Origin of the sequence: Marinobacter persicus (assembly GCF_002934325.1) — a bacterium.
Classification (GTDB): Bacteria; Pseudomonadota; Gammaproteobacteria; order Pseudomonadales; family Oleiphilaceae; genus Marinobacter; species Marinobacter persicus_A.
Map to the genome: position 1 here is coordinate 57,672 of NZ_PTIV01000002.1, position 170,477 is coordinate 228,148.

The 170,477-nt window shown below is 60.0% G+C and carries 163 protein-coding genes, 1 tRNA gene and 1 riboswitch (1 of these 165 only partly in view); of the genes, 61 read left to right on the forward strand and 103 right to left on the reverse strand.

Annotated features, from left to right (window positions below; all coding sequences use genetic code 11):
• The 6 genes from BY454_RS01435 to BY454_RS01455 all read right to left on the reverse strand — a co-directional run.
• On the reverse strand, positions 1-725 hold the 5' portion of the coding sequence (locus BY454_RS01435) for an MBL fold metallo-hydrolase (RefSeq protein ID WP_104414855.1). It extends 142 nt beyond the left edge of the window; the window shows 725 of its 867 coding nt (coding positions 1-725); its start codon is at positions 723-725; its stop codon lies off the left edge, out of view.
• Positions 726-882: 157 nt separating this feature from the next.
• Positions 883-1,503, reverse strand: a complete 621-nt coding sequence (locus BY454_RS01440) for a tetratricopeptide repeat protein (protein ID WP_104414996.1) — start codon at positions 1,501-1,503, stop codon at positions 883-885.
• 2 nt (positions 1,504-1,505) lie between these two features.
• A complete protein-coding gene (locus BY454_RS01445) occupies positions 1,506-2,282 on the reverse strand; it encodes an SDR family oxidoreductase (RefSeq protein WP_104414856.1) in 777 nt (258 codons plus the stop codon).
• Positions 2,269-2,952 carry a TenA family transcriptional regulator gene (locus BY454_RS17000; RefSeq protein WP_181049623.1) on the reverse strand — a complete coding sequence of 228 codons (684 nt, stop codon included), beginning with the start codon at positions 2,950-2,952 and terminating at the stop codon, positions 2,269-2,271. Before BY454_RS17000 ends, BY454_RS01445 begins: the two co-directional genes overlap by 14 nt.
• A gap of 2 nt (positions 2,953-2,954) precedes the next feature.
• Positions 2,955-4,505: an AMP-binding protein gene (locus BY454_RS01450; protein ID WP_181049624.1), complete on the reverse strand. Its 1,551-nt coding sequence runs from the start codon at positions 4,503-4,505 to the stop codon at positions 2,955-2,957.
• Positions 4,489-5,196 carry a thermostable hemolysin gene (locus BY454_RS01455; RefSeq protein ID WP_181049625.1) on the reverse strand — a complete coding sequence of 236 codons (708 nt, stop codon included), beginning with the start codon at positions 5,194-5,196 and terminating at the stop codon, positions 4,489-4,491. The genes BY454_RS01450 and BY454_RS01455 overlap by 17 nt, the downstream gene beginning before the upstream one ends.
• 208 nt (positions 5,197-5,404) lie before the next feature.
• Between BY454_RS01455 and BY454_RS01460 the strand changes: the two genes are divergently transcribed.
• Genes BY454_RS01460 through BY454_RS01480 form a run of 5 tightly spaced genes read left to right on the forward strand, consistent with a single transcriptional unit; the run spans position 5,405 to position 10,439 of the window.
• On the forward strand, positions 5,405-5,818 hold the full coding sequence (locus BY454_RS01460; RefSeq protein ID WP_104414857.1) for a GtrA family protein: 414 nt from the start codon (positions 5,405-5,407) through the stop codon (positions 5,816-5,818).
• The gene (locus tag BY454_RS01465; protein ID WP_104414858.1) at positions 5,805-6,797 is read left to right on the forward strand and encodes a glycosyltransferase family 2 protein; all 993 of its coding nucleotides are present in this window, start codon (positions 5,805-5,807) and stop codon (positions 6,795-6,797) included. Before BY454_RS01460 ends, BY454_RS01465 begins: the two co-directional genes overlap by 14 nt.
• Positions 6,781-8,286, forward strand: a complete 1,506-nt coding sequence (locus BY454_RS01470; protein ID WP_104414859.1) for an ArnT family glycosyltransferase — start codon at positions 6,781-6,783, stop codon at positions 8,284-8,286. The genes BY454_RS01465 and BY454_RS01470 overlap by 17 nt, the downstream gene beginning before the upstream one ends.
• 60 nt (positions 8,287-8,346) lie before the next feature.
• A complete protein-coding gene (locus BY454_RS01475) occupies positions 8,347-9,033 on the forward strand; it encodes a response regulator transcription factor (RefSeq protein ID WP_104414860.1) in 687 nt (228 codons plus the stop codon).
• The gene (locus BY454_RS01480) at positions 9,024-10,439 is read left to right on the forward strand and encodes an ATP-binding protein (RefSeq protein WP_104414861.1); all 1,416 of its coding nucleotides are present in this window, start codon (positions 9,024-9,026) and stop codon (positions 10,437-10,439) included. Before BY454_RS01475 ends, BY454_RS01480 begins: the two co-directional genes overlap by 10 nt.
• A 24-nt stretch (positions 10,440-10,463) precedes the next feature.
• Here BY454_RS01480 and BY454_RS01485 read toward each other — a convergent pair whose 3' ends face one another.
• Complete coding sequence (locus BY454_RS01485) at positions 10,464-11,885, reverse strand: ATP-binding protein (RefSeq protein WP_104414862.1); 1,422 nt, start codon at positions 11,883-11,885, stop codon at positions 10,464-10,466.
• Positions 11,882-12,607 (reverse strand): response regulator, encoded by a 726-nt coding sequence (locus BY454_RS01490; RefSeq protein WP_104414998.1) that lies wholly within the window; start codon positions 12,605-12,607, stop codon positions 11,882-11,884. The genes BY454_RS01485 and BY454_RS01490 overlap by 4 nt, the downstream gene beginning before the upstream one ends.
• Before the next feature lie 224 nt (positions 12,608-12,831).
• Here BY454_RS01490 and BY454_RS01495 point away from each other — a divergent pair, with 224 nt between their 5' ends.
• The 3 genes from BY454_RS01495 to cobS all read left to right on the forward strand — a co-directional run bounded on the left by BY454_RS01495 (position 12,832) and on the right by cobS (position 14,619).
• Positions 12,832-13,182 carry a hypothetical protein gene (locus BY454_RS01495; protein WP_104414863.1) on the forward strand — a complete coding sequence of 117 codons (351 nt, stop codon included), beginning with the start codon at positions 12,832-12,834 and terminating at the stop codon, positions 13,180-13,182.
• Positions 13,183-13,238: 56 nt separating this feature from the next.
• Positions 13,239-13,766 (forward strand): cytochrome b, encoded by a 528-nt coding sequence (locus BY454_RS01500; RefSeq protein ID WP_258075514.1) that lies wholly within the window; start codon positions 13,239-13,241, stop codon positions 13,764-13,766.
• Between the two features lie 91 nt (positions 13,767-13,857).
• On the forward strand, positions 13,858-14,619 hold the full coding sequence (gene cobS, locus BY454_RS01505; RefSeq protein ID WP_104414865.1) for an adenosylcobinamide-GDP ribazoletransferase: 762 nt from the start codon (positions 13,858-13,860) through the stop codon (positions 14,617-14,619).
• Between the two features lie 235 nt (positions 14,620-14,854).
• Here the strand turns inward: cobS and BY454_RS01510 are convergent, their stop codons facing one another.
• The 12 genes from BY454_RS01510 to cbiB form a co-directional block, all read right to left on the reverse strand.
• A complete protein-coding gene (locus tag BY454_RS01510; protein ID WP_104414866.1) occupies positions 14,855-15,523 on the reverse strand; it encodes a DNA-3-methyladenine glycosylase I in 669 nt (222 codons plus the stop codon).
• 68 nt (positions 15,524-15,591) lie between these two features.
• The gene (gene bluB, locus BY454_RS01515; RefSeq protein WP_104414867.1) at positions 15,592-16,308 is read right to left on the reverse strand and encodes a 5,6-dimethylbenzimidazole synthase; all 717 of its coding nucleotides are present in this window, start codon (positions 16,306-16,308) and stop codon (positions 15,592-15,594) included.
• Positions 16,305-17,774, reverse strand: coding sequence for a cobyric acid synthase (locus BY454_RS01520; RefSeq protein ID WP_104414868.1), 1,470 nt, complete (start codon positions 17,772-17,774; stop codon positions 16,305-16,307). The genes bluB and BY454_RS01520 overlap by 4 nt, the downstream gene beginning before the upstream one ends.
• Positions 17,775-18,386 carry a cob(I)yrinic acid a,c-diamide adenosyltransferase gene (cobO, locus tag BY454_RS01525; protein ID WP_104414869.1) on the reverse strand — a complete coding sequence of 204 codons (612 nt, stop codon included), beginning with the start codon at positions 18,384-18,386 and terminating at the stop codon, positions 17,775-17,777.
• 11 nt (positions 18,387-18,397) lie between these two features.
• A complete protein-coding gene (locus BY454_RS01530) occupies positions 18,398-19,720 on the reverse strand; it encodes a cobyrinate a,c-diamide synthase (RefSeq protein ID WP_104414870.1) in 1,323 nt (440 codons plus the stop codon).
• Positions 19,721-19,878: 158 nt separating this feature from the next.
• Positions 19,879-20,649 carry an ABC transporter ATP-binding protein gene (locus BY454_RS01535; RefSeq protein WP_104414999.1) on the reverse strand — a complete coding sequence of 257 codons (771 nt, stop codon included), beginning with the start codon at positions 20,647-20,649 and terminating at the stop codon, positions 19,879-19,881.
• Positions 20,650-20,672: 23 nt separating this feature from the next.
• The gene (locus BY454_RS01540) at positions 20,673-21,644 is read right to left on the reverse strand and encodes a FecCD family ABC transporter permease (RefSeq protein WP_258075515.1); all 972 of its coding nucleotides are present in this window, start codon (positions 21,642-21,644) and stop codon (positions 20,673-20,675) included.
• Between the two features lie 12 nt (positions 21,645-21,656).
• Complete coding sequence (locus BY454_RS01545; protein ID WP_104414871.1) at positions 21,657-22,562, reverse strand: cobalamin-binding protein; 906 nt, start codon at positions 22,560-22,562, stop codon at positions 21,657-21,659.
• Positions 22,556-26,773, reverse strand: a complete 4,218-nt coding sequence (locus tag BY454_RS01550) for a cobaltochelatase subunit CobN (protein WP_104414872.1) — start codon at positions 26,771-26,773, stop codon at positions 22,556-22,558. Before BY454_RS01550 ends, BY454_RS01545 begins: the two co-directional genes overlap by 7 nt.
• Positions 26,774-26,801: 28 nt before the next feature.
• Positions 26,802-28,658, reverse strand: coding sequence for a TonB-dependent receptor domain-containing protein (locus BY454_RS01555; protein WP_104414873.1), 1,857 nt, complete (start codon positions 28,656-28,658; stop codon positions 26,802-26,804).
• Positions 28,659-28,800: 142 nt separating this feature from the next.
• A riboswitch (cobalamin riboswitch) is annotated at positions 28,801-29,028 on the reverse strand.
• Between the two features lie 22 nt (positions 29,029-29,050).
• Positions 29,051-30,073, reverse strand: coding sequence for a threonine-phosphate decarboxylase CobD (gene cobD / locus BY454_RS01560; RefSeq protein ID WP_104415001.1), 1,023 nt, complete (start codon positions 30,071-30,073; stop codon positions 29,051-29,053).
• Positions 30,074-30,086: 13 nt separating this feature from the next.
• Positions 30,087-31,031, reverse strand: coding sequence for an adenosylcobinamide-phosphate synthase CbiB (gene cbiB, locus BY454_RS01565; RefSeq protein ID WP_219820591.1), 945 nt, complete (start codon positions 31,029-31,031; stop codon positions 30,087-30,089).
• A gap of 113 nt (positions 31,032-31,144) precedes the next feature.
• Here cbiB and cobT point away from each other — a divergent pair, with 113 nt between their 5' ends.
• Together cobT and BY454_RS01575 are read left to right on the forward strand one after the other, a co-directional pair.
• On the forward strand, positions 31,145-32,203 hold the full coding sequence (gene cobT / locus BY454_RS01570; RefSeq protein WP_104414874.1) for a nicotinate-nucleotide--dimethylbenzimidazole phosphoribosyltransferase: 1,059 nt from the start codon (positions 31,145-31,147) through the stop codon (positions 32,201-32,203).
• The gene (locus BY454_RS01575; protein WP_104414875.1) at positions 32,204-32,815 is read left to right on the forward strand and encodes a histidine phosphatase family protein; all 612 of its coding nucleotides are present in this window, start codon (positions 32,204-32,206) and stop codon (positions 32,813-32,815) included.
• Here BY454_RS01575 and cobU read toward each other — a convergent pair.
• On the reverse strand, positions 32,793-33,329 hold the full coding sequence (gene cobU / locus BY454_RS01580; RefSeq protein WP_104414876.1) for a bifunctional adenosylcobinamide kinase/adenosylcobinamide-phosphate guanylyltransferase: 537 nt from the start codon (positions 33,327-33,329) through the stop codon (positions 32,793-32,795). The genes BY454_RS01575 and cobU overlap by 23 nt on opposite strands.
• Before the next feature lie 137 nt (positions 33,330-33,466).
• On the opposite strand from cobU, the gene BY454_RS01585 reads away from it, so the two are divergent.
• From BY454_RS01585 to BY454_RS01600, 4 genes are all read left to right on the forward strand, one after another.
• Positions 33,467-35,335 carry a putative nucleotidyltransferase substrate binding domain-containing protein gene (locus BY454_RS01585; RefSeq protein WP_104425536.1) on the forward strand — a complete coding sequence of 623 codons (1,869 nt, stop codon included), beginning with the start codon at positions 33,467-33,469 and terminating at the stop codon, positions 35,333-35,335.
• The gene (locus BY454_RS01590; protein WP_104414877.1) at positions 35,335-36,042 is read left to right on the forward strand and encodes a 3'-5' exonuclease; all 708 of its coding nucleotides are present in this window, start codon (positions 35,335-35,337) and stop codon (positions 36,040-36,042) included. The genes BY454_RS01585 and BY454_RS01590 overlap by 1 nt, the downstream gene beginning before the upstream one ends.
• Positions 36,043-36,444: 402 nt before the next feature.
• Positions 36,445-37,023, forward strand: coding sequence for a QsdR family transcriptional regulator (locus BY454_RS01595; protein ID WP_258075516.1), 579 nt, complete (start codon positions 36,445-36,447; stop codon positions 37,021-37,023).
• Positions 37,024-37,161: 138 nt separating this feature from the next.
• Positions 37,162-38,733 carry a methyl-accepting chemotaxis protein gene (locus BY454_RS01600; RefSeq protein WP_104414879.1) on the forward strand — a complete coding sequence of 524 codons (1,572 nt, stop codon included), beginning with the start codon at positions 37,162-37,164 and terminating at the stop codon, positions 38,731-38,733.
• Positions 38,734-38,811: 78 nt separating this feature from the next.
• Here BY454_RS01600 and BY454_RS01605 read toward each other — a convergent pair whose 3' ends face one another.
• The 3 genes from BY454_RS01605 to BY454_RS01615 form a co-directional block, all read right to left on the reverse strand.
• Positions 38,812-40,206: a sodium-dependent transporter gene (locus tag BY454_RS01605; protein WP_104414880.1), complete on the reverse strand. Its 1,395-nt coding sequence runs from the start codon at positions 40,204-40,206 to the stop codon at positions 38,812-38,814.
• 169 nt (positions 40,207-40,375) lie between these two features.
• The gene (locus tag BY454_RS01610; RefSeq protein WP_104414881.1) at positions 40,376-41,950 is read right to left on the reverse strand and encodes a methyl-accepting chemotaxis protein; all 1,575 of its coding nucleotides are present in this window, start codon (positions 41,948-41,950) and stop codon (positions 40,376-40,378) included.
• Between the two features lie 140 nt (positions 41,951-42,090).
• The gene (locus BY454_RS01615; RefSeq protein WP_104415004.1) at positions 42,091-42,966 is read right to left on the reverse strand and encodes an EamA family transporter; all 876 of its coding nucleotides are present in this window, start codon (positions 42,964-42,966) and stop codon (positions 42,091-42,093) included.
• A 275-nt stretch (positions 42,967-43,241) separates the two neighbouring features.
• Here BY454_RS01615 and BY454_RS01620 point away from each other — a divergent pair, with 275 nt between their 5' ends.
• Complete coding sequence (locus tag BY454_RS01620; RefSeq protein WP_104414882.1) at positions 43,242-44,642, forward strand: MATE family efflux transporter; 1,401 nt, start codon at positions 43,242-43,244, stop codon at positions 44,640-44,642.
• 26 nt (positions 44,643-44,668) lie between these two features.
• On the opposite strand, the gene BY454_RS01625 is transcribed toward BY454_RS01620, so the two are convergent.
• Positions 44,669-45,676 carry a GGDEF domain-containing protein gene (locus BY454_RS01625; protein WP_104414883.1) on the reverse strand — a complete coding sequence of 336 codons (1,008 nt, stop codon included), beginning with the start codon at positions 45,674-45,676 and terminating at the stop codon, positions 44,669-44,671.
• 213 nt (positions 45,677-45,889) lie between these two features.
• Between BY454_RS01625 and BY454_RS01630 the strand changes: the two genes are divergently transcribed.
• From BY454_RS01630 to BY454_RS01640, 3 genes are all read left to right on the forward strand, one after another.
• Positions 45,890-47,014, forward strand: coding sequence for an HD-GYP domain-containing protein (locus BY454_RS01630; protein WP_104414884.1), 1,125 nt, complete (start codon positions 45,890-45,892; stop codon positions 47,012-47,014).
• A gap of 132 nt (positions 47,015-47,146) precedes the next feature.
• Positions 47,147-48,505, forward strand: a complete 1,359-nt coding sequence (locus BY454_RS01635) for an alanine/glycine:cation symporter family protein (protein WP_104414885.1) — start codon at positions 47,147-47,149, stop codon at positions 48,503-48,505.
• Between the two features lie 99 nt (positions 48,506-48,604).
• Positions 48,605-49,258, forward strand: a complete 654-nt coding sequence (locus BY454_RS01640; protein WP_104414886.1) for a peroxiredoxin — start codon at positions 48,605-48,607, stop codon at positions 49,256-49,258.
• Positions 49,259-49,358: 100 nt separating this feature from the next.
• On the opposite strand, the gene BY454_RS01645 is transcribed toward BY454_RS01640, so the two are convergent.
• From BY454_RS01645 to BY454_RS01655, 3 genes are all read right to left on the reverse strand, one after another.
• Positions 49,359-50,144 (reverse strand): MetQ/NlpA family ABC transporter substrate-binding protein, encoded by a 786-nt coding sequence (locus tag BY454_RS01645; RefSeq protein ID WP_104414887.1) that lies wholly within the window; start codon positions 50,142-50,144, stop codon positions 49,359-49,361.
• 167 nt (positions 50,145-50,311) lie between these two features.
• On the reverse strand, positions 50,312-50,977 hold the full coding sequence (locus tag BY454_RS01650) for a methionine ABC transporter permease (protein ID WP_104414888.1): 666 nt from the start codon (positions 50,975-50,977) through the stop codon (positions 50,312-50,314).
• The gene (locus BY454_RS01655; protein WP_104414889.1) at positions 50,977-51,984 is read right to left on the reverse strand and encodes a methionine ABC transporter ATP-binding protein; all 1,008 of its coding nucleotides are present in this window, start codon (positions 51,982-51,984) and stop codon (positions 50,977-50,979) included. The genes BY454_RS01650 and BY454_RS01655 overlap by 1 nt, the downstream gene beginning before the upstream one ends.
• Before the next feature lie 226 nt (positions 51,985-52,210).
• Here BY454_RS01655 and BY454_RS01660 point away from each other — a divergent pair, with 226 nt between their 5' ends.
• Positions 52,211-53,599 carry an HDOD domain-containing protein gene (locus tag BY454_RS01660; RefSeq protein ID WP_104414890.1) on the forward strand — a complete coding sequence of 463 codons (1,389 nt, stop codon included), beginning with the start codon at positions 52,211-52,213 and terminating at the stop codon, positions 53,597-53,599.
• A gap of 21 nt (positions 53,600-53,620) precedes the next feature.
• On the opposite strand, the gene BY454_RS01665 is transcribed toward BY454_RS01660, so the two are convergent.
• The gene (locus BY454_RS01665; RefSeq protein WP_104414891.1) at positions 53,621-54,235 is read right to left on the reverse strand and encodes a hypothetical protein; all 615 of its coding nucleotides are present in this window, start codon (positions 54,233-54,235) and stop codon (positions 53,621-53,623) included.
• A gap of 196 nt (positions 54,236-54,431) precedes the next feature.
• On the opposite strand from BY454_RS01665, the gene BY454_RS01670 reads away from it, so the two are divergent.
• The 6 genes from BY454_RS01670 to BY454_RS01695 all read left to right on the forward strand — a co-directional run bounded on the left by BY454_RS01670 (position 54,432) and on the right by BY454_RS01695 (position 58,370).
• Positions 54,432-55,199 (forward strand): sulfite exporter TauE/SafE family protein, encoded by a 768-nt coding sequence (locus tag BY454_RS01670; protein ID WP_104414892.1) that lies wholly within the window; start codon positions 54,432-54,434, stop codon positions 55,197-55,199.
• 90 nt (positions 55,200-55,289) lie between these two features.
• Positions 55,290-56,081, forward strand: a complete 792-nt coding sequence (locus BY454_RS01675) for a MotA/TolQ/ExbB proton channel family protein (protein ID WP_104414893.1) — start codon at positions 55,290-55,292, stop codon at positions 56,079-56,081.
• Positions 56,068-56,460, forward strand: coding sequence for an ExbD/TolR family protein (locus tag BY454_RS01680; RefSeq protein WP_104414894.1), 393 nt, complete (start codon positions 56,068-56,070; stop codon positions 56,458-56,460). The genes BY454_RS01675 and BY454_RS01680 overlap by 14 nt, the downstream gene beginning before the upstream one ends.
• Positions 56,457-56,867 (forward strand): ExbD/TolR family protein, encoded by a 411-nt coding sequence (locus BY454_RS01685; RefSeq protein ID WP_104414895.1) that lies wholly within the window; start codon positions 56,457-56,459, stop codon positions 56,865-56,867. The genes BY454_RS01680 and BY454_RS01685 overlap by 4 nt, the downstream gene beginning before the upstream one ends.
• The gene (locus BY454_RS01690) at positions 56,864-57,631 is read left to right on the forward strand and encodes an energy transducer TonB (RefSeq protein ID WP_104414896.1); all 768 of its coding nucleotides are present in this window, start codon (positions 56,864-56,866) and stop codon (positions 57,629-57,631) included. The genes BY454_RS01685 and BY454_RS01690 overlap by 4 nt, the downstream gene beginning before the upstream one ends.
• A gap of 49 nt (positions 57,632-57,680) precedes the next feature.
• Positions 57,681-58,370, forward strand: coding sequence for a hypothetical protein (locus BY454_RS01695; RefSeq protein WP_258075517.1), 690 nt, complete (start codon positions 57,681-57,683; stop codon positions 58,368-58,370).
• Here BY454_RS01695 and BY454_RS01700 read toward each other — a convergent pair.
• The 4 genes from BY454_RS01700 to BY454_RS01715 all read right to left on the reverse strand — a co-directional run bounded on the left by BY454_RS01700 (position 58,353) and on the right by BY454_RS01715 (position 63,096).
• Positions 58,353-58,760, reverse strand: a complete 408-nt coding sequence (locus tag BY454_RS01700) for an NINE protein (RefSeq protein WP_104414897.1) — start codon at positions 58,758-58,760, stop codon at positions 58,353-58,355. The two genes, BY454_RS01695 and BY454_RS01700, sit on opposite strands and share 18 nt — an antisense overlap.
• 90 nt (positions 58,761-58,850) lie before the next feature.
• Entirely contained in the window at positions 58,851-59,624 is a 774-nt protein-coding gene (locus BY454_RS01705) for a class II glutamine amidotransferase (protein WP_104414898.1), read from the reverse strand.
• A 29-nt stretch (positions 59,625-59,653) separates the two neighbouring features.
• Complete coding sequence (gene yfbR / locus BY454_RS01710; RefSeq protein ID WP_104414899.1) at positions 59,654-60,259, reverse strand: 5'-deoxynucleotidase; 606 nt, start codon at positions 60,257-60,259, stop codon at positions 59,654-59,656.
• A 20-nt stretch (positions 60,260-60,279) separates the two neighbouring features.
• Positions 60,280-63,096, reverse strand: coding sequence for a DUF748 domain-containing protein (locus BY454_RS01715; RefSeq protein ID WP_258075518.1), 2,817 nt, complete (start codon positions 63,094-63,096; stop codon positions 60,280-60,282).
• Positions 63,097-63,251: 155 nt separating this feature from the next.
• Between BY454_RS01715 and pdxH the strand changes: the two genes are divergently transcribed.
• From pdxH to BY454_RS01740, 5 genes are all read left to right on the forward strand, one after another.
• On the forward strand, positions 63,252-63,887 hold the full coding sequence (gene pdxH, locus BY454_RS01720) for a pyridoxamine 5'-phosphate oxidase (RefSeq protein WP_104414900.1): 636 nt from the start codon (positions 63,252-63,254) through the stop codon (positions 63,885-63,887).
• A complete protein-coding gene (locus tag BY454_RS01725; protein ID WP_104414901.1) occupies positions 63,856-64,620 on the forward strand; it encodes a 4'-phosphopantetheinyl transferase family protein in 765 nt (254 codons plus the stop codon). Before pdxH ends, BY454_RS01725 begins: the two co-directional genes overlap by 32 nt.
• Before the next feature lie 16 nt (positions 64,621-64,636).
• Positions 64,637-65,224 (forward strand): DNA-3-methyladenine glycosylase I, encoded by a 588-nt coding sequence (locus tag BY454_RS01730; protein WP_104414902.1) that lies wholly within the window; start codon positions 64,637-64,639, stop codon positions 65,222-65,224.
• A gap of 88 nt (positions 65,225-65,312) precedes the next feature.
• The gene (locus tag BY454_RS01735) at positions 65,313-65,618 is read left to right on the forward strand and encodes a DUF6482 family protein (protein ID WP_104414903.1); all 306 of its coding nucleotides are present in this window, start codon (positions 65,313-65,315) and stop codon (positions 65,616-65,618) included.
• On the forward strand, positions 65,615-66,070 hold the full coding sequence (locus BY454_RS01740) for a DUF3429 domain-containing protein (protein ID WP_104414904.1): 456 nt from the start codon (positions 65,615-65,617) through the stop codon (positions 66,068-66,070). Before BY454_RS01735 ends, BY454_RS01740 begins: the two co-directional genes overlap by 4 nt.
• A 69-nt stretch (positions 66,071-66,139) precedes the next feature.
• Here BY454_RS01740 and BY454_RS01745 read toward each other — a convergent pair whose 3' ends face one another.
• The 7 genes from BY454_RS01745 to BY454_RS01775 form a co-directional block, all read right to left on the reverse strand.
• A complete protein-coding gene (locus BY454_RS01745; RefSeq protein WP_104414905.1) occupies positions 66,140-67,594 on the reverse strand; it encodes an aspartate kinase in 1,455 nt (484 codons plus the stop codon).
• Positions 67,595-67,648: 54 nt separating this feature from the next.
• A complete protein-coding gene (gene ectB / locus BY454_RS01750; protein WP_104414906.1) occupies positions 67,649-68,917 on the reverse strand; it encodes a diaminobutyrate--2-oxoglutarate transaminase in 1,269 nt (422 codons plus the stop codon).
• A 180-nt stretch (positions 68,918-69,097) separates the two neighbouring features.
• Positions 69,098-69,613, reverse strand: a complete 516-nt coding sequence (ectA, locus tag BY454_RS01755) for a diaminobutyrate acetyltransferase (RefSeq protein ID WP_104414907.1) — start codon at positions 69,611-69,613, stop codon at positions 69,098-69,100.
• Positions 69,614-69,765: 152 nt separating this feature from the next.
• On the reverse strand, positions 69,766-70,731 hold the full coding sequence (locus BY454_RS01760) for a hypothetical protein (protein WP_258075519.1): 966 nt from the start codon (positions 70,729-70,731) through the stop codon (positions 69,766-69,768).
• A 2-nt stretch (positions 70,732-70,733) separates the two neighbouring features.
• The gene (locus BY454_RS01765) at positions 70,734-72,137 is read right to left on the reverse strand and encodes a sodium:solute symporter family transporter (protein WP_104414909.1); all 1,404 of its coding nucleotides are present in this window, start codon (positions 72,135-72,137) and stop codon (positions 70,734-70,736) included.
• A 143-nt stretch (positions 72,138-72,280) separates the two neighbouring features.
• On the reverse strand, positions 72,281-73,252 hold the full coding sequence (locus tag BY454_RS01770) for a radical SAM protein (protein ID WP_104414910.1): 972 nt from the start codon (positions 73,250-73,252) through the stop codon (positions 72,281-72,283).
• A gap of 95 nt (positions 73,253-73,347) precedes the next feature.
• Positions 73,348-75,525, reverse strand: coding sequence for an FAD-dependent oxidoreductase (locus tag BY454_RS01775; RefSeq protein WP_104414911.1), 2,178 nt, complete (start codon positions 75,523-75,525; stop codon positions 73,348-73,350).
• Between the two features lie 167 nt (positions 75,526-75,692).
• Here BY454_RS01775 and BY454_RS01780 point away from each other — a divergent pair, with 167 nt between their 5' ends.
• The 3 genes from BY454_RS01780 to BY454_RS01790 all read left to right on the forward strand — a co-directional run bounded on the left by BY454_RS01780 (position 75,693) and on the right by BY454_RS01790 (position 77,404).
• The gene (locus BY454_RS01780) at positions 75,693-76,445 is read left to right on the forward strand and encodes a YiiX/YebB-like N1pC/P60 family cysteine hydrolase (protein ID WP_104414912.1); all 753 of its coding nucleotides are present in this window, start codon (positions 75,693-75,695) and stop codon (positions 76,443-76,445) included.
• 84 nt (positions 76,446-76,529) lie between these two features.
• Positions 76,530-77,150 carry an RNA polymerase sigma factor gene (locus tag BY454_RS01785; protein WP_104414913.1) on the forward strand — a complete coding sequence of 207 codons (621 nt, stop codon included), beginning with the start codon at positions 76,530-76,532 and terminating at the stop codon, positions 77,148-77,150.
• Positions 77,144-77,404, forward strand: coding sequence for a zf-HC2 domain-containing protein (locus BY454_RS01790; protein WP_104414914.1), 261 nt, complete (start codon positions 77,144-77,146; stop codon positions 77,402-77,404). The genes BY454_RS01785 and BY454_RS01790 overlap by 7 nt, the downstream gene beginning before the upstream one ends.
• Before the next feature lie 47 nt (positions 77,405-77,451).
• On the opposite strand, the gene nrtS is transcribed toward BY454_RS01790, so the two are convergent.
• The 5 genes from nrtS to BY454_RS01815 form a co-directional block, all read right to left on the reverse strand.
• Positions 77,452-77,730: a nitrate/nitrite transporter NrtS gene (gene nrtS / locus BY454_RS01795; protein WP_104414915.1), complete on the reverse strand. Its 279-nt coding sequence runs from the start codon at positions 77,728-77,730 to the stop codon at positions 77,452-77,454.
• Between the two features lie 40 nt (positions 77,731-77,770).
• Positions 77,771-79,912, reverse strand: coding sequence for a putative bifunctional diguanylate cyclase/phosphodiesterase (locus BY454_RS01800; RefSeq protein WP_104414916.1), 2,142 nt, complete (start codon positions 79,910-79,912; stop codon positions 77,771-77,773).
• Between the two features lie 141 nt (positions 79,913-80,053).
• Positions 80,054-80,740, reverse strand: coding sequence for a cytochrome c peroxidase (locus BY454_RS01805; RefSeq protein ID WP_104414917.1), 687 nt, complete (start codon positions 80,738-80,740; stop codon positions 80,054-80,056).
• 53 nt (positions 80,741-80,793) lie between these two features.
• Complete coding sequence (locus BY454_RS01810; RefSeq protein WP_104414918.1) at positions 80,794-81,402, reverse strand: DinB family protein; 609 nt, start codon at positions 81,400-81,402, stop codon at positions 80,794-80,796.
• Positions 81,377-83,704, reverse strand: coding sequence for a tubulin--tyrosine ligase family protein (locus BY454_RS01815; RefSeq protein ID WP_258075521.1), 2,328 nt, complete (start codon positions 83,702-83,704; stop codon positions 81,377-81,379). Before BY454_RS01815 ends, BY454_RS01810 begins: the two co-directional genes overlap by 26 nt.
• A gap of 232 nt (positions 83,705-83,936) precedes the next feature.
• On the opposite strand from BY454_RS01815, the gene BY454_RS01820 reads away from it, so the two are divergent.
• Together BY454_RS01820 and BY454_RS01825 are read left to right on the forward strand one after the other, a co-directional pair.
• Positions 83,937-84,608, forward strand: a complete 672-nt coding sequence (locus tag BY454_RS01820) for a TVP38/TMEM64 family protein (protein ID WP_104414919.1) — start codon at positions 83,937-83,939, stop codon at positions 84,606-84,608.
• A gap of 97 nt (positions 84,609-84,705) precedes the next feature.
• Positions 84,706-85,395, forward strand: a complete 690-nt coding sequence (locus tag BY454_RS01825) for a haloacid dehalogenase type II (RefSeq protein ID WP_258075522.1) — start codon at positions 84,706-84,708, stop codon at positions 85,393-85,395.
• A 12-nt stretch (positions 85,396-85,407) separates the two neighbouring features.
• On the opposite strand, the gene BY454_RS01830 is transcribed toward BY454_RS01825, so the two are convergent.
• Genes BY454_RS01830 through BY454_RS01845 form a run of 4 tightly spaced genes read right to left on the reverse strand, consistent with a single transcriptional unit; the run spans position 85,408 to position 88,244 of the window.
• A complete protein-coding gene (locus tag BY454_RS01830; protein WP_104414920.1) occupies positions 85,408-85,623 on the reverse strand; it encodes a TOBE domain-containing protein in 216 nt (71 codons plus the stop codon).
• A 45-nt stretch (positions 85,624-85,668) separates the two neighbouring features.
• Entirely contained in the window at positions 85,669-86,484 is an 816-nt protein-coding gene (locus tag BY454_RS01835) for an ATP-binding cassette domain-containing protein (RefSeq protein ID WP_104414921.1), read from the reverse strand.
• A 5-nt stretch (positions 86,485-86,489) separates the two neighbouring features.
• Positions 86,490-87,281, reverse strand: a complete 792-nt coding sequence (gene ssuC, locus BY454_RS01840) for an aliphatic sulfonate ABC transporter permease SsuC (RefSeq protein WP_104414922.1) — start codon at positions 87,279-87,281, stop codon at positions 86,490-86,492.
• A gap of 21 nt (positions 87,282-87,302) precedes the next feature.
• Complete coding sequence (locus tag BY454_RS01845; RefSeq protein ID WP_258075530.1) at positions 87,303-88,244, reverse strand: sulfonate ABC transporter substrate-binding protein; 942 nt, start codon at positions 88,242-88,244, stop codon at positions 87,303-87,305.
• 321 nt (positions 88,245-88,565) lie between these two features.
• Here BY454_RS01845 and BY454_RS01850 point away from each other — a divergent pair, with 321 nt between their 5' ends.
• Positions 88,566-89,180: an RBBP9/YdeN family alpha/beta hydrolase gene (locus BY454_RS01850; protein WP_104414924.1), complete on the forward strand. Its 615-nt coding sequence runs from the start codon at positions 88,566-88,568 to the stop codon at positions 89,178-89,180.
• A gap of 101 nt (positions 89,181-89,281) precedes the next feature.
• Here the strand turns inward: BY454_RS01850 and BY454_RS01855 are convergent, their stop codons facing one another.
• Positions 89,282-90,214 (reverse strand): CysB family HTH-type transcriptional regulator, encoded by a 933-nt coding sequence (locus BY454_RS01855; RefSeq protein WP_104414925.1) that lies wholly within the window; start codon positions 90,212-90,214, stop codon positions 89,282-89,284.
• A gap of 252 nt (positions 90,215-90,466) precedes the next feature.
• Complete coding sequence (gene ssuD / locus BY454_RS01860) at positions 90,467-91,597, reverse strand: FMNH2-dependent alkanesulfonate monooxygenase (protein ID WP_104414926.1); 1,131 nt, start codon at positions 91,595-91,597, stop codon at positions 90,467-90,469.
• A 240-nt stretch (positions 91,598-91,837) separates the two neighbouring features.
• Here ssuD and BY454_RS01865 point away from each other — a divergent pair, with 240 nt between their 5' ends.
• The 4 genes from BY454_RS01865 to BY454_RS01880 all read left to right on the forward strand — a co-directional run bounded on the left by BY454_RS01865 (position 91,838) and on the right by BY454_RS01880 (position 93,831).
• A complete protein-coding gene (locus tag BY454_RS01865) occupies positions 91,838-92,065 on the forward strand; it encodes a hypothetical protein (RefSeq protein ID WP_104414927.1) in 228 nt (75 codons plus the stop codon).
• Positions 92,062-92,415, forward strand: coding sequence for a DUF971 domain-containing protein (locus tag BY454_RS01870; RefSeq protein WP_104414928.1), 354 nt, complete (start codon positions 92,062-92,064; stop codon positions 92,413-92,415). Before BY454_RS01865 ends, BY454_RS01870 begins: the two co-directional genes overlap by 4 nt.
• Complete coding sequence (locus BY454_RS16745) at positions 92,412-92,627, forward strand: hypothetical protein (protein WP_146082676.1); 216 nt, start codon at positions 92,412-92,414, stop codon at positions 92,625-92,627. The genes BY454_RS01870 and BY454_RS16745 overlap by 4 nt, the downstream gene beginning before the upstream one ends.
• 433 nt (positions 92,628-93,060) lie before the next feature.
• Positions 93,061-93,831 (forward strand): MetQ/NlpA family ABC transporter substrate-binding protein, encoded by a 771-nt coding sequence (locus BY454_RS01880; RefSeq protein WP_104415009.1) that lies wholly within the window; start codon positions 93,061-93,063, stop codon positions 93,829-93,831.
• A 35-nt stretch (positions 93,832-93,866) separates the two neighbouring features.
• Here the strand turns inward: BY454_RS01880 and BY454_RS01885 are convergent, their stop codons facing one another.
• Genes BY454_RS01885 through BY454_RS01900 form a run of 4 tightly spaced genes read right to left on the reverse strand, consistent with a single transcriptional unit; the run spans position 93,867 to position 97,450 of the window.
• Positions 93,867-94,682, reverse strand: a complete 816-nt coding sequence (locus tag BY454_RS01885; protein ID WP_104414930.1) for a phosphate ABC transporter ATP-binding protein — start codon at positions 94,680-94,682, stop codon at positions 93,867-93,869.
• 3 nt (positions 94,683-94,685) lie between these two features.
• Positions 94,686-95,543, reverse strand: coding sequence for a PstA family ABC transporter permease (locus tag BY454_RS01890; protein WP_104414931.1), 858 nt, complete (start codon positions 95,541-95,543; stop codon positions 94,686-94,688).
• Positions 95,540-96,457 carry a phosphate ABC transporter permease subunit PstC gene (gene pstC / locus BY454_RS01895; RefSeq protein ID WP_104414932.1) on the reverse strand — a complete coding sequence of 306 codons (918 nt, stop codon included), beginning with the start codon at positions 96,455-96,457 and terminating at the stop codon, positions 95,540-95,542. Before pstC ends, BY454_RS01890 begins: the two co-directional genes overlap by 4 nt.
• A 9-nt stretch (positions 96,458-96,466) precedes the next feature.
• Positions 96,467-97,450: a PstS family phosphate ABC transporter substrate-binding protein gene (locus BY454_RS01900; RefSeq protein WP_219820593.1), complete on the reverse strand. Its 984-nt coding sequence runs from the start codon at positions 97,448-97,450 to the stop codon at positions 96,467-96,469.
• 295 nt (positions 97,451-97,745) lie between these two features.
• Here BY454_RS01900 and BY454_RS01905 point away from each other — a divergent pair, with 295 nt between their 5' ends.
• The gene (locus BY454_RS01905) at positions 97,746-98,393 is read left to right on the forward strand and encodes a peroxiredoxin (protein ID WP_104414933.1); all 648 of its coding nucleotides are present in this window, start codon (positions 97,746-97,748) and stop codon (positions 98,391-98,393) included.
• Between the two features lie 71 nt (positions 98,394-98,464).
• On the opposite strand, the gene ssuE is transcribed toward BY454_RS01905, so the two are convergent.
• The 9 genes from ssuE to BY454_RS01950 form a co-directional block, all read right to left on the reverse strand.
• On the reverse strand, positions 98,465-99,055 hold the full coding sequence (gene ssuE / locus BY454_RS01910; RefSeq protein ID WP_104414934.1) for an NADPH-dependent FMN reductase: 591 nt from the start codon (positions 99,053-99,055) through the stop codon (positions 98,465-98,467).
• Between the two features lie 17 nt (positions 99,056-99,072).
• Positions 99,073-100,179 carry a sulfate/molybdate ABC transporter ATP-binding protein gene (locus BY454_RS01915; protein ID WP_104414935.1) on the reverse strand — a complete coding sequence of 369 codons (1,107 nt, stop codon included), beginning with the start codon at positions 100,177-100,179 and terminating at the stop codon, positions 99,073-99,075.
• Entirely contained in the window at positions 100,176-101,039 is an 864-nt protein-coding gene (gene cysW / locus BY454_RS01920; protein WP_104414936.1) for a sulfate ABC transporter permease subunit CysW, read from the reverse strand. Before cysW ends, BY454_RS01915 begins: the two co-directional genes overlap by 4 nt.
• Positions 101,040-101,048: 9 nt before the next feature.
• Positions 101,049-101,879, reverse strand: coding sequence for a sulfate ABC transporter permease subunit CysT (cysT, locus tag BY454_RS01925; RefSeq protein ID WP_374953534.1), 831 nt, complete (start codon positions 101,877-101,879; stop codon positions 101,049-101,051).
• A 4-nt stretch (positions 101,880-101,883) separates the two neighbouring features.
• On the reverse strand, positions 101,884-102,960 hold the full coding sequence (locus BY454_RS01930) for a sulfate ABC transporter substrate-binding protein (RefSeq protein WP_104414938.1): 1,077 nt from the start codon (positions 102,958-102,960) through the stop codon (positions 101,884-101,886).
• Between the two features lie 67 nt (positions 102,961-103,027).
• Positions 103,028-103,195: a YezD family protein gene (locus BY454_RS01935; RefSeq protein WP_104414939.1), complete on the reverse strand. Its 168-nt coding sequence runs from the start codon at positions 103,193-103,195 to the stop codon at positions 103,028-103,030.
• 250 nt (positions 103,196-103,445) lie between these two features.
• A complete protein-coding gene (locus BY454_RS01940) occupies positions 103,446-103,640 on the reverse strand; it encodes a hypothetical protein (protein WP_104414940.1) in 195 nt (64 codons plus the stop codon).
• A 17-nt stretch (positions 103,641-103,657) separates the two neighbouring features.
• The gene (locus BY454_RS01945) at positions 103,658-104,869 is read right to left on the reverse strand and encodes a YeeE/YedE family protein (RefSeq protein WP_104414941.1); all 1,212 of its coding nucleotides are present in this window, start codon (positions 104,867-104,869) and stop codon (positions 103,658-103,660) included.
• Positions 104,870-104,880: 11 nt separating this feature from the next.
• Complete coding sequence (locus BY454_RS01950; RefSeq protein WP_104415011.1) at positions 104,881-105,837, reverse strand: sulfurtransferase; 957 nt, start codon at positions 105,835-105,837, stop codon at positions 104,881-104,883.
• Between the two features lie 211 nt (positions 105,838-106,048).
• Between BY454_RS01950 and BY454_RS16840 the strand changes: the two genes are divergently transcribed.
• A complete protein-coding gene (locus BY454_RS16840; protein WP_181049627.1) occupies positions 106,049-106,204 on the forward strand; it encodes a hypothetical protein in 156 nt (51 codons plus the stop codon).
• Positions 106,205-106,287: 83 nt separating this feature from the next.
• Here BY454_RS16840 and BY454_RS01960 read toward each other — a convergent pair whose 3' ends face one another.
• From BY454_RS01960 to BY454_RS01970, 3 genes are all read right to left on the reverse strand, one after another.
• Positions 106,288-106,737: a DUF302 domain-containing protein gene (locus BY454_RS01960; protein ID WP_104414943.1), complete on the reverse strand. Its 450-nt coding sequence runs from the start codon at positions 106,735-106,737 to the stop codon at positions 106,288-106,290.
• A 61-nt stretch (positions 106,738-106,798) separates the two neighbouring features.
• Positions 106,799-107,422, reverse strand: a complete 624-nt coding sequence (locus tag BY454_RS01965; protein ID WP_091704825.1) for a YbhB/YbcL family Raf kinase inhibitor-like protein — start codon at positions 107,420-107,422, stop codon at positions 106,799-106,801.
• Positions 107,423-107,539: 117 nt separating this feature from the next.
• Positions 107,540-108,094: a carboxymuconolactone decarboxylase family protein gene (locus BY454_RS01970; RefSeq protein ID WP_104414944.1), complete on the reverse strand. Its 555-nt coding sequence runs from the start codon at positions 108,092-108,094 to the stop codon at positions 107,540-107,542.
• Between the two features lie 113 nt (positions 108,095-108,207).
• Here BY454_RS01970 and BY454_RS01975 point away from each other — a divergent pair, with 113 nt between their 5' ends.
• Both BY454_RS01975 and BY454_RS01980 read left to right on the forward strand, forming a co-directional pair.
• Complete coding sequence (locus BY454_RS01975) at positions 108,208-108,810, forward strand: TetR/AcrR family transcriptional regulator (protein WP_104414945.1); 603 nt, start codon at positions 108,208-108,210, stop codon at positions 108,808-108,810.
• A 40-nt stretch (positions 108,811-108,850) separates the two neighbouring features.
• The gene (locus BY454_RS01980) at positions 108,851-110,161 is read left to right on the forward strand and encodes an NAD(P)/FAD-dependent oxidoreductase (protein ID WP_104414946.1); all 1,311 of its coding nucleotides are present in this window, start codon (positions 108,851-108,853) and stop codon (positions 110,159-110,161) included.
• On the opposite strand, the gene BY454_RS01985 is transcribed toward BY454_RS01980, so the two are convergent.
• Complete coding sequence (locus BY454_RS01985) at positions 110,162-111,310, reverse strand: FAD-dependent oxidoreductase (protein ID WP_258075523.1); 1,149 nt, start codon at positions 111,308-111,310, stop codon at positions 110,162-110,164.
• A gap of 62 nt (positions 111,311-111,372) precedes the next feature.
• Between BY454_RS01985 and BY454_RS01990 the strand changes: the two genes are divergently transcribed.
• The 3 genes from BY454_RS01990 to BY454_RS02000 are packed head-to-tail and all read left to right on the forward strand — an operon-like array spanning position 111,373 to position 113,491.
• Positions 111,373-112,062, forward strand: coding sequence for a TIGR04283 family arsenosugar biosynthesis glycosyltransferase (locus BY454_RS01990; protein ID WP_104415013.1), 690 nt, complete (start codon positions 111,373-111,375; stop codon positions 112,060-112,062).
• Positions 112,059-112,706, forward strand: a complete 648-nt coding sequence (locus BY454_RS01995; RefSeq protein WP_104414947.1) for a TIGR04282 family arsenosugar biosynthesis glycosyltransferase — start codon at positions 112,059-112,061, stop codon at positions 112,704-112,706. Before BY454_RS01990 ends, BY454_RS01995 begins: the two co-directional genes overlap by 4 nt.
• Entirely contained in the window at positions 112,703-113,491 is a 789-nt protein-coding gene (locus BY454_RS02000) for a DUF3047 domain-containing protein (protein WP_104414948.1), read from the forward strand. The genes BY454_RS01995 and BY454_RS02000 overlap by 4 nt, the downstream gene beginning before the upstream one ends.
• Positions 113,492-113,497: 6 nt before the next feature.
• Here BY454_RS02000 and nuoN read toward each other — a convergent pair whose 3' ends face one another.
• The 14 genes from nuoN to BY454_RS02070 all read right to left on the reverse strand — a co-directional run bounded on the left by nuoN (position 113,498) and on the right by BY454_RS02070 (position 128,595).
• Complete coding sequence (gene nuoN, locus BY454_RS02005; RefSeq protein ID WP_374953533.1) at positions 113,498-114,934, reverse strand: NADH-quinone oxidoreductase subunit NuoN; 1,437 nt, start codon at positions 114,932-114,934, stop codon at positions 113,498-113,500.
• Positions 114,931-116,460, reverse strand: coding sequence for an NADH-quinone oxidoreductase subunit M (gene nuoM / locus BY454_RS02010; protein ID WP_104414950.1), 1,530 nt, complete (start codon positions 116,458-116,460; stop codon positions 114,931-114,933). Before nuoM ends, nuoN begins: the two co-directional genes overlap by 4 nt.
• The gene (gene nuoL, locus BY454_RS02015) at positions 116,457-118,328 is read right to left on the reverse strand and encodes an NADH-quinone oxidoreductase subunit L (protein WP_258075524.1); all 1,872 of its coding nucleotides are present in this window, start codon (positions 118,326-118,328) and stop codon (positions 116,457-116,459) included. Before nuoL ends, nuoM begins: the two co-directional genes overlap by 4 nt.
• Positions 118,325-118,633: an NADH-quinone oxidoreductase subunit NuoK gene (gene nuoK, locus BY454_RS02020; RefSeq protein WP_104414951.1), complete on the reverse strand. Its 309-nt coding sequence runs from the start codon at positions 118,631-118,633 to the stop codon at positions 118,325-118,327. Before nuoK ends, nuoL begins: the two co-directional genes overlap by 4 nt.
• Positions 118,633-119,151, reverse strand: coding sequence for an NADH-quinone oxidoreductase subunit J (gene nuoJ / locus BY454_RS02025; RefSeq protein ID WP_104414952.1), 519 nt, complete (start codon positions 119,149-119,151; stop codon positions 118,633-118,635). Before nuoJ ends, nuoK begins: the two co-directional genes overlap by 1 nt.
• 27 nt (positions 119,152-119,178) lie before the next feature.
• Positions 119,179-119,772: an NADH-quinone oxidoreductase subunit NuoI gene (nuoI, locus tag BY454_RS02030; protein WP_104414953.1), complete on the reverse strand. Its 594-nt coding sequence runs from the start codon at positions 119,770-119,772 to the stop codon at positions 119,179-119,181.
• 12 nt (positions 119,773-119,784) lie between these two features.
• Positions 119,785-120,768 carry an NADH-quinone oxidoreductase subunit NuoH gene (gene nuoH, locus BY454_RS02035; protein ID WP_104414954.1) on the reverse strand — a complete coding sequence of 328 codons (984 nt, stop codon included), beginning with the start codon at positions 120,766-120,768 and terminating at the stop codon, positions 119,785-119,787.
• Positions 120,765-123,512 (reverse strand): NADH-quinone oxidoreductase subunit NuoG, encoded by a 2,748-nt coding sequence (nuoG, locus tag BY454_RS02040; protein ID WP_104414955.1) that lies wholly within the window; start codon positions 123,510-123,512, stop codon positions 120,765-120,767. Before nuoG ends, nuoH begins: the two co-directional genes overlap by 4 nt.
• A 47-nt stretch (positions 123,513-123,559) precedes the next feature.
• The gene (nuoF, locus tag BY454_RS02045) at positions 123,560-124,930 is read right to left on the reverse strand and encodes an NADH-quinone oxidoreductase subunit NuoF (RefSeq protein WP_104414956.1); all 1,371 of its coding nucleotides are present in this window, start codon (positions 124,928-124,930) and stop codon (positions 123,560-123,562) included.
• Complete coding sequence (gene nuoE / locus BY454_RS02050; protein ID WP_104414957.1) at positions 124,927-125,442, reverse strand: NADH-quinone oxidoreductase subunit NuoE; 516 nt, start codon at positions 125,440-125,442, stop codon at positions 124,927-124,929. Before nuoE ends, nuoF begins: the two co-directional genes overlap by 4 nt.
• 2 nt (positions 125,443-125,444) lie before the next feature.
• Positions 125,445-127,199 (reverse strand): NADH-quinone oxidoreductase subunit C/D, encoded by a 1,755-nt coding sequence (nuoC, locus tag BY454_RS02055; RefSeq protein ID WP_104414958.1) that lies wholly within the window; start codon positions 127,197-127,199, stop codon positions 125,445-125,447.
• Positions 127,200-127,278: 79 nt separating this feature from the next.
• Positions 127,279-127,956, reverse strand: a complete 678-nt coding sequence (locus BY454_RS02060) for a NuoB/complex I 20 kDa subunit family protein (RefSeq protein WP_104414959.1) — start codon at positions 127,954-127,956, stop codon at positions 127,279-127,281.
• A 13-nt stretch (positions 127,957-127,969) separates the two neighbouring features.
• Entirely contained in the window at positions 127,970-128,356 is a 387-nt protein-coding gene (ndhC, locus tag BY454_RS02065; protein WP_104414960.1) for an NADH-quinone oxidoreductase subunit A, read from the reverse strand.
• A 165-nt stretch (positions 128,357-128,521) separates the two neighbouring features.
• Positions 128,522-128,595, reverse strand: a tRNA-Gly gene (locus BY454_RS02070).
• Between the two features lie 71 nt (positions 128,596-128,666).
• On the opposite strand from BY454_RS02070, the gene BY454_RS02075 reads away from it, so the two are divergent.
• The 3 genes from BY454_RS02075 to BY454_RS02085 all read left to right on the forward strand — a co-directional run bounded on the left by BY454_RS02075 (position 128,667) and on the right by BY454_RS02085 (position 131,494).
• Positions 128,667-130,379, forward strand: a complete 1,713-nt coding sequence (locus tag BY454_RS02075) for a potassium/proton antiporter (protein ID WP_104414961.1) — start codon at positions 128,667-128,669, stop codon at positions 130,377-130,379.
• Between the two features lie 96 nt (positions 130,380-130,475).
• Positions 130,476-131,024: a L,D-transpeptidase family protein gene (locus BY454_RS02080; RefSeq protein ID WP_104414962.1), complete on the forward strand. Its 549-nt coding sequence runs from the start codon at positions 130,476-130,478 to the stop codon at positions 131,022-131,024.
• A 194-nt stretch (positions 131,025-131,218) separates the two neighbouring features.
• Complete coding sequence (locus tag BY454_RS02085; protein WP_104414963.1) at positions 131,219-131,494, forward strand: Lpp/OprI family alanine-zipper lipoprotein; 276 nt, start codon at positions 131,219-131,221, stop codon at positions 131,492-131,494.
• Positions 131,495-131,565: 71 nt separating this feature from the next.
• Here BY454_RS02085 and BY454_RS02090 read toward each other — a convergent pair whose 3' ends face one another.
• The 6 genes from BY454_RS02090 to BY454_RS02115 all read right to left on the reverse strand — a co-directional run bounded on the left by BY454_RS02090 (position 131,566) and on the right by BY454_RS02115 (position 137,636).
• A complete protein-coding gene (locus BY454_RS02090; protein WP_104414964.1) occupies positions 131,566-132,360 on the reverse strand; it encodes a slipin family protein in 795 nt (264 codons plus the stop codon).
• 25 nt (positions 132,361-132,385) lie between these two features.
• Entirely contained in the window at positions 132,386-133,804 is a 1,419-nt protein-coding gene (locus tag BY454_RS02095; protein ID WP_219820594.1) for an NfeD family protein, read from the reverse strand.
• A 44-nt stretch (positions 133,805-133,848) separates the two neighbouring features.
• Positions 133,849-134,871: a L,D-transpeptidase family protein gene (locus tag BY454_RS02100; RefSeq protein WP_258075525.1), complete on the reverse strand. Its 1,023-nt coding sequence runs from the start codon at positions 134,869-134,871 to the stop codon at positions 133,849-133,851.
• 82 nt (positions 134,872-134,953) lie between these two features.
• Positions 134,954-135,523: a TMEM165/GDT1 family protein gene (locus BY454_RS02105; protein ID WP_104414965.1), complete on the reverse strand. Its 570-nt coding sequence runs from the start codon at positions 135,521-135,523 to the stop codon at positions 134,954-134,956.
• A 256-nt stretch (positions 135,524-135,779) separates the two neighbouring features.
• On the reverse strand, positions 135,780-136,205 hold the full coding sequence (locus BY454_RS02110; protein WP_104414966.1) for a MarR family transcriptional regulator: 426 nt from the start codon (positions 136,203-136,205) through the stop codon (positions 135,780-135,782).
• A 147-nt stretch (positions 136,206-136,352) separates the two neighbouring features.
• Positions 136,353-137,636 (reverse strand): MFS transporter, encoded by a 1,284-nt coding sequence (locus BY454_RS02115; protein ID WP_104414967.1) that lies wholly within the window; start codon positions 137,634-137,636, stop codon positions 136,353-136,355.
• A gap of 255 nt (positions 137,637-137,891) precedes the next feature.
• Between BY454_RS02115 and BY454_RS02120 the strand changes: the two genes are divergently transcribed.
• Both BY454_RS02120 and BY454_RS02125 read left to right on the forward strand, forming a co-directional pair.
• Positions 137,892-138,791: a WYL domain-containing protein gene (locus BY454_RS02120; RefSeq protein WP_104414968.1), complete on the forward strand. Its 900-nt coding sequence runs from the start codon at positions 137,892-137,894 to the stop codon at positions 138,789-138,791.
• Between the two features lie 66 nt (positions 138,792-138,857).
• On the forward strand, positions 138,858-140,552 hold the full coding sequence (locus tag BY454_RS02125; protein WP_146082677.1) for an ExeM/NucH family extracellular endonuclease: 1,695 nt from the start codon (positions 138,858-138,860) through the stop codon (positions 140,550-140,552).
• Positions 140,553-140,556: 4 nt separating this feature from the next.
• Here the strand turns inward: BY454_RS02125 and queE are convergent, their stop codons facing one another.
• Positions 140,557-141,213 (reverse strand): 7-carboxy-7-deazaguanine synthase, encoded by a 657-nt coding sequence (queE, locus tag BY454_RS02130; protein ID WP_104414970.1) that lies wholly within the window; start codon positions 141,211-141,213, stop codon positions 140,557-140,559.
• Entirely contained in the window at positions 141,213-141,878 is a 666-nt protein-coding gene (gene queC / locus BY454_RS02135; RefSeq protein WP_104414971.1) for a 7-cyano-7-deazaguanine synthase QueC, read from the reverse strand. The genes queE and queC overlap by 1 nt, the downstream gene beginning before the upstream one ends.
• Positions 141,879-142,017: 139 nt before the next feature.
• Here queC and BY454_RS02140 point away from each other — a divergent pair, with 139 nt between their 5' ends.
• Together BY454_RS02140 and BY454_RS02145 are read left to right on the forward strand one after the other, a co-directional pair.
• A complete protein-coding gene (locus tag BY454_RS02140; protein ID WP_104414972.1) occupies positions 142,018-142,530 on the forward strand; it encodes a 3'-5' exonuclease in 513 nt (170 codons plus the stop codon).
• Between the two features lie 429 nt (positions 142,531-142,959).
• Positions 142,960-143,232: a hypothetical protein gene (locus BY454_RS02145; RefSeq protein WP_104414973.1), complete on the forward strand. Its 273-nt coding sequence runs from the start codon at positions 142,960-142,962 to the stop codon at positions 143,230-143,232.
• Between the two features lie 18 nt (positions 143,233-143,250).
• Here the strand turns inward: BY454_RS02145 and BY454_RS02150 are convergent, their stop codons facing one another.
• From BY454_RS02150 to BY454_RS02190, 9 genes are all read right to left on the reverse strand, one after another.
• Entirely contained in the window at positions 143,251-144,378 is a 1,128-nt protein-coding gene (locus BY454_RS02150) for a sensor domain-containing diguanylate cyclase (RefSeq protein ID WP_258075527.1), read from the reverse strand.
• Positions 144,379-144,658: 280 nt separating this feature from the next.
• Complete coding sequence (locus BY454_RS02155) at positions 144,659-146,899, reverse strand: NADP-dependent isocitrate dehydrogenase (protein ID WP_104414975.1); 2,241 nt, start codon at positions 146,897-146,899, stop codon at positions 144,659-144,661.
• 314 nt (positions 146,900-147,213) lie between these two features.
• Entirely contained in the window at positions 147,214-149,202 is a 1,989-nt protein-coding gene (locus BY454_RS02160) for an acetoacetate--CoA ligase (RefSeq protein ID WP_104414976.1), read from the reverse strand.
• Positions 149,203-149,218: 16 nt separating this feature from the next.
• A complete protein-coding gene (locus tag BY454_RS02165) occupies positions 149,219-149,998 on the reverse strand; it encodes a 3-hydroxybutyrate dehydrogenase (RefSeq protein WP_104414977.1) in 780 nt (259 codons plus the stop codon).
• Between the two features lie 13 nt (positions 149,999-150,011).
• Positions 150,012-151,376: a TRAP transporter large permease gene (locus BY454_RS02170; RefSeq protein WP_104414978.1), complete on the reverse strand. Its 1,365-nt coding sequence runs from the start codon at positions 151,374-151,376 to the stop codon at positions 150,012-150,014.
• Positions 151,376-152,014: a TRAP transporter small permease subunit gene (locus BY454_RS02175; RefSeq protein ID WP_104414979.1), complete on the reverse strand. Its 639-nt coding sequence runs from the start codon at positions 152,012-152,014 to the stop codon at positions 151,376-151,378. Before BY454_RS02175 ends, BY454_RS02170 begins: the two co-directional genes overlap by 1 nt.
• A gap of 114 nt (positions 152,015-152,128) precedes the next feature.
• Entirely contained in the window at positions 152,129-153,181 is a 1,053-nt protein-coding gene (locus BY454_RS02180; RefSeq protein ID WP_104414980.1) for a TRAP transporter substrate-binding protein, read from the reverse strand.
• Between the two features lie 327 nt (positions 153,182-153,508).
• Positions 153,509-154,930 (reverse strand): sigma-54 interaction domain-containing protein, encoded by a 1,422-nt coding sequence (locus BY454_RS02185; RefSeq protein ID WP_104414981.1) that lies wholly within the window; start codon positions 154,928-154,930, stop codon positions 153,509-153,511.
• Between the two features lie 33 nt (positions 154,931-154,963).
• On the reverse strand, positions 154,964-155,323 hold the full coding sequence (locus tag BY454_RS02190; RefSeq protein ID WP_104414982.1) for a DUF6164 family protein: 360 nt from the start codon (positions 155,321-155,323) through the stop codon (positions 154,964-154,966).
• A gap of 87 nt (positions 155,324-155,410) precedes the next feature.
• Here BY454_RS02190 and BY454_RS02195 point away from each other — a divergent pair, with 87 nt between their 5' ends.
• The 4 genes from BY454_RS02195 to BY454_RS02210 are packed head-to-tail and all read left to right on the forward strand — an operon-like array spanning position 155,411 to position 159,890.
• Complete coding sequence (locus BY454_RS02195; protein ID WP_104414983.1) at positions 155,411-156,808, forward strand: DUF2868 domain-containing protein; 1,398 nt, start codon at positions 155,411-155,413, stop codon at positions 156,806-156,808.
• A complete protein-coding gene (locus tag BY454_RS02200; RefSeq protein WP_104414984.1) occupies positions 156,805-158,238 on the forward strand; it encodes a GTPase/DUF3482 domain-containing protein in 1,434 nt (477 codons plus the stop codon). Before BY454_RS02195 ends, BY454_RS02200 begins: the two co-directional genes overlap by 4 nt.
• 44 nt (positions 158,239-158,282) lie before the next feature.
• Entirely contained in the window at positions 158,283-158,678 is a 396-nt protein-coding gene (locus BY454_RS02205; protein WP_104414985.1) for an ectoine synthase, read from the forward strand.
• A 9-nt stretch (positions 158,679-158,687) separates the two neighbouring features.
• Positions 158,688-159,890, forward strand: a complete 1,203-nt coding sequence (locus BY454_RS02210; protein WP_104414986.1) for an MFS transporter — start codon at positions 158,688-158,690, stop codon at positions 159,888-159,890.
• Positions 159,891-160,037: 147 nt separating this feature from the next.
• Here the strand turns inward: BY454_RS02210 and BY454_RS02215 are convergent, their stop codons facing one another.
• The 3 genes from BY454_RS02215 to BY454_RS02225 all read right to left on the reverse strand — a co-directional run bounded on the left by BY454_RS02215 (position 160,038) and on the right by BY454_RS02225 (position 163,142).
• Complete coding sequence (locus tag BY454_RS02215; protein ID WP_104414987.1) at positions 160,038-161,213, reverse strand: type III PLP-dependent enzyme; 1,176 nt, start codon at positions 161,211-161,213, stop codon at positions 160,038-160,040.
• Between the two features lie 162 nt (positions 161,214-161,375).
• Positions 161,376-162,272: a cation diffusion facilitator family transporter gene (locus BY454_RS02220; protein ID WP_104414988.1), complete on the reverse strand. Its 897-nt coding sequence runs from the start codon at positions 162,270-162,272 to the stop codon at positions 161,376-161,378.
• Between the two features lie 63 nt (positions 162,273-162,335).
• Positions 162,336-163,142, reverse strand: a complete 807-nt coding sequence (locus BY454_RS02225; protein WP_104414989.1) for an ATP-grasp domain-containing protein — start codon at positions 163,140-163,142, stop codon at positions 162,336-162,338.
• A 162-nt stretch (positions 163,143-163,304) separates the two neighbouring features.
• Here BY454_RS02225 and BY454_RS02230 point away from each other — a divergent pair, with 162 nt between their 5' ends.
• Positions 163,305-164,168, forward strand: a complete 864-nt coding sequence (locus tag BY454_RS02230) for a translation initiation factor eIF-2B (protein WP_104414990.1) — start codon at positions 163,305-163,307, stop codon at positions 164,166-164,168.
• Here BY454_RS02230 and hrpB read toward each other — a convergent pair.
• Positions 164,122-166,185 (reverse strand): ATP-dependent helicase HrpB, encoded by a 2,064-nt coding sequence (gene hrpB / locus BY454_RS02235; protein WP_258075528.1) that lies wholly within the window; start codon positions 166,183-166,185, stop codon positions 164,122-164,124. The genes BY454_RS02230 and hrpB overlap by 47 nt on opposite strands.
• Positions 166,186-166,760: 575 nt before the next feature.
• On the opposite strand from hrpB, the gene BY454_RS02240 reads away from it, so the two are divergent.
• Together BY454_RS02240 and BY454_RS02245 are read left to right on the forward strand one after the other, a co-directional pair.
• The gene (locus BY454_RS02240; RefSeq protein ID WP_146082678.1) at positions 166,761-168,629 is read left to right on the forward strand and encodes a hypothetical protein; all 1,869 of its coding nucleotides are present in this window, start codon (positions 166,761-166,763) and stop codon (positions 168,627-168,629) included.
• The gene (locus tag BY454_RS02245; protein ID WP_104414992.1) at positions 168,613-170,472 is read left to right on the forward strand and encodes an integrase; all 1,860 of its coding nucleotides are present in this window, start codon (positions 168,613-168,615) and stop codon (positions 170,470-170,472) included. The genes BY454_RS02240 and BY454_RS02245 overlap by 17 nt, the downstream gene beginning before the upstream one ends.
• The last annotated feature ends 5 nt before the right edge of the window (positions 170,473-170,477 follow it).

Genomic DNA, 170,477 nt, shown 5'->3' on the forward strand with positions numbered 1-170,477 from the left:
TTCACGAATTCCTCTTCGCTGACCCCCTCATGCACATGGATGTTGGCCTCGCGCTCCTCGGCCACGGTGGTCATATGCAGGAATTCATCACGTTCCGGCGTGCCATAGTCATGACACATGAACAGCCGGGTCTCCGGCGGCAGCGACAGGACTTTCTGGATGGACTGATACAGAGTACGGGCATCGCCGCCCGGGAAGTCACAACGGGCGGTGCCAAAATCCGGCATGAACAGGGTATCGCCGACAAAACCGGCATCCCCGATCACGTAGGTCAGGCAGGCGGGGGTGTGGCCGGGCGTATGTAGTACCCGGCCTTCGAGATTGCCGATGGCAAAGGTATCGCCTTCCTCGAACAACCGATCAAACTGGCTGCCGTCCCGGGCAAACTCGGTACCCGCGTTGAAGGCCTTGCCGAACACTTCCTGGACCAACGCAATATTGGCACCAATGCCGGTTTTGCCACCCAGCCTTTCATGCAGGTAGGGCGCAGCGGACAGATGGTCGGCATGGACATGGGTCTCCAGGATCCACTCCACGGACAGGTTGTGCTCTTCCACGTACCGGATGATGTCATCCGCTGAGCGCACGTCGGTGCGACCGGCGGCGTAATCAAAATCCAGCACCGAATCGATAATGGCGCAGGCCTGGCTGTCCGGGTCCCGCACCACATAGCTGAAGGTGTTGGTCGGTTCGTCAAAGAAATGCTGGACGATGGGCTGGCTCATGGTGTTTCACCTCGGATGTCGTCAAATGCTCAGGAATCCTATATTTTGATCTAAGCATATATGCAAACGGCATAAAGATGAAATGCTGTTTTCTTATAGAAGCGATAAGCCAACACCATCATAGAGTATGACCGGCCAGGTAGCCGGTCATACTGACTCAAATCCGGTCCAGGCGTTCCTGGGCTTCCTGTTTTCGGCCAGCGTCGGCAATGGGTCGCCCCGGGCGTGCCGGCGCAGCCAGCGCTTTCTGTAGATACACCCGGGCCCTTTGTGGCTCATCCTGCTCAAGCAGGAAATCCCCGAAGAAATAATTCGGGTCCAGGCCGTCCGGGTTCAGCGCCAGCGCCTTCTGCAGGTAGGCTTTTGCCTTGTCGTCATCGCCAAAACCCAGTGGCCAGCCCGGGACCTGATAATACAGGCTGCCCAGAGAGGTATAGGCTGAGCCGTTGAGGGCGTCGGGATCGATCTCGATCGCTTTTTCCAGGGCGACCTTGGCATCCTTAACCACACCCAGGGCACCCAGCCCGCCCTTGGCCCCAGCATAGGTGCTCAACACAATGCCTTGCCAGATCAGCGGCTCGGCCTTATCCGGGTAACGGTTTACCAGCTGTTCGGTTTCCTTGGCCAGCTTCTCAAACGCCGCCTCTTTTTTGTCCTCCGGCATCTGGTACTGAATTTGATCCCAGCGTGACTGGATGCCGGCCAGCTCGGATGCCATGTCGGCAGCCCAAACCGGTGTCGTCAGCACCACCAGCAAAGACAGAATCAGGGTCCTCATCATTACACTCCTCCTTTCAGAAACCGGTGGATCACCGGCAACTGCTTCAACATGGCCTTGTCCACTATCTTCGGGAAGAGACCATTAATCACGACAAACGCCTTTTCAGGCCAACCCAGGAAACGACGGCGCTCATCCTTCTGCATCGCCGCCAGAATGTGGTTGGCCACCTGCTCCGGCGCATCCATTTTGTTACCCAGGGCCCGGTTCAGCTCCTCCACTTCGGTGGGGTTCATGGCGGTTTGGGTGGCGCGCGGTGCGACATACACCACCTGCAGCGGCGTATCCGCCAGCTCCCGACGCAAGGCCTCACTGAACCCCCGCAAGCCGAACTTGCTGGCGCAGTAACCGGTGTAGCCGGGGAAGCCGATGCTGCCGAACGTGGAGCCCACGAAAACCAGCGCGCCAGTGCCTCCCTTCCGGAACCGGGGTACAAAATGCCGGGCCAACAGCATGGCGGAGCGCAAATTGACGTCCAGTTGGGCATCTATCTGCGACACCGTCATATCCTCAAGAGCGGCAAAACGATTCTGGCCGGCACAATGAATTACGCCATCGATATCGGGGTAAGACTCACTCAGCCGGATCAGTTGCTGGTCGAGATCCTCGGCCGCCAGGTCCAGGTGGGCAGTGGCCACCCCCGCCTGATGTGAAAGGTTTTCCGGCTGCCGCGACGCGGTAATCACCCGCGCGCCGGCCGCCTGCAGGGGCTTGACCAGCGCCTGGCCAATCCCCCCCGATGCACCCAGCAACAGAAACGTGCGGTCACGCAGCTTCATGCCCAGGCTCCTTGGTACCGGTTTCCAGGGGAATGTTGTGCAACATGTCGCCATACAACCGGTAAACCATGCGGGCACCCTGAATAATGGCCTGCTGATCGTCCGGGTCGGTGATGTCGTTCATCAGGTTACGGAAGAATTCGAAGTGTTCCTGATCCAGCTCACCATGGGAATACAGGTAGCTGAAGGCTTTGTCCGGCAAGCCCAGCTGCGTCTGGATGGCCTTGCCCAGCGGGGTGGCCAGCTCGATGGAAGTGCCTTCCAGCACCTGCACCATGCCAAAGAAAGTGGCCGGATTGCCCCGCTGGATGGCGTCGTACAGATAGGCCACCATCAGCTCAATACTGGCGTCCGGGCGGCTATTACGCATGGCTTCCCGATCTTCGCCGCAGGCCACCAGGTCGTTCAGGATCCATTCGTCATGGCCATACTCTTCATCGATGTATTCCACCAGGGCCTTGCGGACAAACTCCAGGCGCGCCGGCAACTGCGCACCACAAGCCATCATCAGCGGCACGGTATGTTTGACGTGGTGATACGCCTGGGTAAGAAACCAGGTGTAACCCTCGAGGTTGAAACGACCCTCGCGGATAGCAGTGATCACGGGCGCACTGGTGACGTGGGCACGGGCATCTGCGGTTTCAGATTGCAATTGGTCAAAGAAAGTCATGATCAGGACTCCTGATAGTGGGTATTGCGGGTAGGGGAGGAAGCCGTACGAGACGACGGCACGGCTCCGGAAGCATTCAGGGAAAGGAATAGGGCGTCTGCCATTAACACCGGCAAGTCCGCCTGCAGTCGGTGACGTATCGGCCGGCCATTGGCCGTGACATAGCCCTGCCCGGCCGTCAGCGGTTGATGACGTATGTAGACAGAACTCAATCGGGCGTAATCCGGCAGGCGTTCATTCAGGCGGGCCAGGGCATTATGAACCGCCTCAACGGGGCGGCCACCGGCCATCACCAACAGGGCAAACGGCTGTACTTCGCCATCGCCCAGCACCACGGCCTGCCTTGCACCAACCGCCTGGATCAGTTCACTCTCAAGCCACTCCGGGCTGATATTGCGGCCAAAGCTGGTAATCAGCAGATTCTTGGCCCGGCCATTGACTGAGAGGAACCCGTCGGGGTCGAGTGCCCCGAGGTCCCCGGTGTCCAGCCAGCAGTCATCCTGTTCGGCGACCGGCTCATCCCCCAGGTAGCCCAGATGGGTATTACCCCGAACCAGAATGCGTCGATCCTCATCCACCCGGACCTCAACATGGTTCAGAGGGCGGCCCACGGTACCGACACGAGCCGCGCCGGGCACATTCAGCGCCACCACCGACGCACATTCGGACAGGCCATAGCCCTCGTACAGCGGCAGTTCCACCGCTCCGGCGCGCGCCAGCAGTGCCGGTGACACACGACCACCACCCACGGCCAGGAATCGGAAATCATGGTGTTTCAGTTCGCCCTGTTCGGCCGCGTGAACCAGGGCCATGGCCAATTCCGGCACCAAAATCATGGAATGCGGCTGATGCTGCTGGATGCCAGCCACCAGCTGTTCCAGCGACAAACCACTGCTACCGTTCATTCCCAGACTCTGCAACGGGGCAACGGTGACCGTGGCGCCCATCAGCAGGGGCAGGTATACACCCGCGATGTTCTCAAGCAGGGTGGCCAACGGGAGGATGCAAAGATGTCGCTCAAGTTTGACGTGGTTCAAACGCTCTTTCAGCGCCAGAGTGGTGGCGGTCATCTGACTTACCGACAGACAGACCCCCTTGGGTGTGCCGGTGCTGCCGGAGGTAAACGTAATCTTGGCCGTTTCTTCCGGCATCCGGGCCGGGGCCGGAAAGACTGGCAGGGATTGCAGCCAGACGCCGTGGCCCAGCGCCTGAGCATTCCTGGATAACGAGGCGTCACTGACCAACATGGCTTCCAGCGCCGCCCGTCGGGTCAGATGGTCGATCTGGTTCTGGGCGAAAAACACCGGTACCGGAACGCACACCACATCGGCCAACAGGCACGCCAAGTCCGCCAGCACCCAGGCAACGGAGTTGTCACCGCACAGCCCCACCCGGCGGACACCACGATCTTTCAATTGCTGCGCCAGTTCACCAGCGGCCTGCCACATCTGGCCGTAACTCAGTTCACCATCCGCGCCTTTCAATGCCACCCGGTCCGGATGCTCCCGGACCTGCGCGTGAAGTTGTTGAAAATATTCAGGCAAGGTGGCCATAAACCGCACCTCCGTTGTCCTGGTTGACTGTTGCCGGCGCCACGGGCTGCACCAGTCGAAGCAAGCCGCCATTTTCCAATGCGGCAATGCCATCGGCCACGCGAATGGCCATCACCACCGGCTGGTGCTCGTAGTAACGTCCCCAGCCCGCGCCACCGTCGGCAAGGCGGGCAGGGTCGGCGTTGGCGATCACCTGGGTGGGAATGCCCAGTCGGTGGAAGCTGTTACGAAGTTGATCGGTGCCGGTACAGACCACCCAGCGGAAGCCCGAGTTGTGCAGCCACAGCGACAGGGAGGCAAACAGGTATCGGCTCACGCCCGCTTCAACCCCCGCCAGATGCGCGATCTCAGCAATGTCATTGCGATCCTGACCGGGGGCCGGCATCACGGTTTCCACCGGCGTGGACAGATAATCCTCCAGAAACAGACGCTCCTGACCGGCACTGCGAACACCCACCGCAGCCAGTAACGAGCCCTGGGCCGTGGTCAACGCCAGCAGGCCAGGCACACGCAGAACAGGCTCGGCACCATAGGCCTGCAGGAAGCGTCGGCGAATAAAGGCAGTGGTTTTCGCGGCGGTTTCGGTACCAGCCTGGATTTCACTGAGCCAGCGGCCGGCGCACCGGAACACGGGCGCCACATCCGGGGAGTCTGGTGGGCAATTCACTGAGATCGTCATCGGGTTGGTCATGGCTGCTCTCCAGCAATCGTCGGGGCAAGGCCCTTTGCACATGACTGCCAGATTAGAGAGCCAGGCTTAACCCAGTCTTAAGTCCTGACTAAAAAATTATTAACCCACCCTTAAGGTTTTTGTCACCCGGGATTTAAGGCTTGGTTAAGAAAGCCGTCCTAAAGTGCCTTGCCATTCCCGGACATCGGCCATCAGGACGCAATCTGCCATGAACCTCCCTCCCATTTATCGATCCCGATTGACACGATTGTGTCGATTTCTCACCGGGGGCGGCTTTGCCACCCTGATTCACTGGCTGGTGATGTTCCTGCTCATCGATGCCGGCGTTGACGCCAGGATCGCGACGGCCGCCGGGGCGACGATTGGCCTGGGCACGAATTATCTGGCCCAGCATCGCTACACCTTCCGCTCGGAGTTGCCCCACCGTCTGGCATTTCCACGTTACCTGGCCACATCCAGCGCGGGATGGGCCCTGAACCTGGCGGCGTTTTCAGCGGTGTACGCGACCACAAACGCGCCCCTCGCTTCCCAGGTCACGGCAACGGCGGTAGCGACCATTGCCAATTATTTTCTTGCCGAGAAGTTTGTCTTCCAGAAGGAACAAGCCAATGACATTCACTGATCCGACGCTCAGTATCGTTGTACCGGTGCACAATGAGGCGGACGTTATTCCGACGCTGTTAAAACGCCTCACCCTCGTTTGCCGGAAAGAGAAAATGGCCACTGAACTGCTCTTTGTAGACGATGGCAGTCAGGACAACTCGGTTGCGCTGCTGTTGCAAGCACGTCGATGGTGCCCCGAAATCCGGGTGCTTCAGTTATCGAGGAATTTCGGCAAGGAAGCTGCAGTCACGGCCGGTTTAAGCCACGCCAAAGGCGATGCCGTGATCCTGATCGACGCCGACCTTCAGGATCCGCCCGAACTGATTCCCCAGATGCTGGCCGAGTGGCGCAAAGGCGCCGATGTCGTGCTCATGAAACGACGCTCCCGCGCGGGCGAAAGCTGGTTCAAGAAACTGACCGCCTCCCTGTTCTACCGGCTGATCAACCGCATCAGTGATGCGCCGATACCGGTCGATATCGGTGATTTCCGCCTGATGAGCCGGCGCACCGTCGACGCCCTGAACCAGTTGCCGGAACGGAACCGCTACCTCAAGGGCATGTTCGCCTGGGTTGGCATGCCCACGGTCACTCTGGAGTTTGATCGTGATCCCCGGATGGCGGGGCAAACCAAGTGGAATTACCTGAAGTTGCTGCACCTGGCCATGGAAGGCATCACCTCGTTCTCAACCCGGCCACTGCGCATTGCCCTGGTGCTTGGCTTACTGGCTGCAGGCGCTGGCGGCTTTTTCGGGCTCTGGGAAGTGCTCAAAACACTGGTCGTTGGTGTTTCCACCCCCGGTTATGCCTCCATGATCGCCATCGTCACCTTCCTTTCCGGCGTGCAACTGTTGTGCGTTGGCTTGCTCGGGGAATACGTGGGCCGCATCTACATGGAAACCAAGCAACGCCCGGTGTTTATCCTCGCCGAAGACAGCGACGAGAGAATCCCGGACTTTCAACCAACCCTGCGCGTGGCCGGCAATGACCAGAACCATTAATACCTTACTGGGCCTACTGGCTTTCGTTCTGGTCGTTCGCCTGGGACTAACAGCCTTACTGCCCTTCGCAGATACCACCGAGCCGCGCTATGCGGAAATTGCCCGCATCATGGCGGAGACGGGGGATTGGATTACACCCTGGTTTGACTATGGCGTGCCCTTCTGGGGCAAGCCGCCCCTGTCCTTCTGGACCCAGGCCCTGTCCTTCAAGCTGTTCGGTGTGAATGAGTTCGCCGGCCGCTTGCCCTCGTGGCTGGCCAATGTGGGGATCGTGTACTTGGTTTACGCCACCACCCGCTGGCTGCATGCCTCGCCCGGGTCCGACAGCGCCCGGATCACTGGCCTGTGGGCCGCCATTATTTACAGCACCATGGCCCTGGGTTTCGTCAGTGCCGGCACCGTAATGACCGACTCGTTCCTGGCCCTGGCAACCACACTGGTTATTGCCAGCCTGGTGATCCGGTTACAGGGCGGGACACCGCTCTGGGGTTGGCTCTTCTTTATTGGTCTGGCCCTGGGACTGCTGGCCAAAGGCCCGCTGGTGCTGGTGTTGACGGGGTTGCCGGTTTTCGTCTGGGTTGCCCTGAACCGCCAGTGGCACACCCTTTGGCAGACTCTGCCCTGGGTCCGTGGTACGGCGTTGATGCTCCTGATTGCCTTGCCCTGGTACATACTCGCCGAGCTGAAAACACCCGGTTTTTTCGACTATTTCATCATTGGCGAGCACTTCAAGCGTTTCCTGGTCAGTGGCTGGGAAGGGGATCTCTACGGCAGCGCGCATGATCGTGCCCGGGGTACCATCTGGCTCTATCTTGTGCAAGCCAGCTTCCCATGGGGTTTGATTGCAGCAGCCACTTGGGCATGGTCCCTGCTGGGCAAGCAGTCCAGCGACGATATCTGGCACACACAGTACCCCGGGCTGACAACGATGTTGATAGCCGCCGCTCTAACTCCAGCCGTCTTCTTCACCTTTTCGGGCAATGTTCTGTGGACTTACATCCTGCCCGGTTTGCCATTTCTAGCTATACTGACCGCCGGCTTGCTCCAACGCAACGGAAAACCATCGCTAACAAAATTTGCCTTGGCATCATCGCTGGCCATTCCGATTTTAGGCACCGCAGCCGGCGCCTGGTTCGCCGTGAACCCCGGCCAGCTGAAAACCGAAAGGGAACTGGTACAACGAATCGACGCCATGCCTGAATATTCCCCAGCGGATCTGTTCTATCTCGATGAGGCGCCATTTTCGGCAAGGTTCTATACTCAGGGCCAAGTTAATACTGTCGATAGCAAGATTCTCAAGAGCCAGATAGCATCCGACTATTGGGCCAAAGGCAAATTATTTGCAGAAATGAAAGGCGGACAGTCGGTGATTAAACAACTGGCCCCCTCCGCCAAGCTAATCGACAGCAGCAGACGTTACAGGGTATACCAGGTAGCACCAGTCGCTAATCAATTCCCAGATGTGAAAACCGCTCCAAAGGGGCAATAAGAAGCCCGAAATTATCTAAAATTCGAGACCAACCATTTGCCCTGAGACGGAAACCTCTTCATGCGAATATTATTGGTAGAAGACGATCACCCCCTCGCCCAAACCATGCTCGACATGCTGCGGGAGGATCAGAACACCGTCGACTGGCTGGATGACGGCCAACAGGCGGTCAACGCCATCATCGAAGAGCCGTTTGACCTGGTTATCCTGGATCTGACATTACCCCGACTGGATGGCCTGGAGGTGGTCCGACAGGCCCGGAACCAGGGATCCCAGACGCCCATCATCATTCTCACCGCCCGCTCGGAGCTGGGAGAAAAACTGCAGGGCCTGGACGCGGGTGCGGACGACTACCTCACCAAGCCCTTTGCCATGGCCGAACTGAAGGCTCGGATTCGGGCCATCACCCGCCGGGGCACCAGCGGTCGCTCCCTGGCCGGGCTACAAGTGGGCCGCCTGACGCTGAACACCGACACAGGACAGCTAATTCTGGATGATCAGGCCACTACCCTGCCACGCAGTGAGTTCCAGATACTCCAATACCTCATGCGCCACCCGGACCAGGTGGCCACTCGCCGCCGGCTGGAAGAGCAACTGTATGGCTGGGAAGCCGGCGCCGAGAGCAATGCCCTGGAAGTGCACATCCATCACCTTCGCCGACGGGTTGGGAAAAGCACCATCCGAACGGTTCGTGGGGTCGGCTACCTCCTCGATAGTCAGGCCGCCGAGGCTGCGCTATGTCACTGACCCGCACGCTGATACTACTGGTTACCTCGGCGGTGCTGCTGATCGCCACGGCGGCTGCCGGCTGGAGTTACGTGGAAAGCAACCACGAACTGGAAGAGCTGTTTGACGCTCAACTAGCCCAGAGCACCCGCATTGTTCAGGGCGTGGTGCGACAGTTGGTGGATACCCAGTCCATGGGCCAGCTGTCGTCGACACTGCGGGGCACCCTGCAGCTTTACGATACCGGCCTGCCCGACCCCGTCGCTGATGGCGAGGAAGAGGAAGTCACCTCCAGCCCGCTTGGCCACAAATATGAAAAGAAGCTGGCATTTGAGGTCTGGACCTCCGAGGGCAAGCCGCTACTGGATACCCTGAAAGCGGACGACAGCGAAGGCCTTGAGCCAGGCTATACCTGGGCGGAATCCACGGGCTACCGCTGGCGTACCTTTACTCTTCGCGATCCGGAAACCGGATTCTGGATACGCACCGCCCAGCGGGAAGACATTCGCCAGGAACTGAGCGAAGAGCTTGCCCTCGGCAACATCCTACCCTTGCTCCTGGCACTGCCATTACTGGCCCTGGCGGTCATTGCCGCGACCCAGTTGAGTTTCAGGCCCTTGCGACGGCTCGAAGCCCCGGTGCGTGACATGGCCCCGGAGCATATTCACCCACTGGATGCCCGCCAAGCCCCCAAAGAAGTGGCGGGGCTGGTTCAGGCAGTGAATGGTCTGCTCAAGCGCCTGAACCTGGCGCTGGAACGTGAACGACGCTTTTCCGCCGATGCCGCCCATGAGTTGCGCACGCCTCTGGCCGTGTTGCGGCTAAACCTGGAGAAGGCCTTCGCGGATAATCCCGAGCAATTCCACAACCTGACCCAGGCGGTAGACCGCATGGTGCACCTGGTTGAGCAGATGCTGTTGCTGAGCCGGGTGGACGCGGGAACGGATTTCACCCCGGATCAACACAATCTGTCGGCACTGATCGAACAGAGCATCGCGGATGTCGTACCGCTGGCGCTGAAGAAAAACATCGAACCCATTCTGGAAGACAACACCAAAGGACAGGCGATGGTGCCTTGCCACAGCGCCCTGACCAATACCCTGATGCGTTCGCTGCTGGCCAACGCCATCCAGTACAGCCCTGAAAATACGATCGTCACCACCACTCTGTCAGCAGAGGATGAGGGGTATTCGATTACCGTTTGCGACCAAGGGCCCGGCATTCCCGAAACGGAGCGGGAACGGGCACTGAGCCGTTTTGTCCGGCTCGACCAGCGTGTTGGCGGAGGCGCCGGCCTGGGCCTGGCCATTGCCCGCCGGATTGCCGAACTGCACGGCGGCCAGTTATCGCTGGCCGGCCGGGCCGACGGACAATCGGGACTGTGTGTGCGTATCTGGCTACCCGCAGCCCGAACCAGTTCTCACTGATTCCTGACGTTACTGAGCTGCCACTTACGCTTTTTCTGTCGTCTCCCGGGGCAGACTAACGGTCACTCGAAGCCCTTTACCGTGGGGACCGGCTGCCAGCTCGATATCACCGCCCATGCCCCGGATGAGCGTGCGGGCGATCGCCAGGCCGAGGCCGGCACCGCCGGTATCCCGGCTGCGGGACTGTTCCAGGCGGTAGAACGGCTGGAACACCCGCTCGTATTCAGAGGCCGGGATACCCGGTCCCTCGTCGGTGATGGTGACGATGGCTTCCTGGTCCGTGGCCTGCAACACCACCTGGGCATGCTGGCCATAGTTCACCGCGTTCTCAATCAGGTTGCGAAGCGCACGCCTGATCGCTTCCGGCTGCCCTTGCAGGACACACCTGGGACTCTCTTCCAGGTCAACGGCCAGGCCGATTTCCTGAAGATCCCCGCACAGGCTGTCCAGCAGTGATGCCAGATCGTACTTGCGGTACTGCTCGGTGGCGCTACCGCGAATGAAATCCAGCGTGGCCTCGGCCAGTTGCTGCATCTCCTGGAGCGATGCCAGCAAGCGGTCTTTGTCTTCGCCCTCCGGCAACAGTTCCACCCGCAGCCGCATGGAGGTGATCGGCGTTCTCAGGTCATGGGCCAGTGCTGCCAGCAAGCGGGCCCGATCATCATGGGCCTTGCTGACCTGGTGCTGCATCTGATTAAAAGCGCGGATCACCTCACGAATGTCCTCCGGCCCCCGCTCCAATATCTCCACTTTCTCGCCACGCCCAAAGGCCTGGGCAGCACGACTCAGCTCGTTCACTGGCTGGAGAATTCGACGGATTGCCAGCAACAGGCTCAGCACCAATAGCACGGCGGTAATGCCAACACTGGTGAGAGTGGCTTTCAGCCAAAGCCAGGAAGGCGCCGGCGGCTGGGCGCGGGCGTTGAACCACTCCCCGGAGGACAATGGCAGTGATACGGTAAGAATGGGCGGACACTCATGGCGTTCATCGTGATGCTCACGCGCCTCATCATGATCCTCATCGTGGTCACGATCATCATCACGGCGCTCATCGCTATCAGAACGGTAACGATCAGGAAGACACTCTTCCTCCTCCGCGGCCATGGCCGCCCGCACCCCGTTGTCGGGCAAATCAAATTCCTGGGCCAGACGCCGGGCCATGACCGAGTCGCCATCCGCCGACAGGAAGGGCGTGGCATCGATGGACAGTTGCAAGGTAGGGCTGGACAGCGCCCGCAGCACACGCTCCTGTCGCTCCGGATCCGTGGTATCCATAAGGGTATAGGCATCGGCGACCCGCTGCAGCACATGCTCCAGGCTGGCACTGCGCAAGGCGCCCTGGCGTTCACCCGCGAGTATCGCAATGGTGATCACCTGCGCCACCAGCAGCACAAGGATCAGCAACAGGGCCAGCTGTCCGGCTGCTCGCCGGGGCCAGAATCTCATAAAGGCGCCTCTTCAACGTCGGCAATCCATTGATAGCCGCCGCCCCAGATGGTTTTGATCAGTCGGGGATGGCGAGGGTCCGGGTCCATTTTCCGGCGCAGACGGCTAACGTGATTATCAATGCTGCGGTCAAACGCATCGGCTTCCCGGCCCAGGGTCAGATCCATCAACTGATCCCGGGACAGCACCCGCCCGGCATGTTCCAGAAACGCCAACAGCAGTTTGTATTCCGCCGTGCTGAGTGACACCTCCACACCGTCCGGATCGGTCAACTGGTGACGATCAACATTCAATTGCCAACCCTCAAAGTGCAGGCACTGGCCAGCCATCGAACTTCGCTGGGGCGGTAGGGCACTGGCACGACGCAACACGGCCCGAATTCGCGCCAGCAATTCCCGGGGGTTGAACGGCTTGGTCAGGTAATCATCGGCGCCCATTTCCAGGCCCACAATCCGGTCCGTCTCCTCGCTCATGGCCGTTAACAGAATCACCGGCAGTTCGGTGTGTTCGCGCAGGTAACGGCACAGGGTGAGGCCGTCGTCGCCCGGCATCATGATGTCCAGTACGACCAGGTCGACCGTGTGATCCCTTAACTGACGCTTCATGGCATCACCGCCATCGGCCAGCAACACGCGCAAGCCATGTTCCTGCAGATAACGACCCACCAGGTCGCGAATATCGCGGTGATCATCGACCACCAGAATTGTGGAAGAAGCGTTCACGGATAACTCCATCTCTGTACCGGTGCCCCGATTATAGGGAACTGGACTCGCGACTTGGGAATAAGGTTGTCAAAAAATATCGCATCGCCGCACCCCTGAGACAATTTGCGACAAAGTCGCCGAGGACCGGAGACATTTCTGCGACGTTTCGCTGTTTCAATACTCCTCAACCGGCGATGTCACCCCATCCCGGTCCAATGGGTTCAAAGCACAAGGAGTTTTACATGAAAAAAACCACGACGATTGCGGCCCTGTCCGCGGCGGCGCTACTGAGTACCGCACCATTGCTGGTATCCGCGGACAACGATAACGACAAGGATGATGGTCAGCGCTCGGAGTACCGCCACAAAGGCAGTGCCATGAACGCGGATTTGAAGCAGTACAGCTCCGAGGAAATGCGCATCATGGCCTACGGTCAGGCCCTGCGTCGATTTGGCCCGGGTGTCACTGTGTCGGTGGACGAAACCGAAGAAGGCACCTATCTAGTGCAGCTTCGCGACGCTGAAGACAACCTGATGCGTGAACAGGAGTTCAATCGCTACGGCGCTCCGGTTCGTGGCGGTCGCCGGGATTGACACTTAGACTCACAGGCGGGGTTGGGGGAATACCCCGCCTGTGATCAAGGAGATTGATGATGACAATGATGGATACGGAAAACCGGTACGGGGCTGTGGCCCGGGCACTGCACTGGAGCATGGCTGTTTTGCTGCTGATCATGCTGGCCAGTGAAGTGTGGTTCGAGGCACTGGAACACAGCGTATCGGAACGGTCACTGATGGGCCTGCACCAGAGCCTGGGGCTGACCCTGTTTGCCCTGGTACTGTTCCGGGGCCTGTGGCGCTGGCTGAACCGCTCACGGGTACAACCACCAGCACAGTGGGCCATGATGGCACGACTGGGGCACCTGGCACTGTACGCCCTGATGATCCTGATGCCGCTCACCGGCCTGGCCACCTCCCTGGGCGAAGGGGAAAGCGTCACCTTCTTTGGCTGGACCCTGTTCGGTTACGGCCCGGAAATCGAATGGCTGGAAGACAGCGGCGAAGACCTGCACGAAGCACTGGCCAATGCCCTCTGGGTGATGATCGGCCTGCACGTGGCTGCCGCCCTGGCACACCAGTACATGCTGGGCGATCGCATCATGAAGCGCATGGCCTGACCCTGGAAGCTGCAACAGCCTGAACTGACGGCATTCATCACCGCCTCTCAATCGGTACAATGGGCGTTTTCAACGATTTCCGGAGACGCCCATGCCCACCGAGCCCAGCTTTAAACGCGAATGGCAGGCCTTCTGGCTGGCCGTGGGCTTTCTCACCCGCATCCCCATGCTCGCCCGCATCGACTACTCCCAGCGCCTGATGAACCAGAGCAGCCTGTATTTTCCCCTGGTGGGCCTGCTGCTGGGCGTCATCTACCTGTGCGTGTACAGCCTGCTGTGCCTGGCCTTCAGCCCGCTGGTGTCGATCATCCTGGTGGTGATCGTGCACCTGTTCCTCACCGGCGCCTTCCACGAAGACGGCCTGGCCGACAGCGTGGATGCCCTGGGCGGGGGCTACACGGTGGAAAAGCGCCTGGCGATCATGAAAGACAGCCGCATCGGCACTTACGGCACCGTGACCCTGGTGATGGCGCTGCTGCTGAAAGTGGCCCTGCTGGTGGAAGCCGACCACCCCTGGCTGGCACTGCTCGCCGCCCCGGCGGTCGCACGGCTCACGCCCTTGCTGCTGATGGCCACGCTCAACTACGTAACCGACCCGGACAAAAGCAAATCCAAACCGGTGGCGGACGGCTTCTCCACCGCCCGGCTGCTGGCCGCCGTTGGTTTTGTCATGGTACTCACCGGCACCCTGTCATTTTGGCAGCCGTTCCTGATTACCGGCACGTTGGCGGCGGTGCTGCTGGTGGCGCTTTGCTGGGGCGCGTATCTCAAGCGCCAGTTGGGTGGCTATACCGGCGATGCGTTGGGGGCCAGTGTGGTATTAAGCGAGCTAGTACTTTTGTTGTTTCTTTGAATGCAAACTCGATAACCTGCTCGGCAGTTTTGGGGAAGTCTTTCCAAAACCGTGCGGAGCCATGGGTGAAGAGCGAAAAGCTCTTCACGGGCTGGCCATGGATGGCCTGCCCAGGACCTTCAGCGCGACGCAGGAGCAATAAGCGCTGAAGGGCGGAGCTCGAGCGCTACAGGGATGTATTCACAGCGTGTTTTGGAAAGACCTACCCCAAGCCGTCGAACTCCATAACAAAGGCTCAGTTATCCACCGTAAAAGAAACAATCCGTGAAAGGTGACTGAACGGCAGGCCGGTTTCCTCGTGCCACTGGTTGAACGCCGCCTGCACCTGCTTCAACCCCTTCTGGCTGGTGGGGGAAGCATCCAGAATCTCCGCCCGGGTCAGGGCCGTGACCACATCCCGGGACAGGATAAAACCATCCCAGCCCACGCGGCGCAGGAAATACTGGGCGGAATTGCCACCCAATCGGCAGCCATTGCGCTTCAAATACAACAGCAACCCGGCCTGATCGGTGCTGGGCCAGTCCGCCAGGAAACGGCCGAAGCTGCCGTGATCACTCACCACATCCATGATCATCCGGGCATTCTCCGGCACCGTGCGAATTTTCTGCAGGTTGCGCACGATGCGCTCGTCCTTCGCCAGCTCCTCCAGTACCTCCGGCGGTACCTGCTGCCAGTAGGCGGGCACGAAGCCCTCAAAGGCCGCCTCGAAGTCCGCCCACTTGTTCTCGATCACCCGCCAGACAAAACCCGCCTTGAAGATACAGCGGGTCATCTCGGAGAGGTAACGGTCGTCGCTGACGTCCGCCAGTCGGCTTTTATCCAGCACCGGTGGTAGCAGAGCCTGCAAGGCGGCTTCACCGCCTTTGCGCATCAGTGCCTGGTCGTAAAACGCTGAAAAACTCATAACGCGTCCTGAAAGGTCCCAATTTGGGGCTTATCGTACCCGGATTGGGGCCGGTAACGCCAAAGCCATCAGCCGGAGTGCTTTCCGCGATCTTTCAGTTGCTGCGCCAGGTCCGGGTTTTCCAGGGGCCGGGCCCACCGGTTGCCATGCACCAGCTCCTCCAGGGGTAGCCGCGACCGCCAGCCCTTAGCCTGCAACTCCGGCTGGTCCAGGAATTCACTGACATACCCCAGGCACAGATAAGCCAGCGGGTAAACGTGTTCGGGTAACTGCAGGATTTCCGACAGCCGCTCCTGACTGAGGATACTCACCCAGCCCACGCCGATGTTTTCCGCCCGGGCTGCCAGCCACAGGTTCTGGACCGCCAGGCAGGTACTGAACAGATCCATCTCCACAATGGAGTTGCGACCCAGAACATTCGGCCCGCCCCGGCTGCGGTCGCAGGTGATGCACAGGTTGATGGGGCTGTCGAGGATGCCCTGCAGTTTCAGGCTCTGGTAACGCTCCTTGCGCTCGCCCTGGTAGTTCGTTGCAGCCCGGCCGTTTTCCTCATTGAAACTGTCCAGTACCCGTTGGCGCACATCCACGCTGTCGATCACAATGAAATCCCAGGGCTGCATGAAACCCACCGAGGGCGCGTGGTGGGCGGCTTCCAGTAGCCGGGCCAGCACCTCGTCGGGAATGGCGTCGGGCAGGAATTGCGAGCGCACGTCCCGGCGTTCGAAGATGGCCCGGTACAGGCCTTCGCGCTGAGCCTCGGTAAAGGACTGGTCGTGATCGGTCATAAGCCCAATAACCTTTTCAGTGCGTTGGTATCCAGACACTGCTCGACCTGATCGGCCAGGCGGTCAAGCTGTTGCAGCCGGTGGGCCTGGTAATCCACCGAGCGGGCCCTGTCGGTTTTCAGCCCCGCCCAGCGAAGAAAGGTCTCGCAGGCCTTGGGCTCATCAAACAGGCCATGCACATAGGTACCCAGGATCTGGCCATCCTCGCTGATGGCACCGTCCGGGCGACCATCCAGCTGCGCCAACGGCCGGGCCAGGGCCGGGCCTTCGGTGACGCCGTTGTGCATCTCATACCCACCCATGATCGGCCCGTTTTCGGAGCCGGAAGAACCCAGATGCAACGGCCCGGAGACGTACCGCAACTGCTTGCCCGGCACCATGCGCGTGGTCATGACCAGCCAGCCCAGGCCCCCGGTGCTTCCCGCTTCGCCTTCCAGGCCCTCCGGGTCGTCCACCCGTTCGCCCAGCATCTGGAAGCCGCCACAGATCCCCAGCACTTTGCCGCCATAGCGCAGGTGGCGGCGAATGGCTTCGGGCCAGCCCTGCTGTGTCAGCCAGGCCAGGTCGTGACGGGTGCTTTTGCTGCCGGGCAGAATGATCAGGTCCGCCGGGGGAATGGGCTGGTCCGGCCCGACAAAGGTGAGATCCACACCCGGGTGCAGGCGCAGCGGGTCGAAGTCGTTGTGGTTGCTGATGCGCGGCAGTACCGGCACCACCACCTTGAGCGCGCCGGCCTCACTTGTGCCGGCGGCGGCAACGCTGTCTTCGGAATCAATGACCAGGCCGTGCAGGTAGGGCAGCACGCCGAACACCGGTTTGCCGGTGTGTTCGTGCAGCCAGTCCAGCCCCGGTTCCAGCAGGGCGATGTCGCCCCGGAACCGGTTGATGATGAAGCCTGCCGTGCGGGCGCGTTCGCTTTCCGAAATCAGCGACAGGGTGCCCACCAGCTGGGCAAACACCCCGCCCTTGTCGATGTCACCCACCAGCAACACCGGGCAGTCCACCGCTTCGGCAAAGCCCATGTTGGCGATGTCGTTGGCCCGCAGGTTGACCTCCGCCGGGCTGCCGGCGCCTTCGGCAATCACCACGTCGTACCGGGCGCTCAGGGCCTGCCAGCTGGCCATGACCGACGCCATCGCTTCGGCCTTGTAGGCGTGGTAATCCAGCGCGTCCATGTTGCCGTGTACCCGCCCCCGCAGGATCACCTGGGCGCCCCGGTCGCTCTGGGGCTTGAGCAGCACCGGATTCATGTCGCTGTGGGGTTCCAGCCCGCAGGCCAGGGCCTGCAGGGCGGTGGACCGGCCAATCTCACCACCATCGACGGTGACGGCGCTGTTCAGGGCCATGTTCTGGGGCTTGAACGGCGCCACCGACACGCCCTGGCGGGCCAGCCAGCGGCACAGGGCGGCCACCACCGTGGTCTTGCCGGCATCCGAGGTGGTGCCCTGCACCATCAGCGTGGCCATTTACAGCTCCACGCCCTTCTGGGCCTTGATGCCCTGGTCCTTGAACGCGTGCTTGACCACACCCATCTCGGTGACGGTGTCGGCCAGGTCGATCAGTTCCTGCGGGGCGCTGCGGCCGGTGACCACGACGTGCTGCATCTCGGGCCGACCCTGCAGGTCGTCCAGCACCCGGTCCAGGTCGATGTAGTCGTATTTCAGGGCGATGTTGAGTTCGTCCAGCAGGATCAGGTCGTAGCTGTCGTCTTTGAGCATGGCGGCGGCGATGTCCCAGGCGGCATTGGCGGAAGCCACGTCCTGCTCCCGGTTCTGGGTGTCCCAGGTATAACCCTGGCCCATCACGTGGTAGTCGACGTTGGGCAGGTCGCGGAAGAAGGCTTCCTCGCCCGTGCTGAACGCGCCCTTGATGAACTGCACGATGCCCACTTTCATGCCATGGCCCAGGGCCCGGGCCACCATGCCGAAGCCGGAGCTGCTCTTGCCCTTGCCGGGGCCGGTCATCACCAGCAGCACACCCTGCTCGTTCTGGGCACGGGCAATGCGCTCCTGCATGATTTTCTGCTTGGCGGCCATGCGCTTGGCGTGGCGTTCGGGGTCTTTTGCGCGCTCTCGCATGAGGGCACTCCTTATTCAGACAATGAATGATGGAAGGTGAATGGTTCTCCCCGGAAAATCGCCGCCACCAGGGCGGGTGCGGACGGGAAGTAGCCGTGAAAATAACTGGCGGTGAGCGTGCCCAGACGGTACACCGCCTCGCCTTCGGAGCCGGCCTGTTTGCGGGTGCGGGCGGCCGGTTCGCAGGGCGTCTCCAGCTCCGAATGATGATAGGTATGGCCACGCAGATCGCCAAGGCTGGTGTTCAGGCTTTGCAGGCCCAGGGCCTTGAGGCGGTTGGCCATGCTGGCCCGGCCGGGTAGCAGGCCGAGCAGGGCATGCCCCAAACCCTCCTTGTCCCACAATTCGTCAGCGCAGGCCATCAATCCGCCACATTCGGCCAGAATCGGCTTACCCGCCTGATGGAAATCACGAATGGCCTCCAGCATCGGGATGTTGGCTGCCAACTCACCGGCATGCAGCTCCGGATAACCACCTGGCAGCCACAGCGCGTCTGCCCCCGGCAATTCGGTATCTGCCAGCGGTGAGAAGTAGTGCAGCTCCGCACCCATGGCTTCCAGCAGATCCAGGTTGGCCCGGTAGAGAAAACTGAAAGCGGCATCGCGGGCGATGGCAATGCGCTGACCTTCCAGCAGGCGCTCAGGCACAGTCGGGGCCTCGGCGGATAGCTCAACCGGTTGAGGCAAAGTGTCCAGTCCCGCTGCCTTCAGCACCTCCGCGGCCGCGTCCAAGCGCTGGCTGAGGTCGTCCAGTTCATTGGCCTGCACCAGCCCCAGGTGGCGGTCCGGAATGTCCATGGCGTCGTTGCGGGGAATCGCACCGAGCAGGTCAATGCCTTCTGGCAGGCTCTCTCTCAGGAGTTGGCCGTGGTAGGCACTGCCGATCTTGTTGGCGATCACCTGGTGCACGGGCAACTCCGGATCAAAATGAGCCAGGCCGAACGCCACCGCGCCAAAGGTCTGGGCCATGCCCTTGGCATCAATCACCGGCAGGGCGGGAATCCCGGCCAGTTTGGCCAAATCGCCACTGCTGGGGTCGCCGTCGAACAGGCCCATGGAGCCTTCTACCAGAGTCAGGTCGGCGGTCTGTGCCGCTTCTGCCAGGCGCCAGCGGCATTCGTCTTCGCCGGTCATCCATGGGTGCAATTGGTACACCGGGTTGCCGGAGGCGACTTCCAACACCATGGGGTCCAGGTAATCCGGCCCATGTTTGAAGACACGGACATTCCGGCCGGCGTTCCGGTGCAGGCGGGCCAGGGCGGCAGTGACCATGGACTTGCCCTGACCGGAGCCGGGGGCGGTGATCATGGCAGCTGGGACTCTTGCTTCGAGCATTTACCTCATTCCCAAGTCGTCTGAATTGTGGGGGAAACGGGAGTGGGGGAACGCTTCCCGAGACACGCTGTGAATACGTCCCTGTACGCTTGACTGCAGCATCCATGCTGCAGACAGTCCCGGGAAGCGTTCCCCCACTCCCTTGCCAAACACCGTTGCTAGCCTCGCTTCGGCACGAAAAATGGGGCGCCGTCCACTTCCACTGTTTGCAGGTCCTGGTCGTACAAGCGCTCCAGTGCGTTCGGCACCAGCATTCGCTCCGCCGGGCCCCAGCAGGCTTCGCCATCCGGATACATCAACAGAATGTTGTCGCACCAGCGGGCGGCCAGGTTCAGATCGTGCAGGCACATGAAGATGGCGTTGCCCGCTTTCGCCCGCTCGGTCAGCAGTTTCATGACCGCCACCTGGTGATGCAGATCCAGATGGTTGGAGGGCTCATCCAGCAGCCAGGTGTGGGGTGCCTGGGTCATCAGGGTGGCGATGGCGACGCGCTGGCGCTCACCGCCGGAAAGCGTACTGACCAAACGGTCTTTCAGGTGCAGCACATCGAGGGCTTCCAGGGCCCGCTCGGCCATGGCCACATCGTCGGCGCTTTCCATCTGCCAGGGGGACAGCCAGGGGTGGCGGCCGATGAGGGCGGTTTCCAGTACCGTTGCCGGGAAACCGTCCTGGTGGTCCTGGAACACCAGCCCCACCTGTTGGGAGAACGCCCGGCGTTTGAGCGAGCCCGTGGGTTGGTCGTCCAACAACAGGGAACCGGCGCGCGGGGCCCGCAGCCCGGCCAGGGTGTGCAGCAACGTGGTTTTGCCCGCCCCGTTCGGGCCCAACACGCCCCAGACCTGGCCCGCTTCAATGGTCAGATTGAGTGGGTAGCCATCCGGGCGGCCGGGGATGTCGATCACCAGCTTGCGGGTGCTCAGGGTCTGCATGATGGGGCGTTTGGTGATAACCATCAGCGGCTCCGGTACAGCAGGTACAGGAAGGTGGGCACGCCCAGCAGGGCGGTAATCACACCCACGGGCAACTGCTCGGGAGCAATCACGATGCGCGCCAGGGTGTCGGCCAGTACCAGCAGGGTACCGCCGGCCAGGGCGCAGGCGGGCAGGATCAGGCGCTGGTCGTTGCCCAGCACCAGGCGCAGCATGTGTGGCACCACCAGCCCGACAAAACCGATGCTGCCGGCCATGGTGACCGCCGTGGCGGTGAGCAGGCTGGCCAATACGTAAATCAGCCACTCCATGGGGCGCACGGAAATGCCCAAGGCTGCCGCCTGCAAAGGGCCGCGAGCCAACACGTTCAGGCTGCGGCCCAGGGGCACTATCAACAGGCACACCGCCAGCAGGAACAATAGTCCCGGCCAGGGCGTGCGGGCGTAGGATACATCGCCCATCAGCCAGTAGAGCATGCCCGGCAGTTCCCGGGCCGGGCTGATGGCCAGCATGAGGGTGATCACCGCGCCCCAGCCGGCCGCCACCACCACGCCGGTCAGCAGCAGGCGCGAAGGCGTCCAGCTGCCGGTGCCATGGGCCAGACCAAAGACCAGGAAGGTGGAAAGCAGGGCACCGGCAAAGGCCGAGCCGGAAACCAGGAAACCACCCAAACCGGCCAGCATGGCCAGCAGCGCACCCACGGCCGCCCCGCCGGACAGGCCCAGGACGTAGGGGTCCGCCAGCGGATTGCGCAGCAGGACCTGCATCAGGGCGCCGGCCACCGCCAGCAGGCCGCCGGTGGCAAAGGCCGAGAGGGTGCGAGGCAGGCGCAATTCCAGCACCAGGGTTTGCTGCAAGGGCTCGGCGTTGCCGAAGAATACCGACAGCACCTCCAGCGGCGACAGGGCGACGCTGCCCACGGCCACGGAGACCGCCATGGCCAGAAGGCTGGCGAGGGCCAGGAACAGCAGGGGTGGCAGGAGGGAACGGGTCACCGGATGCCTCCGTCAGTCACGCCGGGCACGGGCCACCTCCAGTTTTTCACAGAACAGGCGGGTGCCTTCGAGCATGCGCGGGGTGGGGCGCTGTACCAGGGAAGGCGGGATGAAGAACAGGTTGTCCCGGGCGGTGGCGGTCAGTTGCGGGAACGCCTGCCAGCGGGTCAGCCAGTGACGGTTTTCCTCGCCCATGCCGCCGGCGAGGATGGCTTCGGGATTGCCGGTCACCACCGCTTCGGTGCTGATGCGGGGCACCAGCCGCTCCAGCTCGCCAAAGATGTTGTCTCCGCCACACAGCTGGATCATCTCGCCAATCAGGTGTTCATCGTTCACCGTCATCAGCGGCTCGTCCCAGACCTGGTAGAACACCGGCACGGGCTCGGCGCTGGCATACTGCTCACGCAATTCCGCAATGCCACGGCGAAAACGGTCCGCCTCGACGAAGCCGTCGGTTTCGGTGCCGGCCAGGGTGGCCAAGCGCTCGATGGTATCGGACACCGCCTCAAAACTGCGCGGTTCAATGGAAAACACCGGCAGCTCCAGATCCTTGAGCATTTGCACCTGCTCGGCGGGATTGCCCGTCACCCAGGCGATCACCAGATCCGGCTGCAACTGCAGCAGCCGCTCCATGTCCAGGCGGGTGTGGCTGCCCACCTTCGGCACCTTTCGGGCAGCGGGTGGGTAGTCGGAATAGTCCACCACCGCCACCACCTGCTCACCGGCACCCGCCGCCCACACCAGTTCCGTGGCACCCGGGGAGAGGGCGGCAATGCGGGTGGCGGGTTGGTCCAGGCAGAGCCGGGCGCCGGTGTCGTCGCGGGCACAGACCTCGCCCGCCAGCGCCAGACCGGCCGACCCACCGAAGGTCAGGAAGGCAAAGCTCACCAGCAATAACAGTCGGCGACATATCAGCATAGGTTGAATCGACTCTTCGAATTCTGGCAACCGTCGTTGACCGCCGCACTGGGCGGGTACACCGGCGCACCACCCTTGCGGGCCGCTTCAAAGGCTTCCCGTTCGCCCGGCTCCAACTGATCCGATACCCAGTCCATCAGTGGATGGTCGGGGCGCGTATGGCCACTGCCCGGCAGGCCATGATTGGCAATATTGCGGGCAAAATCACGAACCAGGCGTTTTCGGGTAAACACATCCGTTTCCCAGAAACCGCGCTTGGCAGCCAGCAACAGGATGGCTTGCATGTGGGTTTTGACGTGGACATTGTGCCCCTCCGACAGGAAGGCATCCAGACCGAGTTCATGGCGGTCCCGCATGTAGACATCGTTGACTGCGTCCCACATGCCCGAGCTCACCACCTGGGGACTGGTGACCTGCCAGCCCCAGAGGTTATCAAGAAAATCGCTGCCCATGGTGCGGGCTCCGGCATACCCGTGTTCCATCAGGGGTTTGAGCCACTGGGGGTTCAGGTTCCGGGCTCGCAGCTCCACATCCAGGGCCCGTTCCAGCGAATCGACCCTGGGGTTGGTGGGGTCGGCGTACTGCAGCACCCGGTTCCGGGGTGGCTCGCCGCGCAGGTGTTCCACCGCGTTGGAAAGCCCACCCTGAAAGTCAAAGCCATCGTCGTTATCCAGCAGACCATAGAGATGGCTGGCCCGCCCGAGGTAGGTCTGGCTGACATGCTGCAGTTGCTGGTCAAACGCCTGATGCGCCGGTTCGCCCTGAATCCCCTTACCATAGACATGGCCCATGCGGCGCCGGTAGGCATTGCCCAGCTGGTCACGCTCCTGCCAGGCCCCGGAGCGTGACGCCAGCCGGTTCACACCCGTGCCGTAGGCGCCGGGTGTGGTGCCGAATACCCGATGCGCCGCCCGGTCGCCGGCGTCCCTTGCCGATGCTCCCGCAGCCAGCAACTCCCGGGTATCAGCCACCCAGCGGGCGGCGACTTCATTTACGGCCAAGGGTTCATCTCCGAGCTCCCGCATGGTCACCGGCAGTACCGAAAGGGCCTGTTCCAGGGCCACCGACAGTTCAGGATATTCCTGGCGTATGGTGTCGGCCGACCCGGCCAGGGCATAGCGGGAGGCCAAGTCCAGCCAGACCAGCTGGCTTTCGTACAGATCCCGGAACAGCCCGGAGGTGGTGAAGACCACGTTGTGGCGCGCCGGCGTGTCAGTTTCGTCGCCGACCGGGAGGCGTTCCAGACCCTTGACGATGCCCCGGCTGTTCCAGACCGGACGAATGCCCATCAGTTTCATGCCAAAGGCAATCATCACACCTTCATCGCGCACCGTGTCGGAGGCCCAGAGTACCAGGGCATCACTGTCGCCGTGTTTGCGGTCTTTGTCGCCCCGGGCTTTCACGGCCAGCTCCTCGGCCAGCGACCACGCCACGCGGGTGGGGATCAGGTCATCGGAAAGAGCATGGAAGTTACGCCCGGTAGGCAGTACTTCCGGTGTGCGCAGCGGGTCGTTGCCTTGCCCCGGCGGTACAAAGCGACCATCCAGGGCCGACAGAAAGCTCTCACGCTCCAGCGCCGGGGAAACTTCCAGATTCTGCCGCCAAGATGGCTTCGGCGAACCGGTTTTGCCCGCCATGGAATCCAGCAACGTGTCGATCATCTCATCCGTCCAGTCCCGGCCAAACACGTGCAGGCCCAACGGCATGAAGTGTTCCTGCATATCGGTCACGTAGTGCCCAGCCTCGTGCACCAACAAATCCGGAGCGAGTTCGTCCACGGAAACCTCTTCCACGGCCAGCCCCATTTCACCGGCGATTTCCCGTTCCAGGACCTCTCCAATGTCCAGTGCCCGGATCTTTTCCCGCAGCAGCGTCAGGGCCCGTTCCCGGGTGGGGCTGTCCGGTTCGTTGGCGGACTCCCAGGTTTCCACCAGCTGTCGCAGTTCCAGCAGATCGTCGTACAGTTCCGTGGCTGCCAGGGGTGGCGTCAAGTGGCTGATCATCACCCCCAGGGCCCGGCGTTTGGCCTGGATGCCCTCACCCACGCCGTCCACGATGTAGGGATAGATGAGCGGCAGGTCGCCACCCAGCAGGTCCGGGTAGTCATCGCCGGTAAGCCCGGCCCGTCGGCGCGGAAGAAATTCCCTTGTGGAGTGTCGCCCAACATAAACCAGCGCATCGGCCTGATAGTGATCCCGCAGCCAGTGGTAAAAACCCACGTATTGATGAGTAGGCGGGAAGGTGGTGTTGGCGTGCAGCAGTTCTTCGTTCACTTCCCACCCACGGGGTGGTTGCGGTCCGATGAAGATATTGCCAAATCGCAGGCCCGGGAACACCATGCGGCCATCCACCACCATGGACTGCCCTGGTGCCTCGCCCCAGCCTTTGAGCCCGGGGATGCCGGTCTCGGCAAGAGCCTTGCGACTGGCGAGCAGGGCAGATCGGTGGCCACCTTCATTCAGGCGTTTTTTCCAGAGCGCTTCGTAATCATCCAGGCGCGCCAGTGCCCGCTTGCGGGCCGGGTGCTGGACATGCTCAATGAGATGCCGGAGGTCACGAACGCCACGGTTGAGCAGCCCATTGGCCAGCTCTCTTTCACCCATGGACAGAGCCTGTTCCAGGCGCTCATGCAGATAGCCCAGGGGGCCATGCGTGATTTCTTCCTGTACCACGGCTGGCAGGGAGGCGAGGTAACGTCGGTAGGTGGCGCTGTCCATGCCTGCCACTTCGCCTGCCATTTCCTTCAAGGCCCGGGGGTCGTCCGGCAGGCTGACGCCTTTTTGCTGAATCAGGTCGAGAAGGGCTGCCGGGCTGGCCGGCAAAGGCCCGGTGTTGTAGCCCTCCTGCTTCAGCCAGGTCAGCATTTCGTACAGGGAAGCGGGAACGTCCAGATTATCGGCCCCGATGTTCTGACGGCCCGGCGGATGATTGTAGTAAATAATAGCCACACGCTTATCCGCATTGGCTTTACTTTGCAGGGTGTGCCAACGCTTCAGCCGGTCGGCCACCGCCGCCACCCGCTCGGGCACCGGTTGGGTCACGGTCAGAGCCACACCGGTTTGTTCATCAATTACCTCTGGCCTGGCGGTCGCCAGGACCATCGGCTGGCTGACGCCCTGCAACTCCGGCATAGCCAGTTTGTAGTGGACCTTGTCCGCCGGCACCCCATCCACCGACAACCGCCACTGGTTGGCGGTCCGGGAGGCCAGGCGCAGCCCCTTGATCACCGGCACGTTCAGGCGGGTGAATGCCTCGGTGACCTGACGGCGGCCCTCGCCCCCGCCCACCGTGAAGTCCTGCAGGCTGACGATGCCGGAAAGCGTTGCCGGCCCGATGGTCTTATCCAGTGTCCGTACCGCTTCCAGGCTGGCGCCGCCCCAGCGGGACAGAATGGCAAAACACTGGATGTCGCGGGCTTCCAGGGCGGCGCAGGTCGCATCCAGCAAAGCACGGTCGCCGGGCCGGTCACCACTGTCCAGATCCAGCAGGGTCACCACCGGACCGGGTTGCAGATCGAGATCCGCTGCCTGCTCCACCGCTTTGCCGTTACGGTAATAACGAATCAGTGAACGGGGCGGCAAATCCGGGACAGACAGATCATGCCCGGCCTGGACCAGCAGCCATCGAAGCAGGGCATCCAGATGCTCCGGCGTACGCCCCTGATAAAGCCCACGGCCTTCCAGCCAGGGCACCTGGCGGGGAAACTGCTCGCGCAGTCCCTCACGGTGGGCACCGACCTCAGCGCCAGGCTCCGGCGCTTTCATCAGATCGTTCAGGCTGGCGTCATCCAGCCCTTCCAGAATGATCTGACCCTCGAGCCGCGACAGGCGTGTAAGCGCCCGGTCGCCATTAATGGCCAGAACCGGGAACGGCCGCTGTGCCTCCTGCGCCCGGACGAGCCGGGCCAGCCGCCCCACCTGATCACCAAATACGGCAGCCAGAAGCAGCGCATCGGCCGGGCGAATCAGTGCTTCCAGCGCCTGGCTATCCAGTCGGGCAATCTGCTCCGGCGTTCGCAGAACCACCGTGTGATTAGGATGAGCCGCCAGAAAGCGCTCCGCGCCGGCAGCCATTTCCGCCGCAGAACGCTCGGAGACCACACCAACCACCGTGGCACCTGACACGCCAGGCACTGCCCCCAACTGGAAGCAGAGCACCAGCGCCAGAGCGGGGAGACACCGGCGACAAACCGATTTAATGAAATGAGTCATACCGCTGCCTCAGCCGCAAGTGGCCGGTTTACAGGAAGTCGTAACGAACCGTCAGCATGGCGGTGCGGCCGGCGGTGATGTAATAGCCGCCGCCGGAGTATTCGGCGGTTGCGCGTTCCTTGTCGAAAACATTCTCAACAGTCAGTTTACTGGACCAGCCTGGAGCAAAGGCCCAGCCTGCGTGGAGGTCCAACGTGCCGTACCCGGGTAGCCGTGTCTTTGTTCCCGCATAGTCGTCATAGTCATAACGGTGATTAGCGGCTACGAAAGTTCCCCCCAAAAGCCAGTCCCCTAATTGCTTACTCAAATCAAGCTTTATCGTTTGAGTACTCCGATACTCAAGATCTCGCTCTTCCGTCCGGTTCTCCGGTTCAAGCAATGTTACAGCCGCGCCAGCTCGCCATCCCTGTGCTTCATAACCCATCCCCAATTCAATCCCTTGAATTCTTGCCTCATCAACATTTTGGGGCTTATAAAACCAGGGGCTCACTTCTTGCCACTGAATCATATTTTCGATATCAAGCTGAAAAATCGCTGTATCCCAGAACCAGCTTTGATAATTACCACTCAGACCCAGCTCATATGTCTCTGACTCTTCAGGTTTGATAGTGGGGTCACCGACTGCAAAGGCACTTCTTGGCGTATATAGGTCGTTAAAGGTAGGCGCACGAAAAGCTGTGCCATAACTGAGACGGATACGGTGAGCACGATCAATAGAGTGCCCTAAAGCGATAGCGCCTGTTTCGTTAGTGCCATACGCTTCATTATCATCACCGCGGAGACTCATTTGAACATCTGTTGGACCAAAGCTCAGACGGAATTGACCGAATAAAGCGGCATTGGACCGACTATTCTCATCGAAATCCTCACTACCACCCACCTTGTCACCCATTAGCTCAGCACCGAGAGCCAGCTCATGAACGTCCCAAGTTAGAGTATTAACCCAGCGCGCAGTTCGGGTACGAGTCTCATAAGCAGACGGCCCGGATGTCCGTTCATTTTCAGTTTCATCTCTAGACTCGGAAAACAAAATGGATTGATGCCAGTATTCACTAACAGGAGCTTCCAGCTTTAACGCAGTAGTCCGAAGCATGAAATCCGTTTCCCCACCCTCGAATTCAGTATTTCCATCACTCTCGAACATCATGAAGCTGACTTCACCGCCATTATCAAATTCGTGAGCTACGCGACCGACCCCAGCAGTATTGCGAAACCCCTTATCATCACCACCAGTGACAATGGCCGTACCGTCCGTCTCCCGGTGAACACCGCTCAGGCTCACGCGGGTATCACCAAAAGTTCCCCCGACACCAGCAGCGGTTTTCTGAGTATTAAAGTTACCGACTCCGGCTTCGACCCAGCCTGTGCGACCCCTATCGGGATCAAGAGTGAACGCCTGAATAACCCCCCCGAGAGCGTCTGCTCCGTAGAGCGAACTTTTAGGTCCGCGTACGATTTCTACCCGCTCAACCAGCTCCGGCGGGAAATACTGCCAGGAAGCCCCACCTAACGTTGCAGACCGCAATCGAACTCCATCGACCAAAAACAAAGTGGAATCATTGCTCGTGCCACGTGTATAAACACTTGTGGCCTTACCAAACGAGCCATTGGTTTTAACAGAAATCCCGGGCTGCCCCTGAAGCAGATCCTGAAACGCATTGGGCGCCTTTTCGCGGATCTCTTCCTCATCAATCACCGTCACCGACGACAGACTCTCGCCCACGGTGCGCGGGCCAAGGGTGGCGGTCACCACGATCGGATCAAGCGTGTCAGACACATTGGAGGATTCGGACTCGTTGGCCTGGGCCACGGCGGACGCCAGTGGCAATAGGAGCAGTGAAGTACCGGAAAACAGAAGAGCCGGGGTGGCCTTGGTAATACCCATATTTGTTTCTCACCATCAGGTCGCGCTACACCCGCACGACGGTTAACGATCGGGCCACGGAGGTGAGAGTTCGGGGATGAAGAAAGGAAATATGGGCACACCGGATGCACAGGCCTTCACCCACCGTCGCCGCCCTCCGCAGCATTTGGTGTGTTAACAGGCCGGTCTCCGGGCTTATGAGTGGATGCCGGCGGCATCCCGGGCCATCGCCTTCCCATGTCTCAGACACAGTGGCGCGTTCGATGGCGGTTGACTCAATTACCGTTGCGGGGGCAGCGCTGGACTTACTCAAAGGGGCCTCTGAGCGCACCAGTTTCCCGTTTCACCCCGGGCAGCTTTGCATCGGGGCACCTGAAAACGCGCGCAAAGGCTAACAATCGGTTAATGTCTGGTCAATGACATTTGCAAAGCGCGGCGGCAAGTCTCTGCCATTCGGTCTCGCTTCCCGGCAAGCCAAAACGCAGGGCAGGCGGCTGTTCAAACAGTCGCACGAGGATGCCCTGTCGGGCCAGGGATTCATAAATGGCCAGTGCATCCGGGTGAGGTAGGTAGCGAAAAAGCCCGGTCCCCGTGCTTTCGCCGAGGCCGGCTTCGGCCAACAGGCGGGACAGGCGACGACTGCCTTCAAGCAGGGAATCGCGAGTGCGGGCCTGCCAGGCCACATCCTTCAGGGCGTGCTTCATCAGGTACCGGGCCGGACCACTCATTGCCCAGGGACCCAGTCGTTGCGCCAAAGCCGTAATCACTGAGCCATCACCAATCACCACGCCGGCCCGAACCCCCGCCAGCCCGAAAAACTTGCCCAGCGAGCGCAATACCACCAGCCCGCTCACACCCGCACTCATAGCGAGACTGTCAGCCCCTGGGGTGACAAATGCTTCGTCCACCACCAGCGTACCGCCACGGGCCTGCAAATTCCGATGCCATTCCCGCAGCTGGCCGGCCGGCAGGGCCAGGCCGGTGGGGTTGTTGGGATGAATCCACACCAGGACGTCCAGCGCGGCCAGCCACTCGTCACTTTCCGGAACCGATTCCAGCGATACGGGGACCACGGTATGCCCGGCCCGTTGCCACCAATAGCCGTGTTCCCGATACCCGGGTACCGGGATACCGACATGGCAGGGAGCATAGAGCTGTGGCAAGGCCTGAATGGCTGCCTGGCTCCCCGGCACCGGCAGGCACGCGGCTCCTGCCGGGGCTTCGACCCATTGACGGATCAGCTCGGGCAGGCCGTCATCGTCTTCCGGCAATCTCTGCCAGACCGGGGCCGGAATCTCCGGGATGGGCCAGGAATTCGGGTTGATGCCGGTGGACAGATCCAGCCACTGGCTCTCGGGGATGCCCCATTGCCTGGCGGCCTGCCGGAGTCGACCGCCATGCTCCGGTACCGGCTCAACTAACGCTTTCTCGTTCATCGGCATCGTCTCATCAGAAAAGCAGCCACCCCAACAATCCTGCCAGGATCAAAGTAATAAACCACAGGGCGACACCCCGCTGGACCAAACGGATAGCCTGCTCCACCGTGCCCGGACCCGGCTGCCCGCCGTCACCCAGAACGGGGCGCTGTTTTACCCCCGACGCATAGGGGGCTGGCCCACCCAGGATTACTTCCAGGGCACCGGCCCCTGCCGCCATCACCGGCCCGGCGTTGGGGCTGTCCCAAGCGGGCGCCTGACGCCGCCAGCAACGCAATGCCAGCCGTGTGTTTCCCAGCAGTGCGTAGGTCAGGGCAGTCAGCCTGGCCGGAATCCAGTTCATCAGGTCATCCAGGCGGGCGGCACAACGACCGAAGTACTGGAACCGGGCGTTGCGATAGCCCCACATGGCATCCAGGGTGTTCACCAGCCGATGCAACACCACGCCCGGAAGGCCGGCGACCAGAAACCAGAACAGGCTGGCAAAGACGGCATCCGCACCATTCTCCAGCATGGATTCAGACGCCGCCGCAGCCACGCCCTGCTCATCCAACGCCGCCGCATCGCGACTGACGATGTAGCCCACCCGCCGGCGGGCTTCGTCCATATCGCCGCGCGCCAGGGGCTCGCCAACCGCCCGACCGTGTTCAGCCAGGCCCCGGAGAGACACCGCCAGTGCCACCCCGGACGTTTGGACAACGAGCAGCGGCCAACCTTCCAGCCACAGCTCCGCCGCCAGCGCCAGGCCGACAAGCGGGACGCAAAGGATCAACACGCCGAGCCAACCAGCCCAGAATGAACGGGCAGGCTGGTCCGGCCGGCGGTTCAGTAAGCGTTCCATCCGCACCACCAGGTTGCCGAAGCCCACCAAGGGGTGCCAGCGGCGCGGTTCACCGACTAAATGATCGAGAAGGACAGCCGCGATACTGACGATCACCGGCACGGCCCAGTTTTCCACTATCCACGCTCCTTGAATGAAGTGGGCGAAGTCTACCCGACACCCGGCGCAACTTGACACCCAAACCGCTCCGGAGCAGCATCTTTGGCTTTGTCAGCCACCAGGAAATGACCATGCCACTGCCCAGCAGCTGCACACAGCCGCCCCCAAAACCGAGTGCGCTCCACGGCGGGCGTGCCAGGGACCGCCAGCAAGTACTCACCAAGCCCCCTGGATCACTGGGCGACCTGGAACGGGTAGCGATTGAACTTGCCGCACTGCAGGGTTGTGACACGCCAACCCTGGAGCGGGTGCATATTTCCGTCTTCGCCGGTGACCACGGTGTCTGCGAGGAGGGCATTTCCGCCTTTCCGCAAGCCGTCACCGCCCAGATGATCGCCAATTTCGCCGGCGGGGGCGCGGCCATCAGCGTGATGGCTCGGGAGCTGGGCGCCGAGCTGGAAGTCATCAACCTGGGGACCGTGGGCGAGGTGCCGGAATTGCCCGGTGTGCTGCATCAGGTTATCGCCCCATCTACCGAAAATCTCGCCCAAAAAGACGCTTTAACCGCCAATCAGCTGCAAAACGCACTGAATGCCGGCGATTATGCCTCGCAGCGCGCCGCTGACAACCGCGCCCAGCTGTTCATCGGCGGCGACATGGGCATCGGCAACACCACCAGCGCGGCGGCATTGGCCTGTGCACTGCTGGACCACCGGCCGCAGGACCTGGTAGGGCCCGGAACCGGCCTGGACGCCCGGGGCGTCAGCCACAAGGCACGGGTGGTACAAACCGCCCTGGATCGCCATGGCGACAACCGCGACCCACTGGCGGTACTGGCGTCCCTCGGCGGGTTTGAAATTGCCGCCCTGGCCGGCGCGACCCTGGGCTGTGCCGCACGCGGGGTGCCTGTACTGGTGGATGGTTTCATTGTCTCGGTGGCGGCCCTGGTGGCCACCCACATCCAGCCCGGCGTTCGTGACTGGCTGCTGTTCAGCCACCAGTCGGCGGAACCAGGTCACCAATCGGTACTGAAGGCACTGGACGCTCAACCACTGCTGAACCTCGGCATGCGCCTGGGCGAGGGCAGCGGTGCCGCCGTCGCCGTCCCCCTGTTGCGCACAGCCTGCGCCCTGCATAATCAGATGGCGACCTTTGCCGATGCCGGCGTCAGCGACAAACCCGGAGCCTGAGTGAACACCACCATCATTGACCTGATCCGCCACGGCGAACCCGAAGGCGGCCCCATGTTCCGGGGCAGCAAGGACGACCCGCTAAGCACCAAAGGCTGGCAGCAGATGCAGGCGGCGGTGACCGATGAGGACCATTGGGAGGTCATTGTCAGTTCCCCCATGGCCCGGTGCAGGCGTTTTGCGGAAAAGCTCGCCGAAGAACGGAACATTCCGCTGCATATTGCAGACAACCTTCGGGAAATCGGTTTTGGCGAATGGGAAGGACTGACCGCCGAGCAGGTCCAAAAGCGCTATGGCGACCAGCTGGACAAATTCTGGCGGGACGCCATCCACCACATTCCACCGGGAGGCGAGCCGGTAACCGACTTTCACCAGCGGGTAACAGACACCTTTAACCACTGGCAGGAGCACCTGGCCGGACAAAAAGTACTGGTGGTCTGCCACGGCGGGGTTATCCGCATGGTGCTGGCCGACATCCTGGGCATTCCCCTGGCAAGATCCTTCACCGGCCTGGCCGTGCCCTATGGCTGTCGCACCCGTATCCGCGTGGATCAGTCCGAGTTTGGCACCTTCCGCAGCATGCTCAGCCTCACTCCTGGGCCGAACCCTTGAGCGTCAGTGGTAGCCCCGCCACGGACATCACCACCTCATCGCAGCGCTCGGCCAGCGCCTGGTTCATCCAGCCCAGTTCATCGGCAAACCGACGGGTGAGGGCGTCCATCCCGATCGTCCCCAACCCTACTTCGTTGGTCACCACCACCAGGGAACCCGGGTAAGCCCTCACTTCCTCGAGAAAGCATTCGCGCTCCTCGGCGAAGCGTTCACCCCCGGCCAACAGCAGGTTGCTCATCCACAGACTCATACAGTCGATCAGCAGCAGCGGTGGCTCACAAGGCTGCTTGCGAAAATCCGCCAGCACCTCACCCAGGCACATGGGCTCTTCCACCAGCCCCCAGTCGTCCGGTCGCTGGCGGCGGTGGCGCTCAATTCGACGGGCCATTTCGTCATCACCGGCGGTTGCGGTGGCCACGTACACCACGGCACCACCCGCCTGTTGGGCCCGCTGCTCGGCCAGGGCTGTCTTGCCGGAGCGAATCCCTCCGATCACCAGTAACTTATTGACCATTATTCCAAACTCCCACCTATGCCAAAGCTGCCCCAAGGCTGCAAAGGTACACCATGAAAACCGACAGCTGCTATAGTTTGGCCAAAGACAACAACGACCCCAAAATCAGGGACTACGGCGACCACCACGGAGAGCCCATGCAGGCAGAACTGCTCGACATTCGCAATCACATTGCCCAATACCCGCCCTTCGATGAAATGCCTGAAGAGATGCTTGAACGTATTGTCGGCAGTATTGAAGTAGCCTACTACCGGGCCGGCACCAACATCCTCGAACTCAAACAGCAAAACCACTGGCTGCATTATGTGCGCAGCGGCGCGGTGGAGATTTACCGGCGCTCGGGCGAATTGTACAACCGGGTCAGCGAAGGCGAGATTTTTGGCCAGTTCGGCCTGCTGCGCAACCAACAGGTGCGCTTCCCCGCCAAGGCACTGGAAGACACCCTCGTCTATAAGATCCCATTTGAAACCTTCCAATACCTGTGGGAAAACGACGAAAACTTCGCCGATTTCGTGGAAGTCGAGGACCGCAGCCGACTGCGCACCGCTGTCTCCCGACAGGCTAAATCCAACGAACTGATGACCGCCAAGGTAACTCGGCTGATCTCCCGTCAGCCGGTCTGCGCGCCGGCCACCGTCCGCCTGCAGGAAGCGGCCCGGATCATGACAGATCACGGAGTTTCTGCCTTGTTGCTGGTGGATGACGCCGAGAACCAGCATCGACTAAAAGGCATCATCACCGACCGGAACCTGCGAACCCGTGCCGTGACCAACGCCCTGGCCTCGGAAACGCCGATCAGCGACATCATGTCCGAAGACCTGATCACCATCAGCGCCCGCAGCTATATCTTTGAAGCCATGCTCACCATGCTGCACAACAACGTGCACCATCTTCCGGTGATGGAAGGCGAGGAAATCCGGGGCGTCGTGGCGTTATCCGACATCGTGAAATACGAAAGCCAGAGCAGCCTGTACCTGGTCAGTAACATCTACCATCAGCAGGATGTCAAAGGACTGAAAAAGCTCAGCCTGGATATTCGCGACAGTTTCGTGCGGCTGGTGAATGAAGACGCCAACTCCCACATGATTGGCAGCGCCATGGCGGGTATTGGCCGCAGCTTCAGCCAGCGGCTGCTGGAACTGGGGGAGGAGAAGCTGGGCCCACCACCGGTGCCCTACTGTTTCATGGCGCTGGGCTCCATGGCCCGGGATGAGCAACTGGTGGTCACCGACCAGGACAATGCCCTGGTGCTGGATGACAGCTTTGTGCCCGAAGAGCACGATGAATACTTCCAGGCGCTGGCCAAATTCGTCAGCGACGGTCTGGCGGAATGCGGTTACAGTTACTGCACCGGCGACATCATGGCCACCAACGTGAAATGGCGACAGCCGTTACGGGTCTGGAAGCAGTATTTCACGGACTGGATCGAAAACCCGAAAGCCGAGGCCCTGCTCAACAGCAACATTTTCTTCGACCTCGACGGTATCCACGGAGAAACCCGCTTTGCCGAAGAACTCAAAACACTGATTGTGCGCAAAGCCAGCGGCAGTCAGCGTTTCCTCACCTTCCTGGCCCGCAATGCCCTGAATCGAACGCCACCCCTGGGTTTCTTCCGCACCTTTGTTCTGGAAGAGGATGGCAAACATCAGAAGAGCTTCAATCTCAAACGCCGGGGCACAGCCCCGGTCTCAGACCTGATCCGCGTACATGCCCTGGCCTGCGGCTCCCGCTCCCAGAACTCCTTTGAACGACTGCGGGACATCGCCCAGACCAGCCTGATGCTGGAAGACGATGCCGGTAACCTGCGCGATGCCCTGGAATTCATCTCCATCGTTCGCATTCGCCACCAGGCACTGGCCATCGAGGAAGGGCGGGAGCCAGACAACAACGTGCGGCCGGAAGATCTGTCCCCGTTTGAGCGAAGCCACCTCAAAGACGCCTTCCAGATCGTCAGCAACGCCCAGAAGTTCCTGCGATTCCGCTACAACGCGGGGAGTACGCGGTGATGTCAGAAACCACCAGGGCCAACTGGCCTGAGCGCTACCGGGAGCTGGCGAAGCAAGCCCGCGATCCCCGCGTCCGCTCGTTTTACGAGGCCGGCTGCCCAAGCCCGGACACCCCCATCCGGGAAGTGCCGTTGTTGGCCCTGGATTTCGAAACCACGGGGCTGGACGCCGATCAGAACTCCATCGTCAGCATAGGCCTGGTGCCCTTCACCCTCGAAGGCATACAGCTTGGCAAGGCCTGGCACCAGGTGGTGCGCCCCCACGAACCCCTGGAGCAGACATCCATCACCATCCATGGCATCACCCACAGCGACATTGATGAGGCCCCGGATCTTTCGGAAGTGCTGGACACGCTGTTTGAACATCTCAACGGTCGAATTCCAGTGGTGCACTACCGCAACATCGAACGCCCCTTCCTGAACAAGGCCTTGCAGTGGCGCCTCAAGGAAGAACTGCGCTTCCCGGTCCTGGACACCATGGCGATTGAGGCGCACCTTCATCCCGATCGCAACCCCGGCCGCTTGCAACGGTTAATGGGCAAACGGCCAATCTCGATCCGCCTTGCCGACAGCCGCGGGAGGTACGGGTTGCCCCATTATGCCGGCCACAACGCCCTGATCGACGCCATCGCCACGGCGGAGTTACTGCAGGCGCAGGTCTGGCACCACTTTGGGCCTGATACGCCGGTGGGGGATCTTTGGGTATAGCCCATAACTCGACCTGGTTTCGTGTTTATGGCAGGGAAGCCTTCCCAAAAACCGCTACAAGCACGGTCCCTGTGCGCTTCTCTCAGGCCATCCTTGGCCTTCGAAATTTTTGGGAAGGCTTCCCTGCCATAAGCACCCCATGCAGCAAGTACCTGCCAAAGCGATAACTGTTAAGCTCAGGTGACGCTTCAGGGTGGCCCTGTCCAAAAATTTTGAGGGCCATGGACGGCCCGAAATAAGCGCTCATGGACGAGCTTGTAGCGGTTTTTGGACAGGGCCACCCTGAAGCGTCCAGCACCAAATAGCAGGCTGGATAGGTAATAAACAGTCACGCGGGCGGGCCACATAGGCAAAACAGCGCGAGCCCGCTAGAATACCCGCAAATTCCAAACAGAGATGTCAGTGCCCCCACAACACACCAAGACAACGCCCCTGGACGCCTTCCGCCGCGCCCGCAAAATGTGGCTCAAAGGCGAAAAAATCAGTCTGGCCGCCCTCGCTGATGACCTGAATATCGGCCGCGCCACCCTGTTCCGCTGGGTGGGCAACCGCGACCTGCTGATTGCCGAGATCCTCTGGTCCCTGTACGAACCGCTTTACAAAGAGGCCCGAGCCAATACCCCTGGCGAGGGCATTGATTATATTGTCGGCGTGTACCGGTACATCAATACCACCGCCCTGCATTTCAAACCCCTGCGCAAATTCCTGCACCAGGACCCGGAATACGCGCTGAAAATGCTCACCTCCTCCCACTCCACCCTGCACACCCGCACCGTGGAATTGAACACCCGCCTGCTCAAGGACGAAGTGCGCGCCGGCCATCTCAGCCCGCCCATGAACATTCAGAGCCTGTCCTACTTCATGATTCGCATTGCCGAATCCTGCGTGTACAGCGACCTGATCGGCGGGCACGAGCCCCGGGAAGACGAGCTGGAAGACGCCTGTACCGCCGTGCGCATCCTGCTTGGCGGTAAGGTCTGAACCTTAAAAAAATATCCGGCGAAATCATTGAGATCCATCAATTCCGTTATTTTCTGATCAAGATTTTCGTGAACCGACCGTAAACCTTTACGTAAACGTCTTTTGATCGTTCACCCATATCCCAACGAGGATCCCCTCATGTCCCTGGCCAAACTGAATAACGTGTCGGTTGGCAAAAAGCTCGGTGTCAGCTTCGCCCTGCTGGTCCTGATGACCGTTTTGGTTGCCGTTATCGGTGTTACCACCCTCGACTCCTACAACCAGCGATCCCTGATCGTTGCCGGAGCCTCTTCGGCAGAATCCTATTTGCTGGACGCCCGCACCGAGGAGAAGAACTTCCAGTTAAGGGGCGACGCTCAGTATCGCCAGAACGCCGAGAAACTGGTGGATAACGCCGTCGAGACCCTTCTGCCACTCAAGAAGGTACTGGCCTCAGCGGAGAATGACGCCCGCATTGACTTTATCGCTGAGCGGGCCCCGATTTACAAAAAACAGCTGGACGAATTGGCCCGCAATCTGGAAAGCCGACCGGCGGCGGTCCCGGCCTCGGAGAAGGCTCTCAGGGATACCGCCCGGAGCATGGTTGACAAGGCGGTCGAATTGCAGGAAATCCAGGTTTCGCGCATGGAAGAACAATACAATTTTGCCATCATTGAGCTGATCGCCATTGCCGTGGCGGCCGTGGTGGCAGGCACCCTGATTGCCTGGTTCATGATCCGAACGATCACCAACCCCATCAACCAGACCGTGGAAGTGGCCAACCGCGTCGCCTCCGGAGACCTGACAATTCAGATCGACAGCAACCGTGGCGATGAATTCGGCAACCTGTTGGCGGCCTTCGGCACCATGGTCACCAACCTGCGGGAGCTGATCAAGGAAATCGACGATGGCTCTACCAGCATCGCATCCTCCTCGGAAGAGCTGTCGGCGGTCACCCGGGAAACCCGTGAAGGTGTCAACGACCAACAGAGCCAGACCGACCAGGTCGCCACCGCCATGAATGAAATGGTGGCCACGGTGAACGATGTGGCGAAGAGTGCGGAATCGGCCTTCAACGCCGCCCAGCACGCCAGCCAGAAATCCAATGAGGGCGATGCCGCCGGTAAGGAGGCGCTGCAGTTTGTCACCGACCTCAACGGGCACATTGGCGCGGTCATGCAGAAACTGCGCGCCCTGCAGAGCGACACGCAGAACATCGGCACGGTGCTGGATGTGATCAAATCCGTGGCCGAGCAAACCAACCTGCTGGCACTGAACGCCGCCATCGAAGCCGCCCGCGCCGGCGAACAGGGCCGTGGCTTTGCGGTGGTGGCCGACGAGGTCCGCTCACTGGCCCAGCGCACGCAAAGTTCCGCGGAAGAAATCGAAACCTTGATCAACGCTCTGGTCACCAGCACCGAAGGCTCGGTCACCACCATGGAGGAGAGCATTCAGTTGGGTGAGCAGACCCTGGAGCGGGCCGAGATTGCCGGTGGCACCATTCGGGAAATGGCCGACGCGGTGGAAGAAATCCGCCAGTACAACAGCCAGATTGCCACCGCCGCCGAGCAGCAGGCTTCGGTGGCGGAAGACATCAACCAGAATGTGACCCGCATTCGCGATGTCGGCGAGCAGAGTGCCGCTTCCACTGAACAGGTGTCCGGCGCCAGCGAGGAGCTTGCCCGGTTGGCCGATGGCCTGAGCACCCAGGTGGGCAGATTCAAGATCTAAACCCTCAACCTCCAGACACAAAAAACCCGGCAGCGGGAAGAACCGCTGCCGGGTTTTTGTTTGCCTGAAACTCGGGAATCAGGCGGTCAGGTTGTAAATAAACACAATCACAACCGCAACCGGCGATACATAGCGGATCAGATTGAACCACAGGGCGAACGCACCGCCATCCAGTGCCAGGTCCATCTTCAGGGATTCCCGGGCCACGCACCAGCCCACGAACAGGGCCGTCAGCAGGCCGGAAAGCGGCAGCATGATGTTGGCCGTGAAGTAGTCCAACAGATCAAAGATGGTTTTGCCTTCAAACGCGGCAAACATACCCAGCGGCGTCACATCGGACCACACGTTCAGGGACAGGATCGAGACGATACCCAGCGCCCAGCAGGCACCACCGGCCAGGGAGGCGCTCGCGGTACGACCAAGGCTGGTTTTCTCTTCGACCCACTCAACGACCGGTTCCAGCAGGGAAATACCCGACGTCCAGGCCGCAAACAGCAGCAGAATGAAGAACAGTGCGCCAAACAGGCTGCCCATTGGCATGTTGCCGAACGCCAGGGGCAGGGTCTGGAAGATCAGACCGGGGCCGGCACCGGCTTCCAGGCCATTGGCGAACACCACGGGAAAGATGGCCAGACCCGCAAGCAACGCAACCACGGTGTCCATGATGGCGACGCTGACGGCCGTGCGGGCAATGTTCACGTCGTTCCCGAGGTAGGAGCCGTAAGCCATCATGATGGCCATACCCAAGCTCAGGGTGAAGAACGCATGCCCAAGGGCCACCAGCACACCTTTAACCGTCAACGCACCAAAGTTCGGGGTGAACAGGAAGCTGACGGCTTCGCCGAAGTGGCCGGTGGTGGTCGCGTAGCCAACCACGGCCAACAGCAACAGGAACAGTGCCGGCATGAGAATGGTGACGGCCCGCTCCAGACCACCCTTAAGGCCACGGGAAACCACCCAGATCACCAGCGCCATGAAGACCGTGTGCCAGATCAGCAACTCCACCGGGCTGGCCAGCAAATCACCGAAGATCTTGCCCACGGAGTCAGCCGTGCCGCCGGTAAAGTCCCCTGCGGCGGCATGGCCGATGTAGGAGGCCGCCCAACCGCCAATCACGGAATAGAAGGACAGTATGATGAAAGCCGCCAGCATGCCGATGATGGCCGACAGACGCCACGCTGGCTTGGCCAGATTGCGTTCGGCCACCAGACGGAAGCTGGCAATGGGGTTGTGCCGGCCGTTCCGGCCGATAAACACTTCCGCCATCATGATGGGGATACCAATGATGGCAATACAAAGCAGGTAAACCAGTACGAAGGCGCCACCACCATTTTCACCGGTGACATAAGGGAACTTCCAGACATTGCCGAGGCCCACGGCGGAACCGGTCGCCGCCAGAATGAATGCGAGCCTGGACGACCAGAGCCCCCGCGCCCCGGAACCCTGGGTTGGTTCGGGTTTGGACTGAGTCATGTATTTTCTTCCTGTGCTTTTGGCCAGGGAGCCATGAATTGAATGTGCACCGGGTAGAGGCACCCGGGCAGTTGGGGCGGGATTCTGCCAGCACTGGGACCGCTATTCCAGTGCCGGCGGAGGATGGGCTGGTGATTTTTTCAGCTAGCGCCTGAAAATCATTTCAGACTCAACCATTTCGGCTGATGAAGCGGGAAATCAGATCTTTCAGGCCATTAGCCTGTTCGCTTAGCTCGTCACTGCTCTGGCGGGCGGATTCGGCCTGATCATCACTCTGGTCCGCGAGGCCGGCGATGTTGACGATCTGCTGGTTGATCTCCTCGGACACCTGCCCCTGCTGCTCGAAGGCCGCCGACATGGTAATAAAACTGTCGGAGATTGAGTCCACCGATCCGACGATGGTGTTCAGGGAATCAGAAGCTTCCCGAACCCGGCTCAAACCGTTACCGGCCAGCTCTTCGCCACTGCGAACGGCGGCAATGGTGGTGTCCACTTGTGTGCGGAAATCAGCCACGACCTCATGAATTTTCTCTGTGGACTGCTGGGTCCTTTGCGCCAGGGCCCGAACCTCGTCCGCCACCACGGAGAAACCCCGGCCGTGTTCCCCGGCCCGGGCCGCCTCAATGGCGGCATTCAATGCCAACAGGTTGGTCTGGTCGGCAATGCCGGTGATCAGATCGGCGGCCTCACCAATGGTACGCGTGGATTCACCCAGTTGGCTGACCGACTCGCCAATACTGTTCACCCGCTGTACAAGCTCTTCAATGGCAGCCAACGCTTCGCCGCTGCGATCACTGCCCTGATGCGCCAGACGATTGGCCTGCTCGGCTTCCCGGGCGTTGGCGGTGACGGATTCGGCCACCTCCTGGATGGAAGCGGTCATTTCATTGATGGCGGAGGCGGTCTGCTCGGTTTCCGCCCGTTGACGGGATATGGCCGACGCCCCCTCGGTGATATGACTGTGGGTGGAGCGGGCCTGATCAAACAGGTGCTCGGCCTGGTCGTCGATCCGGGCGAGGGCCGTACGAATCCGCGCCCGCTCACTGACCAGCAACAGCGCCAGGCGCGACATCAAGCCACGTTCGTCACTGTAGGTACGGGCAACGATAGGGTCCTGGAAGGCATCCGGGCGCAAATCCAGAAGCCCCTGGAGTCGCTTTGACAGGGAGTGGAACACCAGCCAGTACGCCAGCATGTTTGAGCCCACAATCAGGCCCGCCGCCAACGCCGGCGAGTCCAGCCAGAGAGCACCCAGGCTGATGGCCATGGACAACAGGAACGGCCAGCCCGAGCGGCCGGTGGACAGCGCCTTGTTGCGCCAGGCGGACGTCAGCCGGCCCACATTGATCTTGCGGTACAGACGTTCGGCCCGGGCAATCTGGTCGCGGGTGGCGGCCACCCGCACCGATTCGTAGCCCACCATCTGGCCGTCCTCCCAGATCGGGGTCGCATAGGCGCTGACCCAGTAGTGATCCCCATTCTTCGCCCGGTTCTTCACCACCCCCATCCAGGCCTTGCCGGCCTTCAGGTATTCCCACATATCGGCGAATACCGCCTGGGGCATATCCGGGTGACGAATCAGGTTGTGGGCCTGCCCGATCAACTCGTCGCGGGTATAGCCGCTGATGGTTTCGAAGTCATCATTACAGTAGGTGATCACCCCTTTGAGGGTGGTCGTACTGATCAAACGCATCCCTTCCGGGATCTGGATCTCGCGTTCGGTGACGGGCAGGTTCTTGCGCATGGTAGTGCCAGGATTAAGGGGAACGACTGGATTTGAGGTGGCGTAGCGTACGCTGGTCCAGCAAACATTAAAATGCTGAAAAGGTTACGCCGTGTCACCGTATTGTAACGGTCACCTGATCCAGATCTTTAGCCCGGCGTTTATTTCGGAACCGCCGCCAGCCGGGCCCGGGGATGAAAGCGGGCGTTTACCCACAGGGAAAAGGCAATCACCGCACCACCCAGTGCCAGGCGCAAAAGGTCGGCATCCCGGTTCCAGATCAACAGGTTCACCAACAGCCCCGCCGGCACCAACGCATTATTCATGACCGCCAGGGTGCCCGCGTCCACCACGCAGGCGCCGCGATTCCACAGGTACAGCCCCAGCCCGGAGGCCGCCAGCCCAAGCCAGGTCAGGATGCCCCACTGGGTGGGCGTTGATGGCAGCTTGCCGGCATCACCAAAAATCAGGAACGACGGCAGGGCAATGATCAAGGCGCCGAAAAAGAAATAACCGAATGTACGGTAACCGGGAACGGACAGGGTGTAGTGCGCCATCACATGCTTGTACCCGACCTGGCCGGCGGCAAAGGTGAAGTTGGCCACTTGCAGCAGCAGGAACCCCGTCAGGAAATCCTCGCTCAGCCCGTCGTAGCGGATAATGCCGGCCCCCAGGGTGGCAATCGTCGCCGCCAGCAGTGCCACCGGTGAAAACCGCCCCGCCAGGGCATCGTCCACCAGGGTGACGTACAACGGCGTGAAGATGGTGAACAGCAACACCTCCGGCACGGAGAGGTAACCAAAGGAGCGGTAGAGGCAGAGGTAGGTAATCCCAAATTGCAGCATCCCCGTAACCAGGATGCCCAGTTTCAGGCCACCCGGCACACCCCGCCAGCGGGTAAACGGCAGGAACACCAGCGCCCCCAGCAACACACGGCTGAGCACGGCAAAATCGCTGTCCACATGCCCGGCCAGGAACTCACCAATCAGGCTGAAGGAAAATGCCCAGAGAACGGTAACCAGAACAAGTAGTGCCATGTCGACCTCGCGCTGCAATAAACGGCCGCTACCATACCCAATTTAGGGCTGAAACACAGCCAATATGAATAAATCCCATTTGTGAGCAAGAGCGGTCGGGTAGGCTTTTCCAAAACTGTCTGCAGCCAGGGATGGCTGCAGTCAAGCCTTACAGGGAAGTACTCGCGGGCGTGTTTTGGAGAAGCCTATCCGACTGCTCGTCAGCACCGAATTTCAGGTATCATGCCCGGTCTGCGGACCTAAGCCTCACTCCACTACCAGCAAGCCGTGACCCCATGGACGAACTTCATCAGCCATTACCGGAAACCCGCCAGCCCCTGGTGCAACGCACGCTGACCGAATGGAAAACCCTGTCGCTGCTGGGCGGGCCCATACTGATCGCGCAACTGGCGCAAATGGCCAATGGCGCCATCGACACCATCATGGCCGGTCACGCCAGTGCCGAGGACCTGGCCGCCGTGGGTATTGGCAGCAGCCTGTGGATGCCGCTGTTCCTGTTCTTCATGGGCCTGCTGGGCGCCCTGCAGCCCATCATTTCGGGCTACAACGGCGCCCGCACGCTTGAGAAGATCATGCCGGCCACCTGGCAAGGCATCTACATCACCGTTGGCGGCACGGTGATCATGGCGCTGCTGCTTACCAATGTTCACCCGATACTGGCCATCCTGAAACTGGAACCACACACTGCGGGCATTACCCAGGGCTACCTGGACGCCTTTGCCTGGGGCATTCCGGCACTCTTGCTGATGAACGCACTTCGGGGCCTGACCGACGGCCTGGGCCACACCCGGGTGATCATGGCCTTCTCGGTACTCAGTACACTCGTCAATCTGCCACTGAACTACATCTTCATCTACGGCAAACTGGGGCTGCCCGCCATGGGCGGCGTGGGTTGCGGCTGGGCCACTACCATTTCCAACAGCGTGGCGGCCATTGCCATGCTGGTATACCTGAACCGCAGCGCCACCTACCGGCACTTTCATTTACTGACGGACTGGGCGCGGCCCAGTTGGCGCGGCATTCGATACATACTGCGCATCGGCGTGCCAATCGGATTTACCATTTTCGTGGAAGCCAGCATGTTCGCGGTCATTGCCCTGTTTCTGGCCCCCCTTGGGCCGGTGGTGGTCGCCGGTCACCAGATCGCCCTGAATGTGGTCTCGCTGATGTTCATGCTGCCCCTTAGTCTGGGCATGGCCCTGACGCTGCGGGTCAGCTTCCTCGTGGGCGCCCGGGCGCCGGACACCGCCCGCCTGATCTCCCGCAGTTCGCTGATCCTTGCGTCGAGTATTGCCCTGGTGTTCGCCTCGTCACTGTTTGTCTTCTCCGGGCCAATTGCCGCCCTGTACACCAGCGATACCGAGGTTCAGGCGGTCACCGTTCGCCTGCTGGCCTTCGCCGCGCTGTTCCAGATTGCTGACGTGATCCAGGTAACCTGCATCAGCGCCCTGCGGGGCTACAAGGACACCGGCATCCCGTTTTTCATCATGCTGTTTTCCTTCTGGGGCATTGGGTTGCCACTGGGGTACACCCTGACCTTCACCGACTGGCTGGCGCCAGCCATGGGCGCGGCCGGCTTCTGGATCGGGCTGACCGCAGGCCTGACCTCCGCGAGTCTGCTGCTGGGGTGGCGGCTTTTTAGCTACCACGTCGCCATGCAGCCATCAACAGACTGAAGTAGAGCAAGGAAAGAGCGTCCCAATCAGGCGCTGGCTGGCATGGCAGCGATGGGCGGGCCATCGGCATACACGATGCGATCACGGCCGCCTTCTTTGGCCTGATAGAGGGCATCATCGGCCCGGGTCAGCCAGCTTTCCATGCTTTCACCCGGCTGCAATGTGGCCACGCCGTAGGATATGGTCACAGCGCCATCAGGGCATTTCAGGCGCCGACGCAAGAGTCGCTGGAGCTCAGTCATCACGGTATCCAGATCTTCACCGCCAACGTCGGGGAGCAGCAGCACGAACTCCTCGCCGCCGAACCGGAAGAGCTGATCGTATTTCCGGGTGTGGCTGTCGATCAGGGTGACCAGGTCAACCAGAATGTCATCACCCAACACGTGCCCGTACTGGTCGTTGATCTTCTTGAAGTGATCGATGTCCAGCAATACCAGTGTCTGCGGTTTGCCGGTACGTTCAGCAGTTGCAACCGCCATATCCAGCTCATAATCCATGGAGCGGCGATTCTTCACGCCGGTCAGTGGATCGATGGTGGCCAGGTGCTCAAGCCTGCGCCGCTGACTGCGGTTACGATAGGCAAAAACATGGGCGCTGGCGGTCACCACGGCGGCGGCCACTGCAAATGACCACATCTGTTCGTGGCTGCGGAACGCATCGCTGACCAGCATCATCAGAAGCACCGCCGATACGTTGATGGCCAGGGCCATCCGGGGGTGTGTCAGGAAGAAGGTTGTCACCAGGCAAGGGTAAAGCCAGAACAGCCCCGGGTCGCCCACCAGGACGCCTACCAGGACGGCCCCATAGCTGGCCACACAGGCCATCAAAAGGCCGGCCCGGCGTGTGTCGCCGGTTTGCCAGGCATGGTTCACCGACACCGCCACGCCAGCGAGGATCAGAAGATCGACCACGAAGGCCACGGAATTGCCCTGTATAAAGCGCAGGATCGCAAAAGGCGTCACGCCGAACACCGCGCTGACACCCAGCAAGGTGATAATTGATAAACGGAAATCGTTCTTCAACCGGTATAACATGATGTGTCGCTTAGGACGATAGTCTTATTGTTTGCCCCAAGCTTAGACCAACGTTGGACATTCATCTTTAGCAAGATACGATTCTTAACAATTCTATCGGCAAACACGACATACTCCGACATGCAACCGCCGGCGGATTTCACTATTATCTCCGGTTACCCATAAGTTAAAAACAAGACACCATCCAGGGTTTTGAGCACCAAGGACAACGCGTTGGCTTCACTCGTAAGAATAGCCCCAGGGGCACTCGTTATCGGTCGGCCTCTGCCGTGGGACGTCTATGACGCAGACGGCAATGTGCTGTTGCGCCAGGGTTATGTGATCCAGACAAACAGCCAACTGGAGCACCTGTTCGAGCGGGGACGTTTCAAGCCACGCAAGATTGACCTACCCCAGGAAGAGGAATTCCAGGACAACCGTAAGCGCAATCCGTTCGCGGACTATGCCGAATTACTGATCACCCTGGAAACCACCATTAACGCCATTACCTCCCGGGAGGAGTCGGCGGAAAAGCGCCTGCTGGGCCTGAGCCGGATGCTGGAGCGCACCTGCGTGGAAGCACCGGACGCCACGCTGGCACTGGTGCACCTGTACTCGGTGAACCCCAACATCCATGAACAGATCCTGTTCTATGGCATTCTGTGCCAGTTCATCGCACGGCAATTCGGGCTGGACAACAAACGTACCCGCATTCTGACCGCCGCCGCCCTCAGCGCCAACCTGGCGCTGGTCCCGGTGGCGGACAAGCTGAACTCCTCCAACATCATTCTCAGCCGTGAGCAACGCGAGGTAATTCAAAAGCACCCGGACCGCAGTATCCGGGCACTGGAAGCCGCCGGCATCACCAACAAGCTTCTGCACAAGATCATTGCCCAACACCACGAATATTCGGACGGCTCGGGCTACCCGGAAAACCTCAGCGGCTCCGACATCCTGCCGGAAGCTGAAATCCTGGCCCTGGCCGAGCGCTACGTGGCCATGATCACCAAGCGGGCCTATCGCACCCGTATGGATATCATCGAAGCCCGGAAAATGGTGTCCACCCTGGCCGATGGCAAATTCCGTCCGGCCATTCCCCGTGCCCTGCTGGACGTGTTGGGCTACTACCCACCCGGTGTGCTGGTCCGGCTGGACAATAACGAAGTGGGCGTGGTCACCCGCCGGGCCAACAAATCCCGCGGACCTTTTGTGCAGGCCATCTTCAATCCCCGGGGCCACCGTTACAACGGCACCTTCGAGCGCGACACCAGCCTGATGGACTACATGATCCGGGAACCGGAAGAACCCGAGACCATGCCTTCCATGGACTTCAGCATGCTTTGGGGATTCCGCTCCTAAAACCCCGCTCCTGATGCCTGTCTCGCAATTCCTTTGCCAGACAGGACGCTAACGGTTTACATGACCGTATTTCCCGCTAGACTCCATAGTTTAGGCTATCAATCACCATCCATGGCACACCGGGGAGATTCCATGGAAGCCATTTCCGATTTTGTAAGCACAGTCAACGGCCTGGTATGGGGTCCGCCCATGCTGGTAATGATCCTTGGGGTCGGCCTGTTCCTGAGTATTGGCCTGAAACTGATGCCCGTGCTGAAGCTGGGCGCCGGCTTCCGGTTGATGTGGAGCGGCCGTGCCCGTGGAGAAGCAGACGAGGGCGAAATTCCACCCTTCCAGGCGCTGATGACAGCCCTTTCCGCGACCGTGGGCACGGGCAACATCGCCGGCGTGGCCACGGCGGTGTTCCTGGGCGGCCCGGGCGCCCTGTTCTGGATGTGGCTGACCGCCCTGGTGGGCATGGCCACCAAGTATTCCGAAGCGGTACTGGCGGTTCGCTTCCGTGAGGTGGATGAGCGTGGCAAGCATGTTGGCGGTCCCATGTATTACATCCGCAACGGCCTGGGCAACAAGTGGGCCTGGCTGGGCGTGCTGTTTGCTATTTTTGCGGCCGTCGCGGCCTTTGGCATTGGCAACACGGTACAGGCCAACTCGGTGGCGGACGTGCTGGAAACCAACTTCGGCCTGCCGCACTGGGTCACCGGCCTGATCCTGATGGTGCTGGTGGGCATGGTGCTGATTGGTGGCATTCGCCGCATTGGCCAGGTAGCCAGCGCACTCGTGCCATTCATGGCCGTTTCCTACGTCTTGATTGGCCTGATTGTGCTTGCCATCAATGCCAACGAAATTCCATCCGCCATCGCCACGGTTTTCAGCTCAGCGTTCAGCGGGTCGGCTGCCGAGGGCGGTTTTGCCGGCGCAGCAGTCTGGGCTGCCATTCGTTTTGGCGTGGCCCGGGGCATCTTCTCCAACGAAGCGGGCCTGGGCTCTGCACCTATTGCACACGCCGTGGCCCAGACCAAAGACCCGGTAAAGCAGGGCATGGTGGCCATGCTGGGCACCTTCATCGACACTATCATCGTGTGCAGCATCACCGGCCTGGTGATTATCACCTCCGGCGCCTGGACCTCAGGCGAAACAGGGGCCGCACTCACCTCGCTGGCGTTTGAATCCGGCCTGCCCGGCTTTGGCAATTACATCGTCGCCATTTCCCTGGCCATTTTTGCCTTCACCACCATTCTGGGATGGTCCTTCTACGGCGAGCGCTGCATCGAGTTCCTGTTCGGCCCCAAAGCCATCGTGCCATATCGGGTGGTCTGGATCGCCGCCATTCCGGTGGGCGCCACGGTCAACCTGGGGTTCATCTGGCTGGTGGCAGACACCCTGAACGCCATGATGGCGCTCCCCAACCTGATTGCACTGTTGCTGCTCAGCCCGGTGGTCTTCAAACTCAGTCGGGCGTATTTTGATAAAGAAAAGGCTACTGGCCGGTAAACACTTGTTTTCCGAGCTAGGAGCGCCAATATCACAAAGAGCGGTTCAAAAAAGAGATTTTCACATTCAGCACCTCCATCAAGGTAAAGGAGAATCACTATGAGTCTGCGCTTAGGCGATACCGCACCGGATTTCGAACAGGAATCCAGCGAGGGCACCATCCACTTCCACGACTGGCTGGGCGACGGCTGGGGCGTACTCTTCTCCCACCCGGCGGATTTCACTCCGGTCTGCACCACGGAGCTGGGTCTGACCGCGAAGCTGAAGGACGAGTTCGAGAAGCGTAACGTCAAGGCCATTGCCCTGAGCGTGGACCCGGTGGAATCCCACAAAGACTGGATCAAGGACATCAACGAGACCCAGGGTTGCGCGGTTAACTTCCCGATCATTGCCGACGAGGATGGCAAGGTCTCCAAGCTGTACGACATGATTCACCCGAATGCCGACAGCACCCTGACCGTGCGTTCGCTGTTCATCATTGATCCGAACAAGAAGATCCGCCTGATCATTACTTACCCGGCGTCCACGGGCCGCAACTTCAACGAAGTACTGCGCGTAATCGACTCCCTGCAAATGACCGACGAGCACAAGGTGGCCACCCCAGGCAACTGGGAACGTGGTGGTGATGTTGTGATTGTTCCGTCCCTGCAGGACGAGGACGAGATCAAGCAGCGCTTCCCGAAAGGCTACAAAGCCGTGAAGTCCTACCTGCGCATGACGCCGGATCCGACGTCCAACTGGAGCGGTGACTGATCCACCCCTGCCTTAAGGCATAAAAAAACCGGGCTGCTTAGGCGGCCCGGTTTTTTTTATGGCTGGCGGGCAAACCCATGCCCGCCGAGAGAAGCCCGGCTTAGAACGCCGGTACCACGGCCCCTTCGTAGTTTTCGAGGATGAAGTTCTTCACTTCCTCGGACTGCAGGGCATCGGCCAGCTTCTGCATGGCTTCGCTGTCCTTGTTGTCCGGACGGGCCACCAGGATATTGACATAAGGTGAATCCGAACCCTCGATAAGCAGCGCATCCTCTGTCGGATTGAGGCCAGCTTCCAGCGCGTAGTTAGTGTTGATCAGCGCCAGGTCCACCTGGCCGAGGATACGCGGCAGGGTGGCCGCTTCCAGCTCTTTGAACTCCAGGTCTTTCGGGTTTTCGGCAATATCACGCGGGGTGGCGGTGATCTTGCTTTCGTCTTCGAGGGTGATCAGGCCCGCTTTCTGGAGCAGCAGCAGGGCACGCCCACCGTTGGTCGGGTCGTTGGGGATGGCCACGACCGCGCCTTCTTCCAGCTCGTCCAGGGAGGAGATGCGGTTGGAGTAGGCGCCAAACGGCTCGATGTGAACGCCGGCAACAGTCACCAGGTTGGTGCCACGGCCTTCGTTAAACTCATCCAGGTACGGCTGGTGCTGGAAGAAGTTGGCGTCCATGCGCTTCTGGCTGACCTGGATGTTCGGCTGGATGTAGTCAGTGAAAACTTTGACATCCAGTTCAACACCCTGCTCGGCCAGGGTCGGCTTCACAAATTCCAGGATCTCCGCATGGGGAACCGGGGTAGCCGCTACCGACAGTTTTTCCGCCAGGGCTGCGGAAGAAAAGAAAGTTGCGGCGGCAGCCACGGCTACCAGGGTTTTCTTGAAGTTCATTATTCTGTGCTCCTGTTGTTCTGAGAATTCATTACACCAGACGCACTCCCTTGCGGGACCTCCTCCAGAAACACGCCGACAAGCACATCCATGTGGGCTTGACTCGGGCCATCCATGGCCCTCGACAGTTTCTGGAGGAGGTCCCGCAAGGGAGCACTGATTTGGAGTTAGCGCCGGCTAAAGTATAAAACCAGGCGGTCACCAATCATTTGCAATACTTGCACGAAAATCACCAGCAAAGCGACGGTAATCACCATCACATCCGTCTGGAAACGCTGGTAACCAAAGCGAATGGCCAGGTCACCCAGGCCGCCACCGCCGATAACGCCGGACATTGCAGCATAGGACACCAGCGTGATCGCGGTGACCGTGATACCCGCGATAATGCCCGGAAGCGCTTCCGGCAGCAAGGCACCGAAGACGATCTGGCGAACTGTGGCGCCCATGGCCTGGGTGGCTTCGATAATGCCTCGGTCCACTTCCCGCAGGGAAGTTTCCACCAGGCGGGCGAAGAAGGGCGCACCGCCAGCCACCAGGGGCGGAATCGCACCGGCCACGCCCAGCGAAGTGCCGATCAGCATGACGGTGAACGGGATCATTACGATCAACAGGATGATGAACGGAACGGAGCGCAGCACGTTCACCACAAACGAGAGTACGGCGTAGGCCACCGGTTGTTCCAGCAGCTGGCGCTTGCCAAACAGGAACAGCAGCACGCCCACGGGCAGGCCGATGATCACGCTGAACAGCAGGGACATGCCCACCATCACCAGGGTGTCCCAGCTGGCCAGGCCGATTTCGAACCAGTCGACGTTACTCAGTAAACCTTTCATCAGCGCAACACCTCCACGTGAACTTCGGCGGCTTCGAGCGCCTGCATGGCAACGTCCAGATCACCGCCCACCAGCGACAGGGTCAGCTGGCCGTAGGGGGTGTCCTTGATGTGGTCGATGCGACCGGACAGGATGCTGAAATCCACGCCGGATTCCCGGGCCACGCTGCCCAACAGCGGCTTGTAGGTGGATTCGCCCTTGAAGGTCAGGCGCAGGATGCGGCCTTTGGCTTTTTGCAGGTCTTCCTGGAGCTCGTCACGGTCAATGCTTTCGCTTTCAAACACAAAATCCCGGGTGGTGGGGTGTTGCGGGTGCAGGAAGACTTCGCTCACCGGGCCCATTTCCACTACTTCGCCGGCGTCCATCACGGCCACTCGGTCACAGACACGGCGCACCACGTCCATTTCGTGGGTGATCAGCACGATGGTCAGGCCCAGTTCCTTGTTGATGTCCGCCAGCAGCTTCAGCACCGACTGGGTGGTTTGCGGGTCCAGGGCGCTGGTGGCTTCGTCACAGAGCAATATGGTCGGGCGGCAGGCCAGGGCACGGGCAATGCCGACGCGCTGCTTCTGACCACCCGACAACTGGGAGGGATATTTGTTGGCATGGTCGCTCAGGCTGACCCGGGCCAACAGTTCTTCCACCCGTTCACGAATCTCGGTCTTGGAGTAGATGCCCGCCAGCTTCATGGGGAAGGCGATGTTGTCGGCCACGGTCTTGGAGGACAACAGGTTGAAGTGCTGGAAGATCATGCCCACTTTGCGGCGAAACGCCCGCAGTTCGGCGGCGTTGTAGCGGGTAATGTCTTCGTTGTCGATCAGGATGCGGCCGTCAGTGGTCGGCTCTAACATGTTGATCAATCGCACCAGGGTGGATTTGCCCGCCCCGGAGTGGCCGACGATGCCAAAGACTTCGCCGGTGTCGATGGTCATACTGGTGGGATGCAGCGCGGGGATCGCCCGGCCGCCCACCTGGTACGACTTCTGTACCTGGTCAAATACAATCACGATCAGTGCCTTGCAGGTGCGCCGTTAAAACGCGCGATTATAGCCTATTTGTCACTCAAACCCGAATCACCCGGGCCATGCAGGCCTGTGTAGTTGTCCGTACACTAACGGCTAACTGACCGGAACAATCAGGGTCGGCTAAACTCAGTGATTCAATGCCATCCACCGATTATTTATCGAGGCGCACGCACCAGTGACCAGACCGTCTGAAACGACTGCCCCAAGGATGAACTCCACCCAGGCGTGGGTTTCCTATTTAAGCAAAGTGGAGCTGCCGGTACTGGCCAACACGCTTCGCCAGATCAATGAACTGACCGAAAGCCTGAACAGCACGGTCAATGAATTGGCGAACGTTATCCTGAACGATGCCCAGCTTACTTCCCAGGTGCTTCGGCTCTCCAATACGGTGTTTTACAACCGCGCCAGCACCCAGGTGAGCACGGTCAGCCGGGCCATCACCCTGATCGGGTTCGATTCGGTGAAGTCGATGGCGATTTCTTCGCTGATTGTCGACTCCATGCTCAAACGCAATGACCGGCCGCACCTGTTGCGCTGCCTGGCCCGGGCGATCCACGGCGCGGTGCAGGCCCGATGCCTGCTACCAAGCACCAAGGAGCAGGCGCTCGAAGAGGTCTTTATTGGCGCCTTGCTGATGAACATCGGGGAACTGGCGTTCTGGTCCTGCGACACGGAACAGGCTGCTGAGCTGGAGGAACGCCTTCGTCTGGAGGAGCCATCAGGCGAGGCTCAGCGGGCGGTCCTGCACACCACGTTCACTGAAATCACCCGCGGGCTGGTGGAAGCCTGGGCCCTCGGCCCCTTCATCAAGGAAGTGGTGGCGCCAGGCACCGCCACGTCCAAGGCCAGCAGCCTGGTGCGAAACACCGTGGACATGGCCCGCGCCTCCGAGAATGGCTGGAGCGGCGCGGAAATGGACAAAATCCTGGAGCGCCTGAGCAAGGATGTGGGAGCGCCGCCCGCTGCCATCCGGGATCAGCTCAAAGCCAATGCCCAGGAAGCCACAAGGGTGGCGGTGTCGCTTGGCATTCCGCAAGTGACCGAGCTCATGCCCGGCAATCAGGACAAGGCATCGGAACAGGCCATGGAGGCGCCGGCGGTGGACTCGGACCTGCAACTGGAAATTCTGCGCGAACTCACCCAGACCCTAGCCGAAAAACCAGACATCAACGAAGTCTGCCAATTGGTGATCGAAGGCATTCACCGGGCCATTGGCATGCAGCGGGTCGGCCTGCTGATGACCGACCGCAGCGGCCAGCAACTGGTGCCGCGCAAGGTAGGTGGTCGTGGCACGGAGAAATGGCGGGAGCATTTTGTCATCAACAAGGACAGCACCGGCCCGTTGGGTGAACTGCTCCCCCATGGCATCAGCGCTGTTTATACACCGGGCAGGCAGGCGAGTGGCGTGCCCTATGACCGATGGCTGGGGAAGGTTCCGGCCCTGGTCGGGTCACTGACGGCCAAGGGCCGGCTGGTGGGCCTGTTCTACGCCGACAACGCAGCGGCTGGCTACGTGCCTTCCAAAGAGCAGGAAGACGCGTTTGCCCACTTCATCCAGAATGCCCAACTGTGCCTGACCCTGATGTCCGTTCGCTGACATCAGGGCCCGGCTAATACCTCAGTGCAGGGAGCGCATGTGCCTCGGGTACAGCGCAGCCGTCACTTCCGGCTCCTCCAGCAGATCGGTCAGTTCCCGATCCACCTCAGTTTCCTCACCCTCGTTCGGTAAGGGTTCAAACAGGGTATCCAGCCAGGCGGTAACAGACGGCGCGTTGTCACGATCATAATCGGTGGACAGCGCCTTGATGCGGCGAAAGCCGATAATACGGCGGTGCCGGGGATCACGAATCTGCTCAAATCCACGCCAGTAGATCCGGTCTCGGGTGTGCAGCTGGACAAACAGGGTGTCGATGGGCCCGCCATCATCGTCCGCGTCGTCTTCCTGAACTTCGGCTTCAGCGGCCTGGGCTGGCTGGTCTTTCTCCGGTTTGCGGCGAATGGTGGTCCAGGCCGGGTAGAGCACCGCCACGGCATCGGCTTCCACGTGCTCGCGGGCAGCGCGCAGGATAAGGCCCCAGCGGGCCTTGTCGGCATCGCTTTCAAGGGAGTTAATGGGCAGGTCGTAGCTCTCCTCGTCGGAGAGTACTATTGCCATCATCGGGGCATCCAGCTCGCCCATGGCCTCAGCCTGGGCTACGGATACCAGATCGTCGATTGCCATCGATTGGTTCATAAGATGCTCGCCTCCTCGATGCCATCTGGGTCGCGGGGAACCGGGTTCCCACACCCACAGCATAGCCTGTTCCCCCTGGAAAGATAAACGTGGAGTTGATCGGCACGGATCACAACCCCTGCGCCATTTGCCCAATGGACATTCAGGACCAAAACCGGAAAACTCGGCAGCCTACGTGATTGTCCCGGGGAGTTCCATGGACCTGATGTTTTTCCCGGATGCCCTCGGCCCGACCGTGGGCATCTTTCTGTTACTGGCTTCAGCCCTTACCTCCATGATCACCGCCACCCTGGGCGCCGGTGGCGGTGTTCTATTGCTGGTGCTGATGGCCACCTGGATGCCACCCGCCGCCATCATTCCGGTGCACGGCATGATCCAACTGGGCTCCAACGCCGGGCGGGCCACGCTTACGCGCCGCCATATCGACTGGAGCGTCATTGCCGCCTTCGCCCCGGGCGTGCTCGTGGGTGCGGCTCTGGGCGCCTGGCTGCTGGTGGACCTGCCGGAATATCTGTGGCAGCTCACCATTGCCCTGTTTGTGCTCTACCTGTGCTGGGGCCCCAAGCTGCCCAAGGCTTCCTTCGGCAAGCCTGGCATCTTCCTAGCTTCATCCTTCACCAGCTTTATCAGCCTGTTCGTTGGAGCCACCGGTCCGTTGGTGGCCGCCTTTATCAAACAGATCCACACCGACCGGTTCCGCACCGTGGCCACGTTTGCCACCGCCATGGTGTTGCAGCATGCGCCCAAAGCTCTGGTGTTCACCGTCGCCGGCTTCGTTTTTACCGAGTGGTTGCCCTTCATTCTGGCCATGATTGCCTGCGGCTTTGCCGGCACCTGGATCGGCCTGCATCTGCTCAAAACCATGAGCAACCGCTGGTTCAGTTGGGTGTTCAACATTGCCCTGACCCTGCTCGCATTGCGCTTGCTCTGGCAGGCGGCCATGTCCTCGGGACTGGTGAGTTAAACCAGCCGACCGAGCAAACTTCCGGCTTGCAATTTTACTGATAATCGTTACTATTTAGATCACGTTTCGATAATCAGGTGTTGCAAAGCCATGAATTCCATAAGCGCGGCGTCAGAATCCCTCTTGCCCTCGGGACCACTGTCTCAACTGGTTGAAATGGGCGGCCCGGTGATGATGGTGCTCATTGCGTTAGCAGCCGTCGGTCTGGTCACTTTTTTTTACCTGATGCTCTTCGGCACGTTTTATACTCCACGCTTCAACCGCCGATTGCGTCACCTGCTCAACCAGTGGCAGGCGGACCCGGCCAGCGCCCGGCCCCGGGATGTCCAGCAGAAAGCCGGCCTGTTGGGCCGCACCAATCCGTTGATGCATCTTCTGACCGACACCATGAGCGCCTGCCAACAAGGCTCCAACATTGCCGCAGTGCGGGAAACCGCCGTACGTGATGCCCAAAACGCCCTGGAGCCGTTCGAGGCGCCGCTGAAAATCATCGAAGTCATTGCCGCCCTGGCGCCGTTGCTGGGGCTGCTCGGTACCGTAATGGGCATGATGGAAGCGTTCAGCGCCATGGCCGCCACCGAGGGCCGCGCCAACGCCAGCCAGCTCAGCGGCGGCATCTATGAGGCCCTGGCGACCACCGCCGCTGGCCTGGTGGTTGCCATTCCTTTTGCAGCCCTGGCGGCCTGGATTGAATTTCGCCTGCGCCGGATTCACAAGAACATCAACAGCGCGCTGGTGAGTGTGTTCAACGTAACACCGTTGGCCACTCCAGTTACCGAGAAATCCGTCGAACCGGAACAGCCAGCCCGCGAGAAGACTGCCGAACCTGCTGCAGACTACGCCCTCGGCAACGGCGCGCGATACGCCCATGCAACTGGTTGATCCCAGACCCAGCCGCCCCATGCCTATCCGGATAACACCCCTGATTGACGTGGTGTTTATCCTGCTGGTGTTCTTCATGCTCACCACCCGCCTGCTGCCGGTGGACTACCTGGAGCTGGGGAACAATACCGACAGTCGCGGCACAGCCACCGGCGAGCCGCTGCCGGAGCTGGTCATTAATGCCAACGGCACAGTGCTCTGGCAGGGGAACGACTACACCCTGGACCAACTCATCCCCGCCCTGGCCAATGCCGGAATTACCGAAGCCAACATTCGTGCCGCAGCCCAGGCCAGGCTGGCCAGCTTCACTCAGACATTAAGCGCCCTGGACAGTAACGGCATTCAGGCCCACTGGAAACGCGACCCCGACGACTCATGAACGAACTGGTTCCACCTCCCGGCACTTCCGGCAAGGGCCTGCTGGACCGTGTTGAAGATGCCCTTCTGCCCCTGATCAACCTGGTGTTCCTGCTGTTGATGTTCTTCATCGTGGCCGGCCAGCTCGCCAATGATCCGCTGCCGGAACTGCCCGGCACCTCGCAACTGGAGAAGGAACGATCTCCGGAGGCGGACTTGATGGTCAGGGCCGATGGAACTTGGCAGGTCGATGGGAAAACCCGGCAAGCCGACACCCTGTTGGCGGCGCTCGACGAGCCTGGCGAAGACGCCTCCCTCAGGATTGCTGCGGATGAAGGTCTGACCATGGCCGATCTGGAAACGTTGCTCCGGTTACTGGAGCAGGGAGGCTATACCGAGGTGGTGCTGCTGACGGAGCCGGGATCATGAAACCCGCCGGTCATATCCCCAAGGTGCTCTTTCTGCTATTGGCTGTTGCCCTGGCCGCGACGGTACTGGTGTGGGCGGCGCCACAGACGCCCATGACGTTGCCCGTGCTCGGCGACAATGCCGTGAATACCGCACCGGCCATCAAGATCAGCCTGGCGGGCAAGCGGGCCCCTGAGCCAGAGCCGGCGCCGACCCCCGCACCAAAGCCGAGACCCAAGCCAGCACCGAAACCTGAGCCAGAGCCGGAACCCGCGCCAGAACCTGAACCTATACCAGAGCCTGACCCCGTACCAGAACCTGAAACCGTGCCGGAGCCTAAACCGGAACCAGAGCCGGAACCTCAGCCTCAACCAGAGAAGAGCGAGGTTACTGAAACGACGGCTGAGCAGGCTCCTGCCGAGGAGCCGATCGGTGAAGAAGCGGAGGCCGACGACAGCCAGAATGCCGTGCAACTACAAAACGCCGGCAATTCCTCGGACGTGGACAGCTACCTGAGCAAGCTCAGCCGCCACCTGGCCCGCCACTACGACTACCCCCGTCGCGCCCGCCGCCTGGGTCAGCAAGGAACTCCAGTGGTGGTTTTCGAGTTCAGCCGTGACGGCACGCTGCTCAACCACAGCCTGCGGGACAGCTCCGGCCACCGCCTGCTCGATGACGCCGCTCAGGACATGCTGATCCAGGCCGCGCCCCTGCCCAGGGTGCCGGAGAGCATGCGAGGCAAGAGCTTTACCTACGCCCTGCCGGTGCGGTTCAGTTTGCGTTGAGGAAGTACTGGGGCGACGGTACCATGGAAAGTCCAACCCAGAGGCTTGCATGCAGAAAACGTCACACCACCGCATTGGCCAACTTATGTGCCAGGCCACCCTCGACATTCTTTGGCCACCCGCCCGCGCTGGACGTCCCAAGGCGGACCTGAAGTGCCGTGTCGGCTCCGGTCAGGCGACCTACCATCGGTTCGATTCACGTCGGAAACAACACCTGATCACCTATGGCGTTCGGATGATCATCGCGAAGCAGTCAGCCGATGCCGCTCTGGGCTGGCTATCCACCAGGGAAATTAACCGACTGGAATATTTTGGCGGCGAAGTCAGCCCACTCAACCTGCTCGCCCATACCTGCTGCCATGAGTTCGCCCATCTGCTGCAACACGCCGCTGGCCAGCGTTATTATGGCTCAGTGCACAATCGGCCTTTTTACACGCTATTGGACCGCCTGTACTCCGAAGGCCAGGCCGAGAAGGTCCGGCACTACCTGAAGAACCGTGCCTGGGAGGAAGGTCTGGCACTCTCTGAAACCCCTTTCGACCTGCCCAGTGCCGAGGACAACGCCCGCCAATGGCAGGTTGGCGATACGGTCAGTTTTGGCGAGGGAGCCCGGCAACGCCAGGGGCGGATCGTCCGGGTGAACCGGAAAACCTGCACGGTGGACAGTACCGAGCCGTTGAAGGGACAGCGCTACCGGGTGCCGGTGCAGATGCTTCGGCGTCTAAAAGACTCTGTCTGAAGCGTTACGAATGGAGACTTGCTCATTGAGGGTCCAGAAATCGTACAACACGCCCAGCAGCAACAAGCCACCGGTACACAGGTAAATCACGCCAGTAATCCACTTGCCCATGTACATGCGGTGCAGTCCCAGCACGCCCACAAAGGTAAGCAGTAACCAGGCAATGTTGTAGCTGGTTTCGCCACCGCTGAAGCGTAGGTCGGCTTCGCGATCCATGGACGGGATCAGGAAGAAGTCGACGATCCAGCCGACGAAGAACAGCCCGAGGGTGAAGAACCAGATGGTTCCGGTCACGGGCTTGCCGTAGTAAAACCGGTGCGACCCCAGAAAACCGAAGATCCAGAGCAGATAACCGAAAAGTTTGCTGTGGGTGTCCGCCCGCTCAATCATGGAATGTCCTGTTCTGTTATGGATGGCCTGTGTTCTATATAAGCTCCTTTCCAGGCTGAACCAACCCCAATAACAAAACCTTAATGGGTTTCAGCGCCCGCCGGACAACACCACTTCGCCCTTGCGCCACAGGCGCCATTCACCGGGTTGGTAGATATCCCATTTTTCATCGGTGGTCAGCGGTTCGGTCACGATGACACTGACAATGTCGTCTGGCGTGGTTTCCGACTCGAAATCCACGGTCACGTCGGTGTCCTTCAGCCGGGCGGGGCCGAAAGGCGCCCGACGGGTGATGCTGGCCATCTTGGTGGTGCAGTAAGTAAAGAGCCTCTCACCGTTACTGAGCAACAGGTTGAACACGCCCTGGCGGGCATAGTTGTTGGCCAGTTCCACCAAGTGCTCCACCAACGTTTCTGCCGGATCGCCCCGATGGCAATGCTGGCGCAGGTGATTGAGCATGTCGCAGAACAGGGCCTCGCTGTCGGTGGTGCCCACCGGCTCGTAAAAGCCGGGCTCCGCCTGGAAATCCGACAACTGGCCGTTATGAGCGAACACCCAGTATTGCCCCCAGAGTTCCCGGATGAACGGATGCGTATTGGCCAGGCAGATGTCGCCCACGTTGGCCTGGCGGATATGGCAAATGGCCACTTCGCTCTTGATGGGATGGGTCTGCACCACCTCGGCAATGCGGGAGCTGGCGCTGGGATCGGGATCGTGGAAGCTGCGTACGCCCTTGCCCTCGTAAAACGTCACCCCCCAGCCATCCTTGTGCGGACCTGTTTCGCCGCCTCGCCGGGTCAGGCCGGTGAAGCTGAAGCAGAGATCGGTTGGGGTATTGGCACTCATGGCCAGCAGTTCACACATACTCCATTGTTTCCATAGTGTTGTGGCGTTCAGCCAAGCAGGTTGTCCAACGGTTGATCGTAGCCGGGGGCGAAGACCTCCAGGAAGTAGAGCACCTCGGGCAGAGCCTCTTCCTCCAGCCGGGCCCGTATCTGTTTTTCGGCCGGCTCGAACTCCGGGTTACCGGCCCGAATCTCGGCCCGACACTTGAGCCACGCAGAGAGCCGGTCGGCGGCCTTGATCAGTTGCTTTTCCTGTTCCGCCAGCCGGGATTCACGCACATAGGGCGAGAAATCCTCCTGCAACTCCTCGGGCAGCAACGCCAGCAGTTCTGCCTCGGCCTTGTGCTCGATGTCGCCAAAAGCTTCGCGCATGACCCGGGAATGGTACTTCACCGGCGTGGGCATATCACCGGTGATCACCTCTGTGGCGTCGTGGTACAAGGCCGCTGCGGCGATGCGGTCGGCGTTCACCTGACCGTCGCAGAGCCGATTGTGGATCAGTGCCAGGGCATGGGCCAGGGTGGCCACTTCCCAGGAGTGGGTGGCCACGTTCTCGTCAATGGCATTGCGCATCAGCCCCCAGCGCTTGATCCAGCGCAGGCGGGAAATATAGGCAAAGAAATGACTGGCCAGGCGTTGTGGGGCAGCAGGCATACAGCGTTTAAACCTCGGTCTTAGCGAACATCCAGAGTAAAGGGCACAATCACCTGCCCGTTGTCGGTCAACTCGGCCTGGCGCGAGGCATCCAGCAGGAACAGCTGCTCACCGGCGACACCGTGCGTGTCTTCCAGTATCCGGCGCACTTCCAGAGCCCGCTGGCTGGCCAGCTTGCCCAGGGCTTCGGGCGGCAACTGCCGCTCTCCGGCCAGATAGGCCTGCCGGGCTTGTTCCCAGGCTTCACCACTGGTCTCTTCACCCCGGGCCGCCATACGTTCTTTCAGCAGTGCCAGTCCGTCTGCTTCAGGTGCCACGGCGCCACGAACATTCAAAAGCAGTTCCGGGCGCTCCTGCAGGGCGCTGGCCAAAGCGGCCAGTTTGGCGGCCTCCTGCTCCGGCATAACGGTCGTTCCAGGCTCGAAGGCCACGTGCCCCAACTCCTCACTGCTGAAGCCCGCCAGGTCAGCCACGGAACCCAGCATGGTGAACGGCGAGGCAGCGGCTTTGGCCAGCAGGTTCACAAACGCACGCATCACCACCTGGCCCACACTGAATTGCGGGTCCGCCAGGTCACCGCTGACCGGAAGGTCCACTTCAATCACTCCCTGGCGATCCGTGAGCAGGGCCAGGCCCAGTTTCACTGGCGCGTTCACAGCCTGGTCGCTGGCCACATTCTGGCCTAATTTCATCTGATCCAGAATGACGGTATTGGAAGCATCCAACTGAGTGCCGGTAATACTGTAATCAAGATTCAGCTCCATTTTACCGCTGTCCACGGCATAGCCGACATAGCGGCCGAAATAGGGCGACAGTACCGGCAGCGACAGGTTCTGCATCGTCAATTTCAGATTACTGGTGTCTTCGGTGCCCAAAGCACCCAGGGTGCCGGTAAACTCAACAGGCGCAACGCCGGCCAGTTGCCCTTGCAGGTTCACTTGGCCCTGCTGGGGTGGCACGTTACTGATACCGGAAATGGAGCCGCTTAAGGCATCAAATGTGGTGTTGAAGGGCGGTTCCAGGGTTCGATCCGTGTAAGCCAGTGCCGCTTCCTGCAACTGCAATTCCCCGATTCGGAAAATGAACGGTGGTTGCTCGTCGCTCCCTGTGTCGGTTGGCTCCGGTGCGCTGGCCGACTCTCCCGAATCCGGGTTGGTTTTGGCGATGGTTTGAACGTTATGCTGCCCTTCCGCCAAGCGCACGATATTGGCCTCAGGCTGCGCCAACACCACGGTGCCAATCTCGAGCCGGGCCGGGTTCACATTGAACTCAATGGGTGCCAGTCGCATGCTTTCCCAGGAAAGTAATGACTGGCTCTCATCCGGCAAACGGAGGTTAAGCCCCGCCACTTCCGCCGTGCCGCTAAACGTACCCGTCATCGGATCGGTCTGGTCATCCAGATCCAGGTTGCCATCGAACCCCAGGGTGCCATCCACCACTTCCAGGTTGGCGTTCATTCTTATGTAAGGTTCAAAGGCCGCCAGTGCGATGTCGGAGCCGGATAATGCCGCTTCGAAGTTGAATGGCCGGGGCGTTAACTGCCCGTTGGCGGACAAACGCCCACCGCTGGCCAGAGCAGAGGAGAGACGATAAGAGACCGGCTCGTCCAGGCGATGGGAAAGGCCGCCGATCGAAGCGCTCAGCTCAGTGAGTTCGATATTCGCCGGCGTGGGCGGCACGTCATCCCGCCACTGCAACCGGCTGTTGTTTAGCTCCAGGCCCTGGATACTCCAGCGGAAGGGGGTGGAGGCCTGGGACTGCTCTGCCCCGCTGTCGGCCTTTGTTTCCGGCAGGGACGCAAGCCAGTCAATTTCCCCCCCGGCGTTGCGGTGGGCCGCCACCGATAGCTGATCGAAAGACACCATACCAACGGTGGCCTCGCGATTCGCCAGGTCAAACCCGACCCCTGCAATTTCCAAATCTCCCAGGCTCAGAGCTGGCTCCTCGCTATCAGCCGACAGGGCCATCGCCACGTCGTTCGCGATCAGTCGGCCTTCCGCGGTATCCAGGCTCAGGGTATCGCCGGCGAAGAGCCGGTAGCGGGATTCGACAGACACAGTGCCGCTGCGCAACTGCCAGGGCAGCACCGGCGCCAGGAAGTGGGCGAGGGTGTCGTAACGGATATCCGACAATTCCACGCGACCCTCGGAAGACAGGGGGGCCAGCTCCAGAGACCCAAACCATTCGATGCTCTGGTCGTCCACAGCAGCCACAAGGGAATAGCGACTGTCATCTTCATCCCTCGGCCAGGTCGCCAAGTCACTGACGCTCAAATCCAGTGGCGTGATGTGGAATTCGGCGACGTCGTCCTGAGTGAAATCCCGGAAACGGATACTGCCACCGTCAATCGCAAGCTGACTGAAATAGAGCTTAAGGGGCTCGGATGATTCTTCGGGGCCGGCGGTTTCAGGCTCCGGCTGGTCTCCCGGCGGGTTGGCTTCACGCCAGTCCCGGGCAAAATTGACCGAGTAATCTTCCAGCAAGTCCACCCGTACATCCGGCGCCTCCAGATAAATGTTCTGGAAGCCCACCACGCCGGTCAGTAACTGGAAGAAACTGAGATTCACCATCAGACGATCAAAGGTTACCACCGGCTCGTCGGTGCCATCCACGGCCTCAAAGCCCCGAGCTTCCAGAGTCAGGGCAAAGGGGTTGGCACTGATGTCTTCCACCGAGGCCTGCCAGCCCATGGTCTGGTCCAGCTGCTCAGGCACGGTTTTTTGCAACCACCAAGGCAATATCAGGAAGCCAGCCAGGGCATAAAGCACCAGAAGCACAGCCACGCCCACCAGTGTGTTCCGTAACCAGCGACTCCGTTTCGCTTTTTCCTCGCTCACAGGCCACTCCCCAATTGAATATTGCCAGTTGATACCTGTTAGCAAGCATAGCGTCCGATTGGGCAACTTGTCAGCCAGACCTGACAGAAACCGGCGAACCCGATATGCTCCGCCAACGTATCACTCCCTGTAGACACTGACGGAGACTTCCAGTTATGGACATCGGCGATATGCGTCGGGATTTTGAAAGCGAGGGACTGGATCGCGAACACCTCAATAACAGCCCCGTGATCCAGTTTGAAACCTGGTTCAACGATGCCCGTACCGCCGGCATCCTGGAGCCCAACGCCATGTCACTGGCCACCACCGGGGCCGATGGTCTGCCAGATCTGCGCACGGTGCTGCTGAAATACTTCGACGACCGGGGTTTTGTGTTTTACACCAACTACGGCAGCCGAAAGGCCCGGGAGATTGAGGAAAATCCCCAGGCTGCACTGTTGTTCCCGTGGATTGGCCTGAATCGCCAGGTACGCATCCAGGGTGCCGTGGAAAAGGTCAGCAAGGCGGAATCACTGCGCTACTTCGCGTCTCGCCCCCGAGGCAGCCAGATTGGCGCCTGGGTGTCCGAACAAAGCAAGGTGATCACCTCCCGGGGCCTGCTGGAGCAGAAAGTGGCCGAAATGAAGCAGAAATTCAGCGCCGGCGAGGTACCGCTGCCTGAGTTCTGGGGCGGCTATCGGGTGGTGCCGGAGCGTATCGAATTCTGGCAGGGTCGGCCCAGTCGCCTGCACGACCGTTTTGAATATGTAAGGAAAGGCGATGCCTGGTCCATCCAACGACTGCAACCCTGATCACCCACCCCGCGTATGGCTCTGCCATCGGCTGACGGCAAACACCGGCATCACCCCGGACTGGCTTCTGCCTGGTGAACACCAGCGCCTGGCCGGGCGGATAGGTGCCGGCGCCAATGACTTCCTGGCCAGCCGCTGGCTCATCCGCCAGGCCCTGGGGCGGGTCAGCGGGGAAGTTCCGAGCCATTGCCGCCCGGTCAGCGGGCGACCGGTGGCTTCGGACCATCCGCCGGGCCTTCAGCTGTCCCTGAGCCACAGCCAGGGGCTTGTGGCCTGTGCCAGCGGAGGTCAGGCCGTGGGCATCGATATCGAGCCCGGCGGCCGACAATCCGAATGGCACCGGGTTGCCCGCCGCTGGTTCTCGCCGGTGGAGCAGGAGTGGTTGTTCCGGGCCGACGACCCATTCCTGTTCCTGCAGGTCTGGACACTCAAGGAAGCCTGGCTGAAGGCCACCGGCCGGGGAATCGCGGGCAACCTGCAAACCCTGGAAGTCCGCAAAGACTTTGAATTGTATGGTGACCGGCCAGAGCAAACCTGGGCCACCTGCTGTTGCTACGTCGAAGGCTTTCTGGTGACACTGGTGTACCAGACCGACGATCCGGACGACCCACAACGATGGCCGTCCATCACGCTCTTTGAGCCGCCCCCGGATGACTACCACCTGGAACCGGCTGAAGAATTGAGCGCGGATTGGGAGCCGCTGTTCCATCGCACCATCCGCAACAAACGTTGACCAACTGGAGTGCCCCATGGCCGAGTCCCAAAGCCAGCGATGCCCCTGGTGTGGAGACGATCCCCTGTACGTGCATTACCACGACACCGTCTGGGGCCGACCGGAATACGACGACCTGGCCCTGTTCGAAAAGCTCTGTCTTGATGGCCAACAAGCGGGCCTGAGTTGGCTGACCATCCTGCGCAAGCAGGAGAACTACCGGGCGGCCTACGCCAACTTTGATCCCGAACGCATCGCCCGGTTTGATGACCAGGACGTGGCCCGACTGCTGGCGGACCCCGGCATCGTACGCAACCGCCTGAAGGTGCATTCCATCATCCGTAATGCCCGTGGGTTCCTGGCCCTGCAGGACCAGGGCGTTGGCTTCTCGGACTTCCTCTGGGACTTCGTCGAAGGCCAGCCAATCCAGAATCGGTGGCAGGCCTTTGAAGAGGTGCCGGTAACCACCCCGGAATCGGTTGCCATGTCCAAGGCGCTCAAGAAAGCCGGTTTCAACTTTGTCGGCCCCACGATCGTTTACGCCTTCATGCAGGCCACCGGCATGGTGAATGATCATCTGGTGTGCTGTCCGGCCCATGAGGAATGCCGCGCCCTCGCGCAATGATCCTGTTGACTCCCTGACTCGTAAATTTCCCCGTAACGCACTTTTAAGAGTGACCTTAAGAGTGACCTGAAAAAACGGGAGGTTTCACGTGCGCATAACGCTCGATGAGCTCAGGAATCTTGAGCGTCCGGTGTTCGATCTTCTGGAGATCATTTCACTGGAAGGACAACAATACATGGCCCGGCTGCATGGGCCCCAGGGCATGCAGCTGTTATCGGACGACAAGGGCAACACTCGGCTGTTTCGTAGCGCCTGGCAGGTTCAGGACACCCTGGCCCCTTTCGTCATTCTGGAAACCCAGGTGGTTCACCCCTCCGCCTATCATGAAATGGTGGGCATGGAGCCGGCAGACATTGAACCCATGCGCATTCAGGTACAGAGGCGACCGTCGTGATCGTTATTGCCCGATTGGCCATACTGGTTGGTCTCGCCGGTCTGCTGCCGTTTCTCGCCGGGGCCGCCGGTCTGTTCCTGATGCCCTCGAAGAGCGTGGCCATCCTGGCGTGGTTCTATATCTACAGCGCAGGCATACTGGCATTCATGGCCGGCGTGTACTGGCCCATTGCGCTGCAATTGGAGAATCGCACGTACCCCCAGTCTCCGATGGTTTGCATGCTGCTGAGCCAGGCCTTTTTTATAACGGCCGGCATCGGCCTGCTACTGCAAACCTCTCACCAGATCGCGCTCTACACCGTGGCGTACCTGCTGCTTTATTGGGTGGATGCACGCTGGATGCGGCACTACTGGCCGAGCTGGTACCTGAAGTTACGGCTGGGGCTGACGTTGACCGTGGTGGTCTGTCAAATCGCGGCGGGCGCGTGGTTTTATCTGGTTCACAACGCTTGAACCAGGGAGCAATAAAGGAGGGATGGCGAGTCCGGGCAAGCATGCCCGGACTGCCAGACCGAAACCCGATCAGGTGGTTTCAGACGCGGCCACAATCGCATATTCGTGATTGTGGGGCTCAATCAACGAGCCGTGCAGGGCGACAATCGCTTTGTTGTAATCGTCTTCGTCGATCACAAACTGGATGTCGACCTGGCGCATGCACTGGTGAATGGCCAGCACACTGATTTCCTCATCCGCCAGCGCTTTCACGGAGCGGGCCAGAATGCCTGGCACCTTCATGTCGCTGCCGCAAGCGGAAACCAGGGCCACCTTGCGCGTGCTTACTTCGCCATTCGGGAACTCTTCTTCCAGCGCCTTCACCACACGCTTGACGTGCTTGAGCGTGGTGTCCACATAGTGGGTGATGGTGTTGGCGTTGGTGTCCTTGCCCATGAAGCGCACTTTGAAACGGGTCAGAACGTCCAGAATCTTGCGATCCGAACCCGGTTCGCCCTGCATATCCTGATCGAACACTTCAATGGCAAACACACCCTTGGCACCGGCGATGATCTCCACCTGGGGCTTTTCACTGACATAGTCGCCGGTGATCAGCGTGCCGGTGTGCTCCGGCTCAAAGGTGTTCATCACCCGCAACGGGATTTCATCCTGACGGAGTCCCTTGCCGGCACGGGGGTGAATCGCTTCCATCCCCAGGTTGGCCAGCTGGTCGGCGATGTCGTAGTTGGTGCGGCCCAGCGGCACCACCTTGTCTTCGCCCACCACTTTCGGGTCGGCCGAACTCAGGTGATATTCCTTGTGGATAATGGCTTCGCGGGCGTTGGTGATCACCGCCACCCGGCTGAAGGTCATCTCACTGTAGCCGCGATCGAAGGTCCGCATCAGGCCCTCTTTACACTGGGCATAACCGGTCACAATCGGCAGTTCGCGGCTCAGGTCCACGTTATCGAACGCCTGCTTCAGCTTTTCATCCAGAGGCAGCAGCTCGGCGTCACGCCAACCGGTCAGATCCACGAAACGGGCATTGATGCCTTCCTGCTGCAGCTTCAGCGCGGTGTTGAACGCACTGTGGGCTTCACCGATGCCGGCCAGCATTTCACGAACCGTCAGCAGGTGCTCTTCGAGCTGGAACTGGCCGTAAGAGCACAGACGCTGCAGGTCGATCAGGCAGCCCCGAACGCCTTCAATACGGTCGGTGATGAACTGATCCGCCTGCTGTTTAAGCATGGGATCTTCAAACAGGTTGCCGTTGAGGTCGGTCAGGAACTTCACCAGCTTGGTGAGATCGTCACCCCAGGCCCAGTCCGATTCGGCATCGGCAAACAGGGCGTAAACGCCCGGCTCGCCGGTTTTCTTGTGCTCCAACAGCTCGTCCGTCACACCACCGTAGGCGGACACCACGAAAATGCGCTGGTAGAGGTCGTCTTTATTGCGATTACCAACAATGATGTTGTCGCGCACGGCCTCGTAGTTGCTCATGGAAGTACCGCCGATCTTCTCGACGGTATGTTGTGCCGTAGTCATGTAGTTGCCTTTGCTATGTGCAGAATGAATGTTCCGTCAAACAGTATAGGCGCCTTATGACGCCTCGTTGACGCCTTCCTGCATGATTTCATCGACACACTCACCGAGGATCTTGGTGCCCAGGCGCAGGTCGTCCTCGCTGGTGGTCAGCGGCATCAGGCACTTGATGACTTCGTCGTTCGGGCCACTGGTCTCAATGATCAGGCCTTTCTCGAAGGCACGCTTGGTGATCGGGCCGGTCAGGTCAGCGTGAGTCGCGGAGATACCGCGCATCATGCCACGGCCCTTCAGGCGGAACTCGCTCGGATACTTGTCGCAGATCGCCTGCAGGCCTTCAGCCAGAACGTCCGATTTGGCTTTCACTTCGTTGGCGAAGGCGTCGTCTTTCCAGTAAGTCTCAACAGCGGTACGCGCTGTCACAAACGCCATGTTGTTGCCACGGAAGGTACCGTTGTGCTCACCGGAAGCCCACACGTCCAGTTCCGGCTTGAACAGCACCAGTGCCATCGGCAGACCGTAGCCAGACAGGGACTTGGACACGGTGACGATGTCCGGCTTGATGCCTGCGAACTCAAAGCTGAAGAAATCGCCGGTGCGACCATTACCCGCCTGGATATCGTCCAGAATCAGCAGGATGTCGTGTTTCTTGCACAGCTCGGACAGGCCTTTGAGCCATTCGGCACGAGCCGCGTTCAGACCACCTTCACCCTGGATGGCTTCGACAATCACTGCCGCCGGCAGCTCAACACCGGAGGAGCTGTCAGACAGCACCTTGTCCATGATCTTCAGGGTATCTACGTCTTCACCCAGGTAACCGTCGTAGAACAGGAAATCCACGCCAGTCAGCGGCAGGCCAACACCACCCCGGTGGTGCTCATTACCGGTGGCGGCAACCGCGCCGGTGGTCACACCGTGGAAGCCGTTGGAGAAAGAGATAATGTTGGTGCGGCCCTTCACCTTACGAGCCAGCTTCATGGCCGCTTCCACACAGTTGGTACCGGTGGGGCCAGTGAACTGCATTTTGTAGTTCAGGCCACGGGGCTCAAGGATGTGCTTCTTGTAGGACTCCATGAAGTCGTGCTTGGCCGTGGTAAACAGGTCCAGGCCCTGACTGACGCCGTCAGCCTCAATGTACTCGAGCAGGGCTTTCTTCAGGGTGTCGTTGTTGTGGCCATAGTTCAGGGAGCCAGCGCCGGCCAGAAAATCGAGATATTCCTTACCATCTTCTGTGTACAGGTGCGCGTTCTTGGCGCGGTTAAAGATCACCGGGAAGGCACGGGAATATACACGTACTTCGGATTCGGTCGACTTGAAAAGTTCCATGGTCTTGCCTCTTAGCATATTAGGTTCGAGGTAGATGCGCGGGGAGCTTGCGGGGGTCTGTATAGGTGTCGCAGCAAGCCCACCGTGCGTTGGTTAAAGCCTTGAAGGCAGGCCCACCTCGGGCGGCCTGCCGGCTAGTCCAATTCACAGTTGGTCACGAAAAGTCGTGTACCGGGGCTATCAGACAGACTTCGTAAAGGGCCCAATGCGCAGCAGGAACTCGGAGTCGTGCTCGCCGCCGAAGTGGGTCTCTTTCTCGAAGTGCTCGTGGTAGGTGAGCTCGGCTCCCATGTCACGGGCGAATGAGCGGAACAATGCCCAGGAAGCCTCATTGTCTTCGGTAATGGTGGTTTCCATGTGTGTGACGTTCTTGCACACATCACGGGCCACGATTTCCTTCAACATGCGCTTTGCCAGGCCCTGGCCACGACCTTTCTCGTGAACGGCCACCTGCCAGACAAACACGGTTTCAGGCTGTTGGGGAGGGATATATCCGGAGATAAAGCCGACCAGATCGCCGTCCATCTCCGCCGCCACGCCGGTCTCGGCAAAGTGGCTACACTGCAGGAGGTTGCAGTAGATCGAATTGGGGTCCAGTGGCGGGCATTCCGCAATCAACTGGTAGAGTCTGTAGCCATCATCTTTCACGGGAACGCGAAGTTTGATGGCGGTCGTATTCGAGCCTTCTGATGTCATATTGATCAACTCGCTGCCTAACGTTGGTGAGAAATTATATAGACCACGAAATATATTTCAAGTTGACCGCACCCAGCGACACCCAAGCGCGGCCACTCAACCCTAAGAATAGACAAAATTGGAGTGATCGCCAGCCAGGCCCTTGACCGGCGTCAAGCAGGGAAAATCAGTTGATTCGCTGGCACGCCGGTTCCGGCCGTAAGTCGATCCCGGTAAGACACGGCCGCCTCGGAACCCGGCGGCCAGATCCGATCAAAACAGCTCAACCAGGCTTCGACATCGAAGTGCACGGGCAACAGGGAAAGCTCCATACCCGCCATGCCGTGGCTCGCCAGAGGCGTCATATGCAACTTCTCACGGGCAATCCGGGTGATCAGGCCTCGCGGGTCACCGGCCAGGTTGCCCATCCCCGCAGCACCGTTATTCAACACCACCGTGGTTCGCCCGCCAGACCGCCCGTGCCAGATCGCCGGCAGACAGGTATGGGTACAGGCCATGACATCGGCACCGGTCCTGTCGAACCACTCCGAAACAGGGCCTTGTTTCCCGGACGACAGGTACTCACGGGACAACCCCCAACCGGCCAGCGATTCGGGGTCGCCATGGAGCACCAAAATCTTTAGGCCTCCAAATATCAGGCAACGATAACGAGGCAAAGTTGCCAGTCGGTTGAGAATATCTCCGTGATTCTCGGCGGTCGCCTGCAGCCGGACCATGATCCGGTTCGAGCGTTCAACCACGCCCTGATCGACAAAATCCGGGTAGGCGCAACCGCAACCGGCACCGTCACTGGGAATGGCCAGTTCGTACTCCACGTTGCCCAGACTGGCGGTGTGCGCAAGCACCCGCTGGTTGATCGCCCGGAACAGCGCGTCGTCGGCGTTGAACCAGTTAAAGTCGCCGTTGAATACCAGCCGCACCCGGCGTCCCAGCCGTTCCTCGGCCGCCGCCATGCGCTCAATTTCATCCAGCGCTTCCAGATTGCCATACAGCCCGCCGACCACGTACAGGACGTCCTCGTTCACCGGCTCCGGATCCTGACACAGCACTTCCGGCCGGTACCGGTACGCCAGCGGGCAACTGCGGCCTTCAGTCATGGCACTTTTGCTCTTGGGCACGACTACACCTCGCCCGCCGCCAGGGACCGCCCGGCCAGCCGGCGCAGGGCCAACGGCAGGAAGAAGCCCGCGCTACAGATCAAAAAGCCCCAGGCATTCACGCCCAACAGCATGGCGTATTTGCCGTCACCAATCGCCCAACTGGCGGGAATCAGCCCCACCGCCAGCAACACACCCAACGCCAGGCCGCTCCAGAAACTCAGGTGGAAGCTCCAGGGCGACCAGCGGGTCAAGCCGTAGAACAGGAACACCGGCGCCAGTCCCATCACCATGGTGCCGGAAATGGTGGTGGCCTTGAGAATATCGGTGCCGGCAAACATGGGCAGGTTGCCCAAAAGGGCAAACACAATCATCACCACCGAGCCCACGCGCATGCTCGGCAACCGCTCACCCAGCTTGCCCGCCAGCCGGGGCAGATCCACCGCCAGGGACTTGGCCAGGGAGGTAAAGGTGGAATCGAGTGTGGAGCCGGCAGAGGTCATCATCACCACGCTCATAAAGAACAATGCCGCCAAGCCCAGGGACTGCCCCACCGCTGCCGGCGCGTTACCCAGCACTTCAATGCCGTTCAAGCGCGCATGTACGCCCACCAGACTGAAAATGAACACCGCCACAAAGCCCAGCAACCCGGCCACCACGAAACTCTTGAGCATGGTTTTTTCTTTATTCACAAAGCCCCGGTCGGTCAGCACCGGATCGTGGAAGGGGTAACTGAACAGCTGCAGCAGCGCCACCAGCAACAGATCAAACCCGGCATCCAGCCGGAATTCGCCATTACTCAGCAACGCACTGGTGTCATTGGCCGGCACAACCAGGAAAAGCACCGCGCCAACAAAGAACACAAAGACAAAGGCCTGGATCACATCGGTGAAAATCGACGAGCGCAGCCCGCCTTTCAGGCTGTAGGCCAGAGTGAATGCGGTAAACAGCATGGCAGCGGTGTAGTATTGCCACTCCCCGGGCAGGCCGAAATACCCGCCCACCACGGCGGTGTTACTCCACACCTCGTTGTAAAGGCGAATCAAAATCGCTGCGGCGAAAGCCAAACTGGCCAGCCGCCCGAAGCGGGAGGTCAGAAATTCCTGCAGGCTCCGCGCGCCGGTCTGGGTACGAATCAGGTAAATGATGTAACCGGCCACCGGAATCGACAGCCAGTAACTAGCATAGGCCAGCCCACCGGTTACGCCATAGGCCGCCCCCAGGTTGGCTGCGTTGGTCACCGACTTGGCGAAAATCCAGCTGATAAAGATACTGGCCGTCAGCGACCACTGGCCCACCGGGTTGCCCTGGTCATCCGCGCCTTTGTAGAAGGAATTGGCATTCCGGCTCTTGGGCGACAAAACATACATCACCACGCCGTACACCAGCAGGAATCCCCAGAAAAGCGTTCCCTCAAAACCTGTCATTTATCCATTCCATCTTCTTTTTGATAGTTAGCACGAGGCCTTTCGGCCCTGGGGTGGGGGTTCCAAAACATTCAGGAAAACCACGTTTTCCGTTTTGGAACCCCCACCCCAGGGCCGGAAGCCGGAGTCAAACACGACCTCCATCAAGAAGGCGCGGAGCAACTGGCCCCGAACCGGTAACAGGCAAAACACCGGTGATGGCGCAGCATGATTCGCTCGTCCATGCTTTCCGCCAGGGTGCCGCCCAAGTCGTACTGGGGGTCATCGTCCACCAGGGTGCAGGCATACACCCGCACCTGATCGCCCTTCTTCACCAGCATTCGGGTGTAGGTGCACATGAAGTGCGATCGGGACTCCCTGGTCGGGTACTTCTCCATGCAGGTTTCGGTGATCTCCGGGCTGCCGTCTTCCGAGCCGGGCGTCCCCAAATCCGGGAAGGCGGTGAAGGACAGGTCCTCGGGAATGTTCCATTCCCGGAATATGGCCCGGAAGGCCGCTTCCACGTCCTGTGGGTTTTCATCCGGGTCGGTCTGCCGGGCAATGGACACCTCGAAACCCTGGTTGATCAGCCAGCGAATGCCATCCAGCGCCTGCTCAAAACTGCCTTCGCCCCGATCCTTGTCATGCCGGGCACGATCCGGGAAATCCAGGCTGACACGGAAGTGGATCGGGTAAGGATTGTCCAACAGTGGCAACACCTGGTGTTCGCGTTTGTGCAGCGGCTCGGTGGCGTTGGTGAGCACGAAGCAGGGCCGGTGCTGGCTGGCGTAATCCAGGATGTTGACGAAATCCCGGATCACGAACGGCTCGCCACCGGTGAAGGAGAACTGCTCCACGCCCATGTCCAGCGCTTCGTGGATGAAGGGCTTCACGTCACTGAGCTTCATGCCCGGAATGCGGCCATCGCCGGGATGGGAGCCTTCCAGGCAGAAGGGGCAGGCGAGGTTGCAGGCGGTGCCGGTATGAATCCACAGCTCCTGGAGCCTGTGCGCGTCAATGTAACCGCGCGGGTCGCCGTTGCGGGTGTGGGTCCAGCTGTCCCGGGCCCGGGGTTCGAGAACTTCAACAGCGGGGATGCGGTTTTTGCTTCCCGCTTTCGTCGCGGTCAGGGGCATGATCGCTCCTTGGTTATTACCATTGTCTGGAGAACTGACACGAAACTGGCCCGTTTGTTACCGGCAGTCGCCATACGTTCAGCAATTTCGATTTTTTACGCGCTTGGGGGTTGGTATCGATCTGTCCCCCGACGCCAGTTGTGGAACTTTTCAAGTATTCTCAAAGCCGCGCCCGGCGCGTGGGCTTTTTTCCACTCACCGGCGGCAAATTTGGCCGATTCATTCCAGGTCGGGTAGGGGTGGATGGTGCCCAGAATTTTATTCAGACCCAGACCGTGTTTCATGGCCAGCGTGAATTCCGCCAGAATTTCTCCGGCGTGGGCACCCACCACCACGGCACCCAGTATCCTGTCCTTGCCGGGTGGGGTCAGAACTTTGATGAATCCCGTTTCCTCGCTTTCAGCAATGGCACGGTCCAGGTCGTCCAGACCGTAACGGGTAACTTCGTAAGCGATGCCTTTTTCTTTCGCCTCGGCTTCACTAAGGCCCACTCGGGCCACTTCCGGCGAGGTGAAGGTAACCCAGGGCATTACCCGGTAATCCACCCGGAAGCGCTTGAACTGGCCGAACAAGCCGTTAACCGCCGCGTACCAAGCCTGGTGCGCGGCCGCGTGGGTGAACTGGTAGGGGCCAGCCACATCGCCGCAGGCAAACACGTTCGGATAACGCAGGCTCATGTCTTCTTCCACCGGCACAGTGCCGTTGGGCAGGGCTTCCAGACCGATCCGGTCCAACCCCAGATTGTCGGTGTTGGCCGCACGGCCCACGGCCACCAGGACTTCGTCGAAAGGGATACGTACCTGCTTGCCGTTATGATCACAGTAAGCCACCTTCTCTCCCTCTTCGACACAGAACCCCGTTGCCGCGTGATTCAGCCGGACATCGATACCATCGGTCTCAAACTGCTTGAGGATCAGTGCCGACACATCGGTATCTTCTTTTGCCAATAAGCGGTCTCCCCGCTCCACCTGAATCACCTGGCTATCCAGGCGGGCAAACGCATGGGCCAGCTCGGAGCCAATCGGACCACCACCCAACACCAGCAGACGCTTAGGCTGTTGTTCCAACTGCCACAGATTGTCGGAGGTGAGCGGCTGCATGTCTTCCAGCCCCGGAATCGGCGGCAACGCCGGTTTGCCGCCGGTGGCCACGACAATACTGCGAGCAGTCAGGTGCCTGGTTCCGCCGTCGTTCAGACGCACCTGCACTTCCCAGGGGGAGACAAAGCTCGCTTCACCACCGATACACTCCACGCCCAGTTGTTCATAGCGTTCCGGCGAATCGTGCGGTTCCACTTTTTTGATCACGCTCTGCACCCGCTCCATGACGGCTTTGAACGACCCTTTCACCGGCACCGACTCCAGGCCATAGCGGTTGGCGTGGCGCAGGGTGTCGGCGGCCTTGGCGCTTCGAATCAGGGCCTTGGAGGGAATACAGCCGGTATTCAGGCAATCACCGCCCATTTTGTCTTTTTCGATCAGCGCCACTTTCGCCTTCACCGCTGCGGCAATGTAGGCCGACACCAGCCCGGCAGAACCGCCACCAATCACCAGCAGGTTGTAGTCAAAGTGCTCCGGCTTCTGCCAGCCGGCATACACCTTGCGCCGGCGCAGGAAACCCACCACGAACTTGGCAATCAGTGGAAATAGCCCCAGCAGGGCGAACGACAGCAACAGATCCGCCGAGACAATGTCCGAAGTGGACTGGATCTGCCCCAGCTGGGTGCCGGCGTTCACATACACCAAGGTGCCCGGCAGCATGGCCGCCCAGCTGACCCAGGCATAGGTACGCAGCTTCATGCCGGTCAGGCCCATGGCCAGGTTGATCAGGAAGAAGGGGAACACCGGCACCAGGCGCAGGGTGGCCAGGTAAAAGGCGCCGTCTTTCTCGATACCCCGGTCTATTTTGGCGATAGTCTCCCGGTACTTGGCCCGAAGGGTGTCGCGCAAGAGGAAGCGGGCCACCAGGAACGCCAGCGAGGCGCCGATGGTCGAGGCAACCGAGACCGCCAGCAAGCCATACAAGTTGCCAAAAAAAGCACCGCCGGCCAGCGTCATGATGGTGGCACCGGGTAACGACAGCGCGGTGACCAACACATACAAAACGCCATAACCGGCCACTGCGAGTATCAGGTTCTGCTCAATCCACTGGGCCACCGACGCCTGATGTGCTTGCAGATTATCCAGGGTAAGCAGATTGTGGCCGCCCAACCCCAGGAAAAGTGCCACGATGACGGCAATCGCTCCCAGAAGTATCAACTTGTTTCGATTCATGTTTCTGCCTTCTAATAAAGGGGTGCGTCGTATCCTGGTATCACAGACACTCATAACCGGTGGATGTTACACAAGCCGCAACAATCCGGTCCGGGTATAACGAGCCACTGTCTCAAGGCTTTACGGTCTGTGATACTCATATAGCTCAACATCAACAGAGGATTGGCATGCTCCTGAACTGGCTCTCCCGTCACCTGGCCGCCTACCTTTCCAAACAGGTCACCCAGCGATCGATTCGCACGTCCACCTGGGAAGCCCTGCAAAACTCTCTCAAACCCGGTGACGTATTGCTGGTCGAGGGCAACACGCGCATCAGCACCGCCATCAAATACCTGACTCAGTCTACCTGGTCTCACGCGGCACTGTACCTTGGCCCGGACGCCGGTCTGGGAATAAGCTCCACCGGCGAGCCTCATGTTTTGATTGAGGCGGACCTGGAAGAAGGCATACGGTCCCTGCCGCTGTCGTTCTACCGGCACACCCATACCCGTATCTGCCGTCCGGTGGGGCTCAGCGACAGTGACATCGAGAAAATCACCGCCTATTCCATCAGCCGCCTGGGCCATCAATACGACCTGAAGAACGTGTGGGACCTGGCCCGTTACCTCTGGCCCACGCCACCCGTGCCGTCCCGCTACCGGCGCTCCCTGCTGGAAATGGGCAGTGGCGACCCCACCAGGGCCATCTGCTCCACCTTCATTGCCGAAGCCTTCCAGCTGCTGCGTTATCCTATCCTGCCGATCATGGTCGACGGCCCGGAATACGACCCGGACAGCGACTGGCGCCGACAGGAAGCTTTCCGCTCCCGCCACCACTCGCTGTTCGCACCTCGGGATTTCGATGCATCGCCCTATTTTGACGTAATCAAACCCACACTGGAGCAGGGATTTGATTACCGTCAATTTCAGTGGATTGATTAGCTTAACCCCCTCAATGCTCTGGATGTTGCTCACCCGATCAACTAGAATTTTTGAGCAATCGCTAAAGTATATAAGGGCCAGACCATGGATACATCCCAGGCAACCGGTTCGGAAGAGGAACTGATCGAAAAGCTCAAGGAGCAGGACCCGGCAAGCTATCACCTCGCCGTCAGAACCTACTCCCCGGGCATGCTGGCGGTGGCCCGCTTTTACCTTGACCCTTCCACGGCCGAGGAGGTGGTCCAGGACTGCTGGGTCACCGTGATTGATGCCATTAACAAATTCGAGGGTCGTTCTGGCCTGAAAACCTGGCTGCACCGCATTGTCTCCAATCGCTGCAAGAACAAACTGCGTTCCGCCAAACGGGAGGTCTCCACTGACTTTCAGGAACAACTGGACCCGGATCTGGCCGACCGTTTCAATGCCTCTGGTCGGTGGCAAACGCCGCCAAAGCTGCGCTTTGAAGAAACCGCAGAGTCACTTTTGGAGAACGGTGCGCTCAGCGACTGCCTGGACAAACACCTGAGCAAGCTTCCCGAAACCCAGCGCAGCGCCCTGATGCTTTACGAAGCGCACCAACATAAATCCGAAGATGTCTGTAACATTCTGGATGTGAAACCATCTAACCTGCGTGTACTCTTGCACCGTGCAAGGCAAAAAATCTTCCTGATGGTCGAACACTTCCAGGAGACCGGCGAATGCTGATGTGTAAGGATCTGGCGGGCATCGCCAGTGATTATATCGACGGGGAACTGAGCACCGGGCAGAACCTGTCGGTGAAGTTCCACCTGATGATGTGTGGCGATTGCCGCACGTTTATCGGCAACCTGCGCATGAGCACCAAACTCATGCAGGCCCACAGTGGCAGTGTGCCGAATGAAGAGTTTATCCGTGAAATCGACCGGCGGGTTCACGAGGCGCTGGAACAGAAAAAAAGCCGCACAACCGATTCCGATTGAACGACTCAGACGCAATGGCCGTGGCCGTTACTCTCAGTTACTCCTGACTATTCCTGCAGGGCCCACGCCTGCTTGCGATGGTGCAGATCCTTGCTGACGCTGGTGTAGGTAGACACCAGGTAAGGCACGCAGTAGGTCAGCACGACTTTGACCCAATCAAACTTCGCCGCCCCATTGAAAGCCTCCCACTGATTGATCACCACCAGAAGACTTCCCACCACCAAGGCCAGTTTGGCAGCCCGCCTGGGCGTACCATGACTCACGGCCAGTTCACAGGCATCCGCACAGGTGCGAACGGGCGTTTTCAACAGGGCGGGCAAAACCATTGCGATTCCTCCGTGGGTTATTTCAGCATTTGACGGGTGATTAAAATTTCCGGGCCAGGGCCGCATGGTCCCGTGCCGGAGCGGGCTTACCAAACAGAAACCCCTGCAGTTCGTCACAGTCCGCCCCTGTCAGCCAGGTGGCCTGGGCCTCGGTTTCCACCCCTTCGGCAATCACCTCGCATTCCATGTTGTGGGCCATGCTGATGATGCTGCGGCACAGGGCCGCATCCTGGTGATTGCCCGGCAGACCGGTCACAAAGGCCCGGTCAATCTTGATGCGCGAGACCGGCAGCATTTTCAGATACGCCAGGGAAGAATAGCCGGTGCCAAAGTCGTCCACGGCCACGAGCAACCCCTGCGCCCGGAACTGCCTCAGGGTGGAGAGCGCACAATCAATGTTTTCCATCAACGCGGTCTCGGTGATTTCCAGTTCCAACTGCCCGGCCTCCACTCGATAGCGCTGCAGCAGCTCGGCAATCCGCTGGCTCAGGGTCGGGTCATTAAGTTGCACGGCCGAAACATTGACCGCCACACGGCCCTTAAAGCCTTCGGCGACCCAACCCGACAATTGCGCCACGGCCTGCTCCAGGACCCAGTCACCCAATTGCCGTATCAGCCCGGTTTCCTCCGCCAGGGGGATGAATTCTCCAGGGGAGACAAAACCCTGGGCCGGGCGTTGCCAGCGAAGTAACGCTTCATAGCCGACAATTCGTCGGGCCTCATCCAGTTGGGGCTGGTAATGAAGCTGAAGCTGCTCGCGCTCCACGGCCACTTTCAGATCCCGCACCAGAGCCTTGCGGCGCTGTACCTGTTCCCCCAGTTCCGAGGCAAAGAACTGCACCTGTGTGCCGGAGGATTTCTTCGCCCGGTGCATGGCGATTTCCGCATGACTGAGCAGTGTTCTGGCATCCTGCCCGTCCAGGGGCGCCACCGCCACGCCGGCGCTGAATTCACACTCGTGGGTGTGCCCGTTAATGACAACGGGTGCCTCGCAGGCTTCGATGATTTTCGAGATTCGGGTTTCGACGGGCTCGTGGTCCGTACCCTGCACCAGCAACCCGAACACATCGCCGCCCAACCGGGCCACATGGCCATGATCCGAGCTGAAACCCGCCAGCCGCCGGGCGACTTCCTGCAATACCCGGTCACCGATGTCGTGGCCCGCCAGACCGTTTAGGGTCTGAAAATCGTTCAGCCCGACCACCATGAGCGCCTCCGTTGCCGGATGCTGGGCCGCCGGCAACCGGAAGAACCGCTCCAGTTGTTCCTCGAACAGATTTCGATTGGCCAGTCCCGTCAGTTGATCGTACAGGGTGCGGATTTCCAGCTCCTGCTCGGTCCGGCGCAGGGACCGGGTGCGCTCATCCAGCAACTGATCCAGCTCACTATTCAGTTCGTGCAAACGAGAGAGATAGGAAGCGTTACGGCGAAGCAGGTCGTTGAAGGCCGATTCCACCTCACCGAACTCGTCACACCGTTCCGGGGCTCGGACATATTCAAGCGGGTGTTCGGCATCGTCGCCGGCCAGACTGATCCTGCCGCGCAATCGCAACAGTGGCGACAGCATCATCCGGTCCACCACTGCCATGGCCACCAGGGTGACGAAGACGGCAATGAGCAAAGAGAGCCCCAGGATCCGGAACACAAAAGCCACCAGTTCGCCGGGGATCTGGTTCATATTGACAAGCCCCTGAACCCGATAGCCGGGTGCCAGTACACCCGAGGGCCAGTTCACGGCCAAATTGCCCGACGCCGTGCGGGCCTGATCTCTAAGCTCACCGCTGGCAGGGCCCGGGTTATCAACCGCAGCCCCGGTGGCCAGGTCCTGGGTTTCACCCTTGATAACAATGCCTTCCAGAGGGCTTTGCGCCATCAGACGTTGCAGAGCGTTTTCGGACAGCCCGCCCGGTTCCGTCTGGGTCAGCAGAGTGGTTAATGCCTGGGCAGCCACATCCACCCGTTGGCGTAAAAGATCTTGTTCATAATTCCGGTAGGAAGGAATCAGGATGACCATTTCAATCAGCAGGATGGCAAAGAAGGAAGCGGCGGTCAGGTTGCGACACAGCCGACAGCCGACAAAGCGCTTCCACCATCCGATCAACCCACGGGCCTTCCCTGTTGCCTGTTGTGACCCCTGGATCTGAGCAGCGGGTGCGTCCTGCGTTTCAACAACCGTTTTCATACCTGAGCCCCATCCTCCGGGAAGTGATATCCAACAGACACAGGACGTTGCTATTTGTTACAAGGTGGTCACCACACCTAAAAAAAGGCCCGCTCGGGGTCAGAAGCGGGCCAAAGAGCACAACAACGCAACAATACCCCTCTATCGGCCTTTGAATGCCTCCTGTTCCTGGCGCATGAACTCGGTCAGCGCCGCCAGTTGCTGACCATCCCAGTCAAGTGGCTCGGCGGCCATGGGGGCGACCATACAGATCTGCACCATTTCATCGAGGTACACTTCATCCATATCGAAATCCCTCTGGGCCATGGCCACAGGGTGGGGGTAGTCGTTTTTGAAGGAGGCAGAATAACCGGCCCCGTTCGCATGGCAGGTGGCGCAGGACAACCCGTTCGAGGACAGGGTCTTGTCGTTGAACAGTTTTTCACCCTGTGCCACAAGCTTGGCCACATTACCCTGATAAGGGGTGTAGCCCTCGGGGCGGCTCACTGCATCTTTCAGGCTGGCGGAGGAGCCTTCGGCTTCCGCCTCACCTTCGCCCTCGGCGGCGCCTTCTGCCTCTCCTTCTCCTTCACCTTGCCCTTCTGCTTCCCCTTCGGCCTGGCCCTCAGCTTCCGCCTGACCTGCTTCGGCTTCACCCTGGGCCTCGCCCTCGGCTTCACCGTAGCCTTCAGCCTCTCCCTGGGCCGCCTCGGCGGAAGGAATCAAGCTGAATGAAGAAGCATTGCTGTCACTGAAACCGGCCACCGCAACCACCGTCATCATGGGCACGGTGACCACCAGATTTCGGGACAGTTTTCGCAATAGGTCCTTTCGTTTGTCATCGGCCATATCGTCCTCCGATCATCCTGTTGTTGTCGAAACGAGAGCAAAGTTGCCCGCTCTCAAGACACCGACACCCCACTACCGGCATTGTTACAGGCGCTCTTTTTACTCCCACCGTTTTTTTCTTCCTGTTGAGCCCAATACCGCAGGGTTGAAGGGTTAACACCAAAACTCTCATCCACCTGCTGGCCAGCCTGCTCTGCAAGCAAACCGATGATGGCCATATGGTGCACAGTGTGATTGGCCAGAAAGACCAGTTCCCGTCCGACACTGCTCGAAAATAACTGGTGATGTCCCTCACTGTTATGATTCAGCACAAACGGCTTCACTGGTTTATCCCGCAGAATTCCTGACAGCTCCCGGGCCAGGCCCACCAGGCAATGGATTGCGGACTCCCGATCCTCTTCCAGCGCTACATCCCGCTGGCGCTGTTCATAGTCAAGCGCCTCGTCGGCACCTTTGCCCGCCAGTCCCAGAAACGTGAGGTAATGGTCGATAACATGCCGAACGTGCTTGCCAATGCTGTGTTGACCGCGATTTCCGGAGACGCCCCGGTACAAAGCATCATCCAGGCTTTCAAGAAAGGCGGTTAGCTGAGCAAGGGTATGCATGTTTTCATCGATAATGGGGCTGACAAACTCCTCAGCCTTCCAGTCTGGCAAAGTCATGGTGCCCACCTCCTGTTTTCACGATGTTTTCCAGAACCTCTGCAGCGGCACCGGGCTCCCGGCAATCGACCAGCCAGCACTCCCGGGCTTCAACCCAGCTTGATAGGGCCGTAAACTCACCGGCGCTCAGGGGTCGGCCACCAACCCCACAACAGATCGGAAGCATGTGTTGGAGTACCTCGCCAACGGTCAGGCGGCGGGCGACGATCCTGGTCGTCGGGTTCTGCGGCAAGGGCGCGGGAATCAGGATGGCAGAGACAAAGCACGACCCACCGGTAGCCGGCGTGGCCAGTGGTTCCACGCGATCATAGGCACCCAGCAACAGCCCACGGCCAATGGTGGCTTGCAATGCACTGGACAGGCTTTCCTGCAGGCCCTGTCCTCCGGCAGCAACCATCACCGTCTGGCCTGCCACCCCCGGCATCAACAGCACACTGGCATCCATGGCGATATCGCCTGGCCCAGGCGCCTCGCGCATCAGGCAGGTGAACAGCGCTTCGGACATAGCGCTCAGCGGCCGCCGGGAGACCACCACCTCGCCATCCAGAATCATTGTGTAGCCCGGGGCATCCCGAACGATGCAAAGCTCGGGCAGGCTGTCCGGGGCAGGATGCTCCGTTACGTGGAACCGCTCGATCATTGGGTGGATGTACTCACGCAATGGCATGCTGTCGACCTGCAAGCGCACCATGGCACGACCGGATTGCAGGACCGTCGATAGCCAGGTAACCGGCAGTTGAGGACGTTCTTCACGGGCCGCCTGTTCGCCTTGCCCGTCACCGAATTGACTGTCACTGGCTTGCACGAGGAAACGATTGCCAGCCCAATCCGCCAGCGTATCCCAGACCTGTTGGCGAATAGGCCAGGCGTCCGGCGGGCCGGCCTGGGTGTGGAGCGCGGATTCGAGCAATGTCGAGGCAATTGCGTCCGGGCCGGCACCCTCCGTCGCCATCAACCAGATTACCGAGGCGGTTTCATTCAGGGCGCTGAAATGACCAAGGCGGGTGTCGTAGAGCAGGACCTGTTCATCGGTGACCATTTCTTCGGCCACCCATCGCTCCATAGCGGGTTGGGGAAGTGGTTTCCCCGACAGGGACTGAGCCAACACCCAATCCTCAAGGCGGGGCAGGGCCATGTACGGCAGGTAGCGTGAGGGGGCCACACCCGGAATCAGATTTCTGAAGCCACCACTGCGGCTTAATTCTTCGCGGGTCTGCTGAATAACTTGTTGCTCCGGGGACTGGTCCGGTTCGCCTTTGATGGGCCGATTCAATCCCACCAGTTCCACGAGATCGGCCACCAGGCCGCCCTTGATGGTTTCCTCAATCCGACCGCCACTTTCGGGGCCGGCACACACTTCCAGGGACGGGCTGAGGTTGCACTCCAGCACCCAGGGCTTTAGGTCCTCATCAATCAGGCAATCGATACCCATCAGCTCATAGCAGCCCCGGGGATCGGCGCCAATGGCGCGGCACCGTTCACGCATGGGCTCCTGCGCGGCCAGACAAGTCAACGCCACTGCATCGTCAATGCGGGCAAACAGGGCCTGGTCGTCATGCCCCTGCTCACGCAGCCAGGCCCGGTAGCGGTCGAAATCGACGAACTCCACCGGCACTTCGGCCTCAAGATTGAGCGCGTTGATATCCGGGTTAGTCAGGTAACTGTAGGGGTTGCTGGCGTTTTCATCGTTGTAGGGCAAGGAGGCCAGCTTGGCAAAACCCTGGTGATAGACGTAAACCCGGAAGGGGGTCACGGAAGAAACCAGTACGTACAGGCGCAGCACATATTTGCGGCCGTGCATGGTGTGCGGATGTTCCAGATATTCCTGTATCAGCCAGGAGGCGTCCATGGGCACATTGGCGGGGTCATCGACCAACCGGATCCCCTTGCCCTTGGATGCATTCTTGGGCTTTAAAAGCCAGCGCTTTTCCGGGTTTTCCCACGCAGCCTGCTGGAAGTAGTGGTAATCCTCGGGCATGGAGTAGACATGGGGCATAAAATCCAGCCGCCGGGTCCGGGGGCCGACGCCTTTTTCCTGGCGTTGGACCCGGTCTTTCAGGTCCATCACACTTCGGTAAAGCCGACTTTTGACCGTCAGGACGTTATTGCCGGGGATGTGGTTGATCTTGCGCTCTGGCCCCACTTTCTCGAAATATTCAGGGCCCGGCATTCCGGTGTACCAGCAAGCCTGCCAGTCTTCCGCGCTTTTTGCCCTTTGCCATTGCGCCTTGTCCAGGGACGCTTCGAAAAAGCGATCCTGCTCATAGGAGCGGTTGCCACCCATCCAGTAGTGCCGTGTCATGGTTCCGACTCTCCGTTCCGGTTGTCCATTGCCTGCTGTTGCCGGGCTATTGCTGGCGTTCATCCCGACAGACACCTGACAATGGCAACTGTTACAACCAACGGTGACATTTCCGCCACAAACGCCCCGGTTCCGTTTATCAGGTCTGTAACAACTTGATCCCGAAAGTGTCCAAGGGGCGGGTACAATGCTCGTCATGGGCTGCGGAGAATCCCAAACCAGGAATTCCTTAATGATCTTTCGAGCATCCATAATGGCCATCGTGATTCTGGCTCTCGCAGCCGCATGGTGGCTGTTACAAGCTTTGGGCATGCCGGCGAGCCTGACTTCCCAAACACTGACTGACTGGCTGAACCAGGAGGGCGCGGCAGGGCCAGCGCTGCTGATGCTGCTCATGGTCATTGCCGTGATTGTCGGCCCTATTCCAACCTTGCCAATCAGTGCGACCGCAGGGCTGGCGTTTGGCCTGATAAAAGGAACACTCATCGCGGCCACCGGGGCCCTGCTGGGGGCACTTTTGGCCTTCTGGATCGCTCGCTTGCTGGGCCGAGACGCCATCCTTCGCCACTTCCCAGATAATCCGATTCTCGCGGAAGGCGGCTCTCAACGTTTTTTGACCATCGCCATTCTCCTGACCCGTGCGATTCCCATCTTTTCATTCGCCCTGATCAGCTATGCCGCGGGCGTTACGGCCATTCATACCTGGCGTTTTGCGCTTGCAACCTTCTTTGGCATGCTGCCCATGACGATGGTTTTTGCCGGTCTTGGTACCACCTTTGAACTAAACCCGGTACTGACGGTGGTGGCGGGGTTGGCTATTCTGGCCGTGATGGCGTGGCTGCCCTGGTCCATCAGCCGACACCCGGAGTCAAGGCTTGCCCGCTGGCTCCACCTTCGACAGTAACGGTCATTTATCGGGATAAGGAAACAATGGAGCCCGTTTTTTGAGCAATCGCTCATAACCGAGTAAGGTAGCAGGTAATCGTTTTCCTGGAGGCCTGATGATGAATCCTGAAAAGCCCGTACTTGTCTTCGACGTTATCGAAACCATCTTTTCCCTGGAGGGCCTGTCCAATGCCTTCCAGTCGCTCGGCCTGCCCGAACACACCAAAGACCTGTTCTTCGCTCAACTGCTACGGGATGCATTTGCCGTATCCGCCACCGGTACCTATGTGCCCTTCATCGACGTGGCCCGGGGGACGCTGGAGGTTGTGCTGACCAACTTTGGCGTTTCCTCGACTGCGTCAGCGATAGAGCGGATTTTGCCGGTGTTTGGGCAGCTCGACGCCCACCCGGATGTCCGGGAAGCGTTGGCGCTGGCCAAGGCCAGAAAAATGGACGTGGTGTTCTTTACCAACGGCTCAAAAGGCAACACCGAGGCATTGATCACTAGAAACGCGCTGGACGAGCTGGTCGATCACGTTGTTTCAATCGACGCCTTTGGCCAATGGAAACCGAAACAAACCGTTTATCAGGAAGCCGTCCGGAGCGTGGGGGGCGAAACCGCACGTTCGGCGATGATTGCCGCCCATGCGTGGGATACAAACGGAGCCATGAACGCGGGCATGCTCGCGGGTTGGGTGCGCCGGCAGGACAGCGTTTACCACCCCGCCATGCGCAGACCCGGGTTCAACTCCGACAGCCTTATAGAACTGGTCGACAAGATGTCGGAAGCCTTGCCTGAAACGTAAAGAACAGAATCGTCACAGTCTCGCTAATGCCACTTCTGTTGCCTTGACGAAAGCCAGCACATCCGAGCCTGTTTTCAGACCGAGTTCTTTTACAGAGCGAGTGGTAATCACCGAGGTGACAATACCACCCGGTGTTTCCACATCGACCTCGGACAGCACCGGGCCCTCATTAATGGCCACTACCTGGCCACGGAACTGGTTACGGGGGTTCAGTTGTTGAATACTCATGTTGGTTTCCTCTCACTCTTGTAAATCAGTTTCAGATTGATCAATTCAATTGGAAATGGCCAGATAGCCGGAATCTGGCCTTGCGGCCTCCCACTTATGCCTGGGCAGGCTCTTGTCTGCCGGTTCCACCGGCACCCCGGTAAGGTATTCAAGCAAGCGGGCCTCATAGCCCACGAATATCGGGTCGGTCGCCACCCGGGGTCTTGGCAACCGGATGTTGATGTCCAGGCCAATAGCACCGTCATCAAGAACGATTACCCGATCCGCCAACATAACTGCTTCGCTGACATCATGAGTCACCATTACCAGGGTGAAGCCATGCTCCTGCCAGAGGCTTTCGATCAGCCGATGCATGGTGGACCGGGTAAGCGCATCCAGCGCCCCCAAAGGCTCGTCAAGCAGTAGCAATTCCGGACGGTGAGCCAGTGCCCGAGCCAGTGCCACGCGCTGCTTCTGGCCACCAGACAGGCTTGCCGGCCAGTTCTGCGCCTTGCTGTCCAGCTCGACTTCATGCAAGGCAAATTTTGCTTCGACGGGCTCCACACTGCCGATTCCCACATTCTCGACCACGGTTTTCCACGGCAGCAGGCGAGGCTCCTGATACATCATCCGGACACTGTGATCTCTCGATCCTTCCGATTCGCCAACAAAGTCGAGTTTTCCACCGTCGGGCTCATCAAGCGCCGCCAGCAGCCGTAGCAACGTACTCTTGCCACAACCACTTCGCCCAATAATGACCAGGCTCTCGCCCGCCTGAATATCCAGATCAAGGCCTTTCAGAACCTTGAGATCGCCAAACTGCCTCTGAAGGTTGCGGGTGGTAATACCCACTCCCCACTTGGCCGGTGCCTGTTTCGCCATAATGTTCAAGCCCCCTGTCCACGTTGATAAGCCGGGTGCCAGCGCAGCCACCAGAGTTCCAGCCCCTTGGCACTTATATCCGCCAGTTTGCCGAGTACGGCGTAAAGCAGGATGGCGACCAGCACCACATCCGTCTGCATGAATTCCCGGGCATCCATCGCCAGGTACCCGATGCCGTCGGTCGCGGAAATGGTTTCCGAGACAATCAGCGTCAGCCACATGAAGCCGAGGGCGAACCGCACACCCACCAGAATCGATGGCAAGGCGCCCGGCAACACCACATGCCAGAACAGCGCAAAGCCCCTGACGCCGTATGACCGGGCCATCTCCAGCAATTGCGTGTCCACGTTGCGGATACCGTGATAGGTGTTCAGGTAGATCGGGAACACACTGCCCAGGGCCACCAGGAAAATTTTCGCGGTTTCATCAATTCCGAACCACAGGATCACCAGCGGAATCAACGCCAGGTGCGGAATGTTCCGCACCATCTGCAGCGTGCTGTCCAGCAGCAGGGAAAGCCAGCGGGACAACCCGGTGGCAAACCCCAGGGCCAGGCCAAGGCCACCACCGATCACAAAGCCAATGGCGGCACGTTCAAAACTGCTTTTCAGGTGGAACCAGAGCTCCCCCGATGCCGTCAGGCGCCAGCCGGCGGCCACGACATCCGTCGGTGCCGGCAGTACCCTGGCGGTAATCCAGCCCAGCTGCGCCCCGGTTTGCCAGGTCAGTAGCAGCGCCACTGGCACGATCCAGGGCAGAAAGCCTGCCAGTGCCCGGTTACGTATGGATAGCGACATCGCTTCTGCCTCCTGATCGGCTTACTGTGCGTTACGGGCAACCGACGCAGGACTTTGCCAGAGCACCGAGTCGATGTTGATTTCACGGGGAATCAGGTTCAGCTCGTAAAACACATCGGCAATGGTCTGCTGGGCTGCACCAATCCGTGGAGTGATCCGGGTCGCGCCGTAGGCATAACGATCAACCGCCAAGCGGAGTGATTCTTTCGATATACCCGTCTCCTTGTGCAGAATGTCGACAACTTCCCGCGGATGGTCCTTGGCCCAGGCGTCCAGCTCGGCCAATGAGTCGATCACCTCATTAACGATGCCGGGATACCGCTCGGCAAAAGGCCGGGACGCAAGATAAATCTGGTGGTTATCCACCAGCCCCTCGCCATCACGCAGCGAGCGCGCGCCGGCAATTTCCGCGTCCGCCTGGTACGGATCCCAGATGACCCAGGCATCCACATCACCACGATCAAACGCCGTGCGGGCATCGCCCGGTTTGATATAGACCGGCTTGATGTCTCGAATTGACAAATTGGCCTCTTCCAGCGCCCGCACCAACAGGTAGTGCACGTTAGATCCCTTGTTCAGCGCCACTCGCTTGCCTTTCAGATCCGCTACGGACTGAATCGGTGAGTCGGCTTTCACCAAAATTGCTTCACCCTTGGGTGCGGGTGACTCGTTTGCCACATAAACCAGATCCGCTCCGGCGGCCTGGGCAAAAATGGGCGGGGTTTCACCCGTGGTGCCGAAATCCACGCTGCCCACATTAAGGCCTTCCAGCAGTTGCGGGCCGGCGGGGAACTCGATCCACTTTACGTCAAAACCCTGTTCGGCAAGCTGCGGCTCCAGAGTGCCCCGGGCCTTGAGCAGGATCAGGGTGCCGTATTTCTGGTAACCGATGCGCAGGGTGTCTTCCTCTACTTCTGCGCTGGCGCCCAGCGGTGTCAGCAGCAGAGCGCTTGATGCCAGCAGGCCGATAAATGCCCGGCGACTGGTCCGTAGTCTGTTTCTCAGTGAAGTTTGTTTAGCCACAACAGTGATCTCCATCCGTTCGATGATTTCTGGGCCGGTATCAGCCCCGTTTCGTGGAGACCAAGCTACCAGCGCTTCCGGTCGGCCCAAACCAACTTATCGTGCAGAGCTTCTGAATAAATCATCTATTACCGAAATCGCGACTTTCCCTGGGTTTTATGCGTTTCCAGAATAATGAATTCAGAAATGGTTGGTTCGTACACGCCAGCAACACCGGTAAGGTGAGCTCATTGACAATCAGGCAGAATTGGAGGAAACCCCATGTCCGAGGAAATCGGTTATCTGATCATTCCCGGCTGGAACGGGTCTGGCGCCCACCACTGGCAAAGCCACTGGCAACTTCTGTTGCCCAACAGCAAGCGGATTCATGTGGCGAGCTGGTCACAGCCGGACCCGGAAGACTGGATTGAGGCCATCGACCGGGATGTTCGCAATGCCCCCACAGACAAGGTCGTGCTGGTTGCACACAGCCTGGGCTGCGTCGCGGTGGCGCATTGGTCACGTCGGTATGGTGCTGAACGCGCCAATCGAATTAAAAGTGCACTGCTGGTTGCACCCGCGGATACCGAAAGGGATTCCGCCCCCGATGCGCTGCGCCCCTTCGCGCCCATTCCCGACGACTACTTTCCATTTCCGTCCCTGGTGGTGGGTTCCACCAACGACCGGGCCGCATCGGCGAACCGGGCACGGGACCTGGCCCTGCACTGGGGTAGCGAATTCGAGCTTTTACCGGGTGTTGGCCATGTCAATACCGAATCCGGCCACCAGCGGTGGATTGAGGGGTTGCGATACCTCGCCAGAGCCTCCCGCGAGCCGGCGCCGAGGGTACTGGTGGCCCAGAGTCAAAGCCTGTCGCCGCAGCTGATCAGTTACTGAAAAAAGAGCAGTGTGTGAGGGGGGGGGAGGAGGAACCAATCAAGAAAAACTCATATCATTGTTAGAAAACCGACGGAGCGGGCAACGGTGCCGACGCCCGCTCAGCGACCGGAAGGAAGTGCCAACCGCCCGGCCACAACCTCCTCGGTCAGCTCCGGAGCGCACAGCTGAATAAACTGGAAGGCATAGTTACGCAACAGATTGCCGCGACGGATACCGATTCGTGTCTGCTTTTCTTCGAACAGGTGATCGGTATTGAGCAGCTGTAACCCCGAATCCCGGGCAGGGTTAAACGCTACTGATGCGATGATGCCTATGCCCAGGCGCAATTCCACGTAGGACTTGATCACATCCGCGTCCAGGGCGGTCATGATAATTTCAGGCCGCAGGTTCTCGGTGGCAAACGCCTTCTCGATAGAAGCCCGGCCCGTGAAACCCTCGTGGTACGTGATGATGGGGTAATGCTGGATGTCTTCCAGTGTCAGCCGTTCTATTTCCGTCAGCGGATGCAGTTTAGGCACCACCACACCGTGGTGCCAGCGGTGGTACGGGAAAGACACCAGCTGCGGAATATCGCCCAGGGCCTCGGTGGCAACGCCAATGTCCGCCTCGCCACTGAGCAGCATGCTGACAATTTCATCCGGGCTACCCTGATGCAGGCGCAACCGCACCTTTGGAAATTGCTGCTTGAACCGACTGACCACCTCGGGCAATGCATATCGCGCCTGGGTATGGGTAGTGGCGATGGTAAGCTCGCCGGAGTCCTGTTCCTGATAGTGCTCGGCCAGGTTTTTGATGTTACGGGCATCCATCAGCATACGCTCCACATAAACCAGCATCTGCTGACCGGGCTCGGTCAGCCCCAGCAAGCGCTTACCTTTTCGGACATAAAGCTCAACACCCAGTTCCTCCTCCAGATCCTTGATGTGCTTTGACACACCAGACTGTGAGGTAAACAGGGCATTGGCCACTTCCGTCAGATTAAAATTCTGCCGGGCGGTCTCCCGCACGATGCGTAGTTGCTGAAAATTCACGGACTGCTTTCCCTACTCAACGATAAAACACCTGACGATACACCGCCAGAAAGTAATAAAAACAAATTCGATGATATCTTTGAAGTCTAAGGCAGGCAGCAAGACAAACCGAATAATATTTACTGAATTACTAAGCGCTTTTTTTCATAAGGCGCTTTCTGGTCCGGTCAGGCACAAAAAAAGGGCCGGACAACGAGTGTCCGGCCAAACGGAGAGTGCCACGATGAGCACACCACTGAGAGATTCAAAGTTTCAGGATGCGGAGGCCTTTGCGGCCCGGATATCAAACGCGCCGCCGGTATGGAAATCCGTATCGGTAACTGGCTGTTTGCCCGGCAATAACGGGAACACCAGTTCAGCAAACCGGATGGATTCCTCAAGGTGGGGATAGCCAGACAACACGAACGTATCCACGCCGGCATCCCGGTATTCCAGCAGGCGTTTTGCCACAGTTTCGGGGTCGCCCACCAGGGCCGTGCCAGCACCGCCGCGAACCAACCCGACACCAGCCCAGAGATCCGGACTGACCTCCAGTTTGTCCCGGCGCCCACCATGCAGTGCCAGCATGCGCTTCTGGCCAACTGAATCCATATTGGCCAGGTTCTCCTGGGATTTGGCGATGGTATCGTCGTCCAGGTTCTCGATCAGCTTGTCCGCTTCCGCCCATGCCTCTTCACGGGTTTCCCGGACAATCACATGAAGACGCAGGCCAAAGCGCACCGTGCGCCCATGTTTGGCGGCCTCGGCACGGACACGTTCGATCTTTTCAGCCACGGATTCCGGCGGTTCGCCCCAGGTTAAATAGGCATCCACCTGTTCACCAGCCAATCGGATGGCTGCATCGGATGAACCGCCAAAATAAAGCGGCGGGTAGGGTTTCTGAACCGGGTCAAAATAGTTTTTCGCGCCCTGAATTCGATGGAATTTGCCATCAAAGTCGACAGTTTCCCCCTGCAGCAGGCTGCGCCAGACCTTCAGGAATTCGCCGGCAGCCTCGTAACGCTCATCATGGCTGTAATACACCCCTTCAGCGGCCAACTCCGCGGCATCCCCTCCGGGTACCACATTCAGCAATAATCGCCCGCCAAGAGCTTCATCCAGGGTTGCAGCCTGACGAGCAGACGCCGTTGGTCCGGAAATGGACGTGCGAAGCGCCACCAGCAGTTTTATACGACTGGTCACCGGGGCGAGGCTGGACGCCACTACCCACGGATCTTTGCAACTGGCCCCCGTGGGAATCAAAAGGCCATCATAACCCAGGTCTTCAGCGGTGGTTGCGACGCGGCGCAGGTAACGGTTGGTCGCCGGCCGGCCGCTGCCAGGTTTACCAAAATAGCGGGTGTCGCCCGAGGTTGGCAGAAACCAGAATATATCGAGAGCCATAGTCATTTTCCTTGCAGGTCGTTGTGATTGACTGACCCGAGGTTAACGCGCTCCACCACGCTCACAAATCCGATTATCTTCGATCGACATTCCTTTTTATGGATACATGCGTCCGGGGCCTGCGGAAACTACTTTTCCGCGTTTTGCGCAAAGCTTTACAGGTTTTCTTGGTTTGGCGCTCACAGGCTGGTTGATAGGGTTCTACCAATTACGAAAGCCAACCTGTCGAGGAATTGAATCATGGCCCGCAAAACAACCTTAAGCTGCGGCCTGCCTATTGATCTTATGGCCAGCAGAATCATCGTTGTGTCGCCCGGGCTGGGCTTTATGGTGCTTAACGCCTCGGAGTTTCTCAATGCCGACATCGTCATTATGGGCATTGTCGTGATCGGACTGATTGCCCTGGCGTTCGATGTCCTGATGCGGTTCATCGAACGCCGACTGGTACCGTGGAAGGGGGCCGAATGAGTGTTTTGCATTTTGAGCGCCTGCTCACAGGAAAACCCGTACATACCGGAAATCCTTACCTGGAGGCTTCGGTCATCAATTTGGGAGCGGCGCTGGTGCTCCGGTGGCTGGGAGAATCCGCGGTGCAGGTTCCGGCACAGAGGTTGCGCGACCACTGCCAGTGCGATAGCTGCCGGGGCAGGAAGGGTGATCTCGCCCGCCATGCCAACCCCACGACCATTACCCATATCCGCCCTTTGGGCCTGACCGGACTAAGGATAAGGTTTTCAGACGGGCACGATGCGGCCACTTACGGCTGGACCGCATTGAGAGCATTGTCCGAGCAAATTATTTCTACCGAAGGCACATGACCGGGAAGGGGGGAAAGGATAGTGGTTGGGGCGACGTCAAACAGGCGCGAACTGATGTCCAGCGCGGCATGATGAGCCGCGACCTTGGCATCGGCGATGGCAATGGCGGTCTCGCCGCGATCACTGGCGGTGATGGCCGCCCCCTTCGGGAAATGCCTGTCCACCAGTTCCCCGGCAATATCTGCAAGTGCCTGGCCTGCTCCAGTGTATAGCTGCGCGCTTCGCTGAAAGCGCCTTCCGCGATGCCGGCGTACAGATTCACTAGAACCAGCTGAGCCAGGCAACTGCGGTAATTTTTTCGATCAAGAGTTTTGCCTTATGAAAGTCATCGACATGCGCTGCCGCCCGGCCTACCTGCACGACTTTTTCGGTGCCACGCCGGGCACCGAGGCCTTTGAAACCGCCCGCTGGCTGAACCGACGGGTGGGTACCCGGGGCGACGACCAGCACTTTACTCGCTCCCTGACCGAACAGGGATTTCTGGACGAAGTCCGCGACGCAGGTCTGACAAGGGCCGTGGTGGTTGGCCGGCACACGCCGGCCCAGCACCTGCCCAACGACCACATCTACCAGATCGTGACAGGCCAGGAGCTGCTTCTGGGCGTGGGATCGGTGGATCCGGTGCTTCAGGGCGTGGACGGAGCCATTGCAGAAATCGACCGGGCCGTGAATGAGCTCGGCCTGGCCGCATTACTGGCCGCAACACTCAATGTTGCGGCAACGCCGGTTCCGCACGCGGAAATTCTGGAATTTGTAAAACCGGAACTTGCCAGGCAGGGCGCTGAGCTTGAGGTGAAGGTATTCACGGACTATATCCAGCCCAACGTGCAGGTGGCCCAGAAACAGCTTGATGCCAATTACTTTCAGCACAAGCCTTACCTGAATGAATTTAACGAAGGCCGCGGCACCAGCCTGGTACCGGTTGCCGGCATTCACGTGGAGCCCTTTGGTGCCTATTCCAGCAAAATCGATTCTCTGGAAGCGCTGCGCGACGGCGCTACCGTCGCTATCCCGAACGATCCGACCAACGGTGGACGGGCCCTGCTGCTTCTGCAGAGGGCCGGCCTCATCAAACTCAAAGATGCGACGAACATTACGGCAACAGCCCGCGATGTTGTCGAAAACCCGAAAAACCTGGATTTCAAGGAACTGGAAGCGGCCACCCTTCCCCGTGTTCTGAACCAGGTGGATCTGGCGCTGATCAATACCAATTACGCGCTCGAGTCCGGGCTGGAACCCACCCAGGATGCCCTGGTTATCGAGGGTGCCGAATCGCCCTACGTTAACTACCTGGTTGCCCGTCCGGATAACGAGGACAGTGAAGCCATCCAGGAACTCGCCAGGGAGCTCCGCTCAGATGCGGTCAGACAGTTCATTCTCGAGAAGTACAAAGGGGCTGTGGTGCCTGCTTTTTGATCAGGCCACCCACCCTCTTGTGCAGTAAAAAGGCCTCAGCCGGAGCTGGCAAGCCTGACCGAGCCGGAGGGCGATTTCGCCCCGCCACCATGGCCGTGGATAAAATCTCGCGCCCGTTCCGACGAGGGGGCATCCAGTACCTCGCTGGCCGGCCCCTGCTCCAGTGCGTCGCCCAGGTACATGAAAACGACGTGGTCAGCTAGGCGTTGGACCTGCGGCATCAGGTGGGTCACCATGATAATGGTGTAATCCTGTTTCAGGGCCAGCAGGGTTTCCTCCACTCGCTCCGACGAAATCGGATCAAGGGCGGAGGTTACCTCATCGCAAAGCACCACCTCCGGCTCCACGGCCAGCGAGCGGGCCAGGCTCAGGCGCTGGATCTGGCCCACCGACAGATCCGCGGCGGGCGCGTTAAGTCGGTCTTTCACCTCGTCCCACAGGTTCACCTTCCTCAGCGACCGTTCGACAAGCTCATCCAGTTCCTGTCGGGACGGGCGGCCGTGGATCTTTGGTCCATAAGCCACGTTCCGATAGATCGACATGGGCAGCGCCGTGGGTTTCTGCGAGACATAACCGATCCGCCGGCGCAAATCCGGCACCGGCTCGCGGGACCGGTAAATCGGGTCCTGCCCGACGTAAACTTCTCCTTCCACCCGGGCGTGAAGCTTGAGATCGTGCAGACGGTTCAGGGACTTGAGCAATGACGACTTGCCACAGCCGGAAGGCCCGATAATAGTGGTGAGCTGGTTCGCCGGGAAGCGCACACTCACCTGTTTAAGGGCCTGATTGGTTTTATCCCGGCCGTAAAAGAGGTTGAGATTCTCGGTTCGAATGGCCGAAGTGTCGGACATGTGTCAGTGATCCTCCTGGGCAAAACGGGAAAAGCGACGGGCAATGAATTTCGAAAAGGCCACCAGCACCAGTACCAGCATCATCAGCACAAAGGCTGCAGCATAGGCATCCTCGCGCACGCTCGGGTAGGCAGACGACGCCTGCTGGAAAATCAGGATGGGCAAAGTGGTGGCTGGGTCATTCAGACCCGAGGGCATCTCAATGCCGCCACCGGCGGTAAAGAGCACCGCCGCGCCATCTCCCAACCCGCGGGCGAAGCCCATGATGACACCGGCTACCACGCCCGGCAGCGCCGCACGCAACAGCAGGCGGAGGGTTTCAAAGCGCGTCGTCCCCAGAGCGTAAACCGTTTCCTTCAGATCCGCCGACACCGATTTCAAGGCTTCATCGACAAACCGGGCGATGATCGGGAACTGCAACAGGGATACGGCAAAGGTCGCCGCGATCAGGCTGGAACGGCTCTCCAGCATGATCAGCAGAGTTAACACGAACACTCCGTAGACAATAGCCGGCGTTCCCCATAGTACATACAAAAGAACATTGACAGCGCGGGCGAACCGCTCGCTGCAATAGTCGCTTTGCAGGTAAAGGCCCGAGGCAATGGCCAGCACCGTGGCGATCACGGTGGCAGGCAACACAATCGCAAAACTGCCAAGAATGGCGTGCAGAAATCCCCCGGAGCCCCCCAGCAGGTATAGCGGCCCCGGCGCGGTGAAGGCAACGGAAGGCTGATTGATCAGCACCTGCCCGCCTTTGTAGAGAGTCATGCCGATGATCAGCACCAGCACGCCCACCACCAGAACCGCACTCAGCCGGATCAGGGTTTCAATCAGGTATTGCTCAACGTAGCGGCGGTTCATTGGTACCTCCAGTGGCGTTCAAGCCGGTTACGCGCAAAGCTCGCCAACAGATTGAAGGCCGTCACCACGACAAACAGCACCAGCGCCGCAAAAAGCAGTGCCGAACGGGTTTCCGGCAGAGACATCATTTCGCCGAAGGTGTTCACGATCAGCGTGGGCAGCGTCTGCCCGGCATCAAACAAAGAGTCCGGAATCAGGTTTTTACCACCAATGACCATGGCAACGGCGATCGAGGCCTCGAACGCCCGCCCCAGCCCGAGCAGAATAGCCGAGAGAATACCGGGGCCTGCCGCCCTCAGAAGGATCCGGATAGCCATGCCACTCCGGGTTTCTCCAAGGGAAAGCACCGTCTCCCGAAGGGAATCCGGCAGTGCGACCAGAGATTCCACTGACAGCGACATGATGATCGGCAGTGTCATTACCGCAATCACAAGGCTGGCCGTGAGCAGGCCCAGGCCGGTGCTGCCGGCCCCGAACAGCGGCGCAATCACTTCATCCACAAGGGGCGCAACAATCAGCAACCCGAACAGACCGAAAATAACCGAGGGCACGGCGGCCAGGATATCCACGGATGACGACAGCAATGTACGGATGGAACCGCGTGCGTATTCCGCAATATACACAGACGCAAGCACGGCGATCGGCACAACCAGTATCATGGACACGGACATGGTGATCAGGGTGCCTACGATGGCGGGCAGAAAACCAAACTGACCGGCTTCCGGATCCCAGGTACCACTGAACAGGATGTCCGCCACGTTATTCTCGGCCAATACCGGCAAGGACTGCTGAGTCAGCACCAGTGCCAGCCCGACAAATATGGCAATGCACACCCAGGTCAGAAGCTGGAACAGCGCCTTGGTGGCGCTGTCCAGAAGCAATCGGCGCCCGGAGCGCAGGGACGTTACAGCCACGTGCCGCCCCTACTGCTGCCGATTGTTGGCTGTCACACCATCGTTCAGATACCGGCGCTGGTGTTCCAGGGCTGCATCAGGCAGTTTGACGTAGCCATTTTCAACCACGTATTGCTGACCATCCGTGAGAATCCAGTCCACGAATTGTTTGACTTCCCCCTTGAACGGCCCCTTGCCGGCAACGTACATGCGGCGTGCCGGGGGTGAGGGATAACGGCCATCGGCGACGGCGGCCAGAAAGACATCCCGATTCTGGTAGAAGGATTCATCATCACTGATTGTATTGTCGCCATTGAGGTCCAGCGGCACCGGGCGGATATCACCCACGTACTCACCGGTTTCCACGTTGAAGGCAAAGTTGAGGTTATTGAAGCCAATCGCGTTGGGCTCCTTGGCCACCGCTGCCGCCACGGGCTGGTCACCGTTGAAGTTGGCATCCGCCAGGTTCTGGAAATGCGACTGGGATTCGTCGCTGAAGAACTTGAACCAGGTCTTGGCTGCGCCGGATGCGTCCGAACGACCATAGACTTCAATGGTGTCATCGTTCAAATCCTTGCCAACCACCTCACCCCAGGTGGTGACCTGGCCACTGAAGATCGCGTTCAGATCCTCCCTGGACAACCCCTGTTCAACAATTTCCTTATAGGCCGGATTCGATCTGTTCACCGTTCCCACAACCGAATCCTTGATAATGGCGATCGGAAACAGGCCCTGATCTATCTCTTTCTGCGCGGGATCACGCCCCATCATGCCAATATCCGACTGGCCATTAAGCACATCAGACACACCCTTGCCCGTGCCGCCACCCGAGACCGTGATATCAACGTTGTCATGGGTTTTCTGATACTCGTTGGCCCAGATCACCATCAGGGGATAGGGACCCCAGCCGCCTGAAACGCGAATATCGGTCTGTTCCGCCTGGGCAAACGGCGCTGCTGTGATAACAGCAGCAGTCATCACGGCGGACTTCAAAAACTCTGAGCGTCTAATCACGGCTTACTCCTCAAACTGGTTCGACCTGATAACTCAGCCCGGAGGGCTGGGTTTCGGTAAAAGCGACATGATGACGGCCCCTCTTTTGCAACCAAACCAAGAATTCCTGAGATCCTTATGAACAAAACTGCTAAAGGCGATACAGCATTGACCTCACTCAAAGCGGCTGCCAGACAAGAAGAGGCGAATGCTGCCATTGCAGAAAGACTGGAAAGCAACTGAAGTTTTCTTGGTACTCCATTGATTTTGCACACGCTACCCTGAACATCCATCACATCGAATAATGGAGTACCCCATGACACTAAGACTCGGCGACACCGCCCCGAACTTTGAACAACAATCCAGCGAAGGCAAGATCCACTTCTATGACTATCTCGGCGACAGCTGGGGTGTGCTCTTCTCACACCCTGCGGACTTTACCCCGGTATGCACCACGGAACTGGGCCTGACCGCCAAGCTCAAGGACGAATTTGCCAAACGCAACGTCAAGGTGCTGGCGCTGAGCGTCGACGATGTCGATTCTCACGAACGGTGGATTGAGGACATCAACGAAACCCAGGGCACGTCTGTGAACTTCCCGATCCTGGCAGACAGTGACCGGAAGGTATCCGATCTGTACGGAATGATTCATCCGAACGCCAACGACACCCTGACCGTTCGCTCGGTGTTTGTGATCGACCCGGCGAAAAAGGTACGCCTGACGCTGACCTATCCCGCGAGCACCGGCCGCGACTTTAACGAAATCCTCAGGGTCATTGACTCGCTGCAACTGACCGAGCAGCACAAGGTCGCCACCCCGGGTAACTGGCAGCAGGGTGAGGATGTTGTCATTGTGCCGGCTCTGCAGGATGAGGAGGAGATCAACCGCCGGTTTCCGAGTGGTTATCGCGCAGTGCGGCCTTATCTACGCCTGACGGAAGATCCCTCCAAACAGACCGCCTGACCCTTCGTAACCATCAGGCCAAAAAAAGACCGGGGGTTGTGCCTCCGGTCTTTTTTTGGCTGACGCCAGCGTTACACCGCCAGCGTCTCACCCAGCCGGAAATGGGTACGGTCCTTGCTGACCGGGTGGTCGGGGTGTGACTCAAACCCGTCGATAAAGCGTTCCAGGGCAACGTCCAGGCGCTGCAGAATCTCCTCACCGATCAGGTAGTCTCCCTCTTCCGTCTTCTGGAACTGGTTATCCGGGGAAAACACCACCGGCAGCGCCTTTTCTGCTTTCAGATTAATGAAAACCGGCTGCAGGGCGTGGTCTACCGCCAGCATGTGGGCGGGCGAGCCACCGGAGGCCACTGGCAACACGCTTTTATGTTGCAACCCACCCTCCGGGATCAGATCCAGCAGGGTTTTCAAAACCCCTGAGATGGAGGCCTTGTAGACCGGGCTGGACACAATCAATCCCGCTGCCCCGGCCACATCACTCATGTAGGCCTGCACCTGTTCGCTCTTGAAATCTGCGCGCAGCAGGCTGTTCGCATCGAAGCTTTCCACGCTGTAGGTGCGCACTTCCACATCCCGGCCAGCCAGTTCGCCAAGCAGGTACTCTGCGAGCGCGCTGGAGCGGGATTTTACGTTGGGACTGCCCAGCAGGGCGACAATATGCATTGGATTCTCCTGTTGCGTTATCGGGGGCCGGTGACCGCTGGCTGCCCCGCTTCAAACCAGTGGGTTTCAGTCGCGCGCAGGTACACCCGCTCGCCGACGGATAGGTTCAGGGCCCGGAAGTCCCTGCGTGGCAGTTCCACGTCGATCACCTCCGGCAGGCCGTCACTGGCTGCGTGCTCGGGCACTACCTCCAAGCGGTAGACGCTGCCCATGGGCTGGATGAATTTCACCCGGCATTCCGGCAGCTTTTCCTCGGTGGATTTCAGCAGTTCGAAATCGTGGGGGCGAATGTAGGCGGCGTAGGGCGTATCGTCGCCCACGTCATCACTGCCTGGCGGACGGATCGGCAGTTGCCATCCGCCGGTGTCCAGGCTTCCACCCTGGAGGCGGCCGTGGAATACGTTCACATTACCGATAAAAGAGGACACAAAGGGGCTGGCAGGCCGGTCGTAAACCGCCTCCGGCGTGCCGACCTGCTCGATTCGCCCCTTGTCCATCACCACAATGCGACTGGCCACTTCCATGGCCTCTTCCTGATCGTGGGTTACGAAAATGCTGGTCACGTGCAGCTCGTCGTGCAGGCGCCGCAGCCAGCGGCGCAGTTCCTTGCGGACATTGGCATCCAGGGCGCCGAAGGGCTCGTCGAGCAGCAGGAACTTGGGCTCTACCGCCAGCGCTCTCGCCAGGGCCACCCGCTGACGCTGTCCGCCGGAGAGCTGGGCCGGGAAGCGCTTGCTCAGCCAGTCCAGCTGCACCAGGTCCAGCAGCTCATGGACCCGCTTACGGATCTGGTCTTCACTGGGCCGCTCGTTGCGTTTGAGAACCCGCAGGCCAAAGGCCACGTTCTCGAACACGGTCATGTGCCCGAACAGGGCGTAGTGCTGGAACACAAATCCCACGCCCCGCTGCTTGATGTGCTTGCCGGTGACGTTCTCGCCGTTGAGCCAGACTTCGCCTTCATCGACAAAATCCAGCCCGGCAATCATCCGCAGCAGCGTGGTCTTGCCGCAGCCGGAAGGGCCCAGCAGGGCCACCAGTTCGCCGTCGTCGACATTGAGTGAGACATTGTCCAGGGCCTTGAAATCGTCAAAGGCCTTGGTGATGTTGCGGACTTCGATGCTCATTGTGTTGCTCTCTCCAGTGACCGCGCCTGTTGCCACTCAACCAGGCTTTTCAATACCAGTGTCAGGATCGCCAGCCCGGCCAGCAGCGAGGCAACGGCGAAGGCGGCGGTAAAGTTGTACTCGTTGTAAAGAATCTCCACGTGCAGGGGCAGAGTGTTGGTCTGGCCCCGGATATGGCCAGAGACCACCGACACCGCCCCGAACTCGCCCATGGCCCGCGCGTTACACAGGATGATTCCGTACAACAGGCCCCATTTGATTTTCGGCAGGGTGATTTTCCGGAACATGGTCCAGCTTCCGGCTCCCAGGGCGATGGCGGCCTCTTCTTCTTCGGAGCCCTGCTCCTGCATCAGCGGGATCAGTTCCCGGGCCACGAAGGGTACGGTCACGAACAGGGTGGCCAGAATGATGCCAGGCACCGCGAAGATGATCGGGAAGCCCTGCTCGGCAAACCAGCTGCCAAACCAGCCGTGGGCCCCGAACACCAGCACGAAAATCAGGCCGGCAATCACCGGTGAAATGGAAAATGGCAGGTCGATCAGGGTGGTCAACGCACCGCGCCCGGTGAACTGGAAGCGGGCAATCATCCAGGCCGCAGCAATGCCGAACACGGTATTCAGTGGCACAACAACCGCCGCCACCAGCAGGGTCAGTTTGATGGCCTCCCAGGTATAGCGGTCATTGATGGCCTGAACGTAGAGATCCCAGCCTTCGCTGAAGGCCTCAATCAACACCGCCGCCAGCGGCAGCAGCAGGAACAGGCCAATGATGAAAATAGCCAGGCCGGTGAGTACGTAGCGGGGCCACTGCCGGGCACCGGGCTGGTCCAGGCGATCCAGCGCCAGAGTCTGTGTGTGCATGGAGCTCTCCTAGAGTTTACCGGTGCGCTTGCGGGTCCAGGCCTGCAGCATGTTGATCACCAGGAGCATGATGAACGCGACCACCAGCATCATCAGCCCGATAGCGGTGGCGCCGGCGTAGTCGTACTGCTCCAGCTTGGTGATGATCAGCAGCGGTACGATTTCCGAGACCATCGGCATGTTGCCGGCAATGAAGATCACCGAACCGTACTCACCCAGCCCCCTGGCAAACGCCAGGGCGAAGCCCGTAAGCAATGCCGGAATCAGCGGCGGAAACAGCACCCGCCGGAAGATAGTCCAGGGTGAGGCCCCCAGGCTCTGGGCCGCTTCTTCAAGTTGGCTGTCCAGATCCTGCAGCACTGGTTCCACCGTGCGCACCACAAAGGGCAGCCCGATGAACATCAGTGCCACGACGATACCCAGAGGCGTGTAGGCGATGCGGATGCCCAACTCCGTGAAGAAACTGCCAATCCAGCCGTCCGGCGCGTACAGGGCCGCCAGCACAATGCCGGCCACGGCCGTGGGCAGGGCAAAGGGCAGATCAATCACCGCATCGAACAGACGCTTGAAAGGCATGGGGTAGCGCACCAGCACCCAGGCAATCACAAACCCCAGAAACAGGTTGATCAAGGCCGCCGCCAACGCGGTGAGAATGCTTACCCGGAAGGATGCCAGCACCCGGCTGTTGGTCAGCGTCGCCACCAGCTCGTCCAGACTCAGCTCGGTGGTCTTCCAGACCAGTGCGCAAAGCGGGATCAGAACCAGCAGAGAGAGGTAAAACAGGGTAATTCCGCTTGCCAGGCGAAAGCCTGGCAAGATGGAGAAGGATCGCTTCATAATCGCCTCATTGCGGGAGGTAGATTGCGTCGAAGACACCGCCGTCGTTGAAGTGGGTTTTCTGGGCGTTCTGCCAGCCGCCGAACACGTCCTGCACGGTGACCCGGGTCACGTTCGGGAAGCGTTTCAGGTCTTCCTTGTCGGCAAAGTGCTCGAAGACCGGACGGTAGTAGTGTTTGGCCGCCAGTTGCTGGGCCACCGGAGAATACAGGTACTCCAGGTAGGCCTCGGCCGCCTCGACCGCGCCCTCACCTTTTTTCTCGACATTGCCATTCACCACGGTGACCGGTGGTTCGGCCAGGATACTGATGGACGGCACGACAATGTCGAACTCACCCTGGCTCAGTTTGTTCACCGCCAGCAGCGCCTCGTTCTCCCAGGCCAGCAGCACATCACCCAGACCATGCTTCACAAAGGTGGTGGTGGAGCCACGTGCGCCGGAATCGAGAATCGGCACGTTCTTGTAGAGCTTGGTCACGTATTCTGTGGCTTTCTGCTCGGCTGCCTTCACTTCGTCGGCGAACTCTGGGTTATCAAGCTTGCTCAGGTCGCCCAGCTCCTTTTTCAGCACATAGGACCAGGCCGCAAGGTAATTCCAGCGGGCGCCGCCGGAGGTTTTCGGGTTCGGGGTGATCACCTCGACGCCCGGTTTGGTCAGATCATCCCAGTCCTGAATGTTCTTGGGGTTACCCTTGCGCACCAGAAACACGATGGTCGAACTATACGGGGCGCTGTTGTTGGGCAATCGAGTCTGCCAGTCGGCCGGCAACTTGCCGGTGCGCTCGCCGATGGCGCTGATGTCATAGGCCAGGGCCAGGGTGACGACATCGGCGGGCAGGCCATCAATCACCGAACGGGCCTGTTTGCCTGCACCGCCGTGACTCTGCTCAATCGTTACGGAATCACCGGATTCCGCTTTGTACCAATCGGCAAATTCCTTGTTGTACTCCTGGTAGAACTCCCGGGTGGGATCATAGGAGACGTTCAGCAGTGAGATATCCTCGGCCTGCGCCGGGCCGGCCACGGAGGCGGCCAGAAGGACACTGGCGGAGAAAGCCAGCAGTGGTTTTCGGAAAAAAGACATATCAGACTCCTTGGGGTTTAGATCGTTGATTGTTCAGTCATTCATCAGGTTTGTGGATAGTGGCCGGTCATCGGGTGCCCGAGGATTTCTCGAACCGCATCTTCTCCCGCTTTTCCAGTTGCACAAGCTGCCCCTGATGAAATGTCAGTTCGACGGTGCCAAAGTCCAGCCTGCCAATCAGGTTCTCAATGAGACTGGACAGCTCCTGCACCAGCCTCGGATTGCTGTCGCTCATCTTTATCTCCATTGACTGTGTCAATATGAGAGAGGTTACCGATGGCAGCTTAGAAACAGAAACACGAAAAAATGGAATGATTATGAAGAGGGAGAATAAGAAGAGGCTATTGGTCGTGCAAAAAACCTGGGACGGATGTGCCTGACTCACCGGCGTCGTGGATACCGGGTATCGTGATTGGCAACCGGTTGGCCGCGCGGCGGAACGGCCAACCGTTATTTGAGCCGGTTATCACCAGCCTGCCGGGACACTAGTCCCTAGTTGACGGACAGGGCGCCCCGCAGGGCGCGCAGGCACTTTCATCCCGCTGCATCAGGGCGGTTTGCACATTGCCCTGGCCGGAATTGAAAGCGAAGGTGGGGCTGTTCAGGTGGTCCGCCATGATCAGCACCAGGATAACGCCCAGCGCCAGCAGGATGCGGGTTCGGCTGTAGGCTCGTTGCATACTTGTTTCCTCCCGCATCAGTTGGGCAACCGGAAAAAAGGCCGCAGGCGAATGCCGATCAGCGAACCGGCGAAAGCGCAGGCAAACCAGATCCAGGCATGCAGGCTGGCCGAGGCAATGCCGGAGAACAGTGCGCCGATGTTGCAGCCAAAGCCCAGCCGGGCGCCGTAACCCAGCAACAGGCCACCCACCACGGCTGCCATGAACTGGCGCGCCTCCGGGCGGTTGCGGCTGGCTTCATTGAACTTGTTGGCCAGCCCGGCGGCCAGCATGGCCCCGAGCAGCAACCCGAAGTTCATGACCGAAGGGATGTGAGTGAGCACGGAGTCTTTCAGGGCGATGGCCGGGTAGTCCCAGGTCCAGAACTCGAACTGGGACATGTTCACGCCCACGGCTTCCAGCGCCTTGGCACCCCATACGTTGAAGGCAAAGGTGATGCTCCAGGGCGCGCCGCTGATCGCCAGGGTCAGGGCGTTACCGGCCGCCAGAATCAGGATCGCCCAGGTGAACGGCCAGCGACCGCTGACCAGGGTGCGCAACACGCCGTGGCTTTGTGATTTCCACAGCAGCTCATTGCGCTGGATGCTGCCATGAGCCCTCCTCTCGATCCGGTTGACCCACCAGGCAACCAGGCCCAGGCCAACCAGCTGGGCGATGATGGCACCGCTGACACCCAGCGTATTCACCAGTGGCACCGGATCAAACCCCGGCTGATCCAGCCACCAGGGCAGGTGCATGGAACCAATCACCGTACCGACGATGAAGAACACCAGCGTGACCACCATGCGAATGTTGCCGGCACCCACGGTAAACAGTGTGCCGGAACCACAACCGCCACCCAGTTGCATGCCGATTCCGAACAGGAAAGAGCCCACCACCAGCGAAGTGCCCACCGGCGCCACGGCGCCGATCAATCCTGCCTGGCTGTGCAACATGGGCACCATGATCAGCGACGACAGGCCGAACAACAGCAGTTGCGCCCGCATGCCGGCACCACGTTTTTTCACCACCAGGTTGCGCCAGCCAGCGGTGAAGCCGAAGGCGCCGTGATACAGGGCCATGCCCAGAACCGTGCCAATGGCAAACAACACCACCATGAAGGGAGCCGTTTCCAGCCAGACCAGCCCGCCCACCAGGGCAAAGCCGGCCAGGGCGGTGGTCACCACGAAGCGGTCAATCTGCCAGCCAGGGTGTGACGCCCCGGCCTGAATGGCGGCTGCCTCAGCCATGATTTCTCCTGTTAGTTAAACAAATCCATCAGTTTGCCCAGGCCCTTTTTAGCCACCTGCAGCGGTCGCTCTGGATCGTTGGACCACTCGGCCATGGAGCCGTCGTAAAGCGCCACTTCCTTGAAGCCGGCCAGTTCGCTGAGCACAAACCAGTCGGTTGCCGCCCAGTGACCTGTATTGCAGAACGCGATAGTACGGGTATCCGCGTCCAGTTCTGCTCGATTCACTCGCTCCCGGATCTGATCGGCATTGAGATACCAGACGGCATTCTGTTGGCCCAGAAAATCGCTGTGGGGCAGGTTGCGCGAGCCGGGGATGGTGCCCGGACCCTTGGCGGCGGGGGATTTGGTTTCGCCACGGAAGTAGTCCGCCGGGCGGGCATCCACCAATTGCGCCTGGGTGTCACGGGCCTGCTGGACTTCTTCCAGCGAGGCCAGCAATTCCGGCTGCAGCACACCCCTGAAGTCGGCAAACGCACGATGCTCTGCCTGCCCCGAGGCAACATCAAAACCGGCTGCCCGCCAGCCGGCAAAGCCACCATTCAGAATGGTCACATCATCGTGACCCAACACCCGGAAGGTCCAGTACACCCGGGCCGCGCTGCCGAAATCGGTCACACCCGTGCCCGCCGGAACCACGACCACGGTGTCGTCATTGCCAATACCCAGACCACCGATCAAACGCTCCAGGCTGGCCACGGGGGGCAAAAGGCCGGTGACGCCGTCGCGGCTTTCACGCCAGCCATCGCCGGTGTAGCTGCTGTAAATCGAGCCGGGAATATGGGCGTTCCGGAAGCTGCTTCGGTCTCCGCCGTTATCGATCCCGGAACGGACATCCAATACCACCAGGTCTGGCCGGTCCAGGTTGGTGTTCAGCCAGGCGGCGTCCACCAAGGGCGGTGTCGTGTCTGTCTCTGCCCACGCCAGGCTGCTGACGAAGGCCAATGCAATTGCAATAAGCCTAACCATGATCTCGCTCCCGTCGAATTCTTGAGCAATCATTATGAATTCAATGGAGCGTAATTAAAATACGTGAACCTATAAAATTAAAGAATATATAAATCCTGAAAAATTCCTTCTCGTGCGCTGTAACAAATCAGCCGGGCCGGGCGTCTATTGATTGCAGGCACCGCAAAACCAACAAATGGTGCAGGAAAAACCGCTGAAGAGGTACGACATCATGAAAAAGCTGACACTGACCCTTGCTGCAATCGCACTGGCCTTTTCCGCAACAACGGCCATGGCCATGGGCGGCCAGGCGGACCGTTACAACGAACGTGGTTATCAGAGCCCGCCTGTAGAACAGCCGGCGATCACCCAAATCATTACCGGATAACATCAACGAAAACGAAAAAACCGCCAGTCAGCACTGGCGGCTTTTTCGTCAATCCGGGGTTCCAAAAGCGATTGGAGCCAAGACTACTTGGCCACCGCCGCTTTCGTCATACCCTCGAGTGCCTTTGTCAATTTGGGCACCACCGCACAATCGCCGACTCCGTGGCGCTCGGCAATGTAAGACGGGGCGCTGTAGCCCAGCCAGACCTGGCCGGCCTCATCTTCCCAGACCAGGGCCTTCAGTGGCAGATCAATCCCCACCGACTGCGCGCACTGCATGAACGGCGTGCCGCCCTTGGGATTACCAAAAATCAGCAGTTGCGTTGGCCTCAGGGACTGACCGACTTTCTCGGCTCCGGCGGCATGGTCGATGCGAGCAAACACATTCAAACCCTTGTCCTCGACAATGGACTCCAGCCGATCCATGGTGGCCTGGACAGAGTGCGGACTTTTCAGCGAAACCAGGCCATCGGCGGCACTGGCAAACAGACTCACGGCCATCAGGCCGGCCATCGCTATGGCTCGAACAATCATAACGGACTCCTTTTGAGGGATGCCGGACCGGAGACCAGTCAAACGACCTCCGGCACGAGCCCTAACGCAGATCCGGATTCAGCGTATAGGTGCCGGTCACCCGGGCGCTGGCCAGCACATGCCCGGCCATGGCTTCGCGTACGGCGGCGCCGTCGAACTCGCCATCCAGGCCAAGGCTCTCCACATCCAGCGCATGCACTTCGTAGTGGTAGTGGTGAATAATTTCATCGTTCCAGGGCGGGCAGGGGCCATCATAGCCACCGTAGGTGCCTTCCATGTCCGGGTTGCCGGCCAGGAACTGGGTGTAGTTGTTCACCCCGCGAATACCAATGGGGCCGGGGCCCGGGTCCTTGCCCTTGGGGATCACGCCGTCGCTGTCTTCCCCTTCGGGGATACGGCTGACATCCGCCGGCACGTCCACCAACAGCCAGTGGAAGAAATCCACCCGGGGCAGGTCGGCGGGCACGGTTTTGCCTTCCTGGTTCACATCGTCGGCCTTGCTGGGCACATCCGGATCAAACATCATGACGACAAAGCTTTTGGTACCTTCCGGTGCCCCTTCCCACACCATTTCCGGGTTGCGGTTTGGACCAAAGCTCATGTGGTCTTCTTCGCTGTAGACACCGAATGCGAACTTCTCCGGCACCGGCTTGCCTTCTTCAACGCCTCGAACCTCTAGTTTCACGGTTTGTTCTCCTTCAACGGTTTTTGTCTGTGTACGCTGTCAGATACCAACAGATTAGCAAAGGTTCGGGCAGGATTCAGAGAAGGGCCGGGAACGCCCGGCCTTCGGCCCTCCCATTCAGGAGGGTTTCTTCCATTCAAACTTCTTGAACGGCTCGTCAATCGGGGTTTCGGCAATGTGGTTAATGTAGTTACTCATGGTCTTCTGGGACAGCACCAGAATCACATCCAATACCTGCCGCTTGCCGTAACCGGCGTTGTAGAAGGCTTTCAGGTCTTCCTTGCTGACATTGCCCTGCTTGTTCATGACCGCCAGTGTGAAGGTTCTGAGCGCCTCCAGCTTGTCATTGGGCAAAGGGGTCTCATTGCGCAATGCATCGATGATGTCATCCGAGACATCCATCATCTTGGCAATACCGGTATGTGCCGGCACGCAGTAGTGGCACTCATTCTCCACATTGATGGTCTGCCAGACCACTGTCTTCTCATCGTTATCAAAGGCGCTGTCCAGCACCAGTTGATGCAGGGTCTGGTAGGCCTCCAGTACCTGGGGAGATTCTGCCATCACCGCATGCAGCCCCGGAATCATGCCCATGGCCTTTTCCGAATTCTCCAGCAGGGGTTTGGACGCCTCTGGTGCGGTCGATTTGTCGTGCAGTTTGAAGTCAGTCATGAAACACCTCTTACTTGAATGATTGCTCAGCACCCTTCACTCTAGCTATTATTGAACGATGACTCAAGTTATAGTTGAATGAATCTTCAACACGAGCACAAACGGGGGCAATTATGGCCAGACACCCTCAGTACAACCGGGATGCAGCTTTGCACAAAGCGGTTGGTCTGTTCTGGGAAAAGGGCTACCACGGCAGCTCCATGAAACAGATCGAACAAACCCTGGACATGCGCCCGGGCAGTATTTACGCCGCCTTTGGCAGCAAGGACGGTCTGTTTTCAGAGGCGCTGGCCCGCTACGCCGAACAGGGTGGTGAGGAACTATCCGGTCATATGCAACAATACGACTCCATAGTCGATGGCCTGCAGGCGTACCTGCGCCATGTCGCCATGAGCTGCCAGCAGGACGCCTGCCCGTCCCGGGCCTGCATGATCGTGAAGACCCTGCTGGAAACCAGTCACACCAATGACACTCTCGCCAATCAGGCGCGGGAGGTCCTGGCTGCCATCGAAAGCACCCTGGCCAGCTTGCTGGAGCAGGCCCAAAGCCGGGGAGAGCTGGTCCCGGGGACTGATTGCAACCGCCTGGCGCGCCTGCTGCAAAGCCAGATCATGGGGCTTCGAGCCATGGCCGAGCGGGGGCTTTCCGAGCAACAACTGGCCGAACTGGCCGACGACATGGCGAACCTGCTGGAACCCCACCGCACAAAGCATTAAGCTTGCTACTCTTCTGATTTCATGAGTGGGGCAAGCAGTTATGGACGAGCTTCATCACATTGTAGTGGTCGGCGGTGGTGCCGGCGGCCTGGAACTGGTCACCAGCCTGGGCAACAAGCTGGGGCGAAAGAAAAAGGCCCGGATCTCCCTGGTTGATGCCGGCCTGACCCACGTATGGAAGCCCCTGCTGCACGAAGTGGCCTCCGGCTCACTGGACGCAAGCGCCAACGAAATCAATTATCGCGCCCACGCCCGCAAGCACCATTACGAGTTCCAGCTGGGCCGGATGAGCGGCCTGGACCGGGCCAACCGGGAAATCGTCATCGCCCCTTTCCATGACGAGGAAGGCCACGAGGTGGTGCCGGAACGGCGGATACAGTACGACACCCTGGTGATCGCCGTGGGCAGCACCGCCAATGATTTCGGAACCCCCGGCGCGCAGGACCACTGCCTGTTCCTGGACAGCCTCAGGCAGGCCCGGCGCTTCCACAACCTTCTGCTCAACGCCTTCCTTCGTAAAAACCACGAAGCCCATCAGGGCCAGGCCCACACGCTCAATATCAGCATCATCGGGGCCGGCGCAACCGGGGTGGAACTGGCGGCGGAGCTGCGGCTGGCTTCCCGGGAACTGCCTACCTATGGCATGAACCACCTGCAGCCCTCCGACATTGCCATTAACGTTATTGAGGCCGCAGACCGAATCCTCCCCGCGCTGCCCGCCCGGCTATCGGCCGGCGCCACCCGGGAATTGCAGCGCCAGAAGATTCAGGTGTTAACCGGGCAGCCGGTGAGTGAAATTCGTGAGGACAGCCTGGTGATGAAGGATGGCACCGAGCTGCCATCGGAAATGACCATCTGGGCCGCCGGCATCAAGGCGCCGTCGTTCCTGGCTGATCTCGACGGCCTGGAAACCAACCGGGGCAACCAGCTGGTGGTCGAGCAGACCCTGCAAACCACGCAGGATGCCGATATTTTCGCCTTTGGTGATTGCGCCGCCTGCCCGCAGCCGGATTCCGACCTCCCGGTACCACCGAGGGCACAGGCGGCGCACCAGCAGGCCGATGCCCTGTTCAAGACCCTGTGCAACCGCCTGAAAGGCGAAGCCGCCGTGCCATTTGTCTATAACGACCATGGCTCGCTGATCAATTTCAGCCGCTACACCACGGTGGGCAACCTCATGGGCAACCTGTCCGGGCGCAGCATGTACATCGAAGGCAAGGTGGCTCGGCTGTTCTACCTGTCCCTCTACCGGATGCACCAGGTGGCCCTGCACGGGTTCGTGCGCACCGGCATCATCTGGTTGATGGACAAGATCAGCCGGGCCATGCAGCCACGGCTGAAGCTGCACTGATCACCCGGCCGAAAAGCCCTCGATAAACTTGCGGTCGATACGGTCTTTCAGGCGCCAGACCCAACGACCGAAAAAGGTCAGGGGGCCGTAACTGCCAATAGCGGTCTGGTCGCCACACGCCAGCAGGTACAGCGAATAACGGCGCGGTCGGAAGGGTTTCAGGTCGGCACCAACCAGCGCTGACCGCAGGTTGCCGGCCAGGACGGGCCCGGCCTTCACCGCGTGCACGCCGGAGCGGTTGAGGGCACCATCCTCGCGGCTGCAGGTATCGCCCACGGCAAACACGTTGGAGTGGGAGAGGCTCTGGTGGCAGGCACTCACCCGCACGAAGCCCTCCTCGTCCACCGCCAGCCCACTGTCTTTCAGGAAAGGCTCGGCCGCCGCACCCGTGGCGGCCAGCACCGGCCCGGCCTTCAGCCGCGTGCCATCGGCCAGCTGCAATTTACCGTCGCGAACCGCAGCGCGCTGTTCAATCACCGTCACCCGCCGGCGCACCAGCTTCCTGCCCGCCAGCCGGCGCATCAGGGCATTGAAGCCCGGCAGCGGCCCGCTGTCGCCGGCAATCAGCGACACCCGACCACCCCCCTGATGGTTGTGGCGAACCACGTTGGCCGCCGCCATGGCCAGTTCCACCCCGGCGGCACCGCCGCCCACCACCACGAGATGACCAGCGCCGGTGGTCTGGCACTGTTCCTCGAACTCCCGCCACTGGGCCTGAAAGCGGTCGATGGGTTTCACGCTGATCAGCGGGTCGTCGTATCCCTTCAGGTCTGCCAGGTTGGAGCCGGAGCCGATATCAATCGACAGCCAGTCGTAATCCACCTGCCTGCCATTGTGCAAGCGGATTTTTCGGGCCTCGGCATCCAGTGCCACCGCCCTGTCGAGGATCAGCTCACCGCCGGCGGCCGACACCTGGGGCTCTACTTCAATACGACACTGCTCCAACCGGTAGTGGCCCGCGATCCAGCCCGGCAACATGCCCGAGTAGTACTGCCAGCGGGAGGGGCTGATCACCACCAGCTCGGTATCTGGCGGCGGCGATTGGGCAAATTCGCGGAGGACGATCAGATGGGCGTGTCCCGCGCCCAGTAATACCAGTCGTTTCAACGGTGGCTCCCTGACGGTGTTGATCCAGTAGCGGTGATCCAATGGGTCGTTCCGGCAATAATGGTAGAGTAATGAATCAAATACCACTGTTTCCGGACAAGCGCATGGCTTCAGACCCAAACAACTGGGCAATCATCGTCCCCATACTCAACGAAGCGGATGCCCTGCCCGAATTGCTTGAACACCTTCAGCACTGGCGCGACCAGGGCGCGGAAGTGGTCCTTGCCGATGGCGGCAGCGACGATGCCAGCGCCGACATGGCCCGCCAGCAGGGATTCACCGTTATCCAGGCACCCCGGGGACGGGCCCGGCAGATGAACGCCGGAGCCAAGGCCAGCAAGGCGCGCCATCTGCTGTTCCTGCACGCCGATACCCGATTACCATCCGGGGCGGACCAACGGATTGATTCGGCGCTGGGCGACCAGAGCATTGCCTGGGGCCGTTTTGATGTGTGCATTGCAGGCTGCTCGAAAATGCTGCCGGTCATCGCCTGGTTCATGAATCACCGTTCCCGACTCACCGGCATTGCCACCGGCGACCAGGCCCTGTTCATGACCCGGGAGGCTTTCGAAACCGTCGGCGGATTTCCCGACCAGCCGCTGATGGAAGACGTGGAAATCAGCCGCCGGCTGAAACAAATTGCCCCACCAGCGTGTCTACAGGAAAAAGTCACCACCTCCGGCCGGCGCTGGGACACTCGCGGCAGCTGGCACACCATCTGGCTGATGTGGCAACTGCGCTGGGCCTACTGGCGCGGCACCCCGGCCGAACAACTGGCGGAACGCTATCAATGACACCAGTTCGAATCATTATTATTGCCAAGGAACCCCGGCCGGGCTTTGCCAAAACCCGGTTGATGCCGGCCCTGGGCGCACGGGGCGCGGCGGACCTGGCCGACCGCCTGCTGCGGCACACCTTCACACAGGCCCTCGCGGCCAAAGTCGGCCCGGTGGAGCTGTGCGTGGCGCCCGACGCCGAAACCCCCTATTGGCAGGCCCTGGTGGAAAATGCTTCCGGAAATTCCGGTCAACCGGTGGCCCTGACCCAACAGATCGAAGGCGACCTGGGCACCCGGATGGCCACCGCCGCCCGGAGGGGGCTGGAAAACGGCACGCCGGTCATGCTGATCGGCACCGACTGCCCGACCCTGGATGCCGGCCGCCTGGCCAGGATGGCAGCCACGCTGGCCGAACACGACGCCTGCCTGTGCCCGGTCAGGGACGGCGGCTATTCACTGCTGGGACTCACCCGGCTGGACGACGCGCTGTTCCAGGACATCCCCTGGAGCACCGGGCAGGTCGCCTCGCTGACCCGCCAGCGCCTGAAGCAGTTGGGCTGGTGCTGGCAGGAAAGTGAGCTGCTCATGGATGTGGACGAACCCGCCGATCTGCACCACCTTGAAGAGGCACACCCACAACTTGCACGGAGCGAGCCATGAAACCGACATCACTGCTCGGCCCGATACTGGGCCTTACCCTGGCAACTTCGGCCACGGCCGCCCCGGACACCGATACCCTGGGGGATTTCAGCCGCTACGACACCCTGCCGCAGGCACCCTGGCAGCTGGTGCCCTTCGACGGCCTGCCCCCGACCGAGTACCAACGCGTTACCCAAGGTGGCGTTGCGGCGGTGAAAGCCACCTCCGAGGCCAGCATGGCGCTGCTGGCCCGGCCCCTGGAAGTAAATCTGGAGCAAAACCCGGTGCTGTGCTGGCGCTGGTGGGTGGATGAGCCGGTGCAACAAGCGGATATGTCGAAAAAATCCGGCGACGACTACGCCGCCCGGGTGTATGTGACCTTCGACCTGCCCAGCAGCGCCATGAGCCTGGGCACCCGGATGAAACTGTCGGTTGGCCGGACCCTCTTTGGCGAACAACTGCCGGATGCCGCGATCAACTACGTCTGGGACAATACGCATGCGGTCGGCACCGCCATGCCCAATGCCTACACCGACCGGGCGCAAATGCTGGTACTGCGCAGCGGCATGGAAGACACCGGCCAATGGGTGGAGGAGCGGCGCAACCTGCTGGAGGATTTGCAGCGGTTCTTCGACACCGCGCCGGACCGCCCCCTGCAACTGGCCATCGCCTCGGACAGTGACGACACCGGCAGCAGCGCCAGTGCCCTGTTCGCGGACATTCACCTGGTGGCCGAGGGCGAACAATGCCAGTTTCCCTCGCCAGACAATTCTGAAAACACCGAGAGCGCCGGGTCCGGTGGCTAAGCGACCTCAGTTACCCGCCAAGTGCTGCACCCATCCGATCATCGGTGTGGGGTAGATCCCGAGCACCAGAATGATCACCGCCAGGGCGATCAGGGTGATGCCGCCCAGGCGGCTGCCCCAGTCATTGGACACGTCCCGGGCGCGCATACCCGGCTCTGGCAGGTACAGGGTCACCATCACCCGCAGATAGTAGTAGAGCCCGATGGCGCTGCCGGCGATAACCCCGCCCACCAGCCACCAGCGGGCGTCCGCCACGCCCAGGGCGATCACGTAGAACTTGCCGATGAACCCGGCGGTCAGGGGAATGCCGGCCAGGGACAGGAAACTGATGGTCATCACCGCCGCCAGGTAGGGCCGGCGCCAGAACAACCCGCGATACAGCGGCAGACCGTCGGCATCCTCGCCCCCGAACGGGCTGGAGACCAGCGTCACCACCCCGAATGCCGCCAGCGTGGTTACCAGGTAGGTGACCAGATACACGCCCGTGGTTTCCATGGCCAGGGCATTGCCCGCCACAATCGCCACCAGCAGGTAGCCGAAGTGGGCGATGGAGGAATAACCCAGCAGGCGCTTGAGGTTGGCCTGGAACAGCGCCAGCAGGTTGCCCGCCAGCATGGTCAGCAACGCCAGAACCGTGATCAGCCCCTGAACCCACTCGCTGGCAAACACCGGCGCCGCCAGCACCAGCCGTAGCAACACCACGAACACCGCCAGTTTGCTGACCGTGGCCAGGAAGATGGTGGCCGGCGCCGGGCCACCCTGGTAGACATCCGGGGTCCACAGGTGAAACGGCACCACCGACAGCTTGAAGCCCAGCCCCACCACCATCAGCGCGGCACCGGCCAGCATCCAGGCATCCGGTGCATCGACGAGGGCGCCAGCAATACCGGCAAGATCCATCGCCCCGGTGCGGGCATAGATCAACGCCATGCCAAACAACAGGAAGGCGGTGGCCGCCGCTGACAGCAGCAGGTACTTGATGCCAGCCTCCAATGACCGCTCGGCCCGGAAGCTGTAGGCCAGCATGCCGTACAGGGGCATGGACAACAGTTCCAGGCTGATGAACAGCATGGCCAGGTGGTCGCTGGCCACCAGACCCAGGGCACCAGCCGTGGCGCACAGGATCAGCAGATAGAACTCCTCCCGTGGGCCAATGTAGCCGGTCAAATAGTGGTGGCTCAGGATCACCGTCACCAGCGCTGACACCAGCACCAGGGCGCCAGCCATCACCGTCAGCCCGTCCACCTGCATCAGGGGTGGGGAACTGGCGGCCGGAATGGTCAAAGGCAGGGTCACAAGGGCCGCTACCAGGCCCGCCGCCGAGACCAGGGCTGTGACCGCGTGGTGGCGCTGCCAGGCAATTCCCAGCATGGCAATAACTGCGGTTGACCCCACCAGGATCAGCGGCAACAAGGTGATCAGGTGAGCAGCCGTCAGCATCAACGCACCTCCCCGGCCACGCTGGCCAGATCGCCGTCAGGAAACAGCTCCGCGATGGCTTGCGATAAGGTGGCGGTGGTATCAAGCAGAGGTTGCGGATAAAGCCCCACCAGGAGCACCAGGGCAAGCAGGGACAGCATCATCACATACTCCCGTCCGTCCGGGCCAAACAGCGCGCCCTCCCGGTGGACCGGCCCGAAATGCACCCGTTGCATCAGGATCAGCGAATAAATAGCCGCCAATACCAACCCGATACTGGCAACCACCGCCACCACCGGAGCACTGGGGAAGGTGCCGAACAGGATCATGAATTCACCCACGAAGTTGGCGGTGGCGGGCATGCCCAGAGAGGCCGCCACGAAACACAGGGTGAAGCCCGGCAACGCCGGCAACCGGCCCCAGAGACCGCCCATGAAGCGCATGTCACGGGTATGGATACGCTCATAGAGCTGGCCACTGAGAATGAACAACCCGGCCGAGGAAAAGGCGTGGGCCACCATCAGCACAATCGCCCCCTGGATCGCCAGTTCCGAGCCGGAGTAGATGGCAATCAGCACAAAGCCCATATGGGAGATACTGGTGTAGGCAATCAACCGCTTGATGTCCTGCTGGCCACAGGCCAGTACCGCCCCGTAAATGATGCTCACCAGCCCCAGGGTCATGGCCACCGGGGCAAAGTCAGCGGATTGCTCCGGAAACAATGGCAGGGCAAACCGCAGCATGCCATAGGCGGCGGTTTTCAGCAGAATGCCGGCCAGATCCACACTGCCTGCCGTGGGCGCCTGGGCATGGGCACCGGGCAGCCAGCCATGAAAAGGCACCACCGGCAGTTTTACCGCAAAGGCGACAAAGAAGCCCAGCATCAGCCAGTAGGCCATGGGCTCGGGCACGTCGGTCTGGCGGAGCACCTCATAGCTGAACGACCACTGGCCGGTGTTACCAAAGTGAATGAACACCAGCGCCAGGATCGCCACCAGCATCAGCAGGCCACTGGCCTGGGTGTAAATGAAGAACCGAGTGGCCGCCCGTATCCGGGTCTGCCCCGGCGAGCCGCTGTGGCCCCAGAGGGCAATCAGGAAATACATGGGCACCAGCATCACTTCCCAGAACAGGAAGAACAGGAACAGGTCCATGGCCAGGAAAACCCCGACCACGCCGCCCAGGATCCACAGCAGGTTGAGGTGGAAGAACCCGATACGATGGACGATCTCGTGCCAGGAGCACAGTACCGCCAGAGCACCCAGAAAGCCGGTCAGGGCAATCAGGATCAGCGACAGGCCATCGATGGCCAGGTGCACCTGAATGCCGAAGCGGGGAATCCAGTCGGCCCGCCATTCCAGCAGCCACTGGTTATGAACGCCAGCGGGCAGGGCAAAATCGCCGGTGACCCAGAGCCAGAGGGCAATCATCAGCACGAACAGCATGGTGGCCAGGGCAATCCAGCGCGGGGCCTGCTCACCCCAACGGTCGGCCTGCCAGCACAGGATGCCACCCAGGAACGGAATCAGGATCAACCAGAGCAGGATCATCCAACACCTCCCGGCAGCATCACCAGGGCCAACAGAATCACGGTGGCGCCAAAGACCATGGCCGTTGCGTAGCTGCGCACCCGGCCATTCTGGGCTTTCACCAGGCCCCGGTTCAGGCCTTTCGCCAGCACCGCCGGCAGGTTCAGGGCCAGGTAGACAAAGTCCCGCCGAAGCAGCCGCACCATCAGTTGCCAGGGTTTCACCAACAGCCCGTCATAAACGGCATCAAACCCCCAGGCGTGGTGCCACAACCGCCAGAGAAAGGCTCCCGGCCCGCGACTGACCTGCTCGCGCAACCACTGGCGCCGGACCACGAACAACCAGCCGGCCAGGGCCAGCCCGGCAAGCACGGTGCCGGTTGCCAGCAACTGCAGGAAAGTGTGGCCGCTTTCGACGCTCTCGCCCGGCGGTGGAGGGAACTGATCCCCGAGGTGCGGGTACAGCCAGGCGCCCAGGAACGTGGACAACACCGCCAGCACCCCCAAAGGCAGATGGTGGGTCAGCCAGTCGGTGCCCGGTGAGGCATTACGGGCGTTATCACTACGCGCCTCGCCATGGAAGATGCCCAGGATCAATCGGACCGTGTAGAGGCAGGTCAACAAGGCACCCAACAGCCCTGCCAGCAGCAGGCCTGGCTGGTCCGCAGCCATATCCTGCCAGAGGATTTCATCCTTGCTGTAGAAACCGGCGGATATCAGCGGCAGGGCCACAAGCGCCGCGCCACCCACCAGGAAGGCTCCGTAAACCACCGGCAGGCGCTTGCGAAGACCGCCCAGCCGGTTCATGTCCTGCTCGTGATGACAACTGGTGATCACCGCCCCCGCCGAGAGAAACAGCAGCGCCTTGAAGAAGGCATGGGTCACCAGGTGGAAAATGGCGGCATCGAAGGCCCCCACCCCCAGCGCCAGGAACATGTAGCCGATCTGGCTCATGGTGGAGTAGGCCAGCACCCGCTTGATGTCGGTCTGGGCCAGGGCGGCAAAGGCCGCCAGCAGCAGGGAGACGGCCCCGATCACCCCCACCAGGAACAGAACATCCGGTGCCAGCAGGAACACACCATTAAGCCGGGCAATCAGGTACACGCCGGCGGTCACCATGGTCGCGGCGTGAATCAGTGCCGACACCGGGGTAGGGCCGGCCATGGCATCGGGCAGCCAGGTGTGCAGTGGCACCTGCGCCGATTTGCCCAGCGCCCCGCCCAGCACCAGCAGGGCCACCAGACTGACCGTGGGATCACCCACGGACCAGACTTCACCGGCCCGGGCCATGACCTGCTGGATATCCAGGGTGCCCAGGTCCCGGAAAATCAGGAACAGCCCCAGGGCCAGGAACACATCGCCAATGCGGGTGACCAGGAAGGCCTTGAACGCGGCCCGACCATTGGCGCTGTCGTGGTAGTAGTAACCGATCAGCAGGTAACTGCACAGGCCCACGCCTTCCCAGCCCAGGAACAGCAGCAACAGGTTATCGCCCAGCACCAGGATCAGCATGCTGAACACGAACAGGTTCATCCAGGCGTAGAAGCGGGTAATGCCGGCCTCGCCGGCCATGTACCAGGCCGCAAACAGGTGAATAAAAAAGCCCACGCCGGTGATGACGGCCATCATCACCAGGGCCAGGCCGTCCACCGCCAGGCCAATAGTGGGCCGGAAGTCACCCACCTCGATCCAGGTCCAGAGCGTGTAGCCAAAGGGCTCACCACCGGAGTGCAGGGCAATCGCCCAGGCGGTGGCCAACGCCGCCAGCCCGACACTGCCCACGCCCACCAGGACCGCCACCCTCGGCCCAAGCCGCCCACCGGAGAGCGCCAGGATCAGGGTGCCGATCAGGGGCAGAACAAACGACAGGGTAACCGGTAGCTCCATCATCCACGCATCCTGCTGGCCAGATCGAGATTCAGCGAACGCAGCCGCTGGAACAGCTGGATCATCAGCGCCAGACCCACCGCCGCTTCAGCGGCCGCCAGGGTGATCACCAGCAGGAACATGGCCTGGCCGTCCGGCTGGTTCCAGGCAGTGGCACCGACCACGAACGCCAACGCCGCCGCATTCAGCATGATTTCCAGGCTCATTAGCACAAACAGCATGTTGCGCCGGAGCATCAGCCCCACCAGACCCAGGGCAAACAGGATGGCCGCGAGGGCCAGGCCGTGTTCCATCGGGACTCCCGACATCAACGATTGCTCCTGTTCCGTAATGGGTTCGACCGCCGTCCCACATGGGAGGCCGCCACCAGGGCGCCCAACAACAGCAGGCCCGCCAGCTCCACCACCATCAGCCAGGGACCGAACAGGGTCAGGCCAACCGCCCGGGCGGTGAGGAACTCGCCATCAATGCTGCGGCCCATCTCACCGCCGACAATCAGCGACAGCAACACCCCCAGCAGGACCAGGGCCAGGACAGACGGCCCAAGCCAGTAGCGGGGATGGCGCCAGTGGCCAACACCGGCGTCTTCGTCCTGCCCAAGGTTGAGCATCATCACCACAAACACGAACAGCACCATGATGGCGCCGGCGTAGACGATGATTTCCAGCGCCCCGGCAAAGGGCGCGCCCAGGGCAAAGAACACCAGCGCCACCGCAATCAGCGAGACAATCAGGTACACCACCGCGTGCACCGGGTTCCGGCCGGTGATCACACCCACGGTGGCCAGTATCGCCACCAGTGCACTGAGATAAAAAGCCAGTTCCATGGGTCTTCGCCTCCACACTCTCAACAATCAGGGCAACAGGGAACGAACGTCCACCGGTGCTTCCTCGTTCAGGGCCTCGCCCTTGTCCTTGCCGCCGATGGCCATGCCCGCCACCTTGTAGAAATGGTAGTCGTGGTCCTTGCCCGGGCCGTTGATCAGCAGGTCTTCTTTCTCGTACACCAGTTCCTGCCGGTCGTACTCGCCCATCTCGAAATCCGGCGTCAGCTGGATCGCCGAGGTGGGGCAGGCCTCCTCGCACATGCCACAGAAAATGCAGCGGGAAAAATTGATGCGGAAGAATTCCGGGTACCAGCGACCGTCCTCCTGTTCCCCCTTCTGCAGGGAAATGCAGTCCACCGGGCAGGCCACGGCGCACAGGTTGCAGGCCACGCACCGCTCTTCGCCATCCGGGTCCCGGGTGAGCACGATCCGGCCCCGGTAGCGCGGCGGCAGGTACACCTCCTCGTCCGGGTAGTTCACCGTCTCGCGCTTGCGAAAACTGTGCATGAACACCATACCCAGGGTACGCAGCTGGCTCCAGGTGGCCGGTACCAGCCAGAGCACGGAGCGGATGAACGGCACCTTTTCTGCCTCTTGCTCCCTCTCTTTGTCCTTCTCCATACCAGAACCTCCTCAGCCTTGCGGGGCAACCAGCAGCATCACCGCGCCGGTTGCCAGCAGGTTGATCAGGGTGAGTGGCAGGCACACCTTCCAGCCAAAGCTCATCACCCGGTCATAGCGGGGCCGGGGCAGGGACGCCCGCAGCAGGATGAACAGCAGCAGGAAGAAGCCGGTCTTGATGGCAAACCAGAGAATCGGCGGCAGCCAGGGGCCGTGCCAGCCACCAAAGAACAGGGTCACGATCAGCGCCGAGACCAGCACCATGCCCACGTATTCCCCGATGAAAAACAGCCCGAATTTCATGCCGGAGTATTCGATGTGGTAGCCGTCCGCCAGTTCCTGTTCGGCTTCCGGCTGATCAAACGGGTGGCGGTGGGTAACGGCCACGCCCGCAATCAGGAAGGTGCAAAAGCCGAAGAACTGGGGGATCACGAACCACAGTCCTTCCTGCGCGGCGACAATCTCGCGCATGTTGAACGAGCCGGCCAGGGCCACCACGCCCATCAGCGACAGCCCCATGAATACCTCATAGGAGACGGTCTGGGCGGAGGAGCGCATGGCCCCGAGCAGCGCGTATTTGTTGCCGCTGGCCCAGCCCCCCAGCAACACCGAATAGACGTTGATGCCGGCCATGGCCAGGAAAAACAGCAGACCGATATGCAGATCGGCAATGCCCCAGCCCGGGGTGATGGGAATGACGATGAACGACAGCAGCAGGGAGGCGAAAGCAATCACCGGGGCCACCACGAATAAGGTCCGGTCGGCAAAGGGCGGAATCCAGTCTTCCTTGAAGAAGATCTTGATCATGTCCGCCACAAGTTGCAGTGTGCCAAACGGCCCCACCCGGTTGGGTCCGTAACGGTCCTGCCACAGGCCCAGAAAGCGGCGCTCGACAATGGTCATCACCGCCCCCAGCAGCACGGCGCCGAGCAGGATCACCAGGGCCTGGAACATGCCCCAGAGGATGGCCTGAAGTTCCGGACCGAGCCAGCTCATGACTTCCTCGCTCCTTCGGGCGTGGAGCCCGGGCCTGCGGTCAGGGTTACTGGCACCCGGGTAATGGCCCCGGGCGCGGCACAGGCGGGAATACCCACCAGGCCTTCCGGCCAGTCCGCATCCGGCTGGGCGGGCAGGGTCACACAGCCATTATCGCCAGACACGGTCACCAGCCCGCCCAGTTCGGCCCCGAGATGGGTGGCATCCGCCATGGCCATGTGCAATACCGGGCGCGCCATGCGCTGTCGAATGGGTTCGGCCCGGGCGGCGGTTTCCTCGCCGCCAAACAGCCGGGGCAGCATCACCGCCCGGCAACCCGACTCGGCGTTCGCATCGGCCGGTATTGGATCGGCGTAGCGGTAACTGCCGGGCTGTGGCCACAGCAATCGCACGCCCGGATCGCCGCCACGAAGGTGTCCGCCCACCTCGTCGGTGAACTTGTTCCAGGCCTGGGGCGAGTTCCAGCCCGGCGCCCAGGCAAACGGCACTTGCTGACGAGGCTCCTGATAACCGCTGTAGCCTTCCATGGAAAAGGTGAAGGCGGTGTCCGGATCCTGGGGTGCCCGGGGCTCACTGACCGACTGGTTGGCCCGCATGGCGGTGCGGCCACTGTAACGATGGGGTTCCCGGGCCAGGCGAAGGCCTTCTATCCGGTAGTGGGCGTCCGGGGCGGCATCGACAATGCCGGCCAGCGCCGGACAGGCCTCGGCACAGGCCCGGGTGACTTCATCCAGAACGATGTCTCCGGCCCCCGCCGGTTGGCCCCGGGCCGACAGTGCATGGAGCCACCGCCAACTCTCGTGAATGCGTGTTTCCGGGCGCAGGTAGCCCGGCTCGAACACCTGGAAAAAGCGCTGGGCCCGGCCTTCGAGGCTGACCACGGTGCCATCGCCCTCGGCAAAACTGGCGGCTGGCAGGGCAAGGGTCGCGTGATTGAGCGTGCGGGTACGTTGGTGGTCCAGCACCACCCGCACCTCGGTTTGTTGCAGGGCTGTGTCCACGCGCTCGGCGGGCAGGCGCTGGTACAGGTCGTTCTCCAGGATCACCACGGCATCCGCCTGCCGCTCGGCCAGTTCATCCATGGCCCAGTCCAGAGTCTGTCCGCCCATGAGCGACAGCCCGGTGCTGTTCACTTCCCGGCGCACCAGCACCAGTCCACCCCGGCTCGCCCGCCGGGCCAGCGCCCGGGCGATGTTGCCGGCGGCGTCGATAATGGCGGTGGACGCCAGGGCACCGCCACTGACCACCAGGGGCCGGTCGGCGGCCTTGAGGGTACGGGCGATGTCCCGGGCCTGTTCCCGGAGTTCCGGCGACAGCTCCGGAACCGCCGGCGCGGCCGGATCAATTTCGTGGGCCACGGCAAACCCGAGCCGGGCAATGTCATCCGGCGCCAGGGACAGCCGCGGGCGGGCAATGCCATCCAGCTCGGTGGCCGCCGGGTAGGCGATGAACAGCGGCTGACGATGGTCCTGGGCCAGGGTTTTCAGGGCCTCGGCGTTCCAGGCCGGGATGCCCAGTTTGGCGGCCTGATCCGCCGGCGGGGCGATGATCGCCTGGCGAATGGCCAGCCCCAGCCGGGCCGCGCTTTCCATGGGGTCTTCCCCCAGCACCAGCACGGCATCGTGGTCTTCCACCTCCCGCAGGGTGGGAATCGGCAAGCCACAGTTGCGGTTCAGTTCATCCATCCGCGACAGGCACGCCTGTTCCCCGGCCTCAATGCCGGTGGAAAAGTTTTCCAGCCCCACCAGTTCCCGCAACTGATGGTTGCTCTCAAGGCTGGCGCGGGGCGAGCCAATGCCGATCACCCGGTTCGCGCCATCGAGAGCCTGGCGGATGCGCGCCAGGGCATCATCCACCCCCAGTTCCCGGGGCGATTCGTCATCCGAGGCTTTGTATTCCGGCACCCGGGGCCGGTCGCTTCGGTTCACGTAGCCATAGCCGAACCGCCCGAGGTCACACAGGAAGTAGCCGTTCACGTCGCCGTGGTAGCGGTTTTCAATCCGCCGTATGTCCCCGTAACGCTCCCCCGGGCTGACGTTGCAGCCCATGGCGCACTGGTGGCAGATGCTCGGGGCAAACTGCAGATCCCACTTGCGGGTGTAATGGTCGGAATGGCTCTGATCGGTGAACACGCCAGTGGGGCAGACCTCGGTCAGGTTGCCGGCAAAGCGGCTTTCCAGGGTGCCTTCCTCGTAGCGTCCGAAATACAGGTTGTCCTTGCTGCCAAAGGCACCGAGATCGGTGCCCCTGGCGTAGTCGTTGTAAAAGCGCACGCAGCGATAGCAGGTGATGCAGCGGTTCATCTCGTGGGCGATGAACGGGCCCAGATACTGGTTGCGACGGGTGCGCTTGCGGAACCGGTAGCGGCGGCGGTCGTGGCCGGTCATCACGGTCATGTCCTGCAAATGGCAATGGCCGCCCTCTTCGCACACTGGGCAGTCGTGGGGGTGATTGATCATCAGCCATTCCACCACGCTGGCGCGGAAGGCCTTCGCCTCCTCGTCTTCGATATCGATGCGGGTGCCGTCCGCCGCCGGGGTCATGCAGGACATCACCAGCATACCCCGGTCATCGTCCTCATCCTTGTACTGGCGCACCGCGCACTGGCGACAGGCACCGACACTGCCCATGGCCGGGTGCCAGCAGAAATAGGGAATGTCCAGACCCAGGGACAGGCAGGCCTGGAGCAGGTTGTGCGCGCCGTTGACCTCGTAGCGCTGGCCATCCACGTGAATGGTTGCCATGGTGCCGCTTTACTCCCTGTTTATGGTCGGTTGCCGGTTCATCGTTCTCATACCTCTCCCACGGGGATTGGGTCTGCGTGGGCCTCGCCTTTCGGGCGCTGCACGCCCTGCTCGAATTCGTGCCGGAAATGCTGCAATGCGGTCTGCAAGGGCATGGCCGCCCCCGGGGCGTGCGCGCAGAAGGTGAGCCCGGGGCCACAATCCGCCGCCAGCTTGTCCAGCAACTCAATGTCGCCGGGCTGGCCCTCACCCTGTTCCAGGGCACGCAGCAGGCGCACCGCCCAGGGCAGCCCGTCGCGGCAGGGGGTGCACCAGCCGCAGGATTCACGGGCAAAGAATTCCTCCAGGTTGCGCATCAGCGAGACCATGCTCTGCTCTTCGGTGACCACGGTGATCAGCCCGGTGCCCAGGCGGCTGCCCTCCTGGCCCACGGTGTCGAAATCCAGGGGCAAGTCCAGGTGGTCGGGTAGCAGGAAACCGGTGCTGGCCCCGCCCGGCAGCCAGGCCTTGAGCTGTCGGCCGTCCCGCAGGCCTCCGGCGAGATCGAGGATTTCCCGGCCGGTGGTGCCAATGGGCAACTCCCAGAGCCCGGGCCGGTTCACCAGACCCGAGGCACCATAGAGCTTGGTGCCGCCATCCTCGGTGCGCCCGCCAGACAGGCCCTGGTACCAGTCCGCGCCCCGCAGCATCACCGCCGGCACGTTGCACAAGGTTTCCACGTTGTTCACCACCGTGGGCTTGCCCCACGCCCCGGATTGTCCGGGGAACGGCGGCTTGGCCCGGGGGTTGGCCCGGTTGCCCTCGAGGGAGTTGAGCAGGGCGGTTTCCTCACCGCAGATGTAACGCCCGGCCCCGGTGTGCAGGGCGATGTCGAAATCAAAACCGCTGCCGGCAATGTCGCTGCCCAGCCAGCCGGCCTGCCGAGCTTCATCCAGGGCCTGTGCCAGCACCCGGGCGGATTCAACGTATTCGCCCCTCAGGAAGATATAGCCGTAGCGGGCGTTGTTGGCGAAGGCCGCCAGCACCATGCCTTCAATCAACAGGTGTGGCTGCTGCTCCATCAGCAGGCGGTCCTTGAAGGTGCCCGGTTCCATTTCGTCGGCGTTGCAGACAATGTAGCCCCGGGGCATGTCCGGCCCCTGCATGGTCAGGCTCCACTTCAGGCCGGCGGAGAAGCCGGCGCCGCCCCGGCCCCGGACATTGGCCTCCTTCATGGTGGCGATCACCGCCTGCGGGTCTCCGGCCTCCAGCACCTGGCGCAGGGCCACGTAACCTTCCTTCGCCTCGTAGTCCTGGAGGTCCACCACCTGGCCGTCGTCCCGCAGCCGCCAGGTCAGCGGATGGCTTTTGGGCTGGCGCTCGGACGCCGGTTGCAGAATCCGGCTGCGATAGCTGGAAGACTGGCGCTGGCTGTTCATGGGTAAGCCTCCAGAATGCCGGGTAAGTCCTCACCGGTCACTGGCCCGTAGACATCGTCCCCGATCATCATCGCCGGCCCGCCGTCGCAGGCCCCCAGGCAGCAACCCGGCAAGAGGGTAAAACGGTCGTCGGCGGTGGTCTCGCCCAACCCAATACCCAACCGCTCACTCAAGACCTGGCGCAAGGCGTCGTAGCCGGTGAGAAAGCAGGAGGAGCTGTCGCACACCAGGATCACGTGCCGGCCCACCGGTTGGCGGAAAATCAGGCTGTAGAAGGTGGCCACGCCTTCGACACTGGCCGGCCCCACGCCCAACACCCGGGCGATGGCGGGTATGGCGTCGTCGGGCACCCAGCCGTGTCGACGCTGGACGGTTTTCAGCGCCTCGATGCACGCGGCCTGGGGCTGCTCGTAGTGACCGGCCTCCTCACGGATGGCGGCCTCGTCCTCCGGGTGCAGCCGGAAGCCGTCGGTCGCGATGGTCTGCTGGTGCGAAGCCTGTGTCGGTTCCATGATCAGCGGTCCACGTCTGCCATAACAAAATCGATGCTGCCCAGGTGGGCAATCAGGTCCGGGACGAAGCCCCCGCGCATCACATTGGGTATCTGCTGCAGGTGCGGAAAGCTCGGTGTGCGTATCCGGGTCCGGTAACTCATGGTGCTGCCATCACTGGTCAGGTAATAACTGTTGATGCCCTTGGTGGCCTCCACCATCTGCATGGATTCCTCGGGCTTGAGCACCGGCCCCCAGGACACCTGCAGGAAATGGGTAATCAGGGTTTCAATGTGCTCCAGCATCCGTTCGCGGGGCGGCGGGGTGGTCAGCGGGTGGTCGGCCTTGAACTCGCCGGCCGGCATGTGGTTCACGCACTGCTGGATGATGCGCAGGCTCTGGCGCATTTCCTCGATGCGCACCTGGCCCCGGTCAAAAACATCGCCCCGGTCCCCCAGGGGCACGTCGAATTCGAAGTTGTCGTAGCCGGAATAGGGGCGCTGTTTGCGCAGGTCAAAGTTGCAGCCGGTGGCCCGCAGGTTGGGGCCGGTCACGCCCCAGGCCAGGGCCTGGGTGGTATCGAAGGCCGCGACATCGCGCGTTCTGTCCCGCACCAGGGCGTTCTCCATCATTGCCCGCTCGTATTCCCGCAGCCGGGCGGGCATCCAGTCCAGGAATTCCTGCACCAGTTTTTCCCAGCCCTTGGGCAAGTCCTGCATCACCCCGCCAATGCGGTACCAGGCCGGGTGCATGCGAAAGCCGGTAATGCCCTCGATCACCTTGTAGGCCCGCTGTCGGTCACTGAAGGTAAAGAACACCGGGGTCATGGCGCCCAGGTCCTGCAGGTAGGTGCCCAGGAACAGCAGGTGACTGGTGATCCGGAACATCTCGGCCATCATCACCCGGATGGTTTTCACCCGGTCCGGCACCTCGATGCCCGCCAACTTTTCCACCGCCAGCACGTAGGGCAGGTTGTTCATCACTCCGCCGGTGTAATCAATGCGATCGGTGTAGGGAATGAAGCTGTGCCAGGACTGGCGCTCGGCCATTTTTTCCGCGCCCCGGTGGTGGTAACCGATGTCCGGCACGCAGTCGACCACCTCTTCACCGTCCAGCTGCAGCACGATGCGAAAGGCACCGTGGGCGGAGGGGTGGTTGGGGCCCAGATTCAGGAACATGAATTCGGTGCCATCCCGCTCCCGGCTCATCCCCCAGTGTTCGGGCTTGAATTGCAGGGCTTCCTGCTCGGTGCGCTGGCCCTCGACAGTCAGGGTATAGGGATCAAACTCCGTGGCCCGGGCCGGGTAATCCTTGCGCAGGGGATGGCCCGTCCAGGTGGGCGGCATGAGGATGCGTTCCAGGTGCGGGTGGCCGGAAAAAGTAATGCCGAACATGTCCCAGACTTCCCGCTCATACCAGTTAGCGGCCGGGAACACCCCGGTGACGGTGGGCAGGCTCAGGTCGTCTTCGTTGAGGGCCACCTTCAGCATGATGTCCCGGTTCCGGGTAATCGACATCAACTGGTAGAACACGGTGAAATCCGAGGCCGGCAGGCCGTGGCGATGGCCGCGCAGGCGTTCATCGATGGCCGAGAGGTCGTACAGCAGATCAAAAGGCGCGTTGAGGGTTTTCAGGGTGCCCAGCACATCGGTCAGGGCCTCCCGGGACACCCAGAGCACAGGCATACCGGTGCGCGTCTGCTGGCTGTGCAGCACACTGGCGCCGAAGTCCCGCTGGAGGGCTTCGATCAGTTCATCACCGGTCGGTTCTGTGTTCATGCGCGTGGTTCAACTCCTGACAGACAGTGGGTTAAGCAACGGCGAAGGTGTTTACTCTCGGTTCCTTACGATCAGTTTCTTAAAGCTTATCGGGTGTTCTCAACTCGGTGGCCTGGATACGGCGATCCCGCCATTTCTCCCGCTGGGACGGCATATCGGCCCGGTACACGCCCTGGTCGCCCACCACCCAGGACAGCGGGCGGCGCTCTTCCTGAATGGAATCCTGCAGCAGCTGCAATCCCTGCAGGAATGCCTCCGGGCGAGGCGGGCAACCCGGCACGTAAACATCCACCGGCAGGAACTTGTCCACGCCCTGGACCACGGAATAGATGTCGTACATGCCCCCGGAATTGGCGCAGGAGCCCATGGAGATCACCCACTTGGGCTCCAGCATCTGGTCATACAGCTGCTGGATCACCGGCGCCATCTTGATGAAACAGGTACCGGCGATGACCATGAAATCCGCCTGCCGGGGGGAAGCCCGGATCACCTCGGAGCCAAACCGGGCGATGTCGTGGGGCGAGGTGAACGCCGTGGTCATTTCCACGTAGCAACAGGACAGCCCGAAGTTGTAGGGCCACAGGGAGTTTTTCCGGCCCCAGTTCACCGCCGAATTCAGCACTTCGCTGAGCTTGCCGGTAAACACATTGCGCTCGAGCTGTTGCTTGATCGGGTCTTCCGTTTTTTCCCCGCGACCCACCGGATAGCGGGCATCGTCCCCCGGGGAGCCCTCGGCCCGGGTCAGGGTATAGGCCATGGAATTCCTCCCGTTACGATTTTGGTGCCCAGTCCAGGGCACCGGTGCGGCTGTCGTAGATCAGACCGGCCAGCAGGATAAAAATGAACACTGCGGCGCCCCAGAACCCGGCCCAGCCGACCTCCCGGATCACAATGGCCCAGGCAAACAGGAATACCGCTTCAATATCGAAAATCACGAACAGCATGGCCACCAGGTAGAATTGCACCGAGAAGCGCTGGCGGGCGCTGCCGGCACCCACGATGCCGGATTCAAAAGGAAGCGATTTGCTGACGCCACCACTACGACCGCCCAAGAGGCTGGAGGCACCGACCATGAAGGCACAGAGCCCAAACACGGCCAGAATAAAAAAGCCGGTGGACCAATACTCGGCAACCGTGTTCACCACGCTTTCGGACATGAGTCCCTCTCGATTAACCGCGATCACCTGCAATTAATTGATAACCTGAACTGCTTAACAGCCGCGATTTTCAGACACTTACCTAAAAGCTAGCAACGCTCCCGAGGTTCCGCAAACTGCTCGTAAGATCAAGGCGAAAAGCAGGCATCCGGACCGATGATGGACTGGAGCGGGCGATGGGAATCGAACCCACGTCACCAGGTTGGGAACCTGAAGCTCTACCATTGAGCTACGCCCGCCTGCATAATGGCCGTAACAGCAATATAGGCCCGATACCCTATTCCGGCCACCCGCTTTCACCTGGAGCCTGATGGACCCCACGTACACCCTGATTGGCGCACTGATGCTGGTCGTCAGCATCGTGCTCAGCCCGCTTTCGAGCCGCGTAGGCCTGCCCGTGCTGCTGATTTTCCTGGCGGTGGGCATGCTCATGGGCGAAGACGGGCCCGGGGGCATCATATTCGACAATTTCGAACTGGCCTTCCTGGTAGCCAACCTGGCTCTGGGCGTGATCCTGCTGGATGGCGGCATGCGCACGCGGGTCGAAACCTTCCGGGTAGGACTCAGGCCCGCCCTGGTGCTGGCCACGCTGGGGGTGGCCATGACAGCCGCTGGCGCAGCCCTGGTGGCTTGGTGGGTGTTTGACCTGCCCTGGCTAATGGCATTACTGATCGGCGCCATCATTTCCTCCACCGACGCCGCTGCGGTGTTCTCCCTGTTGCAGGGCCGGGGCCTGCATTTGAATGAACGGGTCAGTGCGACTCTGGAAATTGAATCCGGCAGCAACGACCCGATGGCCATCTTCCTGACCCTGATGCTGGTCACCCTGATCGGTCAGCAGGGCCAGGACACGCCGGGAGCGGTGTTGCTGATGCTGGTTCAGCAATTCGGTCTGGGCATCCTGATTGGCCCACTCGGCGGCTTCCTGGTCGTCCAGCTCGCCAATCGCATCCGACTGACGCCCGCCCTGTACCCCTTGCTCGTTGCAGCCGCCGGTATCGTGGTGTTCTCGGCCACCAACGCCCTGGGCGGCTCGGGTTTCCTGGCCATCTATCTGACCGGCGTGGTAATCGGCAACCGGCATGTGCGCATGATGCCCATGATCCTCCAGGTGCACGATGGTCTGGCCTGGTTGGCCCAGCTCTGTCTGTTCCTGATTCTGGGGCTGCTGGTGAACCCCTCGGACCTGCTACCGCTGGCCGGGGCCGGCCTGATCCTGGCACTGGCACTGATTTTCGTGATCCGGCCGGTCACTGTCTGGCTGACACTCTGGCCCTTTGGCTTTAACCGGCGGGAACTGGTCTTTATCAGTTGGGTCGGCCTGAGGGGTGCGGTACCAATCGTGCTGGCGCTGTTTCCGGTGATAGCGGACCTGCCCGACGCCCAGCTGGTCTTCCACGCAGCCTTCTTCATCGTACTGGTCTCGCTGGTGGTGCAGGGCACCACCATGGCTCCCCTGGCCCGGAAACTGGGACTGGAAGTACCCGCCAGCGAAGCACCGTTCCGACGCCTGCCGCTGGATGCTCCAGCAGCAGGCGATCACGAACTCATGCTGTTTCCGTTACGCGGCAAACACTGGCAACAACCCAAAAAGCTTGGACAACTGCGCCTGCCGGACAACACCGCAGTGGCTGGCGTGTTTCGAAAGCGTCAGTGCCTGCAGCCCACCCAGGATTTGGAGGTGTCTGCCGGAGACACCGTGGCCATGTTCGCCACACCATCCGTTCTGACCGATCTGGGCAAGACACTGAGTGGGCGACAGGCCCCCGAATATCTGGCCGAGCGCGCGTTTTTCGGTGACTTTGTGCTCAACGGTGATGCCTTGCTGGGAGATGTGGAACAGGCGTACGGCATTGAGTTCGACAATCTGGCTCCGGAGCTGACATTGGCGGAATGCTTTGCACGGCGCACCAAGGGCCATCCGGTGGTGGGCGACAAGGTTACCCTGGGCCCTGTGACTCTGGTAGCCCGAGCGACCGATGCGGATCGGGTCACGAAAGTCGGCCTGAAGATGCAACGGTAACTGGTCAGTGCATTTACAACGCGATAAACTGAATGAACAAAGTTTAATCACTTTTTTAACCACCCCCGAGTCTCCAAGCGCACAGGGTTTGCGGTTATGCGCATTGCTTTAATTATTCCACTGCTTCTGTTTCCGGTACTGACCAACGCCGCCGAACTCCTGGCCAAGGCAGAGCCCAGAATGCCGGTGGCTTCCTCCCAACCGGCCAATGCTCCAACACCCGATATCACACAGGTACTGGTGCGCAAGACCGAGCGCCGGCTCTATCTTCTCAGTGATCAGGAGACCGTCAAGGAATACCGCGTTTCCCTGGGAGACAATCCGGTGGGGCATAAGCTTTCGGAGGGCGATGAACGCACGCCCGAAGGTGACTACACCCTGGACTGGCGGCTGGCGGACAGCGACTTCTACAAGGCCATCCATATCTCCTATCCTAGCCCCCGTGACCGGGAACTGGCCGATTCCTGGGGCCTGGACCCCGGCGGCAGCATCATGATTCACGGGCTTCCGAACAACGCCGGGGACATGGCCTTTGCCTACATCGGCCTGGACTGGACCGACGGCTGTATTGCGGTCTCCAATGAGGCCATGGATGAAATCTGGAGCCTGGTAAAAAACGGCACTCCCATCCGGATCGAGCCCTGACGGGTTCACAAAAGCATTAAGTTATTGGCAGAGATTAAGAAATTTTAGCCATCTCTGGTTAACATTTTGTCGCAGAGTGTTTTACACTGTTTTACGACTCTGGTAGAAGAAGTCTATCGCGCAGAGCTGCTGGAAGTCGTCCAAGCCGGCTTCCATAATTACAGGAAATAATACGACCAATTAGGGGATTTACCATGCGTAAACTGATGATCGCCGGTTTTGCACTGGCTACTGCCGTCACTGCCGGCTGTGCCAACCAGGCTGCTATTGACGAGGCCAATGCAACCGCCATGTCTGCGGAAGAAACCGCTGACAAAGCACTGAACACAGCCAACAACGCTGCTCGCGACGCTAATTCGGCCCAGCAAACGGCTGAAGAAGCCCTGGCCGCCGCTCGCGCCGCTCAGAAGTCCGCGGACGAAGCCAACGAGCGTGCCAAGCGCATGCTGCAGCGTTCTGCCCAGAAGTAAGGCAGTCGTTGACACATAAAAGGCCGGTTATCCGGCCTTTTTTTGTGCCTGAACAAAGAGTGCTTAAGCGCTCAGGCCTCGTCCGTTGATTTATCCCGGCCCGCTGGCTTGATTGAGTGGTCCATAAAGTTCCGGATCATGTCCATGGGCAACGGGAAAACGATGGTTGAAGCGTTCTTGGTGCTCATGTCGGACAGAGTCTGCAAATAACGCAGCTGCATGGCGCCCGACTCGGCCGACATGACTTCGGCCGCCTCTACCAGTTTCTTGGAAGCCTGCAGCTCACCCTCGGCATGAATCACCTTGGCCCGGCGTTCCCGTTCCGCCTCGGCCTGACGGGCAATGGCCCGGATCATGGATTCGTCCAGATCCACATGCTTGATTTCCACATTAGCGACCTTGATCCCCCAGCCTTCGGTCTGGGAATCAATGATTTCCTGAATATCCTCGTTCAGTTTGTCGCGCTCGGACAACATTTCATCCAGATCGTGCTTGCCCAGCACAGAGCGCAGTGTGGTTTGCGCCAGCTGCCCGGTGGCGTTGGCAAAGTCTTCCACCTGAATGATGGCCTTCTCCGGGTCCACCACCCGGAAATACAGGACCGCACTGACATGCACCGTCACGTTATCTTTCGAGATCACGTCCTGATCGGGCACATCCAGAGTGATCACTCGCAGATCCACTCGCACCATCTGCTGGATGCCCGGAATCACGATGATCAGTCCCGGCCCTTTTACCGCTTGAAAACGGCCCAGAAAAAACACCACGCCGCGCTCGTATTCGGGCATGATCTTGAGCGCCGAACCGAGAATCAGCAAAAGCACCACCGTGGGTGCCAGATAGGGAATAAAGTCGCCCAGGTTCATACGGCCTCCTTGATTTTGCCGTCAGTTATGGATTGCTTGCCTTGCTATCGCTCTGCTTGTCTGCAGGTTCCACCACCAGGGTCAATCCGTCCATGGCTGTGACCCGGACCAGGGTGTTGCCACCAACCGGTGTCTGGCTGATGGCGTGCCAGCGCTCCCCGGATATCCGCACATGACCCCGGTACTGGCCGTGATCCGGCTTGAAATCGTCCACCGCTTCTACCGTCTGATGGAGCATGTGTTCACCGCCACTGACCGGTTGTCGTCGGCGCAGGCCCACGAAGCGACTCACGGTCCACAGGATGAAACCGCCGGCGACCAGCGCTGTGCCGCCAATGGTGGGCAGTGAAATATCCCGGTGACTGCCGTCCATGAGAATCACCGACCCGGTCACAAAAGCGACGATACCGCCGACCCCAAGTATGCCGAAACTGGGCGCAAAGGCCTCGCCGACAATCAGCGCCAGCCCCAGGAGTATAAGCGCCATGCCTGCGTAGTTCACCGACAGCACCTGGAAGGCAAACAAGGCCAGGATCAGGCTGATGGCGCCAATAACCCCTGGCACGATGGCACCGGGGTTGGCCAGCTCGAACACAATCCCGTAAAAGCCAATGATCATCAGGAAATAAGCCACGTTCGGATCGGTGATCACCGACAGCAGCTCGGTACGCCAATCGGGGCTGGCCCGTTCCAGCGTCAGGTTGGCGGTGCTCAGGGTGACCTCGCCGGAGACCAGGCGCACGGTGCGCCCATCGATACGCTCCAGCAGGGTCTGTAAGTCTGGCACCAGCTCATCAATAACGCCGAGCTCCAACGCTTCACTGGCACTGAGGTTAACGGCTTCCCGAACGGCTTTTTCTGCCCAGTCTGCGTTGCGACCATGACGCTCCGCCAGGCCACGGATGTAGCTCACCGCATCTTCCAGGATTTTGCGTTCCATGGCGGTGCCACCGCGCTTCTTGTCCGCGTCATCGGTCGGGCTCTGTTCGGAGGAATCGGAAGGAGCATCGGTTGGGGTATCCGGTTCCGGGGAACCGGGCATGCCGCCCATCTGTACCGGGGTTGCGGAGCCCACGTTGGTGGCCGGCGCCATGGCGGCGATGTGGCTGGCATAGAGAATATAGGTACCGGCACTGGCTGCCCGGGCGCCCTGGGGCGATACGTAGGTGGCAACGGGCACCTCCGAGGCCAGGATGGTCTTGATGATATCCCGGGTGGACTCAAGCAGCCCTCCGGGGGTATCCAGTTCCAGTATGATCAGCTTTGCGCCCTGGCGCTCGGCTCGCTGGATGCCGCGGATCAGGTAATCCTTGGTGGCCGGCCCAATGGCTCCTTCCACCGACAGGACCAGGGCGGTACCGGATTGTCCCTGCTGGGCAAGGGGTTGCCCGACCAACAGGGCCAATAACAGGATTGCACTGACCATTACAAAGGTTCGGCTCATCACGTTCTTCCTCCGCTGGCCGGCACCTTGTGTCAGTCACCGGCCTAGAAATACAGCGTCTGATCCGAGCGGCTCTCTTCGCCCCGGCTTTGCCGCTCAGGGGCGTCGTCGCTCGCCATCCGTGGCAGTGTTTCGCCAATCATCATGGGAATCCCGTCAGCCTGGTCGACGGCAATGTCGATGGCCCGTCGCTTGAGCTGGGTCTCAGGGTGCCGGGCCCGGAATTCTTCCAGTTTAGCGAGCACCTGCTGCCAGACTTTTTCCCGGTCTTCCGGCGGGTAATCCTCACCAGGGCGGTGTATCTCAAGCCAGACCTCTCCCTGAGAAATACCCACTTTCACCGGCTCCCGGATCACTTGCACAGGCGTACCTTTTTCGACCTGGTAAACAAACCGGGAAATATCCTCGTTGTACATCCGGAAACAGCCATGGCTGACCGGCATGCCAACACCAAACCGCTTGTTGGTGCCGTGGATCAAATACCCCTTCTCACTGAGAAGCAGTGCGTGCGTCCCCAGGGGGTTACCCGGCCCCGGGGGAATCATGCGGGGCAGGAAATCTCCCGAAGCCTCGTATTCGGCACGGATACTGGCCGGCGGGTACCAGGCCGGAGACTCCAGCGGCATGGTCACTTCCGCGTTGGTCAGTGGCGAGGGGTTTTCCTCGGTACCCACACCCACGGGATAAACCTGTACCCCCTGTTCAGAAAAGTAGTACAGGCGGTATTCCGCAAGGTTAATCACGATGCCTTCACGCCGAGTATCCGGCAGGACGTACATCCGGGGCAGGGTAATGGTGGTGCCTTCGCCCGGCAGCCAGGGATCCACCCCGGGGTTCGCATGCACCAATTCAAGATAGCCCAGCGCCAGGTCAGTGCCAATGCCGGCAAAAGTGTCTTCGTACTCGGTGGTGAACATCTGCAACTCACCGGCCAGATCGCCCCTGGCCTGAAAGGTCGGTACCCGGGGTGCCCGTTGTTCACTCGCTTCAACTTCCGAGCCACCCTGGGCCTGGGAGGCAGACTCCTGGGCCGACAGCGCCACCGGTGCTGCCCACAGCAGACTCAAACAGAGTGCGAAACCACATTTCAACCGCATAACAACCTGTTCCAATTCCTGTTCCTTCCTGACTAGATGACCCGCAAACCCACTATGAGTTCACCAACGTGGCCCATACCGTCGCAATGGCCAGAATCACAAAGAGTATGCTGGCAGAGATCCGCGCCGTTGCCAGTGGTAAACGCTCCATGAGCCATCGCCCCGCCATGATAACCGGCACATTGGCGAGCAACATTCCGACCGTGGTACCGATGATAACCCAGAACGTCTCGGTATACCTTGCCGCAAGTACCACCGTGGCTACCTGGGTTTTATCCCCGATTTCCGCCAGGAAGAACATGATGGTGGTGGCCATGAACGCGCCCATGCCCAGGAATTTGGAGTCGGCGCTGTCGTCTTTGTCGGGAATCAGGAGCCAGAGCGCGATGGCGATGAAGCTGACGGTGAGGATCCAGGGCAACCAGCTTTCCGGAATCCACTGGGCCACCCAGGCACCCAGCCACGCGGACAAGGCGTGATTGAGAACAGTGGCAATCAGGATTCCCAGGATGATGGGCGTGCGGGTGGCGTAACGGGCAACCAGGAAAAGCGACAGCAGCTGGGTTTTATCACCGATTTCGGCAATGGCAACCGCCAGGGCAGAAGCGAGAAAAGCATCCATTCATACAAACCTCAGGGCGGAGATTACCAGACACGGGACAGCCCACCTTCCGCCCTATGGAGGTGGTCTGCCCCGGGTCTTGCCAATTCCCACCGTGCGGTGTGGAACATGGTAGCCATGGAGATTGAGCTCCAAGTATGTTGACTACCATTCGCCTGAGCTTCACTCAGCGCGAAGGCTACTCCCCCGAAGGAGCGGGCATACTAAGCGATTGGTGCAGTGATCTCAAGTCACTCCGCCCATGCCCGAAAACACTCTAAGACTGTTTCTCCGCGTTTTCCATGATCTTGTTGAAGACATTCAGCGCGCATTCGATTTCTTTATCAGAGACGCCGTCCAGCATCTCTTCACGCAACGTGGCAGCGCGACTGGTCAACTCGTCCATGAAGTCGGCACCGGCCTTGGTCAGGTAGAGGCGGCGAGCCCGACGATCGTTCGGGCAAGGGCGACGTTCAATCAGCCCCTGCTGTTCGAGGCTGTCCAAAAGCCTGACCAGTGTGGGGTTTTCGATCGCCATCAGGTTGGCCAGCTCACGCTGGGTACGGCCTTCGCCGCCCTCACGCAAGTAGAACATGGTGCTCCAGCGGGCCTGGGTGACGCCCAGGTCCTTGAGACGCTCATCCAGCATCTTGCGCCAGCGACGGGTTACTCGTGCCACCGCAAAGGGAAACTGCTCTCTCATGATTCCAACTCCTGGTCATCATCCGGTTGGCAGCACTGCCAGCCATGGAATCCAACAATCAATATACTTCTACCGTTATTCACCAATAGTATGCTAATCGGTTAAAAAATAACAGATGCGTAAGTGGAAACACTCGCCAGAAGGAGCCTATCCCGCCTGGCGTATGTCCTCTTCAGGCCTTTCCACCTCGTGGATCTGGTGGAATTCCTCGTTGCGTGGATCGATTTCGGTCAACACCGGAGAGGCCTCCGGCATGGTCGGCACGAAGTGCTCCTGCTCCGCCACCGGCACATCTACGGTGTGGCTGATGCGGTAGCTGGTAATCACGGCCAGCAGCAGCAGGAAACCGGCGTTGCCATAGAACAGCCCGGACGGTCCCAGCAAGTTGATCAGCTCGGCCATGGTAATCGGCCCAATCACGCTGCCAATGCCATAGCTCAGCAACAGGGTGGCACTGGCCGCGACAATGCCGCTGCTGTCCATCCGGTCATTGGTAATGGCGACAGCGATGGGATAGAGCGTTGCCGAAAGACCGGTAAACAGGCCGACCAGGACCGTCAGCAAGGCCAACTGCGTGGCCCCGAAAACCGCCACACCGATAGCCGAGGAAGCGGCCAACAATGAAACCCAGAACATCACCCGACGACGATCAAAGCGGTCACATACCCGACCCAGGGGCCATGCCAGCAGCATGGCCGCCACAATCGCACTGGCCATGAACGTGGACGTTCGGGTTACATCCAGACCCACCAGAGTGGCGTACACCGGGCCAAGCGCGTAAAAGCCGCCAATCATGACGCCACTGATCAGTGCGCCCGCCATACCGGAGAACGACTGCCGGGCCAGCTTGAAGACTGACATCCGATGAGCCTGCTCAATCACGGGAGCTTCCATGCGAGTCAGGGCGAGAGGCACCAGGGCCAGGGTCAGGAGAATCGCCGCCAGCGAAAACGGCAGGAAATTGGCCGGGTCACCGACGTTGACGAACAACTGCCCACCGGCAGCGGACAGGTAAAACACGATCTGATACACCGCGAACAGGGCGCCGCGGTTGGCGCTGGTGGCCCGGCTGGAGAACCAGCTTTCAATCACCACCAGGACCCCGGCAATGCTGAAGCCGGACAGCACGCGAAGCACACCCCAGAACAGCGGAGAAACCGCCATCGGATACATCAGGGCAACCACCGCCGCCATGGCCGCAAACACGGCAAAGGCGCGAATATGCCCCACCCGACCAATGATTTTCTGGACGTAAAGGGTGCCCAGCACAAAGCCGATGGAGTAACACACCAAAACCCACCCGATGACATCCGGTGAAATCTGCTCGATGCTCAGGCGAATGCCCAGCAGGGTCATCAAAAACGCATTACCGCTGACCAGCAGCACAATGCTGAAAATCAGGGCGGACAGGGACGCGACCATTCGGGTCATTGGTGGCTCCGAAGCATGTAACTGAAAATACTGTGAATAGGGAAGAATGGACGGGGCAGGGTTGCCGCTGGAGGGCAACTTGTTGGGCGGTATTTAAGCAGGCACACCAGTAGCCTGCTACTACGGATTTGCCGAAATGCCAAATGGTTCATGGCAGAGCATTTCACAATGTTTTACATTGAATAAGGTAACATCAATAAGTGAACACGAACGGTACATGCCGTCACACCATCCACCGGACATGAGCGCCTGGCCATGAAAAAGACAGACTGGCCCATTCGCTGGGACCTGCTGCTTCGTTACAGACTGATCGAGATCATCGTCCTGTGGGAAGGTCGGCTGACCACCAACCACATCTGCCACAGCTTTGGCATCGGCCGGCAGCAGGCCTCCAAGGACATCAACACCTACCTGCGGGAGTTGGCTCCGGGCAACCTGATCTATGACCGACACCTGAAAGGTTATGTGCCGGCCCCTGATTTTCAACCCGTGGTCACCAAGGGCCAAGTGGCGGAATACCATGAACTGCTGAGCCGCCAGCAGGATCTGAGCGACACCTTTACGGACCTCGACCTGAGCCTGCCCGGCCACACGGTGATACCCAGCGTCTCCCGCCACATTGCGCCGGAAACCATGCGCAACGTCGTGATGGCCACCCGCCAGAAGCGCCCGCTGAGGGCCAGCTACGTCTCGCTCAGCCGACCTGAAGCCAGCGAAAGCCTGCTGGAGCCGCACGCTGTGTTCTGTACCGGCAACAACTGGCATGTCCGGGCCTGGTGCCAGGCCAACCGTGAATTCCGCGATTTCGCGCTGACCCGCTTCCAGACTGCCCCGGAAGTGCTCCAGCAGAAGTCCCGACACAGCGCGGAAGAGGATGAAGACTGGCAACGCCACGTAACCCTCGACATCATCCCGGACCAGCGCCTCACCGAGGCCCAACAGCAGGTGATAGCCCGGGACTTCGGCATGGACAACGGTCTTCTGCAGGTTCGCTGCCGGGCCGCCCTGACGCCCTATGTGTTGTCACAGTTGGGAATCACCCTGGACAACAGCCACCCCAACCCCTTGGTTCAACAGGTGGAACTGGCGCAACCGGATCAGGTCGGTTTTGGCAGCAAACGGGAAAGAACGCTCAAAGCACTTGCCGGCCTTTGATACACTCTACGGGTGAACAACGTTACCCGCAGTCTTTGCCTTATTCTTATCGCACTGGCCCCTGCCATGGCAGGGGCCAATTGCGGTGATCCCGCGACCGCCATCCATCGTGTACAGGGCACCGGCGCGCAGTCCTCTCTGGTGGGCAAGACCGTCACCGTCGAGGGTGTGCTGACTCACGATGCCCGTGGCCCCGATGGCTTCCGGGGCTTTTATCTGCAGCAGCCGGACGCCGAAGCCGATAACGACCCCGCCACGTCCGAAGCCCTGTTCATCTACACCCGAAAGCACGAAGGCGAGCTGGGCCAGCAGCTGCGGGTTACCGGCACGGTCAAGGAATATCATGGGCTGACCGAACTGGTGGACATCCGACAACTCTCCGTTTGCGGCGCGGGCGAACTTCCCCAGCCAATCAAGCTCGCCTTACCCTGGCCACGGCCACCGGAAGCACTGGAAAACATGCTGGTGCGCTTTCCCGAGCCCCTGACCGTTATCGATAACCACAACCTGGCACGCTACGGCGAGCTGACCCTGGCCGCCACCGATCAGCTAACGCCCACCGAACACCTGCCGCCAGGCCCCAAGGCACTCGCCCGGACCCGGGACCAGCACCGGAACCGGGTACTACTGGACGATGGCCGGGCGGTGCGCGGACCCAACCCAATTCCCTGGCCACCAGACGGATTGGGCTATCAACAAACACTGCGGGCTGGCGATACGGTAACCGGCCTCTTTGGCATCCTTGACTACCGGTTCGACCAATGGCGCTTACAACCCGCCCGGACACCGGAATTCCATACCGGCAACCCCCGCCCGAAGCCGCCAGCGCCACCGGCAGCGAACACCGTGAGGGTCATGGCGCTGAACCTGCACAATTACTTCAACGGTGATGGGCAGGGCGCTGGCTTTCCCACAGCCAGGGGCGCGGAAACCCTTGCCCAGTGGCATAGCCAGAAAGCCCGGGTGACCGCCACTGTCCAGCGGATAAGTCCGCACATTCTTGCGGTCTCGGAGCTGGAAAATGACGGCTATGACAAGGCCAGCGCCATTGCCGAGCTGAGTCAGTCACTGGGCCTCCAATGGCGTTTTATTGCCACGCCGGGAGGCGACGGCGAGGACCGAATCCGTACCGCACTGCTCTATCGAAGCGACCGGGTAACGCCGGAAGGGAAAGGGCAGCGATTACAATCCGGCCCTTATGCCCATCAGGGCCGACCACCCCTGGCCCAAGACTTTCGACTGCCTGGTCAGAGCGAGGTTTTGAGAGTGGTGGTCGCCCACCTGAAATCCAAATCCTGCCGGAACGCCGATGGAGCCAATACCGACCAGGGCGATGGTCAGGGCTGTTATAACCCGCGCCGCCTCCGTGAAACCCAGTCCACCCTGGGCTGGCTGAAAGCCCTGCCAAAAAAACCGCAGCTGGCTGGCACCCTGATTGCCGGGGACCTGAACAGCTATGCCCGGGAAGCCCCGTTGCTGCGTTTCGAAGCCGCCGGCTACCAGAGCCTGGTGCACCGGTTTCATCCCTGCACCCCGGGGGAATGCAACCATCACAGCTACCGTTTCCAGGGCCGTAAAGGCTCCCTGGATTATCTACTGGGCTCTGAAACGCTGCTCGATCGGGTAACCGGGGCCCGGAGCTGGAACATCAATGCTGACGAGCCCCGGGCACTGGGGTACACCGAACTTCCAGGCGGACAAGGCCCGTGGCGGGGCTCGGACCACAACCCGGTGTTCACCGACATTCGGCTGGGCCGGTAAGGGATCAATCGATTCCGATGATCTTGTGCATCTGCAGGGTGAGACGCCAGCGGGGATGGGCCAGGCAATAGTCCGTGGCCTTGCGGGTATTGCTCTGGCGAACCGGATCGTCGCCTTGCTCCGGCACCGAAGGGGCCGCCATGGGCGACAGGAAGTAATGCCGGGCGTGGATATGCTCGAAACGCTCTGGAGGAGCCAGCGGCTGGGGATAGACCAGCTTCAGTTCATCGCACTCGGTGATCACCACCGGCGCATCGGCTTTCGGACTGACACACAACCAGTCGATACCGGCTGGTGCGGGCAGGGTGCCATTGGTTTCCACCCCCACCTCGAAACCGGCCTGTTGAAACGCCTTGATCAACGGTTCGTCCAATTGCAGCAGCGGCTCACCGCCGGTGCACACCACATAGGGGTTGCCCGGTGCGTCCGGCCAGAGCTTGCGAATATGCTCCGCCAACTGTTCGGGCGTGTCAAAACGCCCACCGTTCTGGCCATCGGTGCCCACAAAATCCGTGTCGCAAAAATTGCAGACCGCGCTGGCCCGGTCTTTTTCGCGACCGGTCCACAGGTTGCACTTGCTGAACCGACAGAACACAGCGGCACGGCCAGCCTGGGCACCTTCACCCTGCAGGGTGTAAAAGGCCTCTTTTACCCGATACATCAGGCCGGCACCTCGTAAGCCAGCGGGTCTTGGATACCGTGGGCGGCAAAGGCTTCCAGGCGTTCGACACAGGAACCGCAGCGGCCACAGGCTTTCGCCCGCCCGTTGTAGCAGGTCCAGGTCTGACTGTAATCCAGGTTCAGCTTCAACCCTTCGCCCAGGATCTCACCCTTATCCAGATGCATGAACGGGGCTTCAACGCCCACTGGCTCGTAATTGGCCACACGGCACACCGCATCCATCTTCTCGACAAATTCCGGACGGCAATCCGGGTAGATGGCATGGTCGCCACCATGAGCGCCATACCAGACCGCCTGTGCGCCAACGGTAACGGCATAGCCGGTGGCCAGGGACAACAGGATCATGTTCCGGTTCGGCACCACCGTGGCTTTCATGCTGTCTTCCTCATAATGACCCTCTGGCACGTCAATGTCGGAGGTCAGTGAGGAACCGGACATGACTTCGCTCATCGCGCGAATATCAATCACCTTATGGGGAATGCGCCCGGCCTCGCACACAGCTTTTGCCGCCTCCAGCTCACGCACATGGCGCTGGCCATAATTGAACGACAGGGCATGCACGTTCAGGCCACGGGCGCGGGCGAGGTGAAGCAGGGTAAAGGAGTCCATGCCTCCGGAATAAATAACAACAACGGTGTCAGCCATGGAGATAGCACCCAATTCAGGGAAAAGAGTTTGCAATAATGGTCACATTGTAACAGTGCAGCCGCGACTTGGGTTCGCGTCCTGGACAGATCAGGGGTAAACTCGAACCAAAACGCAGCAAAACCAGCAATGGCGCGCAATGACTTCTAACATCAGCCCGGCATTTATCGACTTTGAAGCCTCCAGCCTGAACCTGATCGAAAGCTATCCGATCGAGGTAGGCCTCTGCCTGCCGGATGGTGCCCTTCACAGCTGGCTGATTCGTCCCCATACCCGCTGGACCGACTGGTCGGATAGCGCCGAAAACATCCACGGCCTTACCCGGCAGCAGCTGGATCAGGAGGGCGTCTCTCCCCAGCATGTGGCCCGTCAGCTCAACGAGTTACTGCCAGCCCAGGTATTCTGTGATGCCTGGACGTTCGACAGTTTCTGGCTCCATCGGCTGTTTCGTGCCGCCGGCGAAAAACCGGACTTCGCCCTCGAATCCATCTCCGTCTTACTGGCACCCAAGCAAGTGCAACGATGGGCAGGTGTCCGACAGCAAGTGATCAGCGAACTCGGCCTGCCGGTACACCGGGCGGCCAACGACGCCCTGATTCTCCACAAGACCTGGCAGCGTGTGACCTGCTCCGAAGAACCATCCCTGCCTTGAAAAAGCACCAGGCATAAAAAAACGCAGCCCGGAAGCTGCGTTAAAAGGAGAGATCCTGACGTTGCCCGGAGGCACCGCGGATAGCACAACGTAAAACACGTGACGGCGCGAATTATGCCTCCGGCACTGCAGAGGGTCTGTACGCGTTTGCCGAAGCCGCAGGGCTATTGCAAACCCGGCGTTTGCCTATACACTGGAGCCTTAACCGAACACCCAAAAGCCGTTATGAGCCAAATGATGATCACAGTGACTATTTACCCAGACGCAGTCTCCCTGAAGGGACACTCTTCGCACGCCATGGTGAAAGACATCTAACGGCTTTCGGTCAGTCCCGGGAGCCGTTGCGGCGACCGGGGCAGCTTCTCCGCCAGACCCCGGTTTTCCCGGGGTTTTCTGTTTTTGCAGTCGCAAAACGACAAGGAGAAGATCATGAGAAGACATCCGACATCACGTGCAGCCAACCAGCCAATGAGCCACCGGGATGCCCCCATCAAGCGCCCGGAGAAACTGCCGCTGCTGGATGCCATCAGCAAGAAGCTCAACCAGCGCGTCAATCTGGACGACGAGCAGCGGGTATTGGGTGTTTATGAAAGGGGCTGGATTTTCAACGGCGTGCTGGCCAACCTGAGCGGCGCCGAAGCCCGCTATGTGCGTGCGCTGGCCAATCGTTACGGCTCCTGGATTGCCCGCCAGGTGGCCTGAGCAGAATCGCCGGGCCGGTCACGCAACCGGCTCGGCACTTTCCGGGGTCGCCACGCGGTTCCGGCCCAGGGTTTTCGCCCGATACATGGCTCTGTCAGCCGAGGCACAGAGCTCCGCCGAGGTTTGACCATGCTGCGGATACACCGCCACCCCCACACTGATAGTGACCGTCACCTCATGATCAGACTCCAGCATGATGGATGCCTCCCGCGCCCGGGAACAAAGGCGCTCCGCGGTTTCCCAGGCCTCCTGGGCCCCCATTTCCGGTAGCACAATCACCAGTTCTTCACCGCCAAACCGGGCCACCGAATCCACACTGCGGACATTGTCCTCCAGCAGGCGGCTGATGGTGCAAAGTACCTTGTCACCGGCAGCATGACCCCAGGTGTCATTCACTTCCTTGAAATGATCAAAGTCGATCCAGAGCAGGGCCATGGTGTGTTTATACCGGGCAGAGCGCGCCAACTCTTCCTCCAGAACACGTCCGAACTCCCGACGATTCAACAGTCCGGTTAAGGGGTCAGTCGTGGCCAGCTCCTCAAGCTCCTGCTCCAGTGCCCTGCGATCCGAGATATCCAGGATAATGCCCTCCAGAACGGTCCTGCCACCGGCCACATCCACACTGCAGCCCCGCTCCCAGACCCATATTTTTCGACCATCTTTGCGGGTGATGGTGTACTCCACGGAAAACGCATGCCCCGCCTCTACGGCCTCAGCCACCTGCTGAGCTACCCTTTCAGCATCCTCTGGATCAATCAATTCGGCATACGCCCGAACCCGGTTATTGACTAGTTCCTCGGGTTTGTAGCCCGTCAGCCATTCGCTCCCCTCGGAGACGAACAACATTGTCCAGTAATCATCGAACAGGCAGCGATAGGCCATCCCCGGCAGATTGTTCAGGAGCACGGTCAGCTGTTGCTCTCGCTGACGCAGCGCCCGCCGTTGACTGTGTTGAAGGTTGAGAAGAAAACGATCTTTGTGCAATTGCCGATAAAGCACCAGGAACAGGATGCCGCCAGTCACCAGGACAAAGAAAAAGCCTTTCCAGGTCTGAACCTGGGACAGCATCACGGGATCCCGGAAAAGCATTTCCGCCACGCGGTCTGAAAAAGTGATCCATAGCAGACCAACGACGAGGTAGATCAATACCGTCCATAAGGCTCTTGCCAGTGGATGTCGGCATCGACCCAGGTGGGCTGGCTGATTCGACCGAATATCCTCTGGTCGATTTGATTCCATCATTCCTTCCGTTTGTTTATCTGACAGGAGTCACTGTTGAAGGTAGCCATTTCCTGGCCGCCAGTCGAGGGTTTTAGGCCACCCAACCCGGCATAAAAAAACCCGGTTGCCGTTGCCGGCATTCCGGGTTGTCAGGAATCGCGTCCGGCGGTTAGCCCGACGAACGCGTGTCCTTGGTTTCAGCCGATTACTTGGCGGCTTCGGCAAACTCGGTGAGAATCTTGTTCAGAGTCTCACTCGGCTGCATCACGGCACAGACCTTGTCGGCCGGTGCGTGGTAGTAGCCACCGATGTCGGCGGGCTTGCCCTGGATCACGGTCAGTTCTTCCAGGATCTTGTCCTTGTCCGCTTCCAGCTTCTCGGAGAACTTCGCCGCGAACGCCTTCAGGTCCTGGTCGTCGTTCTGCTCGGCCAGTGCGGCCGCCCAGTGACAGGCCAGGTGGAAGTGGGAGCCGCGGTTATCCAGCTCACCGGCCTTACGGGACGGAGACTCGTTGTTCTCCAGCAGCTGGCCAACAGCGGTGTCCAGGGTCTGACCCAGCAGACGGGCACGGGCGTTGTCGTGCTTCTCGCCCAACTCTTCCAGGGACACGGCCACGGCCAGGAATTCACCCAACGAATCCCAGCGAAGGTGGTTTTCTTTCACCAGCTGCTGCACGTGCTTGGGCGCGGAACCACCGGCACCGGTCTCGTACAGGCCACCACCGTTCAGCAGCGGTACGATGGACAGCATCTTGGCACTGGTGCCCAACTCCAGGATCGGGAACAGGTCGGTCAGGTAGTCACGCAGCACGTTGCCGGTCACGGAGATGGTGTCTTCGCCACGGATCATGCGCTCCATGGTGAAGTTGATCGCCTCGACCGGCGCCATGATCCGGATGTCCAGACCGTCGGTGTCGTGCTCTTTGAGATACGCTTCGACTTTCTTGATCAGCTCGGCGTCGTGGGCACGCTTGCTGTCCAGCCAGAAGATGGCCGGCATGCCGCTGGCACGGGAACGGTTCACCGCCAGCTTCACCCAGTCGCGGATCGGGATGTCTTTGGTCTGGCACGCGCGCCAGATGTCGCCTTCCTCAACCTGGTGCTCCATCAGTACCTTGTCGTCAGCGATGACACGCACGGTACCGGCTTCTTTCAGGATGAAAGTCTTGTCGTGGGAACCGTATTCTTCGGCTTTCTGCGCCATCAGACCCACGTTCGGTACGGTGCCCATGGTGGTCGGATCGAACGCACCGTGCTTCTTACAGAAGTCGATGGTTTCCTGATAGATGGTGGCGTAGGAACGGTCCGGCAGAACGGCCTTGGTGTCGCGCATGCCGCCGTCGCTGTCCCACATCTTGCCGGAGCTGCGGATCATGGCCGGCATGGAGGCGTCGACGATCACGTCGCTCGGTACGTGCAGGTTGGTGATGCCGTTGTCGGAATCCACCATGGCGATTTCCGGACGATCCTTGTAGATCTGCGCCAGGTCCTGCTTGATTTCGTTCTGCTTGTCTTCCGGCAGCTGCTGGATTTTCTCTTCCACGGAAGAGACACCATTGTTGGCAGTCACGCCCAGCTCTTCGAACAGGTCACCGTACTTCTCGAACAGCTCCTTGTAGAAGCTCTTCACCGCGTAACCGAAGATCACCGGATCAGACACCTTCATCATGGTGGCCTTCAGGTGCAGGGAGAACATGATGTCGTTCTTCTTGCAGTCTTCGATCTGCTCATCGAAGAACTTGAGCAGGGCTTTCTTGCTCATGAAGGTGCTGTCCAGCACTTCGCCGGCCATCAGCGGCAGCTCGGATTTCAGGATGGTCTTCTCGCCCTTGGCGTTTTCGAAAACGATCTGCGCGGTAGTGTCGTTTTCCAGGGTCACGGACTGCTCGGCGGAGTAGAAGTCGCCGTCTTCCATGTGCGCCACGTGGGTCTTGGAGTCGGCGCTCCACTCACCCATTGAGTGCGGGTGCTTGCGGGCAAAGGCTTTTACCGCAGCCGGGGCACGACGGTCGGAGTTGCCTTCACGCAGAACCGGGTTTACGGCACTGCCCAGTACCTTGGCGTAACGGGCCTTGACGTCTTTCTCTTCGTCGGTCTTCGGCTCCTCGGTGTACTCGGGCACCTTGTAGCCCTGGGCATTCAGTTCCTTGATCGCGGCGTTCAACTGAGGGACAGACGCACTGATGTTCGGCAGCTTGATGATGTTGGCGTTCGGGTCTTTGGTGAACTCACCCAGTTGTGCCAGCGCATCCGGAACCCGCTGGTCTTCTTCCAGGTAGTCCGGGAAAGTAGCCAGAATTCGCGCCGCCAGGGAAATATCGCTGGTTTCAAAATCGATGCCGGCTGGCTTGGCGAAGGTTTCCAGGATAGGAAGCAGGGAGCGGGTTGCGAGGGCAGGCGCCTCGTCCGTCAGTGTGTAGACAATTTTGGCTTTGGAGTCTGTCATTTTCGTCCTCAGGCTAAAGGGTGGATTCGGGACGGTCATCGCCAGACCTTCCGCCTTGTGGGCGCTGGGCCTGAACCATGACTGAATTCGAAACTTTTGATAGTTCTACTAAGATACCATTTTTTAGTACGTTTTGGTTAAGATCTTAGTATAAGAACGGACTAAACTGCCTGATTTCCGGTTACAGGACGGTTAAACGGGGGAAATTTACGAAACTTTCTTTCATTTAGGTCGGTAACGAATTATGGCGGGAGCCTACGGACAAGTTGTAGACAATCCCGCCATTTTTCCATGCATTCCTAAACTTTTGCGGCTTATTCCGGCAGCAATCCGGCCTCGGTGAGTTGCTCACGAATCCGGTCCAGCGCTTCGGGGTTGCCCAGGGCATCGCGGTTGTCCGCTTTGCTTGAGCCATTCACCAGGCGCGCCACCGCCAGCTCCACCTTCTTGCCACTGCGGGTGTACGGAATGTCCGGCACTTCAATGATGTGCTTGGGCACATGACGCGGGCTGGCGCCTTCGCGGATGCGGCCTCGCAGTTGCCTGGCCAGGTCGTCCGTCAAATGCTGCCCGTCGGCGGGCACCACCAGCAACATCACTTCCACATCGCCGTCGATCTGCCGGCCCACCACCAGGCTGTCCTTCACTTCCGCCACGGTTTCCACCTGACGGTAGATTTCGGCGGTGCCGATTCGCACGCCGCCGGGGTTCAGGGTGGCATCGGATCGACCGTGGATAATAGCCCCGCCGTGTTCGGTGAATTCAATGAAGTCGCCATGGGCCCAGACGCCCGGGAAGGTGCTGAAGTAGGCGTCCCGGTAGCGTTCGCCTTCGGGATCGTTCCAGAATCGCACGGGCATGGACGGCAGCGGCTGGCGACAAACCAGTTCGCCCCGGCCCTCGGTCATCGGCTGGCCGTCTTCGCTGTAGGCCATGACATCCACGCCCAGGAAACGGCACTGGATCTCGCCCCGGCGCACCGGCAACAGCGGTGTGCTGCCCACAAAACAGCCACAGATATCGGTACCGCCGGCAATGGAGCCCAACAGTGCATCGGGCGCGCCATCGCTGTAAACCCAGTCGTAGTCTTCCGGCAGCAACGGTGAACCCGTGGAGAAGAGGGTGCGCAAGTGGCTCTGATCCAGACTCCTGGCCGGGCGCAACTCCGCCTTGCGACAACCGGCGATAAACCGGGCACTGGTGCCAAAGTGGGTAACCCGCTCGGCCGCCACCGTATCCCACAGGAAATTGAGGTCCGGGTAGCCCGGCGAGCCATCCACGGTGATGACCGAGGCGCCAGTCATCAGCACCGAGGCCTGCCAGTTCCACATCATCCAGCCGCAGGTGGTGAAATAGAGGAACCGGTCTTCCGGGCTCACATCGCCGTGCAACATCAATTCCTTGGCGTGGTTAACCAGCAGCCCCGCTGTGCCATGCACAATACACTTGGGTTTGCCAGTGGTACCGGAGGAGTACAGGATGTAGACCGGATGATCCGGGCCCACCGGGGTAAAGGAAGGTGGCTGGCCGGCTCCGGCGGCTAGGGCATCGTCCCAGGGCGTGACGAGGTCACCTTCCACCGGGGGTTGCTCCGGCAATTGCGGGATGCTGACCACAGTTTTCAGGGTGGGCAGCTTGGCCACCAGCTCGGCAAACTCCTGCTGCCGGGCAAAGGTCTTGCCGCCGTAACCATAGCCGTTCACCACCACCAGGGCGGTCGGTTCGATCTGACCAAACCGGTCATGGATGGCACCAATGCCAAAATCCGGGGATGCTGAACTCCAGACGGCACCCATGCTGGTTGCCGCCAGCATACCCACCAACGCCTCATAACCATTGGTGACCACACCGGCCACCCGGTCTCCCTGCTGAACCCCCTGCTGGCGCAGGAAGGCTTCCAGGGCACCGGTATCGGCCTTGAGTTCGGCGTAGGTCTTGCGCAACACCGGGCGGGTTTCACAGTAGGCCACGACGGCTTCCCGATCCGTCTGCTCGCCCTCGGCATGGCGCAGCAGGTTGGCGGCGAAATTCAGCTTCATGCCCGGGAACCACTCGGCACCGGGCATTTCCCGCTTGCCCAGCACGCTTTCGGCCGGGGTGTCACAAACCAGGCCAGAATAGTCCCAGACGCTCTGCCAGAAGGTCTCCAACTCGGTAATGGACCACTGGTGCAGGGCGTGGTAATCGTCAAACGGCCCGAAGCCCTTTTGTTCCAGCCAGGCCTTGAATCGGCCCATGCGCGACTCTTGGATGGTCTGTTCGGTTGGCGTCCAGACCACGGGGGATCGTTCTGTTGTGCTCATCCGTCTCTCCAGGTCGTTACTGCATATGCCAGCCATGACTGACCACAATGGACTGGCCGGTCAGGGCGGCGGACGGGAAGGCGGCCAGGTGCACGGCCAGCTCCGAAACGTCTTCCACGGTAGTGAACTGACCGTCCACGGTGTTTTTCAGCATCACCTTGCTGATCACTTCCTCTTCGGAGATGCCCAGCTCTTTAGCCTGTTCCGGAATCTGTTTGTCCACCAGGGGAGTACGGACAAAGCCAGGGCAGATGATGTTACTGCGCACTCCGTGCTCGGCTCCCTCCTTCGCCACGGCCCGGCACAGGCCCAGCATGCCGTGTTTGGCGGCCACGTAGGGCGCCTTCAGGGGCGAGGCTTCCACCGAGTGCACCGAGCCCATGTAGAGCATGGTGCCGCCGTTGCCGGCGTACATCTGCCGAAGCGCGGCACGGGTCACGAGGAAGGCCCCGTCCAGGTGCACGTTCATTACCTTGCGCCAGTCGTCAAAGGCCAGCTTGTCCAGCGGGTCGATGTGCTGGATGCCCGCGTTGGCCAGGGCAATGTCCAGCCCGCCCCATTGCTCGACAATGGCATTCACCCCATCGTCCACCGCCTGCTCATCGGTAACGTCCATGGCCAGGGCCATCGCGGTACCGCCCGCCTTTTCAATAGCATCAACCGTCTCTTGGGCACTTTCAAGGGTGAGGTCCGCCACGGCCACCCGGGCGCCTTCCCGGCCATAGTGTTCGGCGATGGCCCGGCCAATGCCGCGGCCGGCGCCGGTAATCAGCGCAATCCTGTTTTCCAGACGCATTGTTTTTATCTCCTTAGTTGTAAGCCACGCTGGGCAACCAGGTCGCGATCTGCGGAACCAGGAACACGATCGCCAGGGCCACCAGCTGAATAATGATGAAAGGAACGACGCCCTTGTAGATATCCGTCACCTTGATCTCCGGCGGCGCCACGCCCTTGATGTAGAACAGGGCAAAACCCACCGGCGGTGTCAGGAAGGACGTTTGCAAACACATCGCAAAGAGGATGGTGAACCACACCAGGTCAAAGCCCAGGTGCTGAACCACGGGCGCCACCAAGGGCAGTATGATCAGGGTGATTTCCACCCAGTCCAGGAAAAATCCCAGCAGGAACACCGCAAACAGGATGGTGAGAACCACACCGTAAGGGCCAAAGGGCAGCCCCAGCAGTGCTTCCTCGATAACCCGGTCACCGCCGAGTCCCCGGAGTACCACCGAGAAAGCCGTGGCACCCAGGAAGATAGCAAAAATGAAGGCTGCAGTTCGGGTGGTCTGCTGCATGGAATCGTTGAGCACCTTTAAATTAAGGCGACGCGCGGCAAGCGCCAGAACAAGTGCACCAAGGGCACCAACGCCAGACGCTTCCGTGGGCGTGGCTATCCCGGCAAATATCGAACCCAGGACTCCAAGAATCAGAGCGGCGGTGGGGAGTACCGCCTTGGCGACTTCCCATACGACAGCCCAACTGACTTTCTCGAGGCCATCCGGAACCGGAGCCACCTTCGGCTGAAGCAGTGGTCGAATCATGGCATAACCTACGTACATGACCCCCAACAATAGGCCGGGCAGGAACGCCCCCATGAACAGGTCACCCACGGAGGCTTCCGGTACCGCCAGCCGGTCGGCCATCAGTACCAGCATGATGGATGGCGGAATCAGGATCCCCAGGGTGCCGGTGGCGCAAGCGGTACCCACGGCAAAACCTTTGTCGTACTTGTTCTCCATCATCACAGGCAGCGACAACATGCCCAGAAGAACCACCGAGGCCCCGATGATGCCGGTGGTTGCCGCCAGCAGCACACCAATCACAATAACGGTGACAGCAAAACCGCCCCGAACGTTGCCAAATAGCTTCACCATGGAGTTCATCAAGCGCTCGGCAACGCCGGACTGATCCAGCATGATGCCCATGAAGATGAACATGGGCAGAGCGACCAGCGTCTCACTGCCGACAATGCCCCAGATCCGCTCTGGCACAAGCCCCATGGACGAGGCATAGTCGAACCAGAGGTTGGCGCCGAAATTTTCGACCGCCACAGTGCCGATCAGCGTCCAGATAACGGCGGTTCCACCGAGCACCCAGGCGACCGGGTAACCGGTCATCAACAAGGCCCCGAAAGTCAGGAACATGCCAATTACAAACAGAGTTTCAAGCTCCATCAGGATGGCTCCTCCCGGTTATTATTATCGGATGTGACGGCAATCGGCCGGGGAAAACCAAACAACAACGCCGTAACTTTCAGGAGTCGTGAAACTGCGGCCACCACGATCAATGCAAACGCAAGCGCAATGATGAACTTGAGTACCCATCGATTGGGCAGGCCGGCGGGAGCCTGACTGGTTTCATCCACGGACCAGGAGTTGATGGCATAAGGCACCATTTCATTGATTGAAAGCATGAGAAAGGGCAGTAGCAAAAACACCAGCCCGAAAAGTTCGATCCACCCCTGCGCCCTGAGCGACAGGCGCTCATGGATGACATCGACCCGAACGTGGTCGTCAACCACCAGGGTGTAGGCAAGCCCAAGCAACCAGCCAATGCCGGCCAGGTGCCACTGAACTTCCTCCAGAAGGACCGAGCCTTCTTCGAATAAATAGCGACTTACCACTGCCCAGATAATCACCCCGGTGACAACAAGCCAGAGCCAGGATGCAGCCTTGCCAATCCAGCTCAGGCCGGTGTCCAGCCATTGGCTCGGACGAGTGGTTGGAAGCTCGGTGTGGTGATGAAGGAATTCGCCCGCGTCGCTCACCGACGCACGTTCTGTCTGCCGTGAGTCTTGGTCAGGCACCGTCATGGGAGGATACCCCGCTGGGAAAACTATTGGTGTGAAGTGAGGATGGCCCTCGGGCCATCCTCACGTCTTCAACCCCGGAGCGGTTGCCCCGAAGCCGGATTTACACGGATGCTATTACATATCCGCTGGCAGGTACGCACGCTTACCCCAGACCTCATAGACATCCATGAATTCCTTCTGGCTCTCATAGACACGCTTGAAGTCCGCATCCTTGGCCGCTTCTTCCTCAAGGACCTCTTGGGTGACTTCCTGCAGTTTTTCGAGCACCTCGCGGGGAATCTGGTCAGCCTGGACACCACTCTCCTGAAAACCGGCCAGGACCGCAGGATTCTTATATTCGCCCTCGGCCAGGCCCAGGGTGGTTGCGGCGGTGCAGGATGCTTCAACCAGAGCCTTCTGGGCTTCGGTGGCACGATCCCACTCCTTCTGGTTGATCAGCATGTACTGAGCCGTGAACTGCTGGTGCCAACCCGGGAACAGGTTGTACTTGACCACCTGGTCAAAGCCCAGGATCTGATCAATGGCGGGCATCGAGAATTCCGTCGCATCAATAGTGCCCTTTTCCAGCGCCTGGTAAAGTTCGCCGCCAGGCATCATGGTCACCGAGGCACCAAGCTTCTCAAGCACCTTGCCCCCCAGGCCGGCAAAACGAATCTTCATGCCCTCATAATCATCCAGAGAGTTAATCGGACTGCTGTACCAGCCTGCAGTTTCGGGCCCGATAATGCCGCAGAGCTGAGCATGCACGTCATAACCTTTATTGGCGTAAACTTCCTGCAGCATTTCATGGCCACCACCGTAGTAGTACCAGCCAATGTAAGACCAGGGCTTCATCCCGAAGGGAACGGCGGCAAAAAGGGGGACGGCCGGCACCTTGCCCTGATCGTAGCCGATCCAGGTATAGCCAGCCGACACCTTGCCTTCGGACACAGCCTGCAGAATGTCGAACGGAGGCACCAGCTTGCCCGGCTCGTAGACACGAACCTGGATGCTGCCATCCGAGGCGGTAGTCAGGTTATCGGCAACCCAGGCGGCGGGCGAACCCAGGCCGGGCAGGTTGGTGGCGAACGCGACAGGCATTTTCCAGCGCAGATCGTCTGCCATGGCGGAGCCCGTGGTCAGGGCGATCGCACCGGCAACACCGGTGAGGGTCTTGAGGAGTTTCATCGGCAAGTCTCCTAGCATTGTTGTTGTATGTGACCTTGCGGCTTAAAACCAGGAAAGCCTGGTTCTGAGTATGGTCAGACAATGCAGAGACAGACGGACGGGGGAGTTCTTTGGGTCCAGTAGTGAGCGCCGGTCTTTTTTATTTGCATTGTTCTGACGTACGCCTCGGGGACAATAGCAGGCACTGTGCCACCAATAGATTTTTCTTACAGATCAATGCTTTGGAGAAATACGAGAGATAACGTCAGAAAAGAATGTCCGGAATTAAGGACACTCACTGGCATTCTTAAAAGAAGTTGTCTGGATTTCCGGACGGCCGTCCGGAAATCAGGACATCTTGGCCAGTTTCTCGTACAGAACAGACCGGGAGATACCCAGTAACCGGGCAGCACGGGTGCGATTGCCTCGGCAGGCAACCAGCGCCTGCTCAATCGCCTCGGCTTCCGCTTCGGCCACCACCCGAGCCAGGGGGCGGGTAAAGGCTTGGGTAACGGGTGCCGGCTGACTGTCAGCGCTGCTGGGAAGCACCCGGAAAATGGCATCCGCATCCAGCAATTCGTCCGCTTCAGCCATGGTCATGGCCCGTTCCAGCACGTTCCTCAGCTCCCGGATGTTGCCGGGCCAGTGGTAGCTCGCCAGGGCAGCAACACCGGAATCCGTGATTTCACGCCGGCGCCCGTGACCGTCCCAGATTTCCCCCAGCAATGCTTCACTGACCACGCCCAGGTCGGCAACCCGTTCCCGCAGCGGCGGAATGCAGATTTCCAAAACGTTCAGGCGATAGTACAGGTCCGAACGGAACTGGCCCTCGGCAATCATCGCTTCCAGGTTCTGACTGGTCGCCGCGATGACCCGGACATCCACCGGCGTCACGCGGTTGGAGCCCAGAGCTTCCACTTCTCCTTCCTGAAGCGCCCTCAGCAGCTTTGCCTGCATGGGCAGAGGCATGTCGCCCACCTCATCCAGAAACAGCGTACCGCCGTTGGCCAACTGGAACTTGCCATCCCGGGAGCGCCGGTCCGCGCCGGTGTATGCCCCGGGAGCAACGCCGAAAAACTCCGCTTCCAGAAGATTCTCCGGTACTGCGGCCACGTTCACCCCGACAAACGCCTTCTCCGCCCGGGCCGATGCGGAATGGATGGCCTGGGCCAGCACTTCCTTGCCGGTACCGGTTTCTCCAAGCAGCAAGACCGGCACATCCCGACCAGAGGCCAGCCGTGCCCGTCGTTTCACTTCCAGGGCGGCAGGGCTGGCGCCGATAAAATCCGTGAGGTTGTAGCGAGTGCCCCGTGACTTACTGGCCAATGCCTTGCGCGCAGCGGCCAGGTCCTGGTGCAACCGTCGAAACTTGGAAACCAGGGGCGTCAATGGCTGGAGGTCGTCGTAAAGGACAAAGGCAACCGCGCCGACAATCTGGCCGCTCTCGTCGTAGAACGGCAGACGGGTCACCACCAGTTGCTGTTGCTGGTGCTCCATGATGTCCAGCAACAGGGGCTTGCCCGTTGCAATCACCTCGGGCATACGGGTATGGGGAATCACCCGCCCGACTTCCTGGCCAATGGCGCCCTCGGCATCGGCCAGGCCCAGCAACTGGGCATAGCTCTGGTTGAGCCAGGTGATGCGGCACTCGGTGTCCACCGCAATGGCGCCGGCGCTGGCCTCCTCGAACAGGGGCACCAGGGCATCGATCAGTTCCCGGGTCAGGCCGGTCTTGTGTTTATTGTTCTTGTTTGGAAATAGCTGCGACATAAACAGACCACCGCCAGTGTTTGTAAAAAGATATCAATCCAGGTGGATAAACGGCAGGAGCGAGACGCCAAGGATTGCGGCAATGGCAAGCACGGCAACCAACACCGGGATCGGTCGCTGCCGGAAGTGATACCAGAAACCGGTCTCGCCCCGCTGCTGGCGCCGGGCAAAGTCTTCCCTCTGATGGGCCAGTCGCTGGGTCTGGTAGTCTGCCAAAAGGTCCCGTGCGCGCTGCGCCTCGTCGTCGTCATGCACCCAGAACCCGCCCATACTGATGCCCCACCGGCTTGGCGGCGTTTCGTAGTAACGCACGTCGTGCTGCTCGAACAGGGCGCGAATTTCATCCGCCTCGTCGTCGGGCACATGGCGCAGGTTCATCAAGTGGTGGGGCATGGCGTGTTCCGGCTGGCTTAAAAGCTATGAATACTTATATCCTAACAGCAAAGTACATTTTCGCTGACTCATTCACCGGGATTCTGCATGACCGACACGCCCCTTCGCTTGCTGCTGGCATTCGATAACCGGATTCAGCGCGACAGGGACCAGCCAGCCAACTTTCTGCACCGGCGTGATCGGCGCTTTGCCCTCGACTGCCAGCAACAGGGCGTGAAACCGGATGTCCGCCGATGGCTTGCCCAAATGGACCGGCTGTCCGGCGCCGGCGAGCCTGACCCAGCCGTTACCCGGGAGCAGCGGACCTGGCAACGCATCAGCGCCGGCTTTGTCACCGCCGGGGCCGTGTTCGGTGTCATCACCATGCTCGGCCTGCTGTTCTACGAAGGCGGCCAGCGCATCAATGTGACGGTTTTCCTGGCCTTTGTGCTACTGCAGTTTATGCTGGCACTGGCCACCACGATTCAGGCCTGGATAGGCTGGCAACCCTGGCGGAGACTGGTCCATAAATTGTTCAAAGGTTCGCCCAGTCCGACACGGGCTGCGTTGTACCCCTTGCTGGCTGCCCGTGCCGCCCAGGCCGGAGGGCTCGCTTTCGCCACCGCTGGCCTATTGACGCTGCTGGTGATGGTGGTGGTCCAGGACCTCGCCTTTGGTTGGAGTACGACGCTCAATACCGCCAGCGCCAGTTATCACACCCTGGTCAGCACCCTGGCCCAGCCCTGGGGCTGGCTGTGGCCTGCGGCAGCGCCCTCCGCCGAACTGGTGGACGCCACGCGTTTTTTCCGGGCTGCACCGGACGCTGGAAGCACCATGCCTGAACGCTGGGGGCAATGGTGGCCTTTTCTGGTGATGGTCTGGCTGGTCTGGGCCTGGCTTCCCCGGTTGCTCCTGCTCTTTGCCAGCCATGGACTCCTCAATCACCGGGCCAGACGGCTGCTGGCCCGTCATCCAGGCATGCAGTCCCTGCTGTACCGCATGGAAACCCCGGTTATCGATACTGGCTACGAACATAACGATGCCACGGACCTGCCCGACACACAGACCGCCAACCAGCCAGGCACCCTTCCGGAGGCAGCACTTTGCATCTGCTGGGCCGGTGCCGGGGAGCAGGGACTGCCCCGCTCACTGTCCAGCATCAAGGTCCCCTGTCATCAGGCCGGGGGCAACGCCACTCTGTCTGACGACGAAGCGGTACTGGACAAGACGGCCCAGCAACTGGCAACGATGCCGGAGCCCCGCATGGTGCTGCTCACCCGCAGTTGGCAACCGCCCACCGGTGAGCTGAGCGATTTCCTGGCTGCTGCCCGTGCCCGCTGGCCGAACCCCACCCGGGTCACACTGGTGCCCCTGGCTGGCGAGCCGGATCAACTGCCGGCAGAGCACCTGCTGGCCCCGTGGCTGCGTTTTGCGGATCGTCAGCCATCGGGCTTTGTCACTGTTGCCGTGCCAGCCGGCCAGACTGACTCGGAGCCACAATCATGAGCAGCGCGCCGGTCTTTGCCGTGGTAGGGCACCCGAACAAGGGCAAGTCCAGCGTCGTCGCCACGCTGTCCCAGAACGACGCCATTGCCATTGCCCTGGAGCCGGGCACAACCCGCCAGCAGCAGGCCTATCCAATGACGGTGGATGGGCAGACTTTATACACCCTGGTGGATACGCCCGGTTTCCAGCGCCCACGGCGGGTGCTGCAGTGGCTGGAAGCCCACAGTGTCAGCGCGTCTGACCGGGCTGAAACCGTACGAGCTTTTGTAACGGAACACGCCGGCGATGACCGGTTTGTTGATGAATGCGAGCTGCTCAAACCCATCGTGGATGGCGCCGGCATTATTTACGTGGTGGACGGCTCAGTGCCCTACAGTGCCGAACACGAAGCCGAGATGACCATCCTGCGCTGGACCGGCCGCCCCAGCCTGGCACTGATCAACAGCATTGGCGGCGACGACTACAGCGACACCTGGCAGGCCGCTCTTGGCCAGTTCTTCCAGGTTGTTCGCAGGTTCGACGCCGTTCGGGCCCCGTTTACGCAACATCTCAGCTTGCTAAAAGCTTTCGGGCAACTGGAGCCAGAATGGGAGCAGGCCCTGGCCAGTGCCACCGATTACCTCGAAGACCAGCGACAACATCGTCAGCACCAGGCCGCCCGGCTGATTGCCGAAACCCTGGTCGACATGATGCGCCACCAACAGTCGCGACGGCTCACCGACCCTGCGATGACGGACGACAACCGGCAACTGGAGCAACAGCTGCGGGAGCGCTGGTACCGGCATCAACGCTCCCGGGAACAGAGACTGCGCAAAGACATCGAAAGCCTGTATCAGCACCAGCACATCCAGCGTCAGGAAGCCGGGCTGGAATGGCACAGCGAGCACGACCTGTTTTCGGAAAACAGCCGCCAGATCTGGGGTGTCAGTCGGGCCTATCTGGCGACGGCCGGTTTTGGTGCGGGCGCCGTGGGTGGAGCGGGCATTGATGCCCTGACCTTCGGCTCTTCCATGGGTGCCGGCGCACTTCTGGGCGGACTTGTAGGCGCCGCTGGCAGCTACTTCTACAGTAACCGTCTGGCGCTACCCACCCTGAGAATCGGCCCCCTCGACAATGGCGAGAAAACCGCCAGCTTTGGTCCGGTCCAGGACGCCCAGTTTGGCTATGTGGTTCTGGGACGGGCCATCAACCACTGGTGGCATATTGCCTCACGCAATCATGCCGGACGGGACCTGCTGGAGTTGGAGCCCACCGACCACCACTGGCTCGAAGGGTTGGGAAAGGAGGACCGACTGAGTATCCAGAGGGCTCTGGATAAGGGGCGTAAACGGCGGCCATTGACGCCCCGACAACAGGAAAATTTGATCGCCGCCATAGAACAGGCTATGAAGGTTTATGGGCAATGGCGGTTGAACAACACCGCAAGCTAATGTTTATACTGTAAAGCTATTCCATCTCAAACTGAGGAATGCGCATGAAAATTGTACGAGTGCAAGACATCATCGGTACCGAGCGCGAAGTATCCGGGCCGGGCTGGACCAGCCGTCGTATGCTCCTGAAAAAGGACGGCATGGGTTTTTCTTTCCATGAAACCATCATTCCGGCCGGCGCAGAACTGAACTTCTGGTACAAGCATCACCTGGAAGCGGTCTACTGCGTCGCCGGCAATGGCAGCATTACCGACAAGGCGACTGGCGAGACACACCAGATCTCCGACGGCACCCTGTACGCGCTGGACCAGCACGACCAGCACACCCTGCGCGGCGGCACCGAGGACATGCGCCTGATCTGTGCCTTCAACCCGCCAGTGACCGGCCGTGAAGTGCATGACGAAGATGGTGCCTACCTGCCGGACACCTCCGACAGCTGATTCGCACCGGTGGCTTCTTCTTCGGCCACACACACGCCGCCATCGCCAGCATCCCTGCTGCCGGTGGCGGTGTTGCTTTGGCTGGCCGGTGTTTATTTACGCATACCGATACTGGTGGCCCCGCCACTGGCCCCGTTCATCAGTGACCAACTGGGGCTCACCCAGGCACTGACCGGCGCCCTGACCACCATCCCCATTCTAATGCTCGCCATTGGCGCCATGCCCGGTTCCCTGGCCATTTCCCGCATCGGCCCCCGAAACACTCTGGCTCTCGCCATGATCATCATGGTCATCGGCTCTGCCGGCCGTGCCCTGGTACCGGAGACCCTCACTTTGATGGTTGCCAGCGCCGTCATGGGGTTGGGCGTGGCCATGATGCAGCCGGCCCTCCCGGCATTACTGCCCCGTTGGCTGGCGCCCCATCACGTGGCCATGGGTTCAGCGATCTATATGAACGGCATGTTGATGGGCGAATTCATTGGCGCCGGCGTAACCCTGCCGGTACTGATGCCACTGCTGGATCAGAGCTGGCGCGCCACACTGCTGGCCTGGTCGCTACCGGCGCTGCTGGTGGCCGCCGCCCTTTACCTGCCCAGACGGGATCTGGCCCGGCCGGTCAAGAAAACCGCCTGGCTGCCAGACTGGCACAACCCGCTCACTCTCAAACTGGGCTTGCTATTGGGCCTGTCGGGCTCCATGTTCTTCGGCCTGAACGCCTACATGGGCAACCTGCTGGAGCAGCAGGGCCATTTCGACAAACTGTCCTCCGCCCTGTTTTATTACAACATTGCCCAGGTGTTTGCCTCGCTGATGATGCTGAAGCTGGCCCGTTCCTGGGTAGGTAGACGCAGCGCCATCATCATCACCGCAGCCCTGAGCATACTGGGCACCACCGGGGCCATCCTGCTGGAGGGCTGGTGGACCATCGCCAGCGCCACCCTGATGAGCTTTGTCGCAGGAATCCTGCTGATCCTGTTGGTGGCGCTGCCACCCCTGCTGGTTCGCTCGGAAGACACCGGCCGCCTGTCCGCCGGCACCTTCCTGGTGGGCTACACCGTGGCCTTCTCCGTGCCCATGCTAGGCGGCCTGCTGGCGGACGTCACCGGCGATACCCGCCACGCCATCGCGGTGATGATTGGCTACAGCCTGCTAGTACTGCCCCTGGCATTCACCCTGGACCTCAAACGAAAAAAGGACCAGCCCAAAAGCTGATCCTTTTCAACATTCCCACCCCGGTCAATGGCCGGGGCAGGGGGTGTTTTCCCACAGGGAATCATTGTCTGAGCAAAGCGAGTTGTTGATTTCCTATGGGAAAACACCCCCTGCTCCGGCCCGACTCCGGTTTATCCAGACCCCCGCTTAGATGTAATAATCCTTCAACGGAGGAAACCCGTTAAACTCAATGGCACTGTAAGTCGTGGTATAGGCCCCGGTAGACAGCCAATACATCCGGTCCCCGATGGCCAGATTCAGGGGCAACGGGTACTTGTGGTGCTCGTACATGATGTCCGCGCTGTCACAGGTGGGCCCGGCAATCACGCAGTCCTCGCCTTCACCCACCTTTTCCGTCCAGATCGGAAACTTGATCGACTCATCCAGGGTCTCGATCAGCCCCGAAAACTTGCCCACGTCGGTAAACACCCAGCGATGCAGGGCGGTGCGGGATTTGCGGGCAATCAGCACCACCTCACTCACCAGCACCCCCGCGTTGGAAATCAGTGAACGGCCCGGCTCAATGATGATCTCGGGCAGGTCGTCACCGAAATCCTCCTTGAGGAAGCGTGCAATCTCCTCCGCGTACACCCCCAACTCATTGGTGCGGGCAATGTAGTTGGCCGGAAAGCCACCGCCCATGTTGATCATCTTCAGCTCAATGCCGTCTTCTTCCTTCAGGCGCTCGAAGATCACCTTCACCTTGTTCAGGGCCGCGTCCCACGCACCGATTTCGCGCTGCTGGGAACCCACGTGGAACGACACACCGTAGGGCACCAGGCCCAGGTCACGGGCCAGGATCAGCAGATCCATGGCCATGTCGGTCTGGCAGCCGAACTTGCGGGACAACGGCCAGTCAGCGGTCAGCGTGCCTTCGGTCAGGATACGCACATACACCTTCGAGCCCGGCGCCGCCTTGGCAATGTTGCGCAGGTCGGCTTCGGAGTCGGTGGCAAACAGGCGCACGCCCTGCTCGTAAAAGGTGCGGATGTCCTTTGCCTTCTTGATGGTGTTGCCATAGCTCACGCGGTCACCGGTCACACCCAATGCCATGACCTTTTCCAGCTCATACACCGACGCGATATCAAAGTTGGCGCCCTTGTCACGCAGCATGGTCAGAATCTGCGGGGCCGGATTGGCCTTTACCGCGTAGTAGACGCTGGCATAAGGAAAACCTTCCACCAGTTCATCGTACTGGCGGTTGATGGTCGCGGTGTCGATCACTACGAACGGCGTTTCTTTCGTATCAGCGAAATCCTTGATGCGCTTGAAGGTCTCGGCAGAGTAGTAGTCGGCAATGTCGGCATTAGGGGTTTGGATCATGGGTGGTGAATCCCTCCACAGGGCAACCAGGCATAAAAAAAGGCGCTCCAGCAACAACGCTGCAGCACCCTGAGATTTCGCGATAATCGGGCTTTTCCCCAGTGCCGGATATGCGGATAAATACCCATCCGGGGCAGTTTTTTCAGGCCTGGATTTCGGGGCTCAGCACCCGTGTCTGTCAGTGCAATGGCGCCCGGCTTCAATCTGGACCGTGGCATGAGCCACCGCGTAGCGCTCGTGCAGGACCGCCTTGATATCCACCAGGGCTTTCTGGGGGTCCGAGCCCTCTTCGAGAATGGCATGCAGCGACATCAGGTGGTGGCCGGGCGTCAGTGACCAGGCATGCACGTGGTGCACGTCGCGGACATCCGGCAGGATCGCAACCAGGTCCCGCTCCACCTCATAGACATCCAGGTCGTCGGGAGCCCCTTCCAGGAGAATATGGCCGGATTCCCGGGTCAGCTTCCAGGCGCTGCGGAAAATCAGCGCGGCCACCAGCAGGGACAGCAGGGGATCGATCGGCATCCAGCCGGTAGTCATGATGACCACGGCCGCAACGATAGCGGCTACCGAACCCAACAGGTCACCAAGTACATGCAATGCGGCACCCCGGATATTGAGGTTGTCCTTGTCCCCCATATGGAGAATGGCGAATACCACCAGATTCACCACCAACCCCAGCGTGGCAATCACCAGCATGGTGCCACTGGCAACGGTAACCGGGTTGAACAACCGCTGCACGGCTTCGATGGTGATCCATAGCACTATGCCCAGCAGGGTCAGGCCATTCACAAAAGCCGCCAGGATCTGCACCCGTTGGTAGCCATAGGTACGGCGGGCATCAGCGGCACGCTGGCTAATGCGGGCAGCAAACAGGGCCAGCATCAGGGCAGCGGCATCCGTCAGCATGTGGCCGGCATCGGCGAGCAGCGCCAGTGAGCCGGACACCAGACCACCCACCACCTCGGCCAGCATGAAACCGCTGGTCAGAACAATGGCCCAGGTTAGCCTTCGCTGACTGTCGTGGCTTTCATGGTCGTGATGGTGGTCGTGCGCCATGCGGTATCCCTGAAGGTTTGATTTATACCGAAGCTACCAGTTTTCCCGGCGATTGAGAAACCTCTAGACCGCCTGGGGCCAGACGGGCGAAGGCCCTGAGGGGCCGGTGGGCGTCTGTTGGTGCAAATACCCGAGGATAGCGTCCTGAAGTTCCGTACCCCGGCCGAGACCCTGGTTGCCGAACAGGCGGTTGAATTCCAGCACGTAGGGGTAGCCCTCGACCAACGCGATATCGAAACCGGCGTGATCCACCCCCAGCTCCCGGGCAAGGCGCAGGGCCAGTTCGGTGGCGGCGGCAGGCACTTCACGGTTGTCGATCCGGCCGCCTTTCGAGACGTTGTTGTAGAAGCCCTGTTCGGCCTGGGTACGCCAGTAAGCCGTCAGCACCCGGTCGCCGACCACCACCACACGCACATCCCGGTCGATGGGCAGATACTCCTGCACGTAGAGCACGTTGGCGGTTTCACAGTACTTCAGCCAGTCGGCCCGGGATTCAATCAACCACACGCCTTCGCCCATGCTGGCCTTGGGCAGCTTGGCCACAAAGGGCAGGGCCATGGTGTCCCAGATCATCTCCCGTTCGTGGTGACCGTTGGCCTCGATCAGGGTCCAGGGCGTATGTTCAGGTGCCACCGTCTGAAACGCCCGGGTCATCTCCACCTTGTCGTGGCCAATGCGATAGCTGGCAACACTGGGAAAGACCCGGCATTTGAGGCCGTGCACCAGCGCATTGAGTTGCCAGTATTCCGGGAACAGCACCCAGTCTGCCTCCTGAAGCAGCGGTTTGTGACGTAAAAACTGCTCAGGCTTGAGAACAGTGGTGTCCGGAAAGCCGAGGGTGCGAAAGACATCGAAAGAGACAAGGCGCATGGTTATTGCCGCACGGTGTGAAAACTGGCGGCATTTTATCCAGCGTGGGGACGCTGGCAAGCGTTATTTTCAAGCGAACAATGAAGAGCAACGGCTTTATTTCGAACGGCGTATTTCCTGCTAGGCTCCGGGTAGTGAATCGACAGAGAAGCGGAGCCTGAAATGGATGCCCAAGGGCAGAAAATTATCGACGCCATCCGTGGCGACACCCGGTCCGGCGCGGCACAACTGGCCGGAGACGCTCTGCGGCGGTTGCAGCATTGGCTGGCAAGCAACGCCGTAACAACGCAACAGCTTGACCAAGTGCTGAAAGCCCTTTCGGAAGCACGGCCGAGTATGGTGCCGCTGGCCAACGCAATTGAGCGCTGCCAACAGGCCCTCGGTTCCGGGGACCCGGAGGCTCAGACTTCTGAGCGGGCCCTGGCGGTGGTGGAGTCGGTGCTGGACCAACTGGCCTCCGCCAATGAGCGGGTAGCCGAACATGCCGCTCGTCTGGTGCCCGACCAGGCCACCGTGTTCACCCACAGCCGCAGTTCCCAGGTGGTTTCCCTGTTCCGGTTGCTGGTGCAACAGGGGCGCGCCTTCTCGGTAATCTGGACCCAGGGCAGCCCCGGTAACGAAGGCTTTACGCTGGCCCGGGAACTGGATGAAATGGGCGTGCCCGTCACCCTCATCACCGATGCCCAGATGGGGCTGTTCGTACCGAAAGTCGATCTGGTGGTGACCGGCTGCGATACCTGGCTCGCCGACGGCCACTTCCTCAACAAGAGCGGCACCTACCCCCTGGCGCTGGTGGCCAAGGACCTGGGGCAGCCGTTCTGGGTACTGGCCGACAGCTTCAAGGAAAGTACCGACAGGCTGGATACCGTGATCCTGGAGGAAATGCCGGGCGACGAACTGGGAGCACCGACTGCGGAAGGCATCACTGCCCGCAACATCTACTTCGAGACCGTCCCGGTGCGCCTGATCACGGGCCGGATCAGCGAGCAGGGCGTTTCTTGGTCCCCTGCTGTGCCTGGGCCGTGAACGGGTCTTCCGGCCAGGGGTGCTTGGGATAGCGCCCACGCATGTCCTTGCGCACCTCCGGGTAGGCGTTGGCCCAGAAGCTGGCCAGATCGGCCGTTACTGCCAGCGGACGCTGGGCGGGCGAGAGCAAATGCATGACCACCGGCACCCGGCCGCCGGCCACGCGCGGCGTGTCGGTCCAGCCAAACAGCGCCTGCAACTTGGCCGATAACACCGGCCCATTATCGGCGGTGTAGTCCAGGGTGACCTTCTGGCCGGTGGGAATGGTCAGGGCCTTCGGTGCCAGTTCGTCCAACTGCTGCTGTTGTGGGTAATCGAGCAGGGCATTCAGGGCCTGGACCAGGTCCAGTTTCGCCAGGTCGGCCCACCGCTGCATACCGGCGAGGAACGGCGCCAGCCAGCTTTCCAGGCCGTCCAGCAACGCCTCGTCAGTGACCTGCGGCCAGTCTTCGGGGAATTCCCGGGCCAGCAGCTGTACCCGGGCCTGCCATTGCCGGGCAGCATCGATCGAGGGCAGGCTGGCCAGCCCCTTGCGGCGGACCGCGTCGAGCAAACCCTGCTGAATCAGGGCGGGGTCAATGCCGGCCAATGGCTTTTCCGCCAGCACCAGCGCGCCCAGCCGGCGCACCTTTCGGGCCACCACGGTGCCGCGCTTGTCATCCCAGACCGCTTCGTCCCGCTCTTCAATGTGGGGTGCCAGGTCAACTTCCAGATCGGCAAGGTTCACCGCGGCTGCCAGATAGATGGTGGCCTCCCGGGCCCGGCCATCCAGGTCTGCCGCCACCAGCCATTCTTCCGAGGCCAGGGGGTCCTCGTCCCGCAGTACCGCACCCTTGCCATTACTCAGCTGGTACCGGGGCTGGCTGCCCTTCCGGCGCCGGGCAATTCGGTCCGGGTAGGCCTGGGCCAGCACCCGGCCAAGGTCCGTTTCGGTGGGGAGTTCCTGGTCGTCAGACTCCCGATCCAGACGCCTGACCGCCTGACGGATCGCTTTCAATCGCGCCGGGTCCAGCCCCCGGGGCTGGGTTCCGTCGCGCAATACCCGGATACGTTCATGCAGATCGGCGCCAGCGCCAGGACCTAGCAGGTCCCGCTCTTCAAGCAGGGCGGCCAGCTCAGCAGCCAATCGCCCAAGCCCCAGGGCACGGCCTTTCAACACCATGTGCGCCAACCTGGGATGCAGCCCCAGCTCGCGAGCGGCCTTGCCGTGATGGGTAATCGCCCCATCGTCATCCAGCAAATCCAGCCATTGCAGCAAGGCCTGGGCCTGCTGCCAGTGGGCCAGGGGCGGGGCATCAATCCAGGCCACCTGATCGAGGGAGCGGGCACCCCACTGGGCCAGCTCCAACACCAGGGGCGCCAGGTCCGCTTCCTGGATCTCGGGCGGCGTGTAATCCGCCAGCCCGAACTGTTCGGATTCGCTCCACATCCGGTAACACACGCCGGGCTCAATTCGGCCGGCCCGGCCCTTGCGCTGCTCCGCCGAAGCTTTCGACACTCGGCCAGTCACCAACCGGGTCATGCCGCTGTTGGGATCAAACACCGCCCGGCGCTGCTGGCCGGCATCGATCACCACCCGCACGCCTTCTATGGTCAGACTGGTCTCGGCGATGGCCGTGGCCAGCACCACCTTGCGCTGGCCCTCGGGCGCGGGGGCAATGGCCCGGTCCTGTTCTTCACTTTTCAGGTTGCCGTACAGCGGCGCCAGATGAGTGTTGGCTGGTAACTGACCCGAGAGCTGTTGCGCCACCCGACGGATTTCCCCGGCCCCGGGCAGGAATACCAACAGGGAACCAGTTTGCTCGTGCAGGGCCTCATGGATCACGGCCACCACCTGATCCGGCAGACGGGCGTTGCGGGACAAAGGGCGGTAATACACATCCACCGGGAAAGCCCGTCCCTCACTGGTGATCACCGGTACCTCGCCCAACACCCGGGCAATCGGAGCGGTGTCCAGGGTGGCGGACATCACCAGCAACCGAAGGTCGTCGCGCAGGGCCTGCTGGGATTCTCGCACCAGGGCCAGGCCCAGGTCGGCCTGCAGCGAACGTTCGTGGTTTTTGCTTCTTGCCTATTTTTGTCAACCGTGGTTAACTTACTGTTCTGTATGCATTTTTTACATCTTTATGGGATTTCACAACAATGACACCTGTCACGCACATTGCCGCTCTTAAAAGCTATCCTTTCAAGAGGCTGGATAAGAGTGTCGTTGCCGCACTAAGGAAGCATGCTGATATCGAAGTCCAAGGAACCATAGCTCGACGCGCAAACACCCTGATACGTCTTTTCGAATGTTTCTGTGACATCACAAACATCGACATTTCGTATACCTACCTATCGTCTAGTAATTTCATCAAAACCGTAGAGGAGTTCATTGGAGCGCTAAGTTCTGGAGAGCTTGTAGATCTACCACGCCAAAACACATACCAACTGATCAGAGTTCTTGCGCTAACCCTAGAATCACTAAAATCTGACATTCCGTCCCTACTGGTTCATAAATGGAGCCCAGATCTGCCTGATAGGTTTTCCCATAGATGGGAAGCAAAAAAGAGATTCTTAGACACAGACGCATGCCTGTACTGGTCAGGCTGGATGGCCACAAGCAGGGAGGGCAAAGAGATACATCTACGCATCCCATTACTATGGAATAGTCATGGTAAAGATTTTGCCTGCATGATTTTTGATGCATATAAGCGTCATTTTGAAAAGCAGGCAAGACCACTGCTCACAATCCCAAACACCTTTATCACTTATCTTGCGGAAGATCCAATTAAATGGCCCGCTGAGACATTCTTTGATCCTTTACGAGTTGAAGATTTTTTCAAAGAGTTCATGCGGGACCATTTTTTTGACTGCCACAAGCGGGGCTTAAACATCAACTCTAAACTGAAAGAGTGGGGAACATTTATAAATAACATTCACCAGGCTTTTATTGATACTGGTCTCTGGGCAGCACCCTTTTCCCTTTCTTTACCAAAACCCTATATACGTCCAGGAGTATCTAGTGCGAAAACTCATATAAAAATAAGCGAAGACGGAACCCAAGTTCAAACAAAGCTTCTCACAGAAGTCCCGCTCCAGTACACAGATGAGCAAGCAATTGAGCTACTGTTCAATGATGTCAAAAAAGATATCTCTATAGTACGCGCATGGGCTGAGTATTTTACTACCGATCTGTATCAACGATCTGTTAGGCGGCTAGAACTCGCAAAACACGGGGTCTGCCAAACCGGTGGAAATAGTGAGAGATCTCTCGATGAGATTGGCCTAAATAATCTTTGTGCTACATTTGAGAGCATCGAATACTGTGACCTAGTGGACCAGAAAAATACGCAAGTAAAACTTTTTGGCTTTGAACAAAAATACACACTTGCACAGTTACTTGGTCTTCCTACGGTAAACACACTTTATCCTTTCATGCTTCTTTTAGCTTGTGAGCACCCAGAAATTACTCCAACTTTTCTTACACAATTTACTCTTTATGACAAAGCGGGAAGACTAGTTGGATTTACTAAATCTGGCGAGGGCTATCAGCTTATGGGCTACAAACGACGAAGAGGGAAGTATTTAGCACAACAAAAGATTCAACTTACAAATAAGGCAACATATCTCGTCAAGCAATTAATAGAGATAACAGCTCCTTTAAGATCATACTGCAGAAAGATAGGCGACGATAACTGGCGATATTTGTTCCTGACCTGTGGTAAAGGGTTTGGCAAACCTCGGATTTCCAAAGCGCCATCATGGTCAACAAGTACAATTTCGAGTCAGCGCAGTGTCCGGTCTGCAAAAGATAAATTTATTGAAATATTGAAGGAATTTGATAAACCTCATGCCGAAGAAGATGCCATTCGCTTTATGAGGAGAGTATCACTGAGTACGTTACGCGCATCAAGAGCAGTAGAGATTTATCTAGAGACCCAAAGTGTAGACGCGATGGCTAAAGCGCTTGGTCACAAGAATTACAGTACAGCCCTTTTGTCCAATTACCTACCTGAACCTATATTGGCCTTTTTCCAGACCAGATGGATTCGAATCTTCCAAAAAGCATTTATCTGTGAGGCAATGAAGTCCAGTCCACACCTATTACGGGCCGCTAGCTTTGAAACGATAGAAGATTTGCATCAATTCCTCTCTAACCACAGATTGAGAGATATACCCAGACACCTTTCAAATCCGTCAAATGAGAGTTCGCAGATTGATAGTAACGACGGACATGTCCTGATAAGCATCGATGTAGGCATTTTGACTGCCCTTCTTTCCTTAGAAAAGGCTGTCAAACTATCTCCAACTCCCAAGCAAGTCAATGGACTCGCAAGGTACTGGAGCCAAATTTCCCAGCTTATCTCAAACGAGATCAATAAGGGGGCGGATCCACTACTACAAGAGCATCTTGATACAGCCCGACTACACGCTGATCCTAACCGAATGATGAGGATGATCCATGCGACTCCCAGCTGAGTTATCATTTCTCGAAGATGTCTTACAGGCTCCTAAGCTAAAATACAGTAAAGCGGATTGGCTTCTGAGTGATTTCCAGGACCCCATCTGGGTCTATAATTTCAATTACAAGAAAAATAAAAAACTAAACTGGGGTGTGAAGCTTGATGATGGGTCAAGTTTATTGTCGCCGCAACATGCTGATCTACTGCAAGGCTTTAAGCACTGGTTGATTATCGCCACCTCTGCTAAAAGGGGAACTGGCAGCCTTACCAATGCCGTAAAAACACAAGCGTCGGCGTTCAATCAAGTAATCCGATTTATCGATTATTTTCTACACAACTCCTCAGCCTACTATCTCTCGAAAACTGGACTGGCTGCAATAACAGGTGATGATCTAAAACTCATACTGGATAAGATAGCCGCCAATGCTATTACGAATGAGTCGCTATTCAACTGGTCACAGAAGTTAACTGACTACTTGATCAAATTGGCTAACTCCACCGATCAAAGTCGGCTTTACGATTTATTAAATGCCAATCCTAGCCTAGAAATTATAACACCTGAACAAGAAGATGAGGGATTGCTTGATATTTGCCTTTCAGACGTTCCGCTTGTTCGGGCTGCAATTATGCACCACGAATTATATGAATCTAGATCGCGCGGACTGGTTCCCAACTCGATCTTGTTATCTAAGGAAATATACAAGAATACAGTTAGATTGAAGTCCGAAGCGAAACGTAGCTTCAAGATTCTTGAAGTACCTCGTGAGGTTTCTGGCCAAAGGGAATTCGGCATGGTTCCTTGTTCGACCAGAGAAGAAAAGTCAGAGATGAGTAGTACACATTTTCGCTACTTCAAAGAAAATCTCTACTCTCTAGGTGAGCTTCACGCACTAAACATACCTGCTCCGCCTGTGGACAGCCTTATGGAAATATACAATTACCAGCCAAGTGTTAATAAACTTGGAAGATATCGAACTCTTCCATCTGATCTGGTTTTTTTGGCGGTCAAGAATGCCATTGAATTCCACATTGAATATGGCAACGAAATACTGAATAGCTACTTGAGTGTGGCCCGATACTGCATTCGATCTGGCGGAACCGCCACCCGGCTTGAGCATGAAAAAATAGTCGAGCTAGTGACCCCGAGCCTTAGAGAGTTGGGCGTGAAGAGACTTGGCCTAACTACTAGGTCCCCGGGTACCCAACCAACTGACTCCAGGCGATTAGCCCACAAAGAACACTTTAACGCCTTGAGATCGAATCAGGGCTTAGTCGAGCTTGTTACCGTCTATTATGGTGCTGTTCAAACTGTCGTTGGCGCTTTGATGGCAAGGCGCCAAGGGGAATTATGCGATCTCATTGCTGGTAATTGCCTCGATGAATCAAAAGAGTGGCTTCTTTTTCAAAACAGAAAAAGCACTAGTGGGGCATTTGGTCTTCGGCAAACCGAAGCCCGCCCCATCGAGCCTATCGCCGTTGAAATGATCGAGACAATAGAACATTTTCAATCAAACCTTATAACCTTAGGCGCACTAGAGAAACACACTAACCTATTTGCTGTTCCTCCGATGTCTGGTGAAATTCGCTTATCGTACTCTGGGCAATGTACGCATCATCGTAATTTTGATGCATTTTGTGACTATTTTGAAACACCGCTAAGTGCTGCAGGTCAGCGATATTACATCAGGCAACATCAGTTGCGTCGTTTCTTCGCTATGCTCTTCTTCTATTCTTCAAGTTTTGGAGGGCTGGAAACTCTCCAATGGATGCTAGCCCGGATTTCTCATAGCCACCCAGCAAGTCTCGCAGACTGGGCGGGTGGCCGCCATGGCCGCCCAGTTGCGGCCCTGATTGCTTAATAAGT

Bases quoted from the DNA above. Each gene is read 5' to 3' on its own strand.
- BY454_RS02110 (WP_104414966.1), bottom strand. From the start codon at position 136,205: ATGAGAGAGCAGTTTCCCTTTGCGGTGGCACGAGTAACCCGTCGCTGG.
- cobT (WP_104414874.1), top strand. From the start codon at position 31,145: ATGCCACTGCCCAGCAGCTGCACACAGCCGCCCCCAAAACCGAGTGCG.
- BY454_RS02155 (WP_104414975.1), bottom strand. From the start codon at position 146,899: ATGACAGACTCCAAAGCCAAAATTGTCTACACACTGACGGACGAGGCG.
- BY454_RS01500 (WP_258075514.1), top strand. From the start codon at position 13,239: ATGATGACAATGATGGATACGGAAAACCGGTACGGGGCTGTGGCCCGG.
- BY454_RS02200 (WP_104414984.1), top strand. From the start codon at position 156,805: ATGAGCAGCGCGCCGGTCTTTGCCGTGGTAGGGCACCCGAACAAGGGC.
- BY454_RS01485 (WP_104414862.1), bottom strand. From the start codon at position 11,885: ATGAGATTCTGGCCCCGGCGAGCAGCCGGACAGCTGGCCCTGTTGCTG.
- BY454_RS17000 (WP_181049623.1), bottom strand. From the start codon at position 2,952: ATGACTTTCTTTGACCAATTGCAATCTGAAACCGCAGATGCCCGTGCC.
- BY454_RS02115 (WP_104414967.1), bottom strand. From the start codon at position 137,636: ATGACCCGAATGGTCGCGTCCCTGTCCGCCCTGATTTTCAGCATTGTG.
- BY454_RS01450 (WP_181049624.1), bottom strand. From the start codon at position 4,505: ATGGCCACCTTGCCTGAATATTTTCAACAACTTCACGCGCAGGTCCGG.
- pdxH (WP_104414900.1), top strand. From the start codon at position 63,252: ATGGACATCGGCGATATGCGTCGGGATTTTGAAAGCGAGGGACTGGAT.
- BY454_RS02105 (WP_104414965.1), bottom strand. From the start codon at position 135,523: ATGGATGCTTTTCTCGCTTCTGCCCTGGCGGTTGCCATTGCCGAAATC.
- nrtS (WP_104414915.1), bottom strand. From the start codon at position 77,730: ATGGTTTTGCCCGCCCTGTTGAAAACGCCCGTTCGCACCTGTGCGGAT.
- BY454_RS01725 (WP_104414901.1), top strand. From the start codon at position 63,856: ATGCCTGGTCCATCCAACGACTGCAACCCTGATCACCCACCCCGCGTA.
- BY454_RS01765 (WP_104414909.1), bottom strand. From the start codon at position 72,137: ATGACAGGTTTTGAGGGAACGCTTTTCTGGGGATTCCTGCTGGTGTAC.
- BY454_RS01440 (WP_104414996.1), bottom strand. From the start codon at position 1,503: ATGAGGACCCTGATTCTGTCTTTGCTGGTGGTGCTGACGACACCGGTT.
- BY454_RS01810 (WP_104414918.1), bottom strand. From the start codon at position 81,402: ATGACTTTGCCAGACTGGAAGGCTGAGGAGTTTGTCAGCCCCATTATC.
- BY454_RS02170 (WP_104414978.1), bottom strand. From the start codon at position 151,376: ATGGAGCTTGAAACTCTGTTTGTAATTGGCATGTTCCTGACTTTCGGG.
- nuoK (WP_104414951.1), bottom strand. From the start codon at position 118,633: ATGTCGGGAGTCCCGATGGAACACGGCCTGGCCCTCGCGGCCATCCTG.
- BY454_RS01550 (WP_104414872.1), bottom strand. From the start codon at position 26,773: ATGACTCATTTCATTAAATCGGTTTGTCGCCGGTGTCTCCCCGCTCTG.
- BY454_RS01475 (WP_104414860.1), top strand. From the start codon at position 8,347: ATGCGAATATTATTGGTAGAAGACGATCACCCCCTCGCCCAAACCATG.
- BY454_RS01905 (WP_104414933.1), top strand. From the start codon at position 97,746: ATGACACTAAGACTCGGCGACACCGCCCCGAACTTTGAACAACAATCC.
- BY454_RS01680 (WP_104414894.1), top strand. From the start codon at position 56,068: ATGCAACTGGTTGATCCCAGACCCAGCCGCCCCATGCCTATCCGGATA.
- BY454_RS02175 (WP_104414979.1), bottom strand. From the start codon at position 152,014: ATGACGGTGCCTGACCAAGACTCACGGCAGACAGAACGTGCGTCGGTG.
- BY454_RS01865 (WP_104414927.1), top strand. From the start codon at position 91,838: ATGGCCCGCAAAACAACCTTAAGCTGCGGCCTGCCTATTGATCTTATG.
- BY454_RS01975 (WP_104414945.1), top strand. From the start codon at position 108,208: ATGGCCAGACACCCTCAGTACAACCGGGATGCAGCTTTGCACAAAGCG.
- BY454_RS01530 (WP_104414870.1), bottom strand. From the start codon at position 19,720: ATGCTCGAAGCAAGAGTCCCAGCTGCCATGATCACCGCCCCCGGCTCC.
- BY454_RS01730 (WP_104414902.1), top strand. From the start codon at position 64,637: ATGGCCGAGTCCCAAAGCCAGCGATGCCCCTGGTGTGGAGACGATCCC.
- BY454_RS01510 (WP_104414866.1), bottom strand. From the start codon at position 15,523: ATGAGTTTTTCAGCGTTTTACGACCAGGCACTGATGCGCAAAGGCGGT.
- ndhC (WP_104414960.1), bottom strand. From the start codon at position 128,356: ATGTCCGAAAGCGTGGTGAACACGGTTGCCGAGTATTGGTCCACCGGC.
- BY454_RS02140 (WP_104414972.1), top strand. From the start codon at position 142,018: ATGACTTCTAACATCAGCCCGGCATTTATCGACTTTGAAGCCTCCAGC.
- BY454_RS01445 (WP_104414856.1), bottom strand. From the start codon at position 2,282: ATGAAGCTGCGTGACCGCACGTTTCTGTTGCTGGGTGCATCGGGGGGG.
- BY454_RS01785 (WP_104414913.1), top strand. From the start codon at position 76,530: ATGGATACATCCCAGGCAACCGGTTCGGAAGAGGAACTGATCGAAAAG.
- BY454_RS01625 (WP_104414883.1), bottom strand. From the start codon at position 45,676: ATGTTATACCGGTTGAAGAACGATTTCCGTTTATCAATTATCACCTTG.
- BY454_RS02230 (WP_104414990.1), top strand. From the start codon at position 163,305: ATGGATGCCCAAGGGCAGAAAATTATCGACGCCATCCGTGGCGACACC.
- BY454_RS02180 (WP_104414980.1), bottom strand. From the start codon at position 153,181: ATGAAACTCCTCAAGACCCTCACCGGTGTTGCCGGTGCGATCGCCCTG.
- BY454_RS16745 (WP_146082676.1), top strand. From the start codon at position 92,412: ATGACCGGGAAGGGGGGAAAGGATAGTGGTTGGGGCGACGTCAAACAG.
- BY454_RS01665 (WP_104414891.1), bottom strand. From the start codon at position 54,235: ATGAACCAATCGATGGCAATCGACGATCTGGTATCCGTAGCCCAGGCT.
- BY454_RS01870 (WP_104414928.1), top strand. From the start codon at position 92,062: ATGAGTGTTTTGCATTTTGAGCGCCTGCTCACAGGAAAACCCGTACAT.
- nuoL (WP_258075524.1), bottom strand. From the start codon at position 118,328: ATGATGGAGCTACCGGTTACCCTGTCGTTTGTTCTGCCCCTGATCGGC.
- BY454_RS01590 (WP_104414877.1), top strand. From the start codon at position 35,335: ATGTCAGAAACCACCAGGGCCAACTGGCCTGAGCGCTACCGGGAGCTG.
- BY454_RS02075 (WP_104414961.1), top strand. From the start codon at position 128,667: ATGGACCCCACGTACACCCTGATTGGCGCACTGATGCTGGTCGTCAGC.
- BY454_RS01915 (WP_104414935.1), bottom strand. From the start codon at position 100,179: ATGAGCATCGAAGTCCGCAACATCACCAAGGCCTTTGACGATTTCAAG.
- BY454_RS02090 (WP_104414964.1), bottom strand. From the start codon at position 132,360: ATGAACCTGGGCGACTTTATTCCCTATCTGGCACCCACGGTGGTGCTT.
- BY454_RS02085 (WP_104414963.1), top strand. From the start codon at position 131,219: ATGCGTAAACTGATGATCGCCGGTTTTGCACTGGCTACTGCCGTCACT.
- BY454_RS02245 (WP_104414992.1), top strand. From the start codon at position 168,613: ATGCGACTCCCAGCTGAGTTATCATTTCTCGAAGATGTCTTACAGGCT.
- BY454_RS01605 (WP_104414880.1), bottom strand. From the start codon at position 40,206: ATGACTCAGTCCAAACCCGAACCAACCCAGGGTTCCGGGGCGCGGGGG.
- BY454_RS01640 (WP_104414886.1), top strand. From the start codon at position 48,605: ATGAGTCTGCGCTTAGGCGATACCGCACCGGATTTCGAACAGGAATCC.
- BY454_RS01935 (WP_104414939.1), bottom strand. From the start codon at position 103,195: ATGAGCGACAGCAATCCGAGGCTGGTGCAGGAGCTGTCCAGTCTCATT.
- BY454_RS02205 (WP_104414985.1), top strand. From the start codon at position 158,283: ATGAAAATTGTACGAGTGCAAGACATCATCGGTACCGAGCGCGAAGTA.
- BY454_RS01980 (WP_104414946.1), top strand. From the start codon at position 108,851: ATGGACGAGCTTCATCACATTGTAGTGGTCGGCGGTGGTGCCGGCGGC.
- BY454_RS01600 (WP_104414879.1), top strand. From the start codon at position 37,162: ATGTCCCTGGCCAAACTGAATAACGTGTCGGTTGGCAAAAAGCTCGGT.
- BY454_RS01885 (WP_104414930.1), bottom strand. From the start codon at position 94,682: ATGTCCGACACTTCGGCCATTCGAACCGAGAATCTCAACCTCTTTTAC.
- BY454_RS02220 (WP_104414988.1), bottom strand. From the start codon at position 162,272: ATGGCGCACGACCACCATCACGACCATGAAAGCCACGACAGTCAGCGA.
- BY454_RS01830 (WP_104414920.1), bottom strand. From the start codon at position 85,623: ATGAGTATTCAACAACTGAACCCCCGTAACCAGTTCCGTGGCCAGGTA.
- nuoJ (WP_104414952.1), bottom strand. From the start codon at position 119,151: ATGGAACTGGCTTTTTATCTCAGTGCACTGGTGGCGATACTGGCCACC.
- BY454_RS01675 (WP_104414893.1), top strand. From the start codon at position 55,290: ATGAATTCCATAAGCGCGGCGTCAGAATCCCTCTTGCCCTCGGGACCA.
- BY454_RS02095 (WP_219820594.1), bottom strand. From the start codon at position 133,804: ATGAGCCGAACCTTTGTAATGGTCAGTGCAATCCTGTTATTGGCCCTG.
- cobO (WP_104414869.1), bottom strand. From the start codon at position 18,386: ATGCGAGAGCGCGCAAAAGACCCCGAACGCCACGCCAAGCGCATGGCC.
- BY454_RS01470 (WP_104414859.1), top strand. From the start codon at position 6,781: ATGACCAGAACCATTAATACCTTACTGGGCCTACTGGCTTTCGTTCTG.
- BY454_RS01745 (WP_104414905.1), bottom strand. From the start codon at position 67,594: ATGACTACGGCACAACATACCGTCGAGAAGATCGGCGGTACTTCCATG.
- BY454_RS01645 (WP_104414887.1), bottom strand. From the start codon at position 50,144: ATGAACTTCAAGAAAACCCTGGTAGCCGTGGCTGCCGCCGCAACTTTC.
- BY454_RS01455 (WP_181049625.1), bottom strand. From the start codon at position 5,196: ATGACCAACCCGATGACGATCTCAGTGAATTGCCCACCAGACTCCCCG.
- BY454_RS01620 (WP_104414882.1), top strand. From the start codon at position 43,242: ATGGACGAACTTCATCAGCCATTACCGGAAACCCGCCAGCCCCTGGTG.
- BY454_RS01545 (WP_104414871.1), bottom strand. From the start codon at position 22,562: ATGCTGATATGTCGCCGACTGTTATTGCTGGTGAGCTTTGCCTTCCTG.
- nuoM (WP_104414950.1), bottom strand. From the start codon at position 116,460: ATGATCCTGCTCTGGTTGATCCTGATTCCGTTCCTGGGTGGCATCCTG.
- BY454_RS01790 (WP_104414914.1), top strand. From the start codon at position 77,144: ATGCTGATGTGTAAGGATCTGGCGGGCATCGCCAGTGATTATATCGAC.
- BY454_RS02125 (WP_146082677.1), top strand. From the start codon at position 138,858: ATGGCAGGGGCCAATTGCGGTGATCCCGCGACCGCCATCCATCGTGTA.
- BY454_RS02185 (WP_104414981.1), bottom strand. From the start codon at position 154,930: ATGTCGCAGCTATTTCCAAACAAGAACAATAAACACAAGACCGGCCTG.
- BY454_RS01465 (WP_104414858.1), top strand. From the start codon at position 5,805: ATGACATTCACTGATCCGACGCTCAGTATCGTTGTACCGGTGCACAAT.
- BY454_RS01670 (WP_104414892.1), top strand. From the start codon at position 54,432: ATGGACCTGATGTTTTTCCCGGATGCCCTCGGCCCGACCGTGGGCATC.
- BY454_RS01805 (WP_104414917.1), bottom strand. From the start codon at position 80,740: ATGGCCGATGACAAACGAAAGGACCTATTGCGAAAACTGTCCCGAAAT.
- BY454_RS01585 (WP_104425536.1), top strand. From the start codon at position 33,467: ATGCAGGCAGAACTGCTCGACATTCGCAATCACATTGCCCAATACCCG.
- nuoE (WP_104414957.1), bottom strand. From the start codon at position 125,442: ATGGAACCGACACAGGCTTCGCACCAGCAGACCATCGCGACCGACGGC.
- ssuE (WP_104414934.1), bottom strand. From the start codon at position 99,055: ATGCATATTGTCGCCCTGCTGGGCAGTCCCAACGTAAAATCCCGCTCC.
- BY454_RS01650 (WP_104414888.1), bottom strand. From the start codon at position 50,977: ATGAAAGGTTTACTGAGTAACGTCGACTGGTTCGAAATCGGCCTGGCC.
- cobS (WP_104414865.1), top strand. From the start codon at position 13,858: ATGCCCACCGAGCCCAGCTTTAAACGCGAATGGCAGGCCTTCTGGCTG.
- ssuC (WP_104414922.1), bottom strand. From the start codon at position 87,281: ATGTCGCTATCCATACGTAACCGGGCACTGGCAGGCTTTCTGCCCTGG.
- BY454_RS01970 (WP_104414944.1), bottom strand. From the start codon at position 108,094: ATGACTGACTTCAAACTGCACGACAAATCGACCGCACCAGAGGCGTCC.
- BY454_RS02215 (WP_104414987.1), bottom strand. From the start codon at position 161,213: ATGATCCAAACCCCTAATGCCGACATTGCCGACTACTACTCTGCCGAG.
- BY454_RS02190 (WP_104414982.1), bottom strand. From the start codon at position 155,323: ATGCCCCACCACTTGATGAACCTGCGCCATGTGCCCGACGACGAGGCG.
- yfbR (WP_104414899.1), bottom strand. From the start codon at position 60,259: ATGCCTGCTGCCCCACAACGCCTGGCCAGTCATTTCTTTGCCTATATT.
- BY454_RS02225 (WP_104414989.1), bottom strand. From the start codon at position 163,142: ATGCGCCTTGTCTCTTTCGATGTCTTTCGCACCCTCGGCTTTCCGGAC.
- BY454_RS01945 (WP_104414941.1), bottom strand. From the start codon at position 104,869: ATGGCTGAGGCAGCCGCCATTCAGGCCGGGGCGTCACACCCTGGCTGG.
- BY454_RS01695 (WP_258075517.1), top strand. From the start codon at position 57,681: ATGCAGAAAACGTCACACCACCGCATTGGCCAACTTATGTGCCAGGCC.
- nuoC (WP_104414958.1), bottom strand. From the start codon at position 127,199: ATGAACACAGAACCGACCGGTGATGAACTGATCGAAGCCCTCCAGCGG.
- BY454_RS01535 (WP_104414999.1), bottom strand. From the start codon at position 20,649: ATGCAGACCCTGAGCACCCGCAAGCTGGTGATCGACATCCCCGGCCGC.
- BY454_RS02240 (WP_146082678.1), top strand. From the start codon at position 166,761: ATGGCCACAAGCAGGGAGGGCAAAGAGATACATCTACGCATCCCATTA.
- BY454_RS01930 (WP_104414938.1), bottom strand. From the start codon at position 102,960: ATGTCTTTTTTCCGAAAACCACTGCTGGCTTTCTCCGCCAGTGTCCTT.
- BY454_RS01495 (WP_104414863.1), top strand. From the start codon at position 12,832: ATGAAAAAAACCACGACGATTGCGGCCCTGTCCGCGGCGGCGCTACTG.
- BY454_RS01615 (WP_104415004.1), bottom strand. From the start codon at position 42,966: ATGGCACTACTTGTTCTGGTTACCGTTCTCTGGGCATTTTCCTTCAGC.
- BY454_RS01780 (WP_104414912.1), top strand. From the start codon at position 75,693: ATGCTCCTGAACTGGCTCTCCCGTCACCTGGCCGCCTACCTTTCCAAA.
- BY454_RS02165 (WP_104414977.1), bottom strand. From the start codon at position 149,998: ATGCGTCTGGAAAACAGGATTGCGCTGATTACCGGCGCCGGCCGCGGC.
- BY454_RS01940 (WP_104414940.1), bottom strand. From the start codon at position 103,640: ATGCAACGAGCCTACAGCCGAACCCGCATCCTGCTGGCGCTGGGCGTT.
- queC (WP_104414971.1), bottom strand. From the start codon at position 141,878: ATGGCTGACACCGTTGTTGTTATTTATTCCGGAGGCATGGACTCCTTT.
- nuoG (WP_104414955.1), bottom strand. From the start codon at position 123,512: ATGGCAACCATTCACGTGGATGGCCAGCGCTACGAGGTCAACGGCGCG.
- BY454_RS01890 (WP_104414931.1), bottom strand. From the start codon at position 95,543: ATGAACCGCCGCTACGTTGAGCAATACCTGATTGAAACCCTGATCCGG.
- ssuD (WP_104414926.1), bottom strand. From the start codon at position 91,597: ATGGCTCTCGATATATTCTGGTTTCTGCCAACCTCGGGCGACACCCGC.
- BY454_RS01850 (WP_104414924.1), top strand. From the start codon at position 88,566: ATGTCCGAGGAAATCGGTTATCTGATCATTCCCGGCTGGAACGGGTCT.
- BY454_RS01950 (WP_104415011.1), bottom strand. From the start codon at position 105,837: ATGGTTAGGCTTATTGCAATTGCATTGGCCTTCGTCAGCAGCCTGGCG.
- BY454_RS01800 (WP_104414916.1), bottom strand. From the start codon at position 79,912: ATGAAAACGGTTGTTGAAACGCAGGACGCACCCGCTGCTCAGATCCAG.
- ectB (WP_104414906.1), bottom strand. From the start codon at position 68,917: ATGGAACTTTTCAAGTCGACCGAATCCGAAGTACGTGTATATTCCCGT.
- cobU (WP_104414876.1), bottom strand. From the start codon at position 33,329: ATGGTCAATAAGTTACTGGTGATCGGAGGGATTCGCTCCGGCAAGACA.
- BY454_RS01990 (WP_104415013.1), top strand. From the start codon at position 111,373: ATGGCTTCAGACCCAAACAACTGGGCAATCATCGTCCCCATACTCAAC.
- BY454_RS01995 (WP_104414947.1), top strand. From the start codon at position 112,059: ATGACACCAGTTCGAATCATTATTATTGCCAAGGAACCCCGGCCGGGC.
- nuoH (WP_104414954.1), bottom strand. From the start codon at position 120,768: ATGAGCTGGCTCGGTCCGGAACTTCAGGCCATCCTCTGGGGCATGTTC.
- BY454_RS01610 (WP_104414881.1), bottom strand. From the start codon at position 41,950: ATGCGCAAGAACCTGCCCGTCACCGAACGCGAGATCCAGATCCCGGAA.
- bluB (WP_104414867.1), bottom strand. From the start codon at position 16,308: ATGACCGATCACGACCAGTCCTTTACCGAGGCTCAGCGCGAAGGCCTG.
- BY454_RS01520 (WP_104414868.1), bottom strand. From the start codon at position 17,774: ATGGCCACGCTGATGGTGCAGGGCACCACCTCGGATGCCGGCAAGACC.
- BY454_RS02000 (WP_104414948.1), top strand. From the start codon at position 112,703: ATGAAACCGACATCACTGCTCGGCCCGATACTGGGCCTTACCCTGGCA.
- nuoF (WP_104414956.1), bottom strand. From the start codon at position 124,930: ATGAACAGCCAGCGCCAGTCTTCCAGCTATCGCAGCCGGATTCTGCAA.
- BY454_RS01480 (WP_104414861.1), top strand. From the start codon at position 9,024: ATGTCACTGACCCGCACGCTGATACTACTGGTTACCTCGGCGGTGCTG.
- nuoI (WP_104414953.1), bottom strand. From the start codon at position 119,772: ATGGAGAAGGACAAAGAGAGGGAGCAAGAGGCAGAAAAGGTGCCGTTC.
- BY454_RS01815 (WP_258075521.1), bottom strand. From the start codon at position 83,704: ATGACACGGCACTACTGGATGGGTGGCAACCGCTCCTATGAGCAGGAT.
- BY454_RS01690 (WP_104414896.1), top strand. From the start codon at position 56,864: ATGAAACCCGCCGGTCATATCCCCAAGGTGCTCTTTCTGCTATTGGCT.
- BY454_RS01700 (WP_104414897.1), bottom strand. From the start codon at position 58,760: ATGATTGAGCGGGCGGACACCCACAGCAAACTTTTCGGTTATCTGCTC.
- ectA (WP_104414907.1), bottom strand. From the start codon at position 69,613: ATGACATCAGAAGGCTCGAATACGACCGCCATCAAACTTCGCGTTCCC.
- BY454_RS01835 (WP_104414921.1), bottom strand. From the start codon at position 86,484: ATGGCGAAACAGGCACCGGCCAAGTGGGGAGTGGGTATTACCACCCGC.
- BY454_RS01770 (WP_104414910.1), bottom strand. From the start codon at position 73,252: ATGCCCCTGACCGCGACGAAAGCGGGAAGCAAAAACCGCATCCCCGCT.
- BY454_RS01820 (WP_104414919.1), top strand. From the start codon at position 83,937: ATGATCTTTCGAGCATCCATAATGGCCATCGTGATTCTGGCTCTCGCA.
- BY454_RS01705 (WP_104414898.1), bottom strand. From the start codon at position 59,624: ATGTGTGAACTGCTGGCCATGAGTGCCAATACCCCAACCGATCTCTGC.
- BY454_RS02080 (WP_104414962.1), top strand. From the start codon at position 130,476: ATGCGCATTGCTTTAATTATTCCACTGCTTCTGTTTCCGGTACTGACC.
- BY454_RS02060 (WP_104414959.1), bottom strand. From the start codon at position 127,956: ATGGCCTATACCCTGACCCGGGCCGAGGGCTCCCCGGGGGACGATGCC.
- BY454_RS01555 (WP_104414873.1), bottom strand. From the start codon at position 28,658: ATGGGTATTACCAAGGCCACCCCGGCTCTTCTGTTTTCCGGTACTTCA.
- BY454_RS01460 (WP_104414857.1), top strand. From the start codon at position 5,405: ATGAACCTCCCTCCCATTTATCGATCCCGATTGACACGATTGTGTCGA.
- BY454_RS02160 (WP_104414976.1), bottom strand. From the start codon at position 149,202: ATGAGCACAACAGAACGATCCCCCGTGGTCTGGACGCCAACCGAACAG.
- cysW (WP_104414936.1), bottom strand. From the start codon at position 101,039: ATGCACACACAGACTCTGGCGCTGGATCGCCTGGACCAGCCCGGTGCC.
- BY454_RS01775 (WP_104414911.1), bottom strand. From the start codon at position 75,525: ATGAATCGAAACAAGTTGATACTTCTGGGAGCGATTGCCGTCATCGTG.
- BY454_RS01960 (WP_104414943.1), bottom strand. From the start codon at position 106,737: ATGATTGTTCGAGCCATAGCGATGGCCGGCCTGATGGCCGTGAGTCTG.
- BY454_RS01635 (WP_104414885.1), top strand. From the start codon at position 47,147: ATGGAAGCCATTTCCGATTTTGTAAGCACAGTCAACGGCCTGGTATGG.
- BY454_RS16840 (WP_181049627.1), top strand. From the start codon at position 106,049: ATGAAAAAGCTGACACTGACCCTTGCTGCAATCGCACTGGCCTTTTCC.
- BY454_RS02195 (WP_104414983.1), top strand. From the start codon at position 155,411: ATGACCGACACGCCCCTTCGCTTGCTGCTGGCATTCGATAACCGGATT.
- BY454_RS02120 (WP_104414968.1), top strand. From the start codon at position 137,892: ATGAAAAAGACAGACTGGCCCATTCGCTGGGACCTGCTGCTTCGTTAC.
- BY454_RS01825 (WP_258075522.1), top strand. From the start codon at position 84,706: ATGATGAATCCTGAAAAGCCCGTACTTGTCTTCGACGTTATCGAAACC.
- BY454_RS01660 (WP_104414890.1), top strand. From the start codon at position 52,211: ATGAACTCCACCCAGGCGTGGGTTTCCTATTTAAGCAAAGTGGAGCTG.
- queE (WP_104414970.1), bottom strand. From the start codon at position 141,213: ATGTATCGGGTAAAAGAGGCCTTTTACACCCTGCAGGGTGAAGGTGCC.
- BY454_RS01685 (WP_104414895.1), top strand. From the start codon at position 56,457: ATGAACGAACTGGTTCCACCTCCCGGCACTTCCGGCAAGGGCCTGCTG.
- BY454_RS02145 (WP_104414973.1), top strand. From the start codon at position 142,960: ATGAGAAGACATCCGACATCACGTGCAGCCAACCAGCCAATGAGCCAC.
- cobD (WP_104415001.1), bottom strand. From the start codon at position 30,073: ATGAACGAGAAAGCGTTAGTTGAGCCGGTACCGGAGCATGGCGGTCGA.